This is a genomic window from Chromobacterium paludis, from assembly GCF_008275125.1.
Lineage (GTDB): Bacteria > Pseudomonadota > Gammaproteobacteria > Burkholderiales > Chromobacteriaceae > Chromobacterium > Chromobacterium paludis.
In genome coordinates this window covers 1484593-1713069 of the sequence record NZ_CP043473.1, presented here as the reverse complement: position 1 = coordinate 1713069, position 228477 = coordinate 1484593, and the positions used below count along the sequence as shown (strand labels likewise).

At 62.9% G+C, this 228477-nt stretch carries 201 protein-coding genes, 2 tRNA genes, 1 other RNA gene, 2 pseudogenes and 3 riboswitches (2 of these 209 cut by a window edge); of the genes and pseudogenes, 101 read left to right on the top strand and 105 right to left on the bottom strand.

Features of this window, described 5'->3' with window-relative positions:
* The 3 genes in view from FYK34_RS07725 to FYK34_RS07715 are tightly spaced (at most 41 nt apart) and all read left to right on the top strand, a layout consistent with a single transcriptional unit that may run on beyond the window.
* Positions 1-153, top strand: the 3' portion of a protein-coding gene (locus FYK34_RS07725) for an ead/Ea22-like family protein (RefSeq protein WP_149295823.1). 360 nt of this gene lie to the left of the window's left edge; the window shows 153 of its 513 coding nt (coding positions 361-513); the start codon falls outside the window, past its left edge; the stop codon is at positions 151-153.
* The gene (locus FYK34_RS07720; RefSeq protein ID WP_149295822.1) at positions 141-320 is read left to right on the top strand and encodes a hypothetical protein; all 180 of its coding nucleotides are present in this window, start codon (positions 141-143) and stop codon (positions 318-320) included. Before FYK34_RS07725 ends, FYK34_RS07720 begins: the two co-directional genes overlap by 13 nt.
* A 41-nt stretch (positions 321-361) precedes the next feature.
* Positions 362-550, top strand: a complete 189-nt coding sequence (locus FYK34_RS07715; RefSeq protein ID WP_149295821.1) for a helix-turn-helix transcriptional regulator — start codon at positions 362-364, stop codon at positions 548-550.
* Here the strand turns inward: FYK34_RS07715 and FYK34_RS07710 are convergent.
* Both FYK34_RS07710 and FYK34_RS07705 read right to left on the bottom strand, forming a co-directional pair.
* The gene (locus FYK34_RS07710; RefSeq protein WP_196782645.1) at positions 532-1791 is read right to left on the bottom strand and encodes a tyrosine-type recombinase/integrase; all 1260 of its coding nucleotides are present in this window, start codon (positions 1789-1791) and stop codon (positions 532-534) included. The genes FYK34_RS07715 and FYK34_RS07710 overlap by 19 nt on opposite strands.
* A gap of 363 nt (positions 1792-2154) precedes the next feature.
* Complete coding sequence (locus FYK34_RS07705) at positions 2155-2544, bottom strand: DUF1842 domain-containing protein (protein ID WP_149295820.1); 390 nt, start codon at positions 2542-2544, stop codon at positions 2155-2157.
* 1067 nt (positions 2545-3611) lie between these two features.
* Here FYK34_RS07705 and FYK34_RS20455 point away from each other — a divergent pair.
* Positions 3612-3755: a hypothetical protein gene (locus FYK34_RS20455; protein ID WP_168209679.1), complete on the top strand. Its 144-nt coding sequence runs from the start codon at positions 3612-3614 to the stop codon at positions 3753-3755.
* Positions 3756-4121: 366 nt separating this feature from the next.
* Here FYK34_RS20455 and FYK34_RS20450 read toward each other — a convergent pair whose 3' ends face one another.
* Together FYK34_RS20450 and FYK34_RS07690 are read right to left on the bottom strand one after the other, a co-directional pair.
* Entirely contained in the window at positions 4122-4292 is a 171-nt protein-coding gene (locus FYK34_RS20450) for a hypothetical protein (RefSeq protein ID WP_168209678.1), read from the bottom strand.
* Between the two features lie 158 nt (positions 4293-4450).
* Positions 4451-4535 (bottom strand) — tRNA-Leu (locus tag FYK34_RS07690).
* A gap of 187 nt (positions 4536-4722) precedes the next feature.
* Between FYK34_RS07690 and FYK34_RS07685 the strand changes: the two genes are divergently transcribed.
* Both FYK34_RS07685 and FYK34_RS07680 read left to right on the top strand, forming a co-directional pair.
* On the top strand, positions 4723-5412 hold the full coding sequence (locus FYK34_RS07685; protein WP_149295818.1) for a Bax inhibitor-1 family protein: 690 nt from the start codon (positions 4723-4725) through the stop codon (positions 5410-5412).
* 143 nt (positions 5413-5555) lie between these two features.
* The gene (locus tag FYK34_RS07680) at positions 5556-6602 is read left to right on the top strand and encodes an IS110 family RNA-guided transposase (protein WP_149295817.1); all 1047 of its coding nucleotides are present in this window, start codon (positions 5556-5558) and stop codon (positions 6600-6602) included.
* A gap of 274 nt (positions 6603-6876) precedes the next feature.
* On the opposite strand, the gene FYK34_RS07675 is transcribed toward FYK34_RS07680, so the two are convergent.
* Positions 6877-7215: a P-II family nitrogen regulator gene (locus FYK34_RS07675; RefSeq protein WP_101708527.1), complete on the bottom strand. Its 339-nt coding sequence runs from the start codon at positions 7213-7215 to the stop codon at positions 6877-6879.
* A 147-nt stretch (positions 7216-7362) separates the two neighbouring features.
* On the opposite strand from FYK34_RS07675, the gene purL reads away from it, so the two are divergent.
* On the top strand, positions 7363-11322 hold the full coding sequence (gene purL / locus FYK34_RS07670; RefSeq protein ID WP_149295816.1) for a phosphoribosylformylglycinamidine synthase: 3960 nt from the start codon (positions 7363-7365) through the stop codon (positions 11320-11322).
* A gap of 61 nt (positions 11323-11383) precedes the next feature.
* On the opposite strand, the gene FYK34_RS07665 is transcribed toward purL, so the two are convergent.
* The 4 genes from FYK34_RS07665 to FYK34_RS07650 are packed head-to-tail and all read right to left on the bottom strand — an operon-like array spanning position 11384 to position 17017.
* Positions 11384-12343, bottom strand: a complete 960-nt coding sequence (locus tag FYK34_RS07665; protein WP_149295815.1) for an L-threonylcarbamoyladenylate synthase — start codon at positions 12341-12343, stop codon at positions 11384-11386.
* A 13-nt stretch (positions 12344-12356) separates the two neighbouring features.
* Complete coding sequence (locus FYK34_RS07660) at positions 12357-13169, bottom strand: DUF6671 family protein (protein WP_149295814.1); 813 nt, start codon at positions 13167-13169, stop codon at positions 12357-12359.
* Positions 13162-15525, bottom strand: a complete 2364-nt coding sequence (locus FYK34_RS07655; RefSeq protein WP_149295813.1) for a YbcC family protein — start codon at positions 15523-15525, stop codon at positions 13162-13164. Before FYK34_RS07655 ends, FYK34_RS07660 begins: the two co-directional genes overlap by 8 nt.
* A complete protein-coding gene (locus tag FYK34_RS07650) occupies positions 15518-17017 on the bottom strand; it encodes an NADH-quinone oxidoreductase subunit L (protein ID WP_149295812.1) in 1500 nt (499 codons plus the stop codon). The genes FYK34_RS07655 and FYK34_RS07650 overlap by 8 nt, the downstream gene beginning before the upstream one ends.
* Positions 17018-17113: 96 nt before the next feature.
* Here FYK34_RS07650 and FYK34_RS07645 point away from each other — a divergent pair, with 96 nt between their 5' ends.
* Together FYK34_RS07645 and FYK34_RS07640 are read left to right on the top strand one after the other, a co-directional pair.
* Positions 17114-17995 carry a LysR family transcriptional regulator gene (locus FYK34_RS07645; RefSeq protein WP_149295811.1) on the top strand — a complete coding sequence of 294 codons (882 nt, stop codon included), beginning with the start codon at positions 17114-17116 and terminating at the stop codon, positions 17993-17995.
* 61 nt (positions 17996-18056) lie between these two features.
* Positions 18057-19034 (top strand): alpha/beta hydrolase family protein, encoded by a 978-nt coding sequence (locus FYK34_RS07640; RefSeq protein WP_149295810.1) that lies wholly within the window; start codon positions 18057-18059, stop codon positions 19032-19034.
* On the opposite strand, the gene FYK34_RS07635 is transcribed toward FYK34_RS07640, so the two are convergent.
* Positions 19031-19825 (bottom strand): siderophore-interacting protein, encoded by a 795-nt coding sequence (locus FYK34_RS07635; protein WP_149295809.1) that lies wholly within the window; start codon positions 19823-19825, stop codon positions 19031-19033. The genes FYK34_RS07640 and FYK34_RS07635 overlap by 4 nt on opposite strands.
* Before the next feature lie 9 nt (positions 19826-19834).
* Complete coding sequence (locus tag FYK34_RS07630) at positions 19835-20458, bottom strand: PadR family transcriptional regulator (protein ID WP_149295808.1); 624 nt, start codon at positions 20456-20458, stop codon at positions 19835-19837.
* 609 nt (positions 20459-21067) lie between these two features.
* Here FYK34_RS07630 and FYK34_RS07625 point away from each other — a divergent pair.
* The 3 genes from FYK34_RS07625 to FYK34_RS07615 are packed head-to-tail and all read left to right on the top strand — an operon-like array spanning position 21068 to position 48444.
* Entirely contained in the window at positions 21068-22693 is a 1626-nt protein-coding gene (locus FYK34_RS07625; RefSeq protein WP_168209676.1) for a ShlB/FhaC/HecB family hemolysin secretion/activation protein, read from the top strand.
* Between the two features lie 36 nt (positions 22694-22729).
* The gene (locus FYK34_RS07620) at positions 22730-47980 is read left to right on the top strand and encodes a two-partner secretion domain-containing protein (protein ID WP_149295806.1); all 25251 of its coding nucleotides are present in this window, start codon (positions 22730-22732) and stop codon (positions 47978-47980) included.
* A complete protein-coding gene (locus FYK34_RS07615; RefSeq protein WP_149295805.1) occupies positions 47977-48444 on the top strand; it encodes a lytic transglycosylase in 468 nt (155 codons plus the stop codon). The genes FYK34_RS07620 and FYK34_RS07615 overlap by 4 nt, the downstream gene beginning before the upstream one ends.
* Positions 48445-48644: 200 nt before the next feature.
* Here the strand turns inward: FYK34_RS07615 and FYK34_RS21160 are convergent, their stop codons facing one another.
* The 12 genes and pseudogenes from FYK34_RS21160 to FYK34_RS07555 form a co-directional block, all read right to left on the bottom strand.
* Positions 48645-49136, bottom strand: coding sequence for an RHS repeat domain-containing protein (locus FYK34_RS21160; RefSeq protein WP_149295804.1), 492 nt, complete (start codon positions 49134-49136; stop codon positions 48645-48647).
* Positions 49137-49216: 80 nt separating this feature from the next.
* Positions 49217-49705 (bottom strand): annotated as a pseudogene (locus FYK34_RS07605) (IS481 family transposase); the annotation flags it as partial.
* Between the two features lie 72 nt (positions 49706-49777).
* The gene (locus FYK34_RS07600) at positions 49778-50050 is read right to left on the bottom strand and encodes a hypothetical protein (RefSeq protein ID WP_149295803.1); all 273 of its coding nucleotides are present in this window, start codon (positions 50048-50050) and stop codon (positions 49778-49780) included.
* Between the two features lie 259 nt (positions 50051-50309).
* Positions 50310-50885: a hypothetical protein gene (locus tag FYK34_RS07595; protein ID WP_149295802.1), complete on the bottom strand. Its 576-nt coding sequence runs from the start codon at positions 50883-50885 to the stop codon at positions 50310-50312.
* Between the two features lie 9 nt (positions 50886-50894).
* The gene (locus FYK34_RS07590) at positions 50895-51425 is read right to left on the bottom strand and encodes a hypothetical protein (RefSeq protein WP_149295801.1); all 531 of its coding nucleotides are present in this window, start codon (positions 51423-51425) and stop codon (positions 50895-50897) included.
* The gene (locus tag FYK34_RS07585) at positions 51418-52956 is read right to left on the bottom strand and encodes a peptidoglycan DD-metalloendopeptidase family protein (protein WP_149295800.1); all 1539 of its coding nucleotides are present in this window, start codon (positions 52954-52956) and stop codon (positions 51418-51420) included. The genes FYK34_RS07590 and FYK34_RS07585 overlap by 8 nt, the downstream gene beginning before the upstream one ends.
* The gene (locus FYK34_RS07580) at positions 52949-55948 is read right to left on the bottom strand and encodes a type VI secretion system Vgr family protein (protein ID WP_149295799.1); all 3000 of its coding nucleotides are present in this window, start codon (positions 55946-55948) and stop codon (positions 52949-52951) included. The genes FYK34_RS07585 and FYK34_RS07580 overlap by 8 nt, the downstream gene beginning before the upstream one ends.
* Before the next feature lie 176 nt (positions 55949-56124).
* Complete coding sequence (locus tag FYK34_RS07575) at positions 56125-56793, bottom strand: TIGR02117 family protein (RefSeq protein ID WP_168209675.1); 669 nt, start codon at positions 56791-56793, stop codon at positions 56125-56127.
* A gap of 109 nt (positions 56794-56902) precedes the next feature.
* Positions 56903-57517: a trimeric intracellular cation channel family protein gene (locus FYK34_RS07570; protein ID WP_149295797.1), complete on the bottom strand. Its 615-nt coding sequence runs from the start codon at positions 57515-57517 to the stop codon at positions 56903-56905.
* A 134-nt stretch (positions 57518-57651) separates the two neighbouring features.
* A riboswitch (glycine riboswitch) is annotated at positions 57652-57749 on the bottom strand.
* A 4-nt stretch (positions 57750-57753) separates the two neighbouring features.
* Positions 57754-57840, bottom strand: a riboswitch (glycine riboswitch).
* Positions 57841-57950: 110 nt separating this feature from the next.
* Entirely contained in the window at positions 57951-59252 is a 1302-nt protein-coding gene (locus FYK34_RS07565; protein WP_149295796.1) for an MFS transporter, read from the bottom strand.
* Positions 59253-59287: 35 nt separating this feature from the next.
* Entirely contained in the window at positions 59288-59512 is a 225-nt protein-coding gene (locus FYK34_RS07560) for a hypothetical protein (protein WP_149295795.1), read from the bottom strand.
* A 57-nt stretch (positions 59513-59569) separates the two neighbouring features.
* The gene (locus FYK34_RS07555; protein ID WP_149295794.1) at positions 59570-60751 is read right to left on the bottom strand and encodes a M20 aminoacylase family protein; all 1182 of its coding nucleotides are present in this window, start codon (positions 60749-60751) and stop codon (positions 59570-59572) included.
* A 97-nt stretch (positions 60752-60848) separates the two neighbouring features.
* Between FYK34_RS07555 and FYK34_RS07550 the strand changes: the two genes are divergently transcribed.
* The gene (locus FYK34_RS07550) at positions 60849-61769 is read left to right on the top strand and encodes a LysR substrate-binding domain-containing protein (protein ID WP_149295793.1); all 921 of its coding nucleotides are present in this window, start codon (positions 60849-60851) and stop codon (positions 61767-61769) included.
* A 90-nt stretch (positions 61770-61859) separates the two neighbouring features.
* Here FYK34_RS07550 and FYK34_RS07545 read toward each other — a convergent pair whose 3' ends face one another.
* From FYK34_RS07545 to FYK34_RS07535, 3 genes are all read right to left on the bottom strand, one after another.
* Entirely contained in the window at positions 61860-64217 is a 2358-nt protein-coding gene (locus FYK34_RS07545; RefSeq protein WP_231137400.1) for a DUF3141 domain-containing protein, read from the bottom strand.
* A 185-nt stretch (positions 64218-64402) separates the two neighbouring features.
* Positions 64403-64948, bottom strand: a complete 546-nt coding sequence (locus FYK34_RS07540) for a GNAT family N-acetyltransferase (RefSeq protein ID WP_149295791.1) — start codon at positions 64946-64948, stop codon at positions 64403-64405.
* A 40-nt stretch (positions 64949-64988) separates the two neighbouring features.
* Positions 64989-65930 (bottom strand): LysR substrate-binding domain-containing protein, encoded by a 942-nt coding sequence (locus FYK34_RS07535; protein WP_149295790.1) that lies wholly within the window; start codon positions 65928-65930, stop codon positions 64989-64991.
* A gap of 106 nt (positions 65931-66036) precedes the next feature.
* Between FYK34_RS07535 and FYK34_RS07530 the strand changes: the two genes are divergently transcribed.
* Positions 66037-66645, top strand: coding sequence for an FMN-dependent NADH-azoreductase (locus FYK34_RS07530; protein WP_149295789.1), 609 nt, complete (start codon positions 66037-66039; stop codon positions 66643-66645).
* A gap of 76 nt (positions 66646-66721) precedes the next feature.
* Here the strand turns inward: FYK34_RS07530 and FYK34_RS07525 are convergent, their stop codons facing one another.
* The 4 genes from FYK34_RS07525 to FYK34_RS07510 form a co-directional block, all read right to left on the bottom strand.
* On the bottom strand, positions 66722-67507 hold the full coding sequence (locus FYK34_RS07525) for a substrate-binding periplasmic protein (protein ID WP_231137399.1): 786 nt from the start codon (positions 67505-67507) through the stop codon (positions 66722-66724).
* A gap of 36 nt (positions 67508-67543) precedes the next feature.
* Complete coding sequence (locus FYK34_RS07520) at positions 67544-68380, bottom strand: substrate-binding periplasmic protein (protein WP_149295787.1); 837 nt, start codon at positions 68378-68380, stop codon at positions 67544-67546.
* Between the two features lie 278 nt (positions 68381-68658).
* Complete coding sequence (locus FYK34_RS07515) at positions 68659-69291, bottom strand: FMN-dependent NADH-azoreductase (RefSeq protein ID WP_149295786.1); 633 nt, start codon at positions 69289-69291, stop codon at positions 68659-68661.
* Positions 69288-69731 (bottom strand): GNAT family N-acetyltransferase, encoded by a 444-nt coding sequence (locus FYK34_RS07510; protein ID WP_149295785.1) that lies wholly within the window; start codon positions 69729-69731, stop codon positions 69288-69290. The genes FYK34_RS07515 and FYK34_RS07510 overlap by 4 nt, the downstream gene beginning before the upstream one ends.
* Positions 69732-69804: 73 nt before the next feature.
* Here FYK34_RS07510 and FYK34_RS07505 point away from each other — a divergent pair, with 73 nt between their 5' ends.
* Entirely contained in the window at positions 69805-70272 is a 468-nt protein-coding gene (locus FYK34_RS07505; RefSeq protein ID WP_149295784.1) for a MarR family winged helix-turn-helix transcriptional regulator, read from the top strand.
* Positions 70273-70292: 20 nt separating this feature from the next.
* On the opposite strand, the gene FYK34_RS07500 is transcribed toward FYK34_RS07505, so the two are convergent.
* Genes FYK34_RS07500 through FYK34_RS07490 form a run of 3 tightly spaced genes read right to left on the bottom strand, consistent with a single transcriptional unit; the run spans position 70293 to position 72764 of the window.
* Positions 70293-71780: an aldehyde dehydrogenase gene (locus FYK34_RS07500; protein ID WP_149295783.1), complete on the bottom strand. Its 1488-nt coding sequence runs from the start codon at positions 71778-71780 to the stop codon at positions 70293-70295.
* Positions 71781-71812: 32 nt separating this feature from the next.
* Complete coding sequence (locus tag FYK34_RS07495) at positions 71813-72205, bottom strand: VOC family protein (protein ID WP_149295782.1); 393 nt, start codon at positions 72203-72205, stop codon at positions 71813-71815.
* Positions 72206-72218: 13 nt separating this feature from the next.
* Entirely contained in the window at positions 72219-72764 is a 546-nt protein-coding gene (locus FYK34_RS07490; RefSeq protein ID WP_149295781.1) for a cupin domain-containing protein, read from the bottom strand.
* Between the two features lie 211 nt (positions 72765-72975).
* On the opposite strand from FYK34_RS07490, the gene ald reads away from it, so the two are divergent.
* From ald to FYK34_RS07445, 9 genes are all read left to right on the top strand, one after another.
* Positions 72976-74100 (top strand): alanine dehydrogenase, encoded by a 1125-nt coding sequence (ald, locus tag FYK34_RS07485; RefSeq protein ID WP_149295780.1) that lies wholly within the window; start codon positions 72976-72978, stop codon positions 74098-74100.
* Between the two features lie 17 nt (positions 74101-74117).
* A complete protein-coding gene (locus tag FYK34_RS07480; protein ID WP_149295779.1) occupies positions 74118-74876 on the top strand; it encodes a gamma-glutamyl-gamma-aminobutyrate hydrolase family protein in 759 nt (252 codons plus the stop codon).
* A gap of 111 nt (positions 74877-74987) precedes the next feature.
* The gene (locus tag FYK34_RS07475) at positions 74988-76322 is read left to right on the top strand and encodes a glutamine synthetase family protein (RefSeq protein WP_149295778.1); all 1335 of its coding nucleotides are present in this window, start codon (positions 74988-74990) and stop codon (positions 76320-76322) included.
* A gap of 129 nt (positions 76323-76451) precedes the next feature.
* Positions 76452-77831, top strand: coding sequence for an aspartate aminotransferase family protein (locus tag FYK34_RS07470; protein ID WP_149295777.1), 1380 nt, complete (start codon positions 76452-76454; stop codon positions 77829-77831).
* A gap of 181 nt (positions 77832-78012) precedes the next feature.
* The gene (gene motA, locus FYK34_RS07465) at positions 78013-78867 is read left to right on the top strand and encodes a flagellar motor stator protein MotA (RefSeq protein ID WP_149295776.1); all 855 of its coding nucleotides are present in this window, start codon (positions 78013-78015) and stop codon (positions 78865-78867) included.
* Between the two features lie 18 nt (positions 78868-78885).
* A complete protein-coding gene (motB, locus tag FYK34_RS07460) occupies positions 78886-79803 on the top strand; it encodes a flagellar motor protein MotB (protein ID WP_149295775.1) in 918 nt (305 codons plus the stop codon).
* Between the two features lie 3 nt (positions 79804-79806).
* The gene (locus tag FYK34_RS07455) at positions 79807-80547 is read left to right on the top strand and encodes a protein-L-isoaspartate O-methyltransferase family protein (protein ID WP_149295774.1); all 741 of its coding nucleotides are present in this window, start codon (positions 79807-79809) and stop codon (positions 80545-80547) included.
* The gene (locus tag FYK34_RS07450; protein ID WP_149295773.1) at positions 80534-81859 is read left to right on the top strand and encodes an HDOD domain-containing protein; all 1326 of its coding nucleotides are present in this window, start codon (positions 80534-80536) and stop codon (positions 81857-81859) included. The genes FYK34_RS07455 and FYK34_RS07450 overlap by 14 nt, the downstream gene beginning before the upstream one ends.
* 66 nt (positions 81860-81925) lie before the next feature.
* Entirely contained in the window at positions 81926-82720 is a 795-nt protein-coding gene (locus FYK34_RS07445) for a TrmH family RNA methyltransferase (RefSeq protein WP_149295772.1), read from the top strand.
* Here FYK34_RS07445 and FYK34_RS07440 read toward each other — a convergent pair whose 3' ends face one another.
* The 4 genes from FYK34_RS07440 to gloA2 form a co-directional block, all read right to left on the bottom strand.
* Positions 82721-83956 (bottom strand): multifunctional CCA addition/repair protein, encoded by a 1236-nt coding sequence (locus FYK34_RS07440; RefSeq protein ID WP_149295771.1) that lies wholly within the window; start codon positions 83954-83956, stop codon positions 82721-82723.
* A 2-nt stretch (positions 83957-83958) separates the two neighbouring features.
* Positions 83959-84894 carry a complex I NDUFA9 subunit family protein gene (locus FYK34_RS07435; RefSeq protein WP_149295770.1) on the bottom strand — a complete coding sequence of 312 codons (936 nt, stop codon included), beginning with the start codon at positions 84892-84894 and terminating at the stop codon, positions 83959-83961.
* Between the two features lie 26 nt (positions 84895-84920).
* Positions 84921-86810, bottom strand: coding sequence for a lytic transglycosylase domain-containing protein (locus FYK34_RS07430; protein ID WP_149295769.1), 1890 nt, complete (start codon positions 86808-86810; stop codon positions 84921-84923).
* A gap of 113 nt (positions 86811-86923) precedes the next feature.
* On the bottom strand, positions 86924-87313 hold the full coding sequence (gloA2, locus tag FYK34_RS07425) for an SMU1112c/YaeR family gloxylase I-like metalloprotein (RefSeq protein WP_149295768.1): 390 nt from the start codon (positions 87311-87313) through the stop codon (positions 86924-86926).
* Between the two features lie 191 nt (positions 87314-87504).
* Here gloA2 and FYK34_RS07420 point away from each other — a divergent pair, with 191 nt between their 5' ends.
* The 3 genes from FYK34_RS07420 (at position 87505) to FYK34_RS07410 (ending at position 91284) form a co-directional block, all read left to right on the top strand.
* On the top strand, positions 87505-88236 hold the full coding sequence (locus FYK34_RS07420) for a glutathione peroxidase (protein WP_149295767.1): 732 nt from the start codon (positions 87505-87507) through the stop codon (positions 88234-88236).
* 155 nt (positions 88237-88391) lie between these two features.
* Positions 88392-89780 (top strand): dihydrolipoyl dehydrogenase, encoded by a 1389-nt coding sequence (locus FYK34_RS07415; protein WP_149295766.1) that lies wholly within the window; start codon positions 88392-88394, stop codon positions 89778-89780.
* 160 nt (positions 89781-89940) lie between these two features.
* The gene (locus FYK34_RS07410; RefSeq protein WP_168209674.1) at positions 89941-91284 is read left to right on the top strand and encodes a PAS domain-containing sensor histidine kinase; all 1344 of its coding nucleotides are present in this window, start codon (positions 89941-89943) and stop codon (positions 91282-91284) included.
* 44 nt (positions 91285-91328) lie between these two features.
* On the opposite strand, the gene FYK34_RS07405 is transcribed toward FYK34_RS07410, so the two are convergent.
* The 4 genes from FYK34_RS07405 to FYK34_RS07390 all read right to left on the bottom strand — a co-directional run bounded on the left by FYK34_RS07405 (position 91329) and on the right by FYK34_RS07390 (position 96738).
* Positions 91329-92642 carry an MFS transporter gene (locus FYK34_RS07405; RefSeq protein ID WP_149295764.1) on the bottom strand — a complete coding sequence of 438 codons (1314 nt, stop codon included), beginning with the start codon at positions 92640-92642 and terminating at the stop codon, positions 91329-91331.
* A 72-nt stretch (positions 92643-92714) separates the two neighbouring features.
* Positions 92715-94016, bottom strand: a complete 1302-nt coding sequence (locus FYK34_RS07400; RefSeq protein WP_149295763.1) for a NupC/NupG family nucleoside CNT transporter — start codon at positions 94014-94016, stop codon at positions 92715-92717.
* A 131-nt stretch (positions 94017-94147) separates the two neighbouring features.
* Complete coding sequence (gene ccoS, locus FYK34_RS07395) at positions 94148-94309, bottom strand: cbb3-type cytochrome oxidase assembly protein CcoS (RefSeq protein ID WP_149295762.1); 162 nt, start codon at positions 94307-94309, stop codon at positions 94148-94150.
* Positions 94309-96738 (bottom strand): heavy metal translocating P-type ATPase, encoded by a 2430-nt coding sequence (locus FYK34_RS07390; protein WP_149295761.1) that lies wholly within the window; start codon positions 96736-96738, stop codon positions 94309-94311. Before FYK34_RS07390 ends, ccoS begins: the two co-directional genes overlap by 1 nt.
* Positions 96739-96877: 139 nt before the next feature.
* On the opposite strand from FYK34_RS07390, the gene FYK34_RS07385 reads away from it, so the two are divergent.
* Positions 96878-97882 (top strand): NAD(P)H-quinone oxidoreductase, encoded by a 1005-nt coding sequence (locus FYK34_RS07385; RefSeq protein WP_231137397.1) that lies wholly within the window; start codon positions 96878-96880, stop codon positions 97880-97882.
* Positions 97883-97894: 12 nt separating this feature from the next.
* Here the strand turns inward: FYK34_RS07385 and FYK34_RS07380 are convergent, their stop codons facing one another.
* Together FYK34_RS07380 and FYK34_RS07375 are read right to left on the bottom strand one after the other, a co-directional pair.
* Positions 97895-99211, bottom strand: a complete 1317-nt coding sequence (locus tag FYK34_RS07380; protein ID WP_149295760.1) for an enoyl ACP reductase FabMG family protein — start codon at positions 99209-99211, stop codon at positions 97895-97897.
* A 120-nt stretch (positions 99212-99331) separates the two neighbouring features.
* Positions 99332-100204, bottom strand: a complete 873-nt coding sequence (locus FYK34_RS07375; protein WP_149295759.1) for a hypothetical protein — start codon at positions 100202-100204, stop codon at positions 99332-99334.
* Between the two features lie 192 nt (positions 100205-100396).
* On the opposite strand from FYK34_RS07375, the gene typA reads away from it, so the two are divergent.
* Positions 100397-102214 (top strand): translational GTPase TypA, encoded by a 1818-nt coding sequence (typA, locus tag FYK34_RS07370; protein WP_149295758.1) that lies wholly within the window; start codon positions 100397-100399, stop codon positions 102212-102214.
* Between the two features lie 116 nt (positions 102215-102330).
* Here typA and FYK34_RS07365 read toward each other — a convergent pair whose 3' ends face one another.
* The 5 genes from FYK34_RS07365 to FYK34_RS07345 all read right to left on the bottom strand — a co-directional run bounded on the left by FYK34_RS07365 (position 102331) and on the right by FYK34_RS07345 (position 106217).
* The gene (locus FYK34_RS07365) at positions 102331-102819 is read right to left on the bottom strand and encodes a GAF domain-containing protein (protein WP_149295757.1); all 489 of its coding nucleotides are present in this window, start codon (positions 102817-102819) and stop codon (positions 102331-102333) included.
* 102 nt (positions 102820-102921) lie between these two features.
* Entirely contained in the window at positions 102922-103662 is a 741-nt protein-coding gene (phbB, locus tag FYK34_RS07360) for an acetoacetyl-CoA reductase (RefSeq protein ID WP_149295756.1), read from the bottom strand.
* A 124-nt stretch (positions 103663-103786) separates the two neighbouring features.
* On the bottom strand, positions 103787-104650 hold the full coding sequence (gene rsgA / locus FYK34_RS07355; RefSeq protein WP_149295755.1) for a ribosome small subunit-dependent GTPase A: 864 nt from the start codon (positions 104648-104650) through the stop codon (positions 103787-103789).
* Positions 104647-104973, bottom strand: a complete 327-nt coding sequence (locus FYK34_RS07350) for a 4a-hydroxytetrahydrobiopterin dehydratase (RefSeq protein WP_149295754.1) — start codon at positions 104971-104973, stop codon at positions 104647-104649. The genes rsgA and FYK34_RS07350 overlap by 4 nt, the downstream gene beginning before the upstream one ends.
* A complete protein-coding gene (locus FYK34_RS07345) occupies positions 104970-106217 on the bottom strand; it encodes a M48 family metallopeptidase (RefSeq protein ID WP_149295753.1) in 1248 nt (415 codons plus the stop codon). Before FYK34_RS07345 ends, FYK34_RS07350 begins: the two co-directional genes overlap by 4 nt.
* A 79-nt stretch (positions 106218-106296) precedes the next feature.
* Between FYK34_RS07345 and orn the strand changes: the two genes are divergently transcribed.
* The 3 genes from orn to FYK34_RS07330 all read left to right on the top strand — a co-directional run bounded on the left by orn (position 106297) and on the right by FYK34_RS07330 (position 109067).
* Positions 106297-106842: an oligoribonuclease gene (orn, locus tag FYK34_RS07340; protein WP_149295752.1), complete on the top strand. Its 546-nt coding sequence runs from the start codon at positions 106297-106299 to the stop codon at positions 106840-106842.
* Between the two features lie 82 nt (positions 106843-106924).
* Positions 106925-108577, top strand: coding sequence for a glucose-6-phosphate isomerase (gene pgi / locus FYK34_RS07335; protein WP_149295751.1), 1653 nt, complete (start codon positions 106925-106927; stop codon positions 108575-108577).
* Positions 108567-109067, top strand: a complete 501-nt coding sequence (locus tag FYK34_RS07330) for a CinA family protein (RefSeq protein ID WP_149295750.1) — start codon at positions 108567-108569, stop codon at positions 109065-109067. Before pgi ends, FYK34_RS07330 begins: the two co-directional genes overlap by 11 nt.
* 2 nt (positions 109068-109069) lie before the next feature.
* Here FYK34_RS07330 and xerC read toward each other — a convergent pair whose 3' ends face one another.
* From xerC to FYK34_RS07310, 4 genes are all read right to left on the bottom strand, one after another.
* Positions 109070-109972, bottom strand: a complete 903-nt coding sequence (xerC, locus tag FYK34_RS07325; protein WP_149295749.1) for a tyrosine recombinase XerC — start codon at positions 109970-109972, stop codon at positions 109070-109072.
* Between the two features lies 1 nt (position 109973).
* Positions 109974-110822 carry an AAA family ATPase gene (locus tag FYK34_RS07320; protein ID WP_149295748.1) on the bottom strand — a complete coding sequence of 283 codons (849 nt, stop codon included), beginning with the start codon at positions 110820-110822 and terminating at the stop codon, positions 109974-109976.
* Positions 110823-110891: 69 nt separating this feature from the next.
* Positions 110892-111305 carry a TerB family tellurite resistance protein gene (locus tag FYK34_RS07315; protein ID WP_149295747.1) on the bottom strand — a complete coding sequence of 138 codons (414 nt, stop codon included), beginning with the start codon at positions 111303-111305 and terminating at the stop codon, positions 110892-110894.
* 18 nt (positions 111306-111323) lie between these two features.
* The gene (locus FYK34_RS07310) at positions 111324-111752 is read right to left on the bottom strand and encodes an acyl-CoA thioesterase (RefSeq protein ID WP_149295746.1); all 429 of its coding nucleotides are present in this window, start codon (positions 111750-111752) and stop codon (positions 111324-111326) included.
* A gap of 132 nt (positions 111753-111884) precedes the next feature.
* On the opposite strand from FYK34_RS07310, the gene FYK34_RS07305 reads away from it, so the two are divergent.
* Positions 111885-112337: a universal stress protein gene (locus tag FYK34_RS07305; RefSeq protein WP_149295745.1), complete on the top strand. Its 453-nt coding sequence runs from the start codon at positions 111885-111887 to the stop codon at positions 112335-112337.
* Positions 112338-112430: 93 nt separating this feature from the next.
* Here the strand turns inward: FYK34_RS07305 and FYK34_RS07300 are convergent, their stop codons facing one another.
* Positions 112431-112754: a helix-turn-helix domain-containing protein gene (locus FYK34_RS07300; RefSeq protein WP_043577324.1), complete on the bottom strand. Its 324-nt coding sequence runs from the start codon at positions 112752-112754 to the stop codon at positions 112431-112433.
* Positions 112755-113015: 261 nt separating this feature from the next.
* Positions 113016-113114, bottom strand: an RNA gene (ffs, locus tag FYK34_RS07295) — signal recognition particle sRNA small type.
* 144 nt (positions 113115-113258) lie between these two features.
* On the opposite strand from ffs, the gene argE reads away from it, so the two are divergent.
* Positions 113259-114419 carry an acetylornithine deacetylase gene (argE, locus tag FYK34_RS07290; RefSeq protein ID WP_149295744.1) on the top strand — a complete coding sequence of 387 codons (1161 nt, stop codon included), beginning with the start codon at positions 113259-113261 and terminating at the stop codon, positions 114417-114419.
* A gap of 143 nt (positions 114420-114562) precedes the next feature.
* The gene (locus FYK34_RS07285; RefSeq protein ID WP_149295743.1) at positions 114563-115930 is read left to right on the top strand and encodes a sodium-dependent transporter; all 1368 of its coding nucleotides are present in this window, start codon (positions 114563-114565) and stop codon (positions 115928-115930) included.
* A gap of 41 nt (positions 115931-115971) precedes the next feature.
* Here FYK34_RS07285 and FYK34_RS07280 read toward each other — a convergent pair whose 3' ends face one another.
* A complete protein-coding gene (locus FYK34_RS07280; RefSeq protein WP_149295742.1) occupies positions 115972-116250 on the bottom strand; it encodes a hypothetical protein in 279 nt (92 codons plus the stop codon).
* Between the two features lie 263 nt (positions 116251-116513).
* On the opposite strand from FYK34_RS07280, the gene FYK34_RS07275 reads away from it, so the two are divergent.
* The gene (locus tag FYK34_RS07275; RefSeq protein ID WP_149299849.1) at positions 116514-117719 is read left to right on the top strand and encodes an amino acid aminotransferase; all 1206 of its coding nucleotides are present in this window, start codon (positions 116514-116516) and stop codon (positions 117717-117719) included.
* Positions 117720-118068: 349 nt separating this feature from the next.
* Complete coding sequence (locus FYK34_RS07270; protein WP_149295741.1) at positions 118069-118422, top strand: hypothetical protein; 354 nt, start codon at positions 118069-118071, stop codon at positions 118420-118422.
* Positions 118423-118474: 52 nt separating this feature from the next.
* Here the strand turns inward: FYK34_RS07270 and FYK34_RS07265 are convergent, their stop codons facing one another.
* The 3 genes from FYK34_RS07265 to FYK34_RS07255 all read right to left on the bottom strand — a co-directional run bounded on the left by FYK34_RS07265 (position 118475) and on the right by FYK34_RS07255 (position 121665).
* A complete protein-coding gene (locus tag FYK34_RS07265; RefSeq protein WP_149295740.1) occupies positions 118475-119131 on the bottom strand; it encodes a TetR/AcrR family transcriptional regulator in 657 nt (218 codons plus the stop codon).
* Between the two features lie 67 nt (positions 119132-119198).
* The gene (locus FYK34_RS07260; RefSeq protein ID WP_149295739.1) at positions 119199-120047 is read right to left on the bottom strand and encodes a mechanosensitive ion channel family protein; all 849 of its coding nucleotides are present in this window, start codon (positions 120045-120047) and stop codon (positions 119199-119201) included.
* A 7-nt stretch (positions 120048-120054) separates the two neighbouring features.
* Positions 120055-121665: a peptide chain release factor 3 gene (locus FYK34_RS07255; protein ID WP_149295738.1), complete on the bottom strand. Its 1611-nt coding sequence runs from the start codon at positions 121663-121665 to the stop codon at positions 120055-120057.
* On the opposite strand from FYK34_RS07255, the gene FYK34_RS20445 reads away from it, so the two are divergent.
* The 9 genes from FYK34_RS20445 (at position 121664) to FYK34_RS07215 (ending at position 129919) form a co-directional block, all read left to right on the top strand.
* Entirely contained in the window at positions 121664-121804 is a 141-nt protein-coding gene (locus FYK34_RS20445) for a hypothetical protein (protein WP_168209673.1), read from the top strand. The genes FYK34_RS07255 and FYK34_RS20445 overlap by 2 nt on opposite strands.
* A gap of 31 nt (positions 121805-121835) precedes the next feature.
* Positions 121836-122453: a riboflavin synthase subunit alpha gene (locus FYK34_RS07250; RefSeq protein WP_149295737.1), complete on the top strand. Its 618-nt coding sequence runs from the start codon at positions 121836-121838 to the stop codon at positions 122451-122453.
* Positions 122450-123112, top strand: a complete 663-nt coding sequence (locus tag FYK34_RS07245) for a Dph6-related ATP pyrophosphatase (protein ID WP_149295736.1) — start codon at positions 122450-122452, stop codon at positions 123110-123112. Before FYK34_RS07250 ends, FYK34_RS07245 begins: the two co-directional genes overlap by 4 nt.
* The gene (ribBA, locus tag FYK34_RS07240) at positions 123057-124265 is read left to right on the top strand and encodes a bifunctional 3,4-dihydroxy-2-butanone-4-phosphate synthase/GTP cyclohydrolase II (RefSeq protein ID WP_407923595.1); all 1209 of its coding nucleotides are present in this window, start codon (positions 123057-123059) and stop codon (positions 124263-124265) included. Before FYK34_RS07245 ends, ribBA begins: the two co-directional genes overlap by 56 nt.
* Before the next feature lie 61 nt (positions 124266-124326).
* Positions 124327-124794 carry a 6,7-dimethyl-8-ribityllumazine synthase gene (ribH, locus tag FYK34_RS07235; protein WP_149295734.1) on the top strand — a complete coding sequence of 156 codons (468 nt, stop codon included), beginning with the start codon at positions 124327-124329 and terminating at the stop codon, positions 124792-124794.
* Positions 124795-124863: 69 nt separating this feature from the next.
* Positions 124864-125313 carry a transcription antitermination factor NusB gene (nusB, locus tag FYK34_RS07230; protein ID WP_149295733.1) on the top strand — a complete coding sequence of 150 codons (450 nt, stop codon included), beginning with the start codon at positions 124864-124866 and terminating at the stop codon, positions 125311-125313.
* A gap of 69 nt (positions 125314-125382) precedes the next feature.
* Positions 125383-126333 carry a thiamine-phosphate kinase gene (gene thiL / locus FYK34_RS07225; RefSeq protein ID WP_149295732.1) on the top strand — a complete coding sequence of 317 codons (951 nt, stop codon included), beginning with the start codon at positions 125383-125385 and terminating at the stop codon, positions 126331-126333.
* A complete protein-coding gene (locus tag FYK34_RS07220) occupies positions 126317-126817 on the top strand; it encodes a phosphatidylglycerophosphatase A family protein (protein WP_149295731.1) in 501 nt (166 codons plus the stop codon). Before thiL ends, FYK34_RS07220 begins: the two co-directional genes overlap by 17 nt.
* 156 nt (positions 126818-126973) lie before the next feature.
* Positions 126974-129919 (top strand): DNA translocase FtsK, encoded by a 2946-nt coding sequence (locus FYK34_RS07215; RefSeq protein WP_196782641.1) that lies wholly within the window; start codon positions 126974-126976, stop codon positions 129917-129919.
* Between the two features lie 74 nt (positions 129920-129993).
* Here FYK34_RS07215 and FYK34_RS07210 read toward each other — a convergent pair whose 3' ends face one another.
* The 3 genes from FYK34_RS07210 to FYK34_RS07205 form a co-directional block, all read right to left on the bottom strand.
* Entirely contained in the window at positions 129994-130473 is a 480-nt protein-coding gene (locus FYK34_RS07210) for a hypothetical protein (RefSeq protein WP_196782639.1), read from the bottom strand.
* Positions 130474-130652: 179 nt separating this feature from the next.
* On the bottom strand, positions 130653-130790 hold the full coding sequence (locus FYK34_RS20440) for a hypothetical protein (protein ID WP_168209672.1): 138 nt from the start codon (positions 130788-130790) through the stop codon (positions 130653-130655).
* 122 nt (positions 130791-130912) lie between these two features.
* Positions 130913-132103, bottom strand: coding sequence for a vWA domain-containing protein (locus FYK34_RS07205; protein WP_149295729.1), 1191 nt, complete (start codon positions 132101-132103; stop codon positions 130913-130915).
* A 246-nt stretch (positions 132104-132349) separates the two neighbouring features.
* Here FYK34_RS07205 and FYK34_RS07200 point away from each other — a divergent pair, with 246 nt between their 5' ends.
* From FYK34_RS07200 to FYK34_RS07190, 3 genes are read left to right on the top strand one after another with little or no spacing between them, the layout of a single operon-like run.
* The gene (locus tag FYK34_RS07200; RefSeq protein ID WP_149295728.1) at positions 132350-133780 is read left to right on the top strand and encodes a coniferyl aldehyde dehydrogenase; all 1431 of its coding nucleotides are present in this window, start codon (positions 132350-132352) and stop codon (positions 133778-133780) included.
* Between the two features lies 1 nt (position 133781).
* The gene (locus FYK34_RS07195) at positions 133782-134300 is read left to right on the top strand and encodes a twin-arginine translocation signal domain-containing protein (RefSeq protein WP_149295727.1); all 519 of its coding nucleotides are present in this window, start codon (positions 133782-133784) and stop codon (positions 134298-134300) included.
* On the top strand, positions 134297-135910 hold the full coding sequence (locus FYK34_RS07190) for a GMC family oxidoreductase (protein ID WP_231137396.1): 1614 nt from the start codon (positions 134297-134299) through the stop codon (positions 135908-135910). The genes FYK34_RS07195 and FYK34_RS07190 overlap by 4 nt, the downstream gene beginning before the upstream one ends.
* Here the strand turns inward: FYK34_RS07190 and FYK34_RS07185 are convergent.
* Both FYK34_RS07185 and FYK34_RS07180 read right to left on the bottom strand, forming a co-directional pair.
* Positions 135904-136263, bottom strand: coding sequence for a CZB domain-containing protein (locus tag FYK34_RS07185; RefSeq protein ID WP_149295726.1), 360 nt, complete (start codon positions 136261-136263; stop codon positions 135904-135906). The genes FYK34_RS07190 and FYK34_RS07185 overlap by 7 nt on opposite strands.
* A 90-nt stretch (positions 136264-136353) precedes the next feature.
* Entirely contained in the window at positions 136354-138399 is a 2046-nt protein-coding gene (locus tag FYK34_RS07180; RefSeq protein ID WP_149295725.1) for a site-specific recombinase, read from the bottom strand.
* A 147-nt stretch (positions 138400-138546) separates the two neighbouring features.
* Here FYK34_RS07180 and FYK34_RS07175 point away from each other — a divergent pair, with 147 nt between their 5' ends.
* Genes FYK34_RS07175 through FYK34_RS07165 form a run of 3 tightly spaced genes read left to right on the top strand, consistent with a single transcriptional unit; the run spans position 138547 to position 140498 of the window.
* Entirely contained in the window at positions 138547-139143 is a 597-nt protein-coding gene (locus FYK34_RS07175) for a TetR/AcrR family transcriptional regulator (RefSeq protein ID WP_149295724.1), read from the top strand.
* Positions 139144-139173: 30 nt separating this feature from the next.
* Positions 139174-139686 carry a DUF4442 domain-containing protein gene (locus FYK34_RS07170; protein WP_149295723.1) on the top strand — a complete coding sequence of 171 codons (513 nt, stop codon included), beginning with the start codon at positions 139174-139176 and terminating at the stop codon, positions 139684-139686.
* Positions 139683-140498, top strand: a complete 816-nt coding sequence (locus FYK34_RS07165) for a crotonase/enoyl-CoA hydratase family protein (RefSeq protein WP_174774507.1) — start codon at positions 139683-139685, stop codon at positions 140496-140498. Before FYK34_RS07170 ends, FYK34_RS07165 begins: the two co-directional genes overlap by 4 nt.
* A gap of 88 nt (positions 140499-140586) precedes the next feature.
* Here FYK34_RS07165 and FYK34_RS07160 read toward each other — a convergent pair whose 3' ends face one another.
* From FYK34_RS07160 to FYK34_RS07150, 3 genes are all read right to left on the bottom strand, one after another.
* Positions 140587-141789, bottom strand: coding sequence for a branched-chain amino acid ABC transporter substrate-binding protein (locus FYK34_RS07160; RefSeq protein WP_149295722.1), 1203 nt, complete (start codon positions 141787-141789; stop codon positions 140587-140589).
* A 289-nt stretch (positions 141790-142078) separates the two neighbouring features.
* Positions 142079-143167, bottom strand: a complete 1089-nt coding sequence (gene hemH, locus FYK34_RS07155; protein WP_149295721.1) for a ferrochelatase — start codon at positions 143165-143167, stop codon at positions 142079-142081.
* Between the two features lie 47 nt (positions 143168-143214).
* The gene (locus FYK34_RS07150; RefSeq protein WP_149295720.1) at positions 143215-145515 is read right to left on the bottom strand and encodes a DNA translocase FtsK; all 2301 of its coding nucleotides are present in this window, start codon (positions 145513-145515) and stop codon (positions 143215-143217) included.
* Positions 145516-145819: 304 nt separating this feature from the next.
* Here FYK34_RS07150 and FYK34_RS07145 point away from each other — a divergent pair.
* Positions 145820-145909: transfer RNA gene (locus tag FYK34_RS07145), tRNA-Ser, on the top strand.
* Between the two features lie 161 nt (positions 145910-146070).
* Here the strand turns inward: FYK34_RS07145 and recN are convergent.
* The 8 genes from recN to FYK34_RS07105 all read right to left on the bottom strand — a co-directional run bounded on the left by recN (position 146071) and on the right by FYK34_RS07105 (position 153867).
* Positions 146071-147735 carry a DNA repair protein RecN gene (gene recN, locus FYK34_RS07140; protein ID WP_149295719.1) on the bottom strand — a complete coding sequence of 555 codons (1665 nt, stop codon included), beginning with the start codon at positions 147733-147735 and terminating at the stop codon, positions 146071-146073.
* Positions 147736-147754: 19 nt separating this feature from the next.
* Positions 147755-148630 (bottom strand): NAD kinase, encoded by an 876-nt coding sequence (locus FYK34_RS07135; RefSeq protein ID WP_149295718.1) that lies wholly within the window; start codon positions 148628-148630, stop codon positions 147755-147757.
* A 9-nt stretch (positions 148631-148639) separates the two neighbouring features.
* Positions 148640-149308, bottom strand: a complete 669-nt coding sequence (locus tag FYK34_RS07130) for a response regulator transcription factor (RefSeq protein ID WP_149295717.1) — start codon at positions 149306-149308, stop codon at positions 148640-148642.
* Positions 149308-151590 (bottom strand): ATP-binding protein, encoded by a 2283-nt coding sequence (locus tag FYK34_RS07125; protein WP_149295716.1) that lies wholly within the window; start codon positions 151588-151590, stop codon positions 149308-149310. Before FYK34_RS07125 ends, FYK34_RS07130 begins: the two co-directional genes overlap by 1 nt.
* Before the next feature lie 81 nt (positions 151591-151671).
* Positions 151672-152205 (bottom strand): peptide-methionine (S)-S-oxide reductase MsrA, encoded by a 534-nt coding sequence (msrA, locus tag FYK34_RS07120; protein WP_149295715.1) that lies wholly within the window; start codon positions 152203-152205, stop codon positions 151672-151674.
* 2 nt (positions 152206-152207) lie between these two features.
* Positions 152208-153143 (bottom strand): histone deacetylase family protein, encoded by a 936-nt coding sequence (locus FYK34_RS07115; RefSeq protein WP_149295714.1) that lies wholly within the window; start codon positions 153141-153143, stop codon positions 152208-152210.
* A gap of 5 nt (positions 153144-153148) precedes the next feature.
* Positions 153149-153364 (bottom strand): DUF1653 domain-containing protein, encoded by a 216-nt coding sequence (locus FYK34_RS07110; protein WP_196782637.1) that lies wholly within the window; start codon positions 153362-153364, stop codon positions 153149-153151.
* A gap of 53 nt (positions 153365-153417) precedes the next feature.
* Entirely contained in the window at positions 153418-153867 is a 450-nt protein-coding gene (locus tag FYK34_RS07105; protein WP_168209671.1) for a GNAT family N-acetyltransferase, read from the bottom strand.
* Positions 153868-153935: 68 nt separating this feature from the next.
* Between FYK34_RS07105 and FYK34_RS07100 the strand changes: the two genes are divergently transcribed.
* Positions 153936-154883 carry a tRNA dihydrouridine synthase gene (locus FYK34_RS07100; protein WP_149295712.1) on the top strand — a complete coding sequence of 316 codons (948 nt, stop codon included), beginning with the start codon at positions 153936-153938 and terminating at the stop codon, positions 154881-154883.
* Between the two features lie 206 nt (positions 154884-155089).
* Entirely contained in the window at positions 155090-156625 is a 1536-nt protein-coding gene (locus tag FYK34_RS07095; RefSeq protein WP_168209670.1) for a mechanosensitive ion channel family protein, read from the top strand.
* A gap of 114 nt (positions 156626-156739) precedes the next feature.
* On the opposite strand, the gene FYK34_RS20435 is transcribed toward FYK34_RS07095, so the two are convergent.
* Both FYK34_RS20435 and FYK34_RS07090 read right to left on the bottom strand, forming a co-directional pair.
* The gene (locus FYK34_RS20435) at positions 156740-156886 is read right to left on the bottom strand and encodes a hypothetical protein (RefSeq protein ID WP_168209603.1); all 147 of its coding nucleotides are present in this window, start codon (positions 156884-156886) and stop codon (positions 156740-156742) included.
* A 16-nt stretch (positions 156887-156902) separates the two neighbouring features.
* Positions 156903-157499 carry a LexA family protein gene (locus FYK34_RS07090; RefSeq protein ID WP_149295710.1) on the bottom strand — a complete coding sequence of 199 codons (597 nt, stop codon included), beginning with the start codon at positions 157497-157499 and terminating at the stop codon, positions 156903-156905.
* Positions 157500-157691: 192 nt separating this feature from the next.
* Here FYK34_RS07090 and FYK34_RS07085 point away from each other — a divergent pair, with 192 nt between their 5' ends.
* The 3 genes from FYK34_RS07085 to FYK34_RS07075 are packed head-to-tail and all read left to right on the top strand — an operon-like array spanning position 157692 to position 159400.
* Positions 157692-157919, top strand: coding sequence for a ParD-like family protein (locus FYK34_RS07085; protein WP_149295709.1), 228 nt, complete (start codon positions 157692-157694; stop codon positions 157917-157919).
* Positions 157916-158707, top strand: a complete 792-nt coding sequence (gene map / locus FYK34_RS07080; protein ID WP_149295708.1) for a type I methionyl aminopeptidase — start codon at positions 157916-157918, stop codon at positions 158705-158707. Before FYK34_RS07085 ends, map (FYK34_RS07080) begins: the two co-directional genes overlap by 4 nt.
* A gap of 3 nt (positions 158708-158710) precedes the next feature.
* The gene (locus tag FYK34_RS07075; protein WP_149295707.1) at positions 158711-159400 is read left to right on the top strand and encodes a helix-turn-helix transcriptional regulator; all 690 of its coding nucleotides are present in this window, start codon (positions 158711-158713) and stop codon (positions 159398-159400) included.
* Here the strand turns inward: FYK34_RS07075 and FYK34_RS07070 are convergent.
* The 7 genes and pseudogenes from FYK34_RS07070 to FYK34_RS07035 form a co-directional block, all read right to left on the bottom strand.
* Positions 159397-159969 (bottom strand): type 1 glutamine amidotransferase family protein, encoded by a 573-nt coding sequence (locus FYK34_RS07070; protein WP_149295706.1) that lies wholly within the window; start codon positions 159967-159969, stop codon positions 159397-159399. The two genes, FYK34_RS07075 and FYK34_RS07070, sit on opposite strands and share 4 nt — an antisense overlap.
* 137 nt (positions 159970-160106) lie before the next feature.
* Positions 160107-160661 (bottom strand): annotated as a pseudogene (locus FYK34_RS20870) (GrpB family protein).
* Between the two features lie 4 nt (positions 160662-160665).
* Positions 160666-161091 carry a GNAT family N-acetyltransferase gene (locus tag FYK34_RS07055; protein ID WP_149295703.1) on the bottom strand — a complete coding sequence of 142 codons (426 nt, stop codon included), beginning with the start codon at positions 161089-161091 and terminating at the stop codon, positions 160666-160668.
* Positions 161092-161628: a GNAT family N-acetyltransferase gene (locus FYK34_RS07050; protein WP_149295702.1), complete on the bottom strand. Its 537-nt coding sequence runs from the start codon at positions 161626-161628 to the stop codon at positions 161092-161094.
* A 36-nt stretch (positions 161629-161664) separates the two neighbouring features.
* Positions 161665-161865, bottom strand: a complete 201-nt coding sequence (locus tag FYK34_RS07045; RefSeq protein WP_149295701.1) for a tautomerase family protein — start codon at positions 161863-161865, stop codon at positions 161665-161667.
* A gap of 3 nt (positions 161866-161868) precedes the next feature.
* Positions 161869-162333 carry a GNAT family N-acetyltransferase gene (locus FYK34_RS07040; RefSeq protein WP_149295700.1) on the bottom strand — a complete coding sequence of 155 codons (465 nt, stop codon included), beginning with the start codon at positions 162331-162333 and terminating at the stop codon, positions 161869-161871.
* Positions 162334-162379: 46 nt separating this feature from the next.
* Complete coding sequence (locus tag FYK34_RS07035) at positions 162380-162805, bottom strand: hypothetical protein (RefSeq protein WP_149295699.1); 426 nt, start codon at positions 162803-162805, stop codon at positions 162380-162382.
* 112 nt (positions 162806-162917) lie between these two features.
* Here FYK34_RS07035 and FYK34_RS07030 point away from each other — a divergent pair, with 112 nt between their 5' ends.
* Entirely contained in the window at positions 162918-163286 is a 369-nt protein-coding gene (locus FYK34_RS07030; RefSeq protein WP_149295698.1) for a VOC family protein, read from the top strand.
* Positions 163287-163324: 38 nt separating this feature from the next.
* Here FYK34_RS07030 and FYK34_RS07025 read toward each other — a convergent pair whose 3' ends face one another.
* From FYK34_RS07025 to FYK34_RS07010, 4 genes are all read right to left on the bottom strand, one after another.
* Positions 163325-163879 (bottom strand): thymidine kinase, encoded by a 555-nt coding sequence (locus tag FYK34_RS07025; protein WP_149295697.1) that lies wholly within the window; start codon positions 163877-163879, stop codon positions 163325-163327.
* A gap of 66 nt (positions 163880-163945) precedes the next feature.
* Entirely contained in the window at positions 163946-164617 is a 672-nt protein-coding gene (locus FYK34_RS07020; RefSeq protein ID WP_149295696.1) for a nitroreductase family protein, read from the bottom strand.
* A 284-nt stretch (positions 164618-164901) separates the two neighbouring features.
* Positions 164902-165750, bottom strand: coding sequence for a 23S rRNA (adenine(2030)-N(6))-methyltransferase RlmJ (locus FYK34_RS07015; protein ID WP_149299838.1), 849 nt, complete (start codon positions 165748-165750; stop codon positions 164902-164904).
* A 14-nt stretch (positions 165751-165764) separates the two neighbouring features.
* On the bottom strand, positions 165765-166514 hold the full coding sequence (locus FYK34_RS07010; RefSeq protein ID WP_149295695.1) for a tRNA pseudouridine(65) synthase TruC: 750 nt from the start codon (positions 166512-166514) through the stop codon (positions 165765-165767).
* A 463-nt stretch (positions 166515-166977) separates the two neighbouring features.
* Here FYK34_RS07010 and FYK34_RS07005 point away from each other — a divergent pair, with 463 nt between their 5' ends.
* The 6 genes from FYK34_RS07005 to FYK34_RS06980 all read left to right on the top strand — a co-directional run bounded on the left by FYK34_RS07005 (position 166978) and on the right by FYK34_RS06980 (position 173321).
* A complete protein-coding gene (locus FYK34_RS07005) occupies positions 166978-167982 on the top strand; it encodes a BMP family lipoprotein (protein WP_149295694.1) in 1005 nt (334 codons plus the stop codon).
* Between the two features lie 116 nt (positions 167983-168098).
* Positions 168099-169628: an ABC transporter ATP-binding protein gene (locus FYK34_RS07000; protein ID WP_149295693.1), complete on the top strand. Its 1530-nt coding sequence runs from the start codon at positions 168099-168101 to the stop codon at positions 169626-169628.
* Positions 169625-170716 carry an ABC transporter permease gene (locus FYK34_RS06995; protein WP_168209668.1) on the top strand — a complete coding sequence of 364 codons (1092 nt, stop codon included), beginning with the start codon at positions 169625-169627 and terminating at the stop codon, positions 170714-170716. Before FYK34_RS07000 ends, FYK34_RS06995 begins: the two co-directional genes overlap by 4 nt.
* Before the next feature lies 1 nt (position 170717).
* Positions 170718-171683, top strand: a complete 966-nt coding sequence (locus tag FYK34_RS06990) for an ABC transporter permease (RefSeq protein ID WP_174774505.1) — start codon at positions 170718-170720, stop codon at positions 171681-171683.
* A 127-nt stretch (positions 171684-171810) separates the two neighbouring features.
* Positions 171811-172986, top strand: a complete 1176-nt coding sequence (locus tag FYK34_RS06985; protein WP_149295692.1) for a molybdopterin molybdotransferase MoeA — start codon at positions 171811-171813, stop codon at positions 172984-172986.
* Positions 172983-173321 carry a 2Fe-2S iron-sulfur cluster-binding protein gene (locus FYK34_RS06980; RefSeq protein WP_149295691.1) on the top strand — a complete coding sequence of 113 codons (339 nt, stop codon included), beginning with the start codon at positions 172983-172985 and terminating at the stop codon, positions 173319-173321. Before FYK34_RS06985 ends, FYK34_RS06980 begins: the two co-directional genes overlap by 4 nt.
* A gap of 94 nt (positions 173322-173415) precedes the next feature.
* On the opposite strand, the gene FYK34_RS06975 is transcribed toward FYK34_RS06980, so the two are convergent.
* On the bottom strand, positions 173416-174507 hold the full coding sequence (locus FYK34_RS06975) for an AI-2E family transporter (RefSeq protein ID WP_149295690.1): 1092 nt from the start codon (positions 174505-174507) through the stop codon (positions 173416-173418).
* 58 nt (positions 174508-174565) lie between these two features.
* Complete coding sequence (locus tag FYK34_RS06970; RefSeq protein ID WP_231137395.1) at positions 174566-176362, bottom strand: protein-disulfide reductase DsbD; 1797 nt, start codon at positions 176360-176362, stop codon at positions 174566-174568.
* Positions 176363-176565: 203 nt separating this feature from the next.
* Between FYK34_RS06970 and FYK34_RS06965 the strand changes: the two genes are divergently transcribed.
* From FYK34_RS06965 to FYK34_RS06910, 12 genes are all read left to right on the top strand, one after another.
* Positions 176566-177369, top strand: coding sequence for an alpha/beta fold hydrolase (locus tag FYK34_RS06965; RefSeq protein ID WP_149295689.1), 804 nt, complete (start codon positions 176566-176568; stop codon positions 177367-177369).
* An 88-nt stretch (positions 177370-177457) separates the two neighbouring features.
* A complete protein-coding gene (gene pheA / locus FYK34_RS06960) occupies positions 177458-178528 on the top strand; it encodes a prephenate dehydratase (RefSeq protein ID WP_149299829.1) in 1071 nt (356 codons plus the stop codon).
* Positions 178529-178597: 69 nt separating this feature from the next.
* The gene (locus FYK34_RS06955) at positions 178598-179179 is read left to right on the top strand and encodes an LOG family protein (RefSeq protein ID WP_168209667.1); all 582 of its coding nucleotides are present in this window, start codon (positions 178598-178600) and stop codon (positions 179177-179179) included.
* Positions 179180-179216: 37 nt separating this feature from the next.
* Positions 179217-179789 (top strand): hypothetical protein, encoded by a 573-nt coding sequence (locus FYK34_RS06950; protein ID WP_174774504.1) that lies wholly within the window; start codon positions 179217-179219, stop codon positions 179787-179789.
* The gene (locus FYK34_RS06945) at positions 179786-180718 is read left to right on the top strand and encodes a 3-deoxy-7-phosphoheptulonate synthase (protein WP_168209666.1); all 933 of its coding nucleotides are present in this window, start codon (positions 179786-179788) and stop codon (positions 180716-180718) included. The genes FYK34_RS06950 and FYK34_RS06945 overlap by 4 nt, the downstream gene beginning before the upstream one ends.
* A gap of 102 nt (positions 180719-180820) precedes the next feature.
* Entirely contained in the window at positions 180821-181330 is a 510-nt protein-coding gene (locus FYK34_RS06940) for a uracil-DNA glycosylase family protein (protein WP_231137394.1), read from the top strand.
* 76 nt (positions 181331-181406) lie between these two features.
* On the top strand, positions 181407-182675 hold the full coding sequence (locus tag FYK34_RS06935; protein ID WP_149295685.1) for a nitronate monooxygenase: 1269 nt from the start codon (positions 181407-181409) through the stop codon (positions 182673-182675).
* A 347-nt stretch (positions 182676-183022) separates the two neighbouring features.
* Positions 183023-183721 carry a GTP cyclohydrolase I gene (gene folE / locus FYK34_RS06930; RefSeq protein WP_149295684.1) on the top strand — a complete coding sequence of 233 codons (699 nt, stop codon included), beginning with the start codon at positions 183023-183025 and terminating at the stop codon, positions 183719-183721.
* A 14-nt stretch (positions 183722-183735) separates the two neighbouring features.
* Positions 183736-184158 carry a BLUF domain-containing protein gene (locus FYK34_RS06925; RefSeq protein WP_149295683.1) on the top strand — a complete coding sequence of 141 codons (423 nt, stop codon included), beginning with the start codon at positions 183736-183738 and terminating at the stop codon, positions 184156-184158.
* Positions 184159-184200: 42 nt separating this feature from the next.
* Positions 184201-184608: an FKBP-type peptidyl-prolyl cis-trans isomerase gene (locus FYK34_RS06920; RefSeq protein WP_149295682.1), complete on the top strand. Its 408-nt coding sequence runs from the start codon at positions 184201-184203 to the stop codon at positions 184606-184608.
* 358 nt (positions 184609-184966) lie between these two features.
* A complete protein-coding gene (mobB, locus tag FYK34_RS06915) occupies positions 184967-185479 on the top strand; it encodes a molybdopterin-guanine dinucleotide biosynthesis protein B (protein ID WP_149295681.1) in 513 nt (170 codons plus the stop codon).
* A 234-nt stretch (positions 185480-185713) separates the two neighbouring features.
* Positions 185714-186655, top strand: a complete 942-nt coding sequence (locus FYK34_RS06910) for a DMT family transporter (protein ID WP_149295680.1) — start codon at positions 185714-185716, stop codon at positions 186653-186655.
* A 168-nt stretch (positions 186656-186823) separates the two neighbouring features.
* Here the strand turns inward: FYK34_RS06910 and FYK34_RS06905 are convergent, their stop codons facing one another.
* The 4 genes from FYK34_RS06905 to FYK34_RS06890 all read right to left on the bottom strand — a co-directional run bounded on the left by FYK34_RS06905 (position 186824) and on the right by FYK34_RS06890 (position 189578).
* Positions 186824-187393, bottom strand: coding sequence for a hypothetical protein (locus FYK34_RS06905; protein ID WP_149295679.1), 570 nt, complete (start codon positions 187391-187393; stop codon positions 186824-186826).
* A complete protein-coding gene (locus FYK34_RS06900; protein ID WP_149295678.1) occupies positions 187390-188043 on the bottom strand; it encodes a DUF484 family protein in 654 nt (217 codons plus the stop codon). Before FYK34_RS06900 ends, FYK34_RS06905 begins: the two co-directional genes overlap by 4 nt.
* 52 nt (positions 188044-188095) lie before the next feature.
* Positions 188096-188926 (bottom strand): diaminopimelate epimerase, encoded by an 831-nt coding sequence (gene dapF, locus FYK34_RS06895; protein WP_149295677.1) that lies wholly within the window; start codon positions 188924-188926, stop codon positions 188096-188098.
* Between the two features lie 85 nt (positions 188927-189011).
* Positions 189012-189578, bottom strand: coding sequence for a C40 family peptidase (locus FYK34_RS06890; protein ID WP_149295676.1), 567 nt, complete (start codon positions 189576-189578; stop codon positions 189012-189014).
* 202 nt (positions 189579-189780) lie between these two features.
* On the opposite strand from FYK34_RS06890, the gene FYK34_RS06885 reads away from it, so the two are divergent.
* Positions 189781-190725, top strand: a complete 945-nt coding sequence (locus FYK34_RS06885; RefSeq protein WP_231137393.1) for a substrate-binding domain-containing protein — start codon at positions 189781-189783, stop codon at positions 190723-190725.
* Positions 190726-190731: 6 nt separating this feature from the next.
* Here the strand turns inward: FYK34_RS06885 and FYK34_RS06880 are convergent, their stop codons facing one another.
* Both FYK34_RS06880 and FYK34_RS06875 read right to left on the bottom strand, forming a co-directional pair.
* A complete protein-coding gene (locus tag FYK34_RS06880) occupies positions 190732-191547 on the bottom strand; it encodes a substrate-binding periplasmic protein (RefSeq protein WP_149295675.1) in 816 nt (271 codons plus the stop codon).
* A gap of 157 nt (positions 191548-191704) precedes the next feature.
* Entirely contained in the window at positions 191705-193627 is a 1923-nt protein-coding gene (locus FYK34_RS06875; RefSeq protein WP_149295674.1) for an ATP-binding cassette domain-containing protein, read from the bottom strand.
* Positions 193628-193759: 132 nt separating this feature from the next.
* Between FYK34_RS06875 and FYK34_RS06870 the strand changes: the two genes are divergently transcribed.
* The 7 genes from FYK34_RS06870 (at position 193760) to FYK34_RS06840 (ending at position 199683) form a co-directional block, all read left to right on the top strand.
* A complete protein-coding gene (locus FYK34_RS06870; protein WP_149295673.1) occupies positions 193760-194116 on the top strand; it encodes a hypothetical protein in 357 nt (118 codons plus the stop codon).
* 6 nt (positions 194117-194122) lie between these two features.
* Positions 194123-194584, top strand: a complete 462-nt coding sequence (locus FYK34_RS06865; protein ID WP_149295672.1) for a protein YgfX — start codon at positions 194123-194125, stop codon at positions 194582-194584.
* Positions 194581-195849, top strand: coding sequence for a bifunctional tetrahydrofolate synthase/dihydrofolate synthase (gene folC, locus FYK34_RS06860; protein ID WP_149295671.1), 1269 nt, complete (start codon positions 194581-194583; stop codon positions 195847-195849). Before FYK34_RS06865 ends, folC begins: the two co-directional genes overlap by 4 nt.
* 7 nt (positions 195850-195856) lie before the next feature.
* The gene (locus FYK34_RS06855; protein ID WP_149295670.1) at positions 195857-196585 is read left to right on the top strand and encodes an SPOR domain-containing protein; all 729 of its coding nucleotides are present in this window, start codon (positions 195857-195859) and stop codon (positions 196583-196585) included.
* A 5-nt stretch (positions 196586-196590) separates the two neighbouring features.
* Positions 196591-197106 (top strand): CvpA family protein, encoded by a 516-nt coding sequence (locus FYK34_RS06850; protein WP_149295669.1) that lies wholly within the window; start codon positions 196591-196593, stop codon positions 197104-197106.
* Positions 197107-197205: 99 nt separating this feature from the next.
* Entirely contained in the window at positions 197206-198738 is a 1533-nt protein-coding gene (purF, locus tag FYK34_RS06845; RefSeq protein ID WP_149295668.1) for an amidophosphoribosyltransferase, read from the top strand.
* Between the two features lie 219 nt (positions 198739-198957).
* Positions 198958-199683: a substrate-binding periplasmic protein gene (locus tag FYK34_RS06840; RefSeq protein WP_149295667.1), complete on the top strand. Its 726-nt coding sequence runs from the start codon at positions 198958-198960 to the stop codon at positions 199681-199683.
* A 28-nt stretch (positions 199684-199711) separates the two neighbouring features.
* Here the strand turns inward: FYK34_RS06840 and sodB are convergent, their stop codons facing one another.
* Positions 199712-200290, bottom strand: coding sequence for a superoxide dismutase [Fe] (gene sodB, locus FYK34_RS06835; RefSeq protein WP_149295666.1), 579 nt, complete (start codon positions 200288-200290; stop codon positions 199712-199714).
* A 110-nt stretch (positions 200291-200400) separates the two neighbouring features.
* On the opposite strand from sodB, the gene FYK34_RS06830 reads away from it, so the two are divergent.
* The 7 genes from FYK34_RS06830 (at position 200401) to FYK34_RS06800 (ending at position 209050) form a co-directional block, all read left to right on the top strand.
* Positions 200401-201576: a BaiN/RdsA family NAD(P)/FAD-dependent oxidoreductase gene (locus FYK34_RS06830; protein ID WP_149295665.1), complete on the top strand. Its 1176-nt coding sequence runs from the start codon at positions 200401-200403 to the stop codon at positions 201574-201576.
* 108 nt (positions 201577-201684) lie between these two features.
* The gene (gene dnaB, locus FYK34_RS06825) at positions 201685-203094 is read left to right on the top strand and encodes a replicative DNA helicase (protein WP_149295664.1); all 1410 of its coding nucleotides are present in this window, start codon (positions 201685-201687) and stop codon (positions 203092-203094) included.
* A 54-nt stretch (positions 203095-203148) separates the two neighbouring features.
* Complete coding sequence (locus FYK34_RS06820; protein WP_149295663.1) at positions 203149-203457, top strand: (2Fe-2S) ferredoxin domain-containing protein; 309 nt, start codon at positions 203149-203151, stop codon at positions 203455-203457.
* A complete protein-coding gene (locus FYK34_RS06815; protein ID WP_149295662.1) occupies positions 203457-204065 on the top strand; it encodes an alpha/beta hydrolase in 609 nt (202 codons plus the stop codon). Before FYK34_RS06820 ends, FYK34_RS06815 begins: the two co-directional genes overlap by 1 nt.
* 54 nt (positions 204066-204119) lie before the next feature.
* Positions 204120-204695: an HD domain-containing protein gene (locus FYK34_RS06810; RefSeq protein WP_149295661.1), complete on the top strand. Its 576-nt coding sequence runs from the start codon at positions 204120-204122 to the stop codon at positions 204693-204695.
* Positions 204696-204857: 162 nt separating this feature from the next.
* Positions 204858-207950: a response regulator gene (locus FYK34_RS20690; protein WP_149295660.1), complete on the top strand. Its 3093-nt coding sequence runs from the start codon at positions 204858-204860 to the stop codon at positions 207948-207950.
* Positions 207947-209050, top strand: a complete 1104-nt coding sequence (locus FYK34_RS06800) for an HD-GYP domain-containing protein (protein WP_149295659.1) — start codon at positions 207947-207949, stop codon at positions 209048-209050. Before FYK34_RS20690 ends, FYK34_RS06800 begins: the two co-directional genes overlap by 4 nt.
* A gap of 13 nt (positions 209051-209063) precedes the next feature.
* Here FYK34_RS06800 and rnk read toward each other — a convergent pair whose 3' ends face one another.
* Positions 209064-209468 (bottom strand): nucleoside diphosphate kinase regulator, encoded by a 405-nt coding sequence (gene rnk / locus FYK34_RS06795; protein WP_149295658.1) that lies wholly within the window; start codon positions 209466-209468, stop codon positions 209064-209066.
* A 235-nt stretch (positions 209469-209703) separates the two neighbouring features.
* On the opposite strand from rnk, the gene FYK34_RS06790 reads away from it, so the two are divergent.
* Positions 209704-210789 (top strand): IS5 family transposase, encoded by a 1086-nt coding sequence (locus FYK34_RS06790; RefSeq protein WP_149294741.1) that lies wholly within the window; start codon positions 209704-209706, stop codon positions 210787-210789.
* Between the two features lie 153 nt (positions 210790-210942).
* On the opposite strand, the gene FYK34_RS06785 is transcribed toward FYK34_RS06790, so the two are convergent.
* The gene (locus FYK34_RS06785) at positions 210943-211800 is read right to left on the bottom strand and encodes a flagellin N-terminal helical domain-containing protein (RefSeq protein ID WP_149295657.1); all 858 of its coding nucleotides are present in this window, start codon (positions 211798-211800) and stop codon (positions 210943-210945) included.
* 159 nt (positions 211801-211959) lie between these two features.
* The gene (gene map, locus FYK34_RS06780; RefSeq protein WP_149295656.1) at positions 211960-212757 is read right to left on the bottom strand and encodes a type I methionyl aminopeptidase; all 798 of its coding nucleotides are present in this window, start codon (positions 212755-212757) and stop codon (positions 211960-211962) included.
* 134 nt (positions 212758-212891) lie between these two features.
* On the opposite strand from map (FYK34_RS06780), the gene FYK34_RS06775 reads away from it, so the two are divergent.
* Entirely contained in the window at positions 212892-213755 is an 864-nt protein-coding gene (locus FYK34_RS06775; RefSeq protein WP_149295655.1) for an ABC transporter substrate-binding protein, read from the top strand.
* 250 nt (positions 213756-214005) lie between these two features.
* Here the strand turns inward: FYK34_RS06775 and FYK34_RS06770 are convergent, their stop codons facing one another.
* Positions 214006-215013 (bottom strand): class 1 fructose-bisphosphatase, encoded by a 1008-nt coding sequence (locus FYK34_RS06770; protein ID WP_149295654.1) that lies wholly within the window; start codon positions 215011-215013, stop codon positions 214006-214008.
* 140 nt (positions 215014-215153) lie between these two features.
* Between FYK34_RS06770 and FYK34_RS06765 the strand changes: the two genes are divergently transcribed.
* Positions 215154-215933, top strand: a complete 780-nt coding sequence (locus tag FYK34_RS06765) for a substrate-binding periplasmic protein (protein ID WP_231137392.1) — start codon at positions 215154-215156, stop codon at positions 215931-215933.
* Here the strand turns inward: FYK34_RS06765 and FYK34_RS06760 are convergent.
* Together FYK34_RS06760 and gcvA are read right to left on the bottom strand one after the other, a co-directional pair.
* Positions 215930-217216, bottom strand: coding sequence for a voltage-gated chloride channel family protein (locus FYK34_RS06760; protein WP_149295653.1), 1287 nt, complete (start codon positions 217214-217216; stop codon positions 215930-215932). The genes FYK34_RS06765 and FYK34_RS06760 overlap by 4 nt on opposite strands.
* Before the next feature lie 76 nt (positions 217217-217292).
* Positions 217293-217358, bottom strand: a riboswitch (Fluoride riboswitch).
* Positions 217359-217399: 41 nt separating this feature from the next.
* Positions 217400-218299 carry a transcriptional regulator GcvA gene (gene gcvA, locus FYK34_RS06755; RefSeq protein ID WP_149295652.1) on the bottom strand — a complete coding sequence of 300 codons (900 nt, stop codon included), beginning with the start codon at positions 218297-218299 and terminating at the stop codon, positions 217400-217402.
* Positions 218300-218488: 189 nt separating this feature from the next.
* Here gcvA and acnB point away from each other — a divergent pair, with 189 nt between their 5' ends.
* On the top strand, positions 218489-221077 hold the full coding sequence (acnB, locus tag FYK34_RS06750; protein ID WP_149295651.1) for a bifunctional aconitate hydratase 2/2-methylisocitrate dehydratase: 2589 nt from the start codon (positions 218489-218491) through the stop codon (positions 221075-221077).
* An 80-nt stretch (positions 221078-221157) separates the two neighbouring features.
* Here acnB and FYK34_RS06745 read toward each other — a convergent pair whose 3' ends face one another.
* Positions 221158-222246, bottom strand: coding sequence for a tyrosine-type recombinase/integrase (locus tag FYK34_RS06745; RefSeq protein ID WP_149295650.1), 1089 nt, complete (start codon positions 222244-222246; stop codon positions 221158-221160).
* A gap of 209 nt (positions 222247-222455) precedes the next feature.
* Here FYK34_RS06745 and FYK34_RS06740 point away from each other — a divergent pair, with 209 nt between their 5' ends.
* From FYK34_RS06740 to FYK34_RS06730, 3 genes are all read left to right on the top strand, one after another.
* Entirely contained in the window at positions 222456-223502 is a 1047-nt protein-coding gene (locus FYK34_RS06740; RefSeq protein WP_168209665.1) for a DNA-binding protein, read from the top strand.
* A gap of 130 nt (positions 223503-223632) precedes the next feature.
* Complete coding sequence (locus FYK34_RS06735; protein ID WP_149295648.1) at positions 223633-224361, top strand: pseudouridine synthase; 729 nt, start codon at positions 223633-223635, stop codon at positions 224359-224361.
* A gap of 33 nt (positions 224362-224394) precedes the next feature.
* Positions 224395-225393, top strand: a complete 999-nt coding sequence (locus tag FYK34_RS06730) for a hypothetical protein (RefSeq protein ID WP_149295647.1) — start codon at positions 224395-224397, stop codon at positions 225391-225393.
* Between the two features lie 129 nt (positions 225394-225522).
* On the opposite strand, the gene FYK34_RS06725 is transcribed toward FYK34_RS06730, so the two are convergent.
* Positions 225523-226290, bottom strand: a complete 768-nt coding sequence (locus FYK34_RS06725; protein ID WP_149295646.1) for a glutathione binding-like protein — start codon at positions 226288-226290, stop codon at positions 225523-225525.
* Between the two features lie 87 nt (positions 226291-226377).
* Here FYK34_RS06725 and FYK34_RS06720 point away from each other — a divergent pair, with 87 nt between their 5' ends.
* On the top strand, positions 226378-227019 hold the full coding sequence (locus FYK34_RS06720; protein WP_149295645.1) for an SOS response-associated peptidase: 642 nt from the start codon (positions 226378-226380) through the stop codon (positions 227017-227019).
* 6 nt (positions 227020-227025) lie between these two features.
* On the opposite strand, the gene FYK34_RS06715 is transcribed toward FYK34_RS06720, so the two are convergent.
* Complete coding sequence (locus tag FYK34_RS06715) at positions 227026-227961, bottom strand: helix-turn-helix domain-containing protein (RefSeq protein ID WP_149295644.1); 936 nt, start codon at positions 227959-227961, stop codon at positions 227026-227028.
* Positions 227962-228040: 79 nt separating this feature from the next.
* Here FYK34_RS06715 and FYK34_RS06710 point away from each other — a divergent pair, with 79 nt between their 5' ends.
* Positions 228041-228477: the 5' end (the start) of a cytochrome P450 gene (locus tag FYK34_RS06710; protein WP_149295643.1), read on the top strand. Its footprint extends 973 nt past the window's final position; only the first 437 of its 1410 coding nucleotides appear in the window; the start codon lies at positions 228041-228043; its stop codon lies beyond the right edge, outside the window.

Below are 228477 nucleotides of genomic sequence, written 5' to 3'. Positions count from 1 at the left end.
ACGCCGTGCCACGTATGGGCACGACCGAATACCGGCGCCAACTGGGTGCTGATCCCGATCCAGCCAGGCAACAGCCGCGGCATTGAGTACGGAATGGGTACTTGGCAGTTCGCTGGCCCTGTCATTCCACCGGAGTCGGCATGCTCCAGCTGACCGCGCCCATCTACCGCTACACACTGCGCCGCGGCGTGGAGGTGATCTACATCGGCCCGGAGCCGCCGGCGCCAGAGCCTGGCCACAGCTGCACCCGGATGGAGTGGGTGAGGGCGCCGGCAGAGGAGTGGGGCGGCCACTGGACCGCGCCGGAAATTGTGTTTTGAGGGCTGCCCGAGGGCGGCCCTTACTATTTGGAGAATATGAAATGGCTGATCGTTTTCTGAGAATCAAGGAAGTGCGAGAGAGGACTGGTTTGAGCACCACTACGATTTATGACCGCATGAAGGAGGGCGCATTCCCCAAGCAGATCAAGCTGGGGGAGCGCGTTGCGGTTTGGCTGGAGAGCGAAATCAATGCCTGGATAGAGGCTGCAAGTCAGGTCAGGGTAGCTTGATCTACTTTAGGTATTTCCTTGGGCGGTATCGAGTCGATATAGTCGGCCCACCATTGCATCATCTGGCGGCGTTCCTCCATGTATTCAGCATGGTTGTACGCCGCTTTTACTTTATTCCTCTCTGCGTGCGCCAACTGGCGCTCAATCGCCAACGCAGTAAAACCATTCTCATGCAGCAGGGTAGAGGCCGTGGCTCGAAAGTCATGGCCTGTCACCATCCCAGAGCTGTATCCCATATGCTCTAGCGCGCGGTTGATTGTCGTTGCGCTCATGCTTTCTCTGGGCTTGCGCTGATTTGGAAACAACAAATCGCCGCCGCCCGTTATCGTCCTTAGCTCCCTCAGCAGTTCCACTGCTTGCCGAGATAGCGGCACGATGTGCAGTCGCGCCATTTTCATCCTGCCCGCCGGTATGCGCCATTCTGCTCGATCCAGATCAAACTCCGCCCAACTGGCCAGCCGCAGTTCGCCCGTTCGCGTGAAGCAGTAGATCAACAGGCGCATAGCAATTATTGTTTGCCGATTGCCGCCGTATGCGTCCAGCTTCGCCTTCAAGTCTGCCAGGTCGGCAGTTGTGAGCGATCTGCTGTGGTTGACCGGTGGTCGGTGCAACGCCCCTTTGATGGCATAAGCGGGATCGAAGTCTGCGCGCAACGTGGCAACACCGTAGCAGAATATGGCGGAGCACCATTGGCGCACCTGCAAGGCAAGTGTTTCGGCACCACGCTTCTCCATTTTCTGAAGCATCTCCAATAGCATGGCCGATGTGACTTCACGCAGGGGTGAAGAGCCAAAAGATGGAAAGGCATTTTTATGGAGTGCGTTCGAGGCTTGAGAAAATGTGTAAGGCTTCCAGCTGGCCCTCTTCTTTTCCAGCCATTCCAATGCGACTGATTGGAAGGTGTTGGCATTCTCTGCGATCTTGTCAGATTTTTCTGACCTGCGAACCTGTGATGGATGGCGGCCAGCCTTCACCAACTCTCGCGCGCGATCTCGTTCAGCGCGGGCCTCTGACAACGAGAAGGTAGGATAATCGCCAATGGCATAGACATTCTCACGAATGGTGCCTGCAGCATCAGCCATGCGGTACTTGTAGCGCCACAACTTTGAGCCATTGGGCTTGACCAGTAGATAGAGGCCATTGCTGTCGCTGATTTTTACCGGCTTGTCGGTTGGCTTTGTCTGTCTAACCTTGACGTCTGTAAGGGGCATGGTGGGGGTATCGATTTGATATACCCCCAAAAATACCCCCTTTTTTTTCTGATGTCACCGATCAATGTCGGAAGACGTCGGAAAACAAATCTAAGTGTGGCAAGGATTATGGAGGTGCAGTCAGATGACTTCGAAACACGTCGGAAGACCGTGCTAATTATCAATCATCAGAAGCATGTTGCGGCCAATTCCTCGAGTGTGTTGCGCGGCATTGCGGCTCCATGCGTCGGGCGGAGCGCTGCAGGGCGCAAATCGATGCTAATGACCAGCACTATACCGCCGATGGATGCATTTAGGTATGGCTGCAGCTGCAGCCTGGTAATGAAAACAGCCCGAACTGCGTCAGCTCGGGCTGCTTCATGAGAACATTATATCGACAATCAACGCGTGGACTTAGTCCACCATCTTCACTTCACACTTGTAGGTATGGGTTCCCACGGTGAATTGGCCTTGGCCAGTCCAGTCGGCGCCGAGGCCGAAGCTGGCGGAGAACGGAGCGAGGTAGGTGCCGATGGCCGGCGGAGCGACGGATACCGCAGCCTCGCCATGAACGGCGCCGACCCTGGTGATGTGGCCAAAGCCAGTGCTGTGCATGGCGCCCACTGCCGGAGAAGTGAAGGTCGGGGAATGCTGCGTACCTTCCAGAATGGAGCCGTGCGCCTGGCCGTGCAGAGCGCCGGTGGAGGCATTGACCGTGACGGCAAGCGTCATGGAGCCTGCGCCAGTCATGCCTTTTTCGGGAGTGAAGCTCAGCTTAAGCAAATACAGGCCTGTCTTTTCCATAAGAAAATCTCCAGTGGATTCAACGCAGTTGATGTGACTGACAGTCGCCATCCCAGGCTGGCGCCGATGCCTTGAAAGCCTTCTTCGTTCAGATGGGAAGAGCGATGCAGCCCCCGCAAATGGCGAGCCATTGGCATGGCACTCGCTACTCGGTGTGGGGTAGACCCACTCTAGGAGATGGGTCGGATCTTTGCCCTGTCCTTTGGGATAGGTGTGGGTTCGGGATAAAGACCAATTGACATACTGATCTTCATGCTGTGGCCGGCCAGTGATCACCTCCAATGGCCACTCCGGCGCGGCGAGGGCCTCTGGCTGCTGCCATGTGCAAAGCATAATTACATTCAGGTTGTTTTGGTTGACTGGTGATCCATTGGGTATTTTTTGGAGCGAAGTAGTCTAAGCTTTCGTAAGGTGCCTTTGCTGCAACCTAATAGGCTCCGCAACAAGGTTCAAGCAGGTCAGTCGAACCTGACCAAATCTGTCGCAAATATATCGTGCGCTGAAGGGATGATCTGGCAAAAACATGCCGCCATTCCTCACGTATTCACGCTAACTGCTGGAGTTGAATATGCCATCTGCTGAAAAAATACCAAAGAAATATGCTTATAAGGGATTTATTGGCGCGCCGAAAATGATTGTCCTAGCGGTGTGCGGTTTAACGTCGATAGGCGCTGTTGCCGCAAATTGCGTTAGCGGCACCATGTACAGCGCCCCAGGCAGCTATACCTGCTCCGTGCCTGCTGGAACCCACGCTATTAATATTTTAGCCATGGGGGCTGGTGGGGGTGGCGGCGCTAGCACGGCGAGCGCGGGCAGCCTGGGTGGCAATGGTGGCTCGGGTGGGACGGTTGGCGGTACGGTTGCCGTCAATCCGGGCGATGTGCTGACCTTTGTTGTGGGTGGTCCGGGTGGTGGCGGTGGTGGAGGCACGGCAACGGCTAATGGTGGGGGTGGTGGGGGCTCAAGCAACCTGGTTAATTCCACGACGGGATCCACCTTGGTTGTGGCGGGCGGCGGCGGAGGTGGCGGTGGCGGCGATGCTGGGAATGCTGGCGGCAACGGCGGCAATGGCAATAGCGGCAGTGGCGCCGGCTGCGCGGGAGGCGCTAATGGCGGCGGTGGCGGTGCAAATGGCAGTGGTGGCGGCGCTGCCCAATACGCCGGAAATGGTGGCTCAGGATATGGCGGCCCTGGTGGTGTCAGCGGGTTAACTGCTACCAAGGGCGTGGCCGGGTCGGGCGTCGGTGCTGGTGCGGGTGGCTTTGGTGGTCAGTATTCTTCGTGGACCGGCGGCGGCGGCGGCGGCGGTTGGGGGGCTGGCGGCGGCGGGGGTATTAACACCTTCAACTGCACCGGCGGCGGCGGTGGAGGCGGCAGCTACGGCCCAGCGGGGAGTTCCATCTCAGCTGCATCCAACGGTGGAAGTGGCGGTAAAAATGCCGCAGGCGCCAACGGTGGGAATGGTCTGATTTATATATTTTTTTAACGATGTAAGCGCAACGACGATCTGAGCTGGGGCGGCAGCTGCGCTGTCCCAGCCTTTGAGACCAGGGGGCGGCCGTGGAGCGGTTTTCCTCTCAGCCGTTGATGTCATCAGCCATGCCGATGCGTCCCGCGTCGATTTCCGCTTTTAGTTTCGGCGCCCAGGCGACGGCATCCGCCTTGCGCTTGAAGGTGTGGGATCGGCAGATTTTTCCTTTGTGCACCTTGGCTCGCCATTTGTCGCCGCGCGGTTCTATCGTTGCCATGCTTGGGACACGTCCTGGGACACTCTTGGGACAAACGATACCGAAAAACGGCGGTAATTTGGTGTGAAGACGTGGAATGCGAAAAGGCGGGAAAGCCTCTATTCGCGGTACTTGGGGGATGTTTTTTTGGGGGGGTGACTAGCTCTAAAAAGCTAGGCTGGTGCGAAAGGAGAGACTCGAACTCTCACGCCTTGCGGCGCTGGAACCTAAATCCAGTGCGTCTACCAATTCCGCCACTCTCGCACGAGGTGAGGACTTGCAAGCGCAGGCGTTGCCCGCATCTGCATTCCTGAAGAGGAGCGCGGATCATAGCGCAAGCACTTGGCTATGACAAGCCCTGCTGGTTGCGGGAAACTTTTTTCCTGCGGCATGGTCTGTTGCGTACAATTCCAAAATATTTCCAGAACGACACAACTCAGGAGAGTTAAACATGCACCCGGACTTTCAAACGGCCTATCAATCGACCCCCATGGCCGATGCGCGCAACAAAGTGCTGCGCAATACCTATGGCCTGCTGGGTCTGTCCATGATTCCCACGGTGATGGGCGCCATCGTGGGCACCCACATGAGTTTCGCCTTCTTGGCCGGCAGCCCCCTCATGGGTACGCTGCTGATCATGGCGGTGGTATATGGCCTGATGTTTATCATTGAGAAAAATCGCTACAGTTCCACGGGCGTGTTTCTGATGCTGGGCTTCACCTTCCTGATGGGCATGCTGCTCGGGCCCTTGCTTCAGTTCGCGCTTAGCCTCTCCAATGGCGGCCAGTTGATCATGATCGCTGGCGGGGCCACTTCTGTCGTGTTCTTCGTGATGGCCGGCATCGCCTCCACCACCAAGCGCGACCTGTCCGGCCTGGGCAACTTCCTGTCGGTCGGCATCGTCGTGCTGCTGGTGGCCATGGTGGCGAATCTCTTCCTGCGCATGCCGGCCTTCCAGCTGATGCTGTCCGCAGCCTTAGCGCTGATCAGCTCGCTGATGATACTGTGGCAGGTGAAGGTAGTGGTCGATGGCGGCGAAGACAGCTATATCTCCGCCGCGCTGTCCATCTACATCAGCATCTACAATCTGTTCACCAGTCTGCTGCAGCTCTTGCTGGCCTTCTCCGGCAATCGTGATTGAATCTTGACGCGGTTCCCGGCCGGACTGGGAAGTGCTAAAGACAAAGCCCCCGCTAGCGGGGGCTTAATGTGATGGTCAGCCTGACCTAAATGCCTCAGCAGGCGTCAAACCTGCTGAGGCATTTCTTCTTCGGGGAGAGCATCATGGCAACCGTCACACTCATCGGTCTGGATATCGGCAAGCACAGCTTTCATCTGATCGGGCACGACCCGCGCGGCAACCCGGTCCTCAAGAAGCAGTTCAATCGCAACAGTCTCATCGAATTTCTCGCGAAACAGCCTCCCTGCCGCATCGTGATGGAGGCCTGCTGCGGCGCGCACTGGCTGGCACGCAAGCTGACGGGCTTCGGTCATACCGTACAACTGATCGCACCGCAGTACATCCGCCCGTTTGTCTTCGGCAACAAGAACGATTTCATCGATGCCCAGGCCATCTGCGAGGCGGCTACGCGCCCGACCATGCGCTACGTTGCCGCCAAGAGTGCCGAACAGCAAGCCTTGTCGGCACTGCATCGCCTGCGGGAATCTCGCATTGCCGAACGAATACAGACCAACAACCAGATCCATGCGCTGCTGCTGGAGTTCGGCATCGCGCTTCCTGTCGGGGTACGGGGGATCACGCAGCTGCCGACGCTGCTGATGGACGAGACCAACGGCTTGCCCGTCAAGGCCCGGCAGATCCTGCAACGCCAGCTGGATCACTACCGTCTGCTCAAGACCGAGATCGACGAGCTGGATCACGAGATTGCCACAGAAGCCCGACAGGACGATGTCGCCCGGCGGTTGATGACCATTCCCGGCATCGGTGCGATCACCGCCAGCCAGTTGTCGGCGGACGCCGGCAATGCCAAGGGCTATGGCAATGCCCGTGACTTTGCGGCATCGCTGGGTCTGGTCCCGCGACAATACTCGACAGGCGGGAAGTCCAAGCTGCTGGGCATCAGCAAACGCGGTGACAAGAGCCTGCGTCGCCTGCTGGTGCAATGCGCACGGGTGATCATGCAGAACGCGCCGCGCTGGAAGAGTGCGATGGCAGCGTGGACGGTGGCGCTGATGCAGCGTCGCCACTCGAATATCGTGGCCTGCGCACTGGCCAACAAACTGGCACGGGTCGTGTGGGCGCTACTCGCCAAAGGCGGCGAGTACCGTCCCCAGGCCCGCGCACTGACTGAAATGCAAACCGCCGGGTAAACCCGGCGGCGAGTAGAAGCCTGCTTTTGCCAAGACAGATACTGATGACGACAACCGGCCCACGGCCTGCAGGATACCCCGATCGTAAAAACAGTCATGACAGACTGAGGGCTTTTTAGGGACTTGCAGGAGCGGCTCACATCATGGATCGGGCTCTATTGTGCCCATCAAGAATCCGGATAGATTAGAGCAAGCCTACCCCGTCATGATTCATCAGCACGCTGTTCTTGCAAAGGTCAGGCTGACCATAGATTTTACGTTTGAGCGGGCTGTGTCAGATGGCTTGTTCGTTGGTCTCGCCGGTGCGGATGCGCACCACTTGCTCCACTGGGATGACGAAGATTTTGCCATCCCCTATCTTGCCGGTGCGAGCGGCGGCGACGATGGTGTCGATGGCGCGGTCCACCAGATCATCCGGCAGGATCACCTCAATCTTCACCTTGGGCAGGAAATCCACCACGTATTCGGCGCCGCGGTACAGTTCGGTGTGTCCCTTCTGTCGGCCGAAGCCCTTGACCTCGGACACGGTGAGGCCGTTGATGCCTATCTCAGACAATGCCTCGCGCACCTCGTCCAGCTTGAACGGCTTGATGACGGCTTCTACCTTTTTCATTGCGCAATGCTCCTGATAAAACCGGATGATGTTCGGGTAAGGAAGAAAAAATGCCGCCAAGGCGCCGGAAAGTCCGGAACCGCCTTAAAAGCGGCGATGTTTTGCTGTATTATGACGCCCTTTCCTGGTACTTGTCGCGGGTGTCTAATGTCTTACATTACCAAGCTGCGCGGCGGCATTGCATTGTCGCCGTTTCGTCTCGAAAAACTGCAGGCGGCAGCGGCCGATGCCGGTTTTAAGGATCTTGTCCTGACAGCCGAGTATTGGCACTTTGCGGAGAGCGACAGCGAGCTGACGCTGGAGGACGTGAGCGTGCTGGGGCAACTGCTCAGTTACGGCGAAGCGCCGCTGAATGTGGAGCCTCAGGGAGAGCTGTTTCTGGTGACGCCTCGCATCGGCACCCTGTCGCCGTGGGCGTCGAAGGCGACGGACATCGCCCGGCACTGCGGACTGCCGAATATCCGACGGATAGAGCGCGGCACCGCATTCCGGATCCAGACCGCGGATAAATCTTTAAGTAAAGAGGCTCGTCAGACATTGGCGGGCCTCTTGCACGATAGGATGACGGAAACCGTCCTTGCCTCCTTTGATGAGGTGGAAAAACTGTTCGTCCACATTGATCCGCAGCCGATGACCACGGTTGACGTGCTGCAAGGCGGCCGCGCCGCGTTGGAACGGGCCAATGCCCAACTGGGCCTGGCGCTGTCCGACGATGAAGTGGAATACCTGGTGGAAAATTTCGTCAAGCTGGCGCGAAATCCCAGCGATGTGGAACTGATGATGTTCGCCCAGGCCAACTCCGAACATTGCCGCCACAAGATCTTCAATGCCCAGTTCCTCATCGACGGCGTGGAGCAGGCCAAATCCTTGTTCCGCATGATACGCGACACACACGACGCCCATCCGGAAGGCACGCTGGTGGCGTATAAGGACAACGCTTCGGTGATCGAGGGCGCTTTCATCGAGCGCTTCTATCCGCAGCCCGGCAGCCATGGCTATGCCTATGCCAGCGAGTCCACCGACATCCTGATGAAGGTGGAGACGCATAATCATCCGACGGCGATCTCGCCGTTCGCCGGCGCGTCCACCGGCAATGGCGGCGAAATCCGCGACGAAGGCGCCACCGGCCGAGGTTCGCGTCCCAAGGCCGGCCTGACCGGCTTCACCGTTTCGAACCTGAACATTCCGGGCTTCAAGCAGCCTTGGGAAACCTACCGCGCGGACCAGCCGGAATACGGCAAGCCGGGCCGCATCGCCTCGGCGCTGCAGATCATGCTGGATGGCCCCATCGGGGGCGCGGCGTTCAACAACGAGTTTGGCCGGCCCAATCTGGCCGGCTATTTCCGCACCTTCGAACAAGAGTTCGACGGTGAAATGCGCGGCTATCACAAGCCCATCATGCTGGCCGGTGGCCTGGGCAATATCCAGCGGCAGCAGATTCACAAGAACGAAATCCCCGAGGGCGCGCTCTTGATCCAGCTGGGCGGCCCCGGTCTGCTGATCGGCCTGGGCGGCGGTGCGGCTTCGTCCATGGATACCGGCGCCAATAGCGAAAACCTGGACTTCGACTCCGTGCAGCGCGGCAACCCGGAAATCGAGCGCCGCTGCCAGGAAGTGATCGACCGCTGCTGGCAGCTGGGCGAAGCCAATCCCATCGTCTCCATTCACGACGTGGGCGCGGGCGGCCTGTCCAATGCCTTCCCGGAACTGGTCAACGACGCCGGCCGCGGCGCCATCTTCCATTTGCGCAAGGTGCACCTGGAAGAAAAGGGCATGACGCCGATGCAAATCTGGTCCAATGAGGCGCAGGAGCGCTACGTGATGGCCATCCTGCCGGCGGATCTGGATCGTTTCTCCGCCATTTGCGAGCGCGAGCGCTGCCCCTTCGCTGTGCTGGGCGTGGCCACCGATGACGGCCATTTGCAGGTGCGCGACGACTACTTCGACAACAAGCCGGTGGATATGCCGCTGGACGTGCTGCTGGGCAAACCGCCGCGCATGGTGCGCGACGCCAAGACCGCGACGCGCGAATCCCTGGTGTTCGATGCCTCCGGCTATGCCTTGCGTGACAGCGCCTATCGCGTGCTGCGCCACCCCACGGTGGCCGATAAGTCTTTCCTGATCACCATCGGCGATCGCACCGTGGGCGGCATGACGGCGCGCGACCAGATGGTGGGGCGCTGGCAAGTGCCGGTGGCCGATGTGGCCGTCACCACCATGGGCTTCAACACCTGCCGCGGCGAAGCGATGGCGATGGGCGAGCGCACACCGTCGGCCTTGTTCGACGGCCCCGCCTCCGGCCGCATGGCGATAGGCGAGTCGCTGACCAATATGGCGGCCGCTTTTGTCGGCCACCTGGGCAACGTCAAACTGTCCGCCAACTGGATGGCGCCGGCCGGCCACCCGGGCGAGGACGCCAATCTGTATCGCACGGTGCAGGCGGTGTCCGAGATGAGCCAGAGCCTGGGCGTCAGCATCCCGGTGGGCAAAGACTCCTTGTCCATGAAGACGGTGTGGCAGGAGGACGGCGAACAGAAGGCCGTAACCGCGCCGCTGTCGCTGGTGATCTCCGCCTTCTCGCCGGTGGAGGACGTGCGCAAGACCGTGACCCCGGACTTGAAGGACGTCAAGGACAGCGACCTGATCCTGATCGACCTGGGCTATGGCCGCTGCCGCTTGGGCGGCTCCATCCTGGGCCAGGTGTGGCAAGACATGCGCGGCCGCGCGCCGGATGTGGAAAGCCCGCTGCAGCTGGCGGCCTTCTTCAATACGGTGCAATCGCTGCTGCGCGACGACATGTTGCTGGCCTACCATGACCGCTCTGACGGCGGCCTGTTCGCCACGCTGGCGGAGATGATGTTCGCCGGCCACTGCGGCGTCAGCATCGACCTGCAGGAGCTGGTGATCGAACGCCAGAACACCCAGCGCGTGATCGACGACTTTGTCCCGTCCACGCCGGACGCCGCCACCCATGGCCGCATCATGCGCGTGCTGTTCAACGAGGAACTGGGCGCGGTGCTGCAGGTGAAGAAGGCCGACACGCCGGAAGTGATCGCCCGCTTCATGAAGGCCGGCATCGGCCGCGAGCTGTTCGTGATTGGCCGCACCAACACCTATGACCGCATGGTGATCCGCCACAAGGGCCGCGATCTGTTCAGCGAAACCCGCAGCGAACTGTTCTGCGCCTGGTCCGAAACCAGCGCGCGCATGCAGCGCCTGCGCGACAACCCGGCCTGCGCCGACAGCGAGCAGCTGCTGCGCGGGCATGCCAAATCGCGCGGGCTGTTCGCCCAGCTGTCCTTTGATGTGCATGGCGACCCGGCCGCGCCCTATATCTCCACCGGCAAGCGTCCGCGCATGGCCATCCTGCGCGAGCAGGGCGTCAACGGCCAGATCGAGATGGCGGCCGCATTCGACCGCGCCGGCTTCGAGGCGGTGGACGTGCACATGAGCGACATCATCGCCGGCCGCGTGCAGCTGGCCGACTTCAAGGGCCTGGCGGCCTGCGGCGGCTTCAGCTACGGCGACGTGCTGGGCGCGGGCGAAGGCTGGGCCAAGAGCATCCTGTTCAATCCCAGCGCGCGGGCGCAATTCGAGGCCTTCTTCGGCCGCGGCGACACCTTCGCCCTGGGCGTGTGCAACGGCTGCCAGATGATGTCCAATCTGTCGTCCATCATCCCGGGCGCGGAACACTGGCCCAAGTTCCGCCGCAACGCGTCGGAGCAGTTCGAGGCGCGTTTCAGCATGGTGGAAGTGGCGGCATCGCCGTCCATTTTCCTGACCGACATGGCCGGCAGCCGCCTGCCGGTGGTGGTGAGCCACGGCGAGGGCCGCGCGGTGTTCGCGCCGGGCGCGCAGGACAAGTCGCTGGTGGCCTTGCGCTACATAGACTTCGACGGCCGCGCCACCGAGACGTATCCCTTGAATCCCAACGGTTCGCCGGCGGGCATCACCGGGGTCACTACGCCGGACGGCCGCTTCACCATCATGATGCCGCACCCGGAGCGCGTGTTCCGCACCGTGCAGAACAGCTGGCACCCGGCTGACTGGGGCGAGAACGGCGGCTGGTACCGCATGTTCGCCAGCGCGCGGCGCTGGGTGGGGTGATCCCGCCTTGCCAGTGAAAACGGAAGCCCCCGGGCTTCCGTTTTTCTTTGGGCAATGCGTTTCAGAGCGGCCGCGCGGCGCGCTGCAGGCGGTCGCGCACGGCGCGCCAAGCCGCCTCGTCGGGCGGCATCACGATCCAGACCGCCGCGCAGCCGCTGGCATCGGCTTCGTGCAGCGCGGCGTACAGCGCCTGGGCATAGCCCTCCGGTGTCGGCGGCATGCGCTTGAACCAGCCGCAGCGCGCGGCTGGGGCTTCGATGGCCAGCACGGCGGCGTGCCGCCAGCCGGCGTCATGAACCCGCTGCGCCGCCTCGTCGGCCTCCAGCCGATGGCAGGGCTGGCGCGGCGCGTAATGCGAGGCCAGATTGCCGGGCACGCGCGGCGCGTCGGGCGCGGCGGCGTCGGCCAGGTCGAGGTAAGGCGCCAGCATGGCGGCGGTGATGGCGCCGGGGCGCAGGATGGCAGGACGCGCGCCGCTGAGGTCCAGAATGGTGGATTCGATGCCCACCGCGCAGGGGCCGCCATCCACCACGGCGGCGATGCGTCCGTCCATGTGGGCGCGCACGTGGTCGGCGCTGGTGGGACTGATGCGGCAGAAGGGATTGGCCGACGGCGCCGCCACCGGCCGCTGCAGGCGGTCCAGCAGCGCTTGCAGCAGCGGATGGCTGGACCAGCGCAGGGCCACCGTGTCTTGTCCGGCATTGACGATGGCCGGCACCTTTTCGCTTGCCGGCAGCACCAGGGTCAGCGGGCCGGGCCAGAACTGTTCCATCACCGGCCAGGCGCAGTCCGGGACGCGCGCGGTCCATTCATCCAAGTGTGCAAGGCCGGGCAGGTGCACGATCAGCGGATGATCGGCCGGCCGGTTCTTGGCGCGGAAGATGGCGGCCACGGCTTCAGGCTGGGTGGCGTCGGCGGCCAAGCCGTAAACGGTTTCGGTGGGCACGGCGACCAGCTCGCCCGCGCGCAACAGCGCGGCGGCCTGGTCCAGTCCTTCGGGGGTGGGGCTCAATGACTTCATGGTTCTCTAAGGCTCAAGGATTGCAGTAATCGCAGTATTGCGGCGACGCGGCCGCCTGCAAGAGGTGTTGGCGCGAGGCCTGGCAGCATGGGCATTGCCAGCGGCGCACGCTGGGCTGCCGCGTGGGCGCGCCGCAGTCTGCGCATGGCGCGCCGGAGCGCGGCGCGATCTCGCCGAAACCGGGCGCCCCGCAGTCTGGGCAGGCGCTAGCCAGCCGCTGCGCCAGCGCGGCGGCGCAGCGCGAGACCATCGCCATGCGCGTGGGGTTGCGGTGGGCTCGCATATCGGCTTCCAGATGCAGCGGGCCATCTGACAGATGCCGCGCCAGATGCGCGCGCAGCGCGGCTTCATCGGCCAGCGCCTTGTGAAATGCCGCCTCGCCGGGCCGGCCGACGATGAGGCCGTGATCGGGAAAGCCTGCCTGGCGCAGGAGGTCTGGCAAGGCGGCCACATCGCGCAGCGTCCAGTGGCGGAAATTGGTTTCCGGACCCTGTGTCCAGGCTTCCACAGCGTATTGGCGCTCGGCGTCCCAACACAGCAGGAGTTCGTTGGCCCAGCCGCTGAGGCCCAGCCAGGGGTCGCCGCCGAAGCTGCCTTCGCTGCCTATGCCATGCCGCAGCCCGCTGATCTCGCAGGCTAGCTTGGCCTTGGCCAGCGCCGCGTCGCGCTGGCTGCCGGCGCGCGGCGTCTCGCCGGTGAAGGTGCCCAGGCTGTCGGTGTCGAAGCTGTCCACCAACGCCAGTTCCCAGCCTATGGCGGCCAGGGCGGGCGCGATGGCGGCATGCTTGCCGTGGCGGGTGAGCAGGGCGGCGCGCGGCTTAGTCATGCTTCCATCCGCCATCGCCATGCCAGCGCAGCGGCGTCTCGCCGTGCACGCAATACAAGTGCAGCCAGCCGTTTTCCACCAGTTGGCGCGGAATGGGCTGCGCCGCCAGCGCGGCGGCCAGCTTGTCCGGGGGCGCGTCCACGCAGGCCGCCAGCCGCAGCGGCGCGTGGCGCAGCCGTTGGCCGTCATGCACCGACTGCCAGGCCAGGCCGATGCGCAGATCGCCGCTATTGCCTTCGAACACGCCGATGCGTCCCCCCACCACATTGTGCAGCAGCTTGTTGCCGCTGCCGAAGCGGCGCGGGTCCACGGTGGAGGCGAAGTACTGCATATTGATCCAGTGCGCCACCACCATGGGCGCGGCGAGGATGGCCTGCAGCCCTTTGCCGTCCGGGTCGGCCCGCCAGTCGTACTCATGCAGGAAGGCGCGGCCGCCCAGGTCCAGCCGGCGCGTCTTGGCGCGCGGCGCGGCGATGAACAGGGCATTGCCGGCCAGCGCCCATTCCGGCCGCGTTTCCGCCCAATCGCCGCCCTTTTGCCGCATTCTTTTCAGCAGGACGGCGTCGTCCGCTTCCGGGGCGAGGCCCACTTGCGGCGCGCGGCGCTTGCGCGCCAAGGCCGACGCCGCCTGTAATTGCGCTTGCAGGCCTGGCAGGCGCGCGCGCGCGTCCTCGCTCAAGGCGTCGGTGTCCAGCAGCAGGATTTCGTCGCTGTGGGTCAGGTGCAGCGCGGGCAGGAACACCGTGTCGGCGGGGAGGGGGCGGCCCTGCGCCGCCAGTCGTTCCCGCAACGCCGGATCATTGAGCCAGCTGGCCAGGAGCCGCACATGCTGGTGGCCGCCATGGCCGCCGCAGGCGCCGCATTGCAGGGCCGCCGCCTGCGGATTGTTGCTGACGTGGCTGGCGTGTCCCGTCAACAGCACCCAGGGCGCCAGCGGGTCGGCGAGGCCCATGGCGGGCAGCAGGCCGCCCACGATCTCCACCCGTCTGTCCAGGCTGAGTCCGTCTTGCGGCGCCGGCTTGGCGCTGTCTGGCGTGAGCCAGGGGTCGAGCTGCGGCAGGGTGGCCTGACCGGCGCGCGTCTTGCCGCGCCGGATCAGCGAGGCGAGTTTGCCGAGGCCGGCGCTTTCCACCAAGGCGAAGCCCGCCAGCGGCGAGCGCTGAAAGGCTCGCCAGCCGCGCCGGGCGGCAGATGGCGTGGAGGCGTGCGCCGTCGCCGCCTCCCAGGCCGGCGCCAGCAGCACCGGCAGGCGCGGCTGGGCGGCGGCGCTGCCCGGCGCGCGGTAGGCCAGCGGCAGGCCGAAGAAGCCGGCGAAGCCGCAGGTGCGGCTGTCGGGAATGGTTTCTTCCAGCGCGCGGCGCAGCGGTTCGGAACGCACGTCTATGCAGAACACGGCTTGCAGCGCGGGGCGCGCGGTGTCTTCCGCGGCGGATTCACGGCATAGCGCCTGGACGAGCGGGGCGTGCAGGGACAGTTCATGCGCGCGTTGCCAGATCAGCCCGCGCGCGTCGGCTTGGCAGTCGTTCAGCCGCGCCCAGTCGCGCTGCCAGGCCGACCAGGCGCTGCCTGGGCCGCGCGCGCCATCGTCTAGCACGCATTCCCAGGCCAGTTGGATGGCCAGCAGCTGGCGCAGATGGCTGTCGCGCTCGCCCTTGAGGCCAGCCTGCCAGCCCAGATAGGCGCACCAGGCCGCCCAGCCGTTATTGCGCATCAGCAGGGCTTGCAGCCAGGGGGCCAGCCATTGCGGCTGCGCTTGCAACTGGGCGAGGCCCGCGGCCAGCATGGCTTCCGCGTCTTCAGGCAGCTGTTCGGCGCGCCGGCGGATCTGCTCGCGCCGCTCCGGCAGCGCGCTCAGGCCGTAGGGGTGGCGCATCTGCTCCAGCCAGGCGGCGTAAAAGCCGCGCTCATGGTCGAGGTGCCAGTTGGCCTGGTCGCGGTCGAACCAGGCGGCGCAAAACTGGCTGATCTGCTGGATGGCGACATCGGTCCAGCTTTGCGCGCTGAGCGGCCCCGCCGCTTCCGGATGATAAGCGGCGAGCGGGCGCGGCGAGGCGGCAGGCATGTCCTCGCCGGAGGCATCGTCCAGCCAGGCTGGCGCGCCGTCGCGCCAGCCGGCTTCGCGCAGCGCGGTTTCCAGCGCTTCGGGGCGGATTTCGCCGCGCCGCCACGCCTCCCGGTATGCGCTGCGCGGCAGGTGCAGCGGGCTGTCCGCCGCCTGTCGCAGCGTGTCCGCCGCCTGGCGGAAGGGAAGTTCGCGCAGCCCCCAGTAGGGCGAGCTGGCCACCAGGCTGTCCAGCGGCCAGGCTGGCGCGATGGCGGACAGGGCGCGGGCGATGGCGGGCTGATGATCAGTCACGGCGGCTCTCCTGCAGTTGCGGCCAGCTCAGGCTGATGGCGGCGGCGGGACGCTGACGGCGACGGCCGAGCATGCACCACCATTCGTCCAGATGGAAACCGGCGAAGGCATGCGGATAGATCCGGCGCGCCAGCGCGCCTTGCGGATGGCGCAGCAGCCAGCCTTGCAGCAGGAAGGCGGCCAGGAACATCGCGGCCAGCAAGGCCTGCGCCCAGCCAGGCGGCTGCGGGCCATGCAGCGGCAGGATCTGCGCCGCCAGCGCGTGCAGCAGCAGATAGGTCTGGCTTAGGGCCAGCGCGGCCAGCCAGCCGGCCCAGCCGCGCAGCAACGCGCCCATGCCCAGGCCGATCGCCAGCCAGAACACGGCAGGCAAGGCCGCGGCGGGAATCCAGCGCTGCCACAGCCACTGCGAGGCAGCCAGCAGCAGCGCCGCCAGCAGGCCGCGCGCCAGATGCGCGTACGGGCTGTCGGCATCATCGGCGCCCAGCAGGCGCCGCGCGGCGCTGTCGCGCGTCGTTTGGCCGGCCAGCAGGAAGGCGTGAGCCTTGTAGAAGGAGTGGGCCAGCAGGTGCAGCAGGGCCAGCGAATAGCAGCCCATGCCGATTTCCAGCAGCATGAAGCCCATCTGCGCGCAGGTGGACCAGGCCAGGCGCAGCTTGACGCTGATGCGCGTCAGCATCACCACGCAGCATAGCAGCGCACTGGCGCCGCCCCACAGCAGCAGCAGAGCATTGGCCGGCGGCGCGGCCTGCATCAGCGGCGCGGCCTTGATCAGCACCATGCCGCCCAGGTTGACCACGCCGGCGTGCAGCAGCGCGGAAATCGGCGTCGGCGCCTCCATCACCTGGGTGAGCCAGCCGTGGAAAGGCAGCTGCGCGGTCTTGATCGCCACCGCCGCCGCCAGCAGCAGGCCGGCCGCCATGGCGTAGCCCTGCGCGCCGTCGGCCGTCGCGGATGGCGCCCCAGGGATGAGGCTCAGGCTGCCGCCGGCCATCGCCCACAGCAGCAGGGCGGCTAACAGCAGGAGTTCGGCCAGGCGGCTGGCGCGCCATTCGCGCCGCGCGGCCAGCTGCGCGGCCGGGCGGCCGGGGTAAAACGTGAGCAGTGTTTGCAGGGCCAGGCTGCAGGCTATCCAGCCTAGCGCCATCAGCGCGAGATGGCTGGCTTGCACCACCACCGTCACCGCCGCCAGCAGGCAGCCCATGGCGCGCAAAAAGCGCGACTGGCCTGGCTCGCCTTGCATATAACGGCGCGAGTAGCGCAACGCCATCCAGCCCAGCAGCTGGATCAGAGCCTGCATCAGCCAGGCGGCGGCGAACCACGGCGCCGGCGTGGGGAGAAGGATCAGGGGAAAGAGCAGCAGGCCGCCGGCCAGCGCGGCGATTTGGGCGGCCTGCCAATGACGGGGCAGCGCGCGGCCGGGCCACAGGGCGGGCAGCAACCAGGCCAAGGCGATGGCGTAGGGCAGCGCGGCGAGCAGGTCAAAGGGCATGTTGGGCTCCGTTTTTTATCCTGCTTGAACTTTGCCTGACGAAATATGTTCAGTAAAATAGATTAAATATTAGTTTTCATTCTTAATTTAAGAACAATGAGCCGTCTCAACTATCATCACCTGCATTACTTCTGGGCGGTGGCCAGCGAGGGCCACCTGACGCGCGCGGCGGAAAGGCTGCACGTTTCGCAATCGGCGCTGTCCGCGCAAATCCGCCAGCTGGAGGAGCAACTGGGGCAGCCGCTGTTTCTGCGCGAAGGCCGCAAGCTGCAGCTGACCGAACTGGGCGCTGTGGTGATGCGCTATGCCGAGGAGATTTTCGCGCTGGGCAACGAGCTGTTGGCCACCGCCGCCTCCGGCGAGGGGCGTGGCACTTTGCGCATAGGCAGCGTGGCCACGCTGTCGCGCAACTTCCAGGAATGGTTCCTGCAGCCGGTGCTGCAAGCGGCCGATGTGCGGCTGGTGCTGGAGTCCGGCAGCCTGGACGAGCTGCTGCAGCGGCTGAAGGCGCACGAACTGGATGTGGTGCTGTCCAATCGGCCGGCCCTGGGCGACGACAAGCAATCCTGGCGTTGCCGCACGCTGGCGCGCCAGCCCGTGGTGCTGGTGGGGCCGCCGCTGCCCGAGGGGAGGGGGTTCCAGTTCGAGCGCGATCTGCCGGCGCTGCCGCTGCTGGCGCCCAGCCGCAAGAGCGAGATTCGCCTGCGTTTCGACTTGCTGTGCGAGGAGCTGGCGCTGCAGCCGGCCATCCGCGCCGAAGTGGACGATATGGCCATGCTGCGGCTGTTGGCGCGCGACGCCGGCTGCGTGGCGCTGCTGCCGGCCATCGTGGTGCGCGACGAGCTGGACAAGGGCCTGCTGCAGCAATACTGCGCGGTGCCGCGCGTGGAGGAAACCTTCTACGCCATCACCGTGCAGCGCCAGTACTTGCCGCCCTTGCTGCAGCGCTTGCTGCGCGAGGCGGGGGGAGTGTCTTGATTTTGCGGAATGCTATTTGAGTTTCGCGTAGGATGCAGATTCCTGCTTACGGAGACAGTTCATGCGCTTGAGCAAAATCATCCCTGTCGCGATAGGCGCGCTTCTGGCGGCGTGCGCGTCTTTCACGCTGGCCGCGGGCTTGCGGCTGGTCGATATCCCGGCGACCGAAACGGTTCCGGCATTGAAGGCCGCGATCTGGTCGCCATGCGCGCGGCCGCCGGAGACTCGCCAGGTGACGGCCTTCATGGTTCGGGCCCGCCGGGACTGTCCGGTGGAGGGGGCCAAGCTGCCCTTGATCGTGATTTCTCATGGCTTCACCGGCAGCATGTACGGCCACCATGACACGGCGGAGGCCTTGGCGGACAACGGATTCCTGGTTGTTTCCTTGAACCACACCGGGGACAGCGGCATGAGCATGAAGTACCCGTGGGACATGCTGGCCTTTGAGCGGCGGCCGATCGAGATCAAAAGGGTGATCGACTACATGCTGGGCGAGGCGCGGGAGGCGTCGCGCATTGATGCTTCCAAGATAGGCGTGTTCGGCTTTTCCCGCGGCGGTTTTACCTCGCTGGTCGTGGCGGGGGCGGTGCCTAACTTCGCCGGTTCCGAGGTGCGCTGCAAGATGGATCGGCCCCTTTGCCGGCAACTGGAGCGCGAAGCCCCGGGCATGCGCGACTGGGTACATGATGTACGGGTCAAGGCCGCGGCGGCAGTCGATCCGTTAAATGTTTTCCCCGATGCGGCCAGCGTGGCAGGCATCAAGATTCCTGTGTTTCTGTGGATTTCAGAGAAGGGCGGCGACGGCGTGGAGCCGGCGACGGAGGCCAAGCTGCATCCGTTGCTGCCCACCGCGCGCGATTACAAGGTGGTGCAAAACGCCGGGCACTTTGACTTCCTCGCGCCCTGCGCGGAGGCGGTGGCCAGGCACGAGCCGGAAATCTGCCAGGACGCGCCCGGCTTTGACCGGGCCGCCCTGCATAGGCAGATGAATGAGGCCTTGATTCAATTCTTCCGGACGGCGCTGGATATCAAGGCTTAATCGGAAATGCTTTCGTGCGCGCCGGCGTCGCCGCGCTTCCAGTAGCCGGCTACGCGCATGCGCTCCTTGTCCACCCCGCGCGCCTGCAGATGCCGGTGCAGCGGGCGCATCTCGCCGCTTTCGCCCGCGGCCCAGATGTAGCCCACGCCAGCGGGCAGCGGCGCCTGCCGCACTGCCTGCAGCAAATCCTGATGCCGCGCGCGATGCACCCAGACGATTTCCATTCCGGCAGGGGCGGCGAGCGGCAGGCGGCCGCTTTCGTCCTCCACCAGCAGCCAGGCCTGGCCGCGTGCCTGGGCGGGCAGCTCTTCCAGCCGTCGGGCGATGGCAGGCAACGCCGATTCGTCGCCTATCAGCCAGTGCCAATCAAAGCCAGTTGGCACCACCCGGGAGCCGCGCGGGCCGCCCAGGCCCAGGTAGTCGCCGGGCTTGGCCTGGCGCGCCCAGTCCGCCGCCACGCCGCCGGCGTGGGCCACGAAGTCTATGTCCAATTCGCCTTTGACGGCGTCGTAGCGGCGCGGCGTATAGTCGCGCATGGGCGGTTTGGGGTGGTCTGCCGCCAAGGCGATGCCGCTCTCGCCGGCTGCCGGCATGGCGGGTTTGTCCTCGCCTGGCGCGGGGAAGAACAGCTTGACGTGGTCGTCGAATGAGGCCGATACGAAACCGGCCAAATCCTCTCCGCCCAAGGTCACGCGCAGCATGGAGGGCGAGAGTCGCTGCACGCGGCGCACTTGCAGCAGGCGCATGCGGGTGGCGTGGCGCAGTTTCTGCACCATCAGGTCTGGGGTCATGGGACGTCCTTACGCTTGTGTGTCGCCAAGAATCTCGGCGGTGGCGCGTTGCAGGATGGCGGCGATGCGTCGCTGCTCGTCGGCGTCGGCATTGTCGCGCAAGAGCAGTGCGTGCTTCAGCGCACGGCGCGCCTCTATCATTTCGCGGGTCCAGCCGGCAGCGCCGTCTTCGCCGATCTCCTCGCCGGCATAGGCGCGCCGCGCCAGCTCCATCTTGCGGCCGACGTGGCGCAGCTTGGCCAGCATCAATTGGACATGCTCGCTCTGTTCCGCCAGGCGGGACTGGCCCGGCGCGGCGATGGAATAGCATTTGCGGTTGCCAGCGGCTTCCACTGTGACCTGGCCCAGTTCTTCCAGATAAGTCAGCGCCGGATACACCATGCCGGGGCTGGGGCTGTAGTAGCCATTGGAACGGCTGGCCAGTTCCTTGATCAGCTCGTAGCCGTGCGAGGGGCGCTCGTTGATCAGGGCAAGCAGCAGCAGTTGCAAATCTTCCGCGCCGAACTTGCGGCCACGCGTCATTTCGCCGTCGCCGCCGTGCGCGCCCCTGCCGCCATGGCGGCGGCCAAAACCGCTGGCAGCCAGCCAAGCGAGCGGATGAGGCCATCCTTGGTCAAGGTGTCTGTGTTTCATGTGTACTCTCCGGTGCATATCTTACGATACGTATCTTAAGATATATATCGTAAGATGTAATGTCAAGCATGGGTCGGAGAAGGGGGCTGCAGGTTTAAGCGATGGTGGTGGCAATGTGGTGTGGGGATGCTGAGGAAAACAGCCCTGTGCGCTTGCGTGCACAGGGCTGTCGAGTGGGGGGGAGCTTTAAGAGCAGTTGATAGCGGCCATCCGTCTTTGATGGAAAACCGTGGTGATCTGGCAGGCCTGTGGCCGGAAGTGTGGTAAGGATGCTGGCTCCATAGTGAGCATACTCATCCGCGAAGCCGACTGCGGGCTGCTCGGAGTGATCCTGAGTGGGCAGCTATTGGATTTTGTTTGTAAATACAATGTGAGTAAAAACATAAAATTTCACAAATTAGGGGACGTGAGGGACTTTGCTGCAAATTGGTTTTGGTAGGTAGTTTCACTTAGCTTGATTCATGTATTTTTTATTTAAAATATTAAGAAATTTTGAAATATAAATTAAATAATTACTCTATTTTCCTTGTTATGAATCTTCGTATCTTGGCCGCCTTCATGGGCGGCTTGCTATTGCCCGCATTCTGCGGCGCCTCCCCAGCAGACCCGTTGCCCGATGCTGTGCGGCAGCAAACCGATCAACTATTGCGCAGCCATCAGCAACAGCTGGATCTGCAACGGTTGGAGTTGCAAAAACGTCCCGACTCGTTCACTCCGCCGCCAGTCAAGGCTGCGCCACCTCCCGCCAAAACGCAGACGACCGACGCTCGCTGCTTCTCCATCCATCATGTGATCTTGTCGGGCGCGCCGGGAGAGTGGCTGTCTTGGCTGCAGCCGCCGGCAGAGGGCGCGACGACCGGTTGCGTGGGCTTGGGAGAGCTAAATCAGCTGGTTGCGACGTTGACGGACCGCATTGTCGCGCGCGGTTTCGTCACTAGCCGCGTGTATCTGCCGGAACAAAACCTGCGCAGCGGCGAATTGCGTCTGGCCGTGGTGCCGGGCCGCATCCAGGCCATCCGGCTGAAGGAGGGGGGCAACGATGCCGGCTTGCGCAGCGCCTTCCCCACCGGCCCGGGCGAGATTCTCAATGTGCGGGACCTGGAGCAGGGGCTGGAGCAGTTGGGCCGGCTGCCTGGCCAGCAAGCGACGATGGAGATGGCGCCGGGCGACGCGCCGGGCGAGAGCGTGGTGGTGGTTAGCAGGCAAGGCGCGCGGCCGCTGAGCGGCGCGTTGACGCTGGATGATTCGGGGCAAAGCGCCACCGGTCGCCTGCAGGCGAACGGCAGCCTGACGCTGGCTGGTTTGTCGGGTTTGAACGATGTGCTGTCTTTATCTTGGGGACAGGACGCCGAGCATGGCCAGCATCCGCTAAGCCATTCGACTGCGGTCTCCTGGCTGATTCCTCTGGGCAATTGGACGGCGATGGCCAGCTACAGCGGCTTTGGGTATCACCAGACTGTGCAGGGCGTGAATCAGAGCTTTATTTCCAGCGGCCACAGCCGCAATACCCAGCTGTCTTTATCGCGAGTGCTGCATCGCGACCAGAGCAGCAAGACCGAGCTCAAATTCAGTTTGACGCGCAAAGCGTCGCGCAGCTTTGTCGAAGATGCCGAAGTGTCACAGCAGCGGCGGGACTTGACCATCGCCGGGCTGGAGCTTAGCCATCGCCAGTATTGGGGAGAGGCGGTGCTGGACGGCGCTTTCGCTTATCAGCGAGGCATCGGCGCCTGGGGCGCGCAGCCGGATGCGTTGGCGGCGCAAGGCGGCCCTTCTGCCCGCCATGAGTTGTATCAGGGCCGGCTCAGCCTGCAGCTGCCGCTGCATGCCGGCAGCCAAACCCTGCGCTGGAGCAGCGAGTTGCGCGGTCAATACAGCCCGGACTTGCTGATGTCCAGTGAACAGTTCTCCATAGGTGGCCGCAGCACAGTGCGCGGCTTCAATACCAGTTCGCTGACGGGGCAGAGCGGCTACTACGCGCGCAATGAGCTGAGCTGGCCGCTTCCGCCATACCAGGGATTGGTGCTGGAGCCCTATCTGGGACTGGATGCCGGGCAGATTGCGCGCCCGGCGTATGACAGCGGTCCTGACCGCGCCTTGTCTGGATGGGCCGTGGGCCTGAGGGCCAGCCTGGCAGGCCATCTATCCGCCGAGTTGACCCACGAGCGCGCCTTGCACCAACCATCCGGTTGGGACCGTCCGGCCATCACTCATTTCTCGATTTCCGCACAGTGGTAATTCCGCTGCCCTGCCTCATTTTCTCGATCCGACATCATGAATAAAAAACTCTATCGAATCATATTCAACCGATCCCGCGGCCAATTGATGGTGGTGCAGGAGGATGCGAACGGGCAGGGCAAGGGCAATGGCGCGCAAGGGGTCGCGGCCACGCTGGCGGGCCGCAGCCGGGCTTTCAGCTTGCGGCTGAGCGTATTGCTGATCGGCTTGGGGCTGGGAAGCAGCGTCTTGGCGGCGGATATCGTCGCTGACCCCGGCGCGCAGCCGGGCAAGCAGCCTGGCGTTATCACCTCCGCCAATGGCCTGCCGGTAGTGCAGATTGCCGCGCCGACGGCCGGCGGCGTGTCGCATAACCAATACCAGTCGTTTAATGTCGGACCGGGCGGCGCGCTGCTCAATAACAGCGCGGTCAACGTCAATACACAATTGGCGGGCTATATCAGCGGCAATGCCAATCTTAAGAACGGCAGCGCCCGCATCATTCTCAACGAAGTCACACAGCCCAACCCCTCTCAATTGCGAGGCTATCTGGAAGTGGCCGGACAGCGGGCTCAAGTGGTGATCGCCAATCCTTGGGGGATCACCTGCAGCGGCTGCGGTTTCATCAACACGCCGCGGGCCGTGTTAACCACGGGTGTGCCGCAGCTGGATGCGCAAGGGGGCTTGAGCGGATACCGCGTGTCAGGCGGGCGGGTCAATGTCGAAGGTGCGGGCTTGAATGTGGCCAATCTCGATAGCTTCGCCATCATCAGCCGCGCCTTATCGGTCAACGCCCAACTGTATGCCAAGAAATTGGATATCGTGCTGGGACGCAATCAAGTGGATGCCGCCAGCCTGCAGGCTCAGGCCTTGGCGCCCCAGGCTGCGGACGCGCCAGTCTTCGCCTTGGACGTGGCGCAATTGGGCGGCATGTACGCTGACTCCATCAAATTGATCGGCACCGAGAAGGGCGTCGGCGTCAACCAGCTGGGCACTATGGCCGCCCAAGCTGGCGACCTGCAGTTGACCAGCGCCGGCGATCTGATCCTGAAAGGCAAGACGAATAGCCAGCACGACTTGAGGCTGCAGGTCGAAGGACAGTTGCGCCACGACGGCGTCACGCGCGCGGAGGGTGCCATCCAGGCCGACATCGTCGGCCAGACGACGCTGCATCAGGCGCTGAGCGCTCAGGGTGATATCACGCTGAATACGGCGGCGCTGCAGGGCGACGGCACGCTGGCTGCCGGCGCGCAAACCGATGGCAAGCTGACGGCCAGCGGCCAGTTGCGCGTGTATGGCGCCGGCGCGCTGCAGAGCAGCGGGCAACTGCTAGCGGGCGAGGACGTCAGTCTGCAAGGCGGCCAGATCGATCTGGCCCAATCCACCGTCAGCGCCAGCCATGGCGCGCTGACCGTCCATGCGGCCAGAGATTTGAACACTCAGCATGCCCACCTCAGCGCGGAAGGAGCCGCGCGTTTGACTGTGGAAGGCAAGCTGGACAATCAATCGGGCCAGCTGTCCGCTAGCCAAGTGGAGCTCACGCTGGGTGCGCTGGACAACCGGCAAGGCGAGGTGACGCAAAGCGGCGCGGCAAGTTCAACATGGCGCATCGCGGGCGAGTTGGACAACCGCGGTGGCGCTTTGAGCAGCGCTGGCGCAGACCTGACGTTTCAGGCGGGTAGGGTGGATAACCGCCAGGGACAATTGGCCCACAGCGGGCACGGCAAATTGACCATCGCTACCGGCGCGCTGGACAACGGCCAGCAAGGCCGTTTGGTCAGCGACGGCAGCCTCGAATTGCAAGCCGCGTCATTGGATAACCGCCAGGGCAGTGTCATCGGTAGCCAAGGGCTTGACCTGACGATCACCGATACGCTGCACAATGATGGCGTGGTCGGCAGCGATGGCCAAGTGAAGCTCAGCGCTGGCAAATTGGAGAATGCGGCCGGCTCCATCCAGGCGGGCAAGGATTTACAGCTCAGCGCCAGCAGCCTGAGCAATGCCGACAAGGGCCAGATATTAGCGCTGGGCAAGGACGCCGCCAGCAGCCTGACCATCGCCAATGATCTGCACAACCAAGGCAAGATCGCTGGCAACGGCCAGCTCGACCTCAACGCTTCGACGGTCGACAACGCCAAGGGCACGCTGCAAGCAGCCGGCGCGCTGAACCTGACCAAGCAAACGAGTTTGGCCAACGACGGCGGCCACATCGCGGCGCAGAGCCTGAACGTCAAAGCCGACAGCCTCAGCAACCAAGCGGGCGAAATCTACGCCCAAGGTGCGTTGAGCAGCCAACTGAAGACCCTCGACAACACCCACGGCAGCCTGATCGGCGGCCAGGGCGTCGACCTGACGGTCAGCGATACGCTGCACAACGACGGCGTGGTCGGCAGCGATGGCCAGCTCAAATTGAACGCCGGCAAGCTCGACAACGTCGGCGGCAGCATTCAAGCCGGCCAAGACCTGCAACTGACGGCTAGTTCCCTGAGCAACGCCGGTCAAATCCTGGCGCTGGGCAAGGACGCGGCCAGCAGCCTGACCATCGCCAATGATCTGCACAACCAAGGCAAAATCGCCGGCAACGGCCAGCTCGACCTCAACGCCGCCACCGTCGACAACGCCAAGGGCACGCTGCAGGCGGCCGGCGCGCTGAACCTGACCAAGCAAACGAGTTTGGCCAACGACGGCGGCCACATCGCGGCGCAGAGTTTGAATGTCAAAGCCGACAGCCTGAGCAATAAAGAAGGCGAAATCTACGCCCAAGGTGCGTTGAGCAGTCAACTGAAGACCCTCGACAACACCCACGGCAGCCTGATCGGCGGCCAAGGCGTCGACCTGACGGTCAGCGATACGTTGCATAACGACGGCACCCTAGGTAGCGACGGCCAAGTGAAGCTCAGCGCTGGCAAATTGGAGAATGCGGCCGGCTCCATCCAGGCGGGCAAGGATTTACAGCTCAGCGCCAGCAGCCTGAGCAATGCCGACAAGGGCCAAATCCTGGCGCTGGGCAAGGACGCCGCCAGCAGTCTGACGATCGCCAATGATCTGCACAACCAAGGCAAGATCGCTGGCAACGGCCAGCTCGACCTCAACGCCGCCACCGTCGACAACGCCAAGGGCACGCTGCAAGCAGCCGGCGCGCTGAACCTGACCAAGCAAACGAGTTTGGCCAACGACGGCGGCCACATCGCGGCGCAGAGCCTGAACGTCAAAGCCGATAGCCTGAGTAACCAGGCCGGTGAGATTTATGCGCAAAACCAACTGAAGGGCGATCTGCACACGCTGAACAATGCTCAAGGCAGCCTGATCGGCGGCCAGGGCGTCGACCTGACGGTCAGCGATACGTTGCATAACGACGGCGTGGTCGGCAGCGACGGTCAGCTCAAATTGAACGCCGGCAAGCTCGACAACGTCGGCGGCAGCATTCAAGCCGGCCAAGACCTGCAACTGACGGCTAGTTCCCTGAGCAACGCCGGTCAAATCCTGGCGCTGGGCAAGGACGCCGCCAGCAGTCTGACGATCGCCAATGATCTGCACAACCAAGGCAAGATCGCCGGCAATGGCCAGCTCGATCTCAACGCCGCCACCGTCGACAACGCCAAGGGCACGCTGCAAGCAGCCGGCGCGCTGAACCTGACCAAGCAAACGAGTTTGGCCAACGACGGCGGCCACATCGCGGCGCAGAGCCTGAACGTCAAAGCCGATAGCCTGAGTAACCAGGCCGGTGAGATTTATGCGCAAAACCAACTGAAGGGCGATCTGCACACGCTGAACAATGCTCAAGGCAGCCTGATCGGCGGCCAAGGCGTCGACCTGACGGTCAGCGATACGTTGCACAACGACGGCGTGGTCGGCAGCGACGGCCAAGTGAAGCTCAGCGTCGGCCAACTCGACAATGCCAGCGGCAGTATCCAAGCCGGCAAGGATTTGCAACTGACGGCGCAAAGCCTGAGCAATGCCGACAAGGGCCAGATATTAGCGCTGGGCAAGGACGCCGCCAGCAGTCTGACCATCGCCAATGATCTGCACAACCAAGGCAAGATCGCCGGCAACGGCCAGCTCGATCTCAACGCCGCCACCGTCGACAACGCCAAGGGCACGCTGCAAGCAGCCGGCGCGCTGAACCTGACCAAGCAGAGCAGCCTGAGCAACGACGGCGGCCACATCGCGGCGCAGAGCCTGAACGTCAAAGCCGACAGCCTGAGCAACCAGGCCGGCGAGATTTATGCGCAAAACCAACTGAAGGGCGATCTGCACACGCTGAACAATGCTCAAGGCAGCCTGATCGGCGGCCAAGGCGTCGACCTGACGGTCAGCGATACGTTGCACAACGACGGCGTGGTCGGCAGCGACGGCCAAGTGAAGCTCAGCGTCGGCCAACTCGACAATGCCAGCGGCAGTATCCAAGCCGGCAAGGATTTGCAACTGACGGCGCAAAGCCTGAGCAATGCCGACAAGGGCCAGATATTAGCGCTGGGCAAGGACGCCGCCAGCAGTCTGACCATCGCCAATGATCTGCACAACCAAGGCAAGATCGCCGGCAACGGCCAGCTCGATCTCAACGCCGCCACCGTCGACAACGCCAAGGGCACGCTGCAAGCAGCCGGCGCGCTGAACCTGACCAAGCAGAGCAGCCTGAGCAACGACGGCGGCCACATCGCGGCGCAGAGCCTGAACGTCAAAGCCGATAGCCTGAGTAACCAGGCCGGTGAGATTTATGCGCAAAACCAACTGAAGGGCGATCTGCACACGCTGAACAATGCTCAAGGCAGCCTGATCGGCGGCCAGGGCGTCGACCTGACGGTCAGCGATACGTTGCATAACGATGGCACCCTAGGTAGCGACGGTCAGCTCAAATTGAACGCCGGCCAGCTCGACAACGTCGGCGGCAGCATCCAAGCCGGCAAGGATTTACAGCTCAGCGCCAGCAGCCTGAGCAATGCCGACAAGGGCCAGATATTAGCGCTGGGCAAGGACGCCGCCAGCAGTCTGACGATCGCCAATGATCTGCACAACCAAGGCAAGATCGCCGGCAACGGCCAGCTCGATCTCAACGCCGCCACCGTCGACAACGCCAAGGGCACGCTGCAAGCAGCCGGCGCGCTGAACCTGACCAAGCAGAGCAGCCTGAGCAACGACGGCGGCCACATCGCGGCGCAGAGCCTGAACGTCAAAGCCGATAGCCTGAGTAACCAGGCCGGTGAGATTTATGCGCAAAACCAACTGAAGGGCGATCTGCACACGCTGAACAATGCTCAAGGCAGCCTGATCGGCGGCCAAGGCGTCGACCTGACGGTCAGCGATACGTTGCACAACGACGGCGTGGTCGGCAGCGACGGCCAAGTGAAGCTCAGCGTCGGCCAACTCGACAATGCCAGCGGCAGTATCCAAGCCGGCAAGGATTTGCAACTGACGGCGCAAAGCCTGAGCAATGCCGACAAGGGCCAGATATTAGCGCTGGGCAAGGACGCCGCCAGCAGTCTGACCATCGCCAATGATCTGCACAACCAAGGCAAGATCGCCGGCAACGGCCAGCTCGATCTCAACGCCGCCACCGTCGACAACGCCAAGGGCACGCTGCAAGCAGCCGGCGCGCTGAACCTGACCAAGCAGAGCAGCCTGAGCAACGACGGCGGCCACATCGCGGCGCAGAGCCTGAACGTCAAAGCCGACAGCCTCAGCAATAAAGAAGGCGAAATCTACGCCCAAGGTGCGTTGAGCAGCCAACTGAAGACCCTCGACAACACGCACGGCAGCCTGATCGGCGGCCAGGGCGTCGACCTGACGGTCAGCGATACGTTGCATAACGACGGCACCCTAGGTAGCGACGGCCAAGTGAAGCTCAGCGCTGGCAAATTGGAGAATGCGGCCGGCTCCATCCAGGCGGGCAAGGATTTACAGCTCAGCGCCAGCAGCCTGAGCAACGCCGACAAGGGCCAAATCCTGGCGCTGGGCAAGGACGCCGCCAGCAGTCTGACCATCGCCAATGATCTGCACAACCAAGGCAAGATCGCCGGCAATGGCCAGCTCGACCTCAACGCCGCCACCGTCGACAACGCCAAGGGCACGCTGCAAGCGGCCGGCGCGCTGAACCTGACCAAGCAGAGCAGCCTGACGAATGACGGCGGCCACATCGCGGCGCAGAGCCTGAACGTCAAAGCCGACAGCCTGAGCAATAAAGAAGGCGAAATCTACGCCCAAGGTGCGTTGAGCAGCCAACTGAAGACCCTCGACAACACGCACGGCAGCCTGATCGGCGGCCAAGGCGTTGACCTGACGGTCAGCGATACGCTGCACAACGACGGCGTGGTCGGCAGCGACGGCCAAGTGAAGCTCAGCGCTGGCAAATTGGAGAATGCGGCCGGCTCCATCCAGGCGGGCAAGGATTTACAGCTCAGCGCCAGCAGCCTGAGCAATGCCGACAAGGGCCAGATATTCGCGCTGGGCAAGGACGCCGCCAGCAGTCTGACGGTTGCCAATGATCTGCACAACCAAGGCAAGATCGCCGGCAACGGCCAGCTCGACCTCAACGCCGCCACCGTCGACAACGCCAAGGGCACGCTGCAAGCAGCCGGTGCGCTGAACCTGACCAAGCAAACGAGTTTGGCCAACGACGGCGGCCACATCGCGGCGCAGAGCCTGAACGTCAAAGCCGACAGCCTGAGCAATAAAGAAGGCGAAATCTACGCCCAAGGTGCGTTGAGCAGCCAACTGAAGACCCTCGACAACACCCACGGCAGCCTGATCGGCGGCCAGGGCGTCGACCTGACGGTCAGCGATACGCTGCACAACGACGGCGTGGTCGGCAGCGATGGCCAAGTGAAGCTTGGTGCTGGCAAATTGGAGAATGCGGCCGGCTCCATCCAGGCGGGCAAGGATTTACAGCTCAGCGCCAGCAGCCTGAACAATGCCGACAAGGGCCAAATCCTGGCGCTGGGCAAGGATACGGCCAGCAGCCTGACTGTGTCGGGCGAACTGCACAACCAAGGCAAGATCGCCGGCAACGGCCAGCTCGATCTCAACGCCGCCACCGTCGACAACGCCAAGGGCACGCTGCAAGCAGCCGGCGCGCTGAACCTGACCAAGCAAACGAGTTTGGCCAACGATGGCGGCCACATCGCGGCGCAGAGCCTGAACGTCAAAGCCGACAGCCTGAGCAACCAGGCCGGCGAGATTTATGCGCAAAACCAACTGAAGGGCGATCTGCACACGCTGAACAATGCTCAAGGCAGCCTGATCGGCGGCCAGGGCGTCGACCTGACGGTCAGCGATACGTTGCATAACGATGGCACCCTAGGCAGCGACGGCCAGCTCAAATTGAACGCCGGCCAGCTCGACAACGTCGGCGGCAGCATCCAAGCCGGCCAAGACCTGCAACTGACGGCTAGTTCCCTGAGCAACGCCGGCCAAATCCTGGCGCTGGGCAAGGACGCCGCCAGCAGTCTGACGATCGCCAATGATCTGCACAACCAAGGCAAGATCGCCGGCAATGGCCAGCTCGACCTCAACGCTGCCACCGTCGACAACGCCAAGGGCACGCTGCAAGCAGCCGGCGCGCTGAACCTGACCAAGCAAACGAGTTTGGCCAACGACGGCGGTCACATCGCGGCGCAGAGCCTGAACGTCAAAGCCGACAGCCTGAGCAATAAAGAAGGCGAAATCTACGCCCAAGGTGCGTTGAGCAGCCAACTGAAGACCCTCGACAACACGCACGGTAGCCTGATCGGCGGCCAAGGCGTCGACCTGACGGTCAGCGATACGTTGCACAACGACGGCGTGGTCGGCAGCGACGGCCAAGTGAAGCTCAGCGTCGGCCAACTCGACAATGCCAGCGGCAGTATCCAAGCCGGCAAGGATTTGCAACTGACGGCGCAAAGCCTGAGCAATGCCGACAAGGGCCAGATATTAGCGCTGGGCAAGGACGCCGCCAGCAGTCTGACGATCGCCAATGATCTGCACAACCAAGGCAAGATCGCCGGCAATGGCCAGCTCGACCTCAACGCTGCCACCGTCGACAACGCCAAGGGCACGCTGCAAGCAGCCGGCGCGCTGAACCTGACCAAGCAAACGAGTTTGGCCAACGACGGCGGTCACATCGCGGCGCAGAGCCTGAACGTCAAAGCCGACAGCCTGAGCAATAAAGAAGGCGAAATCTACGCCCAAGGTGCGTTGAGCAGCCAACTGAAGAGCCTCGACAACACGCACGGCAGCCTGATCGGCGGCCAAGGCGTCGACCTGACGGTCAGCGATACGTTGCACAACGACGGCGTGGTCGGCAGCGACGGCCAAGTGAAGCTCAGCGTCGGCCAACTCGACAATGCCAGCGGCAGTATCCAAGCCGGCAAGGATTTGCAACTGACGGCGCAAAGCCTGAGCAATGCCGACAAGGGCCAGATATTAGCGCTGGGCAAGGACGCCGCCAGCAGTCTGACCATCGCCAATGATCTGCACAACCAAGGCAAGATCGCCGGCAACGGCCAGCTCGATCTCAACGCCGCCACCGTCGACAACGCCAAGGGCACGTTGCAAGCGGCCGGCGCGCTGAACCTGACCAAGCAGAGCAGCCTGAGCAACGACGGCGGCCACATCGCGGCGCAGAGCCTGAACGTCAAAGCCGACAGCCTGAGCAATAAAGAAGGCGAAATCTACGCCCAAGGTGCGTTGAGCAGTCAACTGAAGAGCCTCGACAACACCCACGGCAGCCTGATCGGCGGCCAGGGCGTCGACCTGACGGTCAGCGATACGTTGCATAACGACGGCACCCTAGGTAGCGACGGCCAAGTGAAGCTCAGCGCTGGCAAATTGGAGAATGCGGCCGGCTCCATCCAGGCGGGCAAGGATTTACAGCTCAGCGCCAGCAGCCTGAGCAATGCCGACAAGGGCCAAATCCTGGCGCTGGGCAAGGACGCCGCCAGCAGTCTGACGATCGCCAATGATCTGCACAACCAAGGCAAGATCGCCGGCAACGGCCAGCTCGACCTCAACGCCGCCACCGTCGACAACGCCAAGGGCACGCTGCAAGCAGCCGGCGCGCTGAACCTGACCAAGCAAACGAGTTTGGCCAACGACGGCGGCCACATCGCGGCGCAGAGCCTGAACGTCAAAGCCGATAGCCTGAGTAACCAGGCCGGTGAGATTTATGCGCAAAACCAACTGAAGGGCGATCTGCACACGCTGAACAATGCTCAAGGCAGCCTGATCGGCGGCCAGGGCGTCGACCTGACGGTCAGCGATACGTTGCATAACGACGGCGTGGTCGGCAGCGACGGTCAGCTCAAATTGAACGCCGGCAAGCTCGACAACGTCGGCGGCAGCATTCAAGCCGGCCAAGACCTGCAACTGACGGCTAGTTCCCTGAGCAACGCCGGTCAAATCCTGGCGCTGGGCAAGGACGCCGCCAGCAGTCTGACGGTTGCCAATGATCTGCACAACCAAGGCAAGATCGCCGGCAACGGCCAGCTCGACCTCAACGCCGCCTCCGTCGACAACGCCAAGGGCACGCTGCAAGCGGCGGGTCAGCTCAATCTGACCAAGCAGAGCAGCCTGACGAATGACGGCGGCCACATCGCGGCGCAGAGCCTGAACGTCAAAGCCGACAGCCTGAGCAATAAAGAAGGCGAAATCTACGCCCAAGGTGCGTTGAGCAGCCAACTGAAGACCCTCGACAACACGCACGGTAGCCTGATCGGCGGCCAAGGCGTCGACCTGACGGTCAGCGATACGTTGCACAACGACGGCGTGGTCGGCAGCGACGGCCAAGTGAAGCTCAGCGCTGGCAAATTGGAGAATGCGGCCGGCTCAGTCCAGGCGGGCAAGGATTTGCAGCTGACGGCGCAAAGCCTGAGCAATGCCGACAAGGGCCAAATCCTGGCGCTGGGCAAGGACGCCGCCAGCAGTCTGACGGTTGCCAATGATCTGCACAACCAAGGCAAGATCGCCGGCAACGGCCAGCTCGACCTCAACGCCGCCACCGTCGACAACGCCAAGGGCACGCTGCAAGCAGCCGGTGCGCTGAACCTGACCAAGCAAACGAGTTTGGCCAACGACGGCGGCCACATCGCGGCGCAGAGCCTGAACGTCAAAGCCGACAGCCTCAGCAACCAAGCGGGCGAAATCTACGCCCAAGGTGCGTTGAGCAGCCAACTGAAGACCCTCGACAACACCCACGGCAGCCTGATCGGCGGCCAGGGCGTCGACCTGACGGTCAGCGATACGCTGCACAACGACGGCGTGGTCGGCAGCGATGGCCAGCTCAAATTGAACGCCGGCAAGCTCGACAACGTCGGCGGCAGCATTCAAGCCGGCCAAGACCTGCAACTGACGGCTAGTTCCCTGAGCAACGCCGGTCAAATCCTGGCGCTGGGCAAGGACGCCGCCAGCAGTCTGACGATCGCCAATGATCTGCACAACCAAGGCAAGATCGCCGGCAATGGCCAGCTCGACCTCAACGCCGCCACCGTCGACAACGCCAAGGGCACGTTGCAAGCGGCCGGTCAGCTCAATCTGACCAAGCAGAGCAGCCTGACGAATGACGGCGGCCACATCGCGGCGCAGAGCCTGAACGTCAAAGCCGACAGCCTCAGCAATCAGGCGGGCGAAATCTACGCCCAGGGTGCGTTGAGCAGTCAACTGAAGAGCCTCGACAACACCCACGGCAGCCTGATCGGCGGCCAAGGCGTCGACCTGACGGTCAGCGATACGTTGCATAACGACGGCACCCTAGGTAGCGACGGTCAGCTCAAATTGAACGCCGGCCAGCTCGACAACGTCGGCGGTAGCATCCAAGCCGGCAAGGATTTACAGCTCAGCGCCAGCAGCCTGAACAATGCCGACAAGGGCCAAATCCTGGCGCTGGGCAAGGACGCCGCCAGCAGCCTGACCATCGCCAATGATCTGCACAACCAAGGCAAGATCGCTGGCAACGGCCAGCTCGACCTCAACGCTTCGACGGTCGACAACGCCAAGGGCACGCTGCAAGCAGCCGGCGCGCTGAACCTGACCAAGCAAACGAGTTTGGCCAACGACGGCGGCCACATCGCGGCGCAGAGCCTGAACGTCAAAGCCGACAGCCTCAGCAACCAAGCGGGCGAAATCTACGCCCAAGGTGCGTTGAGCAGCCAACTGAAGACCCTCGACAACACCCACGGCAGCCTGATCGGCGGCCAGGGCGTCGACCTGACGGTCAGCGATACGCTGCACAACGACGGCGTGGTCGGCAGCGATGGCCAGCTCAAATTGAACGCCGGCAAGCTCGACAACGTCGGCGGCAGCATTCAAGCCGGCCAAGACCTGCAACTGACGGCTAGTTCCCTGAGCAACGCCGGTCAAATCCTGGCGCTGGGCAAGGACGCCGCCAGCAGTCTGACGATCGCCAATGATCTGCACAACCAAGGCAAGATCGCCGGCAATGGCCAGCTCGACCTCAACGCCGCCACCGTCGACAACGCCAAGGGCACGCTGCAGGCGGCCGGCGCGCTGAACCTGACCAAGCAAACGAGTTTGGCCAACGACGGCGGCCACATCGCGGCGCAGAGTTTGAATGTCAAAGCCGACAGCCTGAGCAATAAAGAAGGCGAAATCTACGCCCAAGGTGCGTTGAGCAGTCAACTGAAGACCCTCGACAACACCCACGGCAGCCTGATCGGCGGCCAGGGCGTCGACCTGACGGTCAGCGATACGTTGCATAACGACGGCACCCTAGGTAGCGACGGCCAAGTGAAGCTCAGCGCTGGCAAATTGGAGAATGCGGCCGGCTCAGTCCAGGCGGGCAAGGATTTGCAGCTGACGGCGCAAAGCCTGAGCAATGCCGACAAGGGCCAAATCCTGGCGCTGGGCAAGGACGCCGCCAGCAGTCTGACGATCGCCAATGATCTGCACAACCAAGGCAAGATCGCCGGCAACGGCCAGCTCGACCTCAACGCCGCCACCGTCGACAACGCCAAGGGCACGCTGCAAGCAGCCGGCGCGCTGAACCTGACCAAGCAAACGAGTTTGGCCAACGACGGCGGCCACATCGCGGCGCAGAGCCTGAACGTCAAAGCCGATAGCCTGAGTAACCAGGCCGGTGAGATTTATGCGCAAAACCAACTGAAGGGCGATCTGCACACGCTGAACAATGCTCAAGGCAGCCTGATCGGCGGCCAGGGCGTCGACCTGACGGTCAGCGATACGTTGCATAACGACGGCGTGGTCGGCAGCGACGGTCAGCTCAAATTGAACGCCGGCCAGCTCGACAACGTCGGCGGTAGCATCCAAGCCGGCAAGGATTTACAGCTCAGCGCCAGCAGCCTGAACAATGCCGACAAGGGCCAAATCCTGGCGCTGGGCAAGGATACGGCCAGCAGCCTGACTGTGTCGGGCGAACTGCACAACCAAGGCAAGATCGCCGGCAACGGCCAGCTCGATCTCAACGCCGCCACCGTCGACAACGCCAAGGGCACGCTGCAAGCGGCGGGTCAGCTCAATCTGACCAAGCAGAGCAGCCTGACGAATGACGGCGGCCACATCGCGGCGCAGAGCCTGAACGTCAAAGCCGACAGCCTCAGCAATCAGGCGGGCGAAATCTACGCCCAAGGTGCGTTGAGCAGCCAACTGAAGACCCTCGACAACAGGCACGGCAGCCTGATCGGCGGCCAAGGCGTTGACCTGACGGTCAGCGATACGCTGCACAACGACGGCGTGGTCGGCAGCGACGGCCAAGTGAAGCTCAGCGCTGGCAAATTGGAGAATGCGGCCGGCTCAGTCCAGGCGGGCAAGGATTTGCAGCTGACGGCGCAAAGCCTGAGCAATGCCGACAAGGGCCAAATCCTGGCGCTGGGCAAGGATGCCGCCAGCAGTCTGACGGTTGCCAATGATCTGCACAACCAAGGCAAGATCGCTGGCAACGGCCAGCTCGACCTCAACGCCGCCACCGTCGACAACGCCAAGGGCACGCTGCAAGCAGCCGGCGCGCTGAACCTGACCAAGCAAACGAGTTTGGCCAACGACGGCGGCCACATCGCGGCGCAGAGCCTGAACGTCAAAGCCGATAGCCTGAGTAACCAGGCCGGTGAGATTTATGCGCAAAACCAACTGAAGGGCGATCTGCACACGCTGAACAATGCTCAAGGCAGCCTGATCGGCGGCCAGGGCGTCGACCTGACGGTCAGCGATACGTTGCATAACGACGGCGTGGTCGGCAGCGACGGTCAGCTCAAATTGAACGCCGGCAAGCTCGACAACGTCGGCGGCAGCATTCAAGCCGGCCAAGACCTGCAACTGACGGCTAGTTCCCTGAGCAACGCCGGTCAAATCCTGGCGCTGGGCAAGGACGCCGCCAGCAGTCTGACGATCGCCAATGATCTGCACAATCAAGGCAAGATCGCTGGCAACGGCCAGCTCGACCTCAACGCCGCCTCCGTCGACAACGCCAAGGGCACGCTGCAAGCGGCGGGTCAGCTCAATCTGACCAAGCAGAGCAGCCTGACGAATGACGGCGGCCACATCGCGGCGCAGAGCCTGAACGTCAAAGCCGACAGCCTGAGCAATAAAGAAGGCGAAATCTACGCCCAAGGTGCGTTGAGCAGCCAACTGAAGACCCTCGACAACACGCACGGCAGCCTGATCGGCGGCCAAGGCGTTGACCTGACGGTCAGCGATACGCTGCACAACGACGGCGTGGTCGGCAGCGACGGCCAAGTGAAGCTCAGCGCTGGCAAATTGGAGAATGCGGCCGGCTCCATCCAGGCGGGCAAGGATTTACAGCTCAGCGCCAGCAGCCTGAGCAATGCCGACAAGGGCCAGATATTCGCGCTGGGCAAGGACGCCGCCAGCAGTCTGACGGTTGCCAATGATCTGCACAACCAAGGCAAGATCGCCGGCAACGGCCAGCTCGACCTCAACGCCGCCACCGTCGACAACGCCAAGGGCACGCTGCAAGCAGCCGGTGCGCTGAACCTGACCAAGCAAACGAGTTTGGCCAACGACGGCGGCCACATCGCGGCGCAGAGCCTGAACGTCAAAGCCGACAGCCTCAGCAATAAAGAAGGCGAAATCTACGCCCAAGGTGCGTTGAGCAGCCAACTGAAGACCCTCGACAACACCCACGGCAGCCTGATCGGCGGCCAGGGCGTCGACCTGACGGTCAGCGATACGCTGCACAACGACGGCGTGGTCGGCAGCGATGGCCAGCTCAAATTGAACGCCGGCAAGCTCGACAACGTCGGCGGCAGCATTCAAGCCGGCCAAGACCTGCAACTGACGGCTAGTTCCCTGAGCAACGCCGGTCAAATCCTGGCGCTGGGCAAGGACGCCGCCAGCAGTCTGACGATCGCCAATGATCTGCACAACCAAGGCAAGATCGCCGGCAATGGCCAGCTCGACCTCAACGCCGCCACCGTCGACAACGCCAAGGGCACGTTGCAAGCGGCCGGTCAGCTCAATCTGACCAAGCAGAGCAGCCTGACGAATGACGGCGGCCACATCGCGGCGCAGAGCCTGAACGTCAAAGCCGACAGCCTCAGCAATCAGGCGGGCGAAATCTACGCCCAGGGTGCGTTGAGCAGTCAACTGAAGAGCCTCGACAACACCCACGGCAGCCTGATCGGCGGCCAAGGCGTCGACCTGACGGTCAGCGATACGTTGCATAACGACGGCACCCTAGGTAGCGACGGTCAGCTCAAATTGAACGCCGGCCAGCTCGACAACGTCGGCGGTAGCATCCAAGCCGGCAAGGATTTACAGCTCAGCGCCAGCAGCCTGAACAATGCCGACAAGGGCCAAATCCTGGCGCTGGGCAAGGACGCCGCCAGCAGTCTGACGATCGCCAATGATCTGCACAACCAAGGCAAGATCGCCGGCAACGGCCAGCTCGACCTCAACGCCGCCACCGTCGACAACGCCAAGGGCACGCTGCAAGCAGCCGGCGCGCTGAACCTGACCAAGCAAACGAGTTTGGCCAACGACGGCGGCCACATCGCGGCGCAGAGCCTGAACGTCAAAGCCGACAGCCTCAGCAACCAAGCGGGCGAAATCTACGCCCAAGGTGCGTTGAGCAGCCAACTGAAGACCCTCGACAACACCTACGGCAGCCTGATCGGCGGCCAGGGCGTCGACCTGACGGTCAGCGATACGTTGCATAACGACGGCACCCTAGGTAGCGACGGTCAGCTCAAATTGAACGCCGGCCAGCTCGACAACGTCGGCGGTAGCATCCAAGCCGGCAAGGATTTACAGCTCAGCGCCAGCAGCCTGAACAATGCCGACAAGGGCCAAATCCTGGCGCTGGGCAAGGATACGGCCAGCAGCCTGACTGTGTCGGGCGAACTGCACAACCAAGGCAAGATCGCCGGCAACGGCCAGCTCGATCTCAACGCCGCCACCGTCGACAACGCCAAGGGCACGCTGCAAGCGGCGGGTCAGCTCAATCTGACCAAGCAGAGCAGCCTGACGAATGACGGCGGCCACATCGCGGCGCAGAGCCTGAACGTCAAAGCCGACAGCCTGAGCAACCAAGCGGGCGAAATCTACGCCCAGGGTCAACTCAGCAGCCAACTGAAGACCCTCGACAACACCCACGGCAGCCTGATCGGCGGCCAGGGCATCGACCTGACGGTCAGCGATACGTTGCATAACGACGGTACCCTAGGTAGCGATGGCCAAGTGAAGCTCAGCGCCGGCAAATTGGAGAATGCAGCCGGTTCAATTCAAGCCGGCAAGGATTTACAGCTCAGCGCCAGCAGCCTGACCAACGCCGACAAGGGCCAGATATTAGCGCTAGGGAAGGACGCGGCGAGCAGCCTGAATGTGTCGGGCGAGCTGCACAACCAAGGCAAGATCGCCGGCAATGGCCAGCTCGACCTCAACGCCGCCATCGTCGACAACGCCAAGGGCACGCTGCAGGCAGCCGGCGCGCTGAACCTGACCAAGCAAACGAGTTTGGCCAACGACGGCGGCCACATCGCGGCGCAGAGCCTGAACGTCAAAGCGGACAGCCTGAGCAACCAGGCCGGCGAGATTTATGCGCAAAACCAACTGAAGGGCGATCTGCACACGCTGAACAATGCTCAAGGCAGCCTGATCGGCGGCCAGGGCGTCGACCTGACGGTCAGCGATACGCTGCACAACGACGGCGTGGTCGGCAGCGATGGCCAGCTCAAATTGAACGCCGGCCAGCTCGACAACGTCGGCGGCAGCATCCAAGCCGGCAAGGATTTACAGCTCAGCGCCAGCAGCCTGACCAACGCCGACAAGGGCCAGATATTAGCGCTAGGGAAGGACGCGGCGAGCAGCCTGAATGTGTCGGGCGAGCTGCACAACCAAGGCAAGATCGCCGGCAATGGCCAGCTCGACCTCAACGCCGCCATCGTCGACAACGCCAAGGGCACGCTGCAGGCAGCGGGTCAGCTCAACCTGACCAAGCAAAGCAGTTTGCTGAACGACGGCGGCCATATTGCGGCGCAGAGTTTGAGCGTCAACGCCGACAGCCTGAGCAACCGAGGCGGCGACATCCGTCAGACGGGTCAAGGAGCGGCGCAGCTGCAAATCGGCCATGGCTTCAATAATCAGCAAGGCAACGTATTGAGCAATGGCGGTTTGAACATTGTCGCCGGCAGCCTGGATAACCATCAGGGGATGATAGGCAGCCAGGGTGCGCAGCAGCTGACCCTGACGCAGGACGTGAACAATCAGGGCGGCACCTTGGCTAGCGGCCAGTCGCTCACTCTGAAGCTGGGCGGCGCGTTGGGCAACGGCCAAGGGCAGTTGCAGGGCAGCAGCCTGCAGATCAACGCGGCCAGTCTGGATAACCGTGGCGGCAGCATGAAGGCGCTGGGCAACGAGGCTAACGCGCTGGTCTTGAGCGGCAAGTTGGATAACTCCGCCGGCGGCTTGTTGGCCAGCAATGGCCAACTGACCTTGCAAGCCAATCAGTTGGACAACAGCGGAGGTGTGCTGCAGAGCGCCGCCCTGCTGCATGCGCAGGTGGCGCAAGACGCGCAAAACCGAGATGGCAAACTGCAGGCCAGCCAACTGCAGTTAAGCGCTTCCAGCCTGGGCAATCAGCACGGAGTGATAGCGCAAGCTGGGGAAGGCCTGGCCACGCTGGAAGTCCGCGGCCAGCTCGACAATAGCGGCCAAGGCAAGATCACGTCTGGTGGACAATTGCAGGTTACGGCAGGCGATATCAACAACAGCCAGGGCGTGCTGAGCAGCCAGGGCGATTTGACTCTGCGCGGCGGCGCGCTGAACAACCAGCAAGGCACGCTGGGCAGCCAGGCAGGCTTGAGCTTGACAGCCAGCCAGCTGGACAACGGCGGCGGCTTGCTGCAAGCCGGGCAGACGCTGCAGCTGGATAGCGGAAGCCTGAGCAATGCCGGCGGCAAGATACTGGCGCTGGGCGGCGGCGACAGCCGGATCACGCTGAGCGGCCAACTGAGCAACGGCGGCCAGATAGCCGGCAACGGCAACTGGCAGTTGAAGTCGCAGCGCTTCGACAACAGCGGCGGCAGCGTGTACAGCCAGGGCAATCTGACGGTCAACACCGCGTCCCTGGCCAATACGGGCAGCTTGCTGGCGGGGCAGGATTTGGCTTTGAGCCTGCAGGGCGATTTCGTCAACAACGCCGGCACCCAGCTGCAGGCCAATCGCAATCTCAGCATCAGCGCCAGCGGCAATTTGGTGAACAACGGCCAGCTGCAAAGCAGCGGCAACCTTAGCCTGACGGGCCTCAACTGGACCAATAACGGCAGCGTCAATATCGGCGGCACGCTGAGCACCCAGCTCAGCCAGGGCTTGTACAACTACGGCAGCCTGGGCGCCGGCGCGCTGGATCTACATGCCGCCAGCCTTACCAACACCGCCTCCATGACCGCCGGCGACATCGCCATCCAGGCCGGCAGCTTGGATAACAGCGGCGGTAAGGCGGTATTGGCCTCGGCCGGCAATATGGCGCTGAATATCGGCGGCACGCTGAACAACCATGACGGCGCCTGGTTATACAGCCAGGGCGATATGCATATTGGGCGAGATGGCGCATCCGTGGGACAGGTGATCAATCACATAGCCACGCTGCAGTCGGATGGTAATATGTTTATTGATGCCGGGCGGGTGAGTAATGAGTCGAATCCGGTTACAGTGACTCAGAGTTCGAGTCAAAACTCAACAAGTAAGACCTTGTTGACTCCATATGGCGAAGCCACAATTAGTAGTCCTGGAAGCTCAAGACGTGGATCTTCTTATAATCTTACTAAATTGCAAAATGGTGACAACTCGGTCGTTACTTTTGATTATAACAGTGGTTGCTCTGAGCAAGGGTGTGGAGTTTATGATGCGCAGTTCTTTAGATTAAATATTATTAGGGATGATTCTGTAAAACATATCATTACAGTAGTTGCTGATTATGATCTTGACATGCTGGATGATAGTGCTTCGTCATACATTCATGGTGGGAAGCGTGATGGTGAGAGGACGATAGGTTCGAGATGGTCCCATTTAATTTTGCCGGGAGGTAAGCCTCAGCAGGTTTATTATTTTGGCACTCCTAGTAATGGATCATATTCGGTGTTTGGGTTTGATTTTGGCAAGACTCCGTATGATCCAAATGTAAATTTGCTTCCAAAAGAAATGGCGAGTTTGGCTGTTGCAGGGAGAGATGAAGTGGCGAGAGACGGGGAGCAGTCACGTACCACTGTTACCCGTGTTTCAGTAGACGTTGCCAGCGGCTTAACGAATCCCGGCCGTATTCTGGTTGGTGGTAGCATGAGTGTTAAATCCAGTGATGTAGCTAATACCTATAGCTCCATCTCTGTTGGCGGTACTATAAATATGCTAGCCGGTAATCAAGTGAGGAATACTGGCCAGCCGCTGTTAAAAACTACAACAACCACAACGCAGAGTAATTATGCCTGGGGAAGAACCGATAGCCCGACGGTTGAAACACATACTGAGGTTTTAGGCTCCCTCGACGCTACAGTCGTCTCCAACCAGCACATGAGCTTGCAAGCCCCCACCATTGTCAATGGCAAGGGTGTGTCGGGTGTGGATGCCAAGGCGCTGCAGTCGACCTTGTCCAATATCCACGTCATGTTCGACAAGGCGCAAGGCGGCGGTGTGACTGGCGCTGGGGAGCAGAGCGCGGCTTCCGGCCAGGCGCTGCAAGGCCAGGTGGACCAAGCTCAGGGCGGTCAACTGAATGGCAAGGTGGACCAAGCCAATGGCCAGGCGCTGGGCGGTCAAACTCAAGACAAGCTGTCCGGCCAGGCGCTGCAAGGCCAGGTGGACCAAGCTCAGGGCGGTCAACTGAATGGCAAGGTGGACCAAGCCAATGGCCAGGCGCTGGGCGGTCAAACTCAAGACAAGCTGTCCGGCCAGGCGCTGCAAGGCCAGGTGAGCCAAGCCAAGGGCGATCAACTAAACGGCAGCGTGAGCCAGGCTAGCGGCAAGGCCTTGGGCGGCCAGGCGCAAGATAAGCTGTCCGGCCAGGCGCTACAAGGCCAGGTGGATCAAGCCAAGGGCGATCAACTGAACGGCAGCGTGAACCAGGCCAATGGCCAGGCCTTGGGCGGCCAAACTCAAGACAAACTGTCCGGCCAAGCCTTGCAAGGCCAGGTGAACCAAGCCAAGGGTGATCAACTGAACGGCAGCGTGAACCAGGCCAATGGCCAGGCCTTGGGCGGTCAAGCTCAAGACAAGCTGTCTGGCCAGGCTTTGCAGGGCCAAGTGGACCAAGCTCAGGGCGGTCAACTGAATGGCAAGGTGGGCTCAGCCAGCGGCCAGACGTTGAATGGCCAAAAGCAGGACAAACTGACCGGCCAGGCTTTGCAGGGCCAAGTGGACCAAGCTCAGGGCGGTCAACTGAATGGCAAGGTGGGCTCAGCCAGCGGCCAGGCTTTGCAGGGCCAGGTGAACCAAGCCAAGGGCGACCAACTGAACGGCAGCGTGAACCAGGCCAATGGCCAAGCCTTGGGCGGCCAAACTCAAGACACGCTGTCTGGGCAGGCCTTGCAGGGCCAAGTGAACCAAGCTCAGGGTGGCCAGCTGAATGGCAAGGTGGATCAAGCCAATGGCCAGGCCTTGAATGGCCAGGTAGACCAGGCGCAGGGGAGCAATATGCCTGTGCAAACTCTTTTGGTATCGACGCTATCCAAAGGACCTACCCACGATCCGATTCTTGTTGATCCGGCGGCAAATTTAAATAAGCCATATCAGTCGGTGCCGGCACAGCGGAACATTGTTCTGGAATCTGCTGGCACCAAGGCAGGCAACCCGGTGGCTGGCGGCTACACCGTGCCGGACAACGGTCTGTATCACGCCCAGACGGCGCCGCAACAACCTTATCTGGTGGAAACCAATCCTCAATTCACGCAATACAATAACTTTGTTTCGTCGGATTACCTGCTCAAGCAGCTGAACTATGACCCGCGCAAGGTGGAAAAGCGCTTGGGCGATGGCTTTTACGAACAGCAGATGGTCAGCAAGGCCATCACCGATATGACTGGCAAGCGCTTCCTGTCCGGTTACGGCAGCGCCATGCAGCAATACCAGCAATTGATGAGCAATGGCACGCAATACGCCCAGAAGTTCCAGCTGACGCCGGGAATGGCTCTGTCCGCGGAACAGATGGCCAAGCTGACATCGGACATGGTGTGGCTGGTGAAACAGAACGTGGGCGGCCAGGACGTGCTGGTGCCCATGGTCTATCTAGCCAAGGCGGACGAGCAATCCCTGCGTGGCCAGGGCGCGGTGCTGGCCGGCAACAGCATGACGCTGCAGGCCGATGGCGATTTGGTCAATAACGGCACGCTGAAGAGCGATACCGCGCTGCTGGCGCTGGCCAACAATATCCGCATCGAGGGCGGCAAGGTGCAGGCAGGCGGCGACTTGGGCCTGAGCGCCCAGCAAAACCTAGTAGTGACAGACGACGCGCAGCACAGCCAGGCGGGCAGCAGTATCCAGGCGGGCGGAGATTTGCGGCTGCAGGCCGGCAATGACCTGAAGCTGCAAGCGGTGGATGTGAAAGCAGGCGGCGACGCCAGCTTGCTGGCGGGCCATGATCTGGACATCGCCAGCCGCGAAACCCGCTACAACCTGGGCGATAGCAATCGCTACAGCAGCTTCCAGTACCAGCAGGTGGACCACGTCGGCAGCCTGCTGAACATCGGCGGCAATTTGATGCTGAGCGCCGACAACAATCTGACTCTGTCCGGCAGCAGCGCCAAGGCCGGCGGCAGAGTGCAGGCCCTGGCCGGCAACAGCCTGACCCTGGAATCCACGCTGGACAGCAAGCACGGCGCCGGCAACTGGTGGGGCGGCGGCTACGATACCTTGAGCCAGAGCCATAACGCCTCGCTGCTGCAGGGCGGCGGCGATGTGCTGCTCAAAGCCGGCGGCGACCTGAGCCTGATCGGCTCCGCCGCCCAATCCAGCGGCGGCAGCCTGACCGCCCTGGCCGGCAAACAACTGACGCTGCAGAGCGAGATCAATACCAACCATGATATCGGCTACGGCTGGGGCAACAGCCATAACTGGCAGACCGACAGCCTGGCCGCGGCCAGCTTGTCCAGCAAGGGAGACCTGCAGCTGCATGCCGATGGCGACGCGCTGCTCAATGGTGCCAGCCTGGCCAGCGGCGGCAAGCTCACGCTGTCTGCAGACAACGACATCAAGCTGGGGGCGGTCGCCACGGAAAGCCGCAACGACAATACCTGGGGCGAAAATGTCCGTAACAGCTACGACCTGACCCAGCACGGCACCACCGTGCAAGGCGAGGGCGGGCTGCTCCTGAACGCTGGGCGCGACATCAGCACTCAGGCGGCCAATCTCACCAGCAATGGGCAAGAGGCTTTGATCGCCGGACGCGACGTCAATCTGGGCAGCGCCCAAGAGCAGCACAGCGATTACAGCAAGACCGTCCGCCACTCCAGCGGCTGGTTCAGCAGCAGCACGACCACCGACATCGTCGCCCACGACAGCACGCATGAGGCGGGCAGCACGGTTTCGGCCAATACCGTCATCCTCAAGGGCCAGCGCGACATCAACATCCACGCCAGCCAGGTGGCGGGCAGCGGCGACGTGACGCTGGATGCCGGCCGCAATCTCAACATCACCTCTGGCACCGATACCAACCGCCTGTTCCAGTACCACAAAGAGGAGACCTCCGGCCTCTTCTCCGGCGGCGGCCTGGGCTTCACCATCGGCAGCAAGGAACTGACGCAGCAGCTGGACGGCGCCGGCACCACCCAAAGCCAGAACCGCAGCCTGGTGGGCAGCATCGGCGGCAATCTCAGCCTCAAAACCGGGGACACCCTCACCCTGCAGGGCAGCGATGTCACCGCAGGCGGCGACCTGTACCTGGACACCAAGAAACAGAACCTGGACGCGGCCGTAGACACCTGGCACAGCGTGCAGAAGACGGAGAGCAAATCCAGCGGCCTGACCGTGCAACTGACCAGTCCCTTGATCAGCGGCGTGCAGGCCATGGCTTCCGCTGCGGATACGGCAGTCAAGAGCAAGGATGATCGCGTCAAGGCCTTGTCCACCGCCACCGCCGCGCTGGCTGGCTACAACAGCTATACCGCCTATCAGCAGGCGAAGAAAGGCACCGATCCGGGCAAACAAGGTTATGGGGTTAAACTGAGCATTTCAGTGGGCGGCAGCCATAGCGAAAGCACCACCGTCAGCGACAGCCATACCGAAAGCGGCAGCCTGCTCAAGTCCGGCGGCACGCTGGTGGACCTGGCGCACGGCGCAGGGCTGGACAGCACCATCACCGGCAAGGGCGCGCAGTTCGTCGCGGGCAAAGACCTCACCCTGCAGGCCGAAGGCGACATCAAGCTGCTGGCAGCCAAGAGCACCAGCAGCGAGCACACCACCAGCCATTCCAGCAGCGGCGGCGTGGGCATCGCCATCGGTATGGAAAAGGGCAAGGGCGCGTTTGCCGGCATCAACGCCAACGCCAGCATGAGCCGCGGCCATGTGGACGGCAACGGCAGCCAGTATCAGTTGAGCGAACTGAACGCCGGCGGCAAGCTGAATCTGGTGTCCGGCGGCAACGTCACGTTGCAAGGCATCGCCAAGGGCCAGCAAGTGGTGGGCGACATCGCCGGAGACCTCAAGCTGGACAGCCTGCAGGATACCAGCACCTATCACAGCCTGAATCAATCGATCAGCGCCGAAGGCACTTATAATGGCGGCTTCAGCGGCTCGGTCAGCCTCAGCCAGCAGAAAATGGACGCCGACTACGCCAGCGTGCAGCGCCAGTCCGGGATAAAAGCCGGCAACGGCGGCTTCCAGCTCAAGGTTGGCGGCATCACCACCTTGAACGGCGCAGCCCTCGCCAGCAGCGACAAGGCCGTGGCCGATGGCAAAAACAGCCTGCAAACCGGCGCGTTGGTGCTCAAGGATCTGGAAAACCACGCCGACTTCACCGCCAGCAGCATCAGCGTCACCGCCGGCACCGGTGGCGTGTCCGGCATGGCCATGGCTGCGTCGGACCACGACAAGAGCACCACCCGGGCCGGCATCAGCGGCGGCAGCCTCACCATCACCAATAACGCGCTGCAGGAAGCGCAAACCGGCCAAACCGCGTCCCAGGCCGCAGCCGGCACCAACCGCAATGTCAGCAGCGACAAGGACGGTAGCGGCAAGCTGGCCAACAACTTCGACGCCAATCAGGTGCAAGGCCTGTTTGACGCGGCCAGTGCCTTGAATCAGCAGGTGGGCACTTTCATCTCCAACAAGATGCAAGCGGCCAAGGAGGCGAAGGAGGCGTTGAAGCGCGCGGAAGACAACGGTCTGTCGAAGAACAGCGATGAGTACCATAAGCTTCAGCAAGAGGCTATCGACACCGAGGAGGATGCCGCCAAGTGGGCGCCAGGCAGCCGCAGAGGACAGGTAATCACTGCGGTAATGGCCGGCATCACCGGCAATCTGGGCAACAGCCTTGCCGGCATGGCCCAGAACGCCGGCATCGCTTACCTGCAGGGACTGGGCGCGCAGGAAGTGAAAAAGCTGGCGGATCAGTTGGAGAAAGACCAAAACCCCACGGTAGAAAGCGAAACCGTCCGCGCGGTGTTGCACGCTGCATTGGCTTGCGCCGGCGCGAGCGCCAGCGGCCAGAGCTGCGGCGCGGGGGCGGCGGGCGGCGCGGCCAGCGTGGCGCTGAACAACGCGCTGGACGCCATCCAGCATACCAATCCCGATAAGATGACGGCGGAAGAGAAGCTGCAGCGGGAAAACCTGGTCAGCGGCCTGCTGGCGGGCGTGGCGGCCGGCACCGGCGGCGCGAACACGGCCGCGACGACGGTGAATGCGGCGAAGATCGAATTGGAGAACAACTCATTAACTAGCGCGAAGCAACAGAGTATCATTGATAAAATTGCGCGTGGAGATGCGGCTGCTAAACATAGGCTGCAGGCAGCGGCTTGTGCGTTGCTAAAGTGCTCAGCACAATTCTTGCCAGACTCTAAAGAATATAAGTTTTACTTGTCCTTAGAGAAAGAAGGTGCGCGATATGGGAAAGAGCAGCAAGAATTGCGTGATTATCACGAGACTATAGTTGATACAGCAAGTTATGGTGGAGTTTTACGAAAAACGGAACTGTCCGACAAGTTTACACAGAACAAAGAGGCGGATAGTCGTTACTTGGCAACCGAGGGGGCTGCCAGAGAGCTTCATGATAACCTTAAAAAGTATGGGCTGGATTTTAGCGCGGATGATATCAAGCAAGGGTTGAATCTGATTCCGATTGCGGGTGTTGTCTTTGGGTCAACCAAAAATGTGGGAGGAGTTTCTTCCGAGCTATCGGAGCTCAGTCAGACAGAGAAGACGATCCAGCAGGTTGAGAAAGTTGGTGAGGAGGTTGGTGCTACTCGGCTAATAGGTGGTTCTGCAAACTCCGTGGAGCAGGTTGCGAATGCATCTAGCAAGCCGAGTTGGTTGGTTAATCTAGATAAAGGGAATCAGTTCAACAAGCAGCAAGCGGCTGCGTACCCATATAACGAAGTGTATATAGAAAATCCAGTTGGTGGTTACTACCGTTTGGATTCGTACAATCCCATTTCGGGTGAGATTGTCTCAAGAAAATATACGCAACTTTCTGATATACAACCATCTACGGCGAATAATTATATAAATGAAATTGCTAACAAGTATCCGACAGGTGCAACTATTGCTAATGTGCCATCCAGTGGGAACCTGGCGGGGCAATCATTGAACGGGGTTTATATACTGGAAGTCCCTGTTCAGATTAATCCAGTACCTCAAAGCGTAATCAATTCAGCCAATAAGGCTGGAGTCGTAATTAGGGACTCTGCAGGAAAGGTGTACAATTGATAAAAATACAATATTGTAAATCATGGTTTCGTCACTCAAAAAAACCGATTGATCCATTGAGTGAGCAGGATGCTGAAAAGCTGCATACTGACGGTGAAACATATACTGCCATTGTTGAGATGTCGGGTAAGCCTTTTTGTTATTTAAATGTCGCTAGAGAGTTTATTGCGGTCACATTTTTTGATGATCAATTGCGAGAAAGGCTTGAGTATCATTTCAAGAAAATATCGCAAGATGATTTGTTTTTGACAATGGCTATATATAGGGATTTTTTAGATGACAAGCCTCTTGTGACGGGTGGTGCATCATATATTTTTCAGCAAGATGGTTCGTTACACATAAAGCATGAAAAATTTAACCCCCATTCTGTCGAGGCTGCTACTGGTGAGTTTGATCCAAGTAAGAATTATCAAAAATATCCAACGTTTGGTCATTATTCTGATTTGATAAAAATAGATAGATGAAGTATAGCCCCTGCTTTGTGTTGGAGATTTCGTCTCCGTTCTGCTGCTTGCCTTGATGCTGATTTCGTGATTGGCGGGGTGCGCAGTTGCAAGTATTTAACACAAGATCATCAGTACTCCCCGATGATACTATTCAATAAAGCCCCGGAATGCTGGGGCTTAATGTGATGGTCAGCCTGACCTAAATGCCTCAGCAGGCGTCAAACCTGCTGAGGCATTTTTTCTTCTTCGGGGAGAGCATCATGGCAACCGTCACACTCATCGGTCTGGATATCGGCAAGCACAGCTTTCATCTGATTGGGCACGACCCGCGCGGCAACCCGGTCCTCCTTCTCCACCAGGTTGCCGCGGCTGTCGTAGCGGTAGTGGCGGCCGGCGTATTGGCTGAGCAGGTTGCCCATCAGGCTGTTGTCCTGATGGCCGTCGGCGGCCGGGGCGTTGTCCAGCAAATTGCCGGCCGGGTCGAAGTTGAAGTTCTCCACGCCCTTGGGGGTGGCGGCCTCCAGCAGGCGGCCCACCGGGTCATAGCGGTAATTCAGTTGGCCGCTGCGGCTGTCAGCGATACCGGTGAGCTGGCTGGCGGAGTCGTACTGGTACTGGCGGCTCCATTGCGTGGCGCCCATCAGCCGCTGGCTGGAGAGGCGGCCGGCCTTGTCGTAGGCCAGGGTCTGCTGCAGCGCATTGCCCAACATGCGCTGGGTTTCGCGGTGCAGCTTGTCGCGCTCCAGGTTGAAGATGTCGCGCTGGCCGAACAGCAGGCCGTGCACGTGGCCGCTGCCGTAATCGCGACAAACAGATAACGGCAGGAGGTTTCATCCGGCATCTGCGGCAAGTATTTGACATCAATATGGAAATAGCCGGGGTCGTAAGCCTGGAACGGCTTGCTGGTTTTGACCGCAGCAGCCGGTTCCAGGTCGCGCAAACTGCCCACGCCATGGCGGCGCAGGCAACGATCCAACCCAGACCGCGAGACGGCGGGATTCAGGAACTCGCGGATCACCACCGGCAAGTCATCCAGTCCCAGCTTGAGGATTTTGCGTAGTTCGACAGCGATGCGTTCCTGAGCCGGCGTAAGCGTAGTCTGCAGCCGGTGCGCCGTATGGGAACGATCTTCGACGCTATCCCGGCTCTTCCATTTGCGGATGGTGTCAATGGTGACGTTGTAGCGAGCGGCCAGCTCGGCCAGGGTGCCGGTCGCTTGCCGAATTTCCTGACGGATGGCCGGAGTGGTGCGGGCTTGTTTGTGCAATTTGACGATCATGTTGTCTGGGCCTTGAGCGTTTCCAGAAGCTTACCCAAACCCTCGCGAGCCAGGGTGAGTTTCCAGAGGCGTTTACTCAGATAATCGTCCGGGATGCAACACCGATGGCTGCCCGCCCGGTCCTACGCCCATCAATTTGTTGTAGCGTCCATTTTTAGCCCAGCCTTGCTCCTGTTTCATCGTAGCCAGCAGAACTTTAGGATTCAGTTTGTAGTTCTGCGCCGCCTTATAGACCAGTTCGCTAGACTTGTAGGTATCGACCAACGTGGCATTGTTTGTCTTGAGAATGCTGGTGATTTGTTCCTGATTGCATGCCGTTCGCGTGCGAAAGTACCTGGGGTGCATATGTCCAACTACACCAAGTTCTCTGCCGAATACTGGCCGGCATTGGAACCGGCCAGCGTTTTATCGGCATACAATTGCAGCGTGTCCCAGCTTATAGCGATATTGGCATCTTATCGATGGTCAGATGCCACTTTTGTATGGCGGCGAAAAGACTGCTCAATAGTAACAGTTGATAAAACTGGATTCGTATGATGGCTTCAGTGCGGTACACATGAATAAAGCATGTTATATTTGTGAGTTACCTTAAGCAAATAATATTTTATTTTTCACCGCAGGCTTTGATAACTTTATGCTGAGCCTCTTCGCCATTTTTTTTCGTGAAGTTCAACCTCAACGTGCCATCCTGATCGAATTTTGCATGGATAGTTGAAAAGATGACCGCTGACTGAGTGTAAAAATTGAATCTCTTGTCATTGTATTTGGCATGCCAGAGAGAAGGATCTTGGATTTTGCCAAAAATTGAATAAGTGGCGATGCCGTCATCTATCGGGATGAGCACACACGATCGTTTAGGATTGATAGCCAGTACGTCATGAATATCTTTTGAAACTCCTTTCCCCTTTGTATAGAAAAAGCTGACAGAGCAAGGGCTCCCGCAAGAAAATGAGACTTGGGCAAGGCTTGTCGTAAGCCATTTAGCCGAAACTGTGTTGGTCGGGACATCCTGAAAGAAAAAATGTTTTTCCCCTCCAGTTTCAATCCATGCCGAGCAGCTAGTTTCCCTGCAGTTGTAAATAAGAGTTTCTTTTTTATCTGGTGATGGTGTTCTATTTTCCTCTGCGAAAGCTGAGAAAGATAGCAATAGCATTATTGAAAAAATTACTAGCGTTTTCATTATCTCTCCTTATGGTGCGCCACTATCTTCTAGGTAGGATTGAAGAAATGATTTATTTTCTCCAACCAAATTACCTATTTCAATGCTGATACTATTTTCATTATTTAAAGGTCTGGTCCATCCAACTCTTTTTGTGGTGGATTTTGTGCTGTCAAGTGCATAGCCTTTCCCATTTTTATTTTGTATGCTCTTTAGCAGTGCGAGATATTTATTGCTTGGTGCAAGTAGGCCAAAGTAATTGCTTGTGGTTTTATTGTTTTTGATTTCTTCATTGAATCCTAGAGTGTAGTCTTCGTTGCTGATTGTACAGCGATAGATGTTTTGATAGTTTTTTTGGAATAGATAACTATCTTTCCCATTGTCTGCTTTGCAGTTTTCTTTTATTTTTCTGATGAAACTGCTGCTCGATTTCCCAACAGTATTTTTCGACTGTGAGACTAAAGAGTAAAGTTCTTTCTGGCTAAGATCTGCTGCGATTGCTGTGGTTGATGTTGAGTAAATGGCAGTTATAATAAAGTAGGAGGTTGTTTTTCTAATCATCTGCGGCATCCAGGGTTGCAGTTGGGTTAATTAAGTCGCTTCTTCTTCGAAATGGTTTAGAGCCATTGGAGAGTGTGGCTTTGATAACAGAATCTGAGGAGTTATACATTTCAAAATGCAGCATGCATTGTTTGTACTTTTCTCCACTCGGCATGATTAGCTGGCCAACTTTGGCTATGGTTTGTCCACGTTTAATGGTGTCTCCAACTTTGACTACAATACTTTCTGGGTCTACTTCACCATATCGTACGATAAAACCATCATGGTCAATGCTGACTTCGTTGGTCTTCCAGTAAAAACCGTGTGTAAAGACCACCTTTCCATCGGCCACTGCTCGAATTGGTGTTCCAGCGGCTGCGTATATATCACAACCCGCGTGTTTTCTAGAATTTGATCGATTATGACCAAATTCTCCAGGGGTGCCTGGCTTGTAGCTTTTTCTATTGTGGCCAGCGATAGGGAATAGAATTTTTGCGATCGAGGTCGAGTCGGATTTGGTTCTTCCGATAGTTTCATTCGGATGGCCATCCTCATTTCGATGAGATAGCACCTCATGAGTGCTATGCGCTGCAGGAGGAGGTGCCGTCTTCGCAGATTTTTTCTCTGGTGTTTCCTTATTTTTCTTCGGTGGTAATTTTAGCTCTTGCCCAACGGTAATGCTATTCGGATTATTGATTTTGTTTGCTTTGCATATCTCAGCAATGCTGGTGCTATATAACATAGCTATCTTGGAGAGCGTTTCTCCCTTTTTAACGATATGCGATGTGGTGCTCTTAGGTACGGGCTTGCCAATGTGTTTTTCTGTCTGAGAATTGTGTGCAATTTTATTGCGAATGATGTCTATCGCAATTTCAGCTGCTGTGATGGCTTCATCATAAACTTTTACAAGTTCTCCTTTCGAATTTTTAACCCAAAGCTTGAACTGTTCGCCAATCTTGTCGGTCAGAATGACTGGCAATTCTCCATCTTTATTAGTCTTAAGATTTTTTTCAAATTTTCCGACGGTAAATTTGACCTCGCGATTGGCGATAGGATGGTCAACACGACGGATTCGGACCTTTAATTTCGCGACGTCTTTGTACCGGAAAAATTTGAAATCATCTTTTTCAGCGCCAGAAACCTGTACTTCTTCTAGCAGGGAGAAATTCCAGGAGGGGGTCTTTTTATAAAGCTTCTCTTGTGCTTTGGGGCTGTAGTATAAAACTGCTCTTTTGGCATTGTCGGCGGCGTTACCCGCATAGATAGGCGCGACGGACGACTTTAGTAAATCAATTTTACCAGAATGCGGTGTGGCCATGCCATTGACAAGGTAGTTATACGCTTCTTGGTACGGTTTGTTTTTCTGAGTATAGGCGTCAAAGCCAGTATTTTTGACAATGTCTGCAGGAGTTTTGTATTTCTTCCACTCGCGGCCTTGCTTAATGCGGTTCATTATCACGTTAGCGATGGCTTGCCACGATGCTGTGCTTTGTCCAGCCGCCTCGCCATAGATGGTGGCAACAAATACATAAAAATCGTTATCTTCAGTCATGGCTATCAATCAGGTTGATGACTTCGTCTTCGTCAGTATCTTCGGCAAAATAATGATGATCTTTTATCACCGACCATGGTTCTTTTACATTCTCGACAATAAGAGTGAGGTTTTGGTGTAATTCTGAATAAACCCTGTCGGTTTCACCGGATTTGGAAAGTGTGCCTGTCAACAGCGTCTTATTGTTTGAAGGGTCGATATAGGTGTATTTGAGACTAGCTGAATGATTGGCACCGGATAGTAGATTCATCATCAATTGGTTGATGGAAATTTGCTTGCTGGTTTTTTGCTCCTCAGCAAGCGACATGGCCGGGAATGCTATTTTCAATTGCGCCGGCCCGCTCAAGCTGTGGCTAGCCCCCTTCACGCTGACCGCACTGGGGCAGTGGATTTCGATATTGCCGCCGGCGATGCGGATATAGCCGCCGCCGCTGGCGAGCAGGATTTCCTGGCTGGCGGCGATCTGCACCTTGCCTTTTACTGACGTGATGGTCACATCCTTATCCGCCGTCAGCTCCATAGCATCGCTCTGCGCCTGCACCTGCACTTTGCCCTTGGCGGCGATCAGCTTCAGCGCCACCTTGTCTTTCACCCCGGCCACGAACAGGCTGATGTGCTGGCCCACGTTGTGAATCCAGCGCCGGCCCGTGGTGTGGTTGGCGTCGCGCTGGGCGACCAGGTTGAGGTTGGTCCCTGCAGAGACGGTTTGGCTTTGTTCGGTCAGGGAGGCGATGCCGGCCGGGCCGGACAGGATCAGCAGCGGCTGTTGGCCGGCTTGTTCTTTCGCGGTTTTGCCGTCTTTGTCGGTGTTGCTGCCGGCTTCCCAGGCTTTGAGCGCGTCGACGTGGTGCTGCAGGTGCCCATCTGGCTTTTTGCCGGTTTTGGCGTTGTCCGGGCCGATTTCGTCGGGGCCGGTTTCCATGGTGTCGGCGAGCTGCCCGCTGGCGGTTTCGGCCAGCGCTTGGCTGAGCGACAGCGCCGCGTCGAGTTGGGATTGGGCGTGTTCGCGCGCCAGCTGTTTGCCGCCGGCGCCGTTCTGCGCTTCGGTGGACAGCAGCAGGCCGTGGGCGGCGCGGATGGCGCCGTGCTGGTCGGTGCGCAGCTCGAAACCATCGCCGCGCGGCTGGGCTTTGCCGTGGCTGCGCGGATGGGTGAGGAAGCCCTGATTCAGCTGGGTCTTGCCGGATTCGCTGGATAGTTTGGCGCGCACTTCGCCGGGGGTGTCGTCGAACAGCAGCTCGTTGTAGCCGCCGCCCTGGTGTTCTTTCGATTTGATGCCGGACAGCGTTTTGTTGGCGGGCAGCGCGCCGGCGCCGCTGAAGTCCGGCGTCGGGTGGCTGCCGTTGTACAGCACGCCAGTGATCACGGGGCGGTCAATGTCGCCTTCGATGAAGTCGACCAGCACTTCCTGGCCGATGCGCGGGATGAACTGGTGGCCGAAGCCGGCGCCGGCGCTGGGCATGGCCACGCGCAGCCAGCAGCTGGATTTGTCGTCGAGGTTGGCGCCGAACTGGGCATGTTCCTGCGGCCGTTGCCAGTGGAACTGCACCTTGATGCGGCCTTGGGCGTCGGTGTAGATCTCGTCGGCGGCTTGGTCCGTCGGTTCGGCCGGGCCGACCACGGTGGCGGTTTGCACGCCGAGCGAGGTGGGTTTGGCCTGCGCGGTGTGGGCGTAGGCCGGGGTTAGCGGGATGCCGCGGCGCTGGGCCTGGATGCGGGTGGTGAAGGGGCTCTCGCTCGCGGCGAGACGCCCCCTCTCCCCCTGCCCCTCTCCCGCGAGGGGAGAGGGGAGGAAACGACCCTTGCCAGCGCCGTTCTCTTGCAAAGCGGCGTCGGTGGCGAGCCCTGCCGCCAGCAGGCCCGGCGCGGCCAGGCTCAGTTGCTGGGCCAGGTCGGCCGGCAGGTTGTTGCGGGCGTGAAGGGTTTGGCCGGTGACGACGAATTCGCGGTCTTGCGCGCTGTCGGTTTCGTGCGCCGGGTGGTCGTCCAGGCGGAACCACTGGCCGGCGGTCAGGCCGCGCAGGGTGCCGCCGCCTTCAAATTGTTTGGCTTGCAGGTCGTAAGCCTGCTGCCGCAGCTGGGCGTAGCGGGAGAGCGGTTCGGCGCCGCCGGCGTAATACAGGCCTTGCGGGTCGTAGTCCTGCAGGGTGGATTGCAGCGCGGCGCCATCCTGGCCTTGCTCGATGCGGCTTTGATCGCCCACCTGCTGGGTGGACACCGGCTGGTAGTCGAAAGTGGCCAGCGCCACCTGGCCGGGCACGATCTGGCGCGCGGCCTGCCAGTCGGTCAGGCCGTCTTCTTCCTCGGTGGCGTCGGCGCGGTGGAAACGCGCGCGCTCGATCTGGGCCGGCGGCAGGCTGTAGACGTCGTCGAACACCACCAGCTTGACCTGGGGCGCGTCGCCGTCCACATGCTCGAAGCGCCAGGCGTAACCCTCTTCGTGCATCAGTCGCACGATGAAGTCGTAGTCGCTCTCGCGGTATTGCAGGCAGTAGCTGCGCGCATCGGCCTGGCCCACTTGCAGCGCCAGCGCCTGGCCGCGGGCGAAGGCGGGGTTGGCCTGCTGATGCTCGGTCAGGATCTGCTCGATGATCTGCGGGACGGTCAGGTCCTGGAATACGCGCGAAGTGCGGCGGTGGCGCAGCAGGGCGAACGGCGGTTCGATGGTCAGCGCGTACTTGGCGAAGCCGCCGTCCGCGCCTTCCAGCTTGGCCTGGCTGACCACGCCGCAGCGGATGGACTCGCCGCCCTGGGCGTCCTCGATGCCGATGCGGGCCGGCAGGCCAAGCAGGGTCTTCAGTTCGATGGCGCCGTCGGGCGACAGGCAGCGGACGGTGAAGCGATACGGCCGGGACACCCCTTCCTCGCCGTCCAAAGCCAGCGGCAGCAGCTGTTCGGCGGCGATGCTGCCGGCGCCGAGCGACAGCGTGAGCTGGCGGCGGTCCTGGGTGAAGGCGGAGGCGAAGCTGGCAAGGAGCTGGGAAAAGTCCATGATCTATGACATGAGCAAACACGCCCTCGCTGTGAGGGCATGAATGGATGAATTGGGGGATGGCGCATCTTAAATGCGTCAATAAGCCTGTTGCAACTGATGTCCGACAATCTTCAAAAAAACCTGCACCAAAGTACAGGTATGTCAGCAAAGCCAGACATGCTTATCGGCTGGGTTCAGGCGTGCCAGAACAAAGCCTGCGCAAACGGGGACCACAGCGCGGTGCACACGCCAGCGGCCGCCAGCGCATCGCGGACCCACTGGTTGCAGGTGGTCAACGGCGAATAGTGGCCTTGCGCCGCATAAAAGGCGTCGTTGGCGTCGTAGCGATAGGCGCTCAGCCATTGCGCCTGGCCAGCGGGCGTCTGCTGGACGCTGGATTCGATGTAGGCGGCGAGACGATGGTATTGCTCCGGCGACAACAGCAGGCGCCGCGTGTCTTTGCCCACGGTTGGTTGAGGCTGATATTCCACATGCAGCACGGCCTCGTCATGCGCCAAGGCTGCTAATGCCTTGCCCGGTGTCAAATCCGACCAGTGCTGTGTCTCCAGGAAAAAAGTGCGGCTGCCCCAGCCTACGGCGACATAAGGCGAGGCGCCAAAACGGTCTGGCCGGGCGATGTGCTGGACGGGAAAGCGGGCGCGCCAATCCACGCCTGCCGCGCTTACCGGCATGACCAGGCTGATGTGCACGCCATTGCTGTCCAGGTAAACCGGCACGCCGCTGGCGGGAGGCGCGTAGTCGCGCTGATTGGGCAAGATACCCAGCACCAGCGCGGCGGCTAAGTAGCCGGCGATCAGGATGAGAAAGCCGAGCAGGGCGCGGGGCAGGAGGCGACGGATCATGGGGAGGCGTGACGTTGAACAGCGCGCATGATGGCATTGATGCGCTTGTGATTTCAAGGCGGCGCCTTGCCATGCAAATGAAATGCGCCCCGAGTGGGGCGCATTGACATTAGTGATGCTCATGCCGATAGGCGAATACCGGTAGTTGCCATTCGCGCCATAACGCGGTCAGGCGTAAGGCCAGGCCAAAGGCGAAGCTGGCGGCAATGTTCCAATCATGTTGAATATTCATGGAGGACAGGCCCAGGTAGAGGATGGCCACCAGCAGGGATACGCTGGCATAGAGCTCGCGGCGGAACACGATGGGCACGCGGTTGCACAGCACGTCACGCAAAATGCCGCCGGCGATGCCCGTGATCATGCCGGCCATGGTCACGATGACCGGGTGGTAGTGCATGCCCAGCGCCACGTCGCAGCCGATGATGGTGAAGGCCACCAGACCCAGCGCGTCCAGCAGCAGGAACAGGCGGTTGAGATGGCGCATGTAGCGCGAGATCAGCACGGCGGCGATGCCGCCGCTGATGACCAGCAATACGTATTCCGGATGCTGGGTCCAGCCTATGGGGTAGCGGCCCAGCACGATGTCGCGCACGGTGCCGCCGCCCAAGGCGGTGAGGAAGGCGATGACGCTGACGCCGAAGATGTCCATGTGGCGGCGACCGGCGGCCAGGGCGCCAGTCATGGCTTCGGCGGTGATGGCGATCAGGTAGATCAGGCTCAGCATGGTCGCGCCTCCCGGGTGTCGGACGCGCAGACGAGAAGGATGCTTAAGATGGAGGGCGCGGGCATGGGCCGGGCGCCGCCGATGATGCGTGCGGACAAGGCAGTCTCCTGGATGGAATTCCGGTGGACGGAACAGCCTCTCCCCTTGTCCTTTTACCTGAGAGTTGCATGGCCGGCGGCCACTTGCCCCTTCGGTGGGCCGCGCGCGGCGGCCTCTCTCCAATCGGCTTGAATCAATATTGCGCTGCGGTACGGCTTGCCTGAGCGATTATGGGAGTTTGCGTCTTCGGCGGGGGCTGGGCCCCTCTCTCCCGCAGTGCAGCAAATATTAGCTTTTCGTGTTTGGATAGTCAATGCTCTCTCGTTATCGGCGCAGGAGGGCGGGCGAAGCGCCTCGGAGATGGACTTAAGCTGGCCGCGTGAGGCGACGGGCCTCAATCCGGCGCATGCTCCTCGCGAAAGGCCAGCAGCGCCAGCAGGCTGGCCGCGCCGCAGGCCATGAGGTACCAGGCCGGGGCCAGCGGGTTGCCGCTGACGCTGATCAGCCAGGTGACGATGAACTGGGCGAAGCCGCCGAACAGGGTCACGCCGCAGGCGTAGACGATGGCCAGGCCGGTGGCGCGGCTGTGGCGCGGAAAGGCTTCCATGATGAGCAGGAAGCCGGCAGGACTGCCCAGGGCCAATAACGAGCTCATGGTCAATGCCAGCAGCACCGCGGCCGACAGCGAAGGAGAAGCGTGCAGCAGCATGAAGCAGGGCAAGGCCAGCAGCACGGACAGCGCGTTGACGGCCAGCAACAGCGGCTTGCGTCGCGGCAATCGGTCCGCCAGCTTGCCGGCCAGCGGCGAGGCCAGCAGCAGGACCAGTCCGGCCGCGCAGCCGGCCAGCAGCGCGGAGGCCGGCGGCTGATGCATCACCTTGATCAAATACGAAGGCAGGTAGTGGCCGACCACATACATATTGGCGGTGCCGCCCATGATCAGCATGACGCCCAAGGCGAGCTGGCCGCGCCGGGCGCGAATCAGCTCCGCCAGGCGGGGCTGGGCGGCCGGCTCGGCATGATGGGTTTCGTCCAGGCGGCGGCGGATGTAAAAGCCCACCGGCCCCACCAGCAACCCCAGCAAGAAGGGCAGGCGCCAGCCCCAGCTCTCCAGCGCCTCAGGGCTGAGGAAGCGGCTGAGCAGGGCGCCGCTGAGCGCGCCTGCCAGCACTGCGCCGCCCTGGGTGGCCATCTGCCAGCTCACCATGAAGCCGCGGCGCTTGTGCGCGCCGGACTCCATCAAAAAGCTGGTGGCCGCGCCCACTTCGCCGCCGGCGGCGAAGCCTTGCAGCAGCCTGCCGGCCACGATCAGCAAGGGCGCCAGCAGGCCTATGCGGTCGTAAGTGGGGGCCAGGCCGATCAGGGCGGTGCCGCCGGCCATCAGCCAGATGGTCAAGGTCAGCGCCGGTTTGCGGCCGGCGCGGTCGGCGATGCGGCCTATCACCACGCTGCCCAGCGGGCGCATGACGAAGCCGATGCCGAAGGTGGCCAGCGCCATCAGCAAGGAGCCGTACTCGCTGTGCGAGGGGAAATACAGTTTGCCGATCAGCACGGCGAAAAAGCTGAACACGGTGAAGTCGTACAGCTCCAGCCAGTTGCCCAGCGACACCGCGACGATGGCTCGGCGCGATGAGGCGGCGGGCACAACTGGCGCAGCCGGCGCCTCGGTCGCGGGGGCGGTCAGCGTCTTGTTCATATGCAGTTCCTTGATCGGGATAGGGGCGGGCGGCTTCAGAAATAGTTGTGGAACAGGCCTACGGCGGCGCCGATGGGCGTGGCGCCTAGCCGCAGCCAGGCCTCGCGCTTGCATAGGGCGCCGTAAGGGACGGCGCCGGCTTTCTTCAGCATGCCGTTGAACAGGGACAGCCCTTGCCGGCGGGGCGGCAGGAAAGCGCCGGCCCACGCGCATGGGGCCAAACAGGCCGCCGGCAGGGGCGGCCAGGGATGACGCAGCATGGATTTCTCCTTTGTCTGGCGATGCCGGCTGTGCCGCCGGCTTGATCGCGATGCGTCTCAGCCGCGCAGATAGTTTTCCGCCAGCCGCGCCCACAGCGAGGCGCCCACTGGCAGGGCCTGGTCGTTGAAGTCGTAGCCGGGGTTGTGGACCATGCAGCCGCCGCGGCTTTCGGTGCCATTGCCCAGCAGCACGTAGCAGCCCGGCTTCCTCTCCAGCATCCAGGCAAAGTCCTCGCTGCCCATCATCCCTTGCGGCGGCTGGATCAGACGTTCCGCGCCGGCGTGCTCGCGGATCAGGTTGGCCAGGAAGCGGGTTTCATCCGGGGTGTTGACCAGCACCGGCGCGATGGTGCGGTAGTGGATATCCGCTTCCACGCCATAGCTCTGGGCCTGCAGCCGGATGGTTTCATGCAGCCGCTGCTTCAAGGTGGCGTGGACGTCGCGGCTCAGCGCGCGCACGGTCAGCTTCATTTCCGCGTGTTCCGGAATCACGTTGTGCGCCTTGCCGGCGTGCAGCGCGCCGACGGTGACCACGCCGGCCTCGGTGGCGGGGATGTTGCGCGCCACCAGGGTTTGCAGCGCCATCACGATGGATGAGGCGGCGACGATGGGGTCGCGGCCGAAGCTGGGCATGGCGCCGTGCGCGCCCACGCCCACCAGGCGCACGTCCACGCTGTCGGACGAGGCGGCCATCGCGCCTTCCTTCAGCGCGAAGCCGCCCACCGGCAGGCCGGGCGCGTTGTGCAGGGCGTAAACGGCGTCGCAGGGGAAGCGCTCAAACAATCCATCCTGCAGCATGGCCGGCGCCCCGCCCAGGCCTTCTTCCGCGGGCTGAAAGATCAGGTGCAAAGTGCCGGTGAAGCGCCGCGTCTCGGCCAGGTATTTGGCGGCGGCCAGCAGGATGGCGGTGTGGCCGTCGTGGCCGCAGGCGTGCATCTTGCCGGGGCAGACGCTGGCGTAGGGCAGACCGGTGCTTTCTTGTATCGGCAGCGCGTCCATGTCGGCGCGTATGCCGAGCGCGCGCGGGCCGTCGCCGGCGCGCAGCGTGCCTACCACGCCGGTTCGGCCGACGCCCTCATGCACCGCATAGCCCCACTGGCGCAGCTTGGCCGCCACCAGTTCGCTGGTCTGTTTTTCCTCGAAGCCGAGTTCTGGGTGGGCGTGGATCTGTCGGCGCAGCTGGATGAATTCATCCAGGCTGTTCAGGATTTCCGGCAGGATGAAGGTATCGTTTGCCATGGCTGGGTCTCGTGTTGGAAAGGCGCTGAACCATGCTAGGCAAAACTATTTGCCTTGAATAAGCACAAATATTGATAGCCATAACCGGGAGTTATCCATGAGCTTGCTGAAGCAACACCAATTGCGGGCCTTGGTCGCGGTGGCGGACCACGGCAGCGTCAATGCGGCGGCGCGCGCGCTGTGCGTGACGCAGCCCGCCATCACCAAGGCGCTGCGCGAGCTGGAGGCGGAGCAAGGCGTGCCCTTGCTGCTGCGCAACTCCTGGGGGGTGACGCTGACCGATGCCGGCCAGGTCTTGCTGGGCTACGCGCGGCTGGTGATGCGCGAGCTGGAGCGGGCGCAGCGGGAAATGGACAGATTGCGCTCCGGCCGGGAATGCAGCCTGCGCATCGGCCTGACGCCCTTGGCCGGGCTGGAGGTCTTGCCGCAGGCCTTCGCGGCCTTCCGCAAGGCCATGCCGCAGGTGAAGGTGGACTTTCTGGAATTGAATGGCCCCCAATTGCTGGACGGCTTGCGCAGCGGCCAGCTGGATTTCGCGCTGGGCGCATTCGCCGCGGTAGGGGACGATCCCTTTGTGCGAGCGGAGCGATTGTTTTCGTCGCGCGCCGGCTTCGTCGTGCGTGCGGACAGCCCGCTGCGCCATGCCGTTTCCCTGGACGCGCTGCGGGAGGCGGAATGGCTGCACGCGGACCCCAGCGGGCAGTACGAGCGCTTTGTCCAGGAGATGTTTGCCGGGCAAGGCCTGGCGCCGCCGTCGCGCATCACGTGCTGCACGTCCAATGTGCTGTTTTGCGGCCTGCTGATGACGATGGACGCGGTGGTGCCGCTGTCCAATCAGGCCTTGCGGGCCACGCTGACCGCGCAGCGCTTCGTCGAGTTGAAGCTGGAAGCCCGCCCGCCGGATGTGAGCTTGCTGCTGCTGATGAGGGAGGGTGCGATTCTGAGCCGCGCCGCCGAGCGGTTCATTGACCGGGTGCGGGAGGCGCAGCGGGGAGACGCTGCCGGTCTGCCGGGGTGATGCGCATTCCGGCGCGGACGCTTGGCCGGTCTGCCGCCGCGGAGGCGATTGCAAACAACCGGGACGCCTGCTGGCGTCCCGGTTCGTCCATCAGGACTCCTTGGGCGGGTTTGCCGCAGGCTTGGCGGGCTGGGCCTGGCCGTTGGTCTTGGCGGACGGCTTGCGGGCGGCGCTGCTGGCCGTTTTCGTGCCGGTCTTGGCCTGAGAGGCGGCGGCTTTGCGCGCCGGGCTGGCCTTGGCCGGCGCGGCAGTCGCGGCGGTGGGCGCTTCCGGCTGAGCGCTGGCGGCCGTCATGGGGCGGATCTCAGACTTGTCCAGCACGGTCAGGCGGTCCTGCTCCGACAAGCCCAGCGCATCGGCCACCTGTTTCAGCCGCGCTTGCTGTTCCGCCGGAATGTCATGGCGGTTCACCAGCAGCAGGTCGCGCACCAGCATCCATGCTTGATGGCGGATGTGCTGTTGCGGCAGCAGCGAGCCCAGGCCATTCAGCGCGCGCTGAGGGTCGGCGCGCACCAGCGAAACCTGGCGGCGTATGGTCTGCTTCAACTGCATCAGCGTCAGCGGATACTCCTTATGGACGCCGCGCATGGTGCGGCGGATGGCATTGAAAGGACGCTCGTCTATTGCGCCCATGCCATTGCCGACATACACCAGCAGCCTGACGAAGCCGTCTGCCAGCGACCCCTGTTCGAAGCAAGGGTCCAGCGCTTCGCGCTTCAGGCGCGCCAGTTCGCGGCTTTCCCAGGCCAGCGCCTGGCTGCGCGGCTCGCCGGCCGGCTGCACGCCGACCAGCGTGGCCAGCTGCGGCGATTCGTAGACGGAGCGGAACAGCTGTTCCTGCGCCGCGTCGCGCAGGTCGCGGTAGCGGTCCAGCGACTGGACGATGAGGTCGGACATGCGCTCCTGCCATTGCCATAGCGGGTTGTCTTCCGCCACCGGGCGGCGCTGTTCGCGGACGTGGGCGGCCAGGCCGGGCAGCCACCACAGGAACGGGTTCTTGGGCGAGATCAGCGTGCGTTCGAAGCGGGCCGGATGCAGCTCGCGCAGCAGGCGGGCGCTGGCTTCGTTGCTGAAGGCGCGCACCACCGGCGACAGGTAGCGGTTGTATACGCCCTGGTTGATTTCGGACACGCGCTTCACCACTTCGAAGGCTTGCTCGTCGTCGCGGCCGTCGTCCAGCGCCAGGATGTCCGGCACGTCGCGCGCCTCAAAGCGGATGATGTAGCGGCCTTCTATGTATTCCTGGCCCGGAGAGTCCGGCGCGATGTCCTCGATGACGGCTTCGTACAGGCCCGGCGCCAGCACGTCGATCAGGTCCAGCGCGCTGGCGAATTCGCTGTGCTCCTTGTTGGCCACGCCGGCGGAGACGAAGATGCCCAGGTGGCCCACCTTGTTGTGCAGGCAGTAGACGATGGTTTGCTCGTTATTGCGGATGTCTTCCACGCTGTCGTAAAGGTCCGCGATCCAGTTCAGCGCCTGTTGCGGCGGGGTGATGTTGTCGCCCCAGGACGCGAACACCATGATGGGCGAACGGATGTTGCGCATGTCCACGCGCATGGTGCCGTCGTGGCTGGTGATCTTGCCGTGGACCAGCTCGTTGCCGACGAACAGCTTCTGCGTGATCCACTCCATCTCCGCCTTGTTCAGCAGATAGTGGCCGCCCCACCAGCGCTCGAAGTCCAGGTAGCGTTGCGGTTCGGTGTCCACCTTGGAGTACAGGTTGTAGGACTTCTTCCACAGCGTGTTGGCCGGGTCCAGCTTTTCGAAATTCTCCACCAGATGGGCGCCGTCGAAGTGACCGTTGCCCAGGTCGCCGGCCAGGGAGGCGCTCCAGGTGCCGCCGTTCAGGCCGCCGGCGTAGCGCATCGGGTTCTTGCCGCGCACGCCGGCCCAGTAGGACAGCGGCGAGCCGGCCAGCAGAATGGGGCCGACCAGGTCCGGCGCCACGGCCGCGAGCATGGCCAGCGCCCAGCCGCCCTGGCAGTTGCCGATGACGAAGGGCTTGCCGTCGCTGTCCGGGTGCAGTTCGTTGACGCGGGCCAGGAAATGGCCCTCGGCCTTGGCCACGCTCTCTATGGTCTGGCCCGGCACCGGCTGCGGGAAGAACATGACGAAATAGCAGGGATGGCCTTGCTGCAGCGCGATGCCTATCTCGCTGTCCATCTTGAAGCCGCCAATCCCGGGGCCGTGGCCGGCGCGCGGGTCGATGACGACGAAGGGGCGCTTGGCCGGATCGGTGGCCGGGCAGCCTGCAGGGGGCTGAATGGAGGCCAAAGCGTAGTTGGCCGGGTCGGGCAGCTCGCGGGCGTCCATGATGATTTCGTAGTCGAACACCAGCACCGGCGGCTTGCCGCTTTCGCAGTGCTCCAGATAGGTGGCGCCGCGCTGGTACAGGGTGTCCCAGTACAGGACGCCGCGCTGGCAGGCATCCAGCCAGTAATCAAACAACGGTTGGGCGAACGGTAGATTCCCGGCTCGAACTGCAGTAGCTGACCACATTGCAACCCCTTGTTTTTGGATGAGTGGAAACGGTATGGCGGCCCACGGCGATGGCCTTGGCTGCCACTGTACTCGTTATTTGCTGCATTGCAATAAATGCGGATGGTCTGGGGCCGCAGTGTGGCGCGCAGCCATCAGCTTGTTGCGCTGCAACTAGGGGTTCGAGCGGCTTGGGGCGGCAGAGTTTCCAGCGATTTGACCATGACCACGCTCTGGTAGGCTTTGTCCGGCCATTGCAGCGGCGCCTCCTCGACATAGCCGCGCCGCGCGTAGCGGCGCAGCAGATGGGCGGCATCGCGCGCGGTGTCCAGGCGGATGGCGGCGCAGCCCTGGGCGCGGGCCCAGTCTTCCGCCGCCTGCATCAGCCATTCGCCCAGACCCAGGCCCTGGCAGCGCGGGGCGACGGCCAGTTGCACCAGCACGGCAGTGTCCGGCTGGCGGAATTGCGGACAATGCGAGGTGAGCAGGGCGCGGTGCACCGTGACGGTGCCTGCCAGCTCATCTTGGTGCCATGCCAGCAGGCAGTGGCCGCCGCGGATGCGGCGGCGAGTGACCTCGGGACTTTGGTCAACGGCGGTGTAGCGCAGGCCCATGGCGGCCAGTTGGGCGTAAGCCTGGTGCAACAGTACGGTGAGTTGCTCGATGGAGTCGGTTTCGGTCAGCGGGCGCAGCGTGAACATGGCATCGTTTCCAAATGGCGATGCCAGCGCCTAGCAAATGTCATGCCGGGCGGATGTCGGCGCGCCCCCAGTCGCCGGCCATTTCCTCGCTGATCAATTCTTCGGCGATGAAGTCCAGGAAGGCGCGCACCGCCGGCGACAGGCCGCGCCGGGTCGGGAAGGCGGCGTGCAGGATGCCCCAGGGAAAGTCGTATTGCGGCAGGATGCGTTTGAGCCTGCCGTCGGCCAAGGCCTGGTGGCAGACATTGGCGGGAAGGGCGGCGATGCCCAGTCCGGCGACAGCGGCCTCCTGCAGCACGATCATGTCGTCGGTCATCAGCCTGGGCGCGTCCAGGTGGATGGTGTAGGTCTGGCCGACATTGTCCAGCAGCAGCCATTGTCCGCGGCCATCCGGCCGGCTCATGGTCAAGGCGGGCAAGGCGGCCAGTTTTTCCGGCGCCAGCGGTTCGCCATGCCGCAGCAGGAAGCCGGGGCTGGCCACCAGGATGAAGCGGCTCTTGCCCAGGCGCCGCACCACCAGGCTGGCGCTGTCTTCTATCACGTTGCGCACGCGGATGGCCACGTCCACGCCTTCTTCGATCAAATCGACGCGGCGATTGGTGGACTCCAGCAGCACCCGGACTTGCGGATGTTGCGCCAGGAAGCGGGGCAGCGCCGCGCTGAGCATGGTCTTGCACAGCAGCTCCGGGCAGCTGACGCGGATCGCGCCGCGCGGCTCCGCGCTGCTTTGCAGAATGGCTTCGTCGGCGGCCTCGGCCTCGGCCAGCATGGCTTGGCAATGCTGGTAGTACTGGCTGCCTATCTCGGTCAGCGACAAGCGGCGGGTGGTTCTTTGCAGCAGGCGGACGCCCAGCCGGCTCTCCAGCTCCGCCACGCGGCGCGACAAAGTGGACTTGGGCATGCCCAGCGCGCGGCCGGCGGCCATGAAGCCGCCATGCTCGACGACTTTGGCGAAGTATCGCAAATCGTTCAGGTCCTGCATGATTGTCTCGCTTATGGAACAATGTTTCCGATTTTAGCAGTCTAGTCCGGATTGTTGCGCCTGCCTATCATGCACTCATTCCCACCTGACACAGAAAGACCCGATCATGAAACTGCTGCACCTTGATTCCAGCATCCTGGCCGACAACTCCGTCACCCGCGAACTGTCCGCCGTCGTGGCCGACGCCATCCGCCAACGCCACGTTAATGTGGAAACCAGCTACCGCGATCTGGCGGCCAATCCGATCGCCCATTTGTCCGGCGAGATCGTCGGCACGCGCTTCGCGCCGGAGTCGGACTGGACCGCGACCCAACGCAGCGAAGCCGCGCTGAGCGACGCGCTGATCGAGGAGTTCATCGCCGCCGACGTGCTGGTGATAGGCGCGCCGATGTACAACTTCTCCATCCCGACGCAACTGAAAAGCTGGATAGACCGCGTGGCCGCCGCCGGCCGCACTTTCAAGTACACCGAAACCGGCCCGGTGGGCCTGGTGCCGAACAAGAAGGTCGTGATCGTGTCGGCCCGCGGCGGCGTGCACAGCAGCGAGCAGGGCAGCCTGATGGACTTCCAGGAAGACTACCTGGTGAAGGTGCTGGGCTTCCTGGGCGTGAGCGATGTGGAGATCATCCGCGCTGAAGCCATCGGCATGGGCCCGGACAAGCGCGCCACGTCCATCCATCTGGCCAAGGAGGCCATCGCCAAACTGGCGCTGTAAGCCATTAGCCTATGCGCCTACCTCAAGCGGCTCCGTCCCTGGCGGAGCCGTTTGGCATGGGTGAACGATGGGGCGCTTATTCCAGCGGCGGCTTGAGCACCTGATCGACGCTGGGTTCGGTCAGGTAGCGCAGCATCAGCGCGCGCAAGGCGCCATCGCGGTACATCTGGCGCAGCGCCTCCTGCCACAAGGCGGCGGCCCTGGCGTCGAAACGCGCCTTGCTCAGCGCGATGCCGCCGCTGATGATCTCGCTGTCCGGAAAGAAATCATGCACGGTCACGCGCTGCTGGGCGCGATGGCGCTGCAGCCAGGGATCGAAGCTGATGGGATGGCCGAAGACGGCGGTGACGACGCCGTTGCACACCATTTTGTACAAGTCGTCTTCATTGCTGGCGATCACTAATTTACGCTCGCGCTCCAGCGCGCTCAGCAAGGCATCCTCTTCCGGGCTATGGCGGTAGCCGCGTATCACGCCCCAGCGCAGGCCCGGCGTTTTCAGCAAGGCGTCCAGCGTGTCCGCGCGCGCATCATGGTTCACCAGCACCAGATTCTTGCTGCGATTGTATGGCAGCAGCCAGAGAAGGCGCTGTCGCTCCGGCGTGATCAGCGTGGAGGTGCCGATATCCGCCTGTCCGGATTCCAGCAGCTTCAGCGCCCGTATCCGCGGGTAGCCCTGTTCGTCGCGAATGGCGCAGCCCAGACGCTGCGCGAGCGCATGGACAAGGTCCACGTCGTAGCCGGCGCCGCGATGGTAAGCCACGCCGAATTCGTAATAGGCGATGGTCAGCCCGCCGTTGGGACAGGCGGGGTTGGCCGCGGCCTGCGCGGCGCCGGCGCATGACAGGGCCGCCAAGATTGCCAATCGGCGTAATGTCCTAGACAGGCGGCCGCTCATCGCTCAATCCAACGGCTGCTGCATCATTTGCCTGGCGGCGCCCTCGCTGAGGTAGCGCCGCAGGATGTCCAGTAGGCTGCCGTCCTTATACATGTTCAGCACTTCCTGATGCCAGCGCTCTGCCGCCGCTTGGCTGAAGCGCGCCTTGCTCAGCGCGATGCCGCTGGCCAGGGTCTCGCTGTTGGGAAACAGGTCCAGCACCGTGATGCGCTTGGCAACCAAGGGATCGCGCAGCCAGCGGCCGTAGCTGGACGGATGCGCGAATGCGGCGGTGATGATGCCGTCGTCCAGCATGCGGTACAGATCATCCTCGTCATCCGCCACCGACAGCCGGTGTTGCGCGTCCATCTGGGCCAGTAGTTGATCCTGTTGCGGGCTGTGGCGATAACCGCGCACTTTGCCCCAATGCAGGGCGGGGTCGTTCTGCAGGTCCGCCAGCGTGCGCGCCTTGATGGAGGCGTGCAGCAGCACCATGTTCTTGGTGTGGTTGTAAGGATAGATCCAGGCATAGCGGAGGCGGTCCGGCGTGGCGAGGGTGGAGGTGCCGATGTCGATCTGGCCGGTTTCCAGCATTTTCAAGGCCCGTATCCGGGGCAGCTCCACCTCGTCGGCTATCGGGCAGCGCAGGCGCTTGGCCAGTTCGCGCACGATGTCCACGTCGTAGCCCTTGCCGTCTCGATAAGCGGCGCCGAATTTATAGAAGCCGACCCGAATGGGGCCGTTGGGGCAGGCGGAGTTGGCGGAAGCGTGGGCGGCGGGAAATGCCAGCAAGCCAAGCGCAAGCAAGCCTGGCAGCAGGCGACGGGCAAAAGCATGGCAGATCGAGGCAAGGACAAGCATGGCAGGGAACCTGTGCTGCAGCCGGCGTCAACTGCAGCCGGCTCATTTCCTAGGATTTCCCGATGATTATAGCCAAGGCGCCTTCGATATGGGCATAGCGTGGCGGAAGGCGGTTGAGATTGGGTGTGCGGATCGCGTTTGCGCTGCGCCAAATCCGCAGGGCCGGGCGCCTGTCGCGCCGACGCTTGCTTGTTCCGCGCGGGCAGCGCATGGCTATGCGGCGCGCGAAACGCGACGATTCGTCGCAAAGCACACCCGGCGCGACCGCTCAGACTGCGTCAACAGACCCTGGCCTGGGTCAGCCGAGCGGTTTGCCGATCCAGCCATTGCGCGGCTTCCTGCTGCGCGCGCCGCCAGGCCTCGTCGCCGCGGCGCAGATTCTCCTGATAGAGGACGGAAACATCGCGCAAGCCCATGCAGGCGAGGGCGTAACGCAGATAAGGCGTCAGGAAGTCAGCCTGCCAATCCGGTTGCGATGGCAGCGGCCCGCCGCTCGACACGATTAGACAAACCGGACGGTCCGCCAGCAGGCCGGTCTTGCCATCTGGCCCGCCGCGGAAGGTGCGTCCAGGGCGCAGCACCAAGTCGAGCCAGGTTTTCAGCGACGCCGGCACCGTGAAGTTGTGCATGGGGGTGGACAGGATCAGGCAGGTGCAACGTTCCAGTTCGCCTATCAGCTGCTCCGATAGCGCCAAGGCGGCCATCTGTTCTGGCCCGCGCGGGTCCGCGGGACTCAGGCTGGCTTCGACAAAGGCCTGGTTTATCGAGGCGGAACGCATTTCGCTCAAGTCTCTTTCCGCCACGCGGCCCGCGCTGGCTGCGGCCAGGCGCAGCGCCAGCGCATCGCCTATGCGGCGGCTGTAGGAATGGATGCCGTTGGGGCTGGCGCTGATGTGAAGGATGTCGCTCATGTCCGGGTTTCCTCGAGAATCTGCATAAAGCGGAAAGCGGTGGCCACCAGTCCTTGCCGGTAGTAGAAGCGGTGGCCCAGCGTATTGGACATGGGGGTGTCCAACAGCAGGCGGGCGCAGCCGTGCTGCGGCGCCAGTCGCTTCAGATGGTTCAGCAGGGTCTCGCCCAGGCCCTGGCCCCGATAGTTTTCATCGGTGACCAGATCGTCCACGTACATATGGCGGCCATGCACCAGGTTTTCCATGATCCGCCAGCCGGCGAGGGCAAGCAGGGCCTGCTCCCGATACAGGCCGAGCAGGCGGTAGCCTTGTTCGCATTGGCTGTGCCAGCGCGCGGCCAGCTCCTCCGCGCTGGCGAGATGGGGGCGGAATTGCCGCATGAGCGGAAAGCAGGCGCATACGGCCTCGGTTGTGTCGATTTCGCGGATTTCCAGATTCATCGATGGCGTCCTTATGGCTTTGTGATTAATATCAGAGTTCTGACATCAACAAACATATCAGAGCTTTGATATTATGATCAAGTCATTCAGCGAAGCGCTGCCGGCACCCGGAGAGGGCAAGCGCGGTGAGGACGGGCATATCGGCTATCTGTTGCGGCAGGCCGCGGCCGCTCATCATCTGCGCATGGAGCGCGCCCTGGCCGACCTGGCCATTACGCCGCCGCAGTTTTCGGTGCTGACCATGTTGGCGGCGTATCCCGGCCACTCCAATGCCGACCTGGCGCGGCTGGCCATGCTGACGCCGCAGACGGTCAGCGTGATCGTGGCCAATCTGAAGAAGGCCGGGCTGGTGGAAGCTACGCCGCATGCCAGGCATGGCCGCATCGTGCATCTGCAATTGAGCGGACGGGGGGCCGAGTTGCTCGAAGAAAGCAAGCGGCGGGTGAGCGTGCTGGAGAAAAACATGCTCGAACAGCTGTCGGGAGAGGACGAGCTAGCCATCCGCCGCTGGCTGGCGAGGCTGGCGGCCGGCCAGGCATGAGCCCGGCCGGCGCAGAGGGCTTACAGCTTGATCAAGGTGCTCTTCAGTTCGGTGTATTTTTCCAGCGCGTGCAGCGATTTGTCGCGGCCGTTGCCTGACTGCTTGTAGCCGCCGAAGGGGAAGTTCATGTCGCCGCCTTCGTCGTAGCAGTTCACCCATACGGTGCCGGCGCGCAGGCGGCGCGACACCCGATGCGCGGTGCTGACATCGGCAGTCCAGACGCCGGCGCCCAGGCCGTACTCCGTGTCGTTGGCGATGCGGATGGCGTCTTCCACATCGTCGAAGGTGATGATGGACAGCACCGGGCCGAAGATTTCCTCGCGGCAGATGGCCAGATCGGCGCGCGGGCAGTCAAAGGCGGTGGGTTCGATGAACAGGCCCTGGCCCGTATGCACGGCCTTGCCGCCCAGCAGCAGTTGCGCGCCCTCGCTCAGGCCCTTGTCGATATAGCCCAGCACCTTGCGGTATTGAATGTCGTCGACGATGGCGCCCATGGCGGTGGCGGGGTCCAGCGGATCGCCGGGGTAGTAGCCGGCGGCGGCTTTTTTGAACGCTTCAAGGAAGCGTTCCTTGATGCTGTGCTGCACCAGCACGCGCGAGCCGGCGGTGCACATTTCGCCCATATTGTAGAAAATGGCGCCGGCGGCGGCGCGCGCGGCGCGTTCGATGTCCGGGCAGTCCGCCAGGACGATGTTGGGCGATTTACCGCCCAGCTCCAGCCAGGTCCGCTTCAGGTTGGATTGCGCGGCGTAGCCGGCGATCAGTTTGCCCACGCCGGTGGAGCCGGTGAAGGCGACGCAGTCCACGTCCATGTGCAGGGCCAGCAGCTTGCCGACTTCGCCGCCGCCGGGCAGCACCTGGAACACGCCGTCCGGCATGCCGGCTTGTTTGGCCAGCGCGGCGACGCGGATGGCGCTAAGCGGCGATTTTTCCGACGGCTTGACGATGACGGCATTGCCGGCGGCCAGCGCCGGGCCGAATTTCCAGCTGGCCATCAAGATGGGGAAGTTCCATGGGACGATGGCGGCCACCACGCCCACCGGTTCGCGCGTGACCAGTCCCACCAGCTTGGGGTCCACCGGGGCCACTTCGCCGCCTATCTTGTCTATCGCCTCGGCGAACCATTCCACGCAGTAGGCGGCGCCCGGGACGTCCACCGAAGTGGTGTCGCCGATGGGTTTGCCGACATCCAGCGTCTCCAGCAGCGCCAGCTCCTCCGCATGCTCGCGCATCAGCGCGGCGAAGCGTTTCAGGATGGCGCCGCGCTGGCGCGGCGCCAAGCCGGACCAGGCGCCGGAGTCGAAGGCGCGGCGCGCGGCCTTGACCGCCGCCTCCACCTCGGCCTCGCCGCAATGGGCGATGTCGGCCAGCTTGGCGCCGGTGGCGGGATTGACGCAATCGAAGCGCTTGCCGTCGGCGGCGTCGCGGTAGGCGCCGTCGACAAAGGCGCGCCCTTCAATTTTCAGTTCGGCGGCAAGCTGTTTCCATTCTGCGTGACTGCGGGACATGCGGCTCTCCTCATGGATTCTGTTATTGAGTTTCAGACTGACACGGGACTGCAGATTTCGATCAGCGCGCCATCCGGCGCGCGCAGATAGGACACGATCTGGCCCCAGGGCTTCTGCTTGGGCGCCGCCAGCTCGGTGGCGCCGTGCGCCAGCGCCCGGGCATGCGCCGCGGCGACGTCGTCCGTGACCAGGCCGATTTCCATGCCCAGCGGCTGGGCGGACTCGCTGGCGCGGACATGGCCGTCTGGCAGATTGCTTGCGGCCAGCTCATGCTGGGCGAAGGACAGCGTGGTTTCTCCGGTGTCCAGTTCGCCGTAGGCTTCGGATTCATGCAGGAACTTCCGCTGGAAGCCGAAGGCGGATTCAAAGAAGCGAAGCGATGCCGGCACGTCCGGCACATAAATGATGGCGTAGGCCAGCTGCAAGACGGTCTCCCTTTTAGAAAGTGGGCGGCGAACTGGCGCTGACCATCTCGCAGATGTCGTCGCCGACATTGCGGAAACGGTGCGGCAGCTTGCTGTCGAAGTAATAGGCGTCGCCCGGCCCCAGCACGCGGCTCTCATTGCCCACGGTCACCTCTATGCTGCCGCGGATGATGACGCCGCCTTCCTGGCCTTCGTGCACCAGCATGTCCGGGCCGGTGTCGGCGCCGGGCAGGTAGCGCTCGCGCAGGATGGCGATGTCGCGCTTGTCGTGCGCGGTGCCCACCAACATCAGATTGATGTCCTCGTTGCCGAGGTTGGGCAGCTCGTCGGCCTGGTAGAACACGCGCGGCTGGCTGGGTTCGGCGTCGAAAGTGAAAAACTCGGCCAGCGTGATCGGCAGCCCTTCCAACACTTTTTTCAGCGAACTGACGGAGGGGCTGACGCGGTTCTGCTCGATCAGCGAAATGGTGCCGTTGGTGACGCCGGCCCGCTTGGCCAGCTCTCGCTGCGACAGGCCGAATTTGGTCCTGACCATTCTCAATCGCGCGCCGACGTCCATTTTCCTGCTCCATCCGTATGTTAATAATTTTAGACAAATGCGGCATTGTACCGCGCGCATGGGCGAATGTGCTTGCTGCGTCGCAAAATCAAATATCTTTGCAAGGGTCAGCTTTTATAGTCAGAATCAGTTGGAAAGGGCAAGCGCGATGTGAATTTTCTTAAACGGGTGTGGCCGCGCGGCTCTCAACCGAACCCGCTTGGAGGCGACTATGTTGATTGGCGTTCCGAAGGAAATCAAAAACCACGAATACCGGGTGGGCCTGACCCCGTCCGGCGTGCGCGAACTGGTGGCCGCGGGCCACAAGGCGCTGGTGCAGACCCAGGCGGGACTGGCCATCGGTTTTACTGACGAGCAGTACATTCAGGCCGGCGCCTCCATCGCTTCTAATGCGGAAGAGGTGTTCGAACGGGCGGACATGATAGTCAAGGTCAAGGAGCCGCAACCGGTGGAGTGCCGCCTGCTGCGTCCCGGGCAGGTGCTGTTCACTTACCTGCACCTGGCGCCGGACCCGGAACAGACCAAGCTCTTGATCGAATCCGACGCCGTGGCCATCGCCTATGAAACCGTCACCGACGAGCGCGGCGGCCTGCCGCTCTTGGCGCCGATGTCCGAGGTGGCCGGCCGCATGGCCATCCAGGCCGGCGCGCATGCGCTGGAAAAGGCCCAGGGCGGCCGCGGCGTGCTGCTGGGCGGCGTGCCGGGCGTGGCGCCGGCCAAGGTGGTGGTGATAGGCGGCGGCGTGGTGGGTCTCAACGCCGCGCGCATGGCCATGGGCACCGGCGCCGATGTCACGATTCTGGACAAGTCTCTGGCCCGCCTGAAGGAAATAGACATGGTGTTCGGCGGCCGCATCAAGACGCTGATGTCCAATAGCGCCAATATCGACGAGAGCATACGCGACGCCGACATGGTGATAGGCGCGGTGCTGATCCCCGGCGCGGCCGCGCCCAAGCTGGTGACGCGCGCCATGCTGAAGACCATGAAGCCGGGCGCGGTGCTGGTGGACGTGGCCATCGACCAGGGCGGCTGTTTCGAAACCAGCCGGCCCACCACCCACCAGGACCCGATCTACATGGTGGACGGCATCGTCCACTACTGCGTGGCCAATATGCCGGGCGGCGTGGCGCGCACCTCCACCCAGGCGCTGACCAACGCCACCTTGCCCTATACGCTGGAGCTGGCCAACAAGGGCTGGCGCCAGGCCCTGCTGGACAACGCCCATCTGCGCAACGGCCTCAACATCTGCCGCGGCCGCGTCACCTATCAGGCGGTTGCGCAAGACCTGGGCTATGCCTACGTCGATCCCATGGAAGCCATCAAGGCCGCCAGCTGAACAGGAGTCGTTTCACCATGACGCAAGCCATCATCGGCATTCCATGCGATCTGAAAATGATCGGTCTGCTGCCCTTCCATGCGGTGGGCGACAAATACATCGCCGCCGCGGCGGGAGGCGCGGGCGGGCTGCCGCTGCTGATTCCCTCGCTGGGCGACGAGGCGCTGTTGCGCGCCACGCTGGCCACGCTGGACGGCGTGCTGTTGCCTGGCTCGCCGTCCAATGTGGAGCCGCATCATTACGGCGGCGCGGCCAGCCGAGGCGGCACCTTGCACGATCCCAAGCGCGACGCCACCACCTTGCCTTTGATCCGCATGGTGCTGGAGGCCGGCATTCCCTTGTTGGGCATCTGCCGCGGCTTCCAGGAAATCAATGTCGCGCTGGGCGGCGAGCTGCACCAGCATGTGCAGGAGCAGCCCGGCCTCCGCGACCACCGCGAGGCCGAGAGCGAAGACGTGGCCGAGATGTACGCGCCGTCGCATGAAGTCACTTTTGCGGGCGGCGGCCTGCTGGAGCAATGGACAGGCCAGCGCGGCGCGAGAGTCAACTCCTTGCATCAACAGGGCATCAAGCGTCTAGCGCCCGCGCTGGACGCCGAGGCCCATGCCGAAGACGGCCTGGTGGAGGCCTACCGCGTCCGCGACGCCCAGGCCTTCGCCTTCGCCGTGCAATGGCACCCGGAATGGCGCTACTGGGAAAACCCCTTGTCGCAGGCGATTTTCGGCGCCTTCGGCGAAGCCTGCCGCGCGCGGAGGGCGCGGCGCATCGGGGAGTAAGCCGTGCCGCGCACGGGAAGATGAACCCTGGGCGCGTTTTGATGACTCATAAGTAGCACCTCCCGAACCAGAGCCGCAGCCAGCGGCCGGGGAGAATACAGAGGAAGCGTTATGAATCACCAGATCAATGAGTGGTTGCGAGAGCACCGCATCACCGAAGTCGAATGCATCGTGCCGGACATGACGGGCGTCGCCCGCGGCAAGATCGTGCCCAAGGACAAGTTCGTTTCCGACCCGGAAATGCGCCTGCCCGAAGCGGTGCTGATCCAGACCGTCACCGGCGATTACCCTGACGACAGCCTGCTGGACCTGACCGATCCGGACATGGTGCTGGAGCCGGACCCGAACACCCTGCGCTATGTGCCGTGGGCGGTGGACCCGACGGCGCAGCTGATCTACGACTGCTACCGCGCCGACGGCACGCCGGTGGACGTGGCGCCGCGCAATGTGCTCAAGCGCGTGCTGGGCTTGTATGCCGAATTGGGACTGGAGCCGGTGCTGGCGCCGGAGATGGAGTTTTATCTCTTGTCGCCGAATCCGGACCCGGACGTGCCGCTGGCGGCGCCGATAGGCAGGACCGGCAGGGCGGAGTTCGGCAGGCGTTCTTACTCCATCGACGCCGTCAATGAATTCGACCCGCTGTTCGAGGACATCTACGACTACTGCCACGCGCAGAATCTGGAAGTGGACACGCTGATTCACGAAATCGGCACTGCCCAGATGGAAATCAACTTCCTGCATGGCAATCCGCTGGAACTGGCCGACCAAGTCTTCCTGTTCAAGCGCACGGTGCGCGAGGCGGCGTTCCGCCACAATATGTACGCCACCTTCATGGCCAAGCCCATGGAAAACGAGCCCGGCAGCGCCATGCACATCCATCAGAGCGTGGTGGACAAGAATACCGGCCGCAATATTTTCACCAGCGAAGACGGCAGCCCGTCCGAGCATTTCTTCCACTTCATCGCTGGCCTGCAAACCTATATCCCGCAGACCATGCCGCTGTTCGCCCCTTATGTGAACTCATTCCGTCGTTTGTCTCGCTACACCGCGGCGCCGACCAATGTCGAATGGGGTTACGACAACCGCACCGTGGGCCTGCGCATCCCGCACTCCTCGCCGGCCGCGCGCCGCGTGGAGAACCGGGTGCCGGGCGTGGACGTGAATCCTTACATCGCCATCGCCGCCACGCTGGCTTGCGGCTACCTGGGCATGGTGAACAAGCTCAAGCCCGCCGAGCCGCGCCAAACCGACGCCTACGAATTGCCTTACCAGTTTCCGAACAGCTCGGAAGAATCGCTGCTGCAGCTGGCGGGGTGCAAGGAGATGGCCGAAGTGTTGGGAACGCGCTTCGTCAAAATGTATGTGGCGATGAAGGAAAAGGAATTTTCCGAGTATTTCCGCGTGATCAGCCCGTGGGAGCGCAAGTTCCTGTTGCTGCACGTGTGATGGGCGAGGCGACCGCAAACGGTTAGAATCGCGACGACAGGCAGGACAAGAGAATAAGTAAGACGCCGCAGGCGCAGGAAGGGCGGGCCGCCGGCTCGCCCCGTCGGAGAAAACAGGAAGGAAGTGTTTATGCAGAAGCAACGTAGCACCAGCCAATGGCGCGAGATGGATGCCGCTCACCACCTGCATCCGTTCACGGATACCGCCTCGCTGAACCAGGCGGGCGCGCGCGTGATGACGCGCGGCGAGGGCGTCTACCTGTGGGATTCGGAAGGCAATAAGATCATGGACGGCATGGCCGGCCTGTGGTGCGTCAATGTCGGTTACGGCCGCAAGGACTTCGCCGAGGTGGCGCGCCGCCAGATGGAAGAACTGCCGTTTTACAATACTTTCTTCAAGACCACCCATCCCGCCGTGATCGAACTGTCCAGCCTGTTGTCCGAGGTGACGCCGGCCGGATTCGACCATGTGTTCTACACCAATTCCGGTTCGGAGTCGGTGGACACCATGATACGCATGGTGCGCCGCTACTGGGATGTGCAGGGCAAGCCGGAAAAGAAAACGCTGATCGGCCGCTGGAACGGCTATCACGGCTCCACCATAGGCGGCGCCAGCCTGGGCGGCATGAAGTATATGCATGAGCAGGGCGACCTGCCGATTCCGGGCATGGCCCATATCGAGCAGCCGTGGTGGTACAAGCATGGCAAGGACATGACGCCGGACGAGTTCGGCCTGGTGGCCGCGCGCTGGCTGGAAGAGAAAATCCTCGAAATCGGCGCCGACAAGGTGGCCGCCTTCGTCGGCGAACCGATCCAGGGCGCCGGCGGCGTCATCATTCCGCCGGCCACCTACTGGCCGGAAATCGAGCGCATCTGCCGCAAGCATGATGTATTGCTGGTGGCGGACGAGGTGATCTGCGGCTTTGGCCGTACCGGCGAGTGGTTCGGCCATCAGCAACTGGGATTCCAGCCGGACATCTTCACCACGGCCAAGGGCTTGTCCTCGGGCTATCTGCCGATCGGCGCGGTGTTTGTCGGCAAGCGCGTGGCCGAAGGGCTGATCGCCGGCGGCGACTTCAACCACGGTTTCACTTACTCCGGCCACCCGGTTTGCGCCGCCGTCGCCCACGCCAATGTCGTCGCCTTGCGCGACGAGGGCATCGTGCGGCGCGTCAAGGAGGACATCGGTCCTTATATGCAGCAGCGCTGGCGCGAAACCTTCAGCCGTTTCGAGCACGTGGACGATGTGCGCGGCGTGGGCATGATCCAGGCCTTCACCCTGGTCAAGAACAAGGCCACGCGCGAACTGTTCCCGGACTTCGGCGAAATCGGCACGCTATGCCGCGACATCTTCTTCCGCAACAACCTGATCATGCGCGCCTGCGGCGACCATATCGTATCGGCGCCGCCGCTGGTGATGACGCGGGCCGAGGTGGACGAGATGCTGGCGCTGGCCTCCCGCTGCCTGGAAGAGTTTGAACAGGCATTGAAGGCGCGCAGCTTGGTTTGAGGACGGCTATGATGCGGAGGCGGCGGCGCTCAGGTGCGCCGCTTTCCGGTTTTGCAGCGAATGGGGCGGGTTGATACAATTCAACCCGCTTTTTCTATTATTTCTATAATGAATTGCAAAAAGGCATGCTGTAATGCAATCTGCAGCATGGGGCAATAAAAAACAATACAGGACTTGACGCATGTTCGTCGGAATCGGGTATCTCATCATTCTGGGTTCGGTGCTGGGGGGCTTCATCGCCGCGGGGGGCCATGTCGCCGCGCTGATGCAGCCTTTGGAGGTGGTGATGATCGCCGGCGCCGCCATCGGCGCTTTCGTCGTCGCCAACGGCGGCGCGCCGCTGAAGGCCACCATGAAGGCGCTGCCCACGGTATTCAAGGGCAGTCCGTATGGCAAGGGCTTCTATATGGATCTGTTTTCCCTGCTGTTCGAGATCCTGACCAAGGTGCGCAAGGAAGGGCTGATGTCGATCGAGGCCGACGTCGAAAACCCGGAGTCCAGCCCGGTCTTCACCAAATATCCCACCGTGATGCACGACCACCACGTCGTGGAGTTCATCTGCGACTACTTGCGGTTGATGGTGGGCGGCAACCTGAATGCCTTTGAGATCGAAAACCTGATGGACGTGGAAATCGAAACCCACCACCACGAGGGCGAGGTGCCGGTGTCGGCCGTCAAGGGCCTGGCCGACGGCCTGCCGGCCTTCGGTATCGTGGCCGCCGTGATGGGCGTGGTGCACACCATGGAGTCCGTCGGCGCGCCGCCGTCCGAGCTGGGCATGCTGATCGCGCACGCCCTGGTCGGCACCTTCCTCGGTATTTTGCTGGCCTATGGCTTCGTCGGCCCGCTGGGCACCATCCTGGAACACAAGCTGGGCGAAGGCACGCGCGTTTACCAGACCATCAAGGTGACGCTGCTGGCCAGCCTGAACGGCTACGCGCCGCAGGTGGCGGTGGAGTTCGGCCGCAAGGCCTTGTCCTCGCAAGACCGGCCGTCGTTCAAGGAGCTGGAAGACCACGTCAAGCAGAAGAAATAAGCGGGGCAGGGAATAACCATGGCTGATGAATCGCAACGACCCATAGTCGTCAAGAAAATCAAGAAGGGCGGGCACGGCCATCACGGCGGCGCCTGGAAAATTGCCTACGCCGACTTCGTGACGGCGATGATGGCCTTCTTCCTGCTGATGTGGCTGCTGGGCTCGGCCTCGCAGGGCACCTTGAACGGCATCGCCGAATACTTCAAGACTCCGCTCAAGGTCGCCTTGTCCGGGGGCGCCGGGGCCGGCGACGCCACATCCGTCATCAAGGGTGGCGGCAACGATCTGACCAAGCAGGCGGGCCAGGTCAACAAGGCCGGCGCCAAACAGGAAGACATCATGCAGAAGCAGCAGGAGCAGGCGCGCCTGAACCAGCTGCAACAGAAGATTCAACACACGATAGACACCAGCGCCTTCCTCAAGGATTATAAAAACCAGCTCAAGCTGGAAATGACGCCGGAAGGCCTGAAGATACAGATCGTGGACGAGCAGAACCGGCCGATGTTCGACTCCGGCAGTTCGCGCATGCTGCCGTATACCCGCGTGCTGTTGCAGCAACTGGCCCAGGAGTTGAATCAGCTGCCCAACCGGATCAGCATCTCGGGCCACACCGATGCCAAGCCCTTCGCCGGCGGCCAGGGCGGCTACAGCAACTGGGAGCTGTCGGCGGATCGCGCCAATACCGCCCGCCGGGAGCTGGTAGCCGGCGGTCTCAGCGAAAGCAAGATCTTGCGCGTGGTGGGGATGGCCTCGGTCATCCCCCTGATCAAGAGCGATGTGTTCAGCCCGGAGAATCGCCGCATCAGCATCGTGGTGCTGAACAAGGAAACCGAGACCGCCATTCTGAATGACGGCTATAAGCCGCAGATGAACCAGGAAGTGATAGGCGGACCGCCGGATGGGCCGTCCGCCGGCGACGGCTCGGCCAAGCCCTGACGCATGGGGCGCTGGCGTCACCTCCTGCTGCAGCTGCTGGCCAGTCTGGCGGCCTGGATGTTCATCGCGCCGGGCGCGAATCCCGTGGGCTGGGCCCTGCTGCAGGGCCTGTTCGCGGCGCTTTCATGCGCCGCTTTGCGCCGCCCGGCCTGGCAGTGTCTGGCCCATGCGCTGTTCATGCCTGCGGCGGCGCTGATGTCGCGGCTGCATGTTTCGCCGTTCTGGTATCTGGCCGGCTTGCTGGCGTTGCTGGCGTTCGGGCGGAACGCCGCGCTTGAGCGCGTGCCGCTGTACCGCTCGGGCAGGCAAGTGGCTGAGCGGCTGGAAGCCTTGCTGCCGCCGGGCGCCCGCTTGCTGGAGGCCGGTTGCGGGGATGGACGGCTGGCTGTGGCGCTGGCGGGCCTGCGGCCGGACTTGCGCGTCTTGGCGCTGGAGAATGCCGTCGGCAGCTGGCTGCTGGCGCGGCTGCGCTGGCTGGGCGGAGGGAAGCCAGGCGGCTTGGTCATTGCTTGCCGAAGCTTCTGGACGGAAAACTGGGGAAATCATGACGCGATCTACGTGTTTCTATCGCCGGAGCCCATGCCCAGAGTCTGGAGCAAATTCCTGGCGGAAGGGCGGGCGGGCAGCCTGCTCATCAGCAATACATTCGTGGTACCCGATATCGAGCCCGACGAGCGCCTGCCGCTTGACGGTCCCCTGCAAAAAGAACTCCTGATCTGGCGCCATCCACATGGATCTCAATAACTGGTCGCAAACGATAGCCGACAAACGCTGGCCCATTCTGCCGGATACGCTGAACGAAGTGCGCGATGCCTGCGCCCGCCACAGCGACCTGATCAACTTCACCTATCTGGCCAATCTTTGCCTGTCCGACCCCTTCCTGCTGCTGGACCTGTTTCGCGTGGTCGGCAATTCGCGGGCGTTGCAGCGCAATGAGTCGATTCCAGCCGTCGAGCAGACCTTGCTGTTGATGGGACTGGAGGCGGTGGTGACGCGCTTCAACCGCATCGAAGCGCTGGAGCCGGTGCCGGACAAGCTGGACGAGGACGTGTACGAGGCGGTGGGCGATTGGCTGGGCCGCAGCCGGGTGGCGGCGCTGCTGGTCAAGGAGTGGCTGTCCATCATGGGCGATCTGAAGGTGGAAGATTGCTTCGTGGCCGCTTTGTTGTACAACCTGCCGGGCTGCATTTACATGATTCAGCGCAACCGCCTGCCGGACAGGCCGCTGTTGCAGGAGATGTCCGACGTTTTTGAAGCGGATTACGCGCAGATACTCGCGGCCTTCATCAAGGCCATGCCTTTGCCGGCGGGATTCAACGCCTTGCTGGGTCCGGGCGCGCCCAACAAGCGCCGCCAGTTGCTGAAGCTGGCCATCGCGACGGCTAATTCGCTAGAGCACGGCGTATCGCGCAGCACTTGGCAGGTAGGGGTGGATACCGCGGCCAAACTGATCAACAGCACCCCGGAAATGGCCTATCAGGCCGTGGTGCATGCGGTGCTGAATGTGGCCAGGCACCCGCATGTCGTTGGCTACACGTTCCCCGCGCGCGCGCTGCTGTTGCTGCCCAGCGACGGCAAGAAGATGGAAATGAAGAAGGCCGCAGGCCTGCCTGGCGGCGACCCCTTGGAAAAAGCCATCCGCGAGTCCATCCGCTTCCTGGCCAACGATCTGAAGTTCGAACGCGTGCTGTATTACCATTACGAACACGACGGCCATATGCTCAAGCTGCGCTATCAAGTGGGCGTGTCGGCGGACAGCCCGCTGCGGCGCTTGTCCGTGGAGCTGGAGCCGGGCAGCTTCTTCGGCGTGTTCACCAGCAAGCCGCAGAGTTTTCATGCGCCGGCCTCGGTGCGTCAGCAACTGACCCGGCGTTACGACGACGTGTTTTTCCAGCATGTCGGCGATCAGGAGTTCGCGTTGATGACGCTGTTCGGCGGCCACAAGCTCAGCGGCGTGTTCTACGTGGACAACGCGGCCAGCGGCCGCGCCATTGACGACGCCACCTATCACCGCTTCAAGGATCTGGTCACGCGGCTGACGCTGCTGCCGCAATGATGCAAGATGGCGAAGGGGCAGGTAAACTCTGCCCCTTCGTTTTTACGCCACAGATAAGCCCAAGCCATGCACTATATCGCCAAAACCATCCGCTCTCCGCATAACGACGAAGTCAAGGCGCTGGCCCGGCTGGTCCAGTACAGCCGTGATCGCCGCAAGGAGGGTGTGATGGTGCTGGAAGGCATCCATCTGCTGGAGTCCTGCCTGCAGGCGGGGGTGCGTCCGGGCCGGCTGTACCTGAATGAGTCCGCCGCCGGCAAGCCGGAGGTGGTGAAGGTGCTGGACAGGCTGCCCGGCGGCACGGTGGTGGTGTCGATGCCCGAGGCGGTGATGGCCAAGGCGACGGCCCTGTCCAGCGCCTGCGAGCTGCTGGCGTTGTGCGAGCGCCCGCAGCCGCCGGCGCCGGCGGCCGATGCCGCGCGCGTGTTGCTGGAAGACATTCAGGACCCAGGCAACCTGGGCACCATACTGCGCAGCGCCGCGGCGGCGGGCGTCTACGATGTCTTTTTGTCCAAGGGCTGCGTGGACGTGTTTTCGCCCAAGGTGCTGCGCGCCGGCATGGGGGCGCACTTTGTCTTGCGCATACACGAGCAAGCGGATCTGGCCGGCGAGTTGCAGCGCTTTCCCGGCCGCAAGCTGGTCACGCATCTGGAGGGCGCCAGCTCCTTGTACGGCCATGATCTGAGCGGCGCGGTGGCTTTTGTCTTCGGCAACGAGGGCGCCGGCGTCAGCGATGCCTTGCTGAGCCTGGCCGATGCGCGCATCCGCATTCCCATGCCCGGCCATGCCGAATCCTTGAACGTCGCCATGGCGGCGACCGTCTGCTTGTTCGAGCGGGTGCGGCAGCTGGCCGGCGCGTGATCAGCGGCCGTCGTTGGCTTCGCGCCAGGCTTGCCGGGCTTGCGTGATGGCTTCGATCCGGCCGCGGTCTATCGCGGTGGGAATGGACGCCTTGTCTGCGCAGGCTGCGGCGATGGCGCCGGCATCCACGGATTGGGCCGCTAGCAGCAGCTTTTCCAGGTAGGCCAGTTGCGGATACGGCGTTTCCTCGAAATTCAGCCGGCCGCGCGCGTCGGCGAGGCAGGCTTCCAGCATCTGCAAAAAACGCTCGGGGCGGCGCAGGGCGTCGCATTCCTTGAACAGCCTGAGCACCGTGTCCGGTCGGAGTTCGAATGCCTGATGCACTTTGGTGTGATGGACCAGGGTGATGTGGGCCAGGTCGCGGCAGTCGCTGGGCACGCGCAGGCGGCGGCATAGCGCGGACAGCGGCTCAATGCCGCGTATTTCATGCCCGATGTGCCGCGGCAGCACCTCCGCCGGCGTGAGCGCCTTGCCCAGGTCGTGCCCCAGGGCGGCAAAACGGACGGCCAGGGGCTGGCCCTGCGCGGCGGCGTAGTCCAGAACCCGCAGGGTATGGTCGCCGCAGTCTATCTCCGGGTGGTAGTCGGCGCGTTGCGGCACGCCGAACAGGGCATCGACCTCTGGCAGGATGCGCGCCAGCGCGCCGCACTCGCGCAGCGTCAGCAGCATGCGCGACGGCTTGTCCTCCATCAGTCCCTTGGCCAGCTCCTGCCATACCCGCTCCGCGACCAGCGCGTCCACTTCCCCGTTGTCCACCATCTGCCGCATCAGGGCCATGGTCTCCGGCGCCACGGCGAAGTCGAAGCGCGCGGCGAAGCGAGCCAGGCGCAGAATGCGCACCGGGTCCTCGACGAAGGCCTGGCTGACATGGCGCAGGATGCCCGCGCGCAGGTCGGCCTGCCCGCCGTAGGGGTCGGTCAGGCTGCCGTCCGCCGCTTCGGCGATGGCGTTGATGGTCAGGTCGCGCCGCGCCAGGTCTTCTTCCAGCGTCACCTCGGGCGAGGTGTGGAAGGTGAAGCCGTGATAGCCCTTGCCGATTTTGCGTTCGGTGCGGGCCAGCGCGTACTCTTCATGGGTTTCCGGGTGCAGAAAGACGGGAAAATCCTTGCCGACTGGCCGATAGCCTTCGGCCAGCATCTGTTCGGGCATGGCGCCGACCACGACCCAATCGCGGTCCTTGACGGGCAGATTCAGCAGGCGGTCGCGCACGGCCCCGCCGACGATATAGATTTCCATGCCTAGCGCGCCGCCTTCTCTCGATATCGGGATGCAATGTAGTTGCTGTCGCGGCCGGCCAGCCAGTCCGGGGCCAGCGCCGACAGCGCGGTGGGCGCGTAGCCCAGCAGGGCGCTAGGGAAAGGATCCGGGCTGATATTGTCCCAACGCAGGGAGCGCACATTGTCGCGGCTCATCAAGGTGGGGCCGGGCAGCCATTCCATCAGCGCGGCCTGCAGCATGGCCAGGGGTTCCGGCAGGGCAAGCACCGGTCGGGCATGGCCGCTGAGGCGGCCGGCCAGCCGTGCCAGTTCGGCCAAAGTGTAGGTTTCCGGGCCCGCCAGGTCCAGCTTGCGTCCTATGGTTTCCTGTCGTTCGAGGCAGCGGAGGACCGCTTCCGCCACGTCCTCCACCCACACCGGGGCCATTTTGCAGCCGGCTCCGGCCAGCGGCAGCACGGGCAGCGCGCGCTGCAGCGCAGCGAACAGATTGAGAAAGGCATCGTCTCTTGCGAATACCACGGACGGCCGCAGTATGGTCCAGTCCAGCCCGCTGTTTTCCACGGCCAGCTCGCCCAGCGCCTTGGTTTGCTGGTAGTCGCTGGGCGCATCCTGGGCGGCGCCCAGCGCGCTGACGTGAATCAGCCGCTTGATGCCGCCGAGCTTGCAGGCGGCGGCGATCTTTTCCGGCAATTGGGCGTGCGCTTTTTCAAACTGGGCGCGGCTGCCATGCAGGATGCCCACCATGCTGACCACGGCGTCGTGGCCGGAGACCAGCCGCGCCAGCGCGGCGGGATCGTGAACATTGGCCTGGACCAGCTCTGCCGACGGCAGCACTTGCAACTGAGGCAGGGCGGCCTTGCGGCTGGGGATGGTGAGCCGATGTCCGTGCCGTGACAGCCGGGCCGCCAGATGGCGTCCGATGAAGCCGCCGCCGCCGATTACGCAGATTCTTGCCATATTCTCTCCGTTTCCGTGCCGTGTGCTCAGCGTGCCGGGATCATGCCCATGCGGTTCTTCAGCGAGATATTGGCATGGCCGAAGGTGCTGGAATAGTAAGCCGCATTGGCCATGACTTTTTGCACGTAGTCGCGCGTTTCGCTGAACGGGATGGTTTCCGCGTAGATGGTGCCGTCCAGCGGCCGGTCGGCCTGCCAGTTGCGCGCGCGGCTGGGGCCGGCATTGTAGGCCGCGGTGGCCATCACGGCATTGCCGGACAGATTGTCCAGCACATAGCGCAGATACCAGGTGCCGATCTGCACATTGGTTTCGATGTCGTTGACGGCGAAGTGGGTCAAACCTATCTTCTTGGCCGCCCATTTGGCGGTGGCCGGCATCAGCTGCATCAAGCCGGAAGCGCCGACGCCGGAGCGGGCCATGGTGATGAAGCGGCTTTCCTGGCGGATCAGGCCGTAGACCCAGGCATCGTCGATGTCCAGCTGGCGCGCGTACTTCTGGGTGACGTCGCGATAGGGCGTCAGGTAGCGCAGCGAGAAGTCATGTTCTTCCTTGGTGCGCTCGGCGCTGTAAATCGCCATGTCGTAGAAGTTTTCCTTGCGCGCGATCTCCGCCGCGGCCAGCAGCTCCATGTCGCTGCGGCCGCGCATCGCCCAGCGCCATTCGCGTTGCGCGTCGGTGCGGAATTCCGGCCTGGTGAAGATTTCGGCGACATTCAGCAGCGCCAGCGAGCGGCGCACGGCCGGGTCTGTCTTCATCTTGTCGATGTCGGTCTGGCTGGGGCCGGTCTTATTGGCGGAGGCGGAGAGCGAGTTGCCCAGCTCCTCCAGCGACAGCAGCGCGTAATAGCTGTGGCCCGCGCTGGCCTGGCTGAACAGCGGGGCGGCCTCGGCGGGCTTGCCTTGCTGTTTCAGCGAGCGCGCCAGCCAGTAGCGCCAGGCCGGCTTGGCGGCAACGGCCGTCGGCATGCGGCGGATGATGGTTTGCAGCTGTGACCATTGCTCCAGCCTCAGGGCGGAACGCGCCCACCACTCCCACTGATCCGCAGTCAGTTGACGCGGGTCGGCCTTTTCAAACCATTGCAGCGCCAGCCCGGATTGCTGCTTGCGGGCGGAGAGCAGCGCGAGCTGGCCCCAGCCGAAACCGGCCCGGTCCGGGCTGAGCTGCGGCGCCATTTGCGCCAGCAGGGTGGCGGCGCCCTCCAGGTCGCCCTTAGCCTTGCGCTCCACTTCATACAGCATGGCTTCTTGCCCGCCCGGCGTGTCCGGCGTGGCGCTGGACGGCTTGTTCAAGGCGGCGTTGTCCAAGGGCAGCTGGGTGTCGGCGGCGAGTTGCCGGGCCTGGGTGAGGAAGTTGCCGGCCAGCAGCAGGCGCACGCGGCGCCACAGCCAGTCCTGATCGAGCAGGCTGCGCGCGTACGCGCCCTCTATCAGGCGGGTGCAGCCATCCGGGGCAGGCTTGCTGTCCAGGAAGCGGTCCAGATTGTCCGGCTTTTGGCCATTGCGCAGTTGCAGTAGCTGTCCATAGCAGGTGGACTCTTCGTCGCGCCCCTCTTCCGGCAGCTTTTTCCATTCCTCGGTAAAGGTGGACCAGTCTTCACGCTGGCCCAGTTTCTTGAGCCACTCATTGCGTATGCGTTCCGGCATCAGGCCTTCCGGCACCTGGGACAGGAAACGCTTGACCTGAGTGTCGTCGTTTTTTTCCAGCGCCTTCCAGGTCAGCCAATAGGCTGGATAGTCTTTCAGGGGATAATTGGTGGGCAGGCTGTCCCCCAGCCTGGCGAGCTTGGCCAGGTCGTTGGCTCGGAAGGCCTCGCGCGCGGCGACCAGCGTGTCATCCGGGCCGGCCCAGGCGGGCAGGGCGGCAGCGGCCAGTATCGTCAGGCAGCTCAGGCGCAGTGAGGTGGTCGGGGCTTTCATATCGGTTCCGTTTGATCTGCATGTCGCGCGGGCAGTCTGCCCTGGCGCGGTGGTGTCGATGATTCAATATGGCATCCCGCGCCGCAGTCGGCGGCGGGCGCGGGATGCGAAATTCAAGCTGTCTGGTAAAACTCTATCGGCAGGCCATCGGGATCGGCGCAAAAGAAAAACCGGGCGCCGGTGTACTCGTCCACGCGTATGGGCTCACAGGCGATGTCTTGCGCTTGCAAGCTGCGGCGCGCGTCTTCCGCGTCGGCGCACGCCAATGCCAGATGGCGCAGCCCGCAGGCTTCGGGCCGGCTGGGCCTGGCTGGCGCGGCTGGAAAGCTGAATAGCTCCAGTTGCCCGCCGCCAGGCAGGGCCAGGTCCAGTTTCCATGACTGTCTTTCCGCGCGCCAGTTCTCGGCCAGGATCGGCAGGCCCAGCACGCGCTGATAAAAGGCCTTCGACCTCTCGTAGTCGGAGGCGATGATGGCGACGTGGTGCAGACCCAGGATATGCATGACAGGTGGAAACGGGGCGTGGCGAATGTCGTCATTTTAGCGTCGGCCCCAGGCACTGCCCAGCCACGGAGTCCTCCCATTAAAAAAGACAATCAAAACTCTTGTGACAATCAATTAGACTAAATTTGCCATGGCTATCAGAATGCACGCATTGATAGTTAACAACCGCATCACCCGCTAAGGAGATAGCCATGCTGCAAAATCGTGAAGGCCAACGCGTACCGAACGTCACTTTCCGCATTCGCGAAAACAATGAGTGGAAAAACGTCACCACCGCTGAACTGTTCGATGGCAAGACCATCGCCGTGTTCTCGCTGCCGGGCGCGTTCACCCCCACCTGCTCGTCCACCCACCTGCCGCGCTTCAACGAATTGGCGCCAGCCTTCTTCGCCAACGGCGTGGACGCCATTCTGTGCGTGTCGGTCAACGACACCTTCGTGATGAATGAATGGGCCAAGGATCAGGAAGCCGGCAATCTGGTGATGATCCCGGACGGCAACGGCGAATTCACCGAAGGCATGGGCATGCTGGTGGACAAGGCCGACCTGGGTTTCGGCAAGCGCAGCTGGCGCTACTCCATGCTGGTGAAAAACGGCGTGGTGGACAAGATGTTCATTGAGCCGCAGGAACCGGGCGATCCGTTCAAGGTGTCCGACGCCGACACCCTGCTGAACTACATCAACCCGGCCGCCAAGAAGCCCGACCAAGTCGTGGTCTTCACCAAGGTGGGTTGCCCGCACTGCGCCCGCGCCAAGGCGGTGTTGAGCGAAAACGGCTACGACTTCGTCGAAGTGCCGCTGGACAACAAGATCCGCGGCAAGGTGCTGGGCGCCGTGTCCGGCGCGATGACCGCCCCGCAGGTGTTCATCAACGGCCAACTGATCGGCTCCGCCGACGAAGTGGAAAAGCGCTTCGCCAAGTAAGGTTGAACTGACGTTCGTTGCCGGCGGCTTCGGGCCCTGACGCCGCCGGCATTCTTGGGCCGGTACTCCTGCCGGCCATTTTTTTGCCGGGATGCGGGACGGCATGCCCGCATGCGTGTCGCGCCGCATCCCCGCCAAATAAGAGGATACAGAGCATGAAAACCATCCATATCGACGTCGCCGTCATCGGCGCCGGCACTGCCGGCCTGGCCGCCTACCGCGCCGCCAAGGCCGAAGGCGCCTCCGCGCTGGTCATAGAAGGCGGCCCCTACGGCACCACCTGCGCCCGCGTCGGCTGCATGCCGTCCAAGCTGTTGATCGCCGCCGCCGAGGCCGCCCATCACGCCCGCCACACGGACCTGTTCGGCGTGCATGTCGATGGCGAGATCCGCATCGACGGCCGCGAAGTGATGGCCCGGGTGCGCGGCGAGCGCGACCGCTTCGTCGGCTTCGTGGTGCGCGGCGTGGACGGCATTCCAGTCGAGGACAAGCTGCGCGGCTACGCCCGTTTCGTCGACAACACCACGCTGCAAGTGGACGATCACACCCTGGTCCAGGCCAAGCGGGTGGTGATCGCCACTGGCTCGTCGCCGGCCATCCCGGCGCCGTTCCAGGCTTTGGGGGATAGGCTGATCGTCAATGACAATGTTTTCGATTGGGAAGATCTGCCGCAAAGCGTGGCGGTGTTCGGCCCCGGCGTGATCGGCCTGGAGCTGGGCCAGGCCTTGTCCCGGCTGGGCGTGCGGGTGCGCGTGTTCGGCGTGGGCGGCGGCGTCGGTCCCTTGTCCGATCCGGAGGTGCGCGATTACGCCCGCCAGGCGCTGTCGGAACAGTTTTATCTCGACCCCAGCGCCAAGGTGCTGGAGATGGCCAATGACGGCGATGCCGCCCGCATCCGTTATGTGCGCCTGGACGGCGAGGAAGTCGAAGAGCGTTTCGATTATGTGCTGGCCGCCACCGGCCGCACGCCCAATGTGCGCGGACTGGGGCTGGAAAATACCAGCGTGCGGCTGGATGCCCGGGGCGCGCCGCTGTTTGATCCCGAGACCTTGCTGTGCGTGGGCGCGCCGGTGTTCATCGCGGGCGACGCCAACAACATCCTGCCGCTGCTGCACGAGGCGGCGGACGAGGGCAAGACGGCGGGCGTCAACGCCGCGCGCTATCCGGACGTGGCGCCGGGTCTGCGCCGCTCGCCCATCGCCGTGGTGTTCTCAGACCCGCAGATGATGATGGTGGGCCGCCGCTTCGCCGATCTGCCGCAAGACAGCTTCGTGGTCGGTGAAGTGAGCTTTGAGGATCAGGGCCGCAGCCGCGTGATGGGCGTCAACAAGGGCCTGCTGCATGTTTATGCGGACAAGGAGACCGGGCGTTTCCTTGGCGCGGAGATGATAGGTCCGCGCGCGGAGAACCTGGCGCATCTGCTGGCCTGGAGCCATCAACAGCACTTGACCGTATCGCAGATGCTGGACATGCCGTTCTATCACCCGGTGATCGAGGAGGGGCTGCGCACGGCGCTGCGTGACGCCTTGGCCCGGCTGGCCTGAGGCCGAGCTTGCGCAAAGCGGCATGGCCGCGCTATGAATATTTCATATGCTATCAGAGCGAAGGAAGTGTTCATGGCTGACCTGGCCAGGTTTTCCACCCTGTACCCGCCCCGTGCCGACGCTTATGCGGCATGGGGCTTTTCTTTGGCCGCAGGCTGACATGTCCGCCGTGTGGCTGGCCGGCGGCGCCGCCTTGCTGCTCCTGACCGTGCTGCTGGGCTTTTATTTGAATTTGCTGGTGAGGCGAAGAGCGCTGGCCGAGCGCTTGGCGCAGAAATCGACCCGGGCCTTGCAGCAGAGCGAGGAGCGCTTCCGCATGTTCGCCAGCATCGCTTCGGATTGGCTGTGGGAGCTGGACGGGCAGGGGCGGCTGAGCTATTGCTCGGCGCAGTTCTGCGACCTGGTGGGCATGCCGCGCGCGCAGCTGCTGGGTCGCCACTGGACGGAGTGGATGCCGGTGAGGGCCAATCCGGAACAGCAGCGCCTGCTGACCCTGTGGATGGAGCAGCGCATGGCGGTGAAAGACTGCGAGCTGTGCTATCGCCGGCGCAATGGACAGTTGTATTGGGTGGCCATCAGCGCCTGTCCGCAGTTTGCCGCGGACGGCAGGCTGCTGGGCTACCGCGGCGTGGGGCGAGACATCAGCGAACGCAAGCTGGCCGAGCTGGAACTGCATGAGCATCGCAGCCATTTGCAGGAACTGGTGGCGCTGCGCACGGCAGCCCTGCTGCAGGCCAAGGAGGACGCGGAGCGCGCCAATCAGTCCAAGTCGGAATTCCTGGCCAATATGTCGCATGAGCTGCGCACGCCTTTGCACGGCATATTGAGCTTCGCCGAGATCGGGGGCGACAAGGCGTTGACCGCGCCCGCCGCCAGGCTGAAACGCTATTTCGACAATATTCACGCCAGCGGCGAGCGTCTGCTGGTATTGCTGAATGATTTGCTCGATTTGGCCAAGCTGGAGTCCGGACGGCTGGTGTTGAAGCGCGAGGATGTGGACTTGGCGGCGCTGGTCACGGAGATGGCGCGAGGTGAGGAGGCCAGGCTGCAGGAGGCGGACATCCGGCTGAGCCTGGTCTTGCCGCAGCGGTCGCGCACGGCGTGGGTGGACAGGACGCGCATGCAGCAAGTGCTGGCCAATCTCTTGTCCAATGCGATCAAGTTTTCACCGCGCGGCGGCTGCATAGAGATCGCCCTGCAGCATTTTGGCTCTGTGCTGACGCTGGGCGTGGCGGATCAGGGGCCGGGGGTGCCGGAGCCTGAGTTGGAGAGCATTTTCGACAAGTTCGTGCAGAGCAGCGCCACCGCCAACGGCGCTGGCGGCACGGGTCTGGGCCTGGCCATCTGCCGGCAAATCGCCCTTGCGCATGGCGGCAGCATTTACGCGGAAAATCGCGCTGGGGGCGGCATTTGCTTTTTCGTTTCGCTGCCGAGCGCGGAGGGCGTCAAGGCCATGGAGAAACCGGCCGGGCGGCCGGTGACGAATGGCGTGGCGGGCAAGTAGGGCGCGGGAAGCAAGCTGCGGGGGCTCAGCCCCGCAGCCGTTTTTCAGGAACGGCCAAGCAAAGGCCGTATCCAGCTGAAGCGCTGGCGCCAGATCACCGGCGCGCACCAAGCCAGGTGGGCCGTGGCCAGCACATTGAGCAAGGCCGCCGCCAGAAGCAGCATGGAGATGCTGTCATACCACTTCAGCATCAGCGCGCTGCCTATTGCCGCCGCCACCATGTAGAAGCCGTTGATGATGTTGTTGGCGGCGACGGCCTGGGAGCGGAACGCGTCCGGGCTGCCGGTCTGCAGCCAGGTGTACAGCGGCACGGTGAAGAAGCCGCCGAAGAATCCCAATAGCGCCACGTCGACGATGCTGCGCCAGCTGCCCGGACGGGCCAGGTATTCCGTCAGCGTGGCCAGCTTGCCGTAATAGTGCGGCAGCGCGCCCAAGGCCAGATCGCCGCCAAACACGGTCATGCCGGCGCTGCCCAAGAGCACGATGCCCAGCTGCAGCTGGCCGTGAGACAGTTTGGCGCATGCCATGGAGCCGATGCCGATGCCGATGGAGAACAGGGCCAGCAACAGGGTGTAGACATCGGCGTCGCCACCCAGATGCAGGCGGGTGAAGGTGGGCAGCTGGGTGGTGTAAATGGCGCCCATCAGCCAGAACCACGAGATGCCGAGGATGGCGCAGCGCACGTCGTGGATCTGCCAGGCCTGGCGCACCAGCTGGAAGGAGTCGCCGATGAAATTCCAGGACAGCTTCAGATGCGGCGCGCCGGCCGGCACGGACGGCATTTTCGCGCTGCTGAACAGGCCTAGCACGGCGGTGCCCAGCAAGGCGGCGATGATCCACAGCGCGCCGCTGTGGGTCAGCACGCTGCCCAGCAGCTGGCCGATCAGGATGGCGAGGAAGGTGCCCATCTCGATCAGGCCGGTGCCGCCCACCAGCTCATGTTCCTTCAGATACTGCGGCAGCACCGAGTACTTGAGCGGCCCGAAGAAGGATGAGTGAGTGCCCATCAGGAAGAGCGCGACCAGCAGGATGGCGGCGGACTTCATCAGGAAGCCGGCGCCGGCCAGCAGCATGATGGCGATTTCGGCCAGCTTGATCAGCCGGGCGATGCGCGCCTTGTCGTAGCGCTCGGACAATTTGCCGGCGCTGGCGGAAAACAGGAAAAACGGCAGGATGAAAATACCGGCGGCCAGGTTGACCAGCTGCTGTGGCGGCAGGCCGGCCGTGCTGAGCCCGTGGAAACTGATCAGCACCACGATGGCGGTTTTCAGCATATTGTCGTTGAAGGCGCCCAGAAACTGGGTGCCGAACAGCGGCAGAAAGCGCCGGGTGGCGAAGAAGGAGAATTCGGATTTCATGGAGCCGTTCATGAAAAGGGCGGGAACCGCATGCTAACGGATTCCCGCCTGATTGTCAGTTTGCCGGCAGGATCAAAGCAGCGACAGCCACAGGCCGGCGGTGGAGGCGGTCATGAAGCCGGTCAACACCGAGGCCAGCAGCGCCCGCATGCCGATTTGCGCCAGTTCGTTCTGCCGCGACGGCGCCAACGCGCCGATGCCGGCCACGCAGATGCCGACGGATGAAAAGTTGGAAAAGCTGGCCAGGGCGAAAGTCGAAATCATGACCGTCGGCGCGGACAGCGCGCCGGCGGTCTTCATCTTGGCCAGGTCTAGATAGGCGATGAATTCGTTTAGCACGATTTTCTGGCCCAGCAGGCTGCCCACGCCCAGAGTCTCGTTCCAGCTGATGCCCATCAGGAAGGCAAGCATGCGGAACAGCTGGCCGGCCAGATATTGCAGCGTCAGGCCGTCGAACATGCCGCCGGTGGCGGCGCGGATGGCGCCGTTCACCCCCAAGAGTTCGCCCAGGCCGTCTTTCATCGCGTAATTGGCCAGTGCGATCAGCGACACGATGGCCAGCAGGATGGTGGCCACGGCGGCGGCCATCTTCATGCCGTCCAGCGCGCCGGACACGACGGCGCTGACGAAGTTGCCGCCGGTTTTTTCCTCGGCCGCCTGCAGCTTGTTGCTGGAGATATCGGCCGGTCTGGTTTCCGGGAACATGATCTTGCAGAAGGTGGCCGCGCCGGCCGCGTTCATGCAGGAGGCGGTCAGCAGGTAGGTGGCGAAACGCGCCTGTTCGGCCGGGTCGCTTCCGCCCAGGAAGGCGACGTAGGCCGCCATCACGCCGCCGGACAGCGTGGACATGCCGGCGACCATCAAGCAGGCCAGCTCGGAGCGCGTCATGTGCTGGATATAGGGCCGAGCCAGCAAGGGTGCCTCGGTCTGGCCCAGGAAGATGTTGGCGGCGGTCACCACGCTTTCCGGGCCGGACAGGCGCAGGCTGCGCTGCATCAACCAGGCCAGCGCGTTGACCACTTTTTGCAGGATGCCGAAGTGATACAGCAGCGCGCTGAAGGCGGAGAAGAAGATGATCACCGGCAGCACGGTGAAGGCGAACAGAAAGCCGAGCTTGCCGCCTGGGTGGGCCAGATCGCCAAAGATGAAGCCCGCGCCGTCGCCGGAAAAACTCAGCACCTTGGCGAAGCCGGCGCCAAAAGCGGAAAACGCGCCATGCAGGGCCGGCACATAATTGATGAGCAGAAACAGGGCGCTGGGGATGGTCAGGCCGATCAGCGCGGTGCGCCAGTGGATGGCGCGGCGGTTGCTGGAGAAGAGGAAGGCCGTGCCGACGAGCAGCAGCATGCCGGCCAGAGCTTGGATGGTATTCACGGAAGTGCCTTTGAAACTAGCAGATAATGATTTGCTAATGCTTAAAGGCGCGGCATTCTACAGCAAAAAGCCGCCCACTCGGAAGGGCAGCGGCCGGCAAGGGGCAATTTACCCGCATGGGTAGTTTGATGTCATTCCTCGTCGCGGCGCGGCCTGTCGTCGTCCATCAGGATGCGGTGAGCCGGGCCCTCCATATCGTCGAACTGGCCGGAACGCGTCGCCCACCAAAAGATGGCGCCGATGAGGAAGGCCAGCACCAGGCTGAGCGGTATGAGCAGGTACAAGCTTTCCATCAGGGCTTCCTTTGGGTGAGACGCAGGGCGTTGCCGACCACCAAGAGCGAACTGAGCGCCATGCCCAGGCTGGCCAGCCATGGCGTGACGTGGCCGGTGATGGCCAGCGGCAGCGCCACCACATTATACCCGGCCGCCCATAGCAGATTCTGCCGAATTACCGCCAGCGTGCGCCGTCCCATCGTCACGGCGCGAGGAATCAGCGTTAGTTGGTCCGCGATCAACACCATGTCGCCGCTGGCGCGGGCCACGTCGGTGCCGCCGCCCATGGCCATGGACACGTCCGCGCGCGCCAGCACCGGCGCGTCGTTGACGCCGTCGCCCACCATCAGCACGCGCTTGCCTTGGGCCTGCAGGCGGGAGACGAAGGCCAGCTTGTCCTCCGGCGTGGCGCGGGCGCGCCAGTTGGCTATGCCTAGCTCGCCTGCCAGGCTGGAAACAGCCTGTTCGCCGTCGCCGCTGAGCAGATGCACGGCCAGGCCGCGCGCGCGCAGCTGGTCCAGCAAGGCGGCCGCATCGTCGCGGCAGGCGTCGCCGATGGCGAAGCGCGCCTGCACGCCTTCGTGATTGGCCAGCAACACCTGGCTGCAATCCGGGTGCCAGTCCGCCTCTTCGCCGATCTCGCGTCCCAGCCAGGCGGCGAGGAAGGGGGTGGAGCCCAGTCGCCATTCGCGGCCGTCCACTAGCCCGCTGACGCCGTGGCCCGGGTGGTTGACCGTCGATTGGACAGCCGGCAGCGCCAGTCCATGCGCCGCCTCGATCAGGGCGCGGGCCAGAGGATGCTCCGATGCCTGCTCCAGCGCGGCGGCCACGGCCAGCGCCCGCTCGCGCGGCAGCGGGCCCTTCGCCTCGCGCAGCCGCATCAGGCCATGAGTGAGCGTGCCGGTTTTATCGAACACCACGTCGCTGACGCGGGCCAACGTTTCCAGCGCATGTCCGCGGGTGGTCAGCACGCCTTGCGCGGCCAGATTGCCGCTGGCGGCGGTCAGCGCGGCCGGCGTGGCCAGCGACAGCGCGCAGGGGCAGGAGATCACCAGCACCGCCACCATGATCCACAGCGCGCGGTCCGGATCGATAAAGTGCCAGCCGATATAGCTGGCCGCCGCCGCCAGCAGCAGCAAGGCGACGAACCAGCTGGCGAAGCGGTCGGCCAGCACCGCCAGTTTGGGTTTCTCCGACAGGGCCTGATCCAGCAGGCGCACGATGCCGGCCAGCCGGGTGCTTTGCCCCACCTGTTCCACGCGCATCACCAGCGGGCTGGCGGCATTGACGCTGCCGGCGATCAGGCGGTCGCCGGCCTGTTTGGGCACCGGACGGCTCTCGCCCGTCAGCAGCGATTCATTGCTGGCGCTCAGCCCATTCAGCACGGTGCCGTCGGCTGGAATGGTTTCCCCGGGTTTGATCAAGAGGACGTCGCCGGGGCGCAGGCTGGCGACGGTGGCCTCGTGGCTGTCGCGGCTGGCCGGCCACCCGGCCAGGCGGTGGCAAAAAGCGGGCACCAGTTTGACCAGGCTTTCGCTGGCGGCGCCGGCCTTGCGCCGCGCGATGCCTTCCAGGTAGCGGCCGCCCAGCAGCAGGAAGACGAACATGGACACCGAGTCGAAATAGATGCCGTGCTCGTACTTGTGGATCAGCGCCCAGGTGCTTGCGCCAAAGGCGGTGAGCACGCCTATGGCTACGGGCGTGTCCATGCCGACGCGGCCAGTTTTGAGATCGCGCCAGGTGTTGCGATAAAAGGGCAGGGCCGAGTACAGCAGCACGGGCAGGGTCAGGATGAAGCCCGCCCAGTGCAGCAGCCACAGGAAGTCCGGCGCGATGTCGCCGTCCGGCGCCAAATAGATGGGCACCGCGTACATCATCACCTGCATCATGGACAGGCCGGCCACCCACAGCCGGGTCAGCGCCTGCTTGCGTTCCTTCTGCTGCAATTTCTCCTGGCGTTCCGCGTCATAGGGGTGCGCGCGATAACCGATGGCCGCGACGGCTTGCAGAATGGCGGATAGCTGAATGCGGCTGTTGTCCCAGCTCACGCGCGCGCGTTGAGTGCTGTAATTGATGTCCACGGCCAACACGCCGGGCAATTGACGCAGGTGCTGCTCGTTCAGCCAGATGCAGGCGGCGCAGGTAATGCCCTCCAGCATCAGGGCGGCTTCTCGCGTTTGCCCCTCGGCGCGATGGACGAAGCTTTGCTGCAGCTCCTCCGAGTCATACAGCTTGATTTGCTCCAGCACGGCATCCGGCAACGCGGCGGCCTGCTCCGCGCCTTCGGTGCGGTGCTGATAGTAGTCGGCCAGGCCGGACTGGATGATGGTGTCGGCCACCGCCTGGCAGCCTGCGCAGCAGGCGGCTTCTTCTTTTTGGCGGTAGCGTATGGGAAAGTGGGCACCTGGCGGCACCGGCAAACCGCAATGGAAACAGTTCTCGCTCATGACGGAGGATTGTAATCAATGCCGGCGCGGCTTGCTTGATCTAGCTCATGGCGCGGCATGTCAAAGCGGACTAATCGCCGCGGCCTCTTGCGCCAGGCGGGACTGGCCGCATTTGCCGGATATCAAATGGGAGAGAAATATGGACATGATGATGCAGGCGGTGGTTCAACAAGCGCCTGGCGGCGTGGAAACGATGGAGATCGGCGAATGGCCGCGGCCGGCCTTGGCGCCGGGCAAGCTGCTGGTGCGGGTGATGGCGGCCGGCGTCAACCGCGCCGATCTGATGCAGCGCGCGGGGCTGTATCCGCCGCCACCGGGCGCCAGTCCTTTGCTGGGGCTGGAAGTGGCGGGCTGGGTGGAGGAGGCGGCCGACGGCTCCGCTTTTCAGCCTGGCGACGCGGTGTTCGGCCTGGTGGAGGGCGGCGGCTACGCCGAATATGTTCAGCTGGACGAGGCGCTGGCCATCGCCAAGCCGGACGCCTTATCCTGGATCGAGGCGGCCACCTTGCCGGAAGCCTGGATGACGGCCTGGTTCAATCTGGTGGAGAAGGCCGGGCTGCAAGCGGGCGAAACGGCGCTGATCCATGCCGGCGCCAGCGGCGTGGGCGCGGCGGCGATTCAGCTGGCGGCATTGCTGGGCGCGCAAGCTATCGCCAGCGCCGGCAGCGAGGAAAAGCTGGCGTTTTGCCGCGAGCTGGGCGCGAGCCGCGTGTTCAACTACCGCGACACGCCGAATTTCGGCGAGCTGATCAAGGGCTGGGGCGGCGCGGACATGGTGCTGGACCCGGTGGGGGGCGGCTATCTGGCGCAAAACCTGCAGGCGCTGAATCCGGACGGGCGCTTGGTCAATATCGGGCTGCTGGGCGGACTGAAGGCGGAGCTGGATTTCGGCCGGCTGCTGATGAAGCGGATCAGCCTGATCGGCTCCACCTTGCGGCCGCAGCCGCTGACGGTGAAGGCCAGGCTGGCGGCGGCGCTGCGCGATACCATCCTGCCGGCCATCCTGGACGGCCGGCTGCGCGCGGTGGTGGACAGCAGCTATCCCTGGGGCCAGGTGCAGGATGCCCACCAATACATGGCGGAGAGCCGCAACCTGGGCAAGGTGGCGCTGACGATGTTTCCGACTCAAGCCGGAGAGGCTTGAGTCGGCAGGCGTTTAGCCGTGGGCGCGGTTCAACTGGCGGGCGATGATGTCGTGGTTCAGCCACAGCACCGGACCGGCGGGCTGGGCCGCTTCGCCGAACATCAGCGCGCCGCTGGCTTCTATCACCAGGCTGCTCAGGCGGTCGGTGATCAGCGCCTTGGCGTCGCGGTGCATGGCGGTGATGGCGTCGGACGCGCCTATCATCACATCGGCCAGCTCCGGGCTGTTGGGCATCGGCCACGCCTGGAAATTACGGAAGCCGCGCATCACTTCGCTGTCATTGAGCTGGTCCAGCTTGCTCAGCACATCCTCCAGCGCGTGGCCGTCCTGCAGCAGGTCGGCGCAGGCTTGCCATTGCTCATCTGCCCAGGCACCGCCGTCTTCGCGTTTCAGCGCGCGCAGCAGGCCGATTAGGGGCAGTTCCACGCCGACGAAGATGTCGGACGAGTTGGTGCGGATTTCCGGGCAGTTGAACACCGTGGCTTTGACGCCTTGCTCCCAGGCGGCACGGGCCACGCTTTCCAGGCGCATCTTGGCGTAGCCCTGGGTGTAGTTGGTGTAGGTCTGCCACTGGTATTCGCCGTCGATCAGGATTTCCGTGCCGTGGTAGCCGTAGGCGGTGTAGCGAACCTGGCCGCCGGCGGTTTCCAGGCGCCGGCGCAGCTGGGCGCTGCCGTCTATCAGGTGTTGGAAGGTGTTGGCGGTGACTTCGTCGAAGTTCTGCAGGATCAGCTTGCCCAGGTCGCTGTTCAGCAGGGCCTCGGTGGACAGGAAGCGCTCGCCGCGGCCCTTGTACACGCGGTTGGCGATGGCCAGGAACACCTTGGCCTTGGGGATGCCGCCGGCCATGGTGTGAGCGAAGAACACATTGCGGCCGTCTTCTATCATGCCGTCAAGCTGCGCCATGGCCTGAGCCACGCTGGCCTGGAAGCGGGCGACGCCGACTTGGCGGCATTTTTCGATGTGGGCCCAGTCCAGCTTGTCGTCCTGCCAGGTCTTCAGGGTCAGCGCGCCCAGCAATTGGGTGGGCGTGGCTTCGCCTTTCGGCGCGTCCTGGTCGAAACCGGCCATCAGCGGCACGTTGATGATCTTGCCGCCCAGATTGGCTTCGGCGGCGGCCAGCTCTTCTTCGTTCAGCGGGCGCAGGCGGTTGTCTTCGTCGCGGCGGCCCACGGTCATGCCGATGATTTGCATGCCGGCCTTCTTGGCTTCGGCGATCAGGCCGTTGGCGTAGCCGCGGCCGAACAGTTCGCCGAACAGGACGAATACGTCGCCGGGACGGAAAAGTTGGTGTTGCGGCAGCATGCGCAGGGCGGTGGCTTCAGTCATGGGGATGCTCTTCCTGAAAGTGACGCGCCGCCATGCTGGCGGCGCGTTGCGATATTAGTGCGATTGCTCCAAGCGGCGTGCATGATACCCGAAACGACCGCCATGCGCGCCATCGGGGAGTCAAGATTGCAGCGGGGACAGCGCTTCTATCAGCGCCACTTCCTGCGCGTAGCTCAGATTTTTCAGCTTGGCGAGCAGCGCCTCGCCGTTCACTTGATGCTGCTGGTCAAGCTCGTCCTCGATCATGCGCGCCTCCACCGCCAGCCACAGGCCGCGGCAGGAGGCGGCGCTGTCAAACTGGATGCCGGCGATGACGGCGGCGATCAGGTGCAGCTCGCCGTCGCTGAACAGGCGCGACAGCATGGCCTGTTCGCGGCGCACGATTTCGGCGTAGCGGTCGCAAATCTGCTGCACGCGGTCGGGGTCGCCGTAGTGCGCCGCTTCTTCGTCCGGGATGGCGTCGCCGTCGTGATGGAACCAGGATTCGATCAAGGGCCGCAGCTGCGGCAGGTCTTCATGCCAGACGCGGGCCAGCTCCTCGCGGAAGTCGGCGCTGTCGGTGAAGGATAGCTCGTCGAAAGGCATGGCCGGCAGCACGCCTTCGTCCAGGGTGCGTTTGCCCACCCAGACGCGGCCTTCGTCGTCCAGGCGGACTTCGCCGCGCCAGACGGCTTGCTCCTCGGTGGCCAGATTGTCGACGTGGATTTCGACATAGGGCGGCGTCGCGTCTTGCTGCTCGTCTTCGGTCACGAAGCGCAGCGTGACGTCGAACAAGCCGTGCTTCATCACGTCCAGCAATTGCAGGCCGTTGTCGTGGCCGGCCAGGATGTAGCGGTCTTCGTTTTCGTAAACGGCCACGTCGCCGGGGCGGCCGGCGGGGTGGATCAGCTTGGCTTGCAAGGCGTCGGCCAGCTCGTTGGCGTCGTCGTGGTGGATGTCGAAGCCGGTGCGGTAGGCTTCGCGCTCATGCCAAAGCGCATTCCAGTCGTACATAAATTCGATGTCCTTGGTGTTGCCGGATGGTCCGCAGTGTAGCGCCAAACGCGGGCGGCGACGAGACGAGGCTTGATGGTTGGCGAAACGATAGAACTACCATCTGTGTTCACCGAAATTTTCTTGATGCTGGCCTGGTGTGCTATAATCTTTCGATTTTTCTGTTTTCGAATTCCAGCCGAAGCGCTAAACATGACCCGACAAATCCGCAACATCGCCATCATCGCTCACGTAGACCATGGCAAGACCACCCTGGTTGACCAACTGCTGAAACAAAGCGGCACCTTCCGCGAAAACCAGCAAGTGGACGAGCGCGTAATGGACAGCAACGATCTTGAAAAAGAGCGTGGCATTACCATTCTGGCCAAGAACACTGCCATCAACTACGAAGGCGTACACATCAACATCGTAGACACTCCGGGCCACGCCGACTTTGGCGGCGAGGTGGAGCGCGTGCTGGGCATGGTGGACGGCGTGGTGCTGCTGGTCGACGCGGTGGAAGGTCCGATGCCGCAAACGCGCTTCGTGACCAAGAAGGCGCTGGCTTTGGGTCTGCGTCCCATCGTCGTGATCAACAAGATCGACCGTCCGGGCTCGCGTCCGGACTGGGTGGTGGACCAGACTTTCGACCTGTTCGACAAGCTGGGCGCCACCGACGAGCAACTGGACTTCCCCATCATCTACGCATCGGGCCTGTCCGGCTTCGCCAAGCATGAGCTGGAAGAAGAGTCCAACGACATGCGCCCGCTGTTCGAGACCGTGCTGAAGCACGTGCCGACTCCGGCTGGCGATTCGGCGGCCCCGCTGCAGCTGCAGATCTCCGCTCTGGACTACTCCACCTACACCGGCCGCCTGGGCCTGGGCCGCATCCTGAACGGCCGCATCAAGTCCGGCCAGCAAGTGGTGGTGATGAACCATGAAGAGCAAGTGGCCACCGGCCGCATCAACCAAGTGCTCGGCTTCAAGGGCCTGGAGCGCGTGGAAGTGCCGGAGGCGGAAGCCGGCGACATCGTGATCATTTCCGGCATCGAAGATATCGGCATCGGCGTGACCATCTGCGACAAGGAGCAGCCGGTAGGCCTGCCGGTTCTGTCGGTGGACGAGCCCACGCTGACCATGGACTTCATGGTGAACACCTCGCCGCTGGCCGGCACCGAGGGCAAGTTCGTCACCAGCCGCCAGATCCGCGACCGCCTGAACAAGGAACTGCTGACCAATGTGGCGCTGCGTGTGGAAGACACCGGCGACGCCGACGTGTTCCGCGTTTCGGGCCGTGGCGAACTGCACCTGACCATCTTGCTGGAAAGCATGCGCCGCGAAGGCTTTGAAATGGCCGTGGCCAAGCCGCGCGTCGTGTTCAAGGAAATCAACGGCCAGAAGTGCGAGCCGTACGAAAACCTGACCATCGACCTGGAAGACGACCACCAGGGCGGCGTGATGGAAGAAATCGGCCGCCGCCGCGGCGAGCTGACCAATATGGAATCTGACGGCATGGGCCGCACCCGCCTGGAATACCACATTCCGGCTCGCGGCCTGATCGGCTTCCAGTCCGACTTCATGACCATGACCCGCGGCACCGGCCTGATGAGCCACGTGTTCGACGACTACGCGCCGGTGAAGCCGGACCTGCCGGGCCGCCACAACGGCGTGCTGATCTCGCAAGAGAACGGCGAAGCCGTGGCCTACGCGCTGTGGAAGCTGGAAGACCGCGGCCGCATGTTCGTATCCCCGGGCGACAAGCTGTACGAAGGCATGATCATCGGCATCCACAGCCGCGACAACGACTTGGTGGTGAACCCGGTCAAGGGCAAGCAGCTGACCAACGTCCGCGCCTCCGGCACCGACGAAGCCGTTCGCCTGACCACGCCGATCAAGCTGACGCTGGAATCGGCCGTGGAGTTCATCGACGATGACGAACTGGTGGAAATCACGCCGAAGTCCATTCGCATCCGCAAGCGCTACCTGCAAGAGCATGAGCGCCGCAAGATGGCCAAGGTGGAAAACATCTGATCGAGTTGACGGCGCATTGAGCGCGCCCCGCCTTGGCGGGGCGGCGCGCTTGGCCTGGTTTGACAGCCCTGACGGCGTGCGCCGCAGGGCTGTTTGCTTTGGAGATTAGTGCGCTGTCAGGCGGGGAATAGCGCGCCCAGCGGGGCGATGATGCGTTCCAGGTAGTCGGCGTCGGTCTGGTCGAAGCTGGCCGGTTGCGCAGAGTCGATGTCCAGCACGGCTACCACCACGCCGGCGGCGTTGCGCACCGGCACCACCACTTCGGAGCGGGCGCTGGAAGAGCAGGCGATATGGCCGGGGAAGGCGTCCACGTCCTCCACTAGCAGTGTCCGGTTTTGCGCCCAGGCGCTGCCGCACACGCCGCGGCCATGAGGAATGCGGGTGCAGGCGATGGGCCCTTGGAAGGGGCCCAGCACCAATTGCTCGCCCTTGACCAGGTAGAAGCCGGTCCATAACCAATCGAAAGTCATGGCCAGCGCCGATGAGAGGTTGGCCAGCGCGGCGACGACGTCGGTTTCGCCGGCGATCAGAGCGTGGGCTTGCGGCAGCAGGGTCTGGTATTTCGCTTCCTTGCTGTCGCCTTCGATAATCAGGTTTTCTGCCATGGCGGGGCCTGCGGTTGGATTCGAGGCCGGTCAGCATACACCAAGGCGGGCGGAAATAGAAAACGCCGCCCATTTGGGCGGCGCGTCGATGGGGCCTGGCGCTTACATCATGTGCTGGCCGCCGTTCATGGCGATATTGCTGCCGGTGATGAAGCCTGCGTGTTCCGAGCTGAGGAAGCCCACCAGCGCCGCGATTTCTTCCGGCTTGCCGAGGCGGCCGACCGGAATCTGGGCGATGATCTTGCTGCGCACGTCTTCCGGCACCGCCATCACCATTTCCGTGGCGATGTAACCCGGAGAGATGGTGTTCACCGTCACGCCCTTTTTGGCCACTTCCTGTGCCAGCGCCATGGTGAAGCCATGCATGCCGGCCTTGGCGGCGGAGTAGTTGGTCTGGCCAAACTGGCCTTTCTGGCCATTGATGGACGAGATGTTGACGATGCGGCCGAAGCCCGCTTCCAGCATGGCATCCAGCACGGGCTTGGTCATATTGAAGACCGAGTCCAGATTGGTGCGGATTACCGCATCCCAGTCGTCCTTGGTCTGCTTCTTGAAGCTGGCGTCGCGGGTGATGCCGGCGTTGTTGACCAGGATGGAGACCGGGCCCAGGTCCTTGGCGATGCGCGCGGCCATTTCCTGGCAGGCGGCAAAGTCGGTGACATCGCACTGGTAGCAGTGGATGTCATGGAAGCCCAGTCCCTTCATGTCTGCCAGCCAGGCTTGTTCGCGGCCCGGTTTGCTGTAGGTGGTCGCTACGATATGGCCGGCTTCGGCCAGCGTCTTGCAAATGGCGGTGCCGATGCCGCCCATCCCACCGGTAACTAGCGCAATCCTTTTCGTCATGATGCTGGCTCCTCTTTTGGTGTCGAATTTATGCCTGAGTAATACTGAACCCCTTTTGTTACAGCTTATTTAGCGAAGCATAAAAAGTAAATAAGAAGTGTGTGCTTCCTGATTTACATTTCGCTCAGCCCAGCTCCAGCGTCAGGCGCTGCAATAAGGACAGTCTGTGCGCGCTGATTTCGCCGATTTCCGCAGCGTTCATGATCGCACAGTTAGGTTCGACTCGGTGTGTGCAGTTATGGAAACGACACTGTCCAATATACCGGCGCATCTCCGGGAAATAATGCACCAAATCCGCTGCTTGCAGATGTTTCAAGCCAAATTCCTGCAGGCCTGGGGAGTCGATCAGCTGGCTGTCCGCATCAAGGTGGTAGAGGGTGGCGTGCGTGGTGGTGTGGCGGCCCGAATCGAGGGCGGTGGAGATGTCGCCGATGCGCGCGTTGGCTGCGGGCAGGAGCGCGTTGGTCAGTGTGGACTTGCCCATGCCAGACTGTCCCACCAGCACGCTGGTATGCCCGCGCAGCAAGGGTTGCAACGGGCTGAAGTCCTGCTTGGCGGACAATGTAACCAGTTGGTAGCCAAGATTCACATACAGTTGCAATTTTCCCAGCAGCGTGGCGGTTTCCGGCAGATCGCACTTATTGACGACGATGACGGGCTCGATGTCGCCGGCCTCCGCCGCGATTAGGCAGCGTCCCAGCAATTCCTCGCTCGGGGAGGGCACGGCGGCGATCACGAACAGGATGCGCGTGACGTTGGCGGCAATGACTTTGGTTTTCCAGTCGTCCTGGCGATACAGCAGGCTGCGGCGCTCATGGGCACGTTCTATCACAGCCTGTTCCTGATTCTGGATCAGGATGTCGACGATGTCGCCGCAGGCGTAGTCGACACGCTTGCCGCGGGTGGTGCAGTCGTAAACTTGGCCATCGGCTTCGACGATGAAGCGGCGGCCATGGCTGCGGATGATCTGTCCTACTCTGGCTGTCATGGGCGCTTGAGCAGGGCTTCGGTCTTGGCCGCGCAGATGAAGTCGTTGAGCGTCAGGCCGCCGGCGTCGTGGGTGCTGAAGTTCACCACAGCGCGATTGTAATGCACCGACAGGTCGGGGTGATGATCTTCCTGGTGGGCGATCCAGGCGAGCGCGTTCACGAAGGCCATGGTCTCGTGATAATTGGCGAAATGGAAAGTCTTGTTCAGCTCGATGCCGACGATTTGCCAGCCGGGCAGGGTGGACAGCAGTTGCTTGACGGTGTGGTCGGCCAGCGGGCTTTCGCCGTGTTGCGGCGTGCAGGACAGCTCCAGCAGGTTCATGCTTGGTTTCCTCTCAGATGTTGGATGCGCAGCGCGGCGGGCGGGTGCGAATCGTAGAAGGTGGAATGGATCGGGTCTGGCGTCAAGGTGGAGGCGTTGTCGCGGTATAGCTTGACCAGCGCGGAAATCAGGTCGTCGGCACGCGTATGCTCGGCGGCGAAGTCGTCAGCCTCATATTCATGCCGGCGCGACATCAGGCTGGACAGCGGCGTCAGCGGAAAAGTGAAGGCCGGGATCGCCATGAAGAACAGGATCAGCGCCATTGCGGTGCTGGGGGCGGCCACGCCCAGTCCCAGGTAGAACCAGGGCGCGTGCAGCAATTGGCCCAAGGTCCAGAGCAGAAGCAGCGACAGCCCGAACGCCATCGCGATGCGCTTGAGGATGTGCCTGCGTTTGAAATGGCCCAGTTCGTGCGCCAGCACGGCCTCGATTTCGTCATGGCTCAGTTGCGACAGCAGGGTGTCGAAGAAGACGATGCGCTTGGCGGCGCCGAAGCCGGTGAAATAGGCGTTGCCGTGGCTGGAGCGGCGAGAGCCGTCCATCACGAATACGCCTTGGCTCTTGAAGCCGGCTCTTTGCAGCAGCGATTCGATGCGGGCCTTCAGCGCCTCGTCTTGCAGCGGCTGGAACTTGTTGAACAGCGGCGCGATCACCGTCGGGAAAACGGCCAACATCAGCAGCTGGAAGGCGGACCAGACCAGCCAGACCCACAGCCACCATAGCGGCCCCGATATGTCCATCAGCCACAGCACCAGCGCCACCAGCGGCAGACCGATGGCCGCGCCCAGCAGCAGGCCTTTGATCTGATCGGCCAGAAACAGCGCGAAGGTCATCTTGTTGAAGCCGTAGCGCGTCTCGATGCCGAAAGTGCCATACAGGCTGAATGGCAGCGAAACGAGGCTGCTGATGACGCTGACCGCCACGATCAGGGCCAGGCCGGACAGCAGCGGCGCGGCGAACCATTGCATGGTGTGCAGGCTCAGCCATTGCAGCCCGCCGCCGAAGGTGAGGGCCGCGATCAGGGCGGTGTCCACCCAGGCGGACAGCAGGCCCAGCTTGGTTTTGGCGATGGTGTAATCGGCGGCGTGCTGATGCTGTTCCCGGGTGATGCTGTCGCGGAAAGCGGCCGGGACTTCAGGGCGGCGCAGGGCGATATGGCGGATGTGGCGCCCGCCCAGCCACAGTTTCAGGCTCAGCGTCAGCGCCAGCGCGATGGCGAACAATATGGAAAATGCCTCGGTCATGGATGTCGGTATGGGTGTCGAGTTTGCCGCAACGGCGGCAATGAAGGAAAATGGGAGGGTTTACTCAAGATTGAATAGTATGGCACAAGATACCAATAACCTCATCTGGCTCGATATGGAAATGACGGGCCTGAATCCTGACGCCGACCGCATCATCGAAGTGGCGATGATCGTCACCGACAGCCAGCTCAATGTGCTGGCGGAGTCGCCGGTGCTGGTGGTGCATCAGCCGGACGCGGTGCTGGATGCGATGGACGACTGGAACAAGAATACGCACGGCAAGAGCGGCCTGATCGAAAAAGTGAAGAACTCGACGGTGAGCGAGGCCGAGGCGGAGCGGATCCTGTTGGACTTCATGGCGCAATACGTGCCGGAGCGCGTCACGCCGATGTGCGGCAACACCATCCACCAAGACCGCCGCTTCATGGCGCGCTGGATGCCCAGGCTGGAGGCCTACTTCCACTACCGCAACTTGGACGTGTCCACGCTGAAGGAGCTGTGCAAGCGCTGGAAGCCGGAAGTGGCGAAGGGCGTGGTCAAGCGCGGCAAGCATGAGGCCCTGGCCGACATCCTCGAGTCCATCGAGGAGATGCGCTACTACCGCGAGCATTTCCTGAAGCTATAACGGCGCGCCCGCGCATCCGTCGGGGCGGCCTGCTTGAGGCGGCCCCTGTTTTTTCACCATTCGTATTCCATCGGCAGAAAACATGGCCGCACACCGCCACATCGACATCAATTCCTCTCCGATCTGGGCCAAGCTGCACCAGCACCAGCGCGCGACGCGCCATATGCACATGCGCGAGTTGTTCGACCTGGATCCGCAGCGCTTTCAGCGCTTTTCCTTGGAGTTGGACGGCTTGTTGCTGGATTACTCCAAGAATCGCATCACCGAGCGCACGCTGGAGCTATTGTTCGAACTGGCGGCGGCGGCCGACCTCAAGGGGTGGATGGCCAGGATGCGCCAAGGCGAGCGCATCAACGTCAGTGAAAACCGTTCGGTGCTGCACACCGCGTTGCGTTTGCCTGCCGACGCCAGTTTGACGCTGGATGGCCAAGATGTGGTGGCCGAGGTACATGCCGTGCTGCAGCGGATGCGGGTCTTCAGCGAGCAGGTGCGCAGCGGCGCCTGGCTGGGCCTTGACGGCAGGCGCATCCGGGACGTCGTCAATCTGGGCATAGGCGGTTCGGATCTTGGGCCACTGGTGGTCAAGGAGGCGCTGTCCGTCTATGCCCACGCCGAATTGAATGTGCACTTCGTCTCCAATGTCGATGGCCAGCACCTGGTGCGCACGCTGCAAAAGCTGGACCCGGCCACCACTTTGTTCATCGTCGCCTCCAAGTCCTTCACCACGCCGGAAACGCTGCTGAACGCGCAGGCGGCGCGTGCCTGGTTCTTGCAGGCGGCCACGGAGGCCGACATCGCGCGCCACTTTGTCGCCGTTTCCACCAATGAGCCGGCGGTCAAGGCTTTTGGCATCGATCCGGCGCATATGTTCGGTTTCTGGGACTGGGTGGGCGGCCGCTATTCCGTCTGGTCAGCCATTGGCCTGCCCGTCATGCTCGCCATCGGCTACGAGCATTTCCGGGACTTTCTGGATGGCGGCCACGCCATGGATCGCCACTTTTTCGAAGCGCCGTTCCAGGCCAATATGCCGGTTCTGCTGGCCTTGATAGGCATCTGGTACAACACCTTCTATCAGGCGCATACTCATGCCATCATGCCTTACGATCACGGCCTGCGACGGTTGCCGGCCCATATCCAGCAACTGGACATGGAGTCCAACGGCAAGCGCGTGGGGCGTTACGGCGAGGCTGTCGATTTCGACACCGGGCCGGTGATCTGGGGCGAGGAGGGCGCCAACAGCCAGCATGCATTCTTCCAGTTGCTGCATCAAGGCACGCGGCTGGTGCCGTGCGATTTCATCCTGCCGCTGAACAGCCAGTATCCGCTGGGCGAGCAGCACGATGTTCTGGTGGCCAATTGCCTGGCGCAGACCGAGGCGCTGATGCGCGGCAAGCGCGAGGCGGAGGCGATGCAGGAGTTGAGCCACCTGTCCGGCGAGGCCCTGGACATGCTGCTGCCGCAGAAACTGTTTCCCGGCAACCAGCCGTCCAATACGCTGGCGCTGGACAAGGTGACGCCATACCGTCTGGGCATGCTGATGGCGTTGTACGAGCACAAGGTCTTCGTGCAAGGGGTGATCTGGGGTATCAACTCGTTTGATCAGTGGGGCGTGGAGTATGGCAAGCAGCTGGCGCGCCGCATTCTGCCCGAGTTGGCTGACGGTGCCGGCCAGCTGGCGCACGACAGCTCCACCAACGGCCTGATCAGGCATTACAGGGAACGTCATGGCAAATAGCAGACAACTGGCCGCGGAACTGGGCGACGTGCTGCTCGCTCGCGGCGAAAGCATCGCCACCGCGGAATCCTGCACCGGCGGCATGATCGCGGCAGCCATTACCGACATACCGGGCAGCTCCGCCTGGTTCAGCCATGGCGTGGTCAGCTATGGCAATCAGGCCAAGCAGCAGTTGCTGGGCGTGCAGGCGTCGTCGCTGATGGATCATGGCGCGGTCAGCGAACAGGTGGTGCGGGAAATGGCGGCCGGCGCGCAGGCGCTGGCTGCGGCGGACTGGGCGGTGGCCGTGTCCGGCATCGCCGGGCCGGATGGCGGTTCGCCGGAAAAGCCGGTAGGCCTAGTCTGGCTGGCCATTGCGCATCCGGGCGGGCAGACCGAGGCCTGGCGCTGTCATTTTGGCGGGGATCGCGAGGCGGTGCGCAGGCAGTCGGTGGAAGAGGCGCTGTCGCAGCTGCTGACGCGCGTGCATGGCCACCTGCGGGCCGCCTGAGATCAATCCGCTTCCGGCTCGTCCTGCTGGGAGGCAGTCTTGCGGCTGGCCCGTGGGTGCGCGTGGTCGTACACCTTGGCCAAGTGCTGGAAGTCCAGCGCGGTGTAGATTTGGGTGCTGGACAGGTTGGCGTGTCCCAGCAGCTCCTGCACCGCGCGCAGGTCGCTGGATGATTGCAGCAGGTGGGAGGCGAAGGAGTGGCGCAGCATGTGCGGATGCACATGCTGGCTGGCGCCGGTTTTGATCGCCCAGTCGCGCAGGCGCTTTTCGATCTGGCGTCCGCCCAGCCGCTTGCCGCGGCGCCCTACAAATAGCGCAGGCTCGTCCGGGCTGGCTTGGCGCGCCGCCAGCCATGTCTGCAAGCTGCGCAGGGCCTCCGCGCCGATCGGCGCCAGTCTCTCCTTGGCGCCCTTGCCGCGGATGCGCAGCAGTTGATCGGAAAAATCCACGTCCGCCAGATCGAGTCCCACAGTTTCCGCTAGGCGAAGGCCGCAGCTGTAGATCAGCTCGAAGATGGCCCGATCGCGCACATCCAGCCCGTCATCGCCCGCCATGCGGTCAAGCAGCGCCGCGGCGGCGTCCACCGGCAATGCCTTGGGCAGCAGCTTGTCCCTTTTGGGCGCGTGAAGCGCGCTGGCGGGGTTGTCTCCGCGCAGCCCATTCTGCTGCAGCCAATGATAGAACTGGCGCCAGGAGGATAGGCGGCGGGCCAGGCTGCGGCTGCTCAAGCCGCTGGCGTGCAGGCGAGCCAATGCTTTGCGCAGGTGGAGGGCTTGGGCTGCGGGCAGGGGCGTTGGCGCCAGTTGACTGGCCAGGATCTCCAGGTCCGCGCGGTAGGCGGCCAGCGTATGCTGACTGCGTCCGGCAACGGCGAGATGTGCAATGAAGCGCGCGGCCTCGTCCATGTCAGCGCCGCAATCGAGCCATTTGCATCAGGCGTTCGAACAGTTGCAGGTCCTGTTCGTTCTTCAGCAGGGCGCCGGCCAAGGGCGGCGGCGCATTGCGTTCTTGGTGGCCGGCCAGTTCTTCGGTTCCGATATTCTCGCCGACGAGCAGCTTCAGCCAGTCCAGCAGCTCGGAGGTGGTCGGCTTTTTCTTCAGGCCGGGCAGCTCGCGAATGGAAAAGAACACCTCCAGCGCCTGCTTGACCAGTTCCTCGCGGATATGGGGGAAATGGACGTCGATGATGCTTTGCATGGTCTCGGCGTCGGGGAAGCGGATGTAATGGAAGAAGCAGCGGCGAAGGAAGGCGTCCGGCAGCTCCTTTTCATTATTCGATGTGATGATGATGATGGGGCGCTGCCTGGCGCGTACGAATTGTTGCGTCTCGTGCACGAAGAACTCCATTTGGTCCAGCTCGCGCAGCAGGTCGTTGGGAAACTCGATGTCAGCCTTGTCGATTTCATCTATCAGCAGCACCGGCGCGGTGTCCGCCTCGAAGGCCTGCCACAGTTTGCCCTTGACGATGTAGTTGGCGATGTCGCGCACCTTGGCGTCGCCCAGCTGGGAGTCTCGCAGCCGCGAGACGGCGTCATATTCGTACAGGCCGTGCTGGGCCTTGGTGGTGGACTTGATCGGCCAGACGATCAGCTCGCGGCCCAGGCTGGCGGCGACTTCCTCGGCCAGCATGGTTTTGCCGGTGCCGGGTTCGCCCTTGATCAGCAGCGGGCGTTGCAGGGTGATGGAGGCGTTGACGGCCATCATCAGGTCGTCGGTGGCGATATAGCGCTCGGTGCCGGTGAAACGGGTATTCATCTATGTGCAAATCTTGGGGTGTCGGTTTGGGGGAGAGGGCGGCCCTTGCCTGGCCGCCCGTCTGGGCGATCAGCGGGCAAACTCTCGTTCCAGATCGTCCAGGCTGATATTCCAGCTTTTCATCATGTGACTGAGCAGGGCCATTTCGCTGTCGCTGATGGTGCCGTCGGACTTGGCGATATCCATGGCCAGCACGCAGGTCAGGATGCGTTTGCGGTGGTCGCTGACCTCGGCCAGCAGGCTGTCCACGCGTTCGCGGTCAAGCAGGTGGATGGAGCCATCCTCCTCCGCTTCGTCGGAGAGGTCGTCGCAATAGTCGCGCAGGACTTGGGCAAACTGTTTGCGCGGCAGGTTGATCAGATGGTAGACGTGCAGCTTTTCCAGTAGCTCCAGTTCGCGCGGGTCCATATTGCCGTCGGTGATCATGAACATGGCCAGCAGCCTGGCCATCGCCTCTGGGCTATTGGGTGAATAATTTCTCATGGCGCCATTCCTTTTTTGCTATTGGCGGAGCTTGCCGGAAAAGGCTTCCGGCATGGCGGCGACAGTGCGCGCCTGGTAATCGAAGAAGACGACACCGGTTTTCAATCTTGCCACTTCTTTGCCGCTGTTGTCATCGACTGCTTGATAAATCAGGTCGAGTCCGTAGCGGTTCGGGTGGGCGGGCGCCAGGCGGAATTGCAAGCGGTCGCCATGAAATGCCTCGGCGCGGTAGCACACTGCGGCGTCGGCCACGATGAGGCCCAGTCCCTCCACGTGCAGTTCGTCAGGATAGCCAAGCGATTTCAGCCAGCGCAGCCTGGCCTCGTGCGCCAGGCGCAGCACGGCGTCATTGCCCAGGTGGCCGCCGTAGTTGATGTCGCCAATGCGAACCTCTAGTTCGGTGGCAAAGGGAAAGTGAGCGGGAAGTTCAAGTTTGATGCGTGGCATGGCTTGTTATACTGGGTAGGTGGGGAGCGGACCTTGCGTAAATGTCTAGGGGATCTAACCTGTGTCAAACATCATGCATGGGGTCTTGATAGACTGGGAGTGTAAGCCAATTTCATAGAGGAGCTGCATGCCATGTATCAGAAAATCTTTGTGCCGGTGGATGATAGCGACACATCCGCGATGGCGTTGATGGAAGCCTGCAAGCTGGCCAAGGAGTTCGCCTCCATCGTCCGGCTGGTGCATGTCGTCGATCTGGCCCAGTTTGGGTGGGGCGGGACGGAGTTTCTGGATGCGACGGAATTGCAGAAGTCGATCAAGCAGGCGGGCGAGCAGGTGCTGCAGCAGGCGGGAGACAAGGCCAGGGAGTTGGGCGTGGAGCCGGAGTGCCGGATTCTTGAGAGCTGGGGTGACAAGATTGCCTCGGTGCTGGCTGATGATGCCGGCGCCTGGGGGGCGGATCTGATCGTCATGGGGACGCATGGTTTGGGTGGGCTGATGCATCTGCTGATGGGCAGTGTGGCGGAGGGGCTGCTGAAGGTGGCGGATGTGCCGGTGCTGTTGGTTCGCTACTCCGGCGAGGAATGAGGCGGGCGGCCTGCGGATGCCGGGTGCGCTAGACAGGAAAACATAAAGCCGACCCGGAGATCCGGGTCGGCTTTATTGTGCTGACTGACGCTATCAGCCGGCGGTGGCTTCGGCGCCGCCTTCTTGAGCCTCGATCTTGGTGCGCACGGCTTTGCGCAGGCTCTTGTACAGATCGGGGTGGGTTTCCTTCAGATATTCCACGATCTCGAAATCTTCGCGGCGGACCTTGGACAGGTCGATTTGCTCGACATGTACCAGGCGCAGCAGTTCGCGAACCGGTTTCGGCATGTTGCGGCCGCTTTCGTAGCGGGAGCCGCCGGACTGGGTGACGCCGATGCGGCTCCAGAACTCTTGCTGGTTCAGGCCGAGTTTGCGGCGGATTTCCCGGGGATTCGGGATTTTTTCAAACAGTTTCATGAGTGTTCCTCTCGTATCTGAAACAAATGGTTCTAATAGTTTTTTGGACTTCGCCCTGCTTACTAAAAATAGCAAAAAAAATCCAACAGGAATATTTATGATGCAGGGAAATTAGTGAAGTTCCATGAATTTGAAAATTCAGTTTTGCTAATGTTAGCGCAATCTAATCGTCAAGGACAATGGTATTTTGTGAAGTCGACGCAACAATGGAGCTAGGTGTCGCAAATTCGCAATCAACTTGACAACAAACTGGGAGGGAGGGGTGGCGAGCCTGACCCCCGGCACTTGCACTAAATAACTGTGGCTGCTTCCTTCCGGACCTGACCAGGTTCGCTACCGTGCAATGCGGGGAGGCCCGCCATAGAGAAAACGGATTGTATTCAATATTCTGGTAATTGACAAGCATTTTTATGCAGAAGCTGGGCAGAGGCCGCGGGGGCTATTGTCGGACGGCGGCGGCGCATGCAGACTGCTTGTCAGCCATCTTCCAATCCTGGGTGCAACATGACTCATACAGAACTGCTTGCCGAACTGATTCGTTTTGATACCACCAGCCGTTACTCCAATCTGAAATTGATTGAGTGGGTGCGCGGCTATCTTGCCGGCATGGGCCTGGGCTGCAGGCTGACCTACAACGACGACAAGTCCAAGGCGAACCTGTTCGCACGCATCGGCAAGCCGGAGCTGCCGCTGATCGTGCTGTCCGGCCATACCGACGTGGTGCCGGTGGATGGGCAGGAATGGAGCTTCCCGCCTTTTGAACTGACCGACAATAGCGATGGGCGGCTGTATGGCCGCGGCAGCGCGGACATGAAGGGTTTCATCGCCTGCGTGTTGGCCCGGGTTCCGTTGTTCGTGCAGTTGGCGCAAGAGGACAAGCTGAAGCAGGGCGTGGGCATTGCCTTGTCCTACGATGAGGAAGTGGGGTGCGTGGGCGTGGGTAGGTTGATTGATGACCTGCTGGAGGCGGGAGAGTCCATTGCCGGCTGTCTGATCGGCGAGCCCACGTCCATGCGCCCAGTGATCGCGCACAAGGGCATTGCGCACTACCGATGCCGGGTCAAGGGGCGGGCGGCGCATTCATCGCTGACGCCGCGCGGCGTGAATGCCATTGAATATGCGGCGAAGCTGATTACGCACATCCGCAAGCTGGCCGACGCTGAGGCGGCTTTTGGGGCGCAACAGCCATTATATGATGTGCCGTTCACTACGATGCAGACTGGGCTGATTCAGGGCGGAGTGGCGTGCAATATTGTCCCTGCGGATTGCGAGTTCATGTTCGAATGCCGCTGGCTGCCTGGGGATGATCCGCAGCGGCTGGTGGCGTCCGTGTCGGATTACGCCGATACCTTGTTGGCGGAAATGCGCGCCATCGCGCCGGAAGCCGATATCGCCATCGAGCCCTGCGTGTACAGCCCTGCGTTCGAGTCGGATCCTGACTCGGATATCCGCCGCTATGTGGCCAGCCTGTGCGGTTGCGAAGGCGGGGCTGGCGTGGCGTATGCCACGGAAGCCGGATTGTTCAGTCAGGCCGGAATGCCTTGCGTGGTGCTGGGTCCTGGGGCGATCGAGCAGGCGCATCGGCCGGATGAGTACATCGAGATTGCCCAGCTGCGTGCTTGCTATGACTGGCTGGGTGAGTTGGCTTGCAAGTTAATCAAATAAGCTTGAAAAATGTTTTGCCTGCATCAGCGTTAAGCGTCAAAATCTTGCCCTTGTAGCAACGAAGGTCAAAGAGAGCCCGCCCGGACGACCTCCGCGCGGGTTTTTCATATGTGGTAGAGAGAACAACAATGAGTCAGGACAAAATGAGATCGGGTGGAGCGCCCAAGGCGCGTGACGGCTTTACTTCCAGCTTCGGCGTGCTGGCTGCGACGCTGGGGTCGGCGGTGGGCTTGGGCAATATCTGGAAATTCCCATATCTGACCGGCACCAATGGCGGTGCCGGTTTTCTGGTGGTCTACGTGCTGGCGACGCTGCTGGTGGGGCTGCCGGTGATGATTTCCGAGATCATGCTGGGCCGCAAGGCCAAGCGCGACGCGGTGACGACGCTGGCGACGCTGGCGCCCAAGGGGCAGCCCTGGTGGTTGATCGGCGCCTTCGGCGTGTTTTCCGCCTTCCTGATCATGGCGTTTTATTCCGAGGTGGCTGCCTGGGTATTTGCCTACATCTTCAAGGCGATAGGCGGCGAGATCCTGTCGCGCGACCCCAAGGTGACCTCTGGCGCCTTCTCCGCCTTGATTGCGGACCCCAAGCAGTCGCTGCTGTGGCAGTGGGCGGTGTTGGCCTTGATCGGCGGCATTCTGTTGCTGGGCGTATCCAAGGGCATTGAGGCGGTGACCAAGAAGCTGATGCCGCTGCTGTTTGTGCTGCTGGTGCTGATTGGCGTGCGCAGCCTGATGCTGCCGGGCGCAAGCCAGGGCTTGGCCTTTTTGTTCACGCCCGACTTTTCCAAAATCACGCCGGCGGTCATGCTGACGGCGGTAGGGCTGGCCTTTTTCAAGCTGTCCATCGGCATGGGCACCATGATTACTTACGGCAGTTACTTCCGTGACGATCAGAATATTCCGGCCACGACTTTCCGTGTGATGTGCGCCGACTTGTTTGTATCGCTGCTGGCCGGCATTGCCATCTTTCCGGCGGTATTCGCCTTCGGTTTCCAGCCGGCGGCAGGGCCATCGCTGCTGTTCATCACCATTCCCGCCGTGTTCGCCAGCATGCCGCTGGGCCATGTGTTCATGGTGGTGTTCTTCGTGCTGACCGCCATCGCCGCCACCGGCGCCATGCTGTCCATTCTGGAGGTGCCGGTTTCGGTGCTGAGCGAGCGCTTCGGCATCAGCCGGGTCAAGTCCACGGTCATTAATCTGCTGCTGCTGGCGGTGGTGGGTTCCGGCTGTGCGTTGTCCAATAGCCTGACTGCCGATGTCAAGATTTTTGGCATGACGCTGTTTGATCTGTTCGACTTCCTCACCTCGAATGTGCTGATGCCGCTGGGCGGTATTTTCCTGTGCCTGTTCACGGGCTGGGTGTGGAAGTATGAACGCTTCCGCGACGCCTTGAGCAATGGCGGCGTCTTGTCCAACGAAACCCTGTTGAAGCCTTTGTTCTTCGTGGTACGTATCGTATCGCCGGCCTTGATTCTGGTGGTGATGCTGAAGGGTTTGAAGGTGTTCTAAGGCGGGATGGGCCGGATTCGATATCCGGCCCTTTCTTTATGTCAGGAGAGCGATCCGTCTTCGTCTCCGCTGACCACGGGTGGCGGCGTGAAGCCGTTGATATCGCGCGCGCTTTTCTCCAGCAGCAGCACGATGGAGGTGTTCAGCGCGCCGAAGGCCCAACTGATGAGCATGAAAACGGAGTAGGCCGTCAGCTTGTCCGAGAAGAGCGCATGCCCGTGCAGCGTCAACTCTGCGGGATCGAACACGGAGTAGAAAACGACAGTGGCCAGCATGGCGATGATGAATGATGGCCAGAACAACAGGATGCTTTTTTTCATGTTTGCCTCCCTGTGGCTTGAAACGGCTAGCTGGTTCAAAAATGGGCGAATTTACGGCTGAGTCCTGCCATCATAGTGGATGGCCGGCATTTCAGGCGCAATATCCTGCCGTTTTGTCTAGGCGTGGCGGCTTGCCCTTAGGTGATGCCATGGTAGACTGTTGTTCGACAGTGAACACCTTGCCTTCGAAAGGCAACAGCGCAATAAAGATTCTATGGTCGGCGCCGAGGCGTCGGCGCATTTGCAAAGCAATGGAGCCTGGTATGACTTCTTCGATTTTCGCCGGCGTGCAGCTGGCCCCGCGCGATCCCATTCTCGGCCTGAACGAGGCTTTCAATGCCGATGCTCGCTGCACCAAGGTGAATCTTGGCGTCGGCGTATATTCCGACGATAACGGCAAAATTCCGCTGCTGGCGGCAGTGCAAGCGGCCGAGAAGGCCAGGCTGGAGGCCTTGCCTGCCCGAGGCTATCAGCCCATCGAAGGTTCTGCCGCATACGATGCCGCAGTGCAGAAGCTGTTGCTTGGCGCCGATAGCGAGCTGCTGGCTGAAGGCCGCGTAGTGACGGCGCAGGCCCTCGGCGGCACGGGAGCCTTGAAGATAGGCGCTGACTTCCTGAAGCGTCTGGATCCTGCGGCAAAGGTCTATATCAGCGATCCCTCTTGGGAAAATCACCGCGCCCTGTTCGAGTCGGCGGGTTTCGAGGTCGAGAACTACCCGTATTACGAGGCGGCCACCCGTGGGGTGGCTTTCGCTGAGATGAAGGCCTGCCTGGCCGCGCTGCCTGCCGGCTCCATCATTGTGCTGCATGCTTGCTGCCATAACCCTACTGGCGCCGATTTATCACCGGCGCAATGGGAAGAGGTGGTGTCCGTTTGCCGCGAGCGCGGTCTGGTGCCTTTCCTAGACATGGCTTACCAGGGCTTTGCCGATGGCATCGATGCCGATGCATTGGCGGTGCGCATGTTCGCGGCTTCCGGCCTGCAGTTCTTTGTGGCCAGCTCTTTTTCCAAGAGCTTCTCCTTGTACGGCGAGCGCGTCGGCGCGCTTTCCATCGTCACCGCCTCCAAGGATGAGTCTGCGCGCGTGCTGTCGCAATTGAAGCGCGTGATCCGCACCAACTATTCCAATCCGCCGATTCACGGGGCGGCTATCGTCGCCGCTGTCTTGTCCAGCCCGGTTTTGCGCCAGCAGTGGGAAGATGAGCTGGCGGGCATGCGCGACCGTATTCGCGCCATGCGCTTGAAATTGCTGGAGTCGATCCGGTCGCAGGGCGTCAGTGTCGACTTTTCCTTCATTACGGCTCAGCGCGGCATGTTCTCTTATACCGGCCTGACGGCGGCTCAAGTGGATCGCCTGCGCGAGGAATTCGGCATCTATGCGGTTTCCACCGGGCGCATCTGTCTGGCGGCCCTGAATAGCAAGAATGTCGACTATGTAGCGGCAGCCATTGCCAAGGTGTTGGGCTGATCACCGCGGCCGAATCAGCCATTGTCCCGCCCCGGCTTGCCGGGGCTTTTCTTTTGCAAAAAGGCTGATAAATTGACGTTTATGAATGATTTTTATGAATTTGTGTTGCCGTTGTCATTTCCGAATGGGCGGTGTGACATGCGAGCAATATGCCTTGTGTCCGAAAGTACAGTTCTAACGCGATAAGTGCGGGTTTTCCCTAGTGAGGCATTGTCTGGCCGGGCAAATGTGCGGATGATGAGACCAGACATCAATGAATGTCGGGTTGTCTCTCATGAGTTTGTTTCATGTTGGCAATTACAATAATCCAATAGTTTGCTAAGGAGGGGAAACCCTCGGGGTAGATGCCATGACTAAGACTTTTCCTGAAGTGCTGGTTCTGCAGGCCGTTGCTGCAGGGGCTTTTGACGCGGACGATGCGGATGTCCGCAATAACTTGGGGCTGCTGGGCTTGCTGGATGTGTACTCCCGCGATGGACGCTATCGGCTGACCGTGTCGATGGAGCCGGTGGACCCGGATGCGCCTTCCGTCTTGTGGAATCTGGAGGCGGAGATGGAAGTGTGCGCAGATGGCGCGGTTGCCAACCGCAGTGGCTGCCAGGTGGAATACGCCGGTTCCAAGCCGGGCAATTTCTTGCGCGATTTGCTCGCCTCCGGCGAGTTGGGCGACTATCTGGTGCCTGGCACTGCGCAGGCCGCCTGAAGCGCTGATCGTTGCGCCAAGACAAAGCCACCCTTGCGGGTGGCTTTGTCGTTTAGGCCGTCTTTTGCGGGGTGTGACGCTCGTATAGCGAGCGATAAGCGTGCATGTACTCGGGCTGCACGTAGGGCTTGAGCAGCGCCAGCACTTGCAATACGCCGCGGTGGCCGGATTCCTCGGTAATGGGTGCCTTGGGGCGCGAGGTCTGCTCGAAGGCGAACCAGAACTTCACCACCAGCCAAATGTTGACGCTGACGGCTTCGATGTCATCCTCATCCATCTTCAACAGGCCCAGACGGATGAATTCGCGGAAGTGTTCGCCCAGGATGTTTTTCAGCTCGGTATTCACAAACTGGTGGTACTCGGACTGCATCTGCGGATTGCGCGCCAGCAAGCCGGGCAAATCATAGAACATGAAGCGGAACTGCCACATGGCCAGGAAGGCGGTATCCAGATAGTTGACCAGATCGTCCACCGTCATCTTGCGGTCTTCCGGCACGGCCAGCCGTTGATTGATGAACTCGCGATACATCAGAAAAATCTGATAAACAATCTCTTCCTTGTTGCGGAAGTGGTAGTACAAGTTGCCGGGGCTGATGCCGAGGTGAGCGGCGATGTGGTTGGTGGTGATGCTGCGCTCGCCTTGTTCGTTGAACAGCTTGAGGCTTTCTTGGATGATGCGGTCGTAGGTCTTGATTCGAGTTTTGCTCATGATCCACTGGCTGGTGATGGCTTGGCGTAGCGCAATTGTATACGATGTTTGGAGCTGTTGCTCTATTTCATTGCTCGGCAGCCGCAGGATAGCAGCTGGCCATGAATTGATGCAGGATGGCCTGTTCCGCACGTTGCCTGTCTCGCGCCGGGATGGCGATGCGCAAGATCAAACGATAGCTTTTTTCATCGATCGGCTGGAGGGAGATGCGCGGCTCCACCGATGGAATGTCCACCAGATAGCGTTTGGCCATGTCTTCCATGTGTAGCCGGGCGGACTCGATATGAGGCAGGCAATTGCTTTCCGCCGCCTCCATCAGCATGCGCTCGGCCAGTGCTGGCGGCACGGTGTAGGCGAGCGGCACGGTGATGATGTGCATCACGTATTCGCCCATATAGTTTTCCCGTATCACCGGCGTCGACAGCAGCAGGCTGTTCGGGAAGGTCAGCGCGCGTCCGGTCATCTGGTGGGAGCTGTGATTGGGGCCGATTTCCATCACGGTGGTGGACAAGAGGCCGATGTCCACCACGCGGCCGCGCACCGCGCCGATCTCGATGTGGTCGCCCAGGCTGTAGCTGTCTGACATTTGTCGCACCACGCCGCCGGACAGGCACATGATCAGCTCCTTGGTGGCCAGGATCAGCGCGGCGGCGAAGGCCAACATGGAGACGGCCAGGGTCTGCAGCTCGTTGGCCCAGATGAAGCCGATGCCGGCCAGGCCGGCCAGGAACAGGCCGTTGCGGGTATTGATGGACCAGCGGCGGCGCTCCTCGATCGGCACGCCGCTGCTCGCCGCCAGCAAGCGGTCGACCACGACGCGGGTGATCAGCAGCGTCAGGATCAGCAATAGCGAGCGGACGATTTCGTGCGAGTAGTTTTCCCGCAGGTAGGCGATCAGATCGAGGAAGGTGCGCATAGTCCTATCAATCGTTCAGCTTGACGGCGTGTTCGCGCGTTTCGTGGAACACGATGTCCGGCCAGCGCTCCTGCGTCAGCTGCAGGTTGACGCGGTTGGGCGCGAGGTAGGCCAGGTTGCCGCCGGCATCGGTGGCGATGTTCATCTGCAGCGCCTTGACGAATTCGTCCAGTTTCTTGCGGTCGTCGCAGCTGAACCAGCGCGCGGACCAGATGCTGGCGGATTCGAACATGGCGTCCACGCCGTATTCCGCCGCCAGGCGGCTGGCCACCACTTCGAACTGCAGCACGCCCACGGCGCCCAGGATCAGGTCGCCGCCGCTGTGCGGCTTGAATACCTGCACCGCGCCTTCTTCGCCCAGCTGTTGCAGGCCTTTTTGCAGCTGCTTCAGCTTCAGCGGATTTTTGATGCGCACGGAGCGGAACAGTTCCGGCGCGAAGAACGGAATGCCGGTGAAGGCCAGCTCTTCGCCTTCGGAGAAGCTGTCGCCGATCTGGATATTGCCGTGGTTGGGGATGCCGATGATGTCGCCGGCGAAGGCCTCTTCCACGATCTCGCGGTCATGCGACATGAAGGTCACCACGGATGAGGCGGCGATGTCGCGATTCAGGCGCAGGTGCTTCATCTTCATGCCGCGCTCGAACTGGCCGGAGCACACGCGCAAGAAAGCGATGCGGTCGCGGTGCTTGGGGTCCATATTGGCCTGGATCTTGAACACGAAGCCGGAGAACTTGGCTTCCGTCGGGTCCACGCTGCGCACGGTGGCGTCGCGTTCTTGCGGCGCCGGCGCCCAATTGATCAGCGCGTCGAGGATTTCGCGCACGCCGAAGTTGTTGATGGCGGAGCCGAAGAACACCGGGGTCAGCTCGCCGGCCAGGAATTCTTCAAGATTCCACTCATTGGACGCGCCCTTGACCAGTTCGATCTCCATGCGCAGATTGTCCATCTCCAGCGGGAACAGCTCGTCCAAGCGTGGGTTGTCTATGCCCTTGATCACTTCGATGTCGGTGATCAGCTTCTCGCTGCCGGCTTCAAACAGGATGACTTCGTCGTTCAGCAGGCTGTACACGCCGCGGAAGGTCTTGCCCATGCCTATGGGCCAGGTGATGGGCGCGCAGCGTATCTTCAGCACGTTTTCCACTTCGTCCAGCAGCTCCAGGCTGTCGCGGACTTCGCGGTCGTACTTGTTCATGAAGGTGACGATGGGCGTATTGCGCAGGCGGCACACATTCAAGAGCTTGATGGTCTGCTCTTCCACGCCCTTGGCGGCGTCGATCACCATCAGCGCGCTGTCCACGGCGGTCAGCACGCGGTAGGTGTCCTCGGAGAAGTCCTGGTGGCCCGGGGTGTCCAGCAGGTTCACCACGTGGTCGCGGTAATCGAACTGCATCACCGACGACGCGACGGAAATGCCGCGCTGCTTTTCGATTTCCATCCAGTCGGAGGTGGCGAACTTGCCGCCTTTCTTGCCCTTCACGGTGCCGGCCATCTGGATGGCGCCCGAGAACAGCAGCAGTTTTTCCGTCAGCGTGGTTTTACCGGCGTCAGGGTGGGAAATGATGGCGAAGGTGCGGCGATGCGCGACTTCTTCGGCAATGCGGGCGAGATCGGCGGACATGGGCGAAGGCTTGAAATTCGATAAAGCCGACCATTTTACCGGACTTGCCGCGCCGCGGAAATCCTGTTCTGAAGCCTTTTTCGGTCAGCCTGGCGATAGCGAATATGGCGACGGCCTGGGCGGCCGCGGGGTACAATGACAGGATTCAGTCGCATTGAGGGAGTGTCTGCGTGTTTACCGGTATCGTCCAGGGCGTGGCCGAAGTGGTCGCCATCGAAGAAAAGCAGGATTTCCGCACCCACATCGTCCGTCTGCCGCAAGCCATGCTGCCGGGGCTGCAATTGGGCGCCTCCGTGGCCCATAACGGCTGCTGCCTGACCGTTACCCGCGTGGATGGCGATCTGGCCCACTTCGACCTGATGCAAGAAACGCTGCGCGTCACCAATCTGGGCGCGCTGAAGGCCGGCGACGGCGTAAACGTAGAGCGCGCGGCCAAGTTCGGCGACGACATCGGCGGCCATGCCATGTCCGGCCATGTGATGGGGCTGGCGACGGTGCTTGAAGTGATTGAATCGCCCAATAATCGCACCATCTGGTTCGAGCTGCCGGCCGGGCTGGAAAAATACGTGTTCGCCAAGGGCTATATCGGCATCGACGGCATCAGTCTGACGGTAGGTACGGTGGATGGCCGACGCTTCTGCGTGCACCTGATTCCGGAAACGCTGGCGCGCACCAATATCGCCGGCCGCCAGCCGGGCGATGCGATCAATATCGAGATCGATCCGCAGACCCAGGCCATCGTGGATACCGTGGAACGCGTGCTGGCGCAGCGCGGGACGGCCGCATGAGCTTGGCCGGCGTGCCCGCGCTGGCTTCGTGGAGCGGCGGCAAAGACAGCTGCCTCGCGCTGTGGCGCGCGGTGCGCGCCGGGGTCAAGCCTGTAGCGCTGCTGACCATGCTGGACGAGGGCGGCGAGCGTTCGCGCTCGCATGGCGTGCGGCCGGAAGTCTTGGCCTTGCAGGCCGAGGCCTTGGGCTTGCCGCAAAGATTAGGCCGCGCCAGCTGGAGCGGCTACCGCGAAGTTTTCGTGGCGCAATTGCGCGCGGCCGCGGCGGATGGTTGTCAGGCGGCGGTGTTTGGCGACATTGATCTGGACGCGCACCGCGAATGGGAAGAGCAGGTGTGCGCCGAGGCCGGTTTGCAGGCGATTCTGCCCTTGTGGCAAGAGGCCAGGGCGGAGCTGGCGCGGGAATTCGTCGCGGCGGGTTTCGTCGCCCGCATCGTGATGGTCAACACCAAGCTGATAGATGAAAAATGGCTGGGCCGCGTGTTCGACGCGGCGCTGATAGACGAGATGCTGGCCGAGGGGGTCGATCCCTGCGGCGAGGCGGGCGAGTTCCACACCCTGGTGGTGGACGGTCCCTTGTTCAATAAGCCGCTGTCGCTGCGCGATGGTGACGTGGCGAAGCTCGGCGAATACCGGGCGCTGGATCTGTTGCCCGCGTAGAACGGGCGAAGCGACAAAGGAAGAAGCAATGGCCATATCCCCGATTCAAGACATCATCGCCGACATTCAGGCCGGCAAGATGGTGGTGCTGATGGACGCGGAAGACCGCGAGAACGAAGGCGACCTGGTGATGGCGGCGGAGTTCGTCACGCCGGAAGCGATCAACTTCATGGCCAAGCACGGCCGCGGCCTGATTTGCCTGACCCTGAGCGAAGCGCGCTGCAAGCTGTTGAACCTGCCGATGATGGCGACCAATAACGGCACCAGCTTCGGCACCAACTTCACCGTGTCCATCGAGGCGGCGGAGGGCGTGACCACCGGCATTTCCGCGGCCGACCGCGCGCTGACCATCAAGACCGCCGTCGCCCGCCTGGCCAAGGCCAGCGACTTGGTGCAGCCGGGCCACGTTTTCCCGCTGAAGGCGCAGAACGGCGGCGTGCTGGTGCGCGCCGGCCATACCGAGGCCGGCTGCGACCTGGCCATGCTGGCCGGCGTGGAGCCGGCTGGCGTGATCTGCGAGATCATGAACGACGACGGCACCATGGCGCGCCTGCCGGAGCTGCTGCAGTTCGCCGAGGCGCATGGCCTGAAGATAGGCACCATCGCCGATCTGATCCAGTACCGCAGCCGCACCGAATCCTTGGTGGAGAAGGTGGGCGAGCGCGAGGTCGATACGCCGTTCGGCAGCTTCGATCTGCACGTCTTCCGCGACATCACCACCTCCGCCACTCACCTGGCGCTGAGCAAGGGCAAAATCCGCGCCGACCGCGACACCCTGGTGCGGGTGCATGAGCCGCTGTCCGTCATCGACATGCTGGCGCCTTTGTGCAGCCATCACTCGTGGACCCTGCCCAATGCGCTGGAAACCATAGAGGAAGAGGGCTGCGGCGTGGTGGTGCTGCTGTACCGCGACGAAACCGGCGCGGATCTGGCGCAGCGCGCCCTGGGCCAAGAGGCGCCTCGGCAGAAGTGGGACAGCAAGACCTTCGGCATCGGCGCGCAGATGCTGAAGGCCTTGGGCGTGGGCAAAATGAAGCTGATGTCCAGTCCGCTCAGCCTGCCGTCCATGACCGGGTTCGAGCTGGAAGTGACGGGCTTCTGCCAGCCGCATCATTTCCATGTCGATGGCGAAGGCGGTCCGGGCGTGGCTTAATCGCCGCGCTTGCGCTACAATTGCCGGCTTTCCTTAGTGTTTTCGCCGCGAGGACTACCCCATGCTTGAAGCTATCCAGCGTATCGAACCCAATCTGTCCGGCAAGGGCCTGAAAATCGGCATCGTGATGGCGCGTTTCAACACCCCGGTCTGCCACGGCCTGCGCGACGCCTGCCTGGCCGAGCTGGCCGCGCTGGGCGTGCAAGCCGGCGACGTGACCCTGGCCACCGTGCCGGGCGCGCTGGAAGCCCCGCTGGTGCTGCAGACCATGGCTAAAACCGGCCGTTTCGACGCGCTGGTGGCGCTGGGTGCGGTGATCCGCGGCGAAACCTATCATTTCGAACTGGTATCGAACGAATCCGGCGCCGGCGTCACCCGCGTCGGCCTGGACTTCGACATTCCGGTCGCCAACGCCATCCTGACCACCGAGAACGACGAGCAGGCGGAAGTCCGCATGCAGGAAAAGGGCGCCGACGCCGCCCGCGTCGCGGTGGAGATGGCTAATCTGCACAAAGCGCTGCGCGGCTGATTTTCCGCCGCCAGCCATCATAGGGAGGCGCCTGCGCGCTTCCCTTGTTCTTTCCAAGGAATCGCCACCATGAAAACCGCTCGCCGCCGCGCCCGTGAATTCGCCGTGCAAGGCATCTACGAATGGGAACTGAACCCGGATCGCCCGGCTTCGCTGATCGAAAAACACCTGCGCGAGAACGAATACTTCGCCAAGGCCGACGAGGCCCTGTTCCGCGGCATCCTGTATGGCGTGCTGAAGGACGTGGAGCAACTGTCCGCCCAGGTCAGCCGCTACTACGAGCGCGCCGAGGACGAAGTGAGCCCGGTGGAACGCGCCGTGCTGCTGATGGCCGCGCTGGAACTGACGCAGAGCCCGGAAACGCCGTACCCGGTGATCATCAACGAAGCCATCGAAATCACCAAGACTTTCGGCGGCACCGACGGCCATAAATTCGTCAACGGCGTGCTGGACAAGCTGGCCGCCGACGTGCGCGGCGACGAAGTGCTGGCGCAGAAACAGCGCCGCAAACAGGACTGAGCGACCGCGCCGCGCGGCGTGCCGCCATCGACGACACCCGCCCCGGCGGGTGTTTTTGCGTGAGGGGCCATGAACGAGTTTGAATTGATAGGCCGATATTTCAAGCGCCCGTCGCCGTCCGCCGTGCTGGGCGTGGGCGACGACGCGGCCATCGTGCGGCCTGCGCCAGGTCATGATCTGCACATGTCGGTGGACATGCTGGTGGAGGGGCGGCATTTCTTCGCCGATGTCGCGCCGCGCGCGCTGGGCCATAAGACCCTGGCGGTCAATCTGTCGGATCTGGCGGCGATGGGCGCGCGCCCGCGCTGGGCCTTGCTGTCTCTCGCCCTGCCCAGGGCGGACGAGGCTTGGGCGGCCGAGTTCGCCGCGGGCTTTTTCGCCTTGGCTGACGCGCACGGCGTGGAGCTGATCGGCGGCGACACCACTTGCGGTCCGCTGACGCTGTCGGTCACGATTCTGGGCGAGGCGCCGGCCGGCCGGGCCTTGCGCCGCGCCGCCGCGCAGATTGGAGACGACGTCTGGGTGTCCGGCGAGCTGGGCCTGGGCGCGCTGGCGGTGCGCCAGCGTCTGGGCTGGCTGAATGTAAACGACGCGGAACTGTTGGCCGCCGCCCAACACAAACTCGAATACCCCGAGCCGCGTCTGGCGCTGGGCGCGGCGCTGCTGCCGCTGGCGCATGCGGCAGCCGACGTGTCGGACGGCCTGCTGGCGGACCTGGGGCATATTCTGGACGAGTCCGCCGTGGCGGCGGAAGTCTGGGCGGACGCGCTGCCCTCGCATCCGGCGCTGGAGGCGAGGCGGGCGGAATTCCTGTCCTGCCTGGCCGCCGGCGGCGACGATTATGAACTGGTGTTCACCGCGCCCCCCGCGCAACGCTCTGCCATAGAGGCCGCCGCGGCGGACTGCGGCTGCCGCGTGGCCCGCATCGGCCGCGTGCTGGCGGGGCGGGGCGCGCGCCTGCTGGACGCGGCCGGGGGACAAGTGAAACTGGACAAGGAAGGTTATGACCACTTCGGCTGAAACTCTGAAACTCCAGCCAGACTGGCGTTTTTTGTTGCGCAACCCGGCTCATCTGCTGGCCTTCGGCTTCGGCAGCGGCCTGATGCGCAAGGCGCCCGGCACCTGGGGCACCTTGGTGGCTTTTCCGCTGTTTTTCCCGCTGCATGCGTTGGGCGTCACCGGATGGACGTTGACGGCCTTGTGCCTGCCGCTGTTTCTGATCGGCGTTTACGTTTGCGACGTCACCGGCAAGGCGCTGGGCGTGCACGACTACGGCGGCATCGTGTGGGACGAGGTGGTGGGCATGCTGCTGGTGCTGGCCTTCGCGCCGGCCAGCTGGCTGGGTTGGTTGGTGGCTTTTGCCCTGTTTCGCCTGTTCGACATCGTCAAGCCGTGGCCGATACGCTGGTTCGACGCGCGCGTGGGCGGCGGTTTCGGCGTGATGGTGGACGATGTGATCGCCGCCTGGTTCGCTCTGGCGGTGCAATATTGGATTTGGCGCTGATTGCGAAGCGTTCTCGACTGCCGCGGCAGCGCTAAAATCGTTACAATTCGGATATAAAGTGATTGGCGCTTGGGAGGCGGTCGCCGCCATCTTGCCGCCATGGACAATATTGCTGTGCCCGCCGCCGCGGGCGAGCGCGATTCGGGGTTTTCGACTGTGTGGTTTGTAGTCATTCTGTTGCTGTTGTCGGGCGTGGCCGCCTGGCTGGTCTGGAGCGGACGGGTATCGTTGCCGCAATTGACGCGAAAGTTGGACCGGATGCTGGGCGTGGAGGGCAGGGCGGAGCGTTACGAGCCCGATTATTTCGCCGAAGAAGCCGGCGCGGCGAAGCCGCCCGAGACTCAGCCTGAGGCGAGTGAGACAGTCTCCCCCGCGCCCATGGCGCCCATGAAGCCGCCCGCCGCCGCGCCCGCTGTCACGACGCAGCCGGCTGAGGCGGCCTTGCCCAAGCCGAGCCAGGCGCCGCCGCGCGTCGACGCGCCATCGGCGCGGCGAGAAACCGTGACCCTGCCCAAGCCCTCCGGCGCGCCGCGCGCAACCCCGCCCGCGGAGCTGCCGACGCTGCAGCTGTCGCGCGAGTACCGCAAGAAGCTGCAGCCAACGCCGCGCAGCGAGCAGGGCAAAGATCTGCCGGTGATAGGCTTGTCCGAAATGCAGAGCAATCTGCAGCAGGATTACCGACGCCGTCAGCGCGCGCGCGGCGTGGAGCCCGCCAGCGTGTCCAGCGACCCGATGCCCACCATCGCCAGCGATGAAGTCAGAGAGGCGGTTGCCAGCCTGCATGCGCATCGTCGCAGCGCCAAGCCTGCAGCCAAGCCTTTGCCGCCGGTCGAGCTGGCGCCGGTTCCGCGCGCCAAACCCGAAGTCAACGTGGAGCCAGTGCGGCCCATGGTGGTGCTGGAGCCTTTGCGCCAGTCCACGGCGCACCCCGTTTCGAAACCGGCGCTGCCGGTCGAGCCGTCGCCTCCGCCGCGGTTGGAAGCGCCGCCCGCGGCGGCCGGCGAACAACACGCCATCCGCGCGGCGTCGGCCCCGCTTGCCGATCCGGTCACGGCCATCCATCCCGAGGCGCCAGCGGCGCCCGAACCGATGGCAACCGCATCCGGGGAGGGCGCGGACGAGGCGGCGGCACCGATTCCGGAGGGGCCTGCGGCGGCGATGCAAGCCGATGCGGCGCTGGCGGATATGGACGAGGCGACCGAGCCGGCCGCAGATGCCGCGCCGCGCACGCCCTGGCGCTGGCCGCAGACGCGCGATGTCGTGCTGCAAAGGGAAGATGACGCGCCGGTGATCCAGCAGCAAACCATTCTGCCCGAGGTCCCGGATCGCAGCGAGGAGAGCGCCACCGCGTTGGCTGCGGCGGCTGCCAGCCTTGCCGCCAACCCCATGCCGTGGGTGCTGCTGGACGAGAGTGGCGCCGCCGAAGCGCCGGCGCAGGCTCAAGAAGCGCAGCCTGCGGCTCAGTTCGAGAAGGCTGAGCGCGACGCCTTCCAACTGCCCGCGGTGGCCGACGAGCGGACCGAGCCTGCTCAGTCGGCTCTGCCGGCCTGGGCGGAGGCCTTGGTGGCCGCGAAGGCCGAGCGCGAGGAAGTCTTTATCGAGCGGCCGGCTTATGACGAATCCATGCTGCCGGGCTTGGCGCTGCTGAGCCCGGCCGACATGGCGCAGGAAGCATGCAGCCAGGATGAGTTGATCGAGCGCGGCATCGTGATCGAGGAAAAGTGTGCCGAGTTCAAAGTCAAGGTCAGCGTGGTGGACGCTTACGCCGGCCCGGTGATCACCCGTTACGAGGTGGAGCCGGCGGTGGGCGTGCGCGGCAACCAGGTGGTGAACCTGATGAAGGATTTGTCGCGCGCGCTGGGCCTGGCATCCATCCGCGTGGTGGAGACCATCCCCGGCAAGACTTGCATGGGCCTGGAGCTACCCAACCCCAAGCGGCAAATGATACGGCTGTCGGAGATTTTCTCGGCCGACGTGTTCCAGCAAAACGCCTCGCGGCTGACACTGGCCCTGGGCAAGGACATCACCGGCCAGCCGGTGGTGACGGACCTGGCCAAGGCGCCGCACCTGCTGGTGGCCGGCACCACCGGCTCCGGCAAATCGGTGGGCGTCAACGCCATGATTCTGTCCATGCTGTACAAGGCCACGCCGGACGAAGTGCGTTTCATCATGATCGACCCCAAGATGCTGGAGCTGTCGGTCTACAACGACATCCCGCATCTGCTGGCGCCGGTGGTGACGGACATGAAGCTGGCGGCCAATGCCTTGAACTGGTGCGTGGGCGAAATGGAGAAGCGCTACCGCCTGATGAGCGCGCTGGGCGTGCGCAATCTGGCCGGTTACAACCAGAAGGTGCGAGAGGCGGCCGCGCAGGGCAGGCGCATACCCAATCCGTTCAGCCTGACGCCGGAAACGCCAGAGCCCTTGGACAAGCTGCCCTTCATCGTGGTGGTGGTGGACGAGTTCGCCGACTTGATGATGGTGGCCGGCAAGAAGATTGAGGAGTTGATCGCGCGCCTGGCGCAGAAGGCCCGCGCGGCCGGCATCCATTTGATCCTGGCGACCCAGCGGCCTTCCGTGGACGTGATCACGGGCCTGATCAAGGCCAATATTCCGACGCGCATCGCCTTCCAGGTATCGAGCAAGGTAGACAGCCGCACGATTTTGGACCAGATGGGCGCGGAATCGCTGCTGGGCCAGGGCGATATGCTCTACCTGCCGCCCGGCACCGGTTATCCGCAACGGGTGCATGGCGCCTTCGTCACCGACGACGAGGTGCACGCCGTCGTGGAGCATTTGAAGCAATACGGCGAGCCTGACTACGTGGAAGGCCTGCTGACCGGCGAGAGCGAGGCGGACGACGCGTCCGCCGACGCGACGGCCAAGGCGCAGGCGGCGACGGAAAGCGACCCGCTGTACGACGAGGCGGTGGAGATCGTGTTGCGCACGCGCAAACCGTCCATCTCCGGCGTGCAGCGCCATCTGCGCATAGGCTATAACCGCGCGGCGCGTTTGATCGAGGAAATGGAGGCGGCCGGCATCGTCAGTCCGATGGAGAGCAACGGCAATCGCACCGTGCTGGCGCCGCAGCGCGATTTCTAGCAAACCGCGCATGACGCAAAGCGAAAGCGCGCCGTTGCCGGCGCGCTTTTTTCATGGCTCAAGCGACTGGCGGCTTAGGGCCACAGCTGGCAGTACTCGGTATTGGCCTCGTAGTTGCCGCTGACGGAACCGTCGGCGTTGACCTTCTTGACCCAACCGTTGGGCTGGCGGCGGCTGGGCTGCACGCCGCAATTGGTGTGCACCCAGTGAATGCCGACGCCGCTGGTATACAGCTGGCCGCACAGTTGCAGGCGGTCGCCGGTTTGAATGGTGTTCAGCGGGTAGGGCACGTCTTCGCCGGCGGAGTCGTAGCCGGAGGCAAACACATTGTCCATGGCCACATCATAGGTGCGGCCATCCTGGTCGGCTTTCAGGCGGACGTGGGTGTGGGACAGCTCCACACCGTTCAGGTCATGGCCGTAGGCGTAAGACGGACCGCTGACCACGGTGCCGGTCAGGTAGCTGCCGGCGGCGGCGCGGCAGTCGGACTTGGCGTCGGCCAGGGCGACGATGGGCAGGGCCAGCAAGGCGGCGGCCAGTACGAGTTTGTTCATGATTTCCCCTTTGCGTTTCTAATGACGTTGTTTTATTGCGGAAGGGATTTTAGTTGGATTGCGACAGTTCTATGTTTATCTTTTGTTTCAATATGTGAATTTATATTGCGATTTGAGCGGAGCGAGATAAACAAAAAACGCGCCGTGGCGCGTTTTTGACGGGAAGGCTTTGCGCCGAGTTAGCGGCGGCGGCGCGGCTGGTCGTCGGTCCGGATGCGGATGGGCACCAGCTTGCCTTCCTGTTGTATCGGGGCAGCCAGCAGCTTGGCGACAGCGATGACCGCGATGACGAGTGCGGCTAAAAGTAGAATTTGCATGGTATGACTCCCCGTGACTGAATCTGAGGCGCGTTTGAATGATTGGCTGCGGCCTCTGACTTCATTCTGGGCTACAACATGCTCGCGACTCAAGCAAAAAGTTGTGTGTCGGCGTTAATTTTTCAAGGCGCGATGGCAGTTTTTTTCAAATCGCGCATGGCCTGGTCCAGTCCGGCCAGCGTCATGGGATGCATGTGGTCTGCCATCAATTTTTTCAGCATGCCTACGGACTGGGTGTAGGGCCAGGCGTCTTCGGCCAGCGGATTGAGCCAGACCGCATGCTTGAAATGCTCCAGCAGCCGGCGCAGCCAGACTTCGCCGGCCTCCTCGTTCATGTGCTCGACGCTGCCGCCGGGGAAGGTGATTTCATACGGGCTCATGCTGGCATCGCCGACCAGGATCAGTTTGTAATCGCGGCCGAAAGTATGCATCAGATCCCAGGTGGGGAAACGCTGGCTTTGGCGGCGGTGATTGTCCTTCCATACCGATTCGTACACGCAGTTGTGGAAGTAGAAGTACTCAAGGTGCTTGAACTCTGACTTGACGGCGGAAAACAGTTCCTCACAGGCGCGGATGTGGTCGTCCATGGAGCCGCCCACGTCGAACAGCACGAGCACCTTGACGCTGTTGTGCTGTTCTCGCTGCATTTTCAAATCCAGCATGCCGCCTTTGCGCGCGGTGGCGGCGATGGTGGCGTCCAGGTCCAGTATCTCCTCCGCGCCATCGCGGGCGAACTCGCGCAAGCGGCGCAGGGCCACCTTGATGTTGCGGGTGCCCAATTCGACTTGATCGTCGAAATTGCGGAACTCGCGCTGGTCCCAAACCTTGACCGCGCGGCGGTGGCGGGATTGGTTCTGGCCGATGCGCACGCCTTCCGGGTTGTAGCCCCAGGCGCCGAAGGGGCTGGTGCCGCCGGTGCCTATCCATTTATTGCCGCCCTGGTGGCGCTCCTTCTGCTCTTCCAGGCGCTGGCGCAAGGTTTCCATCAGCTTGTCCCAGCCCAGTCCCTGCAGCTTTTTCCTCTCCTCCTCGCTCAGGTATTTTTCCACCTGTTTGCGCAGCCACTCTTCCGGAATGGCGCGCTGCAGATCTTCCAGCGCCAGTTCCAGGCCCTGGAAATGGTGGCCGAAGACTTGGTCGAAGCGGTCGAAATACTTCTCATCCTTGACCAAGGCGGCGCGGGAGAGATAGTAGAACTCTTCCAAGCTGCCGAAGGCGACGTTGCGTTGCAGGGCTTCCAGCAGCAGCAGGAATTCTTTCAGGGTGACCGGCAAGCCGGCGGCGCGCAGGGCGTAGAAAAAATCGATCAGCATGGGGAATGGGTCAGGCGTTGCGACAAGTTAAATCCATAGACGCATCATACTATGTCCCGCCGTGCTGAGTATGCCGCATCGTCGCGACGCGGACTTTGCGCGTGAAAGCGGCGAAAGGCGCGGGCAGGACGGCGAGGCGTCGTTATGACGGCCGGGCAGGATGACAGCGGCGCATGGTAGTGCTAATCTTGGCTAGAGCCGCGGCTCTAAACGAATGTTTGATTTGCCAGATGAAGGATGAAGACCATGGACGCCATCAAGATGCCTGCCGGAGAAGAAGCCGCGCTGCTGGAGGGGTACGCCAGGCTCAGAGCCTTGGCTCGCGCTACGCCCTATCCTGCGGCGGACACGCGCCGAGGCTGGCTGGCTGCGCTGGAGCGTTTGATGCAGGAAAACCGCCAGGCCTTGATTGATGCGGTCAGCCGGGATTTCGGCCATCGCAGCGCCGTGGAAACGCGCCTGGCCGAGCTGTTCCCGTCGCTGGAAGGCGCGCGTCATGCCCGCCGGCATGTGAAGGCATGGATGAAGCCGCGTCGGCGCGGCGTGTCCATCTGGTTCCAGCCCGCTTCGGCCAGCGTGCTGCCGCAGCCCTTGGGCGTGGTGGGCGTGGTGGTGCCGTGGAATTATCCGCTCTTCCTTTCATTCGGACCCATCGCCGCCGCGCTGGCTGCCGGCAACCGGGTCATGGTGAAAATGTCGGAATACACGCCGGAAACCGGCGAGTTGCTGCAGCGTCTGGCCCGCCAGTATTTCGGCGACGATCTGCTGCAGGTGGTCAATGGCGGCCCGGAGCTGGCGCAGGCCTTCACCCGGCTTCCCTTCGATCATCTGCTGTTCACCGGCTCCACCGCCGTTGGCCGGCATGTGATGCGCGCCGCGGCGGACAATCTGACGCCGGTGACGCTGGAGTTGGGCGGCAAATCGCCGGCGCTGGTGGCGCGCGGCGCCGATCTGCGCCGCGCGGCCGAGGCCATCGTCGCCGGCAAGCTGCTGAACGCCGGGCAGACCTGCGTGGCGCCGGACTATGTGCTGGTCAATGACAAGGATGGCGAGACCCTGCTGGCGGAGATCCGCGCCGCGGCGGCGCGCCTGTATCCCACGTTGGCGGCCAATCCGGATTACAGCGCCATCGTCAACGAGCGGCATTACCGGCGGCTGCGAAGCTGGCTGGACGCCGCGTGCCAAGCCGGCGCGGCCATTGAGGAGGTGAACCCGGCAGGAGAGGCGCTGGAAGCCGTCCGCAAGCTGCCGCTGACTCTGGCGCTGGACTGTCCGGACGATTGCGAGTTGATGCGCGAGGAAATCTTCGGCCCCATTCTGCCCGTGGTGCGCTACGGCAAGTTCGACGAGGCGCTGGACTATATCAACGCCCGGCCGCGGCCGCTGGCCCTGTATGTGTTCGACGACGACGCGCTGCGCATCGAGCGCGTGCTGAAGGAAACCGTGTCCGGCGGCGTCAGCGTCAACGACACCTTGTTGCATGTGGTGCAGGAAAATCTGCCCTTCGGCGGCGTCGGTCCTTCCGGCATGGGCCACTACCACGGTTACGAAGGTTTCCTGACCTTCTCAAAACTCAAGCCGGTGTTCAGGCAGAGCCGGCTGGCCGGCACCTGGCTGACCCGGCCGCCATACGGCAAGCTGGTGGAATTCATGCTCAAACTGATGTTGCGCCGCTGAGATGGCGAACCGACGCCAATTTCTGCAAGCCGGCGCGCTAGGCCTGGCGGCGCTGGGCGTGGCGGGCTACCTGGCCCCGCCCGCCGGCGATGCGGCAAACGATGGCGGTAAACCGGCCTGGCGCTGGCTGAATGGGCAGGACGCGCAGATCGTGGCCGCGCTGGCGCCGGTCATGCTGGGCCTGTCCGGCCTGCCGCTAGCCGATGTCGTCGCCGGCGTGGACCGCGCGGTGGCGGGTTTGCCTCCGGCGGCCAGGGCGGAAGTCCGGCAGCTGTTCGATCTGCTGGGCAATCGCTGGGCGCGCCGTTGGCTGGCCGGCGTGCGTTCGCCATGGAGCCAGGCCGCGCCGGCTGAACTGGCGGCGTTTTTGCAAGGCTGGCGCAGCAGCCGCTTCCTGCTGCTTCGCAGCGCTTATCAGGGCTTGCACCAGCTGATCAACGCCGCCTGGTACGGCAACCCGGCCAGCTGGGCCGCCATCGGCTATCAGCAGCCGGCTTATGTGATGGAGAGGCTGCCTTGACGGAAAAAATAATCGACCCGGTGCGGCAAGGCATCGCAGCGGGCTGGAAGGTCATGGATGGCGCGGCGCAGCGCGAGGATTTGCGCCTGAAGGCGGACGTGGTCATCGTGGGCAGCGGCGCCGGCGGCGGCATCGCCGCCGAGGTGCTGAGCCAGGCGGGGCTGGATGTGTTGATCGTGGAGGAGGGCGCGTTGCGCAGCTCCTCCGATTTTCGCCTGAGCGAAGCCAAAGCCTATCCCGAACTTTACCAGGAGTCCGCCGCCAGGCAGACGGCGGACAAGGGCATTACCATCCTGCAGGGCCGCACCGTGGGAGGCGGCACCGTGGTCAACTGGACCAGCTCCTTCCGCACGCCGCCGGATACCCTGGACTGGTGGCGGTCGCAGCATGGCCTGACGACGCTGAGCGAGGAGCAGATGCTGCCCTGGTTCGAGAAGGCCGAGCAGCGGCTGGGCATCTCGCCGTGGGAGGCGCAGCCCAATGCCAACAATCTGGTGCTGGAGCGCGGTTGTCAGTCGCTGGGGTGGCGGCATGCGCGCATCCGGCGCAATGTGCGCGGCTGCTGGAACCTGGGTTACTGCGGCATGGGTTGCCCGGTCAACGCCAAGCAGTCCATGTTGCTGACCTGCATTCCCGGCGCGCTGGACAAAGGGGCGAGGCTGCTGAGCCGGGCCAGGGTGGACAGCCTGAATGTGGATGCGTCCGGTCAGCGTGTCGTCGGCCTCAAGGTCAGCCTGTTGTCGGCCGACGGCGTCAATCCCAGCGGGCGGGTCGCCAGCGTGAGCGCCCGCCATGTGGTGCTGGCGGCAGGGGCGATCGGCACGCCGGCCATCATGCTGCGCAGCGGTCTGATCGATCACGCGGGCCTGACCGGCAAGCGCACCTTTCTGCATCCGGTCAGCCTGTCGGCGGCGCTGATGCCGGAACGGGTGGAACCGTACAATGGCGCGCCGCAGACGGTCTACTCCGACCATCACATGCATACCCAGCCGCTGGATGGGCCGCTGGGCTTCAAGCTGGAGGTGCCGCCCATCCATCCGCTGCTGGCCAGCGCGACGTTTCCGGGCTGGGGCGTGGAGCAGTCGGCGCTGCTGAAACGCTTTCCGCATCTGCATGCCACGCTGGCCTTGCTGCGCGATGGCTTTCACCCGGACAGTCGCGGCGGAGCGGTGAAACTGCGCGGCGATGGCTCTCCGGTATTGGATTACCCGCTTAACGATTTGATCTGGGACGGCTTGCGCCGCAGTTGGCTGGCCATGGCGGAGCTGCAGTTTGCCGCTGGCGCGAAAATGGTCTTGCCCTTGCATGAACAGTCAAGACCCGCGACAAGCTGGCGGCAGGCGCGGGACATGATTGCGGCGCTGCCCTTGGCCGCTTTGCAGGCCAAGCTGGTCAGCGCGCACGTGATGGGCGGCATGGCCATGGGCGGCGATCCGGCGCGCGGCGTGGTGGACGATGCCGGACGGCATTGGCGCTGGCGCAATCTGACCGTGGTGGATGGCTCCATTTTTCCGACCAGCATAGGCGCGAATCCGCAACTTTCTATCTATGCCTTTGCCTGGCGGGCGGCAGTGCGCTTGGCTGCCGCGCTGACGAGCGATGCTCACTGAGTGTCGCTGGCGATGACGAGGGCAAGGTGGCGCAGAGCGGCCGTCGTCGCGCTGACGGCCACGCCAAAAGCGGGCGCGTCCAGCGCGGCCTCGGCCTCTTCGTAACGCCCTTGATTGATCAACAGGGCGATGCGGCCGATTTCGCCATGCAGCATCCGGTGCCGGTTCAGGCAGCCCTGAAAAATGGCCAGGCGGCCAGGCCGACTGCCGCCGCCGCCATGCAGCCATACGCCCAGCAGACAGCAGTCATCGCGCGTGAGGGTGTCCACATCCAGGCGCGCTTGTTCGGCAATGGCTTCCAGCAGGCGCGCCTTCCACTCTTCATGACTGAGGATTTCCTGCTCCAGATCCATGATGCCCGCCTTCGCGAATCAAGCGCCTACGTATTTATAACTAGTACATTTGCGGAGGCGGGGAAAGCCGGGCGAATCCGGATGCGGGTCTCAGCTCTTGGGCGGCTCCGTGGCGGAAGCCTCGGCAGGCTCCGCGGCCGCGGCGGCCGGGATCGGGGGCAGGAAGAAACGCAGCGGATGGCTGAGGAAGCTGCGCAGCAGCACCGGAATCAGCGGCAGCAGCAGGCTGCCGGACAGCTTGCGCGAGCGCAGCGCCACCCACAGCGCCAGGAAAAAGCTGACGGCCAGGTTGATCACCCCAATCAGAGCCACGCCGGCGCAGCCCAGCAGCACGGCCGACAGCGGCGCCTGGAAATCCAGCGCCACGGTGGCGAAGGCCAGGTTGGCGGACGAGAAAGTGATATGCCGGATATCCAGCGGCAGGCCCAGTATGGTGCCTATGGTGCCAGTCAGGCCCAGGAACATGCCAAAGTAAAAGTTGCCGGCCAGGGCGCCCAGATTGTGTTCGATATAGTGGCCCAGCCGCCAGGCGCGGTTTTCTCCCAGCAGCTTGCGCAAGCCCTTATGGCCCGAGATCCGCTCCGGAATCCGCCGATAAACCGCCTTGTTGTCGTAGTAGCCGGCGATGAGTCCGGACAGGAACAGGAAGACGCCGGCGATGGCGGCATGGGGCAGGGCCAGGCTGTGCAGGGGGTCGATATCGTGCAGCAAGGCCTGCGCCTTGGCCGCGTTGACGACGGGGGTCCCGAACAGCGCCTGCCAGCCAAAGGCGATCAGCGCGGCGGTGGGGATGGCCAGCATCACATTGCCCAAAATGGCGACAAACTGCGTGCGCACCACTTTGACGATCAGCTCCGCCAGTTGCTCCAGCTGCTTCTTGCGGCCGTGCTGCTCGTGCAGCACCGCGGCCAGTCTGGCGGCGGTCATGGCGGGCTGCTTGGTGGCGATGGTGAAATGCAGGATCTGCACCAGGATGAAGCCGAGGGCGTAATTGAGGCCGAAGGCGATGCCCTCCCACAGCAGCGGCAGATGGCCGCGGGCCAGCAGCAGCTTGAACAGCGCCATGAAGCCTACGATGAAGCCCGCGCCCATCGCCGCCTTGCCCATGCGGGACCAGTCGCGCCTGTCTTCCGCGATGTAGTGTTCGCCGTGGCGGCCGGCATGCTCAGTCACTTGCAGCGCCAGCAACTCGGTATTGGACTTGAACAGGTCGCGCACGCTGTACTTGCGGTTTTCCGCGCGGGCGAAGTCCACCAGCAGGCGGAACAGCTCCGGGCGCTCGGCCGGATTGTGTTCGGGCGACAGCAGTTCCAGCAGCGCGCGCAGCCGCGCGATGCTTTGCGCCAGGCGCAGGCCGTGATAGGTCAGGCTGACCGATATGCCGTAACGCGCCGCGTTCTTGCGCACTTTGCTCAGGATGGCCTCGCATTGCTCCAGCAGCACCAACACCTGCTTTTCGTCCTCGCGCGGCGGCGTGCCATCCAACAGCGCCTGGTGGCAGCCATCGACATAACGTTGCACCTCCGCATTCAGGTGCATGAAGGGCGAGGCGAATCGTTCCACTTCCGGGCAAACGCGCACCAGTTCCGGTTCCAGGCCGATCGCGGTGATGCGGGCGGACAACACCTGTACCGACTCCAGCAGCTGCAAACGCGTCTGGCGCGCGCTGTCCTGGCGTGGCGCCTCATCCCAGGCCATGGCGCGCCATAGCGCGTGCCAGACATCATCCGGCACGGTAGCAAGCCACAGGTAATCATCCTGGCGGTTGAACAGCAGGCCGAAACGGTCGCGCAGCGAGTCCGGATTGTAAGGCATGGGCAGGATGCGTTCGCCCAGCCGGTGCATGAGCGTGGAGCCGAAGCCGTCATTGGCCAGAATGCCGGCTTCGGTGTACAGCGGAATCTGCCGGCTCTCCGCCAGCAGGGTGCTCAGGGCCTGGCGCAAGGCCTGGCGGTAATCGGCGTGATGCTCCAGCAGAAAGGACAAGGCCTGCAGGCTGACGGTGGCTTGTTGCGGCGGCTGCCTTCTAGCGGGCCGCAAGGCCGCGATCAGCGCGGCCAGCGCATCGGTCTGGCCCGGTTCGCGGCAGAGCCGGCGCAGGGCGGATTCCAGATCGGGAGCTGTGTGTTCGGTCATGTTTTGCCAGGATGGGCGCGCAAAAGCGCGCGTTTCGGGAGTGGGATTCGTACTCATTTTAGGGGATGGTGGCGGGCGTGGACAGATAGGCGCAGCCGCTGGCAGCCTGCGATTGACACCTTACTAACCAGTAAGTAGAGTGTTTCGATGCACAATGGTTCCGACAGCAAGACCGATACCCGCAAGCGCATCCTCGACCTGGCCGAGGAATTGCTGCTGACGCGCGGCTTCAATGGCTTCAGTTATCAGCACATCAGCTCCGAGCTGGGCGTGCGCAATGCGGCCATCCACTATCATTTCCCCAAGAAGAACGACCTGGGCGTGGCGCTGATCCAACGCTACCGCCGCCGTTTCCAGCGCTTCATCGAGCAGCAGGCCGACTGGAACGCCATGGCGCAACTGGAGAGCTACTTCGGTTTGTCGGACCAGTATTACCAGCAGCGCAAGCAGATCTGTCCCAGCGGCATCTTCAGCACGGAATTCCAGACTTTGCCCGAAGACATGCAGTCCGAGGCGGCAGCCTTCATCGACGAGATGCGGCAGTGGGCCGTCGCCATCGTGCGCAAGGGACGGGAGGACGGCGCGATGCGCTACGCCGGCACGCCGGAAGCGGTGGGCATGATGTTGTTCACCGCGCTGCAAGGCGGCCTGCAATTGGCGAGGATAGACGAGGGCGCGCTGCCGCTGCTGAAGCAGCAGGTGCGGGTGACGCTGGGGCTGGCGGACGCGCGCGAACAAGCATAACAACACGAGAGTCATAATAGAGGGGTTAACATGGAATATCGCAAGAACAGCATGAGCCGCATCGCCGACAAAGTGGGCAGGCTGCCGGTAGGCTGGCGCCGTCTGGTGCTGTCGATGATGTTTGGCAAGATCGTTCCGTTTCTGTCTACCGCCGGATTGCGTTTCGAAAAGGTGGGGCATGACAGCTTGACGGTCTCCATCCGCAACCGCAAGAAGGTGCAAAACCACATCCGCGGCGTGCACGCCGCGGCGATGGCGCTGCTGGCGGAAACGTCCACCGGCTTCGTGGTGGGCATGAATATGCCTGACGACAAGCTGATGCTGCTCAAGTCGATGAAGGTCAACTACATCAAGCGCTCGCAGGGCGATATGCGGGCGGTGGCGACGCTGACGCCGCAGCAAATCCAGTCCATGTATGAACAGGACAAGGGCGAGGTGTTGGTGGAAGTGCAAGTCACCGACGAGTCCGGCGAGTCGCCCATCGTGTGCGAGATGTTGTGGGCCTGGATTCCCAAGAAACGTCCGGAGGCGAAAGCGGCATGATTTCCTTGCAAACTGTGACCGTAGAGGTCAACGACAAAGCGGCCCTGATCCGTTTCAATCGCGGCGACAAGGCCAATTCCCTGAACATGCAGATGTGGCAGGACCTGCGCAGCGCCATGGACTGGGCCGACGGCGAGCCGGGCGTGCGAGCCGTGGTGTTGGCCGGCCATGGCAAGCATTTTTGCGCCGGCATCGACTTGGCCATGATGGTGGGGCTGCAGGGGCAGATCGAGGATGCTTGCGAGGCGCGCAAGCGCGAGAAGCTGCGCCGCCTGATCCTGGATTTGCAGGATTGCGTGAGCAGCCTGGAGCGTTGCCGCAAGCCGGTGATCGCCGCCATTCACGGCGCCTGCCTGGGCGGGGGCCTGGACATCGCGCTGGCCGCGGATTTCCGCTTCGCCGCCAAGGACGCCGTGTTCGGCGTGCGCGAAGTGGATATCGGCATGGTGGCCGATGTCGGCTCGCTGCAGCGGCTGCCGCGGGTGGTGGGCGAGGGCGTGGCGCGCGAGCTGGCGTTGACGGGCCGCGACATGGTCGCGGACGAGGCGTTGGACGTAGGCTTGGTCAATCGCGTGCTGGAGGATGAGGACGCCGTATTGGCCGCGGCCATGCAAAGCGCCTGGCTGATCGCCGGCAAGTCGCCGTTGGCGGTGCGCGGCAGCAAGGAAGTGATGAATTACAGCCGCGACCACAGCGTGGCCGATGGCTTGCAGTTCGTCGCCGGCTGGAATGCCGCCATGTTGATCTCGGAAGACATTCAGAAAGCCGCCATGGCGGCAATGATGAAGCAGCAAGCCAGCTTCCGCGACTGAGCGAGCGGCAATCGGCGCATCTGGAACGCGGATGCGCAATAAAAAAGAGGCGCCTGGGCGCCTCTTTCCGTATCCGGCTTGCGGATGCTTACTTGGCCTCGCCACCCACGGTGGAGACCACTTCCCACTTGCCGTTCTTGACCTGGTACACGGTGACGGCGCCATTCTTGATGTCGCCCTTGTCGTCGAAGGCGATATGGCCGGTCACGCCGTTGTAGTCGGTCTTGCCCACTTCCGGCAGATAAACCTTGGGATCGGTGGACTTGGCGCGCTTCATCGCATCGACCAGCACCATCACAGCGTCGTATTCAAACGGCGCGTAGATCTGCACGTCGGTGTTGAATTCCTTCTTGAACTTCTCGTCGAAGGCCTTGAAGCCCGGCATCTTGTCGCGCGAGATGCCGCAGCTGGAAGCGTATTGGCCTTCCGAAGCGTCGCCGGCAAGCTTGATGAACTCCGGGGTTTGCCAGCCGTCGCCGCCCATCAGCTTGGCCTTGATGCCCAGACGCTGCATCTGCTTGGCCAGCGGGCCGGCTTGCGCGTCCATGCCGCCGTAGAAGACGAGGTCCGGCTTGGTGGCCTTGATCGAGGTCAGGATGGCGTTGAAGTCGGTGGCGTTGTTGTTGGTGAACTCGCGTTTGACCACTTCGGAGCCATTGGCCTTGACCGCGCCTTCAAACTGATCGGCCAAGCCTTGGCCATAGGCGGTGCGGTCGTCGATGATGGCGATCTTCTTGGCGTGCAGTTCCTTGGTGGCGAACTCGCCCAACGCCTTGCCCTGCTGCACGTCGTTGGCGATCACGCGGAAGGTGGTCTTGAAGCCCTGCTTGGTGTAGTCCGGGTTGGTGGCGGACGGGGAGATCTGCGGGATGCCGGCGTCGGAGTAGATCTTGGAGGCCGGGATGGTGGTGCCGGAGTTCAGGTGGCCAACCACGCCGACGACGCCTGCGTCAACCAAGCGCTGGGCGACCTGGGTGCCGATTTTCGGGTCGCCCTGGTCGTCTTCGGACACCAGCTCGAACTTGACCTTCTTGCCGCCGATATCCACGCCCTGGGCGTTCAGGTCTTCGATGGCCAGTTTGGCGCCGTATTCGTTGTCCTTGCCCAGGTGGGAGATCGGACCGGACATCGGCGAAACCTGGCCGATCTTGACGGTGACGGAGTCGCCGCTTGCGGAGGCTTCGGACGGAGCGGAGGTGGCCTGTCCCGAGGCCGATTGCTCCTGTTTGCTGCAGGCAACCATGGCGAGCGCGGCGGTGGCGATCAGGCTGAGGCGAGCGTATTTGTTCATTGAGATTTCCCCTGAATCTTATCTGTGTAGACTTTGATGATCTCTTTGGTAAACCAACTACACCTATATATCGGTGGTCAGTTGCAACTGATTATGGTGACCTGTTTGTCGGGGTGTCAATGCGGAATGCCGCAGACCAGTTGAATATAGGTTCCCAATTCCCATTTTGCGCAAATGCAAACAAAATCGGGCATATCGCAAAAATTGCAATCTGCCCGATTCTGCCGGTATGGCCTTGATTCTGAATATGTAATCTCGATGTCGTGCCGTGAGCCGGTTTGGCGGCCGGCTAGCTTGCTGCCCCCATGTCATGCGCTCTGCGGGCGCGGGCCTGGCTATCTTCTGCCAAACATTCTGTCCATCCGGCCAGATTGTTTGCGACGATTTGCGATAGCGCAGCTATCCATTGCGGGTCTTCATTCAGGCAAGGGATGTAGCGGAATTCCCCTCCGCCGTGGCTGAGGAAGGTTTCTTTGCCTTCCATGGCGATTTCTTCCAGCGTTTCCAGGCAGTCGCCGACAAAGCCTGGACAGATGACGTCGACCTGGGCCGTCTTGGCCTTGCCTAATTCAGCCAATATTTCGCTGGTATAGGGCTTCAGCCATTCCGTGCGGCCGAAGCGGCTTTGGAAGCAGATGATGTATTGATCGGGCCGCAATTGCAGCGCTTCTGCCAGCAGGCGGCCGGTCTTTTGGCATTCGCAGTGGTAGGGGTCGCCCTTGTCGCGCGTGAAGCGCGGCACGCCGTGGAAACTCATGACGAGCTTGTTGGCAGGCTGCCCGTATTGCCAGTGCTTGCGCACTTGCGCCGCCAGGGCTTGGATGTAGCCGGGGTCGTCATGAAAGTGGCGGACAGTGCGGACTTCCGGCATGTTGCGCATGCGGGACAGCACATGAAACGCCTCGTCGATTGCGGTGGCGCTGGAGGAGGCGGCGTATTGGGGATACAGCGGCAGCAGCAGCAGCTTTTCCACGCCTTGCGTGCGCATCTTGGTCAATACGCTCTCAATGGATGGGTTGCCGTAGCGCATGGCGTAGTCAACGACTAGGTCGCGTCTGCCCATTTCGCCCAGTTTCCCCTTCAGCAATTTGGCCATATTGCGGGTGTGCGCTAGCAGCGGCGAGCCATCCTTGGTCCAGATGCTGGCGTATTTGCGCGCGGACTGCTTGGGGCGCGTGTTCAGAATGATGCCGTTGAGTATCAGCCACCACGGCAGGCGCGGGATCTCGATTACGCGGGGATCGGACAAAAACTGTTTCAGATAGGGGCGCAGCGCTTGCGCGGTGGGCGCGTCCGGGGTCCCCAGGTTGATCAGCAGTACGCCGGTTTTGGGCGCGTAGTCATGGCGGAATTCGGGTTCGGGCAGATAGCGGGGCATGGCCATCCTTATCAAGGAGCGTGGGGCGCGGCGGCGCCCGCGGGTGTTCAGTCTTCGCGGGCCGGGGCCAGCACGGTGCGGTTGCCATTGCTTTCCATGGGAGACACCAGGCCGGCGGCTTCCATTTGCTCGATCAGCCGCGCGGCGCGGTTGTAGCCTATGCGCAAGTGTCGCTGCACGGAGGAGATGGATGCCTTGCGGGTTTTCACCACAATGGCCACGGCCTCGTCGTACAGCGGGTCGGCTTCGGCGTCGGACTCTCCGTCCAGGCCCCCGCCGGCGGCGCCGTCGTCGCCATCGGCCTGGCCGGTCAGGATGCCTTCTATGTAATTGGGTTCCCCGGTGGTTTTCAGGAACTCAACCACGTGGTGCACTTCGTCATCGGAGACAAACGCGCCGTGTACCCGGTTGGGGTAGCCGGTGCCAGGCGGCAGGTAGAGCATGTCGCCCTGGCCCAGCAGTGTTTCCGCGCCCATCTGGTCCAGGATGGTGCGGCTGTCTATCTTGCTGGATACCTGAAAGGCGATCCGCGTCGGAATATTGGCCTTGATCAGGCCGGTGATGACGTCCACCGACGGCCTCTGGGTGGCCAGGATCAAGTGGATGCCGGCTGCGCGCGCTTTTTGCGCCAGGCGGGCGATCAATTCTTCTATCTTCTTGCCGGCCACCATCATCAGGTCGGCCAGCTCGTCTATCACCACCACGACCAAGGGCAGGGTGTCCAGCGGCTCCGGCGTTTCCGGCGTCAGGCTGAAAGGGTTGGGAATCTTCTCGCCGCTTTTCTCGGCGTCCTTGATCTTCTGGTTGAAGCCGGCCAGATTGCGCACGCCCAGCTTGGACATCAGCTTGTAGCGGCGTTCCATTTCGCCCACGCACCAGTTCAGCGCGTTGGCGGCTTGCTTCATGTCGGTCACCACAGGTGCGAGCAGATGCGGAATGCCTTCATAGACCGACAGCTCCAGCATCTTGGGGTCTACCATGATCAGCCGCACTTCCTTGGGCGTAGCCTTGTACAGCAGCGACAAAATCATGGCATTGATGGCCACGGACTTGCCGGAGCCGGTGGTGCCGGCCACCAATACGTGCGGCATCTTGGCCAAGTCGGCCGACACCGGTTGGCCGGCGATGTCCTTGCCCAGCGCCATGGTCAGCCTGGAGGCCATGTTCTGATAACCGTCCGAACCAATGATCTCCGTCAGCTTGACGATCTGGCGCTTGGGGTTGGGCAGCTCCAGTCCCATATAGGTCTTGCCGGGGATGGTTTCCACCACGCGGATGGAGACCAGGGACAGCGCGCGCGCCAGGTCCTTCATCAGGTTGACGATCTGCGCGCCTTTGACGCCCACGGCCGGTTCGATCTCATAGCGGGTGATCACCGGACCGGGGTAGGCGGCGATGACTTTGACGTCCACGCCAAAATCCGCCAGCTTGCGTTCGATCAGCCGCGAGGTGTATTCCACGGTTTCCTGAGACACCGGCTCTTGCAGCTCGCGCGGCGCATCCAGCAAGCTCAGGCCGGGCAGGGCGCCGTCTTTGGGGTCGGCGAACAGCGATTGCTGCACTGGCTTCTGCGCCTTGGCCGAGACCGGGACGTCCAGCACCGGCGGTTCGATGCGAACCGGCGCGGCCTCCTCGATTTTCTTTTTGGCCACGGACACTTTTTCCTCGCGTTTCTGCGCGGTCTCCTTGCCGATTTCCCGGTCCTTCCTGGCCTGCCAGCTTTGCCATAAGCGGAGGATGCCATCCTCAATGGCGCCGCCAATCTTCTCCATGACATCCAGCCAGGACAGGCCGGTGAACAGCGAGAAGCCGATGGCCGAGGTCACCCCCAGCAGCAGATAGCCGCCGGACAGGCCAAGGCCATGGGAAAAATGCTTGCCGATGAAACGGCCCAGCATGCCGCCCGGGTACAGGGGCAGCGTGACAGCCTTGCCGTCCAGCACGATGGCCTCGAAACTGGAACTGGAGAGCAGCAACAGAAAAAATCCGCCCACGGCAGCGGCGGTGATCGGGTTGAATTTGAAACCTAGGCTTTCTATGCGGCGATAGCCCCAACCGATGGCGACCAGGCAGAACACCACCAGCCACCAGGCGGAAAAACCAAACACATACAACAGCATGTCCGACAGCCACGCGCCAAAGGAGCCGCCGTAATTGCGCACGGTGGGATCGGATGAGCTGTGCGACCAGGAGGGGTCGAGCGGAGAATAGCTGGCCAGCACCAACACCAAATAGACGGCAGCCACCGCCATCAACAGCCACCATGCCTCCCGGAGCAGGGCAATCAGCTGCGGCGGCAACGGCGCTTGATTATTCTTGACTACGGCTTTGCGCTTGAAAAATCGCATTCTGCTTATAACCTGTAACCTATTGAGTATTGTAAATGCCTGGTTATGGCTGGCCTTCCAGCGTGGAGGGATTGATGGCTCCAGCAAGGGCAGATGGATGGTTATGCGTACGCCAATAATGATTGCGCAATGGCCGCAAGTCTACCACGGAGCCGCGAATCTGTTGACCCATGGCATTTGCTGTTGTTGACGAGTGGGTGCGAATCCATGCTGAAGGCGCACGTAAAGAAGGCCTGGTCATATTGTTGCAGATACTAGGCAAACGCCCAGATTCCAGATAAAATCGCTGGCTCATCTGAACGATGGAAGCGTGGCAGAGCGGTTTAATGCAACGGTCTTGAAAACCGTCGTGGGTGCGAGCCCACCGTGAGTTCGAATCTCACCGCTTCCGCCAGAACAGCAAGAGAAATGAAGGCATTGCGGTCTGCAATGCCTTTTTTTCTTTTTCTTCCAAATCCAAATGCCGTATCCAAATGCCGTCGCAGGTGTGACGCATTTGTACCGCCATCGGCTGCGCCGCCTCCTGCCGCGGCGCTTGCCCTCTAGCTTCGACGATCAGACGGCATTGGCCGCCAGCATTTCCGCCGCATGCTCGCGCGTGGTTTGGGTCAGCTCGGCGCCGCCCAGCATGCGGGCGATTTCCAGCACCCGCTGTTCCGCATTCAGCGGCGCGATGCGGCTGAGCACCTGGCCTTTGTGTTCGCGTTTGCTGACTTGCCAGTGCTGTCTGCCGCAAGACGCCACCTGGGGCAGGTGGGTGATGCATAGCACTTGGTAGCGCTGTCCCAGGTCGCGCAGCATGTGGCCGATCACTTCCGCCACGCGGCCGCCGATGCCCACGTCCACCTCGTCGAAAATCAGCGTCGGCACGCTGGCTACCTGGCTGATCACCACCTGCATCGCCAGGCTGATGCGCGACAGCTCGCCGCCGGAGGCTACCTTGGCCAGCGGGCGCAGGCTGGTGCCGGCATTGGCCGCCACCAGATATTCGATTGACTCCATGCCATGAGCGCCGGGTTCGGCCAGGGCGGACAGTTCGATGGCGAAGCGGGAGCCGCCCATGGCCAGCCGGCCCATTTCGCCGGAAATGCGCTCGGACAGCTCGCTGGCAGCCTGGCGGCGCTTGCCGGACAGCGACTCCGCCTGCGCGCGGTAGCGCGCCAGGCTGGCGGCCTCGGCCACGCTCAGCGCCTCCACGTCCACGCTGGCCTCCAGCGTGGCCAGCTGTTGCTGCCAGTCGGCCAATTTGTCGGCCAGGTCTGTCGGCTGCACGCGGTATTTGCGGGCTGCGCTCATCAGCGTGTCGAGACGGCGCTCCATTTCCACCAGTTGGCCGGGATCCTGCTCGATGTCGTTGGCGTAGTCGCGCAGGCTGTACACCACTTCGCGCAGCTCGGCGTCTACTGAGTCCAGCAGGGACAGGGTATCGGCCAGCCGCGGATCCAGGTTGGACAGCTTGGACAGACGGTTTTGCACATGGGCTAGTTGGCTCAGGCAGCTGTCGTCGTTTTCCGACAGGATGTCCACGGCTTGCTGGGCGCTTTGCACCAGCTCGGCCGAGTTGGCCAGCCGGGTGTGGCTTTGGCTTAGCGTCACCCATTCGTCCGGTTGTAGATTGAGTTCGCTGAGCTCGCCGATCTGCCAAGTCAGGCGTTCGCGCTCGACTTCGGACTCGCGAGACAGCCGCTCGGCGTCCTGGCGCGCCTGGCGCGCCGCCTGCCATTCCTGCCAGGCCTTGTGCACGTCGCGCGCCAGCGCGGTGGAGCCGGCGTAGGCATCCAGCAACTGGCGCTGGGTTTCGCTCTTCATCAGCGACTGATGCGCATGCTGGCCGTGGATGTCCACTAGGAACTCGCCCAGTTGCTTGAGCTGGGCCAGGGTGGCGGCTTGACCGTTGACGAAGCTCTTGGAGCGGCCGCCGCGGTCGATTAGCCTGCGCAGCAGCAGCACGCCTTCGTCGCCGGACAGTTCGTTTCCAGCCAGCCAGGCGTCGATTTCCGGCCGGCGTTCAATGCAGAATTCGGCGGTGAGTTCGGCGCGTTCGGCGCCTTCGCGTACTTGGGCGCCGTCGGCGCGGTCGCCCAGCAACAGGCCCAGCGCGTCCAGCATGATGGATTTGCCGGCGCCGGTTTCGCCGGTGAGCACGGTGAAGCCGTCGGAGAAGTCCAGCGCGATGCTGTCGACGATGACGAAGTCTTTTACGGTCAGCGAGAGAAGCATGGTGTATGGTCTGTGCCGGTTAGATCAGGCGCTCGCCCCAGTGCAGCTTGTGGCGCAGCATGTCGTAGTAGTTGTAGCCTTCCGGGTGCAGGATGCGCAGCGGGTTGCGGTAGCGGCGGATCAGCACGCGGTCCATTTCCATCAGGTCGCAGTGCAATTGGCCGTCGAAGTGCACGCGCGCGTCCAGCCCGCGGGTGAGCATGAATTCCACCTCGCAGGAGTCGTTGACGGCAATCGGCCGGTTGGACAGCGATTGCGGGCAGATCGGCACCAGGGCGATGGCTTGCAGCGTGGGGTGGAGAATGGGCCCGCCGGAGGCCAGCGAGTAAGCGGTGGAGCCGGTGGGCGTGGACACGATCAGGCCGTCCGAGCGCTGGCTGTAAACGAATTGGTTGTCGATGAAGACTTCGAATTCGATCATCGAACCCACCGCGCCGCGGCTGAACACCACGTCGTTGAAGGCCAGCGCGCTGGCGACCTCGGCGTCTTCGCGCACCACGGCCGCCTGCAGCAGGATGCGGTCTTCCGGCACGAACTTACCCTTCAGGATGGCGTCCACCGAGTCCAGCATCTCGTGCAGCGGGATATCGGTCATGAAGCCCAGCCGCCCCTGATTGATGCCGACCAGCGGCACGCGGTAGGGCGCCAAGAGGCGGGCGATGGACAGCATGGTGCCGTCGCCGCCCAGCACGATGCACAGGTCGGCCAGCTTGCCCATGTCGTTGCGGTCGATCAACGCATGGCCGCCGGCCTCGGATGCGGCGATGCTTTCCTTGTCGATGAGGACTGTGGCGCCGCCAGCGGCCAGGTGGTCGGCCAGCTCAAGCAGGGCCGGGGTGATGCCGGGCTTGCTGTGGCGCGCGACCAGGCAGATGTGTTTGAACAGTCTTTGCATGCGACGATTTTACTGGTTTGGCGGCGTTTCGTTGAAAAAAACCTCCTGATTGCGCTTCTTGCCTGTGGCTTCCAGCGCTTTCAGGTAGAAACGCACCAGGTCAGCCAGGGAGTCCACCCCCAGCTTGCTGAACAGATTGGCGCGATGCACCTCGATGGTGCGCGGCGAAAGGTCAAGTTCGCGCGCGATTTCCTTGCTGGACAGGCCATCCGCCACCAGTTCCAGCACTTCGCGCTCGCGTCCGCTGATGCGGGCGAGCTGGCTCATCACCTCCTGGGTTTCTTCTTCCTGCTGATGCTGCTGGATGCTGATGCGGATGCCGCGTTTGAGGCTGGCGATCAGTCTGACCTGGTCGATAGGCTTGGTCAGGAAGTCGATGGCGCCGGTCTGGAAGGCGCGCCGGCATTGCTCGATGTCGCCGTGGCCGGTGATGAAGACGATGGGAATGTTGACATCGCGCTCTATCAACTGCTCTTGCAGCGCCAGGCCGGTGATCTGCGGCATGCGGATGTCCAGCACCAGGCAGCAGATCTGGTTGCTCTGGTAGGCGTCGAGAAATTCCATGGCGTTGGGGTAGGATACGGTGCGCATGCCCTGCGCGCTGATCAGCATGGCGAGCGAATCCAGCACGGCTGGGTCGTCGTCGACGATGAATACGGTAGGGGTCGTGTTTTGCATCAGGCTTCTACTCCGGATGATGCCGCCACGTCGCGCGCGGCGCATGGCAGGTCGATGATGAACTCCGCGCCCGAGCCGGGCTTGTTGCCGGCGGTCAGCCTGCCGCCGAAGGCCTCGATCGCGGTCTGGCAGATGGCCAAGCCCAGGCCCATGCCGTTGGGCTTGGTGCTGAAAAACGGGTCGAAGATCCGGTCCAGCTTATCGGGGGGGATGCCGCAGCCGTTGTCGCTGATGATCAGCTGCACGCGCTCTCCCTGCTTGCGGGTGGTGATGTTCAGCCTGCCCCAGGGGCGGGTGTGCTCCATGGCTTCCACGGCGTTGCGGGCCAGGTTCAGCACCACTTGCTCTAGCTGGATAGTGTCAGCGTATACCAACGGCAACTCATGTGCGAAGTTTTGCTCGATGTGGATGTCGTGTTCATGCAGCTCGTAATCGAGCAAGGACAGGGCGTTATGCACGGATTGGTTCAGCTGTACCGGCACCAGCTGCTGGTTTTTTCGCGTGACGAACTCTCGCAGCCGGTGAATGATGCGGCCAGCCCGATCCGCCTGGCTCACGGAGGAGTGCAGGGCGCGCTGCAGCATGGCCATGTCGATTTCTTCATCTTCCAGCAGGCTCAGCGCGGCCTGGCAGTAACTCATGATGGCGGACAAGGGTTGGTTGATCTCATGGGCGATGCCGGACGCCATCTCGCCCATGGTGTTGATGCGCGCCACGCGCGCCAGCTCGATTTCATGTTGGCGCAGCCGGCTTTCGCTGGCCTCCAGGGCGGCCAGCATGCGGCGGCGGATGGGCGCGGTGTCGCGGAATGTCAGCACGGCGCCTATCAACTGGCCGCCGCGGCCCAGTAGCGGCGAGACGGAGCCTTCCACCAGCAGTTTTTCGCCGCCACGGCGCTTGAGGTAGCAGTTTTGCGCCAGATGCACGACCTGCAAGGTGGAAACGGCTTGCTCCACCGGGTCGCGCGCCGGCTGGCGGGAAAACTCGTAATGCAGGGGCGCCACTTGTTGCAGACGTCGCTGCAAGGCATGGGAGGCCGGCAGTCCCAGCAGCACTTCGGCGGCGGGATTCAAATATTGGATGACTTGTTGGGTGTCGATGCTGATGACCGCATCGCCGATGCTGCGCAGGGCGACGCTGGCGTACTCGCGCTCTCGATACAAGTCGTCCTGCACGCGTTCGCGCGCGCGCCGATTGTGCTCCAGCAGCGACAGCGCCAGCCAGAGCAGGTAGGCCGGCAGCAGGGCGAGCAGCGCGCACCAGGCAGCCTCTCCGGATGTGGCGCGCTCCAGTTGGGTTTGCCGCGTGAGCTCAAAGTCATAGGGCAGCTCCGGCAGGGTGTAGCGCTGGCTCAGCTTGGGCAGCCAGGACGACAACCCTCCCACCGGCGCCTGTTGGGCGATGAGCTGGCCTTGCTCCGCGCCGTCCCGGCGCAGCAGCTGCAAGCTGTAGCGGTTCGACATGCCGGTAGGCAGGGCTAATAGCGGTTTCAGGTACAGCACTTGCAGGATCACGCCGGCGGCCTGCTCGATGCGCACCATGGGCACGGGCGAGGGCGGTTCGACGAGGTAGATGGTTTGCAGCAGCGCGATGCCCGGTTCTTTACCGTGCAGCTCCAGCGGCGGCGAGACCGCGCGCAGATGGCCAAGCGCCTGGTTGACGGCGGGCGCCAGGACGGCGTCATCCAGCAGGTCCAGTCCCATTTCGTGCCAATCCGCCGAGGCGAGGCCCGGTTCGGCCATGCTCAAGGGGAGGTGGCGGGTGCGCAAGGGCGCGTCGCGCCAGGCATCGGGATTGAGCCAGTTATTGCGCGCATCGTGCAGATAGTCCCGGATGCGGTAAGGCTTGCCCAGCATGTGGCTCTGTTGCCGTTCAAAGCCGCTCCGCTCCTGCGGGGAGACCAGCGGCTGGTAACCGACGAAATAGAGCTGCTTTTGGCTCTGCGCCGCGAGATTGGCCAGTGTGCGGATCCGGATTTGCCGATCGGGCTGGCCGGAGACGACGATGTCGCGGATGTCGTCTTGCAGCTGGCGGCTGCGGCGCAGGTCTTGGGACGCGTTTTGCAGCAAGCTCTTGGCCGTTTCGTGGAACGCTTGGGCTTGCTGCTGGATGTCGCGGTGCACCGCATGGCCAAACAGGAGGGCGAATACCGCCAGCCAGCACAGTACGCTCAGCGATTTGCTCCGCATCGTGGCGGAACGCAACAACAGCAGATGGGTAGAGAGCGCGTGGGTAGAGAGCGCGTGGGTAGCGGAGGCGCGGGGCACTGCGACGTCGGACATGCTTCTGGCTTCGATGAAGGCGATTGGGGCGGTACGCGCCCTGAGGCGCGTGCCATTATAACGGCCCCGGGCCGCACGCGCTTAATTGTTTTGCAGCAGATGGGCGAATTTTTGCCGAATCTTGCTCAGCTTGGGCGAGATCACCAACTGGCAGTAGTTTTGCTGGCTATTGAGCGCGTAGTAGCGCTGATGGTGGTCCTCTGCGGCATAAAACGGGGCAGGGTCTTCCAGCCGGGTGACGATGGGTTCCGCGTACACCTGCTCGCGCGCCAGCTCGCGGATGCAGGCTTGCGCGATGTCGCGCTGCTGCGCGTTCTGGCAGAAGATGACCGAGGCGTACTGCGTGCCGACATCGTGGCCCTGACGGTTCAGCGTAGTGGGGTCGTGCACCGCGAAGAAAACATTCAGCAGGGTGGCAAAATCGATTGCGGCGGGGTCATAGTCTATCGCCACCACTTCGACATGACCGGTGGAGCCGCTGCAAACCTGCTGGTAGCTGGGATGGTCGAGCCGTCCTCCGCAGTAGCCCGATACGACGCGACTCACGCCGCGCAGCGGCGAGAACGCGGCTTCCAGGCACCAGAAGCAGCCGCCGCCCAAAATGGCCTGTTCCATATTCACTCCTTCAGCTTGGCTTGGTTTGCCGCCTGGCGCAGTGAGGGATCGCCAAAGGCGGCGCATGCCAGTCTGACGGTTTCCGCCTGGATTGTCACGGTGTCTGCTATCGGCACGGCGTAACCGCCCGCCATGGTCAGCGCCAGCGCGGCGTCGTGGCGGCGGCAGGCTTGCATCACCATGGCGTCCCGTTCCGCCAAACCCTGCGCCGACAGCGCCAAGCGGCCCAGGCGGTCGCCGTGGAAGGGGTCTGCCCCAGCCAGATACAGCACCAGATCGGGCCGCGCAGCGTCGAAAATCCGCGGCAGCGCGTCGCTCAGCGTTTGCAAGTAGGCCGCGTCGCCGGTGCCGTCGGGCAAGTCGATGTCCAGCGTGCTGGGGGAGCGTCGAAAGGGGAAGTTCTTTTCGCCGTGCATGGAAAAGGTGTAGATGCGGGGCTCATGCGCGGCGATGGCGGCGGTGCCGTTGCCTTGATGCACGTCCAGATCCACGACCAGCACCCGGCGCGCCCGCGCCTCGGCCAGCATTAAGAGCGCGGCGACGGCAATGTCGTTGAAGACGCAAAAACCGCTGCCCTGGTCGCGGCTGGCGTGATGGGTGCCGCCCGCCAGATTGACGCCGCAGCCTTCCAACAGGGCGCTGCGGCTGGCGGCGATGGTGGCGCCGACCGAGCGCAGGCTGCGCTCGGCCAGTTCGCGCGACCAGGGCAGGCCGATTTCCCGCTGCCGGCGCGCCTCCAGCGTCCCCTCCAGCGCCGCGGCGATATAAGCAGGCTCGTGAGCCAGGCGCAGTTCCTGCGGCGTGGCTGCGGGCGCGGTTTCCATCCAGGGCGCAGCGTAGCCCGCCACCTGGCTGGCCAGCATGGCGTATTTCTCTGCTGGAAACCGATGCCCGGCCGGCAAGGGCAGCGGAAACCCGTCGCTGCGGTAGATGCGCATGGGGCTCAGAGCGCTTTGATCAGGCTGAAACGCGGCACCATGGCGCCTTCATGCGTCACCATTTCGTCGAACATGGACTCCGGGCGGACCCAGACGTGGTAATCGCCATATAGCGCGCGGTACATGACCATGGGCTCGAGCGTTTCCGAATGTTTGGCGATGCCCAATACCTGATACAGCTGACGGTTGCGGAAGTGCTGGTAAATGCCGGGAGCGGGCATCTGAATCTCCAGTGGGTCAAGGGCGGCGAGCATGCCTCAGCCGCCGGACGGGGTCAAGAAAGCTCGCTGCGCCAGCCGTAGACGCGGAAGTCGCGGTCGAGCGCGAAGCCGGTTCGCTCATATAGTCTTTGGGCCGGATGGTTGTCATGGGCGGTCTGCAGCATGATTTCGCCGCCGCCCAGCGCGTGCACGTATTCCTGGCAGCGCCGTATCAGCTGCTCGCCGATCCCTCGGCCACGCCCTTCGGGCGCGACGTAAAGGTCGTGCAGCGTCCAGCACGGTCGCAGCGTCAACGAGGAGAAGCCGGTGTACATCAAGGCGAAGCCCTGCGGCTGCGTTTGCTCGGCGGCGACAAACGCCACGGCCTGTCGGCGGCGTAGCCTTTCGCTAAGGAACGACAAGCAGGCCTCCGCCGGCTGGTTGACGCGATAAAAGGCCAGATAAGCGGTAAACAAGGGCAGCCACTCGTCCAGGGACTCCGGCGTGGCAATCGTAAGGGTCATGTTTCTATCTCCATCCATTCCGGCGCGACTGCGTTACAATAGCGCCCTTTTCTGCGGTAGGTTGGGCCATGAAGCTGGTTCTTGCCCCCATGGAGGGGCTGGTGGATGACGTGATGCGAGACGTGCTGACCCGCGTCGGCGGCATCGACTTATGCGTCACGGAGTTTGTGCGTGTGACTTCCGTGTTGCTGCCTACGCGCGCTTTCATGCGTTTGGCGCCGGAGCTGGCCAACGGCGGCAAGACCCGCGCCGGGGTGCCGGTGCGCGTGCAATTGCTGGGCTCGGACGCGGCCTGTCTGGCCGAGAATTGCGCGAAAGCCGCCAGCCTGGGCGCGCTGGGCGTGGATTTGAATTTCGGCTGTCCGGCGCCGACTGTCAATCGCCATCGCGGCGGCGCGGTGTTGCTCAATGAGCCTGAGTTGCTGCATCAAATCGTGGCGGCCGTGCGTCGCGCGGTGCAGGCGGACATTCCGGTCACCGCTAAAATGAGGCTAGGGTACGAAGACAAGAGCCGGGCGCTGGAGTGCGCGCAGGCCATTTCCAGCGCGGGCGCGGACGAATTGACGGTGCATGGCCGCACCAAGGTGGAAGGCTACAAGCCGCCGGCGCATTGGGATTGGATCTCGCGCATCCGGGAGTCGGTGTCCATCCCGGTGATCGCCAATGGCGAGGTGTGGACGCTGCAGGATTACCGGAACATCCGCCTGGAGAGCGGCTGTGAAACCGTCATGATAGGGCGAGGCCTGGTTGCGTGCCCGGATCTGGCTGCCCGCATTCAGGCGCAGGGCCCGGAGCAGCCCATGACGTGGCGCGAGATGCTGCCTTGGGTGGAAGATTTTTTCCGCCTGTGCTGGCAGAAGTCCAGTGAGAATCGTTATCCGGTGGCACGTTTGAAACAGTGGCTGGGCCTGCTCAAGCGCACTTGGCCGGAGGCCTCGTCCTTGTTTGAAGAAGTGCGGCGCGTGCAAGAGGCTGAAGAGATTGGGAATATTCTGCTGGCAAAATTGGGTAAGTAAATATACTCATTTCGCGCATGTATTTCTGTTGCTAACATCGTATGGCGTTGTGCTTTGGTATAAGCGCAACGTTGTAATTTCTGCCGGCCTGCCTGGCTGCGGAACTTACACTTCCCCGATACCTTGCACCCTCCCTTAAAACGGGAGGGATTTTTTTTGCCCGCCGCCATGAGCTATCAATTAAACAAAGCATGGCGGAAAAAAGCATGTCTTCTCTTCCCGCGGCCGACTGGCTGGAAAACGTGTCGCTGATGGCCTGGCATGGGTCGCTGACCCTGTTCGTGGCGGTGACGATGTTGTTCACTGCCTTGTTATACCTGTTGCGGCACGACAGCCGTACCCGGGCGGCGCGCACGATGGCCATCGCGTTGCTTTGCCTGTCGCTGATCAATTTCACACACATTCCAGGCTGGTTGGGACAAGCCTTGACTCAGGTCGCCATCGTGACGATGGGGCTGGCGTTGATTCGCGTCTGGGCCATGTTGCTGTTCCGCTTGCTGATCCCGGTTCTGCGTCTGCATCCTCCGCGCATTCTGGAGGACATCGTCGTCGCCGTAGGTTATTTCGGCTGGGGGTTGGTGCTGTTGCGGCTGGCCGGCGTGGACTTGAGCAATATCGTCACCACGTCGGCGGTCATTACGGCGGTCATCGCTTTTTCCATGCAAGACACCTTGGGCAATATCCTGGCCGGCCTGTCGCTGCAGTTCGACAACTCGGTCGATATCGGCGACTGGATCAAATCCGGCGATTTGGTGGGGCGAGTGGTCGAAATCAATTGGCGGGCGACGACGCTGGAAACCCGGAACTGGGAAACGGTGGTAATACCGAACAGCGTGTTGATGAAGAGTCATTTCGCCATTCTGGGCAAGCGGCATGGCCAGCCCAGGCAATGGCGGCGCTGGGTGTGGTTCAACATCAACTGGGAAACCTTGCCTACGCAGATCATAGGCGTAGTGGAGCACTCCTTGCGCGAGGCCCAACTGCCGGGCGTGGCGCCGCACCCGGAACCCAATTGCATCTTGATGGGCTTCGAGAACGGTTTCAGTCGCTACGCCGTGCGTTACTGGCTGACTGACCTGGCCGCGGATGACTACACCGATGCCGTGGTGCGCATGCATATCGACGCCGCCCTGCGCCGGCATAATCTGCGCATGGCCTCGCCGTATTACAACGTGTTGACCATCAAGGAGAACGAGAAATACATCGAAGCCAGGATGAAGCGGCATCTGGAGGAGCGGGTGCAGGCCTTGCGGCGGGTGGAGCTGCTGGCCGGTCTGAATGACGAGGAACTGATGGTGTTGGCCGACCGCTTGAAGTTCACGCCCTTTGTCACGGGCGACATCATCATGCATCAGGGCGCGGTGGCGCACTGGTTGTACATCATGCTGGCTGGCGAAGTGGAAGTGTGGGTGACGCTGCCGGACGGCCGGCGCCGAATGGTGGATGTGTTGAAGGCCGGCAGTTTTTTTGGAGAAATGGGCTTGATGACGGGGGAGTCGCGCAGCGGCACGGTCATCGCCCGCTCCAATGTGGAATGCCTGCGGCTGGACAAGGAGGCGTTTCAGGCGATACTGGTTTCGCGCAAGGAGCTGGCCGAAACCATTTCCTCCATCCTGGCGGACCGGCTGAGCGAGCGGCGCGCCAAGATGCCAGAGGATTTATGGCCCGATGTCGATGCGGCGCCGCATCGCGGAGAGCTGGTGGAGCGCATCCGCAGCTTTTTCGGACTGAACAAGCATTGACGCGGCGCTGGCCAATCGTGGCAGGCTTGCGCAGTGAGCCGCGCTGCCATGCCCATTTCGTGTGCGATGGAGGCCGCGCCTGCCTGCGGGGGCGCATCCCGTGCCATTGCGCGCTCAGACAAACTGGACTGGCACGTAAAAGTCGCGCCCGGTGCGGCTGATCAGCACCTGCGGCTGGCCTTCTATCATGGCGCGGTAGGCGCGGGGCAGGCGTTTCCAGTCGTTGAACTTCATCTTGATGCAGTCGTTGAGCATTCCCATCGCAGTCTCCTACGCGCTAGTCCACTTTGTGGATGACATTGGTCACCACGCCCCAGATATGAAACGATGCGTCTTCCGGCACGGCGATAGGCTGATAGGCCGGGTTTTCCGGCAGCAGGCGGATGCCGGCAGGGCCGCGTTCCAGCCGCTTCACCGTCAGCTCCCCATTTAGCGCCGCCACGACTACCTTGCCGTTGCGCGGCTCGCGGCCGCGCTCCACCAGCAACAGGTCGCCATCATGTATGCCGGCCCCCTGCATGGAGTCGCCCTTGACCTTGACCATGAAGGTGTCGCCGGGGCGGCTAACCAGATGGGTGTTGAGGTCGATGTCCGCTTCTTTCAAGTCATCGGCCGCCACCGGCGAGCCGGCCGGCACGCTGCCGGCGAACAGTGGCAAGGACAGCTCGCTCAGCTGCGCGCCCAGCGTGCGGAAGTCGAAAGCCTGCGCGCTGTTGGCGGTGCGCCAGCTGCGGTAGTCGTCCAGCCATTGCTGCAATATGGGCTTGAGCGGCTCCGGCACGCGCAGCGCGACGGTCTTGTCGCCGCCGAAGCCCGACTTGCGGCCCGCGCCGGAGCGTTTGCCGCCATGCTGCTTGGTTTGATCGTTATCCATGAATTGATTTTGTACAATTTCAAATGCAATGGCAAGGCCAAGATGGATTAGCCCGCGCCATGGCGCGGGAAGTCCTGTATTGGCGGGCTTTCTTGGTGTGTGCTTTTGGCGACGGACATTGCGCGGCTTGCCAATGGTTCGCGGTTTTTGTAGTATACGTTTTATATATTAAACGTTTACTGGAGGCGAGCCGTGGGCATCGTCAAGATTTCCGAGCAGATGCACGACAATCTGCGCACGGCCAGCGAGGCGCTGAGCCGGTCCATCAACTCCCAGGCCGAGCATTGGCTGCGCATAGGCATGCTGGCCGAGTTGCATCCGGACCTGCGCTACAGCGAAATCTGCCAGTTGCTGCTTCGGGCCAGCCAGGAAGGAACCGCGCTGGACTTGCAGCGCCAGGGCATGGAGGAGGCGCGATGAGCCGCGTGACGATCAAGTCTCCTGCCGAAGTGGCGAAGGCGCGCGAGGCCGGCAAGCTGGTGGCGGAATTGCTGGCCATGATAGGCGAGTATGTGAAGCCCGGCGTCAGCACCGAAGAGCTGGACGCGCGCTGTCACGAATACATCGTCAAGGTGCAGAAGGCCAAGCCGGCCAATGTGGGCTACTACGGCTATCCCAAGACTATCTGCGCCTCGGTCAATCAGGTGGTGTGCCACGGCATCCCGTCGCCCAAACACATTCTGAACGACGGCGACATCATCAATATCGACGTGGCGGTGATCAAGAATGGCTGGCATGGCGACAGCAGCCGGATGTATTTCGTCGGCGAGCCGGCGGCGGAGGCGAGGCGATTGGTGGAGACCTGCTACGACGCCACGGTCGCTGGTATCCGCGCGGTGCGGCCCGGCGCCTCGCTGGGCGATGTCGGCCACGCCATTCAAACCATTACCGAAGGCGCGGGCTTCAGCGTGGTGCGCGAGTACTGCGGCCACGGCATCGGCAAGGTCTATCACGAGGAGCCGGAGGTGCTGCATTACGGCCGTCCTGGCATAGGCATGAAGCTGAAGCCCGGCATGGTGTTCACCATCGAGCCGATGATCAACGCCGGCAAGGCCGGCACGCGCCAGCTGGGCGACGGCTGGACGGTGGTGACGCAGGACGGGTCCTGGTCGGCGCAGTGGGAGCATATGGTGGCCGTCACCGAAGAGGGCTATGAAGTGCTGACGCCTTGGCCGGACGGCCTGCATGGCTACCCGGCGATAGGCTAAGCCGTGGCGCGCTCGGAACGCCTGCTGGACCTGCTGCAACTGTTGCGCCGCTACCGCTTGCCGGTGACGGCGCAGACGCTGGCGGACGAGCTGGGCGTCAGCGTGCGCACGGTCTACCGCGACATCGCCAGCCTGCAGCTGCAGGGCGCGGACATCGCCGGCGAGCCGGGCATGGGCTATCAGTTGCGGCCCGGCTTCCTGCTGCCGCCGCTGATGTTCGCCGACGAGGAAATAGAAGCGCTGGTGTTGGGCATGCGTTGGGTGGAGAAACGCGCCGACTCCAGGCTGGCGCGCGCCGCAGGCAACGCCCTGGCCAAGGTGGCGGCGGTATTGCCGGACGATTTGCGCCGGAGGCTGGAGGACGAAACCCTGCTGGTGGGACCGGCGGATGGGCCCGGCATCGCGGTGGACATGGCCGCGCTGCGCGACGCCATTCGTTTGCAACGCAAGCTGGTTTTGTCGTATCGGGACGTCAATGGCGGAGACAGCCAGCGAGTGGTCTGGCCTTTCGCGCTGGGTTTTTTCGAGAAGGTGCAGGTGCTGGCCGCCTGGTGCGAACTGCGGCAGGATTTCCGCCACTTCCGTTGCGACCGAATACTGAGCTGCGAAAGCGCGGATGAGCGCTACCCGCGCCGCCGCCAGGTTTTGCTGAAGGAATGGCGACAGCGACTGGGCATCGCCGGTCCGGCTTAGCCCTTCCCGCCGTGCTCGGCGGCGTGCTGCGCCAGATAGGCGTCGAGATCCGCGCCGCCCAGGCCAAGCGCCGCGAGTATCCGTGCCATGAAGCTGACTGGGGCGGTGCCGGGCGCTGTGATCACGCCGCCATCGCTGATCGCCCAGGGCGTATCCTGATAGCGGGCGGTGCCCGCGTAGCCTGGCAGGTCCAGGCTGTCCGCTGAATTGGACGTGTGGCGAACCTCATTCAACACGCCGGCTTGCGCAAGCGCCCGTGTGCCGTCGCAGATGCCGGCCACCACCGCGCCATGCGCACGCGCGGCGGCGACAATGGGCGCGACGTTTGGCGCTTGCTCGGTTCGCCATATGGTTCCGCCGCAAACTATCAGCGCATCCAGCCCATTCAGTTCAATATCTTCCAAAGCCAGGTGCGGCGTCACCATCAGCCCGCTTGAGGACGTGACCGGTTGGCCGCCGGGCGTGGCGAAGCGCACGTCGCAGCCGTAGTAGACGCGGAGCGAAGAGTTGACCAGGGCGGTTTCCCAGTCGGAAAAATTCTCGGTGAGGAGGGTGACGGCGCGCTTCATGGGATTTCCTTGCATGCGATGGATTGAACGCCCGGATCTGGTTCCGGGTCATGCAAGGTAAGCCCCCGCGCTGTCAGTTTCTGTCAGTAGTCCTTCCGGCGCTTGGATGCCCCGAACAGGTGGCTGCGCCGACATATTCAAACGGCGCGCGGTTGCCAGCTGGTCAGTTCCGCCCATTGCTCGGCCGCGAGATAGATCAGGTCCACCGCGGGGGCCTTCACGTCCGGGTAGCAGTCCGGATCGGCCAGGCCTGCCGCCAAGCGCCGTTTCAGCTCGCCGTAAGCCGCAGCGCTTGCCGGATGGGCGCGCAGATAGTCGCGGAACAGCAGGGCGTAGCGCTGATTGGCCGCGCCCACCCGCCGCACATGGATGTGGACGCGGCGTTCGCCCTCCTGTTCGCGGAAGAAGAACTTGCGCCATGGCTAGCCGACATCGTCGAATCCGGGCGGCAAGTGGTCGCGGTTGAATGGCTTAAGGGCGAAACCAGCATCGCTCAGGCTTTGGGACACGCTCTCGTCCAGTTCCGCCGCCGTGATCTGAACGTCGATCACATCCTTTGCCGCCAAACCGGGCACCGAGGTCGAGCCGATGTGATCGATGCGCAGGGCCAGGCTTCCCAGCGCGGCGTCCAGCCGCGCAGCGACGGCTTCGAACTCGTCCGCCCAACGGGCTTGATGCGCGATGATGGTCACCGTTTCAGTTATGCTTGAGCACTTCAGAGAAGTGATGGGCGACGATGTCCATATTCCGGTTCAGGTAGAAGCGATGGGCGCGGTGGCGCTGCACGCCGGAGTCCAGGTGGATTTCACCGCAGCCTTCGGCCACGGCTAGCTGGCGCAGCCAAGCCATCATCGCCGCGCCGTGACCATGGGAGCGCGCGCTGTCGTCGGTGGCCAGGTCGTCAACGTACAGGCTTTTGCCGGCCACCAGCGTACGCTGGATGCGGAAGCCCGCCACGCAGACTATGGCATCGCCATTCAACAGATAAGCCAGCTGGTAGCCCTCCGCCATCTGCGCGCGCACGATAGCGACGAAGTCTTCCGCCTGCAGATGCGGCCGCAGCTGGCGCATCACGGCGAAGCAGCGTTCAATTTCCTGGTCTTTTGCGGCCAGTTGGATCATCTATTTCTCCTCTATATGGCTGTACATCCAGAAGTCCCGCGAAGGTCCGCGCACCTTGCGATAGCTGCGCAGCAGCCCCTCGCGCTCGAAGCCGTTGCGTTCCAGCACGCGGATGGAGCGCTGGTTGGCCGGCAGCACCGTGGCTTGGATGCGGGTAAGCCCGATGTGGCCATGCCCCCATGCCAGCAGGCTGGCGCAGGCGGCCATGGCAATGCCTTGGCCCCAGGCGGCGGGGGACAGGTCATACGCCAACTCCGCGCTGGCGTTAACCGGCGCGACGGTGTGAAAGCCGGCGGTGCCGAGCAGGCGGTCGCTGTGCTTGTCGGCGATGGCGAAGCGCAGCGCGCTGCTATCGGTGAACTGCTCCATTTGCCAGGCGTAGTGCTCCAGCTCGGCAGGGGACTGCACATTCCAGCTGGTGTGGCGATAGACCGGCTCCTGCGTCAGGTAGTCGTGCCAGTCGTGGAGGTCACCCGGATAGAGCGGGCGCAGGAGGGCTTGCGGGTGGTCGAGGATGGGCATGTCGGTGAACAGCATGGTGTTTGCCTTTGAAAAGTCTTGCTGTGGCGGGGGTTAGGTCTGTCGGCGTTTCCAGTCATCGGTCAGCTGGCCGGCGTAGCCCCAGTCCTCTTCGCGGATTTCCTGAATCACGACATGGGTGCGCTCGGGCTTCTTGCCCAGGCGGCTGACCCGCGAGTCGTTGATGCCCTTCACCGGCGCGGCTTTTTGTTCGCGCGTGGCGCCAGCGGAGATTTGCGCGTTGACGTAGGGCATGGTTCAGTCCTTGTGGTGTAGGTCTACGGCGTAGAAATATTCGGTGGAGCCATCCTTGTTGACGCTGGCCGGTTCGCCGATTTTGCGCCAGCCTAAGCCCGTGAAGATTTTTTGGCTGGCGACGCACCAGTCCTCGGTAGAGGAAAGCAGCATGCGGCCGCGCGCGGTCTGTTGAATCGCTGCAATCAATTTTTTGCCTAGACCTTGCCGGCGCGCGGTGGGGGCGACGCAGAGATACGTCAGCAGCGGCTGGCCCAGCAGGCCGACGGGCTGAAAACTGGCGTAGGCGACGGCCTGGCCCTTGCGCTCCGCCACCATGCAGCAAGCGGCGGCAATTTCCTGTTGTCGGCAGCCTCCCATTTCATCGAAGCGCGCGATCGACGCAAGATCATTGTCATTGGCGATACGGATTTTGGCGGTTTGGCCGCAATCAGGCATTGGTATTGAAAAGAGAGCAGGGGGAGCCAAGCGGGTTTCCTCTTATCTTCAAAGAGCGGAGATCGTTGTTGGGCTGTTAGGATAGCCACTCCTCCCAACTTGGCTCGCGGCCTGGCCAGGCGATGGAAAGCCAAGGCCAATCCCGGACCAGCCCGCCTTGCAATGCCGCCAGCGTTTGCTCTTCGCGTAGCGGTTGGTCGCATACGGTTAACCATAAAAAGGCTTGCGCCTGAAAATACCGCCTGCGCCAGTCGTGTTCCAACCGTGATTTGATGGGCTTGATATACAGGCAGCCCAGATAGCTCCGTTTGTCTAGCGAGAGCAGGCTGTAGGCGAAAGCCGCGCCTTGCTCGAACTCATTGAAATGGCGCTGCAGATCGGCCAGGTTCTCGTCAAAACCGATGTCGGCAGGCGGCCAGTGATTGTCCGGGCCGAATACATGGCGGATGGCGTCGGCGCTGGCTAGCACGGCCTGGTCAGTTTGTGGAGAGAGATTTGCCATGAGCATATTGTCATATTTATGGCGAGCAGACTACTGACAAAAATTGACAGCGTGGCGGCGTAGCATGACTGCATGCCGAGACGAACTCGGCGCTCAACCAAGGAGAGTAGTCATGCAATACCCTGATTTGGTGATTCTGTACGTGGACCAGCCTTCCCGCAGCGCGGATTTCTACGCCCGATTATTCGACTTGCAGCCTCTGGAGCTGTCTCCCACCTTTGCCATGCTGAAATTCGGGTCTGGCATGCGGCTGGGGCTGTGGTCGCGCCATACGGCGGAGCCCGCCGTCGAAATGACAGGCGGCGGCGGGGAGCTGGCGGTGCTGCTTGAGAATTTCGACGCGCTGGATGCGTGCTACGCCAGGTGGCAGGCCTTGGGGCTGCCCATTCTGCAGGCCATGACCGATATGGACTTCGGTCGCACTTTTGTAGCGCTGGACCCGGATGGCCACAGGCTGCGCGCTTACGTCGTGACGGAGTAAGGCCGGGCCGCGGCGCGGACCCGGACCGGTGGATAGGCTCAGTCTTGGTGGAAACAGCGGCCGCATACGGCGCGGTAACGCGCCTCGCCGCCTATTTCCACTTGAGGGCCTTCCTTGACGCGCCGGCCCGCGCCGTCGATCCGGATATGCATGGTCGCTTTGCGGCCGCATTGGCAGATGGTCTTGATCTCTTCCACGTCCTCGGCCAGCGACAACAGCCAGGCGGAGCCGGGGAAGGGGTGGCCGCGGAAATCCGTGCGCAGGCCGAAACAGATCACCGGGATATTGCGGGTGTGGGCCAAACGGTGCAGTTGCTGCGCCTGTTCTGGGGTCATGAATTGCGCCTCGTCCACCAGAATGCAGGCGGTGTCGCCGTAGTCCTGCGCCAGGAAGTCGAAGCCGGCGTCGAAGGTATTGGACTCGCGCTGGATGTTCAGCCGCGAAGTGATCATGCCTACGCCGTAGCGATCGTCGATGGCGCTGGTGTACAGCGCCACCGTTTTGCCCATGGATTCGTAGTTGTTGGCGATCTGCAGCAGCTGGGTGCTCTTGCCGCTGTTCATCGCGGCGAATCGGAAAAACAATTTGGCCATGCTGATTGTGGGGGATGCGGGTGCCGGGGCGCGCAGGATACCACGGCGCGCCCGCTTTGTGAGGCCTCAGATGAAGCTGGCGATTTCGTCCAGCGTCTTCTTCCCGATATTGGGCACCATGCAATGTTCAGCTGGATAGCCGACCACCAGCAGGATGTAGGGCTTCTCGTGCTGGGGGCGGCCCAGCAGCTGGTTGAGGAAGTTCATCGGGCTGGGGGTATGGGTCAGCGTGGCGAGGCCGGCGTGATGCAGCGCGGCGATCAAAAAACCGGTGGCGATGGAGACGGATTCCGGCACGTAGTAATTTTTCAGCTCATTGCCGTCGTCCAGCACGGTTTTTTTCTGGCCGAAGATGGCGATCAGGCAGGGCGCGGTTTCCAGAAAGGGCTTGTCGGCGTCGGTGCCCAGCGGCGCCAGCGCGTCCTTCCATTCCTGCGGCGCGCGATGCGCGTAGAATTCGCGCTCTTCGGCCTCCGCTCCTTCGCGTATTTGCCTTTTCAGCCCCGCGTCGCGCACGACGACGAAGTGCCAGGGTTGGTGATTAGCGCCGGAAGGCGCGGTGCCGGCCGCGCGCAGACAGTTTTCTATCACTTCGGCCGGGATGGCTTCGTCGGAGAAGTCGCGTATGGTGCGCCGCCGGCGCAGCTCTGCCAGAAAATCGCGCGAGCGCTGGATCATCTCGTCTTCCGGACGACGGATGAAGGTGGATAGCGGGAGGAAGGGCGGCTCAATGTTCATGCTGACGGTCCTTGCGAGGAGGTAGCGGCAAAAAATGGCGCGATTCGCGGGATGGAGAGGGGCGGGCCGATTCTGCTATTTAATAAGCATGAATCCGGCGCTTTTCTCCCCCATGGATGGTGCAGGATGACATTGCCGCCGCGCACATGCAATAAGCATTATGCAATTGCCAATGCGCTTGTCCTGTAGTTTTGTTTCAAGTAAAGAAATTTGATATAAAACAATAGCAGAAATAAAAAGCGCGCCTGAGCGCGCTTTTTTGCTGCCCGCAGCGTCAACCGCTCCTAGAGGTCGCCGCCGGTTTCCAGAATGAACTTGGCTTTGGCGTCCAGGCCCAGATGCTCGGCCAGATAGGGCAGGGCCTCTTGCAGCGTCTTGGGCAGGGTCCACGGCGCATTGAGGATGAACATGCCGCTGCCGTGCATGCCAAAGCCATCGGCCGACGGGCCTTGCACATGCAGCTCCGCGCGCAGCCAGCTCTTGGCTGGCAGCTTCTTCAGCTCCGGGATCATTTCCTTCATTTCCGCGCGCTGCAAACAGGGGTACCACACGGCGTACACGCCGGTGGCGAAGCGCTTCAGGCCTTCTTTCAATGCGCTGACTACGTTTTGGTAGTCGCGCTTGTCTTCATACGGCGGATCGATCAGCACCAGCGCGCGGCGCGGCGGCGGGGGCAGGACGGCCTTGATGCCGTCGAAGCCGTTGGCCTGCTGGATTTGCACGCGGCGGCCGGTGCCGGAGAAGTTTTCCTGCAGGATTTTCGCGTCGCTGGGATGCAGCTCGAACAGCCGCAGCTTGTCGCTCTCCGGCATTACGTCCGCCGCGCACCACGGCGAGCCTGGGTAGAACTTCAGCTCGCCGTCCGGGTTCATCCGCCTCACCACGTCGACGTAGTTGCGCACGCTTTCAGGCAGATCGTCGCGCCGCCATAGTTTGGCGACGCCGCTTTCGTATTCGGCATTCTGGGTGGCGTAGCCCTCGGTCAACGAGTAGGCGCCGGCGCCGGCGTGGGTGTCGATATACCAGTAGGGCTTGTCCTTCTGGCCCAGGTAATTCAGCAGCTCGATCTCGATCAGGTGCTTGAGCACGTCGGCGTGGTTGCCGGCGTGGAAGGCGTGGCGGTAGCTGAGCATTTTTTCTTTGTCTTTCAAATGGTTAATTCTATTCCGGCAGCGCGCGCGGCTTCCGTCCAGCCCAGCCGCGCGATCAACGCGGAGAAGCCGGCTTCCAGCGGGCAGGCGATGCGCAGCGGCGCGCCGTTGGCCGGGTGTGCCAGCGTCATCTCCAGGCAGGCCAGCAGCATGCGGTGGCTGGCGAGTTCCTGCGCGAACATGCGGTTGTGGCGGCCCTTGCCGTAAGTCGAATCGCCTATGATGGGGTGGGCGATGTGCTTCAGATGGCGGCGCAGCTGATGGCGGCGGCCGGTCAGCGGCGCCAGTTCCAGCAGGGCGTAGCGGCTGGTCGGATAGCGTTCCACCATGATGGGCAGCTCGATGGCCGCCAGCGTGCGGTAACGTGTCTGCGCGGCTTGCGGCGCGGTTTCCACTTTTTCGCCTATCCATTCCAGATCGTCCGGCCGGCGCGTCAGCGGGTGGTCTATCAGGCCTTCGGCCGCGGGATGGCCGCGCACCACGGCCAGGTAGCGCTTGGCCACCTGCTGGCGCTCGAACTGCCAGGACAGTTCGCGCGCGGCGTCCTTGTCCAGCGCGAACAGCAGCGCGCCCGAGGTGCCTTTGTCCAGCCGGTGCGCGGGGTAGACGCGCTGGCCTATCTGGTCGCGCAGCATTTGCACGGCGAAGCGGGTTTCGTGGCGGTCCAGCTCGGTGCGGTGCACCAGCAGATTGGCGGGCTTGTGGATGGCGATCAGTAGATCGTCGCGATACAGTATGGGCAGCATGAGTGTGGCGCTTGGGTTCAGGCGGGGATTTTAGGACGTGCACGCTGCTTTGGATATAGCAGAATTGCTTTGTGTTAAATCAATTTGAACATGAAAAGTCAATATCGGCTTGCATGTCTGCGGCATGAGGCCAGGCGTGGCGGGGTTTGCGCCGAATGTAGATTCTTTACTTGAAGAAATGTTTGCAACACGGTATTTCAAAGTCGAGAGGAAAATGTTTACAGCCCGGTTAACGGTCATTACAATTCGCCGCGCTCAGAAGAACGACAAAGTGGTGTCTGTAGCCGGTTTTTGCTTTGCGCAGGAGGCGGTTCAGGCCGCTTAGGCACAGCTGAGGTTGTAGTTGGCAGGTTACATGCCGTCTGCAATTTCAGCCGTCACCATTCAAGTCCAGTCACTGTTGCACTCGCCGCGCTTGCATGGGGCCAAGCGCGTTGACCAACTCAAGCCAAGAGTTATAGAGATGACTATCCAATTGAAACGAATCAGCTTCGCAGTGGCCGCCGCGGTTCTGTCCGCCTCCGCCTGCGCCAAGGAATTCACGCCTGCTGTGATCTACGATCAGGCCGGCAAGTTTGACAAGAGCTTCAGCGAAGCCGCCTACAACGGCGCGGAGCGTTTCAAGAAGGACTTCAAGGTCAGCTACCGTGAAGGCCAGATCTCGTCCGACGCGCAGAAGGAACAGCTGCTGCGCAAGATGGCCGGCCGCGACACCGACGTGGTCGTCGCCGTGGGCTTCAACTTCGCCCAGGCCGTGGAAACCGTGTCCAAGGAATTCCCCAAGGTCAAGTTCACCCTGATCGACGCCGTGGCCAAGGGCCCGAACGTGCAGAGCATCGTGTTCAAAGAACAGGAAGGCTCCTTCCTGGTGGGCATGGCCGCCGCGCTGAAATCCAAGACCGGCAAGGTCGGCTACATCGGCGGCATGGACATCCCGATGATCCGCGCCTTCGGTTGCGGCTACGCCCAGGGCGCCAAGTACGCCAACAAGAACGTTACTGTGCTGCAGAACATGACCGGCACCACCCCGCAAGCCTTCAACGACCCGGCTCGCGGCACCGAGCTGGCCAAGAGCCAGTTTGACCGCGGCGCGGACGTGATCTTCGTCGCCGCCGGCGGCACCGGCATGGGCGTGCTGCAGGCGGCCAAGGCCGCAGGCAAGTACTCCATCGGCGTGGACAGCAACCAGAACTACCTGTACCCGGGCTCGGTGCTGACTTCCATGGTGAAAAAAGTGGACGTAGCCGTCTACAACACCTTCAAGGACGCCAAGGAAGGTTCCTGGAAGCCGGGCGTGAAAGTGCTGGGCCTGAAGGAGCAGGGCGTGGATTGGGCGCTGGACAAGAACAACCGCCCGCTGATCACTCCGGACATGGAGAAGAAGATCGGCGAGGCCAAGGCTGAAATCATCAGCGGCAAGATCAAGGTCGTGGATTACCGCGCCAACAACAGCTGCCCGGTGCAATAAGCCGGCGGCTTTACTCCCCGACCGGTCGGGGGCGCAGCCGCGGTGACGAGTTCATCGCGGCTGTTTGCTGTTGAAGCCGGCGCTGGGGACAAACGAAGATCGGGAACAGACAAAGCATGACCGAGTTTGCCATTGAGCTGACAGGCATCAACAAGAGCTTCGGCGCCGTGCAGGCCAACCGCGATGTGACCATGAGCGTGCCCAAGGGCAGCATTCACGGCATCATCGGCGAAAACGGCGCCGGCAAGTCCACCTTGATGAGCATCCTGTACGGCTACTATCAAGCCGACAGCGGGTCCATCCGCGTGAGCGGCAAGGATGTGCGCATCCGCAACAGCCAGGAAGCGATCCGCCTGGGGATAGGCATGGTGCATCAGCACTTCATGCTGGTGGATACCTTTACCGTGCTGGAAAACATCGTTTTGGGCGCCGAGGGCGGCCGGCTGCTGAAGGGCGGCATGGACGAGGCCCGCAAGCACCTGAAAGAACTGAATCAAAACTATTCGCTGGAAGTGGATCCGGACGCGCTGGTTGGGGAACTGGGCGTGGGTCTGCAGCAGCGGGTGGAAATCCTGAAGGCGCTGTATCGCGGCGCCGACGTGCTGATCCTGGACGAGCCGACCGCGGTGCTGACGCCGCAGGAAGCCGACCACCTGTTCCACATCCTGCGTTCCTTGAAGGCGCAGGGCAAGACCGTGATCCTGATCACCCACAAGCTGCGCGAAGTGATGGACATCACCGACAATGTCAGCGTGATGCGCGCCGGCACCGTGGTGGACAATGTGCGCACCGCCGACGTGGACAAGGAAAAGCTGGCCGACCTGATGGTGGGCCGCAAGGTGTCGCTGAAGGTAGACAAGGCCGAGTGCCAGCCCGGCGCCGTGGTGCTGGATGTCAAGGGCCTGTGCCTGACCGACGAGCGCCAGGTCAAACTGCTGGATAATCTGAACTTCCAGGTCAAGGCCGGCGAGATCGTCGGCATCGCCGGCGTGTCCGGCAACGGCCAGTCCGAGCTGCTGGAAGTGTTGGCCGGCATGCAGACGCCGACGGCCGGCAGCATCGCCTACAAGGGCGAGGATCTGCTGAAGAAGCCGTGCAAGCACAAGCCGCGGGCTGCGGTTTATCGTGAAATCGGCATCGGCCACATCCCGGAAGACCGCTCGCGCGAGGGCCTGGTCAAGGCGTTCTCCTCCTATGAAAACGCCATTCTGGGCTATCAGAATGACAAGTCGCTGCGCAGCGGCTTCCTGTATTCGCGCAAGAAGCTGGTGGCGCGCACCCAGGCATTCATCGAGCAGTTCGACATCCGTCCGGGCAATCCGCTGCTGCGCGTGGGCCTGCTGTCGGGCGGCAATCAGCAGAAAGTGGTGCTGGCGCGGGAAATCCACGCCAACCCGGATCTGCTGTTGATTGGCCAGCCGACGCGCGGCGTCGATATCGGCGCGATCGAGTTCATCCACAAGCGGCTGATCGAGCTGCGCGACGCCGGCAAGGCCATCTTGCTGGTTTCGGTGGAACTGGAAGAAATCCTGGCCCTGGCGGACCGCATCCTGGTGATGGCCGGCGGCCAGATCACCGGCGAAGTGGCGGCCAAGGAAGCCGATACCATTTCCCTCGGCCTGATGATGGGGGGGCACAAGCATTGAAATTCGGACAACCTTCCACCCTGCCGCGCTGGGCGCAGCTGACGGTATTGCCGGCGCTGAACCTGCTGGCAGCCCTGCTGGTGACGGGCTTCGTCACCTGGATGATCGGGGAAAATCCCTGGGAATGCCTGAAGCTGCTGATTAACGGCGCCTTCGGCTACGGCGAGGGCATAGGCTACACGCTGTTCTACACCACCAGCTTCATTTTTGCCGGTCTGGCGGTGGCCACGGCCTTTCACGCCGGCCTGTTCAATATCGGCGGCGAAGGCCAGGCCTATCTGGCCGGCCTGGGCGTCACCCTGGTGATGCTGGGCTTCGACAACACCTTGCCGCCCTATGTGCTGATTCCGCTGGCGGTATTGGCGGCGATGGGCTTCGGCGCGGCCTGGGCCTATATCCCGGCCTACCTGCAGGCCAAGCGCGGCAGCCACATCGTGGTGACCACGATCATGTTCAACTTCATCGCGTACTCGTTGATGTTGTACCTGATCAGCCACCAGTTGATCGAAACCGGCTCGCAAAACCCGGCTACGCGCGAGTTCGGCCAGGCGGGCTGGATTCCGCAGATGCATGAGCTGATCCCCGGCATGCCCAGCTCGCCGCTGAATCTGTGCTTCGTGTTCGCCCTGCTGGCCAGCGTGCTGTTCTATCTGATCGTGTGGCACAGCCGCTGGGGCTTCACCCTGCGCACGGTGGGCACCAACGACAATGCCGCGCGCTACGCCGGCATCAGCGTCAGCGCCGTCATCATCGTCGCCATGTGCGTGTCCGGTGCGCTGTCCGGCCTGTCCTCGGTCAATGACCTGCTGGGCTCCTCGCACCGCATGAACGTGCTGTTCACCAACGGCGTGGGCTTCGTCGGCATCGCCGTGGCGCTGATGGGCCGCAACCATCCGGTGGGCATCGTGCTGTCGGCGCTGCTGTTCGGCGCGCTGACCCAGGGCGGCTCGGATCTGTCGTTTGAAAAGCCGTTGATCACGCATGAGATGATCCTGTTCATCCAGGGCCTGATCATTCTGTTCTGCGGCGCGCTGGAAAACCTGTTCGAGCCGTTCATCGCCGGCCTGTTCAAGCGCAAGGACAAGTAATATGGATATGTTCTTCAGTCTCCTCGACTCCACCCTGCGCGTGGCCACGCCGCTGGTGCTGGCCGCGCTGGCCGGCATGTTCTCCGAGCGCTCCGGCGTGGTGGACATCAGCCTGGAAGGCAAGATGCTGGTGGCGGCCTTCGCCTCCGCCGCGGCGGCCTACGTCACGCACAATCCCTGGCTGGGCCTGCTGGCCGGCATCATGTCTGCCGTGTCCTTCGCCATGGTGCACGCCTTCGTGTCCGTCACTTATAACGGCAACCAGCTGATCTCCGGCATGGCGATCAATACCGTGGCCTCCGGCATCACGCCGGTGCTGGCGCTGGCCTGGTTTCAGCAGGGCGGCAATACGCCGCAGCTGCCGGACGACGGCCGCTTCCATGAGATCAAGCTGCCGTTCGCCGACGCCTTGCGCGACATTCCGTTGATCGGCCATGTCTATAGCAAGGTGATTTCCGGCCACTGCATCCTGGTGTACATCACCGTGTTCGTGGTGATTCCGCTGGTGGCTTGGGTGCTGTACAAGACGCGCTTTGGCCTGCGCCTGCGCGCGGTGGGCGAAAACCCGCACGCGGCCGATACCGCCGGCATCTCGGTGGCGCGCGTGCGCTACCTGGCGCTGATGTGCAATGGCGTGTTGTGCGGCATGGCCGGCACCTATCTGTCCGTGTACCAGACCGGCAGCTTCATCAAGGAAATGACGGCGGGCAAGGGCTTCTTGGCGCTGGCCGCGCTGATCTTCGGCAAGTGGCGTCCGGTGCCGGCGGTGCTGGGCTGCCTGCTGTTCGCCTTCGCCGATGCGATCCAGATCCGTCTGGAAGGCGTGGCGTTGCCGGTGGTGGGCCAGATTCCGTCGCAGGCCATCTCGGTGATCCCGTATGTGCTGACCGTACTGCTGTTGGCCGGTTTCGTGGGACGTGCCGTGGCGCCCAAGGCCATCGGCGTGCCCTTCGTCAAGTCGCGCTGATCCCAATCCGTTTGGAAAGCCAAGCCCGCCGGCGCCAGCCCGCGGGCTTTTTGCATGGCGGCGCGTGCTATGATGCCGGTTGCGAACGGCGGGGCGGGGCCTGCCGTCGGATAGAACAGGAATCGCCATGCTGAGTTACCAAGAGGCGTGGACCTGGCTGCTGGAGCGCGCCAGGCCCTTGAACACCCAACAGAATGTATCGCTGAGCCAAGCCTGCGGCCGGGTGTTGGCGCAGCCGGTGAGAGCCGGCATGGACGTGCCGCCGCACGACAACAGCGCGATGGACGGCTACGCGGTGCGTTGCGCGGAAGCGCAGGGCGCGTTGCCGGTGTCGCAGCGCGTGCCGGCGGGCAGCGCGCCGCTGGCGCTGCAGCCGGGCACCGTCGCGCGCATTTTCACCGGCGCGCCGATTCCGTCGGGCGCCGACGCCGTCATCATGCAGGAGCAGGCCGAGACGGCCGAGGACGGCCTGGTTCGTTTCAGCGCCGCGCCGCAGCCTGGGCAGAATATCCGCCGCCGCGGCGAGGACATCGCCAGCGGGCAGGTCATTCTGGAGGCGGGCAAGACGCTGACGCCGGCCGACCTGGGTCTGGCGGCGTCCATCGGCCTGGCCAGCCTGCCAGTGCTGCCGCAGTTGCGCGTGGCGGTGTTCTTCACCGGCGACGAGCTGGTGGAGCCGGGGCAACCCCTGGGTGAGGGGCAAATCTACAATTCCAACCGTTATTGGCTGGTGCCGGCGCTGCATAAGCTCGGCTGCGAGGTGATAGACCTGGGCCATGTCGGCGATGCGTTGGAGCCGACGCGGCAATTGCTGCGCGACGCGGCGGCGGTGGCCGACGTCATCGTCACCTGCGGCGGCGTGTCGGTGGGCGAGGAGGATCACGTCAAGGCGGCGGTGGAGGCCGAGGGCGAGCTGACCTTGTGGAAGGTGGCGATCAAGCCCGGCAAGCCGCTGGCTTACGGCAAAATCGCCGATGCCGACTTCATCGGCCTGCCCGGCAATCCGGTGTCCGGCTATGTCACGCTGCAGACCCTGGTCAAGCCCTTCCTGCAGAAGCGCATGGGCCTGGACGCACCGTCGCCGCAGGCGCAGCGGCTGCCGGCAGCCTTCTCCTGGAGCAAGCCGGATGGCAAACGCAGCGAGTTTCTGCGCGTGCGCAAGGTGGCGGGCCAGTTGCAGCTGTATCCGCAGCAGGGCTCCGGGGTATTGATGTCCTGCGCCTGGGCGGACGGACTGGTTTGGCTGCAGCCCGGCCAGCAGGTCAAGCCGGGTGATGAACTGGCCTATCTGGAACTGACGTGACGAGCGTTCGTTTCGTCAAAGAGGATGGCCAGTTGCTGCAAGCCTGCGAAGCGTCGCCGGGCGACAACCTGTTGGATGTGGCCCGCCTGGCCGACGTGCCTTTGCACTGGCGTTGCGGCCAGGGCACCTGCGGCACTTGCAAGGTGCGTGTGGCCGGCATGGCCATGCCGCAGCGTCCTGGCCGCAAGGAGCGCAATGTGCTGCTGCGCGCGGGCGCGATAGACGAGGCGCAGGCCGCGAGCGACGAGTGGCACGAGGCCGCGCCGTGGCGGCTGGCCTGCCATCTGCTGGTGGAGGAAGGGCGGAGCTGGACGGTGTCCTGCCCGGACTATTGAGGCGATGGGCGGAAGCCCGACTATGCCGGGCGTTCCGCCGCGGGGGCTTTCGAGAGGTGGGGCGGAACGCCCCCTTGGGGCTTCCGCCCTACGGTCAGCCTTGCTCGCCTTCGCAGGCGATTTCTTCGATCTCGTCGCGTTCCAGCCAGTGGCGCAGCAGGGTCAGGCCCACCGCCAGCAGCGTGGGGCCGATGAACAGGCCGATCACGCCCCAGGCGATCAGGCCTCCGATCACGCCCAGGAAGATCACCGACAGCGGCATTTGCGCGCCCTGGCTGATCAGCAGCGGCTTCAACACATTGTCTATGGTGTTGATCAGCAGAAAGCCCCACACCGTCAGGAAGATGGCCAGGCCGGTATGGCCGCTGTAAAACACCCAAGCAGCGGCCGGCAGCCAGACGATCAGGGTGGGCAGCTGCGCCACCGCGATCACGAAGCATAAAAAGCCCAGCACCAAGGAACCGGGCACGCCGGCGATCAAAAGTCCGATCACGCACAGCACGGTCTGCGCCAGCGCCGTGCCCACCACGCCGGTGGTGACGCTGCGTATGGTGCGGGCGATCACTTCCGGCAGGTCGCCGGCGGTTTCTCCGCCCAGCTTCAGCACGATGCGCTCCACCAGCTCCCACAACTTGTCGCCGTTGATCAGCAAGAGGCCGGCCACCACGATGGCCAGCACGATTTCCAGCAGGCTCAGGCCCAGATTGGCGCCGCCGGACAGCAGAAACAGCACCACTTTTTGCACGGCTGGCCGAATTTTGTCGAAAAAGCCAGGCAGGTCGGCCTGCGTGCTCAGCCACAGGCCGCGCAGGCTTTCGCCCGCCACCGGGAGGCTGGTGAGCCAGGCGGGCGGGTCGGGCAGGCGGAAGTTGCTGAGGTCGTGCGTCAGGTTGGCCAGGTGGGGCAGCGTGTCGGCCAGGGTCAGCGCCATCAGGCCGATGGGGATGGCCAGCGCGGCCGACAGGCCGATGACGATCAGCAGCGCCGCCAGCTTATGCCGTCCGCGCAGGCGGATCTTGAGCCGGCTGTACAGCGGCCAGGCGGAGATGGCGATGATGGCGGCCCAGGTCAAGGCGCCGAGAAACGGTTGCAGAATTTTGATGCAGGCCAGCACCAGCATGGCCAGGATGGCAACCTGGAAGATGTTGAGAATGCTGAGGCTGGATCGGCCGGAAATGGGCAGCATGATGGTGTCCGCGAGTGGAAACTGGGCAGGCCGGCGTCATGCCGGCCTGAAACGTGCGCTAGTGTGCCACTTGCCCCAGCTGGCTGGCAAACGCCGCCGCGGGCGTATAGCCGACGATGCGTTGCGCCTCCTTGCCGTCCGCGCCGAACAGGATGATGCCGGGCGGGCCGAACAGGCCGAAGCGCTTCAGCAGCGTCTGATGCGCGGCGCTATTGGCGGTGACATCGGCCCGCAACAGGGTGAATTGCCCCATCTTGGCGGCGACCTCGGCTTGCGGAAAGACCTCGGCCTCCATTTCCTTGCAGGCGATGCACCAGTCGGCATAGAAGTCCAGCAGCAAAGGCTTGCCTGATGCCTTGGCCTCGGCCAGTTTGGCGTCCAGCTCGTTGATGGAATCCACCGGCTGGAAGGAGGGCTGCGCCGCGCCGGCCGCGCCGCTGGCGGCGATCAGCTTCAGCGGGTAGCGCGGATTGTCGGCGCCGGACAGCAGGCCCACCAATTGCGCTCCGCCCAGCAGAAACAGCAGCAGTCCCAGCGCCTTGCCCAGGCGCGCGCTGGCCTTGGAGCCCGCAGCCAGGCTGTCGAAGGCGCCCAGGAAGACGGCGGAGCCGATCAGCAGCGCGGCCCACAGCAACATCACCAGCGCGGCGGGCAGGAAGGGCGTCGCCATCCAGATGGCCAGGCCCAGCATGAGCACGCCGAAGCCGGACTTGACGACCTTCATCCAGTTGCCGGCGCGCGGCAACACATGGCCGCCGAAGGTGCCGATGGCGATCAGCGGCAGGCCCAGGCCCAGGGCCATGGCGTACAGCGCCGCGCCGCCCAGGACGGCGTCTCCGGTGCTGCCGATATAGCCCAGCGCCAGCGCCAGCGGCGGCGCCACGCAGGGGCCGACGATCAAGGCGGACAGCGCGCCCATCAGGAAGACGGTGACGGCCTTGCCTCCGGACAGCTTGTTGGAGGTTTCGGCCAGCCGGGACTGCAGCGCGCTGGGCAATTGGATGGTGAACAGGTCGAACATGGACAGCGCGAACACCACCATCATCGCGCTGGCGGTGAGCACTACCGCCGGCTGCTGCAGCCAGACGGTCAGCAGCGAGCCGGTGAGGCCGGCCACCACGCCTACGGCGGTGTAGGTCAGCGCCAAGCCTTGCACATACAGCAGGGACAGCAGGAATCCGCGGCCGCGGGTGAGGGTTGCGCCCTGGCCGGCAATCAGCGATGAAACGATGGGCAGCAGCGGGTACATGCAGGCGGTGAACGCCATGCCCAAGCCCGCCAGCAAGAAAGTGCCCAGTGTGGTCAGCCAACCCTTGGCCGCCAACTCGCTGTTACCGGCCGGCGATTTTCCCGACGTATCGGCGCCTCCCAGCCATGCATCCGCTTTGCCGCCGGCCTGGCCGCTGACGGCGCCGACTTTCAGCTTGTGGGTATAGGGCGGATAGCAGACTCCGGCCTCGGCGCAGCCTTGCACGCGCACATTGAGCTGGAAGTCAGTCGGCGCGGCGGCGGCCAGCGGGATGACGATGCGCTGCTTGCCGTGGTAGATGAATTGCTTGCCGAAGTAGGGATCGTCCTTTTCCTGCGCTTGCGGCAGCGCGGGCTTGCCGGTCAGGTCCGCCGGCGTGGTGCTGATGGCGATGCGGTCGCGGTACAGGTAGTAGCCGGGCGCCACATCCAGCGTCAGTTGCAGCTGATCGCCGCTGCGGCTGACCTCGGCGGCGAAGGCCTTCTCGGGCGGAAGCAGGTCGTCTTGGTTGACCGCATGGGCAGGCAGCGCAATGCTGAGGCAGGCGACGAACGCCATCAGCCATTGCCATGCCAGGCGGTGAATGGAGTTGAGGTATGCTTGCACTTGCAGACTCTTATGGGGTTGACGGTGGAGAATGAGACGCGACAGCCGCGGGACGGTTCCGTTTTGTCTCTGCGTGATGCAATATGCATCAAACTGAATCATCCGGCAAACGCAGGCCAGGCGAAGACGCCAGTATATCGGCGCCGACGCTCAGCCGACAGCCGCTGGCTCATGAAAAATAAGAATGTCTATATCGAGGGGTTATGCGAGAAACCATACATTTCGCCCACGCCAACAGCTTTCCCGCATCGGTCTACCGCAAGATGCTGGAGCGGCTGGCGCAGCGGCATGAGGTTGGCTACCTGGACACCATAGGCCATGACGCCGCCTATCCGGTGACGGACTGCTGGCCACGCTTGGTGGACGAGAGCATCCATTACATCGAGCGGCGCTATGCCGGGCCGGTGGTCGGCGTCGGCCACTCGCTGGGCGGTTTTCTGATGTTCTACGCCTCGCGCAAACGACCAGACCTGTTCCGCGCCGTGGTCATCCTGGACTCGCCGCTGATGGGCCCGCGCCGTTCTTTCGGCATCTGGCTGGCCAAACGGCTGGGCTTCATCCAGAAAGTGACGCCGGGCGGCAACACGCTGAAGCGCAGGGACAACTGGGCCAGCGTGGAAATGGTGCATGACTATTTCGCGCGCAAGCCGATGTTCGCCCGTTTCGACCCGGATTGCCTGGCCGATTACGCCGAGCACGGCACTGAAAGCGATGGCGAGGGCGGACGGCGCTTGAAATTCCGCCCGCAGGTGGAGCACGACATCTACGCGACGCTGCCCCATGACTTCCCCTGCCACAAGGGCCGCATGCAGGTGCCGGCTGGATTCATCGCCGGAGAGGCGTCCGATGTGCTGAGACCGTCCGATATCGCCTACATGCAGCGCAAGTTCGGCATTCATGCCGAGACGCACCCCGGCGGGCACTTGTTCCCGCTGGAGCGGCCGATAGAGACGGCGGAGCATGTCCTGGCCTTGGTGGACAGGCTGTGTCGGGACCGGGCCGGATGAATCGCGCCAAGGCTTGCGATGGATAGGGTTCTCGCGGAAACTATGGTCAACCTCCATAAGCCCGCATGAAAGACCCCTGCCTGTGACGATGGAACACCTGCTCAAGCAACACCGCGACGCCATTGACGCCATCGACGTCGAAATTCTCCAGCTGCTCAACCAGCGCGCCACCCATGCCCGCGAAATCGGCGAAATCAAGGGCGGCGGCGTCATCTATCGCCCGGAGCGCGAAGCCCAAGTGCTGCGCCGCTTGAAAGACCTGAACCCCGGCCCGCTGCCGGGCGAGTCGATCGCCCGCTTGTTCCGCGAGGTGATGTCCGAGTGCCTGGCGCTGGAAAAACCCTTGTCCATCGCCTACCTTGGCCCGGAGGGCACTTTCAGCCAATTGGCCGCGGTCAAGCACTTTGGCCATGCGGCGCATGCCGTGGCCTGTAGTTCGATAGACGAAGCCTTCCGCCAGGTGGAGTCGCGCGCGCTCGATTATGTGGTGGCGCCGGTGGAAAACTCGACGGAGGGCGCGGTGGGCCGCACGTTGGACCTGATGGTCAGCTCGCCGTTGAAAATCTGCGGCGAAGTCGTGCTGCGCATCCATCACCATTTGCTGCGGGCCGAGGAGGACATGGACGGCATTCGCCGCGTCTACGCCCACGCCCAAGCGCTGGCGCAATGCCATGAGTGGCTGAACAAGAACCTGCCGGCCAATGTGGAGCGGGTTTCGGTTTCCAGCAATGCGGAGGCCGCGCGCATGGCGGCGGAAGACGCCGGCGCGGCGGCCATTGCCGGCCAGGCGGCGGCGGAGCGCTATGGCTTGCTGAAACTGGCGGAAAACGTGGAAGACGAGCCCAACAACACCACCCGTTTCCTGGTCCTGGGGCTGCAAGACGTGGGGCCCACCAGCCAGGACAAGACCTCCATCGTGGTATCCGCGCCCAATCGTCCTGGCGCGGTGCATTACCTGCTGGAGCCGATCGCCGCCAACGGCGTGTCCATGAGCAAATTCGAGTCGCGTCCGTCGCGCGCCGGCCTGTGGGATTACGTGTTCTTCATCGACCTGGAAGGGCATCGGCAGAGCGAAAACGTGCAGGCGGCGCTGAAAGGCCTGCAGGAGCGGACTTCTTACGTCAAGATTCTGGGCTCTTACCCCGCGGCGGTGCTGTAGGGGGGCGCGTAGCATCCAGGGCCGGTTTGCCGGCCCTCGTTGTTTGGGTAACCGAGAAAGAAAATCAAAATGAAAGCGATTTGCCTGTTTTGCGGATCCAACAAGGGCGCGAAGCCAGAATACGAGGCGGCGGCCCGCTTGCTGGGGCATACCCTGGCCGAGCAGGGCATCACCCTGGTTTACGGGGCCGGCAATGTCGGCCTGATGGGCGTGGCGGCCGATGCCGCCCTGGCCGCGGGCGGCCGCGTGGTGGGGGTCATCCCGGAGTTTCTCAAGGCGAAAGAAGTGGCGCATCTGGGCCTGAGCGAGCTGCACGTCACGGAAACCATGCATCAGCGCAAGGCGCTGATGGCTGAACTGTCCGATGGCTTCATCGCCTTGCCCGGCGGCTTCGGCACCTTCGACGAACTGTTCGAGATACTGACCTGGGCACAGCTGTCCGTGCACAGCAAGCCGGTGGGCTTATTGGATGTGCGCGGTTTTTTCCAGCCCTTGCAGTCCATGGTGGACCATGCGGTCACGGAAGGCTTCGTGCCGTCCGGCAACTTGCAGCTGTTCCAGCGCGACGACTCCCTGCCGGCCTTGCTGGACTGGATGCGCCGCTACCAGCCGCGCCCGGTGCCTAAATGGCTGGACCTGAGCAAGACCTGAGCCGATGCGCTCCGTTTCGCCCAAAGGCAGTTGGTTTTTGAAGTGCCGCCGCGCCTTGGCCTGGCCCTGGGTGTTGTTGCTGGCGGCCATCATCGTTTTCGAGGAGTGCGCCTGGGACGAGCTGGCCGGCGCGATGGCCTGGCTGGGGCGCTGGCCGCCGTTGGCTTGGCTGGAGCAACGCATAGCGGCATGCTCGCCCCGGGTGGCGCTGGCGCTGTTTCTGTTGCCCGCGCTGGGCCTGCTGCCTGTCAAGCTGGCAGCGTTGTTTCTGATCGAGCAGGGACATGCGCTGCTGGGCCTGCTGGTGATTCTGCTGGCCAAACTGGTCGGCACCGCCGTGGTGGCACGCTTGTTCATGCTGACGCGTCCGGCGCTGATGCGGGTGCCGTGGTTCGTCAGATGGTATCAGCGCTTTCACCGCTGCCGCGCCTGGGTCTTCGACCGGCTGCACGCATCCTTGCCTTGGCGCTGGTCCAGCCGCCTCATTTTACGGATACGCCGGCAATGGGCGCAGCCTTCCGCCTGGTCCCGACTGGTGCGCCGCATTGCCCGGCGCTGGCGGGGCGAGGCAGGCGGCCGCGGCGGGCGGGATCAAGGGAGAACACAATGATCATTGTCATGAGCGCAGTGGCCGGTCCGGCCGAGATCGACGCCGTGGTGGCCCGCATCGAGGCGCAAGGTTTGTCTGCCCATGTTTCGCGCGGCAGCGAACGGACCGTGATCGGCGCCGTGGGAGAAGAGCGAGGCTTGGAGCCGGCATGGTTTGAATGCCTGCCGGGCGTGGAGCGCGCGTTGCGGGTGGTGAGCGATTACCGCATCGTCTCGCGCGAATCCCAGCAGCAGGACAGCGCGGTGCGCATTGGCGCGGTTACGTTTGGTGCGGGCGGCGCGGCCTGGCTGGGCGGCTGCGTCCGCCACGCCAGCCGCGATGCCCTGGCAGCCGTCGCCCTGCGCGTCAAGGCGGCGGGAGGCGGGCTGCTGTTTGCGGGCGGATCGGCGCATGAGCACCCTTATCGCTACCGGGCCTTCGGCGTCGCGGAAATGGAGGCGTTGAGCGATGCGGCGGCCGAACACGGCTTGGCCGCCGTGGCGGAACTGAGCGATCCCCGGATGCTGGACGTATGCCTGGAGCAGGAGTTCGCCGCTTTGCTGCTGCCGCCGAGATGCCTGCGCCAAGTCGAGCTGCTGCGCGAGGTGGGGCGCATCAACAAGCCTGTCATCTTGCAAAGGAATAATCGATACATGCCGGATGAATGGCTCTTGGCGGCGGAGCAAGTGGCCGCCGGCGGCAACCACCGCATTGTGCTGTGCGATTGCGGTCGGGAGGGCGAGGCGGCGGGCCTGGATGTGGGCGAACTGGCCTGGGTGCGCCGCGAGACGCATCTGCCGCTTATCGTGTCGCCCGTCGCCGCTGGCGGTGTCGCGTTGGCGCCGGCGCTGTCAGCCGCGGCCTGGGCGGTGGGGGCGAGTGGATTGCTGTTGGAGATGGACGGGGACGACGGGTTGGACCCCAGGGCATTGCTGGGCAGCGTTGCCTGACAGGAGGCCAAGGCGATGGGCGCGAACGCGTTGAACGGTTTGTTGGCGGAGATTGCTTCCTGTCGGGCCTGCGCCATGTGCCTGCCTAAGGAGCCTAGGCCGATGCTGCGTGTCGCTTCGGAGGCGCGCATTCTGTTGGCGGGCCAGGCGCCGGGACGACAGGCCCATGAAAGCGGCGTGCCATGGCGCGACGCCAGCGGCGACCGTTTGCGCGATTGGCTGGGGGCGGATGCAGCAACGTTTTATGATCCGGCCTGTTTTGCCATCGTGCCCATGGGTTTTTGCTATCCGGGCAGCGGCCGCAACGGCGACTTGCCGCCCAGGGCGGAATGCCGGGCCTTGTGGCATGCGCGACTGCTGCCCCTATTGAGCGAAGTGCGCCTGGTGCTGGCGGTGGGCGAGCATGCGCAAGCCTATCACCTGGCGCAGCGGCAAAAGAATCTGACCCTGACGGTGGCCGCTTGGCGGGCGTATCTGCCCGGCGCGATTCCCTTGCCGCATCCAAGTCCGCGCAATGCCTCATGGCTGCGCAAGAACCCTTGGTTCGAGCAAGAGCTGTTGCCGGAGCTGCGCGCCAGGGTGGCGGCAGCCCTGCCAAAGCCGATTGCATGAGCAAAAACTCTAAAAAAATGGATTTTGCCGGATGGGCGGAGGATAATCGCGTCCAGCATTAAGGAGAGCCGTCAAGATGAAGTGCGTTGATGATTTTCGCCTGCAGCTGGGCAGCAAACAACTGGTGCCTATCATGATAGGCGGCATGGGGGTGGACATTTCCACCGCCAGCTTGGCGCTGGAAGCGGCCAGGCTGGGCGGCGTCGGCCACATATCCGACGCGATGGTGCCAACGGTGACGGATCGCCGTTTCAGCACCAAGTTCGTCAAGAACAAGCTGGCGCAGTACAAGTTCAATGTGGAGAATCCAGACAAGTCCGTGGTGCAGTTCGACCTTGGCGTGCTGGAGGAAGCCACCCGGCTGCATGTCGGCAATGCCATGCAACAGAAGCGCGGCGAAGGCCTGGTCTTCATCAATTGCATGGAAAAACTGACCATGAACGCGCCCAAGGAGACGTTGCGGGTGCGCATGCGCGCCGCGCTGGATGCTGGCATAGACGGCATCACCCTTGCCGCGGGCCTGCATTTGGGCTCCTTCGCGCTGATAGAAGATCATCCGCGTTTTCATGATGCCAAGCTCGGCATCATCGTTTCTTCCTTGCGCGCCCTGCAGCTGTTCCTGAAGAAAAATGGACGCACGGGACGGCTGCCTGACTACGTGGTGGTGGAAGGCCCCTTGGCTGGCGGCCACCTGGGCTTCGGCATGGATTGGGCCCAATACGACCTGGCTACCATTTTCACCGAGATCCGCGACTGGCTGAAAGCGGAGCAGCTGGATATCCCGCTGATTCCCGCGGGCGGCATCTTCACCGGCAGCGACGCGGCGGGTTATCTGGAGGCCGGCGCCGGCGCGGTGCAAGTGGCAACCCGCTTTACCGTCACCCGCGAGTGCGGCCTGCCGGAGAAGGTTCAGCAAGAGTACTTCAAGGCCAGCGAGGAGGACATCGAGGTCAACCAGCTGTCGCCCACCGGCTACCCCATGCGCATGATCAAGAGCTGCCCGGCAATCGGCGATGGCATCCGCCCCAATTGCGAAGCGTATGGTTATCTGCTGGATGCCAAGGGCAGCTGCTCCTATATCGAGGCCTACCACAAGGCGCACGAGGCTAATCCGGGTGCGCGGCGCGTGCCGGTGTGGGAAAAGACTTGTTTGTGCACGCACATGCGCAATTTCGACTGCTGGACCTGCGGCCATTATGCCTATCGGCTGAAGGACACCACGCATCGCCTGGCAGATGGCAGCTATCAGCTGCTGAGCGCAGAGCATGTATTCATGGACTACCAGCACAGCAAGGATCAGCATATCGCCTTGCCCAAGAAAGTGGAGTGTCTGTTGGCGGGCTGAGCCGGCGGAGACAGTAAAAACGGCACCGTTCCGCAAGGAAGGGTGCCGTTGTCATTTCTGGTCTATGGTCGGCCCTAAGAAGATGTCAATTAGCTCAGTTGATGTCATGATGTTAATTATATAGCATTGCAGGTTGGAGCTGAGTCATCCAGCGCGCGGCAGGCCCCGGTTTCGGACCTGGCGCGGGTTGGGGACGGGTTTGCACGCCGGCTACGGCTGCACTACCATCGGCGCAATAGTCAGGCTTCGGATATGTTGACCCACCCAGTCCGGTTGCAGTCTTCCGCCATGGGTAATTGATGTATATTCGGAATGATTTCCATTTTCTTGCGTAGCCATAATCAACAATGAGCAAAACCGACAAGCTGAGCCAGCTGGAACCCGTTTCCCAGAAGATTCGTTACCGTTTACAGCAAGCGGGTGCGCGCTTCCATGCCAACGACAATATCGCCGGCTTCATCGAAGAAGGCGAGCTGGACGCGCTGCAGGACGAAGTTCAGTCTAAATTGAAAGCAGTGCTGGAAAGTTTGGTGATCGATACCGAAAACGATCACAACACGCACGATACGGCCAAGCGCGTCGCCAAGATGTTCCTGCGCGAGGTGTTTCGCGGCCGCTATATCGAGATGCCGCCCAGCACCGAGTTTCCCAACGTCGAGCGCCTGAACGAATTGATGATCATTGGGCCGATCACGGTGCGCAGCGCTTGCTCCCACCACCTCTGCCCCATCATCGGCCGGGTGTGGGTGGGCGTGATGCCCAATGAGAATTCCAATTTGATCGGCCTGTCCAAGTACGCGCGGCTGATAGACTGGGTGATGTCGCGCCCGCAGATTCAGGAGGAGGCCGTGTCGCAGATCGCGGACCTGCTGATGCGCAAGCTGCAGCCGGACGGTCTGGCCATCGTGATGGAGGCCGATCACTTCTGCATGCACTGGCGCGGCGTGAAGGACAGCAACAGCAAGATGACCAACAGCGTGATGCGCGGATCCTTCCTGACGGATGCCAACCTGCGTCGGGAGTTTTTGTCGCTGATGCATAAATGACGAGGAGCATGGCCATGCTGGTTCGCCTGATCTATTGCAGCCGGGCGCAACAACCGATAGAACCCGCGCTGGTGGATGAGATTCTGTCGGCGGCGCGAAAGTACAATCCGCCGCTCGGAATCACCGGCCTGCTGTGTTACAGCAAGGACGCATTCGTGCAGGTTCTGGAGGGTAGCAGGGTCCATGTCAATCGCCTGTATCTGAAGCTGGCGCGGGATACGCGCCATCACTCTCTAATGCTTTTGTCATTTTCAGAGATCGAACAGCGGAAATTCGCAAACTGGAGCATGGCGGAGGTGGCGCTGGATCAGCTCAACGCCTCCATCATTCTGCGCCATTCGCCCTTGCCCGCGCTGGAGCCATTCACCATGCCCGGCGCCAGCGCCGAGCGGCTGCTGGAGGAACTGGCCGAGTCCGGCAGCATACAGTACCGCTAGCGCTCAATCCGCCTTGTTCACCCAAACCAAACGAAAGAAACCATGTCCTTGAATCGCATTGCCACTACTCTGGCGCTGTTGGCCGTGGCCGCCGTTGCCCAGGCGGCTCCCGCCACGAAGACGCTGCCCTCCGGCGTCAAAATCGAAGTCCTGAGCCAAGGCAAGGGCGCCCAGCCCAAGCCGACCGACACCGTCAAAGTGAACTACCGCGGCACGTTCAAGGATGGCAAGGAGTTTGACAGCTCCTACAAGAACGGCGGGCCGATCAGCTTCCCGCTGAATCGGGTCATCCCGTGCTGGACGCAGGGGGTGAGCGAATTGAATGTCGGCAGCAAGGCCAAGTTGTTCTGTCCCGCGGCAACCGCCTACGGCAGCCGCGGCGCTCCCGGCGCCATTCCTCCGAATACGGATTTGTATTTCGAGGTGGAGCTGCTGGAAATCCAGAAGTAATGACTTCGCCGCGCTTGCGCGGCGCCTTGCCTGGACGGCGCGGATGCCGCGCCGTCAATATCTCGCCCAGTTTCTCCTCCCCCGGCAGCCGATGGATCCACTCCACCCGCGCGGCATCGCCAGCCAGACTCGATAGCCTGCCGCTGGCCAAATTTGGTCGGCATCGCCCGCCTTCCCATCAGACGCAGGAGACGATAATTTGCGCCAGGCATCGGCTTGCCTCCCGGCAAGCGGGGACGAGTATGCGATCATCCAGCATGCGGAAAGAGTGCCGCTTTGCGTCAGCGCAAGCGGCAGGGCTCGGTGAAAGTGAATAATCAGGCATGGCAATCGGGATAGTTGAGGCAAAGGATAGGGCATGCGCGAGGTATTAGGCATTTGTGGATATTCCGGCAGCGGCAAGACCACCTTGCTGGAAAGCATTCTGCCTGGGTTGAGGGCCGCTGGTTTGAAGGTGGCGGTGATCAAGCACAGTCATCACGACGTGCAGCTGGACGAGCCAGGCAAGGACAGCTTTCGCCATCGCCAGGCCGGCGCGTGCGAAGTTATGATCGTATCGCCCTGCCGAGTGGGCGTGTTTGCGGAGACCGCAAACGAGTTGACTTTGGACGAGCAGCTGGCCCGACTGTCGCCTTGCGATCTGGTTTTGCTGGAAGGACAGAAGCGCCTGCCCGTGCCCAAGCTGGAAGTATATCGGCCCGCGCTGGGCAAACCGCCGCTTTATCCGGAGGATGGCAACATCATCGCCGTGGTTTCGGATCAGACTGTTGCTGCCGACCTTCCGGTGCTGAACCTGAACGACGCGGATGCCGTGGCGCGATACATCTTGGCGTGGCTGGCCAAGCGGCAGTCAGAGAGGCCGAGCGCGTGATTTTGGCGCAGGATGCCCGTGGTTTTGCCGGGTGAGGCGGGCGCGCGGTTGGCCTTCCTGCGGCAACAAGCTGGCGGCTCAGTATCATTAAAATTCCATCAAACCTATACAGGGTGGAATTTATTGCCAAGCAAGGCGTAAATTAAAGAACGAATTTAAAGTTAATATCGCTTGATTGAACAATAATATTGTTTTTGTTTGCTAAAATATTGGCAGTTTATTTCAGACACTGCCATGAATCGCGCAACAAACAATAGAAAACCCTATGCCCTGCTGGTGCTGACCATGCTGATGTGGTCCACCAATTTCATCATCGCCCGCGCGCTGCACGGTCAGATTGGGCCGTTCAGCTTGGCTTTTGCCCGCTGGGGCATCGCGCTTTGCTGCGTGCTGCCCTTTGCCGCGGGCAGATTGCGGCAAAACTGGGACAAATTGCGGGCGCAGTGGCCCTTGCTGCTGCTGCTTGGCCTGTTTGGCATCGGACTGACCAACACCTTCGTCTACTTCGCGGTGCAGACCACCACGGCCACCAATGCCGTCATTCTGAACAGCGCGACGCCGGTCATGGTCTTGCTGCTGGGATCGCTGTACTTCCGCCAACGCCTGAGCAGCCGACAGTGGCTGGGCATGACCTTGGCGCTTTGCGGCGCCTTGTTGATCGTACTGAAAGGCAATTTGTTGGCCATCGGGGCCTTTCATTTTGGCGGCGGCGATGTTTTGGTGCTGGCCGGCGGACTGTGCTGGGCCATCTATACGCTGGGCTTGCGCAAGCTGAAGCCCGGCATCGACGCCATGGTGCAAATGGCCATATTGCTGCTGGTGGGCGAAGCGGTCCTGCTGCCGATGTTTGGCATGGAGGTGGCGCGGCATGGCTTGCCTACGCTGAATGGCGTGGGCTGGGCCAGCCTGCTCTACCTGGGCATGCTGCCATCGGTGGTGGCGTATCTGTTGTACAACCGAGCCATCGCCGCGATCGGCACGGCCAAGGCGGCCAGCTTTCTGTATCTGATGCCGGCTTTTGGCGCTTTGCAGTCCATCTTGTTGCTGGGCGAGGAGTTGCACTGGTTTCATGTGGCAGGGCTGGCGGCGATTTTCGGCGGCATCGCCCTGAGTTCCCTGACGCGGGCGAGCAGTGTCCCGGCGCAGAAGGGTGCATTGCGGACGCAGAAATCTTGACTTTACGGGTGGCCCATTGCTTGTGATAAGCTAGTTTTCGTCATCAGCCCGGTTGCGTTGACCATTTTGGATTGCGACTCGCAGAACAAATCTGTACCGATGGCATGCATACGACAACGCCTGTATATGGGCTGAGGCGGCGCCGCGCAAGCGGCGCCATTTTTTTGCTCAGGTCAGGTCGAGCAGCATGGGCACGGCCCAGACTTTCAGGCAGGCCAACAGCAGCGGCCCAAGCAGGCAGAGCGCGCCCCAGTACAGCCAACGCGTGCCGCAGACGTCGCCACGACGCATCTCTAGCAGCTGCAGTCGATAGCACAGGTAGCTGACGGCCATGGTCAGGGGCGGCGCCATCAGGTATACCGCCAGCGGCGCTTGACCCAGCCATGGCGAAACCGCCAGTACGCCGATGAGGAGGGCAAGCTGACTGGCGAACAGCGCGGCCAGCTTGGGCTCGCAGCCGGGAAAGGACAGCGTGTTGCGGCTGGGGCGCGCGCGAGCGGCGATCCACATCGCGGCGGCCAGGCTCAGCCAGGCGTAGACGTAGACAAAGGGCAGCATCAGCGGGGCGATCAGAACCGGCTCGGCATGCTGATGCAACAGTGTGGCCAGAATCAGGTAGGCTGCGGCAAAGCAGGCAAGGGCGGCGCCATCGCGGCTGGCGCCCAGCCGCCACAGCGCGTGCAGCAAGAACAAGACAATGATGCAGAGCAGCGCCAGGCCGCACGGCGTCGCCGTCATTCCGCCTCCAGCGCGGCAAGCAGGGAGGCGGACAGCAGCTCGCCGATCTGGCTGAGATAGGCAGTGTGCATGTCGAAGGCGAAGCGTTGCGGGTCGTCGCTGGCGAGCACCAATATGCCGAAAGGCTGGCCGGCGGCATCGCGCAGCGCCACCTGGGCAAACGACTGCAGCACCGGCTTGGCCGGGAACCAGCTCATGACTTCATCGTTGACATAGGGCCCGCAGTAGGGCGTGGACAGATTGCGCGCCAGACCCCGGACCTCATGGCGCGCATTGTAATGTCCCTCGCAGCCTTCCGCGGCGGGATGCCACAAACGCAGCGCCGCGCGATCCAGCTGGAATTCCTGGTTCAGCGACTGGATCAGCGCGTCGATGCGGCCGCGTACGCCAACGGCGGCCAATTGCGCCAGGGTCAGGCGATGCAGCCTGGCCAGCAGGCGGTCGTTTTCATGGCCGCGCTCGATCCATTGCTGTTGCTGCGCCTCCAGCTGTCGGTTGCGGTCTTTCAGTTCCAGCAGCTGACGCTCCACAAACGACACCACCACTCTTTCCCCGCTTTGCGGCGCGGCTTGCAGCCCATAGCGGGACGCCACTTGTTGCAGCAGCTCGGGATGATCGTCTAGAAAAGCCAGGACCTGTTCACTATGCATCTGAAAGCCCTTTCCTGTGAAATGCTGAAATGGGTTGGTGCCCAGTCTGGGCTTAAAGTTCGATTTCGCCTTGGAAAACCGTGACCGCCGGTCCGGTCATGATCACGGGAGAGCCTTCGCCCGCCCATTCGATGACGATGTCGCCGCCTCTGGCATGTACTGTGACGCGCGCATCCAGCAAGCCTAGCCGGATGCCGCAGACGGCGGCGGCGCAGGCGCCGGTGCCGCAGGCCAGGGTCTCGCCGGCGCCGCGTTCGTAGACGCGCAGGCGGATCTCGCTTCGATTGACGATCTGCATGAATCCTGCGTTGACGCGCTGTGGGAAGTGGGGATGCCGTTCGATGAGCGGTCCGATTTCCGCGACCGGCGCCGCGTCCACATCATCGACCAGCTGCACCGCGTGCGGGTTGCCCATGGACGCGATGCTGATCTCACAGCGGCGGCCAGCCAATTGCAAGGGGTAGCGCAACGCTTCCTGTTCGGCCAGGAAAGGCAGGTCCGCCGGGGCGAAGCGGGGCACGCCCATGTCCACGCGCGCCAGGCCGTCTTCCAGGTATTCCGGGGTGATGACGCCGCGCGCGGTTTCCACGGCGATGCGGCGGTTCTGGGTCAGGCCTGAGTCGAAGACAAATTTCGCGAAGCAACGCGCGCCATTACCGCATTGCTCCACTTCGCTGCCGTCGTTGTTGAAAATGCGGTAGCGGAAGTCATGGCCGGCTTCGCGCGGCGGCTCCACCAGCAACAGCTGGTCGAAGCCTATGCCAAGCTGGCGGTGGCCGAGCTCGCGGATGCGTTCAGGCGTGAGGGAGACAGGCTGGCGCACGCCGTCTATGACCATGAAGTCATTGCCCAGGCCATGCATCTTGCTGAATTTGAGTTTCATGAGTCTGTGCTGACGGAAACGAGATAGCGCAGATTAGCATAGCGAGGCCGGATGTTCATCGCCGGGAGCGATGCCATCCGCCGCGTCAGGCCCGCAGCACCGTCCTTGCGCCTTCGTAGCGCGGCGCGAAGTAGACATTGTCCAGTCTGGCCACCCGTATCGTGCTGTTGCTGCGTGGCGCATGGACGAACTTGCCCTCGCCGATGTAAATGCCCATGTGAGAGAAGGGACGATTCATGGTGTTGAAAAACACCAGGTCGCCTACCTGGCGCTGCCCGTCCGGGATGGGGCGCGCCATATTGGCGATTTGCGCGGCGTTATGCGGCAAGCGGATGCCCAGGGCGTTCTGATAGATGTAGCTGACCATGCCGCTGCAATCGAGGCCGGCTTCTGGATTGTTGCCGCCGAAGCGGTAGCCGCCATCGAGCAGGCCTATGGTGTAAAGCAGAATTTCGCGTCCGTCGCCATCCGCATGAATGCCGGACAAGGACAAATCGCCGGAGGAGCGTCCCGGACGGTAGGGCGGGCGCTGGCTGGACGGGGCCGTCGTGGTGCCGCAGGCCGCAAGCAGCGCGGCAATGCCGCCCAGCGCCGCGCTTTGCAGCAGGCGGCGGCGCGATGCGCCGTCTTCATCCAGATAAGGCTCATGCATAATCGCGTACTCCCTTGTTCCATGCCATGGAATGACCATCTTATTTTAAATAAAGTTTCGGCATGAATGAAATCCTGCGCACAGGGCGATTTGAAAGTCGGGCTGGCTATCTACAATAAGGGAAAACCATGCCGAATCGTCAGAAGAAAGGGGAGTCATTGTGCTAGGAGTTTCTGCCTTCCGGGCTGCCTGGGCATCCCGCGTGCGCCGCGCAAGCGGTTTGATCTGCATGGCGGCGGCCTGCATGGCGTCCGCCTCCAGCGGCGCGGCCGAGATCGTGTACATCACGGCCAAGGCCGATCTGCCATTCTGGGATACCGTGGGCAAGGGCGTCAAATCCGTGGCCGATGCCAATGGCTACACGTTTAGCGAGCTTGACAGCAAACTGAGCGGAGACGCGCAGCTGGCCAATGTGCGCCAAGCCATTGAGCGTAAGGCTGCCGGCATCGTGATTTCGCCAACCAACTCCCAGACGGCGGAGGAAGCGCTGGCCGCGGCTAAAAAAGCCGGCATTCCCGTCGCCATCGCCGACATCGGCACCAATGGCGGGGACTATGTCAGCTTCGTCAAATCAGACAACTATCGCGGGGCGTACGACGTAGGCGCAGAGCTGGCTGCGGCGCTCAAGGCGCGCAAGGCAAATGGCGTCTACGCGATGATCACGATCGAACTCTCCCGCAAGAACGGGCAAGACCGCAGCAATGGCTTTCGCGACGCGATGACGGACGCCGGCTTTCCGGCCGAGGTGGCGCTTAAGCAGATGAAGGATTATTCCGCGGCGGAAACCTATCGCTACACCAAGGATGTGCTGGCCGCGCATCCCGACGTCCGCGGCTTCTTCATCGAAACCGATCAGCCGGTGGACGGCGCGATGCGCGCCTTGCGCGAGGCCGGCAAGCGCAAGCAGGTGATGCTGGTTTCGTTTGATGCGATGCCCGAGGTCTCCCGCCTGCTCAAGAATGGCGACTTGGTCGCGGTGGGCATGCAGCAGCCTTATCTGATGGGAAGCTCGGCCGCGGAAGCATTGATCGGCTATCTGCATGGCAGCAAGCCTGCGCGGGAAATCCTGGTGCCGATCCTGGTGGCCACGCGATTGAATGTGGACAAACTGATGCCGGTCGCCTCCAAAACCGTATTCGGCAAGTGAGCGGCCTCAAGGCGTCATGCGGCGCATCTCATTATTGCGGATCAGTTCGCGGATGGTGGCGTTGAACGAGCGTTGCAGGCTGGGGCCGTTGGACAGCTGGCGGCTGAATTCGAAATGCAAACCCGTCGGCGTTTCGCCGGGCAGGTCGGCCCGGCGGACGGAGGGCAGGTTGAACAAGTCGCGCAGCGCGGCATCGTGCGCGGACAGGCTTTCCACCACTTCCTTGATTTCGATGAAAATATCGCAACGGCCTTCCGCCACTTTCAGTATGGCGCTGCGCTCGTTCTTGGAGCCGGTGTCCTGGTGGTCCGGCGCCAAGCCGAAGGCGTCCAAATGGCTGCCCAACAGTCCGCATACCATGTAGTGCTGGAGGTCGGCCAGAGATTTGAGCGGCGGACCTTTGGGGTGGCGCTTCGCCGAGTAAAAATATAGGTGATGCACCTGGGCATAGGCTTCCGTAGGCAGAAATCGCTTGGGGTCCAGCTCCTGCCCCGGCACATTGATGGCCACATCGCGCTGACCGTAAGCCACGCTCTCCTGGCAGCGACGCCAAGGCAGGCGCTCCACGATGGCGGGTTCCTGCCCGGCGCGGCGCAGCGCGCGCTGCAACACATTGATGGCCAGGCCGGTGTCCTGCGAGCCGCCGGCAAAACCGGAAGATGCGGTGAAAACAAAGGGCGGGATGTCGATCTCGGAGGCGCAGGCACGCAACGGCGCGGCTTGAGTCGATTCGAAAATCAGCGCGATTGCCGCGACTTGGCTGAGTTTTCGCCACCACTGCGCACTGCGCTTGCGGCAGGTTTTGGCGCAAGCGAGCGTCATGTTCTTGAGCCCTTAGCTGGAGTCTTGTTTGGACAGGCTTGCGCGGCGCGTCACTGGAACCGCGCCTTGCGGTAAGCCTTTCTACCGGTTTAGCCCATGCAGGGCAGCGAGCAAAGGCGTATTGCGGGCCGGGCGCCGCGTCCCGGCCCGCCAAGGCTTAGCGCAACCGTTGCTGAGCGGCTTCCAGTTCTTCCCAGCGCGCCAGCTTGTCCAACAGCAGTTCGTCGATGGCCTCCACGCGCTGCTGCCAGGCGATGGCTTCCTTGGGCGTGTCGCGATAGCAGTTGGGGTCCAGCAGACGCTGGTTCAGCTCGGCCTGCTCGGCCTCCAGCGCGCTGATCTGGTCCGGCAGCGCCGCCAGTTCGCGGGTTTCGTTGTAGGACAGCTTGTTGCGCGCGGCCTTGGGCTTGTCCTGGCGCGGCGCTTCCGCAGCCGGGGCGGCCGGTTTGGCTTTTTCCGCCGGGGCGTATTCGGCCATGCGTTTTTTGGCGTCCAGCCAGTCCTGGTAGCCGCCAGGGTATTCCTCCAGCTTGCCCGCGCCCTCGAAGGCGATGACCTGGGTTACTACATTGTCGAGGAAGGCGCGGTCGTGGCTGACCAAGAACACGGTGCCGCTGTACTGAGCGATCACGTCTTCCAGCAATTCCAGGGTGTCAATGTCCAGATCGTTGGTCGGCTCGTCCAGCACCAGCACATTGGCCGGGCGGGTGAACAGGCGGGCCAGCAGCAGGCGGTTGCGCTCGCCGCCGGACAGCGAGCGCACCGGGCTGCGGGCGCGTTGCGGCGAGAACAGGAAGTCCTCCAGATAGCTCATCACATGCTTCTTCACGCCGCCGATTTCGACGAAGTCATTGCCCTGGCTGATGATGTCGGCGACGCTGGTTTCCTCGTCCAGTTGCTCGCGGAATTGGTCGAAGTAGGCGATTTCCAGCTTGGTGCCTTGCTTGACCGTGCCGGCATCGGGTTCCAGCTCGCCCAGGATCAGCTTCAGCAGCGTGGTCTTGCCGGCGCCGTTGGGCCCGATCAGGCCGATCTTGTCGCCGCGCAGGATGCGGCTGGTGAAATCGCGGATCAGTTGCTTGTCGCCAAAGCCCTTGCTGACGTGCTCCAGCTCCGCCACCAGCTTGCCGGAGCGTTCGCCGGCGTCCAGCTGGAAGTTCACCTGGCCCACGCGCTCGCGGCGCGAGGAGCGTTCGCGGCGGATGGCCTCCAGCCGGCGCACGCGGCCTTCGTTGCGGGTGCGGCGCGCCTCCACGCCCTTGCGTATCCACGCTTCTTCCTGGGCGTGGAACTTGTCGAACACGCGGTTCTGCTCCTCTTCAATCGCCAACTCTTCCGCCTTGCGCGTCTGGTAGGCGGAGAAGCTGCCCGGATAGCTGCGCAGAATGCCGCGGTCCAGTTCGATGATGCGGGTGGCGACGTTGTCGAGGAAGCGGCGGTCGTGGGTGATCAGCAATACGCTGCCGGAGAAACTCTTGATCAGGCCTTCCAGCCATTCGATGGCGGACACGTCCAAGTGGTTGGTCGGCTCGTCCAGGAGCAGCACATCCGGCTTGGACGCCAGCGCGCGCGCCAGCGCCACCCGCTTTTTCCAGCCGCCGGACAGGTCGGAGATGCGCGCGTCCGGGTTCAGGCCCAGGTGGCTCAGCGTGGACGAAATCAGCGCGTCGAACTGCCAGCCGCCGCGCGCTTCCAGCTCGTGCTGGATGGTTTCCATGCGGGCGAGCGCCTGCTCGTGGTCGGCGTCGGCCTGAGTCAGCTGCTGGGTGACCTTGTGGTAGTCGGTGAGCAGGGCCTTCAGGTCGCCCAGGCCTTCGGCCACGGCTTCGAACACGCTGTGCTCGGGATCGAATTCCGGCTCCTGCGGCACGTAGGCGACTTTGACGTCGCCCTTGATGTTGATGCGGCCGTCGTCCAGCTGCACCGCTCCGGCGATGCCTTTGAGCAGCGACGATTTGCCCGCGCCGTTGCGGCCGATCAGGCCGACTGCCTCGCCCGGTTCCAGGGCGAAATCTACATTGTCCAGCAGCGCGTGGTGTCCGAAGGCGAGGCATGCCTTCTCGACGGTAATCAGAGCCATGTTCTGTGTGTCTTGCGATAGGAAAAATAACCGCCAGTTTAACACGATGCCCCTGGTGGCGGACGGGTCGCCTGCCGGCGCTGGGGCTGCTACAATGCGCGCCGAATCAACATTTGCCCGAAAGGCCCCGCCATGTACTTTGTCGACCGCGCAGTCGCCGTGATCAAGCCGAAACAACCGTTCCTGGATTGGCTGAACCAACTGCCCGACACCGACATGGTGGATCTGACGTTGGATAGTCTGCGCAGCGACTGCACCGCCGTGCTGCTGCCGGAGTTCGTGGAGCCGGAAGAGGGCGTGGCCCACATTGATGAAATCTACGAGCAACTGTTCAAGATGGAGCTGGCCTCCTGGGACGAGGACGATAGCCGCTGGCCGCAAGACCTGTCGCTGAAGGCGTTTTGGGAGTGGTTCGACGTGGAAATCCACTCCATGGTGCTGGACAGCGTGGACAGCGACATCACCAATAGCCCGGCAGGCGAGCTGTAATCCTCGATGCGACGGGACAAGCCGCTGCTGCAGCCGTTCGCCGTGCCGCTGCGGCCCTCCCGTTGCTGGCTGGCGCTGGTGCTGGGCGCCTTGGCGGCTTACAGTCTGCTGCTTTTGCTGTATTTGCCGTCGCGCTACGCGCTGAGCCTGCCGCTCGCCGCGGCGCTGGCATGGCTGGCCCTGCGAGGCGGCGGCTGGCTGCGCGGCGATTTCCCCGCCTGGCTGGAGGTCGATCCGCGCGGGCGATTGTTTCTGTGCCGCGCGGCCTCGCGCGAAGAGGCCGTGGTGCTGGACGACTGTTTCATCACCCCCGTGCTGACGGTATTGAATGTGCGCGTGGCCGGGCGCCGGCGCAGCGTGATGCTGTGGCCTGACTCCGCGGACGCCGAGCCGCGGCGTCGGCTCAGAGTGTATCTGCTGTGGTTTGAGCCGCCCCAGCCTAGCGATCAAACGGAAACCCATCCATGACTACGAAAAAGACCCTGGACGATTGGCTGCGCTGGCAGGAAACCCTGCACCTCTCCGCGATAGACATGGGCTTGGCGCGCGTTGCGCGCGTGCGCGACGCGATGAATCTCAAGCCGGCCTGCCCGGTGATCATGGTGGCTGGCACCAATGGCAAGGGCTCCACCTGCGCCATGCTGTCCAGCATGCTGCGCGCCGCCGGCTACAAGGTGGGCGCCTACACTTCGCCGCACATCCTGCGTTACAACGAGCGCATCGCCATTGATCTCAAGCCCGCCGCCGACGAGCGCATCATCCAGAGCTTCGAGGCGATAGACGCGGCGCGCGGCGACACCACGCTCACATACTTCGAATTCGGCACCCTGGCCGCGGTGCATAGCTTTGTCGCCGAGAAAGTGGATGTGATCATCCTGGAGGTGGGTCTGGGCGGCCGGCTGGACGCGGTCAATATCTTCGAGCCGGACGTGTCCGTCGTGGTCAGCGTGGACTTGGACCACCAGGCGATTCTGGGCGACAACCGCGAGGACATCGGTTTCGAGAAGGCCGGCATCTACCGCGCGGGCAAACCGGCGATCTGCGTCGATGCGGAGCCGCCCAAGCGGCTGCTGGAGCACGCCGCGGCCATCGGCGCGGACCTCCGGTTGTACGGCCGCGATTTCGGCTTCACGCGCATGGACAACCAGTGGTCCTTCCGCCATGGCGATCATGCTCGCCATGCCTTGCCGATTCCGGCGCTGCGCGGCGGCTACCAGATGGTCAACGCCTGCGGCGCGCTGGCCGCGCTGGAAGCGATCAAGGACAAGCTGCCGGTCGGCATCGGCGCGGTCAAGCAAGGGCTGGTGGAGGTGGAGTGGCCGGGCCGCTTCCAGGTGCTGCCGGGCCGGCCGGCCGTGGTGCTGGACGTGGGCCATAATCCGCACGCGGTCAAGGCGATGACGGCGGCGCTGAAACAGCTGCCGTACGCGGAAACGCGCTATGCCGTGTTCTCCATGCTGGCGGACAAAGACATGGCCGCCGTGATCGAGCTGGCCAAGGGAGAGTTTGACCGGTGGCTGGTGGCCGGGCTGGACATGCCGCGCGGCCAAAGTGGCGCTGCGATAGCCGCGGCGCTGAAACAGGCGGGCGTCTCCCACGTCGAATCGTATGATAGCGTGGCGCAAGCCTGGTCGGCCGCCTTATCGCAGGCCGGCGACAATGATAGAATCGTCGTTTTCGGGTCATTCCACACGGTAGCGGAAGTGGAAGCGGCCCGGCGTCACCCGGTTTGAGGAATGCATGGCACTGTCCAGCCACGATGAACTGATCCTGTTGAGAAAGCGCGCCCGCCGTCGCCTGGTGGGCGCGGTGGTGCTGGTTTCCGTCGCCACCGCCGTATTGTGGAAAGTGGTGGATCATCTGCCGGAGCAGCAGATGCGACCCGAATCCATCGAGATCATGGGCGGCGCCTCCGCGCCAGCCTCGGCCAAGAAAGCCGCTTCCCCCGTCGTTGCGGAAGCGATGCCGCCCGCCGGTTCGGCGACCGAGCTGCCGGCCAATCTGTCGTCCATCACCGCGCCTGCGCCCGCCGCCCACGAGGCGTCGCGGCCAGCGGAAAAGACGCAAGAGAAGCCGGCCGCAAGCAGCAAGCCCGAGCCTAAGCCCATACCCAAGTCCGAGCCCAAGCACACGCCGGAGGCGCCCAAGCCGGAAAGCAAGCCGCGCAAGCAGCCCGATCCGGCCGCCATTCTGGAAGGCCGCTTCGACTCCGAAAGCCATCCGGCCAAGAGCGAGGCCCGCGGCAAGTCCATCATTCAGCTGGCCGCGTTGTCCGATCCGGCCAAAGTGGAGGCCATGCGCGGCAAGCTCGCGTCCATCGGCGTGACGGCCCACTTCTCCAAGGTGGAAACCAGCAAGGGCGAAGTGACGCGGGTGCGGGTGGGACCGTTTGCCAGCCAGGCCGAGGCCCAGGCGGCGCTGCATAAGCTGGCGCGCGCCGGCATCAACGGCATCATCATCAATAAGTAGCCGCCATGACCGCCTTCGACTATATCGTCATTGCCATCGTCGCCGGTTCGGTGCTGATGGCCTTGGTGCGCGGCCTGATCGTGGAAGTGCTCTCCCTGGGCGCCTGGCTGATCGCCTTTTGGTGCGCCAAGCAGTTTTCTCCCCTGGTGGAGGGCTTTTTGCCCGCCAGCCTGCCGGGCGAGGGCGTGCGCATGGTGGCGAGCTTCGTATTGGTCTTTTTCCTGATCTGGCTGGGCACAGCCTTGCTGCGCGTGATGCTGACCGGACTGGTGGACAGCATAGGGCTGGGCGCGATCAATCGCCTGTTGGGCGGCATGTTCGGCCTGGCGCGCGGCGTGGTGCTAGTCACGGTCATGGTGCTGTTGGGCGGCTTGAGCAGCCTGCCCCAGAAACCGATGTGGAGGAACGCGGTGTTGGCCGCTCCATTTGAATCTTTGGCTTTGTCACTGAGGCCATGGTTGCCGCCCATGATGGCGAACAACCTACACTACGACTCACCCGGCCAGGCGCCGGACAGTTAGGCGATAGAGGCGGAATCTCTTGATATTTTCACTTCAAGATTCCGCCTCTTTCTTTTGGGCATTTCCTTTTTCAGCAAGCAGGGATAGAGGGCATTCAAGATGTGTGGAATTCTAGGCGTGGTCGGTCAATCTCCGGTCAATCAGCTGCTGTACGACGGCTTGCAGGTGCTGCAACACCGCGGACAGGATGCGGCCGGCATCGTCACCGCCAATGGCAAGACCTTTCACATGCACAAGGGCAGCGGCATGGTGCGCGACGTGTTCCGCACCCGCAATATGCGTTCGCTGCTGGGCAATGCCGGCATCGCGCATGTGCGCTACCCGACGGCCGGCTCGGCCTCCTGCCTGGCCGAGGCGCAGCCGTTCTACGTCAATTCGCCGTTTGGCCTGGTGCTGGCGCATAACGGCAATCTGACCAATACCGAGGAGCTGAAGGCGGAGATGTACCGGCACGATCTGAGGCACATCAACACCAACTCGGACTCCGAGGTGCTGCTCAATGTGTTCGCGCATGAGCTGGCGCAGCGCGTGCAGGGGGCGGAATTGACCGTGGATGCGGTGTTCGGCGCCGTGTCCGCCGTGCATCGCCGAGTCAAGGGCGCTTACGCGGTGGTGGCAATGATCGCCGGCTACGGCCTGGTGGCTTTCCGCGATCCTAACGGCATCCGGCCGCTGGTGATGGGCTGCACCGAGTCAGACGGCAAGACCGAATACATGTTCGCGTCCGAATCGGTGGCGCTGGACTGTTCCGGCTTCACGCTGCTGCGCGACGTGCTGCCCGGAGAGTGCGTCTATGTCAGCTTCGATGGCGACATGCACAGCCAGGTGTGCGCCGAAAACACCCGACTGGCGCCGTGCCTGTTCGAGTATGTGTATTTCGCCCGCCCGGACTCGGTGATAGACGGCGTGTCGGTTTATCAATCCCGCCTGAACATGGGCGAGATGCTGGCCGAGAAGATCCGCCGCGACCTGCCGGGGCTGGACATCGACGTGGTGATTCCCATTCCGGACTCCAGCCGGCAGAGCGCGCTGCAGCTGGCCAATGCGCTGGGCCTGCCGTACCGCGAGGGCTTCATCAAGAACCGTTACATCGGCCGCACCTTCATCATGCCGGGGCAGGCGGTGCGCCGGAAGTCGGTGCGCCAGAAGCTGAACCCGGTGCCGCTGGAGTTTGCCGGCCGCAATGTGCTTTTGGTAGATGATTCCATCGTGCGCGGCACCACCTCCAAGGAGATCGTGCAGATGGCGCGCGACTCCGGCGCCAAGAAAGTGTATTTCGCCTCCGCCGCGCCGGCCGTGCGCTTTCCCAACGTCTACGGCATCGACATGCCCACCCGCGCCGAGCTGCTGGCCACCGGCCGCGACGAACGGGAGATCGCGCGCGAGATCGGCGCGGACGAGGTGATCTATCAGGATCTGGATGCGCTGAAAGACGCGGTCAGCAGCGTCAATCGAGAGTTGAAACTGTTCGAAAGTTCCTGCTTCGACGGCGAGTACATCACTGGCGACATCACCACGGCCTATCTGGACGCCATAGAATGCGCGCGTCTGGACCTGAAGGGCAAAGACAAGGACGGCAGCGAACAGATGATTGATTTGAACCTGAATGTGGCGGAGCAGAACCTGATGTAAGCCAGCGCCACGCCGCGGAGCCTCATCTGGGCTATACCGTGGAGTGGATGCCCGCCTGGCGCCCGGACGTAAAGCGGGCCCCTCCTGTCCGGAGCGGGCCCGTTTCTTTTCAGGAGTGGCCTAGTGCGCAGCGCCTGTTCAAAATCCTTGTTTCGTCGACTGGCTTGGCCCGCCTTCAGCGTGGCCGCCGCATGGGGCGCGTTGTGCGCGGGGCCGGCCATGGCCGAACCGCCGCTGGAATTGGTCACCTTGCAGTATCCGCCTTACGAATACCTGGATGGCGTGGAGGTAAAGGGGTTCGTGGTCAATGTCGTGCGCGAGGCTTTTCATCGACTGGGCAGGCCGATTCATGTCACGGTTTATCCATGGGGCCGCTCCTTGGCCATGGTCGAGGGCGGGCAGGCAGACGCTATCTTTACCGTATACAAGACGCCGGAGCGCGAGGCGCTGTTGGACTACTCCCACCAAGTATTGATGCCGCAGACTGTGTCGCTGTTCGCGCTGAAGGACTCGGCCATCCCGTTCGACGGCGATCTGCGAGCCTTGGCCGGTTTGCGTTTCGGCGTGGTGCGGGCGGTCAGCTATGGGGCGGTTTTTGACGCCGCGGTCAAGGCGGGCTCAATTCGCATCGCCGACGTGGCCGCCAGCGGGGAGCAGAATATGGACAAACTGCTGGCGCGGCGTTTCGACATCCTGGTCAGCAACCGTTACGGCGCCTGGGACATCGCGCGCCGTCGCCGCGCGGAAGGGCGCATCCGCGAACTACAGCCTCCGCTGGAGGAAATTCCGAGCTATATCGCCTTTTCGCGCAAGCCGCAGCTGGCCGGCTTGCGCGATCGCTTTGATGCGGTATTGCAGGCGATGAAGCAGGATGGCAGCTATCAGCGCATCATCGCGGCCACGGCGCCGGATGCGCCGCCGCAAGACGCAAAAAAGGGGCCATAGGCCCCTTTGACTCGGCGCGAAGCGGGAATCAGGCGAAGTTCTTGGCCACGAAGTCCCAGTTCACCAGCTTCCAGAAGCTATCCATATAGTTCGGGCGGCTGTTGCGGTAGTCGATATAATACGCGTGTTCCCACACGTCACAGGTCAGGAGCGGCTTCTTGTCGGTGGTCAGCGGGGTGGCGGCGTTGCTGGTGGATACCAGGTCCAGGCTGCCGTCGCTGTTCTTCACCAGCCAGGCCCAGCCAGAGCCGAAGGTGCCGACGGCGGTCTGGGTGAAGGCCTTCTTGAACTCTTCGAAAGAGCCCCACTTGGCGTTGATGGCGTCGGCCAGCGCGCCGGTCGGCTCGCCGCCAGCGTTCGGGGCCAGGCCGAACCAGTAGAAGGTGTGGTTCCAAACCTGAGCGGCGTTGTTGAAAATGCCGCCGGAAGACTTCTTGACGATCTCTTCCAGGGAGGCGTTCTCGAACTCGGTACCCTTGATCAGGTTGTTCAGGTTCGTGATGTAGGTCTGATGGTGCTTGCCGTAGTGGAACTCCAGGGTTTCCTTGGAGATGTGCGGGGCCAGGGCGTCCAGCGCGTACGGCAGTTCAGGCAGTTTGTGTTCCATTATGCTCTCCTTGTTGAGAAAGTAAGCCGCATAAGCGGATGCTTTGCGCGCAGTTTACTGGAATACGGTCGGGATGGCCAATAGTTGACTAAAATGATAGGAATAAACTTTTGCAATTTGATGTGATCGTCATCGGCGCCGGCGCGGCCGGTTTGATGTGCGCCGCCACCGCCGGCCAGCGCGGCCGCAGCGTGCTGTTGCTGGACCATGCCGCCAAGCTGGCGGAGAAAATCCGCATTTCCGGCGGCGGCCGCTGCAACTTCACCAATATCCACGCGCGCTTCGACTGTTATCTGTCGGCCAATCCTCATTTTTGCCGCTCCGCGCTGGCCCAATATACGCCGCAGGATTTCATCTCCATGGTAGAGCGGCACGGCATCGGCTACCACGAGAAAAAGTTGGGCCAGCTGTTCTGCGACGAAGGCAGCGAGCGCATCATCGCCATGCTGGACGAGGAGTGCCGCAAAGGCGGCGTGGACCGCCGCATGGAAACCGCCATCCTGGCCGTGACGCGCGGCGACGATGGCGGCTTTGGCGTGGAAACCAGCCGCGGCCGCTTCTCCAGCCAATCGCTGGTCGTCGCCAGCGGCGGGCTGTCCATTCCGCAGATCGGCGCCACGCCGCTTGGCTACCAGTTGGCGGAGCAATTTGGCCTGTCGGTCACGCCGCTGTCGCCGGCGCTGGTGCCACTGACTTTCCACGTCGAGGATGCGGAAATCTTTACGCCGCTGGCTGGCGTGTCGGTGGAAGTGGAGGCCAAGGCCGGCAAAGGCAAGTTCCGCGAGAATGTCCTGTTCACACACAAGGGCGTGTCCGGGCCGGCGATTCTGCAGGTGTCGTCCTATTGGCAACCGGGCATGGAGCTGCTGCTGGATTTGATGCCGGACGGCGACGCGGAAAGCTGGTTGGAGGCGAGGTCGGACAGCGAGCAGCTGCTGGCCAACGCGCTGTCCGAATTGGGTTGGTCGCGCCGCTTCGCCGACGCCTGGCTGGATCGCATCGGCATGAATAAGCGTTTGAAGGACCTGGGGCCCAGGCAGCGCCGTCAGTTGGCGGAGCAGCTGCACCGCTGGTGCGTGAAGCCCAACGGCACCCAGGGCTACAAGAAAGCCGAAGTCACTTTGGGCGGCGTCGCCACCCAGGCGCTGTCATCCAAGTCTTTGATGGCCAACGCGGTGCCGGGCCTGTTTTTCATCGGCGAGGTGGTGGACGTCACCGGCTGGTTGGGCGGCTACAACTTCCAATGGGCGTGGTCGTCCGGCTTCGTCGCCGGGATGAATTGCTGATGCATGCCGCGCGCTCCGGCTTGAATGATTGGTGAGCGCTTTGACGTTTCGCGCTAGAATTGCGTTTTGCCTTACGCGCGCCGTTCCGCGCGCGCCTTCCGGGTCTACATGACAGAACAGTACGAACATTTCGACAGCGAGATGGCGGCCATCCGCACGCCGCCGCACTCCGTGGAAGCCGAACAATCCGTGTTGGGCGGCCTGCTGCTGGACAACAGCGCCTGGGACAAGATCGCCGACGTCGTGTCCGAGGCCGACTTCTACCGTCATGACCACCGTCTGGTATACAAGCATATCGCCAAGCTGGTGGAAATGGCCCGCCCGGCTGACGTGGTGACGGTGGCCGAGGCGCTGGACAAGAATGCCGAGCTGGCCGAGATCGGCGGCCTGGCCTATCTGGCCACCTTGGCGCAGAACACGCCATCGGCGGCTAATATCCGCCGTTATGCGGAAATCGTGCGCGAGCGCTCCATCATGCGTCAATTGGCGCAGGTGGGCACTGAGATCGCCGATGCCGCCTACTCGCCCATGGGGCGCGATGCCGCGCAATTGCTGGACGAGGCCGAGGGCCGCGTGTTCCAGATCGCGGAATCCACCGCCAAGTCCAAGCAGGGCTTCCTGGAAATGCCGGGCCTGTTGAAGGAAGTGGTGGAGCGCATCGACATGCTGTATAGCCGCGATAACCCGGACGAGGTGACAGGGGTTCCCACCGGCTTCATCGACCTGGATGCCAAGACTTCCGGCCTGCAGCCGGGCGACCTGATCATCGTCGCTGGCCGTCCGTCCATGGGTAAAACGGCCTTCTCGATGAACATCGCCGAGCATGTGGCGGTGGAAACCCATCTGCCAGTAGCGGTGTTTTCGATGGAAATGGGCGGCGCGCAGCTGGTGATGCGGATGCTGGGTTCGGTGGGCCGGTTGGACCAGCACACGCTGCGTACCGGCAAGCTGGGCGACGAGGACTGGCAGAAGCTGACTTACGCCATCGGCAAGCTGTCCGAGGCGCCGATGTACATCGACGAAACGCCGGCGCTGACCGCGCTGGAAGTGCGCGCGCGCGCGCGCCGGCTGGCGCGGCAGCATGGCGGCAAACTGGGTTTGATCGTGATCGACTACCTGCAGCTGATGTCCGGGTCTGGCCGCGGCGACAACCGCACCGCGGAACTGGGCGAAATCTCGCGCGGCCTGAAGGGACTGGCCAAGGAGCTGCAGGTGCCGGTGATCGCGCTGTCTCAGCTGTCGCGCGCGGTGGAGCAGCGCCCCAACAAGCGGCCGATGATGTCGGACCTGCGGGAGTCGGGCGCCATCGAGCAGGACGCGGACTTGATCATCTTCATGTACCGCGAAGAGTACTACAACCCGGAAAACCAGGACGTGAAGGGCATGGCCGAGGCCATCATCGGCAAGCATCGTAACGGTCCCACCGGCGCGGTGCGGCTGGCTTTCGTCGGCAAATACGCCAAGTTCGACAACGCGGCCACCCTGGGCATCAGCGGCTGGGCGGACAGCGATAATTAATGACCGTGGGACGGCCCGTCGTTCCAAGCCAAAAGCGTATTCATTGAGAGAAACATGAGCTTCTTCGACAAGCACGTATTCATCTGCTGCAACCAGCGCGCCGAAGGCGAGAGCTGCTGCAACAACCACGGCTCCAGCGAACTGCTGGGCTATATGAAGGACAAGGTCAAGGCGCTGGGCCTGGCCGGAGACGGCAAGATCCGCGTCAACAAGGCCGGCTGCCTGGGCCGCTGCGACGCGGGTCCGGTGATGGTGGTGTATCCGCAGGAGACCTGGTACACCTTCGTCGACCAGGAGGATATCGACGAAATCGTCAGCGAGCACATGGTCAACGGCCGCGTGGTGGAAAGGCTGAAAATCTGATGTTGAAGGCCATGAACAAGGTCGGCATCGCTGGTCCGGTGGGCATGCTCGAAACCATTTACGTGACGGCGCAGGGGGAGGCGCGCGGCGTGGCCGTGATCTGCCACCCCAATCCGCTGCAGGGCGGCACGCATACCAACAAGGTGGTGCAGACCGCGGCCAAGGCCCTGTCGCAGCTGGGCTATGCCTGCTACTGCCCGAATCTGCGCGGAGTGGGCGAAAGCGAAGGCCAGCACGATTACGGCCAGGGCGAGGTCGACGACGTCATCGCCGTGGCCGAGTACGCTAAGTCGCAGCATCCAGGCCTGCCATTGGCGCTGGGGGGATTCTCCTTCGGCGGCTTCGTCGCCGCGCGCACTCGCGCCCGCATCGAGGCCGACAAGCTGCTGCTGATGGGTGTGGCGGTGGGCAAGTACCCCATTCCGACGCCCGATGTGCCTGCCGACACGCTGGTGATTCATGGCGAGGAAGACGAGGTGATTCCCTTGTCCCATGTGATGGACTGGGCGCGGCCGCAAAGCCTGCCGGTGCTGGTGCTCCCCGGCGCGGGCCACTTCTTCCATGGCCGGCTGGTGCAGCTGGCGCAGATGATCCAGCGCTGCTGGTGAGGATTTCAAGCAGACCGAGGTCTGCTTTTTTTGCACCCACAGAAAGACAACAAAATGCAAAACATCATTGATTTCGTGCTGGAAATCGACCAGCTCAAGCAGGTCACCCGCAAGACTCGGGTGCTGAACAGCGAACGTTATGAAAACTCAGCCGAGCACAGCTGGCAGATCGCCATGCTGGCCGTCTCCTTGCAGCCATACGCGGTGGAACCGGTGGACATCAACCGGGTGGTGATGATGCTGCTGGTGCACGACATAGGCGAGATCGAAACCGGTGACACCATCGTTTACGCCGAAGACGGCTGGGAAGAGCGCAAGGCGCAGGAATTGGCCTGCGTCACCCGCATTTTCGGCCTGCTGCCGGCAGAGCAAGGCCAGCGTTTCCTGGCGCTATGGAATGAATTCGAAGCCGGAGACACGGCGGAGGCGCGCTTCGCCCATGCGGCTGACCGCGCGATGCCGGTGCTGCTGAATCTGGCCAACAATGGCCAGAGCTGGCGCGAGAACGGCATCCGCCATCAGCAGGTGCTGGACCGCATCGGTCCGCCCATCCGCCAGGGCTGTCCCGCTTTGTGGGACTACCTTGAGGGCCGCTTGCTCGATGCCAAGACGCAAGGCTGGCTGGCCTGATCCGCCGCCAGCTCATATCAAGGGCGCCGTGAGGCGCCTTTTTTCTGCGCGGCTCCCGGCCCGGCCTGCAGGCCGCAGCATGATGCTCTATACATAAGCATCCCCATGCCTCCCAGATAGTCTCCGTGCAAGAGGCATGCCAATACGCGGAGATCTGCGCATATGCAACAGGCACATTCGGCTTCGCCCCCCAGCCTGGAATTCCTCTCCACCTTGCCGCCGACGCCAAGTCAGAGACGGCTGGCCTATGCTGTGGGCGCGGCGTCGCTATTGGTGTTCTTTGCGGCCTTGCCGTTTGCGCAGGTTCAGCTGGTCAAGGTATGGGCCTTCATTCCGGCGTATCAGTCCGCGCTGGCGATCAATGATCTGGCGACGGCGGTGTTATTGTTTGGCCAGTTCGCCATCCTGCGGCATCCGGGCTTGCGCTGGCTGGCGATGGGCTATCTGTTCACCGCGCTGATGGCCGCGTTCCACGCCTTGAGTTTTCCAGGCCTGTTCGCCGAACATGGCGTGCTGAGCGGCGGCCCGCAAACCACGGCCTGGCTTTATATGTTCTGGCATGCGGGCTTCCCGGCGCTCGTCATCGTCTACGCCAGGCGGGCGCCTCGTCCGCTGCTTGATGGGGATGACAGCGGACGCTTGATCGCAAAAGGGCTGGCCCAAGTCTGCCTGGCGGCGGCGGGCATCGTCTGGCTGTGCATCACGGGGCACGACTATCTGCCGCCCATCATGCGCGGCAACCATTACACGCCGTTGCTGTGGACCGTGGTGTCCTGCGTATGGGGCATGAGCGCCCTAGCGCTGACCGCCATGCTGCTGCGCCGGCCGCAGTCCTTGTTGGACTTGTGGCTGACGGTTGTCATGCTGGCCTGGTTATGCGACGTTGGCCTGTCCGCGGTATTCAATGCCGGTCGATTCGACCTGGGCTTCTACGTCGGTCGCGCGTACGGCCTGCTGGCCGCCAGCTTCATCCTGCTGGTGCTGTTGTTGGAAAATGGGCGGCTCTATGCCCAATTGGCGGCTAGCACCGCCGAATTGCAATCAGCCAAGCGGGAGGCGGAGGAGGCCACCCAGGCCAAATCGATGTTTCTGGCCAATATGAGCCATGAAATCCGCACGCCGATGAACGCCATCATCGGCATGTCCTACTTGGCCTTGCGCACAGATTTGAGCGACCAGCAACGCGATTATGTCTGCAAGATCCACAATGCCGGCACCTCGCTGCTTGGCATCATCAATGACATCCTGGACTTCTCTAAAGTGGAGGCCGGCCGGCTGGAGTTGGAATCGCGGCCATTCTGGCTGGACGACATGTTGGATAATGTGTCGGCCCTGGTGGCGCAGAAAGCCGCGGACAAAGGGCTGGAATTGCTGTTCGAAACCGACCGGGAGGTGCCGCAAGCGCTGATCGGCGACGCCTTGCGCCTGGGGCAGGTGCTGACCAATCTGGCTAACAACGCCATCAAGTTCACCGAGAAAGGGCAGGTGGCCATCCTCATCGGCGTGGCCTCCCGCATAGGCAACAAGATCCAGCTGCGGTTCTGCGTGCACGATACCGGTATGGGCATGACGGAAGAGCAGGTGGCGCGGCTGTTCCAGGCCTTTAGCCAGGCGGATGGATCCACTACGCGGCGCTTCGGCGGCACCGGGCTGGGGCTCGCCATCGTCAAGCGCCTGGTGGAGCTGATGGGGGGCGAGGTCAGAGTGGAGTCGGCGCCAGGCTGGGGCAGCGCGTTCATCTTCCATTGCTGGCTGGGCGTGGATGAGGCTGCTGCGTCCCGCAATCGGCCGGCCTTGCCCAATGAGTTGCGCGGCCTGCGCGTGCTGGCGGTGGACGACAATTCCGCTGCGCTGGGGGTGTTGTCTGAGCAGCTGCGAATGCTGGACTTCGAAGTCGTGGAGTGCGCCAGCGGCAGCGAAGCGGTTTCGCTGGTGCGCCAGCACTGTCTGGACCATCCATTTGACATCGCGCTGGTGGACTGGATGATGCCCGAGATGGACGGTATGGAAACCATCCGGCGGATGCGCCAGATCAGCCGCAGGCTGCGCGTGATCCTGGTGACGGCATTTGGCCGCGACGAGGTGCGCGGGCAGGCCAAAAGCGCAGGCTGCGATGGTTTCCTGATCAAGCCGGTCAGCCAATCCACCTTGTATGACGCCTTACTGGAAGCGTTCGGTTTTGGCCGCAGCGGCGGCCATGCCGCGCCGCAGTTCGAGTTGCAGCCGGATCTGCGCGGCATGCATCTGCTGCTTGCCGAAGACAATCGGATCAATCAGCAGATCGCCGTTGAGCTGTTGGAGGGTACGGGCGCCACCATTACCGTGGCGGGAAGCGGCCAGGCGGTGCTGGACAAGCTGGCGGCCTATGGACCCAAAGGCTTCGACGCCGTGTTGATGGATGTGCAAATGCCCATTATGGATGGCATTGAAGCCACAAGGCGGATTCGAGCGCAAGCTGAGTTCGCCTCGCTGCCCATCATCGCGATGACGGCGGATGCGCTAGCCGATGAGCGCGAGAACTGCCTGGCGGCGGGCATGGTCGATCATGTGGCCAAGCCGATTGACCCGCATATTCTTTTTTCTACGCTGCTGCGCTGGCTGCCCGTTGCGGTGGCGGCGCGGCCGGTGGAGCTGGCCGCATCCGGCTTGCCCTTGCCGCCGGTTCCCGGCCTGGATCAAGCGGGAGGGCTGCGGCGCGTGGCAGGAAATCGGGAACTGTATTTGCACATGCTGTGGCAGTTCGTGGAGGAGGAGGCGGACGCGCCGCATAGGATTGGCCTGGCGCTGGCGGAGGACGATCCTCAAACCGCAGAGCGCATCGCCCATACCTTGAAAGGCGCTGCCGGCAGCATAGGACTGGTGGAGTTGCAAAGCGATGCCGCCAGGCTGGAGAAAGCGCTCAAGCACGAGGAAGACTGCGATCCGTGGCGCGCCCGCCTGGCCGAGAGCCTGGAAAGGGCGATGGCAAGCCTGCGGCAGGCGCTGGCAAGCGCGCAGCGCCAAACGGCAGCGGCGCCGCAGGGGCAGGATGCGCAAATATTGTTCAGTCGGCTGGCCGCCTTGTTGCAGGCAGGAGATGGCGAGGCGCTGAGTTATTTTCTAGAGCACGCGCAGGCGATCCTGTACGCCTTTCCAGAAAGTGACCGTCAGCTGTTTGAGCGCAGTCTGAATGGTTTCGACTTTGTCGCGGCGCTGGAGCAATTGCGCGCGGCAGCCAGGGCGGCCGGCATGAGCTTGTCTGAGCCCGCGCCATGAGCAATGCCATGAAAGAGTCCATGCGCGCCATACTGATAGTGGACGATGCGCCAGAGTGCCTGACCCAGATGTACGGCCTGCTCAAGGACAGTTACCGAGTATTGGTTGCCAATAGCGGCGAAAGGGCGCTGCAGCTCGCCATGGGCGAAGCGCCCCCGGATCTGGTGCTGCTGGATGTGATGCTGCCGGGCATGGGTGGCTATGAAGTCTGTAGACGGCTGAAGGCCGATGCGCGGACAACGGACATTCCCGTCATCTTCTTGACCGGACGCGGAGAGGGCGAGGAGGAGCAGGCTGGGTTCGACGCCGGCGCGGCGGACTACATCGTCAAGCCCATTTCGCCTCCTATTGTGCTGGCCCGGCTGCAAACACACATGCGGCTCAAGGCCGCTGCGGACTTCTTGCGAGACAAGGCGGCATTTCTGCAGGCAGAGGTGGAAAGACGCACCCGAGAGGTGCAAGTAATCCAAGACGTTACCATCATGATGATGGCGGCGTTGGCGGAAACACGCGACCACGAAACCGGCAACCATCTGCGGCGTACGCAAAATTATGTGCGCGCATTGGCGGTGGAGTTGCGCAACCACCCTCGCTACCGAGCCGAGCTGGACGACGAAACGGTCGAACTGCTCTATAAGTCTGCGCCGCTGCACGACATCGGCAAGGTGGGGATTCCAGATCATATCTTGCTGAAGCCGGGACCGTTGACGCCGGATGAGTTTGAAATCATGAAAACCCACACCGTGATGGGGCGCGACGCCATAGCCAGCGCGGAGCGCCTGCTGGACGGTCCTAGCAATTTCCTGCGTTTGGCGCGTGAAATTGCGCATTCGCATCAGGAAAAGTGGGATGGCAGCGGCTATCCCGAGGGATACAAGGGCGAGCAGATTCCCTTGTCGGCCAGGTTGATGGCTGTGGCGGACGTCTATGACGCCCTGATCTCAAGACGGGTTTACAAGCCCCCCTTTCCTCACGAGCAGGCGCTGGCCATGATAAAGGAGGGCAGTGGCCGGCATTTTGATCCGGATGTCGTCAACGCTTTCCTGCAAATCGCCGATCAGTTCCAGCAGATCGCCCTGCTATACGCTGACGCCGATTAGACTGGCACGGGTGTCAGCGATGGAGATCGCCGCAGGCTTCCGGCTGCCGAGTGACCTCAAGCACTTTGAGCGTGGCCATGCCCGCTGGGGTCGGCCATTCTATGCGCTGCCCGGCAGACAGACCCAGCAAGGCCGCGCCAATCGGCGCCAACACCGAAATGCGGTTCTGAGCGCCATCGGCGTCGCGTGGGTATACCAAGGTCAGCAGTTTCGGTTCCTCGCCCTCCAATTGCACCCGCGCCGTGCTATTCATCGTGACCACATCGGGCGGCATCGCGGGCGGCTCGAATATATCGGCCCGTTCCAGCTCCGCTTCCAGGCCTGGCGCTACGGGGTGACCGTATTCGCAGGTGGACAGCAATCGGAAGAGGCGCTCGTAATCCAGCGAGGAAACGATGATAGGGGGTGGAATCGACATATGAGCTCCCGGCAGATGAACAAAGGGCACCGCTCGGGTGCCCATTTGGATAAATCCGTACTGGATTCATTGCTCGATGTTAATTGAAGCTTTGCGTCTTTAAAAGAGTGAATTCCTTTTATTTATTTCAAAATAAAAGGAACTTTTGAAATAATCACACTAGCAGGCCGTTGAAAAACCAACAGCCATTCATTTGGTATAATCATCAACATCCAACGAACCGCGAAAGCACCCGATGAGAGGCGTCCGCAACGACAGTCAGACGAGCCTGTTCAGCTACATCCAGCTGGAAGATCGCATCCCGGCCAATCACCCGCTGCGCAAGATCCGCCAGATGGTCGACCTGGTGCTCGGCTCGATGAATGAGGTATTCGACGGCTTATATTCCCGCGTCGGGCGGCCTTCGATTCCGCCTGAACATCTGCTGCGCGCCTCCCTGCTGCAAGTGCTCTACACCATCCGCTCCGAGCGGCTGCTGGTCGAGCAACTGGACTACAACCTGCTGTTTCGCTGGTTCGTCGGCCTTTCCGCCGATGCCCGCGTATGGGATCACTCGACCTTCTCGCAAAATCGCGACCGCTTGTTTACCGAAGACGTCGCCCGCGCCTTCTTCATTCGCGTACGCAGCCTGGCCGAGTGGGGCAAGCTCACCAGCGACGAACATTTCAGCGTCGACGGCACGCTGATCGATGCCTGGGCTTCGCACAAAAGCTTTGTTCACAAGGATGACGACACCTCCCCACCCGCAGGGCGCAACCCGGACGTCGATTTCCGGGGTGAGAAGCGAAGCAACCAGACGCATCAATCGCGAACCGATCCGGAAGCGCGACTGGCCCGCAAGAGCGCCGGCGACGCCAGCCGCTTGTGCCATATGGCCCATATCCTGACCGAGAACCGCAACGGTCTGGTGGTGGACGTCTCGGTGTCCGAGGTCAATGGCCACGCCGAAAACATCGAAGCGCTGAACCTGTTGCTGCGCAATGCCAAGAAAGGCAGCACCGTCGGCGCGGACAAGGGCTATGACACGCCGGCTTTCGTGAACGGCTGCAGAGACTTGGGCATCACGCCGCACGTGGCGCGCAAGCGTGTCGGCAGCGCCATCGACAGCCGCACCACGCGCCATGAGGGTTACGCGATCAGCCAGCGGCGACGCAAACGGATCGAGGAATGCTTCGGCTGGCTGAAAACCGTCGGAGGCCTTCGCAAAACCAAACTGATCGGCCGGGCCAAACTGGCCGGGCAAACTTTTTTAGCGTTTGCGACCTATAACCTGATCCGCATGGGCAGCCTGTCCGGCTGTTGGGGCGGATCGCATGTATAGGGCGTATTGCGCCCAAAATCGCCGGATAACCGGCAAACAGCCTGAAAACCCAGGCAGAGAGCGGATTTATTGGCATTCTGCCCGCTGAAACCGCCCATTTTTGTTCATATGGAAATGGGTTGGGGCAAGATCGACGTGTTTTTCAACGGCCTGCTAGCCCAGCAAAGAAAGAGCGGCCTGCGGCGCGATGTTGGCTTGACCCAGCACCGACGTGCCGGCGCGGCCCAGTATCTGTTGCGCAGCCAGTTTGGCGGTGGCGGCGGCATAGTCCGTATCGCTGATGCGGCTGTTTGCGGCCTGGGTGGCCAGATTGGAGCTTTGCAGATTGTTGACGACTGCCTCGAAGCTGTTATTTGCCGCCCCCAGGGTCGTGCGATACGAGGAGAGCGTGTTTTGATCGCTTTGCAGGTTTTGTTGCGCAGATAGCGCATTGGCCTGGGTGGTGATGTCTATGGTCTTGGTTGCCGCCAAATTGGCGTTGTAAGCATTGAGTCCGCCGGAGCCCGGAGCGGCCGACAAATCAACCCCGGGAACCGTGATCTGATTGGAGCTCGTGCCATTTGGCCCCACCTGGAACGTGGTGCCGTTGCCTCCGGTCAGCAACGGCGTGCCGTTGAACTGGGTGCTTTGGATAATCTGGGAGTTGGCCTGGGTCAGCTGATCGACCTGCTGTTGCAATGCCTGGCGATTGCTGGCGCTCAAGGCGCCATTGCCGGCCTGGATGGCCAGATCCTGAATCTGTTGGTTGTTGCTTTGCAACTGGCTGACGGCGGAGTCCGCGGTTTGCAGGAGAGACACGCCGTCGTTGGTGTTGTTGATGGCCTGATTGTTGCCGTTGATCTGCGCCTGCAACTGCTGGGCGATGGCCAAGTTGGCGGCATTGTCGGCCGCGCTGTTCACTGCCTTGCCGGATGCCAGCTTGGCTAGCGTTTGCTTGGTGGCCTGCTGGGTCTTGTCCAGCTGATACTGGCCAGCCAAGGAGGCCACATTGGTGTTGACGGTCAGTGCCATGTTCTCTCTCCCGCAAACGGACTGCCGTCAGGGCAATACCGCCTACTTAGTTTAGAAACAATCGCTTGCACCGGCAATATCAATTTAAGGTATGCAATGATTAGCAACAATTTAGCCGGAGTGGGGCGTCGCCCCGCGCCGGCGGGCGGGGCGCAAGGCTTACTTGAAGCTGGGCTTTTCCGGCGTGCCTGCGGATTGAGTCAAGATCTCATAGCCGCTGTCCGTCACCAGCACGGTATGTTCCCATTGCGCGGACAGGCTGCGGTCTTTGGTGACCACGGTCCAGCCGTCAGCCAGGATGCGCAGGTGGCGCTTGCCCTGGTTGATCATCGGCTCGATGGTGAAAATCATGCCGGGCTGGATTTCCAAGCCGGTGCCGGGGCGGCCGTAATGCAGGATCTGCGGCTCCTCATGGAATTTCTTGCCGATGCCATGGCCGCAGAACTCCTGCACCACGCTGTAGCCGGCGCTTTCGGCATGCTGCTGAATGGCGTAGCCGATGTCGCCCAGCGTGGCGCCCGGTTTGACCTTCTCTATGCCCTTCCACATGGCCTCGTACGTGATCTTGCATAGGCGCTTGGCGTGCGGGCTGACGTCGCCGACGTAGAACATGCGGCTGGTATCGCCGTGGTAGCCATCCTTGATCACGGTGATGTCAAGGTTGACGATGTCGCCATTCTTCAACGCCTTGTCGTTGGGAATGCCGTGGCAGATCACGTGGTTGACGGAAGTGCAGATGGACTTGGGATAGGGATTGTGACCGCCCGGCGCATAGTTCAGCGGGGCGGGGATGGTGCCCTGCACGTTGACCATGTAGTCATGGCACAGCTTGTCTATGGCTTCGGTGGTGATGCCGGGCTTGATATGCGGGGTAATGAAGTCGAGGACTTCCGAGGCGAGTTTGCCTGCGACGCGCATCTTCTCGATGTCGGCCGCGTCTTTGATTTGAATGCTCATTGGTGGCTTGCTGTTTTCATCGGCTAATGAGACGTAATTCTAGCAAAATGTGGCCTCGACGGACACGCCAAGCGCGCCGCCAGGCGTCGGCGCTTTCTATACTGGTGCGGGAAGGTCCGCCTGGGAGAGTGAAGATGCGCGCATGGATGCTTATGCTGTGGCTGATGTTGGTCCCGCGCCTTGCCGGTGCCGGCAACGTCATGGCGGTGCGTTACATCAGCGATGCGCCTCGCTATCAGCAATACATAGAGTTGCTGCGCACCGCGCTGGACAAAACCATTCCGGAGTACGGCCCTTATGCGATGAGCCATCCGGAAGCCGAAATGAATGAACCCCGCTATCTGGCGGAGGCGGTATCGGGCAAGCGCGTCAATGTGGTGTGGAGCGCGACGTCAGTGGAGCGCGAGCATGCGCTGATTCCGATCCGCATCCCCTTGAGCAAGGGTTTGCTGGGCTATCGCATCGGCCTGATCCGCGCGGGCGATCAGGCGCGCTTTTCCCAGGTAAAGACACTGGACGATCTGAGGCATTTCACTTTCGGCATGGGACCGGGCTGGGGGGATATTCCGATCTGCCGCCATGCCGGGCTGACCATCTGGATTGATCCTTATGAAAAGCTATTCGCAATGCTGACGGCGGGACGGTTTGATTTCTATTCTCGCGGCGTCAACGAGATATTCACGGAGTACCAAACGTTTCAACTGGCCAAGCAGGGCATCGCCGTGGAGCAGGATTTGCTGCTGCATGCGATCTACCCGTTCTATTTTTTCGTCAGCCCGGCCGAGCCGCGGCTGGCCAGCCGTCTCAAGGCCGGGTTGGAGAAAATGCTGAACGACGGCAGTTTTGACGCCATTTTCTGGAAATACAACCGCGCCAGCATCGAGCGGGGCAATCTTCCGCGCCGGCGTGTGATCGAGCTGCTTAACCCGGCCTTGCCGCCCGACACGCCCTTGTCGGATCGCCGGTTGTGGTTTACGCCATCGACGCGCGCGCCTTGATGTCCGCGCTTAGGGGCTGCTGACGTTTGCTGAGCGGCCGCGCCGGGATGCGTATTGAGACGAATCAAGGCGTTTCGCGCGCCGCATTTCATTTTCTGCCAGCGCGAAGCAGCGAAGGGGCGGCGCGAAAGGCGCCCGGCCTTGCGGGTTTGGCGTAGCGCAAACGCCGCCTAGCCAAACGTCAATGGCGCTTGGGACGGGCAGAAAAAAGCCCGCTATGCGGCGGGCTGGTATTTTCCTGCGGGTCCGATCAGACCGATTCTTGGTGGTAGCGCGTGACGCGCTCCACTTCCTGCTTGGAGCCAAGGAAAACGGCCACGCGCTCATGCAGCTTGGTCGGCTGGATGTCCATGATGCGTTGATGGCCGTTGGTGGCCGCGCCGCCGGCTTGTTCCACCACAAAGGCCATCGGGTTGCCTTCGTACATCAGGCGCAGCTTGCCGGCCTTGGATGGGTCGCGCGCATCCTTGGGATACATGAAGATGCCGCCGCGAGTCAGGATGCGGTGCACTTCGGCCACCATGGAAGCCACCCAGCGCATATTGAAGTCGCGCGCGCGCGGGCCGGTCTTGCCTGCCAGCAGCTCCTCGACATAGCGGCGCACCGGCGCCTCCCAGTGCCGCATATTGGACATATTGATGGCGAACTCGCTGGTTTGCTCCGGCACGCGCATGTCCGGATGAGTCAGCACGAAAGAGCCTTGCTCGCGGTCCAGCGTGAAGCCGTGCACGCCGCTGCCGAAGGTCAGCACCAGCAGGGTTTGCGGGCCATACACGGTATAGCCGGCGGCCACTTGATGCGTGCCGGGCTGCATGAAGTCATGCTCGGTCGGCTGCGTCACGCCTTCCGGGCAGCGCAGGATGGAGAAGATGGTGCCGATGGAGATGTTGACGTCGATATTGGAAGAGCCGTCCAGCGGATCGAACAGCAACAGGTATTCGCCCTTGGGGTATTCGCCCGGAATGTGATAGGGCAGCTCCATTTCCTCAGAGGCCATGGCAGCCAAGCTGCCGCCCCATTCATTGGCGTCCAGCAGGTAATCGTTGGCGATGACGTCAAGCTTCTTCTGCGCCTCGCCCTGGATGTTGCCGGTGCCGGCCTCGCCCAGCACGCCAGCCAATGCGCCTTTGTTCACCGAGTAGCTGATGGCCTTGCAGGCGCGGCCGACGGTCTCGATCAGCAGACGCAGTTCGGGCGGCAGCGTGCCCGCTTTGCGCTGCTGTTCGATCAGGAATCGGGAGAGGGTGATACGGCTCATGACTTTCCTTTGGAATGGATAGGTGCGCGAATGATAATGCCGTTGGATTGGCTTCACAATGCGGGATTATAGCGGATATGCCTGCATGGGCGCGCGGCGAGGACTATCAAGAAGAGAGTAATTCTGCGTAGGAGCATGCCATGCGCTGCGGAATGTTCGCGCTTTTGTTATGGGGCCTCACGCTGGCAGCGCCGGCGAGCGCCTTGACCATTTACACCGAAGACTGGCCGCCAATCACCTTTCAGCACAATGGCGTGGCCGACGGCATGGCCGTGGAGGTGGTGCGGGCAATCCAGGCGCGCATCCACGACAACAGCTCCATCGAGGTAGTGCCGTGGGCGCGCGGCTACAAGGAGTTGCTGACCCTTCCCGATGTGATGCTGTTCACGGTGGGGCGCAGCGATGCCAGAGAGAGGCAGATGACGCTGCTGGGGCCGATCGCGGTTTCGCAGACGGTGTTGCTGGCGCGCAAGGGGGAGGCCAAAAAGCTGCTGGCCCTGGGGGCGGGCATTTATCAGCGCCCCGTAGGCGCCTATCGCGGCAGCATCTTCGCCGACGCCGCCTCCGCCGCGGGCTTCGTCGAGGTGGATCTGGCGCCCACGCCGCAAATCACGGCCCAGAAGCTGCTCTTGGGCCGCTACGACATGTGGGTGGAGGGCGGTTTCGTCGTCGCGTCGGTGCTCAAGGACATTCATAAGCCTGCCGATGCGGTGGAAGTGGTGCGCGTGCTGGAGTCGCTTGAGCTGTATCTTGCATTTTCCCGCGGCACGACGGCGGAGGAGGTGAGGCGCTGGCAAGACGGCTTCTCCGCCATCAAGAAAGACGGCACCTTCAAGCGCATCTACAACAAGTGGCTGCCGCGCGATGCGGCGCCGCTTGAGATGAAAATGATAGGCCTGCCGCCCGGACCGATTCGCTAGTCCGAGCGTCCGTCACGCAAGGCCGGCCACTCCGCCAGGCGGATGTTTTCCGGCACGCCGCGGCGCTTGGCGACGCCCACGCGCTGCGCCCGGTAGATGCCGGAATGGCCGGAGCACAAGTAGCTGACCACGCAGGCCAATCCGGCGTAAACGCCGATTTCCGGACCGAACAGCTCCATCGCCATCACCGTTGAAGCCAGTGGGGTATTGGCCGCGCCGGCGAACACGGCGACAAATCCCATGCCGGCCAATAGCGGAAACGGCAGATGCAGAATGGGCGACAGCGCATTGCCCAGGGTCGCGCCGATGTAAAACAGCGGCGTCACCTCGCCGCCCTTGAAGCCGGATCCCAGGGTGGTCACGGTGAAGGCCAGCTTGCCGGCGAAGTCGTAAGCCGGCAGCGGCTGCTGGAAAGCGGAAACGATCGTCGGCACGCCCAGGCCCAGGTAGGCGTCCGCGTGAATCCACGCGGCGGCGAGCGCGACCACGGCGCCGCCCAGCAGCGGCCGCAGCGGTGGGAACGCGATCAGGCGCTTGAGCCCGCCGGACACGGCATGCACGGACTCGGCAAAAAGCTTGCCCGTCAGTCCGAACATCGCGCCGGCCAGCACCGCTGCCGCCAGCCCCCAGAGTGTGGGCGAAGGGATGAAGGGGATGCGGTAATGAGCGTGTTGCACGCCCCATGACAGGCTGACTTGATCCCCCAGCGCGGCGGCCGCCAGGCAGGGGAGGATGGCGTCGTAGCGCAGGCGCCCCATGGCCAGCACTTCCAATCCGAAGATGGCGCCGGCCAGCGGCGTGCCGAACACTGAGGCGAAGCCGGCGCTGATGCCGGCCATCAGCAGTAGCCGTCTGTCATCCGGCTTCAGCGGCAACCATTTGTGAACCTGATCGGCCAGGGCGCCGCCCATCTGCACCGCCGTCCCCTCGCGCCCGGCGGAGCCGCCGCATAGATGGGTGGCCACGGTGCCGATCAGCACCAACGGCGCCATGCGCAGGGGAATGGTTTTCTTGGGATCGTGGATTTCGTCTATCAGCAGATTGTTGCCGGCCTCCACCTCCCGGCCCAGCAGGTGATAGGCCATGCCGACGGCGAAGCCTGCCAGCGGCAGCAGCCAAATCAGCCAGGCGTGGCTCAGGCGGGTCTGCGTGGCCCAATCCACCCAGAACAGAAAGATGGCGGAGGCGCTGCCGGCCAGCGCGGCGACAAGCGCGGACAACAGCAGCCATTTGCCGATATGGGGCAGGGCGGAAAGTCTTTGCGGGAAAATGAGGTATTTCATGAGCGTCCAATGCGTTCGAATGGCGGATCGCCTGGACGGGCGCGCTTGAAGGGTGCGCCTACAGCTTCCGTCCAGGAATACTGTAGGCATCATCAGCCTCTGGCGAGGCGGTTAAGGGAGGCATGCCATCTCCGCTTTGCCGATATTGTACGAGGCGTGGGCTTTTTAGCGCAAGCCGCCGGATCAGCGCGGCAGAGGACCGGTTTTGTCGGCCTCGCTCTCCAGCCAGCGGCAGAAGGCTTCCACGGTGGCGTCCTCCGCCGCCATGCGCGGCGCCACCCAGCAGTAGTCGCGCACGCTCACCACCGGCGCGGGCAGCGGCCGCAATAGCTGGCCGGCGTCTATCAGCGCTTGCGCCATCGGCAGCGGCCCCAGCACCACGCCCAGGCCATCCACGGCGGCTTGCAGGGCCAGGGAGAATTTGTCGAAATGCATGGCGCTGGCCGGCTTCAGTTCCGGCGCGCCGGCCAGGGTCAGCCAGCGCTGCCAGGCGGTGGGCCGGGTGTCGGCATGCAACAGCGTGTGCGAAACCAAGTCGGCGGGGCTCTGCAGCGGCAATCGCTCCAACAGCGCCGGGCTGGCCAGCGGCAGCTCCCACTCCTTCAGAAACGGCTTGGCGATGTGGCCGGGCCAGTCGCCGGGGCCGCGGCGGATGGCGATGTCGAAGGGCGCGTCCAGCCGCGACAGGTCGCGGTCCGATGTCACCAGGTGCAACTCCAGCTCCGGAAAGCGCGCGCGGAAACGCTGCAGCCGCGGCAGCAGCCAGTAAGCGGCGAAAGTGGGCGTGGAGTTGATGCTGAGCCGGCGCTGCGTGTCGGGCTGCAGTAACTGGGCCGTGGCGTTGGCGATCAGGTCCAGCCCGTCTTGAACTTGAACCAAGTAGCGCCAGCCGGCGTCTGTCAGCTTGACGCGTCCGCCGCTGCGCTCAAACAGCATGACGCCTAGCCAATCTTCCAGCTGCTTAATCTGTTTGCTCACAGCGCCGTGGGTGACGAACAGCTCGCCTGCGGCCGCGGAAAAGCTTTCCAGCCGGGCCGCGGCCTCGAAAATGCGCAATGAGTTAAGGGGAGGGTAGGTGCTCATGCTGTGATTTTATCTCACAATCCGTGTTGCGATTACTCGTTTGTATGCAAGCGCCGAAAAGCGTAATCTTCAGCCACTACAAAGAGCATATCCGCGCCGCGCGCGCGGACAATGCGGAAACACCGAGTGTAGCCCGGCGGCCAAGCGCCGACGGGCTTGCCGACAACCAAGCCAAGAAGGTCCAGAGTCATGCTAGAAGCTTACCGTCAGCACGTTGCCGAGCGCGCCGCGCTGGGCATTCCGCCCCTGCCGCTGTCCGCCAAGCAGGTTGAAGAACTGGTCGAACTGCTGAAGAACCCGCCGGCCGGCGAGGAAGCCACGCTGGTCGACCTGATCACCCATCGCGTGCCGCCGGGCGTGGATGACGCCGCCAAGGTCAAGGCCTCCTTCCTGGCCGCCGTGGCCGAAGGCAGCGTGAAGTCGCCGCTGGTTTCGCGCGAACTGGCCACCGAGCTCTTGGGCACCATGCTGGGCGGCTACAACATCAAGCCGCTGGTCGACCTGCTGGACGACGCCGCCGTGGCCAAGATTGCCGCCGCCGGCCTGAAGAAAACCTTGCTGATGTTCGACGCCTTCCATGACGTGAAGGAAAAGATGGACAAGGGCAATGCCATCGCCAAGGAAGTGGTCGAATCCTGGGCCAACGCCGAATGGTTCACCAGCCGTCCGGAAGTGGCCGAGAAAATCACCGTCACCGTGTTCAAGGTGCCGGGCGAAACCAATACCGACGACCTGTCGCCGGCCCCGGACGCCTGGAGCCGCCCGGACATCCCGCTGCACTATCTGGCCATGCTGAAGAACACCCGCGCCGACGCGGCCTTCAAGCCGGAAGAAGACGGCAAGCGCGGTCCGATCCAGTTCATTGAGGATCTGAAGAAAAAGGGCCACCTGGTTGCCTATGTGGGCGACGTGGTCGGCACCGGCTCCTCGCGCAAGTCCGCCACCAACTCCGTGGTATGGGCCACCGGCCAGGACATCCCCTTCGTGCCGAACAAGCGCTTCGGCGGCGTGACCCTGGGCGGCAAGATCGCGCCCATCTTCTTCAACACCCAGGAAGACTCCGGCTCGCTGCCTATCGAAGTGGATGTGTCCACGCTGGAAATGGGCGACGTGATCGACGTTTACCCGTACGCCGGCAAGATTGAAAAGAACGGCGCCGTGGTGGCCGAGTTCAAGCTGAAGTCCGACGTGATCCTGGATGAAGTGCGCGCCGGCGGCCGCATCAACCTGATCATCGGCCGCGGCCTGACCTCCAAGGCGCGCGAAGCGCTGGGCCTGCCGGCGTCCACCGAGTTCCGCCTGCCGAAGTCCCCGGTCGATTCCGGCAAGGGCTTCAGCCTGGCGCAGAAGATGGTCGGCCGCGCCTGTGGCCTGCCGGAAGGCAAGGGCGTGCGCCCGGGCACCTACTGCGAACCGAAGATGACCACCGTCGGCTCGCAGGATACTACCGGCCCGATGACCCGCGACGAGCTGAAAGACCTGGCTTGCCTGGGCTTCTCCGCCGACCTGGTGATGCAATCGTTCTGCCACACCGCCGCTTACCCCAAGCCGGTGGACGTGAAGATGCACAAGGAGCTGCCGGCCTTCATCTCCACCCGCGGCGGCGTCTCGCTGCGTCCAGGCGACGGCGTGATCCACAGCTGGCTGAACCGCCTGCTGCTGCCGGATACCGTGGGCACCGGCGGCGACAGCCACACCCGCTTCCCGATCGGCATTTCCTTCCCGGCCGGCTCTGGCCTGGTGGCCTTCGCCGCCGCCACCGGCGTGATGCCGCTGGACATGCCGGAATCGGTGCTGGTGCGCTTCAAGGGCAAGCTGCAGCCGGGCGTCACCCTGCGCGACCTGGTTAACGCTATTCCGCTGTACGCGATCAAGGCGGGCCTGCTGACCGTGGCCAAGGCCGGCAAGAAGAACATCTTCTCCGGCCGCATCCTGGAAATCGAAGGCCTGCCGGACCTGAAGGTGGAGCAAGCGTTCGAACTGACCGATGCCTCGGCCGAGCGTTCCGCCGCCGGCTGCACCGTGCACCTGAACAAGGAGCCCATCGTCGAGTACATGCGTTCCAACATCACGCTGATGAAGGCCATGATCGCCGATGGCTACCAGGACGCGCGCACGCTGGAGCGCCGCATCCAGGCCATGGAAGACTGGATCGCCAACGGCCAGCTGCTGAAGGGCGATGCCGACGCCGAATACGCGGCCGTGATCGAAATCGACATGAACGAAGTGACCGAGCCCATCGTCGCCTGCCCGAACGACCCGGACGATGTGAAGCTGATGTCCGAAGTGTCCGGCACCAAGATAGACGAAGTGTTCATCGGTTCGTGCATGACCAATATCGGCCACTTCCGCGCCGCGTCCAAGCTGCTGGAAGGCAAGGCGGACATTCCGGTCCGCCTATGGGTGGCCCCGCCGACCAAGATGGACGCCAAGCAGCTGACCGAAGAAGGCCACTACGGCGTGCTGGGCCGCGCCGGCGCGCGCCTGGAAATGCCGGGCTGCTCGCTGTGCATGGGCAACCAGGCCCAGGTGCGCGAAGGCGCGACCGTGATGTCCACCTCCACCCGCAACTTCCCGAACCGCCTGGGCAAGAACTCCAACGTGTTCCTGGGTTCCGCCGAACTGGCCGCGATCTGCTCCAAGCTGGGCAAGATCCCGACGGTGGAGGAATACCAGGCCAATATCGGCATCATCAATGAGAAGGGCGCTGAAGTTTACAAGTACCTGAACTTCGACCAGATCCAGGAATACCAGGAGCTGGCCGCCAGCAAGGCTTGAGCATAATAATTAGGGGTCAACACGAGGCGACGCCGTCCATCCTGCGGGATGGGCGGCGTTTTTTGTTGCTTCGCCCACGCTTAATCGTCGCGCCGCAGTTTGTGAAGTTGGCTGGCCTGGTGGCGGGCATCCTCTTCGCTGTGCAGATAGCGCCGCGTGGTCTGAATGCTGGCATGCCTTAAATTCTGACTGACCAGCAGCAAGGGCACGCCAGCCTCCAGCTGGTGGCTGGCGGCGGTGTGCCGCAGCCAATGGGTGGTGGCCTGGCGCAGCTGGGTCTTCAGCGGCTCGTTGGCTGCGCCTTGCAGCGCCCGGGCAAAGACCTCCTTGCAGATCAGGTAGATGGCCTTGTCCGATAGCGGCGCCATCTTGCCTTTTTCGCCAATGCGGCAGACCAGGGGCGCATCATCTCCGGCGTCAGGGTTTGGCGGCAATCCCAGGCTTTGCCGATAGCGGGCCAAGGCAGCCATCAGCTCATCGGATAAGGGTATGCGGGCGGCGACATCCCCTTTGCCCACCACATTCCACCACCAGCCCCCGTTTCTGCGAACGAGATCTCCCGCGCGGGCGGCCGCGATTTCGCTGCGCCGCGCGCCGGTCAGGTAAAGCAGCGTGAACAGCCAGCGCGCGCGCTCCGCGTGGCGAATCTCCTTGTCGCTGTCTCGCGGCAACTTTTCCAGCGTGTCCTGCAGATGTCGCCAGCAAGCCGCGTCCAGATAGCGTTCCGCCTCCAGGTTGCGTTTCTGGGCCGCGCGGCGGCGTAGCAGCTTGAACGGATTGCCGTTGAGATAGCCCGCGTCGTTGAGATAGGAAAAAAGCGCGCCCAGCACGGTCAGACTGTGGCTGACGCTCTGTGGCGAGAGGGGCCTGGAGAAGGGCTTCCACTGCGGATGGCTTCGCGGGCGGGCGGGGCCTATCCAGTGTTCGGCGGGGTGGGGCGCGGAGAGGAAGCGGCGGTAATCCTGCACATCTTCTCGCTTCATTTGCCCCAGAGTTTGCCGGCGGCTTTCCAGCCACAGCAGCAAACGCTCCGCCTCCTTGCGATAAGCGGCCAGCGTGGCCGGCTGTTCGACATGCTCGGCCAGCCAGGTCAGCACTGCCTGGCTATCGGATTGAGCCTGAATCAGCTGGGCAGGTTGGGCGCTGGGGCGGGTGGTATCGGGCAGCATGGGTGGGTCTTGCGGTGAGATGGGGAAGCGCCATGGCGGCGAGGCTTGTTGAGATGGCCAGGCATGCGCATATTTCAGCCAATAACTTCCGATAAGTATAATTATCGGAAAAATATAGCGCAAATGATAAATATATAATGATATACGTAGTATATTTTATGATTTGCATTTGTTACACTTGTGAAGGAAAACGAACAAAAGGCTCGAGCATGGCAAGCGATATCTATGCGCGCATTCGGCAAGTCGCGTTTGAACTGGTGGGCGAGGGCGCCTGGCCCACCGTGGCCGAGGTGAGAGCCCGCCTAGGCAGCGGCTCCAACACCACGATTAATAATGTGCTGAAGGAATGGCGGCAGGATTTTCTTTCCCGCATGGCGACTTCCTCTCGCCGCCCGGATTGGCCGGCCAGCCTGGCAGAATCATTCGAACAGGTGTGGCAAAAGGCCTGCGACGAGGCGGAGCTGCAGCTCGATGCGGTGCGCCAGGAGATCGAAGCGGAAGCCGCCGCGCTGCGCGACGAGCGCGCGCAACTCTTGTTGCAACAGGAGCAGGCGGCGGCGGAGCTCCAGTCCTTGCGCCATGAGCTTGAATTACGGGCCGCGCGCCAGCTTGAGCTAAACGGTGAACTGGAACAGGCAAGGCGCCAGCTGGAAACTGCGCAACGCGAGCGACAGGAACTGCAAGCCGCCCTGGCGCGCCAGCAGCAGGAATTGGCGCAAGCCCGACGGGAGGCCGAGACGCAGCAAGCGGAAGCGGCAGAAAAGCATGCGCAGCAGCTGCGCGAGGCGCGGGACGAGTCCGAGCGCAAGGAGGCGCTGGCATATGAGCGCCTGGAGGGCTTGCGCGTCCGCCTGTACCAGCAAGTGGAAGACGAGCGCAAGGACATGAAGCAGCAGCTGCACAAGCTGGAAACTTCACTGCAGCAGGCGCGGCAAGACGCGGCCAAGGTGGAGGGTTTGTGGCGCGAACGCGTGCTGGAGCGGGAGCGGGAAAACGGCGGGCTGCAAGCGCGGCTTGACATTTTGCAGCAGCAAGCGGAAGAGGCGCGCGCGCAGATATCGCACATGCGCCAATCCGAGGAGGCGGCCAGGCTGGAGTGGCGGCAGGCCACCGAAGTGCTGGCCCGCTTGCAAGAGCGTCAAGCCTTGCTGCCGGGCCAATGGCTGGAACGCGCCTGCGCCGCGCTGCTGACGGAGGAGATGCCGCGCGAGCCTGAGGCTGCCCGCGCCTGGCTGCGCGCGCGCCTGGAGGCGTGATCAAGCCGGGATTGCGGCGCATCATGGCCAGTTGGCGCGCGATCCCCTACAATATTCATCGACTCAATAGCGGCCTCCTCAGCGCGATGCGACCGGAGCCGCTTTTTCATTACGGATCACGGAAAAACAAATGGAACCTGTACGCCTGTCAAAACGCATGGCCGAACTGGGGCTGTGTTCGCGCCGGGAGGCAGACAGCTATATCGAACAAGGCTGGGTCAAAGTCGACGGCGAAGTCGCCGTACTGGGGCAAAAAGTACTGCCGCACAACCGGATCGAGGTCGACAAAAAGGCGCAGGACGCCCAGTCGGCCCGCGTCACCATCCTGCTGAACAAGCCAGTAGGCTATGTCTCCGGCCAGGCCGAGGATGGTTACGAACCCGCGGTGGTGCTGATCAAGCCGGAAAACCACTGGGCGGAGGACGGCAGCCGCAAACGCTTCCAGCCATCGCATTTGCGCGGCCTGGCCCCGGCCGGCCGGCTGGACATCGACTCCGTCGGCCTGCTGGTGCTGACCCAGGACGGGCGCGTGGCCAAGCACCTGATCGGCGAGCATTCCGAGGTGGAAAAAGAGTACCTGGTTCGCGTGGAGGGCCACCTGGCCCCCAACGGACTCGCACTGCTGAACCACGGCCTGGAGCTGGACGGCAAGAAGCTGCTGCCGGCCAAGGTCAGCTGGCAGAACGAAGATCAGCTGCGCTTCGTGCTGCGCGAGGGCAAAAAGCGCCAAATCCGCCGCATGTGCGAACTGGTGGGGCTGCGCGTCGTCGGACTGAAGCGCATCGCCATCGGCAAGGTCAAGCTGGGCAACCTGCCCACCGGACAGTGGCGCTATCTGCGCGACGACGAACAATTCTGACTGGGCGCGCAAGCAAAAACAGGGAGGCAGGCCATGCTTGATCAATTATTGCGCAAACTGGGTTGGGACGGGCAGAGCCGGCAGCGCGCGCGCCTGCTCGCCGCGCAGATCGAGCAACTGATCGACCTCTGCGACAAGCGGCTGCGTTTGCTGCCGGGATATCAGGACGCGCTGGCGCCCGGCATGCGCACCGCACAGGACTACCTGTCTTCGTTGATGACCCAGCTGCCACCGGTGCTGGACCTGTCTCTGGCCAGCTTCGCGCGCGATCCCCGGCTGGGCTTGCTGTTCGCCGGCCCGGCCAGCCTGCTGGAACTGCTGGAAAATAGTGATAAATTGCGGGCGTTTTTCCTGTCCGCATCCAATGGCGACGAAGCCTGGGCCTTGCTGACCATGCAACGCAGCGAAACCCGGCGCTTTGGCGTCTCCATGGAAAACGGCGAACTGCGCAGCGATGTGGCGCAGATCGTGGTCAGCTTCGATGGCCATCGCCTGATGATGCCCAGCCCCAGCCTGGAAGATTTCCTGCGCCGCTCCGGTGCGCATGCGCTGGACGTGCTGGTATCGGTCATCGCGCGGCGGCTGGAGTTGCTGGAACAGACGCGCCAGCAGCTTGAATCCGAGCAAGCCAGACTGCAATTGCGGCGCATGGCGCTGCAGTCGGAGGGCTGCACCGTGGTGGACGGCCAGTCCGGGGCGGATCTGCCCGATACCCTGTCCGCGGTGAACGCCCGCCTGGATGAACTGGCCCCGCAGCTGGAAGCGTTGCGCAGCCACGCCAGCCTGGAAGGTATTTTGCAGGCGGTGCGCCAGGTTCTGGAGCAGCCGCAAGATTTTTTCAGCCTGCAAACGGTGACGCTGTGGTTGAATCGAATGGGCATCAAGCTGGATGCCGAGGCGGAGGAGGCTACCGAACTCAGCCTGGAGGAGGTGGTTCTGGGCCAAGTGCAACCCGTGCGCCGCGCCCTGATGCCGGTGCGCATCCGCCGCGAGGCCATTGAAGAGCTGCGGCGACAGTTTGGCGACGGCTAAGGCCTGCCAGGCGCGCGCTGGCCGAGTCATCGCGCCCACTCCCCGGCTTGCTAGTGAAGTTTTGTTGGCGACGCTAAGTAAAAATGCTGCGCGCGGCGGCAAACCGGCTATGCTGAATACAGACAAGTTTCAATCGGCCTCAGGGCGGTCGGTTGAATCTCCCCCGACCTCCTGGCCGGGGTTTTTTTTGTCTTTTCCGGCCTGCCGATGCCGGCCATCCTGGCCGAACAGCCACGCGCGCGATTGCTCGCTCACCGTTGGCGAGCGATTGATTTCCCCCGCCCTAGCATAGGCGCGCCGCACCGCCGGCCGCGCCGCGATGCGGTGAAACCAGGCTTGCAGCGACGGGAAGTCGTCCAGATTTTGGCGTTGCTTCTCATGCGGCACGATCCATGGGTAGCAGGCCATGTCCGCGATGGAGTATTCTCCGGCGATGTAGCCGCGGCCATCCTCCAGCTGCGTGTCCAGCACGCGGTAGAGCCTGGCCGTCTCGCGCACGTAGCGGTCTATCGCATAAGGCAAGCGCTCCGGCGCATACTGGACGAAGTGGTGGTTCTGCCCCGCCATCGGCCCCAAACCCGCCATCTGCCAGAACAGCCATTGCAGCGTCTCATTGCGCCCACGCAGGTCTTGTGGCAGGAATCGACCGGTCTTTTCCGCCAGATAGAGCAGGATCGCTCCGGATTCAAACAGGCCCAGCGGCTGGCCGCCATCCGCCGGCGCGTGGTCCACGATGGCCGGAATGCGGTTATTCGGCGCGATGCGCAGAAAATCCGGCGCAAACTGCTCTCCCTGGCCGATGTTGACCGGCACGATGCGATAGGGCAGGCCGCTTTCCTCCAGGAATATCGTGATCTTGTGGCCATTGGGCGTGGTCCAGTAATGCAGGTCGATCATGCAAATCTCCCATCTTCTGCGAGTGGCGGACGCGAGCCAAGCCGCCCGGCATGGACGACAAGGCCCGGAGACGCGGATAATGCGCTCATGTGCGTTAACTTTCTTACCATAGCCTCCGGCCAGCTGCGGGAGCACTTCGGCGCCGATCCCGGCTCGGCGCAGTGGCTGGCGGAAGCCTGGCAGGACTATCTGGCGCCCATCCTCACCCGCGATGGCGTGCGCCTGGCTTCCTACGGCTTCCTCCCCAAGCGGCACCAGCCGGATGGCGTGCGCCTGTCCACCACCAATGCCCGAGCCGAAACCCTGGGCCAGCTGCGCACTTATCGCGACGCTTGGCGCCATGGCCAGCTGTGCCTGGTTCCCATGCGGGCGTTTTTCGAGCCAAGCTATGAAAGCGGCCGGGCGGTGCGCATGCGGATTGGCCTGGCAGATGGCGCGCCGTTTGCCGTGGCGGGCTTGTGGCGGGAGTGGCAGGAGGCGGATGGTTCGATCAGCACCGCATTCACCCAAATCACCATCAATGCCGACCCGCATCCGCTCATGCGGCGCATGCACAAGCCTGGCGACGAGAAGCGCATGCTGGTCATCGTCTCGCCCGCCGACTACGACGCTTGGCTCAACTGCCGCGATCCGGAAGCCGCCCGCGCTTTTCTGCAAGCCTGGCCGGCGGAGCAGATGACGGCGACGCCGGAGGCGCCGCATCCGCCACGGCAGGGCGCCTTGTTCTAGCCCGCCTTATATCCATAGCCGGTAGAGCCAGAACGATTCATCCTCGATGAAACGCTTGGCAAACGCGCCAGGCGCAAAACCCGTGATGCGCTTGCTGGCGCGGCTCAGGTGAGCCTGATCGGCAAATCCCTGGTCTTGCGCCAGCTCGGCCCAGTCCGGCTGCAAGCCAGCCTCATATTGCGCCCGCGCGGCAAAAAACACCCCCTCCGTCCGCACCAGGGACTGCCATTCCCGCAAGGAGCGGCCGCTATAGGTCTTGATCCTGCGCTCAACCTGGCGCTGGCTGTGCGTGGCGGCCCATTGTCTGGCTTGCCAGCCCAGCCGCTCCACCCAGTCCCGCCCCAGCCGCAGCAACGACGGAACCGCGCCTTGCCCGTGGCGAACCCGCTGCCAGCAAACAGCGAGGTGGCGCTCCAGCGTCGCCAGCGTGGCGGCATCATCCTGGGCGGCCAGCAGATCGGCGAGCATGGCCTGCCACTCCGGGCCGAGCGCCAAGCGGGCATCCACCACCTTGTCATGCACGGCCGCCACGTCCAGCCGAAACAGGGCCTGCGCGACATCGGCCGTGAAGCACACGCTAACGGCGCGGCCAGGCGACGACGTCCAGCTTACCCGCGGCAAGGACTGGCTGCCGGACAGCACCATCGGCGAGGCAAACGCCCGCCAACAGCCGCCGATGCCATCCGGCGCCGGCTCCACCAGGCCGCCCTCCATGCCCTGAAACCAAGACAGGGTAAGCAGCAAGGAGGCTGGAAAATGGGTCAGCCTTTGCGCCTCACTCAGCGCCAAGCCGCGAGTGTCGCGCCGGGCAATCGCCGCCAGCGCGCCTTGCAGCGAACGGGGAGTCTGAAGCAACCTGGCGGCAGTCTCTGTGGCGGCGCGCGGCGCGCGCGCCAGCGGGTGGGGGCAGGGCAGGGCGTCTGCCTGGCATTCTGTTTGCATGCGAAAAGTATACTCTTGCGCTCTGCCAAATGTCGCTTGCGTTCAATACGGCCTTCACGCGCCACGGCAATATGGCGCCATGAAAACGCCCCACACATCCTCCTGCCCCCTCCACGCCGACACCAAGGCGTCGACGACCGCGAACCCCGGCACGAGCGCCTGGCCGCCCGGACCCAAAGCGGGCCTGACCGGCCTGCGCTTGGTGGCGCGCATGTCGCGCGACTTGCCTGGCGCCTTGGCCGAATGGCAAAGCGAGTTTGGCGACCTGGTGCATGTGCGCACCTGGCCCGAGCATCAGGTCGTCGTCAGCGAGCCTCGCCTGGTGCGCGAGCTGCTGGTAAGCCAGGCCGGCGCGCTAGTCCGTTGGCAACGCGCCCGGCGCATTTTCAGCCGGATACACGGCCACAGCGTGCTGACCGCCGAAGGCGAGGCGTGGCGAAACAAGCGCCAGGCCTTGCAAGCAGATTTCACCCGCCAGGCGGCGCAGGCATTTTCGCCCGCCATCCTCGCGGCTAC

Coding starts and splice junctions, on each gene's coding strand:
- FYK34_RS07555 (WP_149295794.1), bottom strand. CDS start 60,751: ATGGCAAACGATACCTTCATCCTGCCGGAAATCCTGAACAGCCTGGAT.
- FYK34_RS07560 (WP_149295795.1), bottom strand. CDS start 59,512: ATGCTGCGTCATCCCTGGCCGCCCCTGCCGGCGGCCTGTTTGGCCCCA.
- FYK34_RS07720 (WP_149295822.1), top strand. CDS start 141: ATGCTCCAGCTGACCGCGCCCATCTACCGCTACACACTGCGCCGCGGC.
- FYK34_RS07675 (WP_101708527.1), bottom strand. CDS start 7,215: ATGAAAAAGGTAGAAGCCGTCATCAAGCCGTTCAAGCTGGACGAGGTG.
- thiL (WP_149295732.1), top strand. CDS start 125,383: ATGAACGAGTTTGAATTGATAGGCCGATATTTCAAGCGCCCGTCGCCG.
- FYK34_RS07480 (WP_149295779.1), top strand. CDS start 74,118: ATGACGCAAGCCATCATCGGCATTCCATGCGATCTGAAAATGATCGGT.
- FYK34_RS06855 (WP_149295670.1), top strand. CDS start 195,857: ATGGCACTGTCCAGCCACGATGAACTGATCCTGTTGAGAAAGCGCGCC.
- FYK34_RS07280 (WP_149295742.1), bottom strand. CDS start 116,250: ATGAAAAAAAGCATCCTGTTGTTCTGGCCATCATTCATCATCGCCATG.
- FYK34_RS06715 (WP_149295644.1), bottom strand. CDS start 227,961: ATGCAAACAGAATGCCAGGCAGACGCCCTGCCCTGCCCCCACCCGCTG.
- recN (WP_149295719.1), bottom strand. CDS start 147,735: ATGCTTCTCTCGCTGACCGTAAAAGACTTCGTCATCGTCGACAGCATC.
- FYK34_RS07180 (WP_149295725.1), bottom strand. CDS start 138,399: ATGACCGAACACACAGCTCCCGATCTGGAATCCGCCCTGCGCCGGCTC.
- FYK34_RS20445 (WP_168209673.1), top strand. CDS start 121,664: ATGGGCGAAGGCTTGAAATTCGATAAAGCCGACCATTTTACCGGACTT.
- FYK34_RS06905 (WP_149295679.1), bottom strand. CDS start 187,393: ATGACGGCGACGCCGTGCGGCCTGGCGCTGCTCTGCATCATTGTCTTG.
- FYK34_RS07300 (WP_043577324.1), bottom strand. CDS start 112,754: ATGAAACTGTTTGAAAAAATCCCGAATCCCCGGGAAATCCGCCGCAAA.
- FYK34_RS07590 (WP_149295801.1), bottom strand. CDS start 51,425: ATGATTAGAAAAACAACCTCCTACTTTATTATAACTGCCATTTACTCA.
- FYK34_RS07275 (WP_149299849.1), top strand. CDS start 116,514: ATGACTTCTTCGATTTTCGCCGGCGTGCAGCTGGCCCCGCGCGATCCC.
- FYK34_RS06735 (WP_149295648.1), top strand. CDS start 223,633: ATGGAACCTGTACGCCTGTCAAAACGCATGGCCGAACTGGGGCTGTGT.
- gcvA (WP_149295652.1), bottom strand. CDS start 218,299: ATGAGCACCTACCCTCCCCTTAACTCATTGCGCATTTTCGAGGCCGCG.
- FYK34_RS06720 (WP_149295645.1), top strand. CDS start 226,378: ATGTGCGTTAACTTTCTTACCATAGCCTCCGGCCAGCTGCGGGAGCAC.
- FYK34_RS07265 (WP_149295740.1), bottom strand. CDS start 119,131: ATGAGCAAAACTCGAATCAAGACCTACGACCGCATCATCCAAGAAAGC.
- FYK34_RS06800 (WP_149295659.1), top strand. CDS start 207,947: ATGAGCAATGCCATGAAAGAGTCCATGCGCGCCATACTGATAGTGGAC.
- FYK34_RS07345 (WP_149295753.1), bottom strand. CDS start 106,217: ATGACCGAGGCATTTTCCATATTGTTCGCCATCGCGCTGGCGCTGACG.
- FYK34_RS06990 (WP_174774505.1), top strand. CDS start 170,718: ATGGATATGTTCTTCAGTCTCCTCGACTCCACCCTGCGCGTGGCCACG.
- acnB (WP_149295651.1), top strand. CDS start 218,489: ATGCTAGAAGCTTACCGTCAGCACGTTGCCGAGCGCGCCGCGCTGGGC.
- ald (WP_149295780.1), top strand. CDS start 72,976: ATGTTGATTGGCGTTCCGAAGGAAATCAAAAACCACGAATACCGGGTG.
- FYK34_RS07510 (WP_149295785.1), bottom strand. CDS start 69,731: ATGAATCTGGAAATCCGCGAAATCGACACAACCGAGGCCGTATGCGCC.
- FYK34_RS07645 (WP_149295811.1), top strand. CDS start 17,114: ATGAGCCGTCTCAACTATCATCACCTGCATTACTTCTGGGCGGTGGCC.
- FYK34_RS07410 (WP_168209674.1), top strand. CDS start 89,941: ATGTCCGCCGTGTGGCTGGCCGGCGGCGCCGCCTTGCTGCTCCTGACC.
- FYK34_RS06810 (WP_149295661.1), top strand. CDS start 204,120: ATGCAAAACATCATTGATTTCGTGCTGGAAATCGACCAGCTCAAGCAG.
- ribBA (WP_407923595.1), top strand. CDS start 123,057: ATGGTGACGTGGCGAAGCTCGGCGAATACCGGGCGCTGGATCTGTTGC.
- FYK34_RS07210 (WP_196782639.1), bottom strand. CDS start 130,473: ATGAACAAACTCGTACTGGCCGCCGCCTTGCTGGCCCTGCCCATCGTC.
- FYK34_RS06765 (WP_231137392.1), top strand. CDS start 215,154: ATGCGCTGCGGAATGTTCGCGCTTTTGTTATGGGGCCTCACGCTGGCA.
- FYK34_RS07640 (WP_149295810.1), top strand. CDS start 18,057: ATGCGCTTGAGCAAAATCATCCCTGTCGCGATAGGCGCGCTTCTGGCG.
- FYK34_RS07515 (WP_149295786.1), bottom strand. CDS start 69,291: ATGAGCGACATCCTTCACATCAGCGCCAGCCCCAACGGCATCCATTCC.
- sodB (WP_149295666.1), bottom strand. CDS start 200,290: ATGGAACACAAACTGCCTGAACTGCCGTACGCGCTGGACGCCCTGGCC.
- FYK34_RS07685 (WP_149295818.1), top strand. CDS start 4,723: ATGCACCCGGACTTTCAAACGGCCTATCAATCGACCCCCATGGCCGAT.
- FYK34_RS06745 (WP_149295650.1), bottom strand. CDS start 222,246: ATGCTGCCCGATACCACCCGCCCCAGCGCCCAACCTGCCCAGCTGATT.
- FYK34_RS07585 (WP_149295800.1), bottom strand. CDS start 52,956: ATGACTGAAGATAACGATTTTTATGTATTTGTTGCCACCATCTATGGC.
- FYK34_RS07045 (WP_149295701.1), bottom strand. CDS start 161,865: ATGCCCTACGTCAACGCGCAAATCTCCGCTGGCGCCACGCGCGAACAA.
- FYK34_RS07305 (WP_149295745.1), top strand. CDS start 111,885: ATGTATCAGAAAATCTTTGTGCCGGTGGATGATAGCGACACATCCGCG.
- FYK34_RS20435 (WP_168209603.1), bottom strand. CDS start 156,886: ATGGGAATGCTCAACGACTGCATCAAGATGAAGTTCAACGACTGGAAA.
- FYK34_RS07050 (WP_149295702.1), bottom strand. CDS start 161,628: ATGCTGTTCACCGACATGCCCATCCTCGACCACCCGCAAGCCCTCCTG.
- FYK34_RS07330 (WP_149295750.1), top strand. CDS start 108,567: ATGGCAAATAGCAGACAACTGGCCGCGGAACTGGGCGACGTGCTGCTC.
- FYK34_RS07535 (WP_149295790.1), bottom strand. CDS start 65,930: ATGCAGGACCTGAACGATTTGCGATACTTCGCCAAAGTCGTCGAGCAT.
- FYK34_RS06985 (WP_149295692.1), top strand. CDS start 171,811: ATGCTGAGTTACCAAGAGGCGTGGACCTGGCTGCTGGAGCGCGCCAGG.
- motA (WP_149295776.1), top strand. CDS start 78,013: ATGTTCGTCGGAATCGGGTATCTCATCATTCTGGGTTCGGTGCTGGGG.
- FYK34_RS06875 (WP_149295674.1), bottom strand. CDS start 193,627: ATGGCTCTGATTACCGTCGAGAAGGCATGCCTCGCCTTCGGACACCAC.
- FYK34_RS20450 (WP_168209678.1), bottom strand. CDS start 4,292: ATGGCAACGATAGAACCGCGCGGCGACAAATGGCGAGCCAAGGTGCAC.
- FYK34_RS06850 (WP_149295669.1), top strand. CDS start 196,591: ATGACCGCCTTCGACTATATCGTCATTGCCATCGTCGCCGGTTCGGTG.
- FYK34_RS07580 (WP_149295799.1), bottom strand. CDS start 55,948: ATGGACTTTTCCCAGCTCCTTGCCAGCTTCGCCTCCGCCTTCACCCAG.
- FYK34_RS07015 (WP_149299838.1), bottom strand. CDS start 165,750: ATGCTCAGCTACCGCCACGCCTTCCACGCCGGCAACCACGCCGACGTG.
- FYK34_RS07110 (WP_196782637.1), bottom strand. CDS start 153,364: ATGCCCGCTCCCGGCATTTACCAGCACTTCCGCAACCGTCAGCTGTAT.
- folE (WP_149295684.1), top strand. CDS start 183,023: ATGAGCAAAACCGACAAGCTGAGCCAGCTGGAACCCGTTTCCCAGAAG.
- motB (WP_149295775.1), top strand. CDS start 78,886: ATGGCTGATGAATCGCAACGACCCATAGTCGTCAAGAAAATCAAGAAG.
- FYK34_RS06730 (WP_149295647.1), top strand. CDS start 224,395: ATGCTTGATCAATTATTGCGCAAACTGGGTTGGGACGGGCAGAGCCGG.
- FYK34_RS20455 (WP_168209679.1), top strand. CDS start 3,612: ATGGCAATAGCGGCAGTGGCGCCGGCTGCGCGGGAGGCGCTAATGGCG.
- FYK34_RS07445 (WP_149295772.1), top strand. CDS start 81,926: ATGCACTATATCGCCAAAACCATCCGCTCTCCGCATAACGACGAAGTC.
- purL (WP_149295816.1), top strand. CDS start 7,363: ATGTCTTACATTACCAAGCTGCGCGGCGGCATTGCATTGTCGCCGTTT.
- FYK34_RS07310 (WP_149295746.1), bottom strand. CDS start 111,752: ATGCCACGCATCAAACTTGAACTTCCCGCTCACTTTCCCTTTGCCACC.
- FYK34_RS07205 (WP_149295729.1), bottom strand. CDS start 132,103: ATGCTGATCGATTTTTTCTACGCCCTGCGCGCCGCCGGCTTGCCGGTC.
- FYK34_RS07540 (WP_149295791.1), bottom strand. CDS start 64,948: ATGTTCACGCTGCGCCCGCTGACCGAAACCGACTCCATCGAGCAACTC.
- FYK34_RS07175 (WP_149295724.1), top strand. CDS start 138,547: ATGCACAATGGTTCCGACAGCAAGACCGATACCCGCAAGCGCATCCTC.
- FYK34_RS07665 (WP_149295815.1), bottom strand. CDS start 12,343: ATGAAGTCATTGAGCCCCACCCCCGAAGGACTGGACCAGGCCGCCGCG.
- FYK34_RS07500 (WP_149295783.1), bottom strand. CDS start 71,780: ATGTCCCGCAGTCACGCAGAATGGAAACAGCTTGCCGCCGAACTGAAA.
- FYK34_RS07470 (WP_149295777.1), top strand. CDS start 76,452: ATGCAGAAGCAACGTAGCACCAGCCAATGGCGCGAGATGGATGCCGCT.
- FYK34_RS07220 (WP_149295731.1), top strand. CDS start 126,317: ATGACCACTTCGGCTGAAACTCTGAAACTCCAGCCAGACTGGCGTTTT.
- FYK34_RS07185 (WP_149295726.1), bottom strand. CDS start 136,263: ATGGATCTGGAGCAGGAAATCCTCAGTCATGAAGAGTGGAAGGCGCGC.
- FYK34_RS06900 (WP_149295678.1), bottom strand. CDS start 188,043: ATGCATAGTGAACAGGTCCTGGCTTTTCTAGACGATCATCCCGAGCTG.
- FYK34_RS07405 (WP_149295764.1), bottom strand. CDS start 92,642: ATGAAATCCGAATTCTCCTTCTTCGCCACCCGGCGCTTTCTGCCGCTG.
- FYK34_RS06890 (WP_149295676.1), bottom strand. CDS start 189,578: ATGCATGAGCCTTATCTGGATGAAGACGGCGCATCGCGCCGCCGCCTG.
- FYK34_RS07320 (WP_149295748.1), bottom strand. CDS start 110,822: ATGAATACCCGTTTCACCGGCACCGAGCGCTATATCGCCACCGACGAC.
- folC (WP_149295671.1), top strand. CDS start 194,581: ATGACTACGAAAAAGACCCTGGACGATTGGCTGCGCTGGCAGGAAACC.
- FYK34_RS07010 (WP_149295695.1), bottom strand. CDS start 166,514: ATGCTGCCCATACTGTATCGCGACGATCTACTGATCGCCATCCACAAG.
- FYK34_RS06740 (WP_168209665.1), top strand. CDS start 222,456: ATGGCAAGCGATATCTATGCGCGCATTCGGCAAGTCGCGTTTGAACTG.
- xerC (WP_149295749.1), bottom strand. CDS start 109,972: ATGGACGAGGCCGCGCGCTTCATTGCACATCTCGCCGTTGCCGGACGC.
- FYK34_RS07705 (WP_149295820.1), bottom strand. CDS start 2,544: ATGGAAAAGACAGGCCTGTATTTGCTTAAGCTGAGCTTCACTCCCGAA.
- FYK34_RS06785 (WP_149295657.1), bottom strand. CDS start 211,800: ATGGCACTGACCGTCAACACCAATGTGGCCTCCTTGGCTGGCCAGTAT.
- FYK34_RS20440 (WP_168209672.1), bottom strand. CDS start 130,790: ATGCAAATTCTACTTTTAGCCGCACTCGTCATCGCGGTCATCGCTGTC.
- FYK34_RS06975 (WP_149295690.1), bottom strand. CDS start 174,507: ATGCTGCCCATTTCCGGCCGATCCAGCCTCAGCATTCTCAACATCTTC.
- FYK34_RS07165 (WP_174774507.1), top strand. CDS start 139,683: ATGATTTCCTTGCAAACTGTGACCGTAGAGGTCAACGACAAAGCGGCC.
- FYK34_RS07440 (WP_149295771.1), bottom strand. CDS start 83,956: ATGGAAATCTATATCGTCGGCGGGGCCGTGCGCGACCGCCTGCTGAAT.
- FYK34_RS07635 (WP_149295809.1), bottom strand. CDS start 19,825: ATGACCCCAGACCTGATGGTGCAGAAACTGCGCCACGCCACCCGCATG.
- FYK34_RS06880 (WP_149295675.1), bottom strand. CDS start 191,547: ATGACGCTCGCTTGCGCCAAAACCTGCCGCAAGCGCAGTGCGCAGTGG.
- FYK34_RS07130 (WP_149295717.1), bottom strand. CDS start 149,308: ATGCAAAACACGACCCCTACCGTATTCATCGTCGACGACGACCCAGCC.
- FYK34_RS07315 (WP_149295747.1), bottom strand. CDS start 111,305: ATGAGAAATTATTCACCCAATAGCCCAGAGGCGATGGCCAGGCTGCTG.
- FYK34_RS07020 (WP_149295696.1), bottom strand. CDS start 164,617: ATGAACATTGAGCCGCCCTTCCTCCCGCTATCCACCTTCATCCGTCGT.
- FYK34_RS06925 (WP_149295683.1), top strand. CDS start 183,736: ATGCTGGTTCGCCTGATCTATTGCAGCCGGGCGCAACAACCGATAGAA.
- FYK34_RS07095 (WP_168209670.1), top strand. CDS start 155,090: ATGTCTTCTCTTCCCGCGGCCGACTGGCTGGAAAACGTGTCGCTGATG.
- FYK34_RS07600 (WP_149295803.1), bottom strand. CDS start 50,050: ATGCACCCCAGGTACTTTCGCACGCGAACGGCATGCAATCAGGAACAA.
- pheA (WP_149299829.1), top strand. CDS start 177,458: ATGGAACACCTGCTCAAGCAACACCGCGACGCCATTGACGCCATCGAC.
- FYK34_RS06870 (WP_149295673.1), top strand. CDS start 193,760: ATGTACTTTGTCGACCGCGCAGTCGCCGTGATCAAGCCGAAACAACCG.
- msrA (WP_149295715.1), bottom strand. CDS start 152,205: ATGGAACAGGCCATTTTGGGCGGCGGCTGCTTCTGGTGCCTGGAAGCC.
- hemH (WP_149295721.1), bottom strand. CDS start 143,167: ATGCCCCGCTATCTGCCCGAACCCGAATTCCGCCATGACTACGCGCCC.
- FYK34_RS07195 (WP_149295727.1), top strand. CDS start 133,782: ATGGCGAACCGACGCCAATTTCTGCAAGCCGGCGCGCTAGGCCTGGCG.
- mobB (WP_149295681.1), top strand. CDS start 184,967: ATGCGCGAGGTATTAGGCATTTGTGGATATTCCGGCAGCGGCAAGACC.
- FYK34_RS07375 (WP_149295759.1), bottom strand. CDS start 100,204: ATGTACGACTGGAATGCGCTTTGGCATGAGCGCGAAGCCTACCGCACC.
- FYK34_RS07450 (WP_149295773.1), top strand. CDS start 80,534: ATGGATCTCAATAACTGGTCGCAAACGATAGCCGACAAACGCTGGCCC.
- FYK34_RS07160 (WP_149295722.1), bottom strand. CDS start 141,789: ATGAACAAATACGCTCGCCTCAGCCTGATCGCCACCGCCGCGCTCGCC.
- typA (WP_149295758.1), top strand. CDS start 100,397: ATGACCCGACAAATCCGCAACATCGCCATCATCGCTCACGTAGACCAT.
- FYK34_RS06910 (WP_149295680.1), top strand. CDS start 185,714: ATGAATCGCGCAACAAACAATAGAAAACCCTATGCCCTGCTGGTGCTG.
- FYK34_RS07390 (WP_149295761.1), bottom strand. CDS start 96,738: ATGAGCGAGAACTGTTTCCATTGCGGTTTGCCGGTGCCGCCAGGTGCC.
- FYK34_RS06840 (WP_149295667.1), top strand. CDS start 198,958: ATGGCCGAACCGCCGCTGGAATTGGTCACCTTGCAGTATCCGCCTTAC.
- FYK34_RS07595 (WP_149295802.1), bottom strand. CDS start 50,885: ATGAAAACGCTAGTAATTTTTTCAATAATGCTATTGCTATCTTTCTCA.
- FYK34_RS07365 (WP_149295757.1), bottom strand. CDS start 102,819: ATGGCAGAAAACCTGATTATCGAAGGCGACAGCAAGGAAGCGAAATAC.
- FYK34_RS07245 (WP_149295736.1), top strand. CDS start 122,450: ATGAGCTTGGCCGGCGTGCCCGCGCTGGCTTCGTGGAGCGGCGGCAAA.
- ccoS (WP_149295762.1), bottom strand. CDS start 94,309: ATGGAAAGCTTGTACCTGCTCATACCGCTCAGCCTGGTGCTGGCCTTC.
- FYK34_RS06770 (WP_149295654.1), bottom strand. CDS start 215,013: ATGAGCCGTATCACCCTCTCCCGATTCCTGATCGAACAGCAGCGCAAA.
- FYK34_RS07005 (WP_149295694.1), top strand. CDS start 166,978: ATGACTATCCAATTGAAACGAATCAGCTTCGCAGTGGCCGCCGCGGTT.
- FYK34_RS06955 (WP_168209667.1), top strand. CDS start 178,598: ATGAAAGCGATTTGCCTGTTTTGCGGATCCAACAAGGGCGCGAAGCCA.
- FYK34_RS07575 (WP_168209675.1), bottom strand. CDS start 56,793: ATGATCCGTCGCCTCCTGCCCCGCGCCCTGCTCGGCTTTCTCATCCTG.
- FYK34_RS07070 (WP_149295706.1), bottom strand. CDS start 159,969: ATGAAGCGCGCCGTCACCCTCCTCACCGAGAATTTTTCCGACTGGGAA.
- map (WP_149295708.1), top strand. CDS start 157,916: ATGAGCCGCGTGACGATCAAGTCTCCTGCCGAAGTGGCGAAGGCGCGC.
- FYK34_RS06965 (WP_149295689.1), top strand. CDS start 176,566: ATGCGAGAAACCATACATTTCGCCCACGCCAACAGCTTTCCCGCATCG.
- FYK34_RS07025 (WP_149295697.1), bottom strand. CDS start 163,879: ATGGCCAAATTGTTTTTCCGATTCGCCGCGATGAACAGCGGCAAGAGC.
- FYK34_RS06820 (WP_149295663.1), top strand. CDS start 203,149: ATGAGCTTCTTCGACAAGCACGTATTCATCTGCTGCAACCAGCGCGCC.
- FYK34_RS07490 (WP_149295781.1), bottom strand. CDS start 72,764: ATGGACGTCGGCGCGCGATTGAGAATGGTCAGGACCAAATTCGGCCTG.
- FYK34_RS06815 (WP_149295662.1), top strand. CDS start 203,457: ATGTTGAAGGCCATGAACAAGGTCGGCATCGCTGGTCCGGTGGGCATG.
- FYK34_RS07455 (WP_149295774.1), top strand. CDS start 79,807: ATGGGGCGCTGGCGTCACCTCCTGCTGCAGCTGCTGGCCAGTCTGGCG.
- FYK34_RS07035 (WP_149295699.1), bottom strand. CDS start 162,805: ATGGCAAATCTCTCTCCACAAACTGACCAGGCCGTGCTAGCCAGCGCC.
- FYK34_RS07170 (WP_149295723.1), top strand. CDS start 139,174: ATGGAATATCGCAAGAACAGCATGAGCCGCATCGCCGACAAAGTGGGC.
- FYK34_RS06725 (WP_149295646.1), bottom strand. CDS start 226,290: ATGATCGACCTGCATTACTGGACCACGCCCAATGGCCACAAGATCACG.
- FYK34_RS07435 (WP_149295770.1), bottom strand. CDS start 84,894: ATGGCAAGAATCTGCGTAATCGGCGGCGGCGGCTTCATCGGACGCCAT.
- FYK34_RS07420 (WP_149295767.1), top strand. CDS start 87,505: ATGCTGCAAAATCGTGAAGGCCAACGCGTACCGAACGTCACTTTCCGC.
- FYK34_RS07570 (WP_149295797.1), bottom strand. CDS start 57,517: ATGCTGAGCCTGATCTACCTGATCGCCATCACCGCCGAAGCCATGACT.
- FYK34_RS07520 (WP_149295787.1), bottom strand. CDS start 68,380: ATGCTTGTCCTTGCCTCGATCTGCCATGCTTTTGCCCGTCGCCTGCTG.
- FYK34_RS07125 (WP_149295716.1), bottom strand. CDS start 151,590: ATGTCCGACGTCGCAGTGCCCCGCGCCTCCGCTACCCACGCGCTCTCT.
- FYK34_RS07285 (WP_149295743.1), top strand. CDS start 114,563: ATGAGATCGGGTGGAGCGCCCAAGGCGCGTGACGGCTTTACTTCCAGC.
- FYK34_RS07150 (WP_149295720.1), bottom strand. CDS start 145,515: ATGCGATTTTTCAAGCGCAAAGCCGTAGTCAAGAATAATCAAGCGCCG.
- rnk (WP_149295658.1), bottom strand. CDS start 209,468: ATGTCGATTCCACCCCCTATCATCGTTTCCTCGCTGGATTACGAGCGC.
- FYK34_RS07380 (WP_149295760.1), bottom strand. CDS start 99,211: ATGACTGAAGCCACCGCCCTGCGCATGCTGCCGCAACACCAACTTTTC.
- FYK34_RS07385 (WP_231137397.1), top strand. CDS start 96,878: ATGGACATGATGATGCAGGCGGTGGTTCAACAAGCGCCTGGCGGCGTG.
- FYK34_RS07565 (WP_149295796.1), bottom strand. CDS start 59,252: ATGAACAAGACGCTGACCGCCCCCGCGACCGAGGCGCCGGCTGCGCCA.
- FYK34_RS07620 (WP_149295806.1), top strand. CDS start 22,730: ATGAATAAAAAACTCTATCGAATCATATTCAACCGATCCCGCGGCCAA.
- nusB (WP_149295733.1), top strand. CDS start 124,864: ATGAAAACCGCTCGCCGCCGCGCCCGTGAATTCGCCGTGCAAGGCATC.
- FYK34_RS07415 (WP_149295766.1), top strand. CDS start 88,392: ATGAAAACCATCCATATCGACGTCGCCGTCATCGGCGCCGGCACTGCC.
- FYK34_RS07000 (WP_149295693.1), top strand. CDS start 168,099: ATGACCGAGTTTGCCATTGAGCTGACAGGCATCAACAAGAGCTTCGGC.
- FYK34_RS07680 (WP_149295817.1), top strand. CDS start 5,556: ATGGCAACCGTCACACTCATCGGTCTGGATATCGGCAAGCACAGCTTT.
- FYK34_RS07270 (WP_149295741.1), top strand. CDS start 118,069: ATGACTAAGACTTTTCCTGAAGTGCTGGTTCTGCAGGCCGTTGCTGCA.
- FYK34_RS07715 (WP_149295821.1), top strand. CDS start 362: ATGGCTGATCGTTTTCTGAGAATCAAGGAAGTGCGAGAGAGGACTGGT.
- FYK34_RS07100 (WP_149295712.1), top strand. CDS start 153,936: ATGAAGCTGGTTCTTGCCCCCATGGAGGGGCTGGTGGATGACGTGATG.
- ribH (WP_149295734.1), top strand. CDS start 124,327: ATGCTTGAAGCTATCCAGCGTATCGAACCCAATCTGTCCGGCAAGGGC.
- FYK34_RS07135 (WP_149295718.1), bottom strand. CDS start 148,630: ATGCAAAGACTGTTCAAACACATCTGCCTGGTCGCGCGCCACAGCAAG.
- phbB (WP_149295756.1), bottom strand. CDS start 103,662: ATGACGAAAAGGATTGCGCTAGTTACCGGTGGGATGGGCGGCATCGGC.
- FYK34_RS07200 (WP_149295728.1), top strand. CDS start 132,350: ATGGACGCCATCAAGATGCCTGCCGGAGAAGAAGCCGCGCTGCTGGAG.
- FYK34_RS07350 (WP_149295754.1), bottom strand. CDS start 104,973: ATGAACCTGCTGGAGCTGTCCTGCACGCCGCAACACGGCGAAAGCCCG.
- FYK34_RS07055 (WP_149295703.1), bottom strand. CDS start 161,091: ATGATCCAACTGGCCGCAAAAGACCAGGAAATTGAACGCTGCTTCGCC.
- dnaB (WP_149295664.1), top strand. CDS start 201,685: ATGACAGAACAGTACGAACATTTCGACAGCGAGATGGCGGCCATCCGC.
- FYK34_RS06945 (WP_168209666.1), top strand. CDS start 179,786: ATGATCATTGTCATGAGCGCAGTGGCCGGTCCGGCCGAGATCGACGCC.
- FYK34_RS07430 (WP_149295769.1), bottom strand. CDS start 86,810: ATGAAAGCCCCGACCACCTCACTGCGCCTGAGCTGCCTGACGATACTG.
- FYK34_RS07660 (WP_149295814.1), bottom strand. CDS start 13,169: ATGACTAAGCCGCGCGCCGCCCTGCTCACCCGCCACGGCAAGCATGCC.
- FYK34_RS07550 (WP_149295793.1), top strand. CDS start 60,849: ATGAGCTTGCTGAAGCAACACCAATTGCGGGCCTTGGTCGCGGTGGCG.
- FYK34_RS07115 (WP_149295714.1), bottom strand. CDS start 153,143: ATGCGCATCTACCGCAGCGACGGGTTTCCGCTGCCCTTGCCGGCCGGG.
- pgi (WP_149295751.1), top strand. CDS start 106,925: ATGGCCGCACACCGCCACATCGACATCAATTCCTCTCCGATCTGGGCC.
- FYK34_RS07030 (WP_149295698.1), top strand. CDS start 162,918: ATGCAATACCCTGATTTGGTGATTCTGTACGTGGACCAGCCTTCCCGC.
- FYK34_RS07260 (WP_149295739.1), bottom strand. CDS start 120,047: ATGCGCACCTTCCTCGATCTGATCGCCTACCTGCGGGAAAACTACTCG.
- rsgA (WP_149295755.1), bottom strand. CDS start 104,650: ATGACAGCCAGAGTAGGACAGATCATCCGCAGCCATGGCCGCCGCTTC.
- FYK34_RS07505 (WP_149295784.1), top strand. CDS start 69,805: ATGATCAAGTCATTCAGCGAAGCGCTGCCGGCACCCGGAGAGGGCAAG.
- FYK34_RS06940 (WP_231137394.1), top strand. CDS start 180,821: ATGCTGCGTGTCGCTTCGGAGGCGCGCATTCTGTTGGCGGGCCAGGCG.
- FYK34_RS07090 (WP_149295710.1), bottom strand. CDS start 157,499: ATGGATAACGATCAAACCAAGCAGCATGGCGGCAAACGCTCCGGCGCG.
- FYK34_RS07475 (WP_149295778.1), top strand. CDS start 74,988: ATGAATCACCAGATCAATGAGTGGTTGCGAGAGCACCGCATCACCGAA.
- FYK34_RS07530 (WP_149295789.1), top strand. CDS start 66,037: ATGAAACTGCTGCACCTTGATTCCAGCATCCTGGCCGACAACTCCGTC.
- FYK34_RS07105 (WP_168209671.1), bottom strand. CDS start 153,867: ATGACCCTTACGATTGCCACGCCGGAGTCCCTGGACGAGTGGCTGCCC.
- argE (WP_149295744.1), top strand. CDS start 113,259: ATGACTCATACAGAACTGCTTGCCGAACTGATTCGTTTTGATACCACC.
- gloA2 (WP_149295768.1), bottom strand. CDS start 87,313: ATGCATATCCTGGGTCTGCACCACGTCGCCATCATCGCCTCCGACTAC.
- FYK34_RS06865 (WP_149295672.1), top strand. CDS start 194,123: ATGCGACGGGACAAGCCGCTGCTGCAGCCGTTCGCCGTGCCGCTGCGG.
- FYK34_RS07630 (WP_149295808.1), bottom strand. CDS start 20,458: ATGAAACACAGACACCTTGACCAAGGATGGCCTCATCCGCTCGCTTGG.
- map (WP_149295656.1), bottom strand. CDS start 212,757: ATGAGCATTCAAATCAAAGACGCGGCCGACATCGAGAAGATGCGCGTC.
- FYK34_RS06935 (WP_149295685.1), top strand. CDS start 181,407: ATGAAGTGCGTTGATGATTTTCGCCTGCAGCTGGGCAGCAAACAACTG.
- FYK34_RS06775 (WP_149295655.1), top strand. CDS start 212,892: ATGCGCGCATGGATGCTTATGCTGTGGCTGATGTTGGTCCCGCGCCTT.
- orn (WP_149295752.1), top strand. CDS start 106,297: ATGGCACAAGATACCAATAACCTCATCTGGCTCGATATGGAAATGACG.
- FYK34_RS06920 (WP_149295682.1), top strand. CDS start 184,201: ATGTCCTTGAATCGCATTGCCACTACTCTGGCGCTGTTGGCCGTGGCC.
- FYK34_RS06790 (WP_149294741.1), top strand. CDS start 209,704: ATGAGAGGCGTCCGCAACGACAGTCAGACGAGCCTGTTCAGCTACATC.
- FYK34_RS07255 (WP_149295738.1), bottom strand. CDS start 121,665: ATGTCCGCCGATCTCGCCCGCATTGCCGAAGAAGTCGCGCATCGCCGC.
- FYK34_RS06760 (WP_149295653.1), bottom strand. CDS start 217,216: ATGAAATACCTCATTTTCCCGCAAAGACTTTCCGCCCTGCCCCATATC.
- FYK34_RS07650 (WP_149295812.1), bottom strand. CDS start 17,017: ATGCCCTTTGACCTGCTCGCCGCGCTGCCCTACGCCATCGCCTTGGCC.
- FYK34_RS21160 (WP_149295804.1), bottom strand. CDS start 49,136: ATGTTGGGCAATGCGCTGCAGCAGACCCTGGCCTACGACAAGGCCGGC.
- purF (WP_149295668.1), top strand. CDS start 197,206: ATGTGTGGAATTCTAGGCGTGGTCGGTCAATCTCCGGTCAATCAGCTG.
- dapF (WP_149295677.1), bottom strand. CDS start 188,926: ATGAAACTCAAATTCAGCAAGATGCATGGCCTGGGCAATGACTTCATG.
- FYK34_RS20690 (WP_149295660.1), top strand. CDS start 204,858: ATGCAACAGGCACATTCGGCTTCGCCCCCCAGCCTGGAATTCCTCTCC.